The following is a 230,686-nucleotide window of genomic DNA, read 5'->3' as shown; positions in this document are numbered from 1 at the left end:
TTTGTGTGGTTTCTAGGCTAGTTCCTCTCAAACGCATAGATCACACTTTAAAAGCTTTTAGTGAATTTCTCAAAGAACGCCCTGAATATAAACTTGATATATATGGGACTGGAGAGGAAGAAGAGCCATTAAAAGAGTTAGTTGCAGAATTAGAAATTAGTAGCAATGTTAATTTTAAAGGCTTTACAGATAAGCCTCATGAAGTTTTTCAAACCTCAGAATTCTTTATCATGACAAGCAGGCTAGAGGGTTTTGGGATGACCGTATTAGAAAGTGTTATTAATGGATGTCCAGTTATAAGTTATGATATTACTTGGGGACCGAGTGAAATAATAAGTAGAAATAATGGTATTTTAGTTGAAAATAATAATATACAAGGACTCAAAAATGCTATGTTAATGCTTGCAGATAATCCTTTAGATAGAAAAAAAGTTGCTCAATTAGAAAATAAATACTTTAAAAAGTCATTTTTAGAGTCTTGGATAAAATTAGTTAATTAGTGAAATTTATAAGAACGGTAAAAGAGTTCTTTACTTTATATACGCTTGTTCATATTTATAAAAGATTAGAGATGTTGAATAAGGCATCTCTAATTTTTATGCAAACTATATAGCTGAATATGTCAAATCCTAGCATAAATTGACTCATTAAATGGAATAATATATTATTGATTTAGTTTATATCTTATATAACGAATTAGATACTAAAATAAGAACACTTTAAATAAAAGGAGTACCGACATGAAAAAAATTAAAAAAGCAATTATTCCAGCTGCAGGCTTAGGTACTAGATTTTTACCTGCTACTAAGGCTATGCCAAAAGAAATGCTACCAATAGTAGATAAGCCTACAATTGAATATATAATCGAAGAAGCGGTATTATCAGGGATTGAGGATATTATTATTGTTACGGGGAAGGGAAAAAGAGCAATAGAAGATCATTTTGATAGCGCACCTGAACTAGAACAAAATCTTATGAATAAAGGCAAGTATGATCTTCTAAAGAAGGTTAATTATTCTTCAGACTTAGCAGATATTCACTATATTCGTCAGAAAGAACCTAAGGGGTTAGGTCATGCAGTTTGGAGTGCAAGGAAATTTATAGGGAATGAACCGTTTGCAGTATTACTAGGAGATGATGTAGTACAAAGTGATGTGCCTTGTTTACAACAATTAATTAATCAATTTGACATTACAAACTCTTCAGTTATAGGGGTTCAAAATGTACCATTAGAAGAGACAAATAGATATGGGATAATTAAACCTAAAAGCAGTATGAATAGACTTAGTAATATTGAAAGTTTAATTGAAAAACCAGAACTTGGCATGGCACCGTCTACACTAGCAATTATGGGAAGGTATATTCTAACTCCTGAAATTTTTGATTTTCTTGATTCTCAAGAATTGGGAGCTGGAGGAGAAATCCAACTTACAGACGCAATTCAAAAATTGAACGAAATTCAAGAAGTTTATGCATTTGACTTTGAAGGCAAGCGTTTTGATGTAGGGGAAAAATTAGGTTATGTAAAAACAACATTAGAGTTCGCTTTACAAAGAGAAGATATGAGGGACGAGCTATACAGATTTATGGAAGAATTATTCTATAAAAGAGAATCCAACTCCTCAAGCTTGAAGAATAAATGATAAAGAATATTAAGGTGTTAAAAAAAGTATTTTTGTATCAAGGAGAAAAAGGATGAAATACAATATAGATCAAAAATCAGTTACTACCAGATTTACAGTCGGGGAAATAAAAGTTAAAAATGTCTATCTTAATGATGAAAATTTGATAATAAAAACAAATACATTTAATCTTCCAAAGGTATTTGACCTTTGTTTATTTAATTATGAAGATAAAAGAATTATTCCAATAAGCTTTTCTTTTGATGTGAAAGAAAATGTAATAATTAACATGGAAGAATTTAGAGTGTTAGAGGAAGATATAAAAGGTGTTTGGCACATTGGATTCAGAAGTTCTTATAAGAATAATGTTATTATAGAAGCCATTTCCTTGGAGGCATGCTACCAAAGTCCAGAAGTTATTATAGATTTATTCAAGTATGAATTAGAAGGGGCTATTTACCATTCGGGTATATATATATCTGCAGATGGCGATTTAATTTACTGCCAGCTTACAGAATTATTATATAAAATAGCTACTAGACAACATATTAAGGAAAATTATGTTATAAATCAAATGATTTTTGAGGATTCATATTGTGAATTCAAATTAGAAGATATAGAGTACTCTCTACAATCGATAAAAAACGTAGTTTTAACTAATAGAAAAACTGATGAAAGAGTTCTTTTAAAAGCTCAATTAATTGATAATAAAATTCGATGTTATTATCCCCCTCTGGAGTTTTCTAATGGGCGATGGGATGTCTCTCTTGAATTATTTCCAGAAAATTTATTTGTAAATGGAAGATTAAGTTTTGATTCTTCGCATGATATTAACAAGAGTATAAAGTACTTTGAACTAGATAGTGAAGATGCCATCTTAGTGTATAGCACAATAAAGAAAAACATAACGCTTTTAAAAGGAAAAAAATATAATGTATTTCGTGAAAAAAATCATGTGAAGTTAGAATTGATAAATTTAAATAAGAAGCGTAATTCTTATAAGCTAACTATTGATGTATCTAATGCATCTAATTTAAAAATAGAAAAAGTTATTTTAAAGCTAAGAAATAAAGAATTAGTGAAGACTATTGAGGTACCAGAGATATTTACTAAAAAAATAAATGATACTCGAAGCCAAGTTATTGCCAACTTTAAAATGGATTGGAAGGAGTATCGTCCTCTTTATTGGGACCCGATGTTAGAAGTAATTGATCAAGATGGGATTAACGAATTAATGAGAATTAATAATACTTCTCATAAATTGAAAATGAAACTTGATGAGGATTACTTCAAATGGTCACTTTTCTCAAAAGATAAGATGTTATATCCCTATCTTACTTTTAATAATAATGTTGCTTTTATTATGAGGGAGAAAGAGAAGCACGAAAACATGATAAACAAGCTTAAAGAAATTTTTGCATATTTTTCTTTTTTATTAACTAGGGGGAAAATATATAAGGATAAGAGTGTGTGGTTAGGTTTTGAGAAATTTTCTCAAACTGCTCAAGACAATGGCTATGCATTTTTTAATTATGTTGATGAAAACAAACTACATGAAAACTTTTATTATATAATTGATAGTACATCTCCTGATTATAAATACATTAAGAATAAAAACCGAAATGTCATTAAGTTTATGTCATTTAAATACTTTTATTTGATTTTTGCCGCCAACCTATTAATTTCTTCAGAAACGAAAAGGCATGCATATAATATACGAGTAAGATCTGGTAAAATAAATCAAACACTTAATAATAAAAAAAGTGTTTTTTTACAACACGGTGTTACTGGTTTAAAGAAATCTGATGTGTTTAAAAAGAAAAAGGGAAGAGGTAATTTTGACTTAGTAATTGCAACCTCTGAACATGAAAAAGATATTATAAGAGAAAATTGGAACTATTCTAATGAAGAAATAGCTGTTACGGGATTTTCAAGATGGGATCTACTTGAAGATAAATCTCAAAACAGAAGTTTGAAAAAAATCTTTGTTATGCCTACTTGGCGATCGTGGATTGAAGGAATGCCTAAGAGCGATTTTAAGCAGTCAGATTATTTTTCTAAATATTATTCTATGTTGAATTCTGAGGAGTTAAATTTCATTTTATCTAAAAATAATTTAGAATTAGTATTTTTCCTTCATCCGAAGTTTAAAGAATATGCAAGTGAGTTTATTGATAATAATAATGGGCTGGACAATATAAAAATTAAAGATTTTCTTGATATAAAAGTAAATGAAGAATTGATGGAAGCTTCTCTTTTAATTAGCGATTATTCTTCAGTTACATGGGATATGTATTATTTAAATAAACCAGTTATTTTCTTTCAATTTGATTATAATAAATATGAGGAATATGAAGGTAGCTACATTGATATGGATAGAGATCTATTTGGTGATCGTGTGGAAAATGTTGAGGAATTATTGCATGAATTAAGGTACTATATAAAGAATGATTTCAACCTAAAACCTCATTTTTCACAGTTAAGGCAGGAGTATTTTAAGTATTTAGATCATAATAATTCAAAAAGAATATTTAATGAAATAAACACAAGATTAGGCTTGGGTGATTAATTAATGTATATTACTGATATTAAAACATATGATAATGAGTCTTTAATATTAATAACAAACGACTTAAGTAATAGAATAAAATTTATTCAAATCAATAATGAATATATTGATTTTTGTATAGATCAAAAAGAAAACACTATTAAAATAAATCATTTACCTTGCTTGGCAAACAACTCTTATTTTACTATGGAGTTTTTCGATGACCAATTAAATAAATTAGAGATTCATCAGAAGGAAAAAGGTAATTATCCTTTTTCCTTTAATAATAAATGCGGTTTTATCACAGAAAGAGAAGAAAAAATTTTAATAAAGTTTGTTGATTATGCTGAGGATATTTTTAATTTAGAAACTTTGCAAGAAATTAAAAGTGTGGTTTCTTTAAAAGATAATGGTAATTTTATTGATATAAAATTGAATGATTATACTAATGAAGAGTTAAATAATATATTTGTAATACTTGAGTTTGATGAAAACGATATTTATTGCATACCTCCAATATTATTTGGCGAAGGGAAAATTATTCTATCAAAAAGTTTTTTAAATAATACTCTATCTTCTATACACCTGCTTGTGAGAAAGAATAAAACAGTGTTTAAAATCACTCAAATTAACAATGAAAATTTGTATAGTAAAGAAGTTATAGATGAAAGTAATACTTTTGGGGTATGGTTTAATGAAGAAGAGATTTTGAAGTCTAATATTTCTAAGATGGAACAATTAGCAGAAAACAGTCTAATTATTAATATTGACAATGTAACAGTGAATGGGCAATTATTTACATTGAATCTTAAAGAAACATGCTGGTCGGCCAATAAAACTCCATGGTTATTAATAAGAAAAAGAAAAGGCACTGAAAGTTGTCTTATTAAAGGCTTATTAATGGAACATTCTATGATGTTTGATATGGGATTTTTAGTGAATATACTTGCCAATAAAAAAGAAAAATGGGATTTATATCTTTTAGGTGAAAAAAATGACTCAATTTTTTCTCTTAAGTTTGTTAGAGAACCTCAAAGTGATAATAACAACAATTTTTTACATTTTTTTAAACATTGTTTTCCTACTGAATCTACTTATAATTTAAACACTGCAATATTGTTGGATGAAGAAGGTTTCTTATTTATTGAGAAAGATAAAATCTCAAATATAATAAAAAGAAATTATAAGATCAAAACTTCCATTAGTCGTTTTTCAATGCATAAGGAAGTTGCCAAGTTTAAAGTCACCCTTACTTCACCACAAACAAAACTGCTAGATTTACACAATATTTACTTAGTTTATAGAAATAAGGATAGCTTTGATTCTGTGCGGGCTGAGATTATAAATATTCGTTATGAAAATGAATTTTGCGAAATACTCTGCAGATTAGATTTATCTCGTGCAAATTTATTTCCATTATATTGGGATATATTTATAGGCATTTCTTTTCCTGGGAATACTGAAAAATTAATTAAAGCGACTAATGTTTCAGAGAAAGTATATCAAAGAGTTGATAATACAATTACTAAATATCAATTAGAGCCTAAGAAAGGTTATGTGATTTATCCTTATATAACAGTTAATAATGACCTTGCATTTGTTTTTAGAGAAAAAGAGTATTTTGAAAACAAATATTACCTTTTCAAAGAGAACGTAGCCTATTTTATATATAGACTTTTTCAAAGTCACTTTTCCAAAAAAGAAATATGGATTGGTTATGAAAAATTAGCGATGTCTGCCCACGAAAGCGGGTATTACTTTTTTGATTATGTTTATAAAAATCATAAACATAAAGAATTTTATTATGTTATTAGAAAAGAATCCCCAGAGGCTAAGAACCTTTCAGATAAAGTTGATAAGGTATTGTATTTTATGTCTTTTAAATACTTTATCTATATGTTTGCGTCAGATTTGTTGATCTCCTCAGATACTAAAAGAAATAGCTATAATCTAAAGCAAAAAAAGAGTATATTAGGAAAAGAATTAGGGAACAAACAATTAGTATATCTACAGCATGGAGTAAATGGTTTAAAAGTTGTTAAGGATTTTTATAAAAAAAGGGGGGTATTCGATTTAGTTATTGCGCCTTCCGAATTTGAAAAAAATATCATTATAAAAGAATGGGGATATAAAGAAAATGAGGTAGTCACTACAGGTTTGGCTAGGTGGGATGTACTAGTAGATAAAACAGACCAAATAAATTATAAACAAATTTTTGTGATGCCCACCTGGAGAACTTGGATGGAAGGAATGAGCAAAGAGGATTTTTTGAATAGTAATTACTACAAATACTATAATGAATTCCTTTCATCAAGTAAGCTTGACAAACTTCTCAAAATAAATAATGTAAAAATAAAGTTTTTCCTCCACCCTAAATTTAAAGAGTATATTGATCTTTTTAATTTTGAGTCTAGCAACATAGAAAAATTTGGTTTTTTAGAAGTTCCTTTAGATGAAATGATAATGAAAAGCTCATTAATGATATCAGATTACTCAAGTGTAATTTGGGAGATGTTTTACTTGAAGAAACCTTGTGTGTTTTATCACTTTGATAAAGACAAGTATTTACAATATGAAGGAACTTATATGGACTTAGATAAAGACTTATTTGGTGATGTGGCACTAAACGCTGACCAACTAGTTAATATTGTAGAATCCTATGTTCTAACTAATTTCAAAGAAAAACCAGAGTACGGAATTTTGAGAGAAAAATATTTTACTTATATGGACCATAATAATTCTGAACGTATATATACAGCTATTGAAGAAAATAAAAAAGCACTTTATAAGAAGAGAAAATTGAGTAAGTGGAAATTCTCGCACATTTTACCGTTCAGAGTCAGAAAAAAAATATTAGATTTAAAAAATAAATTAACGTATTAAGTATAATAAAAAGATAAACCTTGCCTTATTATATAGTAAGGAGAGGTTTATCTATTTTTATTTCACAAATAATGTATGAAAAGCACTTTATTGAGTTTTAATATAATTAATTGTATAATTTAATAACGTAAATTATGGTGTTTTGAAAGGATATACTTATGAAACCAGCTATAACAGTTATTAAAGAACAAATAGAAAACTTTTATTTAATAAGAAGATTATCGCTTTATGAGATAAAAAGTAAAAATAAAAACAACTATTTAGGTATGGCATGGGAAGTTATTAATCCTTCTATTCAAATACTTATTTATTGGTTTGTTTTTGGGACGCTCAGAACAAGAGGAGATATCAACGTAGATGGTAACGAGGTAGAATTCTTCGCATGGCTGCTAGGAGGATTCTTTGTATGGATATTCTTTTACCAATCAACTATTCAGGGTTCTAAATCGATCTTCTCCCGATTGAAAATGTTATCAAAAATGAATTTCCCAATGAGTATTATCCCTAACTATGTTATATTTTCACAGTTTTATGTTCATCTACTTATGCTATTAATTTCTGTGATAATCCTCCAGTTTATGGGGTATTATGCATCTATCTACTATTTTCAGTTAATTTATTATATCTTTGCAGTATTTTGCTTGGTTTTTGCACTTTCTCTTATAACTTCTACGTTATCCACAATTATAAGGGATGTGCATATGCTGTTAAATTCTACTTTAAGGATGATGCTCTATTTATCAGGAGTATTATGGCCTTTAACGTTGCTTAGTGAACATCAAGTTGTTATGGAAATTATGAAGCTAAATCCTCTTTATTACATAGTTGAGGGTTATCGAAATGCGTTATTTGGTACTTCATGGCATTTTATAGATCAATGGCAATATACAATTGTTTTTTGGGCTATTGTAATTCTTTTGTTTATATTTGGTTCTACGCTCCATGTGAAGTTTAGAAAACACTTTATTGACTACTTATAAAATGGTTGGGATAAAAATGGAAAAAGCAATTATTGCTGAAAATATTAGTAAAAAATACAAATTATATAATGGAACAAAGGAACGTATATTAGACTTGTTTTTGCCTAAAAGCATTGGTGAGGATTTTTATGCACTTACAGATGTTAGCTTTGAGGCGAATAAAGGTGATGTTGTAGGTTTTGTGGGAATAAACGGGTCTGGAAAATCAACATTATCCAATATTATCGCTGGTATCGTACCTGCCACTTCAGGTAGTGTTGAAACGAAAGGACAAGCGGCCTTAATTGCCGTTGCTTCAGGACTAAAAGCTGACTTGTCTGGTCGTGATAATATTGAATTAAAACTTTTAATGTTAGGTTTCTCAAAAGAGGAAATCAAGAATTTGGAACCTTCTATAATTGAATTCTCAGAATTAGGTAAATTTATTGATCAACCTGTAAAATCCTATTCCAGTGGAATGAAGTCGAGACTGGGATTTGCAATATCTGTGAATGTTGACCCGGATATATTAATTATTGATGAGGCATTATCCGTAGGGGATAAAGCATTTGCTGGTAAAAGCTTTGATAAGATGATGGAATTTAAAGAACAAGGAAAAACAATGATTTTTGTAAGTCATTCTATCGGGCAGATGAAAAAATTTTGCGGGAAAATTTTATGGTTAGAATTCGGTAGGGTTAAAGAGTATGGCCCAGTTGATGAGGTCATGCCTCGTTATGAAAACTTTTTGGCAAAATGGGAGAAAATGAATAAAGAAGAAAGAGAAGAATATCGTGAAAAAATTATAAGTGGCGAAGATCTGTTTGATGATTGGGATAATAATGCAGAAGTAGAAGTAATGGAAGATGAAGATATTCATCTTGAACAATTAGTAAGTCTACTCGGTCACATTAAGGGTGGTAATACTCTGATTTATTCAACCCCTTTTAATGAAAATGTGGCACGTTCTTCAGAACCTTACAAAAATAGTGTGTATTTTATAAAGAAACAAATTGAAGTAAATAATAATACATATTATTTACTTAGTGAAAGTCCAAGTGCTGAAAAAGAAACAGTTGGATGGATGAAAAAATCTGATCTTTCCTTACATTTGCATTTAGTAATTGATGAGGATATAAAATCTTTTAAATTAAATGGAAGAGGTTCAGCATATACCAAACCGTGGGGCGGTAAAGATGACTTGGTATTTGGAGACTTAAGGCAATTTGAAGGAGAAAACATTTCAATTGACCGTACAGAAAAAGTAGGTCAAAACGTATGGTATAGAGGAGAGTTAAAAAGTAAAAAGATTTGGATGCATAGTAATTGCCTTGTAGAAAAATAATTTAACTTTATTAGGAGTGATAAAATGAAGAATAGAAGCGCCTTTATTGTGGTTTTTATTCTGATTATGTTAAGTCCAACTTTAACTTTTGCTGATGATGAAGAGTTTGGTCCCGAAGAGTGGACACAATACCGCATGAATAGTGACAAAAATGCTTTTTTTAACAACAATAGCCAACCGCTAACTGAAAAGACATTTAAGACAGCAGATGAAGTAAGAGCCACACCTGTCGTGGTAGGAAATAGCCTCTTTATAGGTAATCACAACTCGGGAGATTTATTTGCATTTAATGTTAAAACAGGCGAGAAATTATGGCAGAATAAGGCCCCAAACTGGATCCATTCAGAAATGATATACCAAGATGGAAAAGTATTTGTGGGATTTGGGAATAGATTCTTTCAGGATAATGGGATAAGAGGTACAGAAGAAAGTGGTGTTTTGGCATTAGATGCTAAAAGTGGAGAGATCATTTGGAAATATAATACAGATGGAGAAGTCATGCCAACTCCTGCCCTTTACGAGGGTTCATTATACATAGCGACAGGCGACCGTAACTTATATAAACTTGACCCTAATTCTGGAGAATTGTTACATAAAGCTGAAATAGGCTCAACTGCAAGCATGTCTTCACCTAATATTACTGAAGGTATGTTATATGTTGGAGGGAGTGGTCCAAAACCATACACCCTCTCCTCTTACGATTTGACTTCCGATGAATTTAAATGGCAAATCGAATTTCCTGATGTTTTTGCAGGATTAGATGATGTCCCACCAGCAGTCTCTGAAAACCTAGTGGTAACGACAGCGTTGGTTGGCAATAGTGATAACCCGGAACATAAAATATATGCGATGGATGTAGACTCTGGAGATATTGTATGGGAAGATAGCTTTGGAGTTGGAGAATTTGTAAGAAATAATAAATCTGGAGCTCCAATAATTTACGAGGGAAAAGTATTTGTTGGAAGTCCTATAACTAAAACGTTTTATGCGTATGATCTAAAGTCTGGTGAGAAAATTTGGGAGTTTAAGAATGAAATTATGAAGGCTCCTCCTGTTGCACAAGATGGTATTGTTTATTTTAGTAATACAAAAGGGTATGTCTATGCATTGGATATGGAAACTGGTGAAAAAATAGGTGAAAAAAAGTTAAATGGAAAATTAGCTCCTTCTGGTCCTATCATTATTAATGATACAATGTTTATTGGTAGTCAGGATTCAAATGTTTATGCGTTTCCGTTAAGTGAATTTTCTAGTAGCGGAGAAGAGAATGGAGAAGTTGCTGCTGCAGAAAAGACACCTTCAAAAGATCCGGATGAGAAATCAAGTATAGGAAATTATGTAATCTTCGTTTTATTGATAATAATGTTGGTTGGAATTGCACTTATGTTGAAAAAACGTAAAAAAGTGTGAAAAAAGGCTACCTATTTGGTAGCCTTTCCTGCTTCCTATTCTAACCTCTTCCAAACACTCCCGAATTATTAGAAAACACTCCATCCACTCCATATTCGACCAGTTTCTCATAATGCTCTTCATTATTTACCGTATAAGGAAAGACCTTATACCCAAAAGATTTACATTGTTCGACAAGCTCTCGGTCTGTATATACTTGATTAGGGTGAATGCTTGTTACGACAAGGCCGCTTTGCTTGGCATATTTCCAAGGCTGTAAAATTCGATAATAGAACAGCATACCGATGGGCATGGAAGGTACTATATCCTGAACATTCTTTAAGGCCATATGATCAAAGGATGAAATAATTACATCATGGAAGCGATTATGATCCGACAGACATTGAATGAGAATCTCCTCAATCCCTTCATAAATAACAGGGATGTTTTTTATTTCAATATTTATAAGGAGATCATTTGGGCAGATTTCCAACACTTCCGAAAGCGTAGCAAGTGTTGTCCCTTCATATTCCTGAAACGAACCACTTACATCAATTTCTTTTATTTCAGCTAATGTCATGTCTTTAATTCGTTTTGTTGATTGCTTGTTAAAACGAGTCAATTTATGATCATGACAAACAATTAACTGTTGATCTTTTGTTAACTGGACATCGAGTTCAATTGCTTTTGCGCCATGGTCGATGGCTTTTTGAAAAGCTGGTAATGTGTTCTCAGGTGCTTCTGTTAAGGAACCGCGATGTGCAAAATTAAGTACCAAATAATCATCTCCTGCTTATAACATTTTTTATAGCATAACACACTTATTTTAAGTCTTGTAATCAAACCATTTCCTTCTACCTTTCCTCCATAATAGATGAAGCAGACGATAGTTATATGCGAACAATAGACATATACCTCCAGCAATACTTATTAACAATACGAGGGTTGATGCGGAAAATGATAGAATTGTAGCCCCTATAATAAAAAAACTTAAGATAATAAAATCCGCTCTTCGTATCACTATATTGAAATAGTGCTTAGCAGCATAGACACGAAACACCCACATCACCAAAAAGGCTATCATCGTTGAGACAGCCACCGCATATAATCCCCAATACTTAATAAATAGTACATTAATAAGTACATTCACACCTGCACCAGCTATAGAGGTCAGAAAGATCGCCTTTGTTTTCTTTGCACCATGGAAGCCGGCTCCCCAAAATTGGCAGAGTGCGCTGAATAGTGCACCTATGAGTAATATACCGGTATACTTCCATGCATCATGGAACGCCTCTCCGATAAAGATATCAATTAATGGTTTTGCTAATAAGATAATCAGAACTACAGATGTGGCCATTAGTCGGAAGAAGTGTTGAAAGACGCTCGAATAATACGTATTTTTCTCAGCGGAATCATAGCTAAGTATTGCGTGGTCCTTCCAGGCAAGTGAGAAAATGGTGTTCACCATTACCAGGAGAGCAGGTATCTTATTTGCCACGGCATACAGTCCATTTGCTTCTATCCCTAAGAACGCAATAATAAAGTATCTGTCAGAAAGATTCATCACCCACCAGCTGACCGCTCCCGGAATAATAGGGAGGGCATATATGAAAAAGTCCCCCAACAATTCCTTAGAATAGGTGTGAAAGGAAATATACTTGTGAAAATCCATGGCGATCCATACGACAAAAATAACAACAACCGAAGCAAGAATGGCAGAGTAAAAGAAAGCCTCCACACGCAATTCAAACACGAAAATGAGGAGGATAATAGCCATCGCTGTTACTGCTGATTGAATAATTCCCATGGATGCAAACAGCTTATTGTACCCTAGCCCTCTGGCACATTGCTGTAAAAAACTGCTTAAAATCATCGTATGCAAAAGAAATAATGCTGTCCACCCGTAGGGAATCGGATAAATAATAAGTATAATTGCAGTTAATGCTGTAAAAACTAACAAGTTTCTAATAATCACAGCAAGCCCAGTCGTGATTATTTTTACCTTTTCTTCTTCCATTTTCTCGACAATTAGCCATCTGTATACAGCTGCTGTCAGTTCAAACGTAATGAAGGGTGCAAGTAGGGTTGTGGTTGTGAGGACGACATCCCACAATCCGTATTCTTCTGTTGTAAAGTAACGGGTATACAATGGGAGAAGTAGAAATGTCAGCAGCTTAGATCCAAGATTTGCGACCCCGTATAATATTGTGTCTTTTATAAGCGTTCGCTTCTCTGTCATGATCCTTCCTTCCTCATGTTCTTTTTCTTTAACATTTTTCTTCCAGATTGTTTTAAAGAATGCATGGAACGTAAAAGTGGTGCACGAAAATAAGCAGCTGTGGGTATTTCGATCCCACGCACCCTCAGTTCTTTAATAATTTCAGCAGCATAATCATCATGGTGCATTGTTGCTAAGACTTCAGCAAGGTAGGCAGTCCGCGCGTTCTTGTATTTTGAAAGATCAAATACTTCTTTATAAAACTCAAGCTTCCCAGTCGCTTCTAATGTTAGCTGTGTCCGCAGACATTTTGGACAAACAGAGCAGTTTGCAGCATTACTTGTACATACGTTGAGATGCCGATATGTAGGCTCATAATTAGTAATTGCTTCGGTTTTTTCAAATCGAGAAAAAGCAGAGCCTGCAGAGAAGAAGTCCAGTGACTCTGTTGATAGCATATTCAGACTTAAAATATCATAGGAAGCGCCAATGGTCGGACTTAATTCAAAATCCTTAAACTGTCTTCCGGAAGAATAGTAGTAATAGCGAAATAAACCTTGTAACACAAGGATAGCTGCAGCGTTACGAATCGTATGTGTTGGGACATAATCCATTTGTAAAATCTCACTAATATTGGAATCAATCTCAATGAGGGGAAGCTGAACCTCCTCTGCAAATGGCTTTACAAGTTCCAGTCGTTTTTGAAAAAGCGTCCTGGTCGCATCCCCACCAAAATCCCCATGTGAGCCAACATTATGATAGACAAAGTGGGTTAACCGGAAACTTTCCGGACAAGTGGAATGATGGTGTTCATATATAGTGAAAAAAGAATCGACACCGCCTGAAAAACCGGTTCCTACGCCATTTGCTTGCTCTACCTGAGAGCTGTCCAGCTCCTTAGGAAAAAGATTAATTTCTTTTAGATGTGGCATAGCAAGATGTAATGCTTTTATAAGGTAGTTTGTTAATGTATAGTAAAGCCTTTCAGAAATAGGACAATTTATTTTAATATCCCATCCGTTTTTCATTGCCAACAGTAAAAGCCCTACAAGAAAAGCATCTCCTCTATCTTCTAAAAGGTAAGCACTGTAGGTATTGGGGACTGAAAACCAAAGCTCCTTGTTACCGGCTTCCGTTTCAAAAGTAGCTTGGATACGGACGTGGTCATTTGTTTTAATAAGTGTTGGCGGGTGAATAGTCAGCATGGGATACACCTCTTTCTGCTAATCTTGTAAAAATATATCTAATTTTTCAAACTGCTTTTCTGCATGCTTGATCTGTGCCAAAATAGCTAATGGAGCTTGGTCCTTCATTCGAAAAACAGATTCCGGTGTTACTCTTTCTATCTGGTCCACCGTACTATAGCTGGCCTCGAAGCCAACATCTTGCATCACGTGAATCATTTTCTGACTGTATGTAATAGGAAAAACAGGCTTTTGAAGCAACCACCCCAGAACCATCGCATGAAAACGAGACGCTACTATCATATCTGCTTGAGAGAGTAGCTGAAGCATTTTTTCCGGATCTTCCTCATAAAGATGAGCTGTTACCTTATTTGTCATAGAAACGGGTATATAGGAATTGATTTTTTTCGTTGCTTCATGATCCTCTTCATATGCGCAAAAAGCCAATAGCTGCACATGATAATCCTGCCTAATAAAGTATGCTGCAATCTCACTTATTTTTTTGTAGTACGTATCGTCAAGGCCAATGAGGTGCTTTCGGATGGATGGTTTAATGGCGGAAATAGCAACACTTTTTCTATTTGCTGCTTGCACATTCTGCGGTATTTGCAACGTAAATACAACATCTGGTGCTATTCTGACGTTAGGAAGCTCCTTAAATAACTCGAAGGAGGGGGTGTCTCGAAAGCAAATATCCGCATAGCTTTCAAAAAGCTTGCGATGCTGCAAATAGAATTCTATATCCGTATATGGCCCAAAGTTTGCTCCTAAGAGATAAAAAGGTGTATCTTTCAGCTGCATAGCCTTCAGCTTCTCTAATTCCTGTTTCCAATTAGCTGATTGAATAAATAAAGAACCACCTATATAAACAACTGCATCATATCTTTTACCAGACAAACCTCTCCATAAGGACCACTTTCTTGAAATAAGATTGCTTACCCGTCGAAATAAAGAGTCATTCGCTATTACAGTTAGATTCGTCATTTGAGCAAATGTTTTTTTATAGCTTCTCGGTGCATATAGAGTAAATTGTACGTGAGGATATCTCTCACAAATAATCTTAATAAACAAGTCATCCCCAAAATTGGAAAAGGCATATGCATATAGACGAACGTTCTTCAATTTTTTTCACTCCCTACCTTTAGGATGACTATTTTAGCTAGACCTTAGACATCTCTCAGCAGTTTTTTTAACTGAGAAAACAAAGGTGTATGTCGCAGCTTGTTCTTTACCTGAAATAAGAGGTAAAGAGCCATGATACTTTGCTTCCTCACTAGCATGCGAATAAGCTGATCTTGGAGGGAAGCTTTGTAATAAAGATTTTGGTCTAAGACTATTTCGCGAAGCAGGCTCTTCATTTTTTTTATTTTTTCCATGGGGTTTAAATGATTTTGATTATGAAACAAATGATCAAGACTGTTAATTATGGATTGGAGTGAAACTTGTTCCATGTAATAATAATTCGCCCCATCATTACACTGGTGCTTCTCCAAAAAAAGATTCACTTGTTCTAATAGATGCTTCTGTTGCTTCCAAAAATTTGCTAGATAAGACGATGTAAGGGAATGCTCTTGATGAATGCAATACTTGTAAAGAGCCTCTGGCAATATGTCGATGGTAGAACATGTGGCGATATAATCTAAATTAAATAAAAGATCCTCACCCATCGTTAAACCTTCTTTAAAAGTAATTCCGTGCTTCATTATGTTCTCTAGCCTGTACAATTTATTGCAAGGGGAAGGCAGAATAATTTCTTTAAATAATAAGCCAATATGCTGTCGGAAATCCTCAAATTTGTAGTTGCCTGTTAAGGAGGGGAAGTATTCCGTTTGTCCATAAGGTGAAAGGCTTTGATAACCACAAATAACGAGATTCCCTTTTGCTGCCATGACCAATTTCTCTGTCATGACATGATGGATTGTGTCATCCGCATCCACAAATTGCACGTATTTCCCTGTAGCTACTTGAATTCCTCGATTGCGGGCAGCAGAAGGGCCGGAATTTGGTTGGTGGATGACCTGTATGTGTTTGTATGCAGTGGCATAACTATCGCAAATCTTCCCGCTTTCATCTGTAGAGCCATCATTAACTAGGATGATTTCCAGCTCCTGATAGGATTGGTGCAGGATGCTATCAAGGCAGGCCTCTAATTTTTTCTCCGCATTATATACCGGTACGATAATACTTACCTTACCCTTCATATTCATACACGCCCCCAAGAGCAAGAAATAGTAATGCAATATAGCTCATCACAGATGGAGCAAATAATACATGTCCTGCCAGAAAGGAAATGCCTCCACATAATAGGAGAATGAGAAGAAGATTCCCTTTTGCTGTCATCGAGTTGGAAGGATGCTTTACTGTGTGCCAGATGATCATAAAGACGGGGAGTAGCAATAACACAGATCCGATATATCCAAAGCTGAAAAATAAATCAAAGAAATCCATCTCAATAATCTTTGGCTGTTTTTCATAATCCCCTGCATAGCCAAGTCCGAATAACTGGCGTGGTAGTTCAGCATCTTGAAAATCTGCTTTTATAGAATCCAAATAAATAGGTCTGGAGCTTAACACATTGACCACTTTCGGATGCATATAAATAGCTGATGTATCTGTTGGAATGACAACTGGCTGTCTTTGCTGTTGATGTTCCATGCTATTTGGTCTGGAATCAGAGGTTGCCGGGGTAAAAGGCAACAAAGTAAAAAACAAAACAATAACTAAAAGATAAGCAGTCACCGATGGATGCTTCCATATACGCATACGTGTTTTCCAAAGCAGAAGAACGGTATGTCCAAGGACAATTATTAACCCGCCCAAAAATGCTGTCTTCGTCCCAATCATGGGAATCATGCTTATGATTAATAAAAACGATAGCCATGCCAGCAGGTCATTGGTGTAAGTAAGTGTTGAAACAATAATTCCGAGCAAAATAAGTACAATAACACTTAATTCATTAGCTGCGAAAAACCAGCCGGAATAGCCGGAATTAGCATTTACATAGCTGGAGATACTTGTATCTGTGAAGATAGCTAACCAAAAACTAAAACCAATGAGACAGCTTGCGATCATCGTTGCCTTTATAATGAGTTTATTTCCCCATGGTTTTTTCTGAAATAGACTCAAAATAAAATAGGTGATGACAAGAAAGTAACTCACCTTTAATAAGAAGTTAAACTCTGTAACAAAAACAAAGTTAGCTTTCGATGTAAAATTAATAACAAACATGATAGCAACAGCCAAAAAAGAACCTGCATAGGCAATGAAATAAGTCTTGTTGTTCTTGAAAAATGTATTAGCTATATAAAAAAATAAACCAAGCATTAGAATTGTGCGAAACAAAGCACCAATCGACAAAGGTAGGTCCATTGTCAGCGGTGTAAGCAAATCAAGAATGGGTTGAATAATGATTAAAAAGAATAATATTTTATTTTGCTTTATAAATTGTAAGGTCATTGTAATGCATCACTTTCTTCGATAAAGATATAGTAGTTACAAGATAATTATCCAGGCTGACTTTAAAGCAACATAGAATAGATTCTATTGCAGATGGTGAAGCAAGTGGATTGACCCATTGATTTCCGCTGTAGGGGGACGCTTTCACACCTCCGGGTACAAACGCGACATCTGCTCGTTACCTCGCAGTGTCTTTTTTGCCGCCGGCATGGCTTCAGCCGCTTCCTCCGCTACGCTACGTCCAGGGTCTTCAGCTCATGCTATTCCGGCAGGAGTCGCCATCTTCCATTCCAATCAATTTATATCTGCTTTAAAATTTTAAATGCCGAGTAGGCTTTTCACTTGTACTTGAAGATGTTAAGCAAGCTTTTTCCATTTAATACTAAAGCCATTTATTGCTAAAAAAGTAAAATTAAGCGGAGGAAAATACGGAGACTTCTGGGGGAGATGAGGCCTCGGTGAGACCCCGGAATGCGTTAGCATGAGGAGGCTCATCAGCCGCCCCCGAAAAGCGCAGTATTTTCCGTAGCGATGTGTAACAAGATTAACTACTTTAATGAGTTTTTCATAATTAGTTTAGACATAAAAATTTTACCAATTTAACGAATCGTTGACCCCACCAAATCATCAAAAACCAGCATAAAGCTTCCTGAAAAGCTACTCCACCTAGTATGGACAGGATTTCTTGGATTCAACCATCTTCCTTATAAATTCGCTCCTCTTTGGTTATATTAATGTACTAATAAAGCGACCGGAGGACCGATAAAAATGAAGGTGCTACATTTAAATGCTGGAAATGAGACAGGTGGAGGCATGCATCATATTCTTGGACTCATGAAACGACTCGATAAGGAACAATTTATTCTCGGAGTGATGGAAAAAGGTGAGTTGTTTCAGCGAGCAAAAGCTGCAGGAATCAATACCGTACATTTTGGATGTTCCAATAAATTAAGCATACCTCTTGTACGAAAGCTAAAAGTCTTTATGATGGAAGAAAATATTAATTTTCTGCACACCCATGGACCACGTGCAAATGTATATGCAAGCATTCTGAAGAAGCTAGTTCCCTTTCATTGGGTTGTAACTGTCCACAGTAATCCATTGCTTGACTTTATGGGAAAGGGTATTTATGGCAAGCTACTTTCCCATGTGAATATTCGTGCAATGAAACAGGCTGATAAATTAATTGCGATATCGGATCCATTCAAAACCTGTCTTATTGAATCAGGTATTTCGGAAGCGAAAATAACAACCGAATTGAATGGGATTGATTTTAAACAAAAGCATCAGGGACCAGTTTATGCTAAGGCAGATTTCGGCATTCCGGAGGACGACTTTCTCATCTTAATGGTGGCGAGACTGGATCCGGTAAAAGGACATGCCATTGCTTTTAAAGCTTTTGCTCAGCTGCTAGCAGCATGTAACACATGCCATCTATTGGTAGTAGGAGATGGGGCCTTATTTGATAAATTGAAAAGAGATGCAGCAGTCCAGGGATTAGAAAAAAACATTCATTTTTTGGGACATAGAAATGATATAGACAGCCTATATAAAATGGCAGATGTTACGTTGCTAACATCCCTTAGCGAAAGTTTTCCATTGGTCCTTCTTGAGTCTGCTCGTGTACAGACCCCGATTATCGCCACAGATGTCGGTGGAGTAAGCCAGCTTATAACTGATAAATCTCTTGGTTGGAAGGTTTCACCAGGCGATGCCTCGGAGGTGGCATTGGCATTAAAGGAAGCATTTAATTTCTACAGAAAGGGTATGCTACCTTTAATGGGAGAAAAGTTATATTCTCATGCATCTTCTAAATTTACGTTGGAGAAATTTGCCGAAAACGTTTATAATGTATACTTAGGAATGAAAAATGTTAATTGAGTGTAAATTATAAACAGATTTCTCTGGGAAAATGAGGTGGGCTAAGTGATTAAAATCGTGATTTTAGCCTTTTTAACCACGTTAATTTCATTAATAATAACTCCGATAGTAATAAAATATGCGAAAAAATTAAATGCAACAGATAAGCCAAATTATCGAAAAGTGCACAAAGACCCTATCCCTACTTTGGGCGGGCTTGCCATTTTTATGAGCTTTCTCATTGGCCTGGTCATTCTTCAACCGGTTAGTGAATATCATTTAGCCATTGTTATTGGCGGATTTATTATGATTATTCTTGGATTTTTTGATGACTTGTTTGATCTATCACCAAAGGTAAAATTTCTTACTCAAATTCTTGCTGCTTCGCTTGTTGTATTCTGGGGCGGATTGCAAGTAGAATTTATTAACTTGCCATTTGGCGGGCAGATTGAATTTGGTTTTTTAAGCTCCGTAATAACCATCATTTGGATTGCAGGAGTAACGAATGCGATTAATTTTATTGATGGGCTCGACGGACTGGCAGCAGGCGTTTCTTCTATTGCCTTAATGACGATAGCTGTGATGGCAATTATTATGGGCAATGTATATGTAGCAACAATGGCGCTAATCCTATTCTTTAGTACGATGGGCTTTTTGCGGTATAATTTTAATCCTGCGAAGATATTTATGGGTGATACTGGAGCCTTGTTTTTAGGATTTATGATTTCGGTTTTGGCATTGCTTGGTTTTAAAAATGTAACCATTATTTCGTTCATTATCCCAATTTTTATATTAGGGGTTCCAATATCGGATACGTTAATTGCGATGGTGAGAAGGTATATTAATAAACAACCATTATCAAGTCCTGACAGCTCTCATCTGCACCATCGGCTGGTGAAATTCGGGCTGACGCATAAACAGACTGTATTATTTATATATGCATTGAGTGCTATGTTTAGTTTGGCGGCCATTTTATTCTCCATGACCACTGTGTGGGGATCCATTCTAATCTTTACCATTGCCATGCTGGCAGTACAGGCACTAATCGAAAATTTAGAGCTAATTAACAGTGAATATAAACCATTGACTAATCTGCTGAAAGGGATGAGACAAAAGCCATAGCTTTGTTTTAGACCGTAGAGTAAAATAGAAGCAAAAAAGAGCAGCTGCCTTTGTGGGCAGCTGCTCTAGTTTATTTAGTTGGAACTTTGATCGCCTTCCGCATTACTCGTTGGTTCTGAAGCCATACTGGATGATGAGATGTCTAAATGCTGTTGCAATGTTTGTCTTGTTTCATTAAGTGCAACTTCATCCAATTGCCAGTAATACGTCTTACCAGGCTGATAATCGTTCCCCTCTAAGGTAATGGTTTCAAAGTCTAAATTCTTACCTTTCGTTCCATAAGAGATAAAGCTTTTCATTTCACTGAAGGACATATCGGTTTTCATATTGTCACCAACAGCTTCAATGATATTATCATATTTTAGAATGGAATTTAGAGACACAGCTTTGTTAATAATTGCTTCAATAATAGCCTGTTGTCTTTTTCCGCGTTCAATATCATTATCAAGTTTTCTTGTTCTGGCAAGTGCAAGAGCTTCTTCACCATCAAGCTGTTGCTCTCCCGGTAATAGATGTATTGCTCCAGCCTTGTCTTTGGAATTTTGTTCACGAAGCTCGTAAGGTACATCAACTGTCACGCCATCAACTGCATCTACAACATCAATAAATGCCTCGAAATTCACTTTCACATAATAGTCAATTGGAATTTCAAGCAGATTCTCTACTGTTTCAATTGTAGCGTCTTCTCCGCCGTATGCATGAGCATGATTGATCTTTGTTTTGTAACCTACTTCAGGTATATATACATAGGAATCACGTGGGATACTAACAAGTTTTACACTTTTATCATCTTTATTCAATGTTGCTACCATTAAGGTATCTGTTCTTGAACTATCAGCATTTTTCCTTACATTACTGGCATCAACACCCATGATCAAAACAGAAACATTATCTACCTTTGGATCGACTGCACTTTCCCTGAGCTCCGATTTTTCCCTGCCATCCTTATCGTAAGCATCGGAAAATACGCTGTCTGCTTTAATATATAGATAGGATGCATAGGAAATCACTCCAAGAAATGCTACAATAACAGGGATAAGAATAAAATAGGCTCTCTTTCTCAGCCTTCTTTTCTTTCTCCTCACAATACGAGAATGTGTATCTTTATTCGACATAGTTTTTCTCCTCAATAAGTAAAATAGAAATATTTTTTTGTAAATGGTATTATATCCCTAAATACCACTAGTAAAATTTATGTTAAGTTAAAGTAAAGCTAACCTTAATTTTACTATGAATAGGTGTATTCGTAAATACTATATTTATTACAATTACGTAAGAAGAAGATTACGGAAGCAGGACAAAATGAGAGGTAGCCTAGGATATGAGAGATAATGAAACAGTAAAAATAATGGATGTTAATTTTTTGAATTGCAGTAAAAAAGAGTTTCTACATGATTATTTAGTCCCTGACTTAAAAAATAATCGACAAAAAATGATTGTTACTGCTAATCCTGAAATTGTTATGCGTGTAAGGGAAGACAATAATTACAAGCAAATTGTAAACAAAGCAGATTACGTAATACCAGATGGAGCAGGTATTATCATCGCATCAAGAATTCTGAAACAACCATTAAAAGAGAGAGTTGCTGGTTATGAATTAATGATTGATATGCTGGAATTCGCGGGTGAACATGGGTATAGCTGTTATTTTCTTGGTGCAAAGAAAGATGTGAATGAAAAAGCAGTTTTGGAAGCAAAGAAAAGATTCCCCAATTTAAAAGTTGCAGGACAGCATCATGGCTTCTTTGATATAGAGGATGAGGAGTTTGCCAAGAAAATAGCTGAAGCAGAACCAGACATAATTTTTGTAGCACTTGGCTTGCCGCGTCAAGAGCAATGGATCAACCGACATCGAGATAAATTTTCCAATGGTATATTCATGGGAATTGGCGGGAGTTTTGACGTGCTGGCTGGTGAGGTTAAACGTGCACCTCAGACCTGGATTAATCTGAATTTGGAATGGCTCTACCGACTATTACAGCAACCGTTTCGATTTAAACGCATTTTGAAAGTATTTGAGTTTATGATAAGAGTGATTATTAGAAAGTAGAAGGAAGTCCAGCATCTGGTAAAGATGTTGGACTTTTTTCGTTTAGGCAACAAAAAGTAACAAGTTCAATTTCGGTGTCCACGCAGTCTTAAGGAAAAGCTTAATTTTCCCTGTTGAAAGTTTATTCACATGGGAAAGAAATTATCAATAACTACAAGTAAATTAAATTAAAAATAAACATCCATGCCCCCTTTTGCTCACCACATACGATTATAGTTGTGAAAGGGAGGTGAGACACATGGCAGTAGCAGAATTAATGAAATCCTCATTACAGCTGGTATTTGTTAATGGCACGGACTTGGAAACTGGAAAATCGCTTTATAAGTCAAAAACTTTTAACAATGTTAAAACAGCCGCAACAGCAGATCAGCTATACGCTATAGCTGAGGCAATTTCCGGATTGCAGGAGCTTCCACTTTACATGGTTCATCGTAAAGATAGCACCGATATCCATCAGGGATAGTTGATCCAGCTTAAATTTAATAGAAAGGAGGTCAGGAAATGAAAAGATTAGAACTCAAATTCGATAACTATGATGGTAAGGTCGTAACATATACGATTGATAACCCAAAAGAACCAGTTGATCCAGCTGCTGTTAACGCGGCAATGGATGAGATCATCACACAAAATGCATTCACATCCGGCGGTGGCGATTTAATCGCTAAAAAAAGTGCTCGCCTTGTTGAACAGACAATTGAAGATGTAGAGATTCTGTAAATAGAAGGGCAACCGCTAAATTAAATAAACGTTTGATCAAGAAACAGGACCAGCGGCCAGGCCACTGGTCCTGTTTATATATGGGGAAGGGGTTAGGAGCAGCGGCCGAGACAACGAGGCTCCTCTCCGCGACAAGTAGAGTTGCACCCGAGACAGCGAGGCGCGTCACCGCGACAGGAAGAGCAGCACCCGAGACAGCGAGGCGCGTCACCGCGACAGGAAGAGCAGCAACCGAGATAGCGAGGCGCGTCACCGCGTCAGAAAGAGCAACACCCGAGACAGCGAGGCGCCTCACCGCGACAAGAAGAGCTACACCAGAGACAAGCGAGAGCCAAACCGCGACAGAGAGGGCAGCATCCGAGATAGCTAAGCATCATACCGCGACAGAGCAAGCAACAGACGAGGCACAAAATGCTATATCCACCTCACCCACGCCGATGTCACGCCAAAAAGGAGGAAACAATCATGGAAAGCTGGATACCTTTCATTACAGATGTTGGTTTTCCCATAGCGGTAACATTTTATCTATTACACCGCATCGAGGGGAAACTCAATTTGCTAATTGAATCGATTCATGCATTACCTGAAAATATGAGAAACCAATAAAGAAGAAACTTCGGCATATGCCGAAGTTTTTTATTGTAAGAACCAATCGCCGTGTTAGTTGAACTGTTTGCAGTATTTTTGTTTGAAGAGAATACTTGAAGTTGATGCTAAACTTTGGGGAATGTAGTACGGATTGATAAAATTTAAGAGTGTGCAATATGACTTCTTAGTTTACTTTCCTGTTCCACTGCACGTAAAGCCAAAGTCGCAATTACGTCTTCCTGACGGTTACTATTTTTAGTTAAATTATCCAATTGCTCGCTGTTCTTGGCGATTTGCTTAAAATTTTGCTCAATCAGCTGCGTATTCTGCTTTACTTGGTCATATTGTTTATCCATTTTTACATTTAGCTCATCAATTCTATTAGTATTCGTGTCTATCTTATTTTCAAGTCTCTGGAAATCTTGTTTCGTAGCAAAATTCTTTAGATCGTCTTTTGTGGCAACAAGCTTCGACATCTCATCAATTTTCGTCATAATTTGTTCTAACATCAGATTATCATTCATTTTGTTATCACCTCCTAATTAAATAAATAGCAGTTCATTCGACATAATAAGCGAATTTTTGCTTACCTTTAAAATACAAACTTTTCATCGGAAGGGCAATCCTCTATTTTATGAAACTGAGAGTTGCCATTTCCATTCCTCCTAAACCTTAGGCATGGTTCCTGTTTCCCAATTTTCATACCAAGATGTTATCTGATTATTTACTTCCAGTCCCAGATCAGCTAACGCCTTTTTTAGTCGTTTGTATTGATAATGGACCAGCACACCGTAATCAACTTCAGCGTAAATTTTCATTAATTGAAAAGCCGCTTGCTCCTCTTCCGGATGTTTTTCACAAATCTTCACATACCATTCGATTGCTTTTTCCAGATCATGCTTTTTTTCATAACAAGCTGCGATCTGGTTTGCTGTTTTGGCCCATAATTGACTTAGTCGAAATCTTTCTTGCTCGACCCATATATAGTCATTTACTTCCAAATAACTGCCCGTGTATTCTTCCATGATTTCTTCATATAGTTCAATGGTACTAAGCTCCAACTTTGGAGCTGATTCAAGCTTACTTTCCCAACTTCTTATGTCAATTTGTGCTTCTTCTATTTGTAATGTGTATCCTGATTGCACATTTTTAATATTGAGATGTTTACGGTAATGACGTAAGGCTCGTCGAATATGGTAAATTGCCGTATACAATTGGGTATAAGCTTTTTCCGGTTCATAATCAGGCCAAAGTAATTCAATCAATTCGGCCTTATGTATTGATTTTCCGCAATAATGTAATAAATAGAGAAACAATTCCTGGGCTTTGGCTGTTCTCCAGGAGATAACTTCTTTTTCCCCATTACTATATTGAAAAGAAAGTTCCCCACATACAGAGATAGTTAAGCTCTTATCATGATCAGTTGTATATGAAGTTGCAGAACGATCATATCTTTTTGACGTAATTCGGTCTAAGGTCTTTTTTAGTCTATCTTTTTCTACAGGTTTTAAAAGATAATCTAATGCATTTATTTCAAATGCTTGTACTGCATAAGCTTGATAAGCAGTAACGAATACGATGGCCAACTCTGAGTTTATATCTAAAATTTTTTCTGCGAGTTCAAGTCCATTAGTTCCTGGCATTTCTATATCCAAGAATATGACATCCGTTTCATATAGAATATGGGAGTTTTTATTGTAATCGAAATGAATAAATTTATGCACACACGCTTCTTCATATAGCTCTTTTAAGCGACGCTCCAAAAGGTCCATTGCTAATGGTTCGTCATCAATCAGAACAATATTCATAACATCCACTCCTATTCAGCTGTTTGTTATTTTTTACTAGAATTAAATAGTATATTTGTAGTTGTTTTAGCTGAGGTAGAAATTCGTGTTGTGTTATACCAAGAAATAATTTGGTGCTTATAAGTGAAGTATATTCATTCATTACATGATTTGCAATAACCTCAAAAAAATTGTTTATCGCAATCTAAATATCGGTGGTGATAATTAGGTATTTATACCTATTTTTGCAGGCTAGGTAGAATTAAGTAAGTAAATTTGTTCAGTATTTGTATAAGTTCTTTCTCTATAATTTGGTATTGATTAAAAATAGTAAACATATTTTAGGGGATCGAGAAAGGAGCTTAGCAATGCAAAGAAGATTAAGTATGTTATTTATTTGTGTGCTGCTTTTTCAAACAATGATTAGTGGGATTTCACCATCATTAGTTAAGGCAGAAGGAAAGCAACAGAGTATTTTTACAGACAGCGTATTAACAGATGAAGAAGGAAATAAAGTTAAACTTGAAGATGTGAGTGCAGGTGCGCCAGTACATATCAACATAGGCTGGTCAGTAAAGGACAAAGACATCCGGGCTGACAGCAATGAAAAACTTCAGCTCCCTGCTGAATTGGAATTTAGCGAGCCACAGGAAAGTGAGTTAGGAAAAGAAGGAAGCGCAATCGGTACCTATCAGGCAACAACAGATGGTATCCTTACTGTTCAAATCTCTAATGAGATAGACAATTATCCTGAAGCAAGCGGGACGATCGTGCTAAGTGCGGTAAAATCTACAGATTCTACAAAAGCGAATGAGCAAGACGCAAGTGAGAATCCTCCAGAAGGTGAATCGGAAACGAGTTCACCAGTAACGGATGAAAATGCAAATACAACAACTGAGCCAGTAGCAGAAGAGGAAAAGCAGAATCCGGATAAGGAAAAAGAAAAGCTAAACGCTGAAAGCACTAATGAAATTACTAAAATTGAAGTCTCAGCAAAAGAAAAAGATACAAAAAAAGTAGATGGGGAAGACACTGAAACAGAGAAGAACTTGGTTCAACCAGCAGCACAAGAAGCTTCTGGCTTTAATTTACTGCTGGGTTCAGTAACTGATTTGGATGGAAATCCGTATACGGTAGAGAATTTACTAGATCCAAAAGATCAATTCCAATTAAAACTGGACTGGAATCTTGAGAATGGCCATACGTATACAGCAGGTGATCAGCAAGTATTTCAATTGCCAAAAGGGATTAAGGTAATAGAAGAAATATCGGGGGAGCTAAAAGACGCCACTGGTCTAACCGTTGCTACTTATAAAATAACTAAAGATAAAAAAGTGGAATTGATATTCACTGATTATGTAGAAACACATAGCAATGTTACAGGCTGGATCCAAATCATTTCGCAATTAGATGAGAAAAATGTTGATGTCGAAGATGGAGAAGCGATTATTGAACCTATTGGCGAAGAGGGAGAAATTCGCATTCCAATTGTTCAAGGTGAAACAGGAAAAACAATAGAGAAAAAAGGTACTCCTAATAAAGGCTATAATGCGGATGAAATAAATTGGGAAGTAACGATTAATAAAAATCGAACTTCTTTAACGAATGCATTAATTACAGACATTCTTCCAGCAGGAACCGAATATAAGGACGGTAGCTTAAAAGTTACGAAATTGAAAGTGGACCTATACGGAAATGTGCTAGGGGATGCAGAAGAGATCGACGTCACTGGAGAGACGTTTGCGAATGGAAAACTGTCTATTCCGCTTGGTGATATTAAAAATGCATATCGGGTGGAATATGTTACTACAGTTACGGATGATGAGAAAAAAGAATTTACGAACAATGCTATTCTATCAGATGATCAGTTGGAGGATGTTTCAGCAAAATCCACAGCCACAATTAATCGCGGAGAAGCAATTAAGAAAAAGGCAGCTAAAAGCTATAATCCGAAGACAGGGATTATCGAATGGGAAATTGAATTTAATTATAATGAGAAAAATTTAAATGATGTTACATTAAAGGATGCTTGGACACCAGCAGGAAAACTGGAGTTAGTTGAGGACAGTCTGAAATTTACAGAAGTTACAATTGATGAAGAAGGTAAAGCGCATGCAACCGAAAATGTAGGCTTACCAGAGGGTGCTCAGCTAGTGCCTGGAACAGATCAGTTTAAAGTAACTGGTATAACTACAACTAAACCTTATAAAGTAACATACAAAACAAAAGTGAAAGACCGTGTATTGGATTCATTTGAAGTTGCAAACACAGCAGGATTTGGCACAGAATCAGATGGTTCTGGCACACATGTGGGAACGTATTATGGATCTAAATCAGCTGGAACGGTTGATTATAAAAATAAAACGATCGATTGGAAGATTGAAGTTAATCATGATGAATATCCAATGGAGAACATTAGCATAAAGGATACATTGGGTGAGGGTCTGGCTTTAATTGAGAATAGCCTTAAGGTTACCGTTGATGGGGAGGATTATAAGGATTTTAGTATTTCAGGAGATAATCCATTCACTATTCAGTTTCCAAATGATTTTACTACCGACAAAAAAATCGTTATTACTTATCAAACTAGCTATGTTGCAGATGAGGTCCCAGATCATAAGCCAACAAATACCGCAGCAATTACTTGGACCCCAGAAGGCAGTAGTGATTCGATAACGAAAGAGGTTACCGCAGGAACAGAGCTAAATGACAAGACGAAAAATAATGATTGGAAAAACGGCTCGTATGATCCAGAGACAAAGGAAATTACCTGGACGATTTACACGAATTACCGTGAGAACGAAATCGGAAATTTAATTGTTAAAGATGCACCACAAGGGAACCAGAAAATTGTTGCAGATTCGATTGTGGTGAAAGAACTAGCAATTGATGAAGAAGGGAATATATCGGAGGGCAACGAACTTACTAATGGTATAAGTGTTGACTCAGAACAGAATACATTCCAAGTCACAATTGGCGAAACAAATAAAGCCCACAAGATCGAATACAAAACATCACTTGCAGGATTAAGTGATATCCAAAAGGAATATGTTAACAAAGCTGAAGTATTGGATGGGACCAACAAATTATCTGACTTAAAGGCTGAAGTAGGCATTGTTAAAGCCGAAACTTATGGAGAAAAATCGGGCTATCAAGACGGGAAACAGGTTCATTGGTCTGTAAAAGTCAATCTCGGGCAGCAAAAGATTAATAATCTAAAGCTGGTAGATACCATTTCTGCTAACCAGGAGTATTTAACAAACACGATTAAAGTATATAAAGCATCCGTTGATACAAATGGTAAAGCAACCAAAGGAGAAGAGATTTCTCCAGAGCAATACCAATTAACACATACAACAGGAGAACCGGACTTTACGATTATATGGAAGAATGAGGTGGAACGCGCATTTATTGTAGAGTATTCCACATTATTTTTTGAAAACCATAATGGTGAAGTAACAAATCAATATAGTGTCACAGGAGACAACATCATTGAAGGCGGCCAAACGGACGGTGGCGGTAAGGTAACAATTAAACAATTAGCATCAGGTGGCGGCTCAGGTGAAGCGGGCTATCTTGTCATTGATAAAGTTGATACCACTTACGGACAAGAAGAAAAGAGCTTAGAAGGAGCGGAATTTGACTTAATTGATGCTGATACTGGGAACGTATTGAAAACAGGCACTACAGACGAAAATGGTCAAATTGATTTTGGTCGCTTACTCTTCGGAGAATATGAATTACATGAACGAGTTGTACCTGATGGGTATGTAACCAAGAAAGAAAGACAAACAATTATAATCGATAAAAAATACGAACAAAATAATGAACAAACGAAAACAACCTATAGAGTTGAAAACTTTGTACCAGTTTATGCAATTAAACTATTGAAAACAGATAATAAAGGCAAAGCATTGCAGGACGCAGAGTTTACCTTATATGATGAAGACAAAAAAGAACTTGCAAAAGCGACAACTGATCAAGATGGGGAAATTTTATTCAAAGATTTAAAAGAAGCTGGCACGTATTATGTTCAGGAAACAAAAGCACCTAAAGGATTTGTACTCGATTCAACAGAACATGAAGTGGTAATTGGAGATAAAGAGCCAGAACCTGTAAAGGTATCTGTTACGAATAAACCACGTGGTGCTGTCGTTTTAACAAAGAAAGATTTAGATTCAGACATAGCCCTTAAAGGTGTGGAATTCGCCCTGCAAAAACAGGATGATACTGGTGATTACCAAACAATTGCTACCCTAACAACAGATGATAAAGGAAAGATTAGAACATTCAATACACTGGAAGCCGGAAACTATCAGTTTGTTGAGACAAAAGGATTAGACGGCTACCGTACAAACGGAACGCCAATTAAATTTACAGTGAATGTTAATAGTACGAAAGATCAGCAGCTTACAATGAAAAATGAGCGTTATAAAGGTTCAGTAAAATTAGTGAAAAAAGACGATGTAACAGATGCGACACTAAAAAACGCAACATTTAAATTGGTTAAAGCAAATGGAGAGCTGGTTAAAGAAAACCTAACTACAAATAATCAAGGAGAACTACGGATTGATGACCTTTTCCTTGGTAAGTACCAATTAATTGAAACAAAAGCTCCAGCTGGATATAGACTGGACGAAACACCGATTGATATTGACATTACTGAGGATAACCAAGTTATTGAAAAAGTGATGACAAATGAAAAAATCACGGATATAACGGTAGAGAAGAAGTGGAACAATTCCTCAGGAGATAATGAATCTGTTACTGTAAAGCTTTTACCTACAGATCAAACAGTGAAGTTAAGTGAGAAAAATGATTGGAAAGCAACTTTTAAAGATTTAAGCGTCTATGACAAAGCTGGAGAAGTCATTGATTACCAAGTAGAAGAACTTAACGTAGATGGTTATAATTCTGCTGTAACAGGTGATCGAGTAAATGGATTTATAATAACAAACACAGAAACTACAACCGTCGAAGGAACAAAAACATGGCTTGATGATGGGTCAGCTGATCGTCCAGATGCAATCACAGTTAAACTGTTGGCGAATGGAGAAAAAGTAGCAACAACAGAAGTGAAAGCAACTAACGATTGGAAGTATTCTTTCAAAGATCTTGATAAGTATGATGCAAATGGGGAAGAAATTGCGTATACCATTGAAGAGGTTCCGGTTGAGGGCTATGAAACAACTGTAAATGGTTTTGACCTTGAAAACCTTCGTGTTGGAACTGTTTCAGTCAAGGGTGAAAAAATTTGGCAAGATGAAGATCCAACAGATCGTCCGGAGGAAATTACGGTAAATTTAAAGAGAAACATTGATGGAGTTGAAGATAAATCATTCTCTAAAAATAAAACGGTGAAGCCGAACAATCAAGGTAAATGGGTTTACACCTTTACAGATTTAGCAGAATTTGATGAGCATGGAGCAGCATACACGTATACCGTTAAAGAAACAAATGTACCAGAAAAATATGAGGCGAAAATTGATGGATATGATATTATCAATACTCGTGTTGGTACGACGGAAGTTTCCGGAAAAAAGCGGTGGAAAGATGATAAAATTACCGACAGGCCAGAAACGATTACCATTAATCTTTTACGTAATAATGTTGTTGTAGATACAACGCAAACGACAGCAGATGCTGAATGGGTATATCGTTTCCAAGACTTACCGAAGTATGATAACAATGGTCAATTATATGACTATACGGTTAAAGAACAAGATGTCAAAGGGTATGATTCACAAGTGAGTGGCTTTGACATTACAAATACGCGTGCGGAGAAGAAGTCAATTGAAGTAACGAAAGGCTGGCTGGATGATAATTCTAAGGATCGTCCAACATCCATTATTGTCTATTTAAAACAAAACGGAGAGCTTTTCGACACTGTACAATTAAAGGCTGAAGATGATTGGACATATGTGTTCAACGATTTAGAAGCATATGATGAAAATGGGCAAGAATATGCGTATACAGTGGAAGAAAAGGCTCTAGAAGGTTATGAAACAAAAATAGATGGATTTAACATAACTAATCTTCGTGTGGGCAAAACAGACGTGACAGGAACAAAAACATGGTTGGATGATAATTCACCAGATCGTCCAGAATCTATTACAGTGAAGTTACTGTCAAATGGAGAAGAAACAAATAAAACAGCCACTGTTAGTGCTGATTCTGACTGGAAATATGCATTTACAGACCTTGAGAAGTATGACGATCAAGGGAAAGAAATTGCATATACTGTGGATGAAGAAGCGGTAGAAGGTTATAAAAAGACCATATCCAATAATAACATCACAAACTTACGGGTTGGAAAAACTGCAGTAACTGCTGAAAAGATTTGGAATGAAGTTGATGAAAGATATCGTCCAGATCATGTAACTATAAACCTATTAGCAAATGGCGAAGTTATTGATACCCACATAGTCACAGCTGATACGGATTGGATGTACACATTTAGTGATCTTGAGAAATATGATGAGCAAGGAAAAGAAATCACATATACCGTGGAAGAGAACGACGTTCCAGCAGGCTATGATGTAGATATTGATGGCTATAAGATAAAAAATACGCAGAAATCTACAGAGGTAATAGGTACAAAAGAATGGATAGAAGTCGATGAACGTTATCGTCCGGATTCCATCACTGTACAGCTTTTAGCGAATGGAAAAAAAGAAGCAACCGTTAAGGTCTCTGAGGATACAAATTGGACCTATGCATTCACAAATTTAGCGAAGTACGATAAAGCAGGGGAAGAAATTACCTATACAGTGGAAGAGCTAGATGTGCCAACAGGCTATAAATCAACAGTAGATGGTTTTAACATCACTAACACACAAAAAACGACCGAAGTAACTGGTGAGAAAACATGGGTAGAAGTTGATGAAAGATACCGCCCGAATTCCATTACTGTGCAGCTTTTGGCAAATGGTGAGAACGAAGCGACACTGGAAGTCTCAGCTGAAACTGACTGGGAATATACTTTCACTGATTTAGCAGAGTATGATAAAACAGGCAAAGAAATCACTTACACAGTGGAAGAAATGAATGTTCCGAAAGGGTATGAGACAGAGGTAGATGGTTACAACATTACGAATACCCAAAAATCAACCGAAGTAACTGGTGAGAAGACATGGGAGGAAGTGGATGAGAGATACCGTCCAGATACAATTACAGTGAATTTGCTGGCAAACGGTGTTGCGGAACAATCTGCCGAAGTGTCCAAAGATACAGACTGGTCGTACACTTTTACAGACCTTGCCAAGTACGATAAAGAAGGTAACTTAATTACGTACACCATCAAAGAAGACGCTGTTACTGGATATACTTCAACAGTGAGTGGCCATGATGTAACCAATACACAGCAAACGACAGAAGTGTCCGGAATGAAAACGTGGTTAGATGATAAATCAGCAGATCGTCCGGATAAAATTATGGTTCAAGTGAAAAATGGCGCAGAAATCGTTCAGTCACTAGAAGTCACAGCAGAAGACGATTGGAGTTACACATTTAAAGACTTACCGAAGTATGATAAAGCAGGTAAGGAAATTAATTACTCCATTAATGAAAAAGCAGTTGATGGCTATAAAACGATCATTAACGGTTTCGACATTACAAACCTTCGTGCAGATGTGACAGTGGTAGAAGGCGAAAAAATCTGGAAGAATGATAGTCTTGCAGATCGACCGGAAGCAATTACAGTTATCTTATATGCTAATGATAAGGAACTGAAGCGCCAGAAGGTTACGAAGGAAATGGATTGGAAGTATACTTTTGCCAGCCTACAGCAATTTGACGATGAAGGTAAAGCAATCGTGTACACGGTAGGTGAAAAACCGGTGGATGGATATGATACCGAAGTAAATGGGTTTACCATAATAAACACATTAAAACCAAATGACCCTATTTCACCAAACGATCCGGAGGACACGGATGATCCGGCACAACCGACTATTTCAGGAGGTACAAATAATTCAGGAAATGAACTGCCTAATACAGCGACGAATATTTTCAATATCTTCATGATAGGTGCAGGTTTCCTATTAGCTGGATTTGCTTTATGGATATACAAAAGAAAGTTTGCAAGAGATTAAAAGTTAAAAAGCGATCGCATACTGTAGCTGTATGCGATCGCTTTATTTTTAAGTTCTATTTTAATGTTGCGTTCTTGCAGAGATGGGGGAATTTCGCATCACTGGCAAAAATAATCGTCCACGGAGCAAGGGAATCCGCCGGAGGATGAAATAATCGTCCGGAGAGCAAGAGAATCCGCCGATTTTCGAAGATCAAGATTGCTAACATCGCTGCACAATAAATACCTTTATTTATTCAACGGGATGGTAAATTGAATGCGTGTGCCCTCATTTAACTTTGATTCAATTTCCAATCCTTTTCCAAATAGTTTCTTTAGTCGAAGATTTGTATTAGCCATCCCTATTCCCTTGGATTGATTTGAACTTTTTTGAAGAAGTTGCTCAACAACCTTTTGTTCCATTCCTACACCATCATCAGCAACAGAAACAATGGCATGATTAGAATGAACCGCTACAGTAATATAAACGCATCCGCCAATAGGGCGTGGTAAGATGCCATGCTGAATTGCATTTTCGACAAGTGGCTGTATTGTTAAAGGAGGTATACGTATGTCTGTGACGTTCTCTATATCCCACTCTACAGCTAAACGCTCACCAAATCGTTCTGTTTCAATATATACATATGATTTAACTATTTCCAATTCTTCCTGCAGAGAAATAAGTGTGTCAACATTTTTAATATCAAAACTCCTGCGTAAATAATTACCAAATTGGTTTAATAGTTTTGTCATTCTAGTTGTATCCACTTCACTTAGTGATGCAATCGTGTTTAATGTATTAAAAAGAAAATGTGGTCGGATCTGCGCTTGTAATAAAGCCGCCTCCATGCGCAGATGTTCATGAATAGAAACTTTTAGATCAATTAGAGATTTCACTCGAGAAAGTAATTCGACCCCATCTACAGGTTTGGCGATATAATCATTCGCACCTGCATCAAATGCTGTATGAATATCCTCTGTCTGGTTGCGAGCTGTTAGTAATAAGATAGGTAACTCTGACACTGTATACTGTTTTCGTATTTCTCTTGTTAACTGGTACCCAGACATATTTGGCATCATTACGTCTGAAATAATTAAATCCCATTGTTTGTCTGTTAGACGGTTTAGAGCCTCTTCGCCATTACTTGCTGTACCAAGGTGGTATTTTTCATCAAGCAGCCTACGTAAGATTTTCAGGTTAACAGGGTCATCGTCCACAATTAGTACATTGGAGGTAGAATGTCTAGTCGTTTCCTTTTTACGTGGAGCTTGTAAAACGGATGTATTCGAGTCCACTACCGCAGCTACTTCTTCTTCATTCTCATCCTCATTCATTGGCGTACTCTTTGCAAGTGGAAGGGTAAATGTAAAAGAAGATCCTTTTTCTAAGACAGATGTAACTCCAATACTGCCTCCATGCAGTTCAATCAGTTGTTTACTTATGGAAAGACCGAGTCCAATTCCCTCTTCTTTGTAATTTCGTATATCACTGCCTTGTGAGTAAGGGTTGAAGATAGCTGCTTGCTCTTCATCGCTAATGCCAATGCCAGTATCACGGATAGTAATAGTTGCCCACGTTTTTGTAGAGGTAGCTGTAATTGTAATGTTACCTTCTTCCGTATATTTAACGGCATTATGAAGTAAGTTAAAAATAATTTGCGTTATCCTATTTTTATCAGCCAGCACAAGTGGAAAGTCACTTTCTATTTTATTTATAATATCAAGTTTTTTTCCATCCGTCATAAAGGAAACAATGTCGATAACACCTGACGAAACGGAGGATAAATTTGTTGGCTGTTTATTTAGTTCAATATGTTTATCCTTCAGCTTAGACATGTCGAGTAAATCATTCAATGTAAACTTCATTTGTTTTCCAATACGTACTAATAAACTTAGATAACTTTTATTTTCTTCAGATAACTGCTCCGACTTATTATGTAGAATTGATTGGGCAATTGTAATTATTCCATGTAATGGATTTCGTAACTCATGCGAAGTATGTGCTAAGAACTCATCCTTCTTCTTATCAGCTCGAAGTAGTTCCGCTTTCTGTAGCTCATTTAATTGGACAGTTCGATTGTATCTGCTTAATAACAAACCACCAATGGCAAGAATTCCAACTAGAAAATCAACAGGATAATATGGAATATCAAATAAATTCAAATTAATAGCAACACCCCATAACACATTAAAGAAGTTTACTATATTTGCTATTAAAATATAAAAAGCATCTATGTTTCCTTTTTTCAATAGTTTAATCACAACAACAGTTATATAAGTGTAAGAAACTACATTTAATAACATAATAGTGTAACCCACATAAGGCAGGCCACCTTCAGGAAGAATAATTAAAGCAAGAACAGATAAAGGATATAAAATAAAAAGGCTTCGGAACATAACGCTATTTAAATGAAATACATGTTTTACAAATTGAAGCATGAAAAACAGAACGCCAGCAAAAGAGAAGTAAAGTAGTTGATATGCCAACGCGCTATCAATTGTAAAAGGTTGAATCAATAGTTTATCTTCATCTACTAAAATACTCAAAGCACCAAAAACAAGAAGAAGGCCAAAGTATAATAATTCTTTCTTGGTGGTTTGTCTGCTAATAAGGTACAAAGATAATGCATATATACTGTGGAGGATCAAAAGTACAACTATAGAGGTTTGAAGTATTCTTGAAAAATAAATTTGATTATTTATTGTTTTATTCAGGCCAAAATCAATAGAAAAAGGTATACCTCCAGGTTGGAAATTTTCAAAGTTTGCGACCTGAATAAGTAAGTCAACCTCATTAGAAGATGTCGAAACAGTAGCCTTATAGGTGCCAGGCTTTGATTTATAGCTAGCTTCTTCTCTTGATGGTATTCCGGTTTCTAAAATTAAATCATCATGGGCATATACACGGTAGGCAGAGGAAATATCTTTTATTCTAAGTCCGTATAATTCTTGCTCTTCCAGTGCTTTAGGTAAAATAATCTTTAAGTGATAGGTGCCATAATGAATGTTATCTTTATTTTCGGAATTAAGATTCCATGTGCCTGGTACCATCATGGATATTTGTTTTAAATTATTATCGTCTGAAGTAAGAGTAGGAGAAAGAAGGCGGTTTGGATAAAAGTCCCATTCTCCATCAAGAGAAACTGTTTCTGAAGGGACCAGATTGATTTCTGATAAATCCAACAAGCCATCAGTAGCATGTACTTCATGACTTGGTTGATAATACATTATCCACATTATGCGAAAACAAGTTAATATGAAAATAAGCATGATTAGTAGAAGAATAAGTTTTTTTATCGAAAAGGACTTCATCAGGTTCACTCGTTTCAACTAGTAATAGTTACCAATTTATCTATCCATCTATTATAATGTTTGCTGAAACGTTATACAACTCAGTTAGGGTTTTATTTGAAGAACAAAAAAAGCAATCAATCAAGCGTTTGATTAATTGCAATAGAGTGGAGGGAGTAGTTATTTATTAAATAACCAGTGGGAAATTTAGACATAATCTCACAAATTATTTCCCGGGAAATGACATATTTAGTCACAGTTTAATCTTATTTGTCAGTGATAACCTTCACATGGTATTTTCGGCTTCGTGGACCGTCAAATTCACAAAAGTACACTCCTTGCCATGTGCCAAGCACTAACTCTCCCTCTGAAATAATTAACGTCTGAGCATGACCAACTGTGCTTGTTTTAAGATGTGCAGCCGTATTTCCTTCTGCATGCTTGTCTTGTGGATGTGTCCAAGGGTAGATCTTATCCAGTCGCATCAGCATATCTGTTTTTACATCCGGATCCGCATTTTCATTTACAGTAATTCCAGCTGTAGTATGAAGAGAGGAAACAATTGCAATGCCTTCCTGAATACCTTGTTCCTTTACCCATCCCTCGATTTCATGTGTAATATCCAACATCTCAGAATGCGAGTGTGTTTGAATATGAAATTCTTTGTTCATGTATAACTTCCTTTCAGTTAATAATTTTATTGTTATGTCCAGTATATATGTAACCATTCTACAAATAATTAAACTGGCGAAAGCGAAAAGTGATGTCACATCTCCGGGATGAGAGCCCGCACTATCCAAATGAGAGAGGCGCCCAGAATATGAGAAACCCAGGCGCCCAAATGAGAGAGGCACCCAGAATATGAGAGACCCAGGCGCCCAAATGAGAGAGGCGCCCGGAATATGAGAGCCCCCGCCACCCAAATGAGAGAGTCGGCCAAAAAATGAGAGAGCCCACCATCCAAATGAGAGAGCCCGCCAGAATATGAGAGCCCCCACCACCCATATGAGACAGGCGTGCCCTCATACGAGAGAACGCTTCATCCAAATGAGAGACCTAACACCCCGTATGATAGAGCGCCGTGCAATATGAAAGCCACTCCCCCAACAAAACAGCTTACCCAACACCATCATAAATAAAAATATGGCAGTAATACATATGCCAAAATGGAGTTTAGATTATATTGTTATAGCCATGTGAACTGTATAAAATTTAATTATAGCAATAATAAATCAAATTATTAATGATTAGGAGGGTTTTTATGGCTGAGAATAATGGGGTTCGTGCCAAGGTTCAACGCTTTGGTAGTTATTTAAGTGGTATGATTATGCCGAATATCGGTGCTTTTATTGCGTGGGGGATTATTACTGCCTTATTTATCCCGGATGGCTGGTTGCCAAATAAGCAGCTGGCTGAGTTAGTTGGTCCAATGATCACTTACTTGTTACCTTTGTTAATTGGTTTTACAGGTGGACGAATTGTATATGATATTCGTGGTGGTGTCGTGGGTGCGACTGCGACGATGGGAGTTATCGTTGGGGCTGAGATACCTATGTTTTTAGGTGCTATGGTTATGGGCCCACTTGGTGGATACTTAATTAAAAAGGTGGACCAGTTGTTCCTGGATAAAATTCGTTCAGGCTTTGAAATGCTATATAATAACTTTTCAGCCGGAATTTTGGCAGCATTGTTAGCTATTGCAGCTTCACTTGGAATTGGCCCGGTAGTAGAATCGTTAAATCAGATTTTGGCAACAGGGGTAGAAGCAATAATTGGTGCTGGATTAATTCCGCTGGCGAACATCATAATTGAACCTGCGAAAATCCTGTTTTTAAATAATGCAATCAATCATGGGATCTTAAGTCCTATTGGAATTGAACAGGCAACAGAAACCGGAAAGTCTATCTTATTCCTTTTGGAAGCTAACCCAGGACCTGGTTTAGGAATTTTATTAGCTTTCACTGTATTTGGGAAGGGTATGTCGAAGAGTTCTGCACCAGGAGCAGCACTAATCCACTTTATTGGTGGTATTCATGAAATTTACTTCCCATATGTGTTAATGAAGCCTGCTCTTGTGCTGGCAGCTATTGGTGGAGGAATTAGTGGTGTCTTCACCCTGACATTGTTTGATGCTGGATTACGCGCGCCGGCTTCCCCAGGGAGTATCATTGCCGTGCTTGCGATGACCGAGAAGGGTAGTTATGTTGGCGTTATATTAAGTGTGATAATCGCGACAGCAGTATCATTCCTAATCGCAGCAATTATTTTGAAGACAAGCAAAGCAGAAGAAGCGGATTTAACTTCTGCAGCTGGTAAAATGGAAGAAATGAAAGGGAAGAAGAGCTCCGTCGCTGGAACTTTCGCTAACTCGGAAAAAGAGGAAGAGCAAACTTTCAAAAAATCAAATGAGAATGTAGATAAAATTATCTTCGCCTGTGATGCAGGTATGGGTTCCAGTGCAATGGGTGCTTCATTATTAAAGAACAAATTCAAAAAAGCAGATATTGATATTGCAGTAACAAACAAGGCGATAAATGACATTCCTGAAGATGCCGATATTGTCATCACCCATAAGGATTTGACGACAAGAGCAAAAGACAAAATGCCGGAAGCAGAGCATATTTCCGTAGAGAACTTCTTAAATAGTCCTGCATATGACGACTTAGTGAACCGTTTTAAATAAAGTTTGAATTTGTTTAAGAGGGGAGGTGGGTAAGCTGTATATAGCATCTAGGGAACGCAAATTGCTGTCGATTTTATTGGACGCAAGAGGTGAAGTAAAGGTGAAAGAGCTGGCAAAGTTGCTGAATATCAGTGATCGTACAGCACATCGGGACTTAAATCAGGTCGAAACAACCGTTGCTAAATTTAATTTGCAATTAAACAGAAAGCAAGGAATAGGTATAAAGCTTTCTGGGCAGGAAGAAAATATTCACAGATTGCAAGCAACCATTGCCAGCTTAGAGCAAACCGATTACACCATAGAGGAAAGACATGCGATTATATTCCTCATCCTTTTTGAAGCAGACGAACCTGTTAAATTGTTTACTTTTGCTAGCGAGTTGAACGTAACAAATGCGACTATCAGCAATGACCTTGATCAAATGGAGGAACATTTGAATAAATACGGATTGCGGGTTTATCGGAAGCGTGGGCTAGGAGTAGAACTGGAGGGTACGGAAGCAGCCAAAAGAAAAGCGATCAGTAGTTTTATAGCTGATTTTCTTGATCCATATGAATATATAACGATGGCAAAAGAGGCGCTTAATAAGCATTCGAACTCTCCACAAAACAGTATATCTAATCGACTGCTTGGTCTTGTTAATCCGGAGAAGTTGGAACGGATTGAAGAAGAGGTGCAACATGTTGTTGGCAAACTTTTACCTAACTTGGCGGACAGTGCCTACATTGCGCTCGTTGTTCATTTAGCTCTTGCAGTTCAGCGATTAGAAAAAGGAGATCACATAAAATTTGATCCGGAATACTTGGAAGAGCTTCGAACAACAAAAGAATTCACCATTGCAAGCCAATTAATTCGCGGGTTGGAGCAGAGCTTAAACTTATATATACCAAAAGATGAAATAGGCTATATTACCATGCATCTGATGGGAGCTAAACTTCGTGTAGAGCAAAATTACATGATAGAAGACTCCAGTATGGATACCGCCTTTATTGCTAAAGAATTAATCTCGTATATCAGTCACCGTCTCCATGTGGATCTATCAGAAAACTTCTCGCTTTTAAATGATTTAGTTACCCATTTAAAACCGGCAATTTATCGGATTAAACAAGGTATGAATATTAAAAATCCAATGCTTGAGGAGATTGTCACGGATTATGAGGATCTATTTGAATTAATAAAAGAAGCAGTTACAGAGCTCTTTCCGGAAGTACATTTTCCTGATGACGAAATAGGCTATCTGGTGCTTCATTTTGCCTCAGCATTGCTTTCCGGAGAATGGAAAGTGGATCTGCGTGCACTGGTTATTTGTTCAAGTGGAATTGGAACAGCAAAGATTTTGGCAAGTCGGCTTATGCAAAAGATACCCGAAATCAAACAGGTCGACAATCGCTCCATGTTTGAAGTAGAGGATATAAAGGCTGGTTATGATTTGATTGTTTCGACCATTCCATTAAAAGAGGATGAAAACGACTATATTTTAGTATCACCAATGCTACAGCAGGACGAAGTGGAACGTATTAAAAGGTGGGTGCGAAAGCAAAAGCTTCAAAAGATAAACAAAAAGAAGCCACCACAGGGAAAAGGAGAACAACCAAACGCTTATACGCAGAAGCTAACTATCATGCAAAAGTATTCAGGGATCACTATCCGTTTATTAGATGCTTTTCGAATAACCCATTTTCCTGAAAAGACATCATTAGTGAATGTTTTAGAGAAGGCTTGTAAACAGCTTGCAGATGAAAAAGTCATCACAGATGAAAAAAAGGTTATTCAAAAGTTAATTGAAAGGGAACAGATTAGTGGACTTGGTATTCCTGATACATCTCTTGCCTTATACCATACCCGGGACGAAGCAATAGATAAAGCGAGCTTTACCGTATACGCCCTAAAGGAAGCAGTTACAGTAAAGGGAATGGATGGAAGTGATCAATCTATTACACGCATCCTTCTCATGCTTGCCCCAAAGGAAATAGAACAGGAAAGCTTAGAAGTATTAAGCTTTTTAAGTAGTCTTCTTATTCAGAGTGACAGCATAACTCGTCTCTTTGAGAGTGGTAAAGAAACAGAGATAAGAGAGTACTTATCGGAGCAGTTTTTTAATTTTATTCAACAAAAAGCTTAAAAAGGAGTGCATCACGTAATGACGAAAGAAATTTTAAGCATGGAAAATATCAAATTAAATGCGCAATTTAAGAATAAAGAGGAAGCGATCCGTTACACAGGCGAAATTCTAGTGACAAATGGATATGTACAGCCAAATTATGTAGAAAAAATGCTTGAGCGAGAGGAAGTAACTTCCACGTTTATGGGGAATTTTGTAGCCATCCCACATGGCACGGAAGATTCTAAAGAAGAAGTCATTGAAACAGGGATATCTGTTGTAATCGCTCCAGAAGGCGTGGATTTTGGTGATGGAAATACTGTTAAGATTCTTGTCGGAATCGCAGGTAAAGGTGACGAGCATCTGGAAGTACTTTCTAAAATTGCGATTGTTCTTTCAGAAGAAGATAATATTGAAAGTCTAGTGAAAAGTTCATCAAAGGAAGAAATAATTCGTATTTTTGATGAGGTGAATTAAATGCTAGCAGTACATTTTGGAGCAGGTAATATTGGCCGTGGATTTGTAGGTGCATTGCTTTCTCAATCGGGCTATCACACTTTGTTTGTGGATGTGAATGAAACGATGATCCAGGAACTGAATCAGAGAGACTCCTATAACGTAACGTTAGCTTCAGAAACAGGAGAAACGTTAACAGTCAGGAATATATCAGGTGTAAACAGTGTTACCGATTCGGAAAAGGTAGTAGAGGCAATAGCCACTGCTGATATTGTAACAACAGCGATAGGACCAAATATTCTTTCAAAAATCGCGGGGTTGATCGCGAAAGGCATACAGCAACGTTTGAAAGCAGATGGTTCGCCACTAAACATTATTGCCTGTGAAAATATGATAGGTGGCAGTAGTTTACTCAAGGAGCATGTGTATACCTATCTTACAGAAGAAGAGAAGCAATTCTGTGAAGAAAATATTGGTTTCCCGAATGCTGCTGTCGACCGTATTGTTCCAAATCAAAAAAACGAAGATATTTTAGCCGTTTCTGTAGAGCCTTACTTTGAATGGGTGGTAGAAAAGCCAGCAATCAAGGGTGCTATTCCCGAAATAGAAGGTATAACCTATGTAGAGGATCTGCAGCCATTTATTGAGAGAAAGCTGTTTACTGTTAATACAGGTCATGCGGCAGTTGCTTACGTTGGCAAGTTTTTAGGATATTCCACCATCAGTGATGCAATGAACGATCAAAAGGTACAGGAAATTATTCACCATGCATTACAGGAATCAGGAGAGGCATTAGTAAACACCTATCACTTTGCCCAAGTGGAACACAATCGTTATATAACGAAAATTATTGATCGTTTTAAAAATCCGTATATCTCAGATGAGGTAACTCGGGTAGGACGTGGGCCTATTCGAAAGCTTGGCCCACAGGATCGGCTTGTAAGACCAGCACTTATGTATATTGATACAGTAAAACAAGAACCAGTATATCTGGCAGCAGTTATTGCTGCTGCGCTAAATTATACAAATGATGAAGATGAAGAAGCTGTTAAATTGCAAACGATGATTGGTGAGTTAGGGTATGGAGGTACATTACAAGCTGTATCTGAATTGGAGATGAGCCATCCACTTATTCCGCTTGTAATAAAAGAGTGGAATAAACTCAAAAAGTTAGTTTAGAGAGTGAAAAAAGGAAGGATGTCGGAGAAAATTATTTGGCGTACCATCTAAAATGATAGTAAGATAGTTAAAAATCATTCTGCATAATAATATTAAAGCCAGGGACTGCTTCCTAATATGAGGGATACAGTGTCTGGTTTTTTTAATTAATACCTTTTATAGAAAAATTCAAATTTGATTTCTCCATAGAGGGCCTTGAATGGTAATGGTATAATATTATACAAATTAAGAGATGATCAGCATAAATTTAGTTGGAGAATCTAATTAGTTAGAAAGGATGAGACAAATCAAACTCGAAGTCATTGTACAAAGTAAGCAGGAAGCAATCGAGGCACTAAAACTGGGGGCAGACCGCTTGGAACTGGTATCTGCCATGAAAGAAGGCGGTCTGACTCCTAGCTACGGAACAATGAAACAGGTATTGGAAAATGTAGAAATCCCTGTTCAAATTATGGTCCGCCCGCATAGTTATAACTTTTTTTATACAGAAGCGGATTTTGAGGTCATTGTTGAAGATGTGAAAGCCATTCGGGAACTGGGTGGAAATCGAATTGTATTTGGTGCTTTAAATCAAGATGGTACCGTCAATGCATCCATGTTGAAGGAGCTTATTAACCAATTCCCAGAAATCGACATTACTTTTCATCGCGCCTTTGATGAAGTCACTTCACAGGAAGAAGCATATCAAACCCTATGTAACTATCCTTCCAATGTAAAGAGGATTTTAACGTCAGGTGGAAAACCCAATTGTATGGAAGGAAAAGAGCATTTGCGTAAGCTGGTAAAATTGCAGCAAGAATTAGGTGGCCCAGTAATTATGCCGGGATCTGGACTTACACCAGAAAACATCCAGGAGATCAAGCAGACAACAGAAGCGACAGAATTTCATTTTGGGAAATCTGTACGCATAGAGCAGTCATTTGCGAATGGATTTGATGGGAGAAGTGTGGATGGTGTATTGCGGGTGTTGAAAGAGGGATAGTTAGTGAATTTAATGTGCGGTCACCAGATATGAAGGTGACCGTCGTCAAATGAGAGAGCCCGCATCAAATATGAGAGAGCCCCGCATCCAAATGAGAGAACCCGCATCCAAATGAGAGACACCCGCATCCAAATGAGAGACCCCACATCAAATATGAGAGACACCCACACCCAAATGAGAGCCCCGCCCCAAACCAGCCCTCACCTCATCCTCGCACTCACTCACTCCACATCAAATCGAAAAGTTGTCTTTTTCTTATATGTTTCTCCAGCTTCAAGTCGTATGTCAGGAAAGCCTTTATGCTCCAATGAAGCAGGGGAGCCTTGTGTTTCAAAACAGACGCCGAGGTGCTTTTGGGAACTGCCTCCAACAAGTTGCAATCCTTCATCCAGTCCATTTCCAGTGTACATGACCATTCCTGGTTGGTCAGTGGCAATCTCCATAGTTCGACCACTGATTAGCTCGGTTACTTTTACCTGTTCCGAAGCATCTTCTTGAAAGATAAAGTAATGGTCATATCCATTACCGACAAGCTGGTTCTGTGGGTGTTCTGACACGATCCCATCCTGCAATGCTCGTCCATTTCGGAAGTCAAATGAAGTCTCGCCAACCTCCAGTTTCCGCCCAGTTGGGATTAGTTCTTTATCTAATTCAACAATCTCTTTACTGGCTATCTGAACATCGTGGCCGGCAATGGTTTCTTTTAAATTGCCACTTAGATTAAAATAACTGTGGTTTGTCATCGTCAAAACAGTAGATTGATCTGAATCAGCTTCGTAATCTATTACCAGTTCGTTGGCGTTTGTTAGCGAATAAGTCACCGTAACGCGTAAATTCCCAGGGTATCCGCCTTCTCCATCAGGGCTTTCATGGGTGAGCTTTACACCAACTGCTCCGTCTGTAGAAAAGGTTTCTGCATGCCAGACAACATGACTGAATCCGTGCTCTCCGCCATGGAGGTGGTGCTTTCCTTCATTTGTGTCCAATTCGTAACTTGTTCCATTTAATTCAAAGGAAGCATTGGCTATTCTGCCTGCAACTCTTCCAATCACAGCGCCAAAGTAATTTGGGTTTTCCGCGTATTCCTCCAGATTTTCATAGCCAAGTACGATGTTTTCTTTATTGCCATGTTTGTCTGGTGCGATGAATTTCGTGATAATCCCACCAAAATTCAGGATGCTCACTTCCATGCCATGATCGTTTGTTAGCGTATATTGCTTCCATTTATTTACGACCTGTTCTGATGTAATATGCATTATTTTTCTCCTCTCCACATGATGCAAAAATAACGGGCAGACGTCATCTACCCGTTATCCTATTTCTATTTATTCACTGCATCGATAAATCGTTGAAATGCTGCCAGTCCGGATGCTGTCTGTTTAAATACACCAGCATCCTCCAGTACTCTTGCAAATTTCTTACCCAGTTCTTTTTCTACAATCGTATCAACAGTTGCCTTATCACTCACTGTTCCATATTCCTGCTTTAATTGGTCTGCCCATTCCTGATGGTATGCAGCAACGTCACTGGCTTCACCAAGTAAAAATTTCTTCAGCTCAGCAAGCTCTTCCTTTAGACGAGCTGGCAATACGGCTAGTCCCATTACCTCAATCAAGCCGATATTTTCCTTTTTTATATGATGGACATCCGCATGTGGGTGAAAAATCCCCATTGGATGTTCTTCCGTTGTACGATTGTTTCGCAAGACTAAATCAAGCTCAAATTTGTCGCCACGTGTTCTGGCGATTGGTGTAATCGTGTTGTGGCGTACTCCATCTGTATAGGCCAAAATAGCTGCCGCTTCATCCGAGTGATTTTTCCATGCGTTTAAAATATGCTCTCCAGCGTTGGCTAGCTGTTCTGGATCATCACCTTGCAGGCGAATGACGGACAAGGGCCATTTCAAGATGGACGCCTGCACATCAGGGAAGCCTGAGAGAGACACGTCTTTAACATGCGCTGCGTTTGTCATCGCAAATTCATAGCGGCCTGCCTGGTAATGATCATGGCTTAAAATGGAGCCCCCGACGATTGGGAGGTCTGCATTTGAGCCGATAAAATAATGCGGAAACTTTTCGGTAAATGTAAGCAATCGCTGAAATGCAGTAATATCAATCTTCATATCCCGATGCTCTTCTGCAAGAAGAATACTGTGTTCATTGTAGTATACATAAGGTGAATACTGTAAATACCAGTTTTCTCCCCGAAGCGGCACCTGAATGATACGGTGATTCGCGCGGGCGGGATGTCCTGTTCTGCCATTGTAGCCCTCATTTTCCACACAGAGAAGGCATTTTGGATAATTCACTGTCTGCTTCATTTCCCGTTCCCGGCGAATTTGTTCCGGATCTTTTTCCGGCTTGGATAAATTGATCGTAATGTCGAGATCCCCATATGCGCTTTCTGCTTTGAAATGAATATTTTTGCGAATACGGTTCATCTGAATATAGTTACTGTTTTTGCTTAAATCATAAAAATAATCTGTTGCAGTTACAGGTGATTGACTGTATTTTTCTTCAAAAGTATGTTGAATGACGGAAGGCCTCGCCACAAAACAGTTCATTATATTTGCAGATAATATCTCTTTCTCATCCAATACATTTTCAATGACCTGCTCGGAAATTGCCCAATCAATGATTTTTTCTAAAAGATCCGGGATAGAGACATCCACTGTTTCCGGCAGCTCTTTGGGGAAAGAAGGGAGGCCAAGCTGATGCATGACCTGATTACGCACATAAATGTGGTCTTTCATTTCGATCAATCCTGCTTCCAATCCCTTTTCGATCAGGCTTGCGATATGTGTGTAGATCATTATTAACCCTCCGTTCCATAGCCATTAGGGTGAGTGGAGTGCCATCTCCAAGCATCCTCCATAATTTTATCGATAGATGTTTGTTCTGGTTTCCAACCAAGGACGCGCTGGGCTTTTTCAGAGCTCGCCACTAGCTTACTCGGATCTCCAGGGCGACGTGGTCCGCTAACTGCCGGAATTTCCTTGCCTGTAACTTTTCTTGCTGCATCAATCATTTCTTTAACAGAAAATCCTTGACTGCTGCCAAGGTTGAAAACATCGCTTGCTCCACCTTTTTTTAGATAATCAAGTGCAAGCAAATGGGCAGCAATCAGGTCATCGACATGGACATAATCACGAATGCACGTGCCGTCTGGTGTATCATAGTCTTCACCGAAAATGGTAATATGCTTTCGTTGTCCAAGCGCTGCCTGCAAAATAATCGGAACAAGATGTGTTTCAGGGCGATGATCTTCCCCAATAACAGCTGATTCCTTCGCTCCGGCCACATTGAAATAGCGGAGGGAAACATAATTGACCCCATGTGCTTCATTAGTCCACTTCATTAGTTTTTCCATCGTAAGCTTTGTTTCGCCATACGGATTAGTCGGCTTAGTTGGCATTGTTTCTGTGATTGGAACTGCTTCCGGCTCTCCATATGTAGCCGCAGTGGAGGAGAAGACGATATATTTAACATTATGCTCCACCATTACCTGGAGAAGAACCTGTGTACCATAAACATTGTTATCAAAATAGGCAAGCGGTTTTTCCATTGATTCGCCAACAAGAGAATTTGCCGCAAAATGGATCACTGCCTCAATGGATTCTTTATCAAAAACCTCACGTAAAAAGTCAATTTTACGGATATCTCCTTCATAAAAGGTTGCCTCCGGATGCACTGCCTGCCGATGACCTGTCTGTAAATTATCGACAACCACCACATCATGACCTTGTTCTTTTAATTGATAAACTGCATGGGAGCCAATGTAACCCGCTCCACCTAATACTAATATGCTCATACAACCTGCTCCTTTCTTTCTATAGAAGGGTATTGAAAAAATTAAGTTGGAAATTTGTGTAGCTAGTGTGCTGTCGGAGTACCCGAGACAGCGCAGGGGTGTAGCGCGACAGTTTGCGTCTCGTCCGCGACACAAAGCACTCCGCCCGCGACAACATGTAGCTGAACCGAGACACCGTGCCGCTGAACCGCGACACGGAGCACTTCACCCGAGACAGCAGGCTCCCTGGCCGAAACATCATGCGGCTGAACCGCGACAAGAAGTGCTTCACCCGAGACATATAGCGCTCCTACCCGCGTCAGTTCAGCCCCTATCCGCGACACTAGGCGTCCCATCCGAGACACCGCTCCATATCATAAGCACGCCACTATAATACTCACATTACTCAGTCGCAGGCACGCTCCCTACATCATTGACCTTTTTTGCACCGTCTGAAATACTTGCCGGGTAAAAGGTCGCGTCATAGCCGATTTTTCCGCGATAGATAGCATTAACTTGATCCCGGAAAGCTTCCTGATGTGCCTTTTCTACAATGGCGATCGCACATCCACCGAAGCCAGCCCCTGTCATTCTCGCGCCGAGTACGCCCCCTTGCTCGCGGGCGGCCGCTACAAGGGTATCCAGCTCCATGCCAGTTACTTCATAATCCTCTTTTAGTGATTGATGGGAGGCATCCATAAGGCGGCCAAATTCAGACAGATTGCCTGCATGCAATTCATCCAATGCCTTAAGTGTACGTTGGTTTTCTGTGACAGCATGGCGAGCGCGCTTACAATTTACCTCATCCTTGATCAAATGCTGATATTTTTCAAATTGCTCGTTCGTCAAGTCACCTAGACTGTTGATGGCAAGCTCTGATTGTAAATCTTGAAGTGCTGCTTCACATTGCTCCCGGCGCTCATTGTACTTTGAGCCAGCAAGTGTGCGCTGTTTATTTGTGTTCATAATCATAATGATGTGATCCTCAAGCTCTACCGGAGCATATTGGAAGTCAAGTGTCTGACAGTCTAGTAGCATTGCATGATTTTTCTTTCCCATGCCAATGGCAAACTGGTCCATGATGCCACTGTTCACACCAATATAATTGTTTTCCACCTGCTGACCAAGTTGAATCATGGCAAGCCGCTCGATATCTAAATCGAATAACTCTTCAAGCATTACACCTGTCACCATTTCAATAGATGCAGAGGAAGAGAGTCCGGCACCATTCGGGATGTTGCCATAATAAAGAATATCCATCCCTGAACTAACCGAATGCCCTTGTTGCTTCAGAGCTTGAATCATGCCTTTTGGGTAGTTTGCCCAGTCATGGTTGCTATCATATTCTAATTCATTAAGTTCACATTCAATTATACCTTTTTCGGAAAAATTGAGCGAATAAAACCGCAGCAACTGATCATGACGCTTTCTGGCCAATGCATATGTTCCAAAGGAAATTGCTGCAGGGAAAACGTTTCCACCATTATAGTCGGTATGCTCCCCAATAAGATTAATTCTTCCCGGTGCAAAAAATGTAACTGGCTGGTGGGATGTTTGAAAAATCGATTGGAATTCGGTGAATAGGTCGTGTTTCATATTAAAACTCCTCTTTGCAAAATCTAGTTTTCTAGAACAAGTCAAAACGCTAGAGTGTAAGTAACTAATCCAAACTTGTATCCATAAGTATGATGTTTTAGTTTGTTTTGTAACTTAGTTAATTAATTTAATTAAGTCTATGTTACTACGAATAGAAGGGAAATTCAATATGAATGGAGAAATAAAATGAAAGGGGTTACTCACCTTTCATAGTCTTCAAAAGGCAAACTTATTTTTCCGGGCAATCCTCCTCCTCTACCAAATTAAAACACAAGGAGCTACTTATCATGAACCAACACACAAAGATATATGTCTACAGCCTGGCCGGTCTGCTCTTCCTAAGCAGTCTGATTGCAATGCTTTATTTTGGTTATAAAACATTTTACATAGAAAAAGTAGAATCTTCACAGCCGGCATATTCCTACCACTTCGCCCTCGTAGCCGAGGAGACGGAGAATAATTATTGGCGTTTAGTAGAAAAAGGGGCGAAGCAAGCTGCTGCGGAGAAGGGTATTTATTTGGAATATATTGCGCCAAATAAAGCGGATAATGATCAGCTGCTGAAGCTGTTTGATCGGATGATTGCGGCAAAGGTGGATGGGATTATTGTGCAGGGAATTGAAGGAGAACGCTTTGTTGATCTTGTCCATAAAGGGGTGGAAAGAAACATCCCGGTTATTACGATTGATACCGATGTGCCGAGTGAGCGCAAGGCTTATGTCGGGACAAATAATTTTTATGCAGGACAGCTTGCTGGCAGACATATCATTGAAAACACAGACGGAGAGCAGCATGTGGGTGTTATTGTGGGCAGGTTTGAAGCAATCAATCAGCAGGAACGATTGGCAGGGTTTAAGGATGCGATTAAAGCTCATCCACGCATTCAAATTACAGAGATCAAGGAATCGAATATAACGGAAATTGGTGCAACACAGGCAACGTATGCAATGATGAAACAGCATCCCGAAATTAATGTGCTACTTGGCCTAAGTGCCCTTGATGGATTAGGAATGGTAGAGGGTCTCCAGCAAATTTTTCCAACAAAGGATGTGTTGATTACCTCCTTTGATATTTTGCCTGAAACGATGGAGCTGATCCGTAAAGGGAAAATTGATGCAACAATTGCTCAATATCCGGAACAAATGGGCTCAATGGCTGTGGATGTGTTGATTGACCTGCAAAATAGAGACCTGATAGACAATAAAATCTATACGAAAACAGAAATTATTGAAAAAGCTGATCTGCAGGTAGAGCCGGAGGTAGCGAGATGAAAACAATTAGAGGGAAACTTACTGTCTACTTTCTTGTTTTTATAATTTTGTTTCAGGTGACTGCTATTTCTATCTTTGTCAGCTCTAATCAATTAACGAATACATATCATGATAGTTTTGAACAATTCCTTCTATTAAATTCGGTTGCACAAAAATCGGAAGAGCTCTATTTGCGGACCAAGACGGTTGTCACGAATGCGGATAAGGAGAATCAAGCGAGTTATTTTAAGGCAAAAAAACTGCTGCAGAAAGATAAGGACAGGCTGACACATCTGTATGCAGATACACCAAAAATAGAAATTAAAAATTATATGAACCTGTTGGAGACGTTTATTTACGAGAGTGAATTAACGGTCGGGTTTACCTTGCAGGACGATATCGAGCAATATACAACCCACCTGGAGGAAACGAGAATAACTGCTTCTTATATTCAAGCTGCTGCCCTCGAAATTATTGATGTGGAGTTAACGGATTACCAAGCCTTCTATCAAAATTTACAGGTGCGCAATAACCATTTCTTTGTTTTTATTGCCTTTTTATTTATTACGACGATGATGCTGGCGATTTTCTTTGCGTTATGGTTTTCACGAGGAATTACGAGGCCGGTGCAGCAGCTGTCCCATGCGGCAAAGCAGGTTGCAGCAGGGGAGCTACGGGGGGAGCCGGTTCACATTCATACAAATGATGAACTGAAATTGCTTGGCGATACCTTTAATCATATGCGGGCAAATATTGATGAGCTTGTGACAGAAATAAAAGATCAGTCGGAGCTCGACAGACTCATTAAGGAGATGGAGTTAAAGCATTTGCAAAACCAGATTAATCCACATTTTCTTTTTAATACATTAAATACCATTTCCAAGATGGCTTTTCTGGAGGATGCCAGGTCAACCTCCAATCTTATTGATGCTGTAGCAGCATTGTTAAGACACAGCTTAGGCCAAATTGATAAAAGTGTGCCATTGGCAGATGAGGTCGCAGTTGTTGAGGATTATTTTCATATTCAAAAGGTACGCTTTTCGGAACGGGTGGAGTTTGTATTGGAAATGGACGAAGCCTGTTTGGACATCGAGCTACCGAAGTTAAGCTTGCAGCCACTTGTTGAAAATGCCTTTATTCATGGAATAGAGGAAAAGGAGGATGGTGGTCGGATTTCCTTGAATGTCTATTCCTCCCCTTCAACCGTTTTTGTGGAAATAAAAGATGACGGGAAAGGGATGCCGCCAGAGAGGGTACGGCAAATTCTTAGCCTGTCTGAACAAGAGCTGCCAACAGATGAGCATGCGGGACACTCTACTGGGTTGGGATTATCCAATGTTATTCGCAGGCTACAGCTTTTTTTTCAGCGGACAGATGTTGTCAAAATTGAATCAGTCATGGGCGAAGGTACGACCATTCGCTTACTTTTACCGAAGCAGAAAGGAGAAAAGTAAATGCGTATTTTAATAGCTGAAGATGAACTATTGGAAAGAAAAGCAATGAAGAAATTTATTGAGCAAAATTTTGCTGACATGACGGTTGTTGGTGAAGCAGTAAATGGCCGGATGGCGATTGAATTGGCAGCTGCCGAAAAGCCGGATGTGATTTTCATGGATATCAAAATGCCTGGCATTAATGGGTTGGAAGCGATTCGCGAAATACATAAAGTGCACCCGCAAACGAAGTTCATTTTAGTCTCTGCGTATGATTCTTTTGATTATGCGAAGGAAGCGATGCAGTACGGAATTAAGGATTATATTTTAAAGCCAGGGAAAAAAGAGGAGATCGTAAAAGCAATTATGCGTATCAAAAAGGAGGTGGAAGCGGAAAAAGAACAGCAGCAGCAATCCCGCGCAATAATCGAGGAACGTTTTCTTCAGCACGCAAGGAAGCAAAAAGGGGCGGGGGAATTGGTTGCTTTGAAGCAACAGCTTTTTCCGGAAATGAAAAGCGGCAATTTTCTTGTGATTACTTTTTCAGATCACAGGCATGGAGATCAATTGGAAGAGGTGCTTGCTTCAATATGTCCGTACACGTTTATTTACCAGCTTGCAGAGGGGCGGGCGATTGTCTGTGTTCTGGCTGATGTTGTGATAGAAAAAGCAGAGCTGCTTTCAATGGCGAAGAGGATCTCAAATCAGTTGGCGGGGGCAGTCTATATCGGAATTGGTTTTCCTGTGAAAAGAGTCGAACAGCTCTATCAATCCTATGAGCAAGCATATACCGCTTCCCTTCAATTAGCTACAGACCAAAAAAGTAATTTTAGTTTTCCTAGTGAAAAAGCACAGGATACAGCACGGGAACATCGGCTTGAAGCTTTAGTTAGTTTAGTTGAAAAAGGGAATGGAGAAGAGGCTGTGCAACTTTTTCAGCAGTACAAAGCGCAGTTTTCGGAGAGTATGTTGGAAGAATTATACTTAAACATAAAGAGTTTATTTATGGAGCGGGATATGGAGCTTGGCGTTCGGGCTTATTCCATGTTAAAAACATCAGAAGATTGGTGTGACTTTTTATTACTAAGCTGTATGCATATGCAGCAGTTGCATCAGTCCAAACAATATATGGAGCAGGTCAAGCAGTATATCGCGGAACATTACCAGGAGCCGTTAACATTGGAAAAAGTAGCAGCTACGGTTCAGTTAAGCACCAATTATTTTTCCAATTTATTTAAACAGGAGCTTGGGGAAACTTTTACAGATTACATCGCAAAAATCCGGATGCAACAGGCAAAGAAGCTGATAAAAAGCAACCAGTATACGTTAAAGGAAATCAGCTACATGGTCGGCTACAATAATCCGAACTATTTCAGCAGAGTATTCCGCAAGCATTTTAATGAATCACCAAAGCAGTTTCAGCGCTCCATCTTTAAATAGTGCAAGAAACCGTAAAATAGTGCAGGAAATTAATCTGCTAATCTTATTTGAAATTTCTTATAATTAAAATTGTAAACGTTATCAATACAGAGAGGGGTTTTAGTGTGAAGAAGATAATTGGCTTATGTTTTTTTGCCCTTATTCTCATGCTGGCAGCTTGTAGCTCGGATTCTGCGAAAGAAGAAAGCGGCGATTCCGATGCGAAGGCAAGTGACGGTGGAGGCGAAGGAAAAGTAGAGATTTTCAGCTGGTGGACAGGTGCTGGTGAGGAAGATGGATTACTAGCATTAATTGATTTATTTGAAGAAAAGCATCCGGACATTTCAGTGGAAAACGCGGCAGTAGCTGGTGGTGCAGGAACGAATGCGAAAGCTGTTTTAGCCACAAGGATGCAGGGCGATGACCCACCGTCCACGTTCCAGGTACATGGTGGAGAAGAGCTTAATAAAAGCTGGGTTGCCGCAGATAAAATGCAGCCACTAAATGACTTGTATGAAGCGAATGAATGGATGGATAAATTTCCAGAGGATTTAATTGATCTTGTTAGTCAGGATGGCAATATTTATTCCGTTCCAGTAAACATTCATCGCGGGAACGTTATTTTTTACAACAAGAAAGTATTTGAAGATAACGGTGTAGATGTACCAACAACCTTTGATGAATTCTTTAAGGCAGCAGATAAGCTTCAGGAAGCTGGCGTAACACCATTGGCATTAGGTGATAAAGAATCATGGACAGCAACACAGATTTTTGAAAATGTGCTCTTAGGTGTGCTTGGCCCAGATGACTATGGCAAATTATTTAAAGGTGAAATCGGCTTTGATGACCCGCGTGTAAAGGAAGCAGCAGAAAAATTCGGCAAGATGCTTGATTATGTGAATGAGGATCATGCATCGCGTAACTGGCAGGATTCCGGTCAGCTTGTCGCAAACGGCGAGGCTGCCATGTTGAACATGGGTGACTGGGCAAAGGGTTACTTTGTAAATGACTTAAACTTGGAGACAAATAAAGACTTCGGTTATGTACCATTCCCGGACACAGATGGGGACTTTATGGTAATCACAGATACGTTCGGTTTACCAAAGGGTGTAAAAAATCCGGATGAAGTAAAGGAATTTTTAACCGTGCTTGGCTCTGTAGAAGGCCAGGATGCATTCAACCCGTTGAAGGGCTCCATCCCGGCACGTGTGGATGCAGATCCATCTAAATATGATGATTACGGCAAAGATACAATAGAAGATTTCAAGAATGCTAATCTTGCACCAAGTCTTGCTCACGGCTCTGCAGCAGCAGAAGGCTTTGTAACAAAAGCAAATCAGGCAGTAAACATTTTTGTTACACAGCGTGATGTGGACAATTTTATAGAAGCATTGAAGAACGCAGCAGGTGAGCTGTAAGAACGGTAGGTCGTTGTTGGTAGGTTGTTAGGTTGGTTGGTAATGGACAAAAGTTGCTGTTGCTTGGGTGGGATTGTCCAATAGAGAGGGCCTAATGGACAGAAAGCGCTGTTGCTGGGGTGGGATTGTCCAATAGATAGCGTCTAATGGACAAAAGTGGCTGATGCTAGTGTGGGATTGTCCAATAGGGAGCGTCTAATGGACAAAATGTGATGTAGCTTGAGTGGAATTGTCTAATAGAGAGGGTCTAATGGACAGAAAGTGCTGTTGCTGGGCTGGGAGTGTCCAATAGGGAGCGTCTAATGGACAAAAGTGACTGCATCGAAGCAGAAATTGTCCAATAAAAAGCGTCTAATGGACAAAAAGTGGTGCAACCAAGCAGGAACTGTCCAATAGAAAGCATCTAATGGACAAAAAGTGGTGCACCCAAGCAGCAAGTGTCCAATAGAGAGCGTCTAATGGACAAAAGTGACTGCACCCAAGCAGCAAGTGTCCAATAGAAAGCGTCTAATGGACAAAAAGCGCCGCACCGAAGCTGAAAGCGTCCAATAGGAAGCATCTAATGGACAGAAAGTGCCACACCGAAGCAGAAATTGTCCAATAGCGAGCGCCTAATCAACAATACCAAGCATCCTAGCAACCACTCACGACTCATCTGATATAAAACAAAATAAAGTGGGCTGCCTCGTTTATTTAGGCAGCCTTCTCTATGATGCGAAGTCTCTAGTTAGGAGGAACACCAATGGAGAATCAAGCACAACGGAATCCGAAACGAAGAATTTCCAAGGATCATTGGACAGCAATTGCATTTTTAATTCCATCATTCATTCTGCTTCTCGTGTTTGTTTATGGATTTATCGGATGGACCGGTTATGTTTCTTTGAGTAATTATAATTCGCTTGTCCCGGATTTTTCGTTTGCCGGATTGAAAAACTATATCTATTTATTTAATGATTTTCGCTTCCAGGCGGATTTACGGAATACTGTATTTTTTACAATTTTATTTATAGGCTTGGTTATTGTGCTTGGCATGGGATTAGCCATACTAATTGATCAAAAATTAAAGGGAGAATCCATTTTTCGTAATATTTTCCTTTTTCCGATGGCCTTGTCGTTTATCGTTACTGGGGTTGTGTGGCAATGGCTATTAAATCCATCGACAGGGTTTAACCAATTTTTGAGTGTCTTTGGCATTCAGCCTAAATGGTATACAGATACGACGATTCTTGCCGGATTCGAATGGGGGAGCATCGAGTTTGGTTTGCCTGTAGCAATCATCGCTGTGGTAATTGCAGCAGTATGGCAGATGACAGGCTTTTCCCTAGCGATGTACTTGGCAGGTTTACGCGGAATACCTGAAGAACTAAGGGAAGCTGCTCGTATGGATGGAGCCAGTGAATTCCAAGTATATCTGAAAGTAGTCCTGCCCATGCTGATGCCCATTACGATGAGTGTGGTTATCATTATGGCACATATTTCATTGAAAATTTTTGATTTAATCTATGCGATGACAGGTTCAGGGGCAAATTTTGTAACAGATGTACCAGGTGTTTATATGTTCGAAACGACTTTCCGTGGAAATTATTATGCCAATGGTGCAGCAATCGCGATTATCATGCTGTTATTGGTGGCAATCTTCATTGTTCCATATCTATGGTCAAGCAGAAAGGGGGATAAATAATGGCGGCCTTCCCAATTGGCAAGATAATCAAATATATCATATTAATCTTTTTTGCCATTATTTTTATAATGCCCATCTACGTCATCCTTGTTACCAGTCTGAAGCCACTTGATGAGGTATCACTTGCTACGATGTGGACATTGCCAAGTGCCATTGACTTCAGTTCGTATGGTGAGGCATTTTCCAAACTCGCACCAAACTTCATGAACAGCATTTATTTAGTTGTGCCGGCAACATTGCTATCGGCACTCCTTGGGGCAATGAATGGCTATGTGCTTTCAAAGTGGAAATTTAAAGGTGCAAATACCATTTTCACAATCATTTTGTTCGGGATGTTTATTCCATATCAAAGTATCCTCATCCCACTGATTCAATTTTTACGTACCATTGATTTGTATAATACGATACCGGGACTCGTGCTCGTCCATGTTGTGTATGGCCTGCCAATTACGACGTTGATGTTCCGGAACTTTTATGCAAGTATTCCCGATTCGATGATTGAGTCCGCAAAGATTGATGGAGCAAGCTTCCTAGGAATTTTCCGTCATATTATTATCCCTTTATCCATTACTGGTTTCGTAGTTGTGGCTATTTGGCAGTTCACGAATATTTGGAATGAGTTTCTGTTCGCTGTAACGATAACTACCTCGGATCAGCAGCCGGTCATGGTCGCTTTGCAAAATCTATCCGGAAGCCAGATCGTCCAGTGGAATGTTCAGATGGCGGGCGCATTACTCGCAGCATTACCAACATTACTTGTCTACATTTTTGCAGGAAAATATTTTGTAAGAGGATTGCTGGCAGGTTCTGTGAAGGGATAATTTGAATGGTTGTGTTGATTTTGAAATTGTGAAGTGAGGCAGCGCGAGGGAGGAGTCTCGTACTGACAGCTGATCTTAGTTTGAAAAATTGCTCGGTAATATCGATTTATTAAAACGTCCTAGAAAAGACAAACCTGCTTTTCACGTTATCAAACAAAAGCAGGTTTTTATTTAAGAAAAAAAGGAGGGAAATAGGATGCGCTATGCTGTAGGGATTGATATTGGCGGTACGAAGGTAGCTATGGGAGTGGTGGATGAAGCTGGCAGCATGCTTGCACATCACGTAATACCGATGGACCTGTCCATTCAGCCAGAAGGAATGCTGGAGCGGATTTGTGAGGAGGTAACGATGCTTGTGGCAAGGAGTGGAATTACTTGGGGGTCCATTCTTGGCGTTGGAATCGGCGCGCCAGGTCCCCTTGACATAAAGAAGGGAGAAATCAACTGTCCACCCAATTTGCCGTCATGGCTGGATATTTCCATTGTTGACTATATGGAGAACCATTTTTCTAAGCCGATCATTTTAGAAAATGATGCAAATGCTGCGGCGCTTGCGGAAAAATGGCTTGGTGCAGCAAAGGGCGAGGATCATTTTATTTACTTGACGATCAGTACAGGGATTGGTGCAGGGATTTTCTGTGATGGAAAATTACTGCATGGTCACAAAGGCAATGCAGGGGACATTGGGCATGGGGTGATGGATCCTTCCTTTGGTCCATGTGCATGTGGTCAAATCGGCTGTCTGGAGTCGATTGCCTCTGGGACAGCTATTGCCAAAAGGGGCTCTGCCATTATGGGAGAAGAGCTGACAGCAAAGGAGATTTTTGACCTTTATTTTAATGGAAATACAAAAATATTTCTGTTCATTCAGCGCGTTTTTGATGTAATTGGCGCAGCATGTGTGTCGCTTATTAACACATTTGATGCTGAAAAAATTGTTATTGGCGGTGGCGTGACACAGGTGGGCGAGGCTTTATTCGAGCATGTGCAATCATATGTCAGCAGCTATGCATTAAATCCAAGCGGGAGGGAGACGAAGGTCGTTCCAGCTGGTCTGGCTCAGCATGCAGGTGTTATTGGCGCTGCAGCACTGTGCCTTGACGTTTCCAAAAATCAATTACAAAAGTAGAAGCAGGGCAAGGAGATGGAACGATGAGAAACGACGCCATATTTTTGGAACCCTTTTTCCAGGAACGTATATGGGGAGGGCAGCGTTTACGCCAATTGTTTGATTACCAAATCCCTAGCACAAAGACAGGGGAGGCATGGACAATTTCTGCCCATTCCACGGGTCCTTCTGTAGTTAAAAAGGGGCAATGGAAAGGGAAGACATTACAGCAGCTATGGCAAGAATATCCCGAGCTTTTTGGGGAAAATTCGCCCTCGGGAGGCTTTCCACTTTTAGTAAAGTTGATTGATGCCAATGACGATCTGTCTGTCCAGGTGCATCCGGATGATTTCGATGCAAGAGAGCAAGCGGGTGAGCCGAACGGTAAAACAGAGTGCTGGTATGTTGTGCATGCAGAGCCGAATTCTGAAATTGTGCTTGGACATCATGCAAAAAGTATAGTGGAATTTTCCGAGATGGTGGAAAACGGTGCATGGGAGCAACTGCTTCGCAAAGTAAAAGTTAAGCAAGGAGATTTTTTCTATGTACCGAGTGGAACGTTGCACGCGATTGGGAATGGGATTGTCATTTTGGAGATCCAGCAAAATTCGGATATTACGTATCGAGTCTATGATTATGATAGAAAAGATGCTAATGGAAAAGCACGTCCTCTGCATTTGGATGAAGCGATGAAGGTTACTCAGGTTCCCCATATGGAAACAACACAAGAAGTCATTTCCCAACAAAAAGAAGGTTTGCAATTAAAAAGATTTATAGAGGGAGAATATTTTACCGTCGAGCATTGGAATGTGATGGGGACAGTGGATCTTACTATGGAAAAGTCCTACCTTTTATGCAGTGTGATTGCAGGGGAAGGGAAGCTTGTTATGGAAAATACTTATTACTTACGAAAAGGGGACCATTTTATTTTACCGGCAGGCATAACGAATTATCGTTTAATTGGGGAGATGGAGCTTGTGGTAGCAAGTGAAGGTAAAGGATAGGACGTGGTAAGTGTATAAAAGCTGAGCAGGATTCGTAACTGATCGGCTTTTTTTGTTGGAGAGAGTTTGAGTGACCTGAAGATGGCAGTTTTTTGAGAGGGGAGAATAGTGTGAGATTCGATGCTCAAAAGCAGTAGATAAGCCCCTTCACATTTAAAATATTAGTATAAAAGAACTACGTAAAAACATGGAAATCCGTCAAAAGGTGATTGACGTCTCTTTTAGTTGATGGTAGGATAATTTAAAGTTAATTAATTTAATTAATTAAGGAAGAAGGTTTATAGGCAAAAAAGATAACGATTTCATTTGTCTAGTGCTTTTTATGTAAGCGGATTAGTAGAAACATAGTTTATTTCATCATAGAAGAGAGGGTATCTTACATGGCTTTTATCACCATTGCTTCATTTTTATTTTTTACGGGTTTAGTTGCAATTATTTCATATGTGAAAACGCGCAAGGAGGATTTGACTACTTCGGATGGTTACTTCCTTGGTGGTCGTAGTCTGACTGGCTGGGTTATTGCAGGCTCCTTAATGCTGACAAACCTCTCCACAGAACAGCTTGTTGGCTTGAACGCAGAGGGATATGAATTCAGTATTGCATCAATGGGCTGGGAAGTTGGCTCTGCTTTAGCACTTGTTTTGGTAGCGTTTTATTTGCTTCCAAGGTATTTAAAAGGTGGAATCACAACTATTCCGGACTTTTTGGAGGATCGATTTGATCCAGGTGTAAAATTATTCGTTACGATCTTATTTTTATTTGGATACATACTAAACTTAATGCCACCAATCTTGTACACTGGGGCTGTCGCTTTACGTGAAATGTTCCATGTTCAGGATATGTTCGGTGTTGGCGATACTGCTGCACTTTGGATTACTGTTTGGGCAATCGGCATTGTCGGTTCCATTTATGCAATTTTCGGTGGATTGAAAGCGGTCGCTGTATCTGACACCATTAATGGAATTGGTTTATTATTTGGTGGGCTGCTCATTCCGGTATTAGGCTTGGCATTTTTAGGTGATGGTTCACCAATTGCCGGATTTCAAACGATTGTGGAAAACACACCCGAAAAATTGAATGCAATTGGCGGAGAAAAAGAACCATTGCCATTTTCAACGATGTTTACCGGCTTACTTTTAGTTAACCTATTTTATTGGGGAACTGCGCAGCATATTATGCAACGTGCCATTGCTGCGAAAAACTTGAAGGAAGGCCAAAAGGGACTATTAATCGCTGCATTCTTAAAAATGATTGGACCAGTTATTTTGGTTTTACCAGGAATTATTGCATTTAACCTGCTCGGCGATAAACTCGACCCGATCAATGCATATTCAGCGTTAGTGAATCATGTGCTGCCACTTCCGCTTGTCGGACTTTTCGCTGCCGTATTATTTGGGGCAATTCTGTCATCATTTAATTCCGGGCTTAACTCAACGATTACTTTATTTATGTTAAACGTGTATAAACCTTATGTGAAGCCAAACATTACAGACCGTGTACTTATTCGCCGTGGTAAGGTGTTCGGAACATTTATTGCTATCTTTGCGATGTGTATGGCACCATTGATTGATTTAATGCCACAAGGCTTCTTCCAATATTTCCAAATGGTAAATGGGTTTTATAATGTACCGATTTTCACCATATTAATTATTGGTTATACAACAAAACGTGTACCGGCAATTGCTGCAAAAATTGCACTTGGCGCATTCATTATTGTATATGCAATCACGCAATTGTTCTGGGATACAGGCGTACATTACTTGCACATACTCGCCATCCTGTTCGTGCTTTGCTCCGCATTCATGTTAATCATGGGCAAAATCAAGCCCCGCGACACTGCATTTGTGCTGGAGGATAAAAAAGCAGTTGACCTAAAACCATGGAAACTCGCTTACCCAGTAGGCCTGGGCGCAGTCGCTATTATGGTCATCATCTATGTGATCTTCTCACCGTTAGGGATTGCACAGTAATATAGTTTGTTAAGGAAGAAGAGGGGGGATTTGCCGGATGGAAGGGCAAATCCCTTTTGTGATTGGGGGGAGAGTTGATTTGAGTGGGTGTGGGATTGGTACGAGAGGGCAAGGCTGAGATGAGAGGAAATCCTGCCAAATGAGAGACGGCAAGGCTCATATGAGAGGGCAGCGGCTGATATGAGAGACGGGGTGGCTCAAATGAGAGGGCTCAGCTTGATATGAGAGACAGCAAGGTTCAGATGAGAGAGCCCGGGCTAATATGAGAGGCAGCAATGTTCAAATGAGAGAGCCCGGGCTAATATGAGAGGCAGCAAGGCTCAGGTGAGAGAGCCCGGTCTAATATGAGAGACAGTAAGGTTCAGATGAGAGAGCCCGGTCTAATATGAGAGGCATCCTGGTTCAAATGAGAGAACTCGGGCTAATATGAGAGGCATCCTGGTTCAAATGAGAGAACCCCGCCTCATATGAGAGAACTCCTAGCCCAAATAAGAAACACGCGACCCCAGCGTCACCCTCCCAAAAGCCGCTCACCTAACCAATCACCCCCAGCCACATCTATTTCCAAAAGTTTTCAAGTTGTCAAACCTGACCGGCAACAATCTCTTGCGTTATAATGGTAGGTATTGTTTAGAATCAATGTAGGAGATGACTTGAAGTGGATGGTATACTTAAAAAGAAATGGGTTGTCGTGAGCATCGCCATTTTTTGTGCAATATTGTGGGGGAGTGCTTTCCCTGTTTTAAAAGTAAGCTATGATGAATTGCAAATGGCGCCAAATGATACGATTGCCAAAATCGTTTTTGCTGGATGGCGTTTTCTAATGGCTGGATTAATTTTACTTATTGGTATGCTTTTTGTTAACTGGAGACGTCTTTTGGTTACAAAACGCCAGTTTATGTTTTTAGTGCTGTTTGGCATTATCCAAACCGCATTGCAATATTATTTTTTCTATAATGGGCTAGGAAAAGTATCCGGCATGCAGGGAGCAATTCTCGTTTCAAGCGGAACTTTTTTCACTGTAATTTTAGCGCATTTTTTCTATCATAATGATCGTTTGAATTGGAAAAAAGCAATCGGCCTTGTTGCTGGGTTTGGTGGCGTAATTGTCGCCAACTGGGGATCTGAACTGCAATTAAGCTTTCAGCTGACTGGTGAAGGCTATATGATTTTGGCAGCATTGACCGGGGCAATTGGAACCATTATGGCAAAAGAACTCGCAGTGGGGATTCACCCGTTTGCGTTGACAGGCTGGCAATTAACCATTGGTGCAGCACTGCTACTAGTGATCGGTTTGCCACGATTAGATGAAGGTGCAATCACTTTTACTCCGCTTGGCTATGGCTTATTAATTTATTCTGCCTTACTGTCAGCGGCGGCGTTTGCCCTGTGGTACTCTATTTTAAAATTTAACAAAGCTGGTGAGATCAGCATGTTCAAATTCATCACCCCGGTTTCGGGAGCCATTTTATCTGCCATGTTTGTGCCTGGTGAGCGATTGAATCTGTTTATTATTGGCGCGCTATTCCTTGTGGCAGTAGGAATTATTGCGGTAAATTATAAGGGAAGAGCTGCAAGAAAAGCGGCACGGGCTCGGTAACTTTGGATTTATTGTGGTTTTAGTATGGGGCGGTTGCTCTCTCAAATGGAGTGGGCGTGTCTCATATTTGGATAATGTTTCTCATATGGGTGCTTGCGTCTCTCAAATTCGAGCAGGTTGTCTCAAATGAGGTGGATGCTCTCTCAAATTATAGAGTTGTCTCTCATATGGGTGCAGTTGTCTCTCAAATTCGAGGAGGTTGTCTCAAATGAGGTGGCTGCTCTCTCATATAGCGCCTGGTGTCTCTCAAATAAATTTTAGTATAGTGCCCAGCAACTTTGTTTTTCTAGTATTGCTGCTTGATATAAATTTTAAAAATCGGAGGAAAAGCGATGCAACGTGGAACTTTTCAGTTAATGAAATCTGTTAATAAATCAATTATTTTAAATAAAATCAGAACAGCTGAACCAATTTCCCGGGCGCAAATTGCCAAGGATACTAAGCTTACCCCGCCAACTGTCAGCAGTATTGTGAAGGAACTCATGGAGCAGGGGCTGGTGATAGAAAGTGATAGTGGACAGTCGATGGGCGGCAGGAGACCGACCATGCTGCATATAAATAAGACTGCCTTTTATATTATTGGTGTAGATGCAGGGCCGGACAAAATCGATGCGATCGTTGCTGACCTTTCAGGGAGTGTACTTACACGGAGTAGCAGTCAGCTTGAGGCATCATTAACGAACGAAACCTTTTTGAGTCATTTGAAAAAATGTATTCGCTCCATTATGGAGGAAGCTCCTACAAATGGTGCAGAAATATTGGGGATCGGTGTTGCTATGCATGGGATGGTAGATGTGCAAACAGGTACATCGTTATTCGCCCCCAACCTCGGATTAACGAATATTCCGATCAAAGAGGAACTGGAAAAAGAATTCAATGTTGTGATTAAAGTAGAAAATGACGCGCGGGCAATGGCGCTTGGTGAAGCTTGGTTTGGCGGACATGGCGAAATCGACAGCATGGTCGCCGTCAATTTGGGCCGAGGCGTCGGCGCTGGGATTGTAGTGGAAGGCAAGCTGTACCATGGAGCACAGGACATTGCCGGAGAAATCGGGCATATGACCATTGATATGAATGGAAAACAATGCGAATGTGGAAACCGTGGCTGTCTGCAAACCTTCGCTACCGGATCAGCAATCGCAGCTCGGGCGCAGGAACTGTTGCAAGCGAGCGAAGCCTTCAAAAAGGATGAGGCAGTTAAGCTGACAGGCGAGAGTGTGTATGCACAAGCTAAGGCGGGAAACAAGATGTATGAAGAAATTCTTGTAGAAACAGGTGTATATATCGGGGTTGGACTGACAAACCTGATCCACCTCGTAAACCCGAAAAAAGTCGTGCTTGGCGGCGGGGTCATGAACAGCACGGAATTTTTATTACCTAGTATCCGAAAAACCATCGACCAGCGCGCGTTGACTCCTGATGCCAAACACACAGACGTGGTGGTCACCTCCTTGGGAGAAGACGCAACATTGCTAGGGGCAGTTTCCTTGCTGTTGGTGGAATTATTTGAGGGAGTTTGATGTGTGGCTGTTTCATATGGCAGGCTAGGTCTCTCATATGATGCGTGTGCTGTCTCAAATGGGAGGCTAGGTCTCTCAAATGAGGTGGGTGCTGTCTCAAATGGGAGGCTGGTTCTCTCAAATGAGGTGGGTGCTGTCTCAAATGGGTCAGGTGGTCTCTCAAATGGAGCGTGTGCTGTCTCAAATGTGAGGCTGAGTCTCTCATATGGAGTGGGTGCAGTCTCAAATGTGAGGCTGGTTCTCTCAAATGAGGTGGTTGCTGTCTCAAATGAAGCCCGCGCTCTCTCATATGGCATGAGCAGTTGCGGTACGTGGCCAATGAGTCTCGTTTGGAGGGTGAGCAGTCGCGGTACATGTCAAGAGAGTCTCGGTCAGCGCCCCACCAGTCGAGGTACATGGCCGGCGAGTCTTGGCCAGCGCCCCACCAGTCGCGGTAAGCAGCACACGAGTCTCGGCCAGCCCCCGCCAAACACCACACAACAAACAAGCAGATCCTCCAAGGATCTGCTTGTTTTGCTTCAAGCTATTAATTTTCCATGCCATAGCTTAATAGGTTTGTGAAGATGCGATAGCCGCCAGGGACCTGGTTGTTGATTTGGCGGTAGAATACGAGGTTGGTATAGAGATAGGTTCCCTCGCCATATTCTGCCATTAAGATACCGCCTGTAAATGGATCTTCATTTGGGTCTGCCATGGAGACGAAGGTTTCGTAGCGGTCATCCCAATTCATCGGGTAATATAAGCCGCGTTCCTGGACCCAGTTATCCCAGTCTTTGTCGGTAATCTTATTTGGGTAGTTAAATAATTTATGTTCCGGCTGTAGCATAGTTACCGGAGCTGTTTCATCGGTGACACGCCATTTGATTGAAGGCTGTCCGATTTCCAGTGGGTATGGGGCTGTTGTGTTACTATCCCAGTTATCCCATGGTTTGTGATATTGCACAACAACATGGCCGCCATTTTCAGCATATTCCAGCAGGCGATCATTATGTTCAATGAGGTCTTCTCTTGCCAGGCGTGCTCGGATGCCAGTAACAATTGTGTCATATTGACTTAGGTCTCCTGAAGCTAAGTCCTGTTCAGTCAATTTCGTTACATCAAATCCGGCATTTACTAATGCATCTGCAACAGTATCAAAACCACTTTCTACATAACCGATTTTCATGTTGTCCGGTTTTACCAGTTCAAATGCAACTCCATCGATGCTTGATGGGTATAAATAATAGGTATCATTAATGTGCTCATAGCTAATTTCCTGGATTGTTGTATCAAAAATCTCATCATCTGCTTCAGCGATAGCGCTAATAGAGAAATCTCCTTCTTTCACATCAGCAGGTGGTGTTACGTGAAAAGTGACTTGCTGTTCTTCTCCTTCTTTTTCAAATTCCACTTCTTGCTGTACAGGTTCACTTGTCCATCCATCCGGCAAATTCAAAGAAACATCTGCTTCGTTATCATCCGCTTTATAATTTTTTACTTTCACCGTAACAGGGATGTTTTCTTGAATGTCAACCGTGTTAACCATCACGTTTTCCGGATCTGTTGTGACACTTAACTCAGGAAGTACAGATAGTGGCTGCTCCAAATCAACAACATGGGTAGTTTCGGCGCCTTTTTCTTTAAAACTAATTTGTGGTTGGATTACTGAATCGTCATATGGGTGTGTATAGTCTGCTTCTTCTGGTACTTCTCCTTCAAATTCCACTGTTTTCGATTCATTTGGTTTTAACTTACCGATCTCTTCATTCTCATCAAAATCCCATTCCTCGGGAGCATTAATGCCTGCGTTCACATGCTTAATTATCTGATTACCATTATTTGTAATTGTCATTTTTACTGACACATCTTCATCTCTTGTAACTACAGATGAATCTGCAGTTATCTCCACATCTAAACTGGAAGCGACAAAGCTGGCTTCCTGTAGTTGTGCTTCTTTTAATTCCAGTTTGTGTAAAAGATCATTTTTCAAATCTTTATCCATGCTGCTGTTTTCTACTTTTTCTCTTAGTTTACGAACATCCTTTAACGCCTTCTGGGAAGGGGAGAGGATGGCTTTGCGATCTGGATAGAGCTCTATAATTTGATCTAAGTCCTTTTGTAATTTTTCCAGCTTCACGCTTAAATTTTTCTCGGAAACCTTGTCCGCCCAAGCATCAAGGTCATAGGGGATTCCGGCGAATAAAGCTTCTTCATTTGATGAAACGGCTTCTTTCCATAGCTCGAAGTGAAATTGTCTAGGTTCAACTGGTACGTCATTCCCCATCCCTTGGCTTTTATGCATATACCTTGATTTCTCGCCAAGCTGTGGATAGGACATACCATAGACAGGATCATAGTCGCCAATTTCGAGTGAAGTAGTTGCTTCATCCTCGGACGCTGCTGGCAAATAGAGCTTTTTCACTTGCCATGTTGATAGGCCTTCTTCTAATTGCTCCGGAAAAACGGAAGGATCTGCAGCATCTTCAAAAGCTCTGCCACTCAAAACAGTCATTGCCCGATGATGGCCATGCTGTGTATCGACATTACGGAATGATGGCATAACCACATCCGGTTGATATGTGCGAATAAAACGGATTAAGCGTTCATATGTTACCTCTTCGCCCCATTTTTCCAATGTTTCTTCAGGGGATTTGGAAAAACCGAAGTCATAAATCGGATCAAAGGTAGTTTCACTTAAATGATATGCTTTTACCCCAGTTATCTTTGCTGCTTCAATCATTTCATTTGAACGGATAATTCCAAGTGCGTTACCTAATTCACTGCCAATTTCATTTTGACCGCCTTCCCCGCGGTTAGCGATCAGGCTTGAAGTTTTAACACCGAGTCCTCTCGAAAGGTATGCAAGTAAGTCACTTCGCTCATCATCCGGATGTGCTCCGGTGTTTAGAAAAGTAACTGTCGTGCTCAGAGGTTTAACGACATTCCATAATTCCTCGTCATGCTTGGTCTTGTCCTTTGCAGCACCAGTAATTGGGAGCAGGGAGATAACCAATACTGCAATTAAAAATAAATAAGAAAACTTCTTCATTTTGTAACCCCTTTCATTATTTTTAAATAGCTTCACTCAGTTAGTAAACATAACTAACCAACTTAAAGTGAAAAGCCTATTCAGCAAACATACTATCAATACACCCTATTTGTGTAAATAGTCCAAAAATACTATATTTTTTGTTATTTAAAATTAAAGGCGTGAAAATCAGAAGCCAGCATATAAATCAGATATATAGTAAAAAAATAAATTTTCTAAATCCTCTTTACAATAATAACGCTTTCATTTATAATCTTGGTAACAATCTAATTAGTAAGTAAACTTTACTAACCTACAATTCTCATAAAAACAAGAGAATTAATATAAAGTTTAAGGAGCCTGTCCAATGCAGAAAGGAAATGCAGCCTACATAAAAACGATGAACAAGCGACTTATCCTCAAATGTGTGATGGAAGAGGATGCTATATCCAGAGCTGCTATAGCGAAAAAACTATCATTAAGTAAACCAACGATTTCCACATTAGTAAATGATTTATTAGAGGATCAATGGCTAATTGAAACAGGAAATGGATCAGCTTCAAGGGAAGGAGGAAGAAAGCCGGTTAATTTAACATTTAATGCGAAACGGTCCTATATTGTCGGGATCGATATTGGAGGCACCAATGTAGGAATGGGAATTACCGATTTAAACGGGCATGTCTGTGCATTCCGCGAATTCCCCACACAACAGCATTTGGAGCATAACTTATTTGAAGAAATGAAACGAAATGTTGATTCGATGAAGGATCAGCTCAGAATTGATGATTCAAAGATCCTTGGAATTGGGGCAGGAATCCCTGGTGTCACCAATATAAAAGAAGGAATTGTTGTAGAGGCACCAGCACTTAAATGGAAGCGTTTCCCAATTGTTGCAGAGCTGGAAAAGACCTTTCAGCTGCCTATCCATGTAGATAATGATGTGAACATCAATGTACTTGGCGAACATTGGATTGGCATTGGTAAAAACAAAGAAAATCTCGTTTATGTCGCAATTGGTACAGGAGTCGGAAGCGGGATCATGATTAATGGCAATTTATACCGTGGCGCAAATTACAGTGCAGGTGAAATTGGCTATCTCGTGACAGATAAAGAATATGCAAAAGCATACCATCCGGTACATAAGGGATATGGATTTTTAGAAAGTGTCTCGAGTGGTTCTTCGATCAGTATGCAGGTATCCAAAAAAATGGGTAAGGAATTGAGTGCTAAGCAAGCGTTTGAGCTTTATAACGAAGGCGATGAAGCAGCAGTGGAGGTCATTGATCAAGCACTGGAGCATTTAGCAATCGGGATCAGTAATTATGTTTCGTTATTTGATCCGGAAATCATTATTTTAGGAGGTGGTGTCAGCGGATCATTTTCCCTTATACACAAGAAAGTGATGGACATCATGAATCGGTACGCTCCACAGCAATGTGAAGTAGTACGAACATCTTTTGGCAAAGAAGCGGGAGTCATTGGTTCAGTAGCATTATTTTTAAACGAGTTTGAAGGATTGTTTGAAATTTAAATTGAGAGGGGTTAATCAAGTGAAAAAGCTAAGTATGTTTTTATTCATCGTTCTTTTAGGATTGCTGCTCACAGGCTGTATGGCTGGTGGCAGTGATGAAAGCAGTGAGGAGAAAAGTGATGGGGGAGGCGAAGGTTCTTCTGCTTCCAATGAAGATTTGGAAGAAAAAGTTGTCGTCTATTCCCCGCACGGTAAAGATATTTTAAGTGATTTTCAAAAGCAATTTGAAGAAGAGTATGGCATCAAAATGGAGTTCTTGGACATGGGTTCACAGGAGATTTTAGATCGTGTGCGCTCAGAAAAAAATAATACACAAGCAGATGTTTGGTGGGGTGCACCTCAAGTGAACTTTGACCAGGCAAAAGATGAAGAGCTTTTAAAAGAATATAAGCCTTCCTATGCCGATGCATTGGATGAGATGTACCATGATGAAGACTGGATGTGGTCTGGAACATCCATGACACCAGAAGTTATTTTGTATAATTCAAAGGAAATTTCTAAAGAAGAAGCACCAAAGGATTGGGATGACCTGCTTGATCCGAAATGGGAGGATGAACTAATCATTCGCTACCCACTTGCTTCCGGTACGATGAGAACCATCTATTCTGCAATGATTTACAGAACATATAAGGATACACAGGATCCACAGGAAGGTTATGAGTGGTTACAGAAACTAGATGAAAATACGAAGGAATACTCTGCTAACCCGGAAATTATGTATAACCAGGTTGCTAAAGGTGTTGGCTCCCTATCTGTTTGGAACATGCCGGATACTGTTATGCTAGCTGAGGAAAAAGGCTACCCGTTTGATTACGTAATTCCAGAAAGCGGTACCCCTGTATTGACGGAAGGGATCGCAATTATTAACGATGCACCACATCCAAAAGCAGCTGAAGCATTTTATGAGTTTGTAAATACACCTGAAGCAGCAAAGCTGTTGGCTGAGAAATATTACCGCATTCCGACAAGAGAAGATGTAGAGGATCTGCCAGAATGGATTACGGAAACAGAAATTAATCCAATGGATATCGATTGGGCTCTTTTCCAGGAGAAGTCAGAAGAATGGATGGAGCATTGGGATAACAAAATTAAAAACACAGAGAAAGATAAAAGTGAAGAAGAATAAATAAATCAAGCTAGGTTTTTTAGAAAGAGGAGTTGTTTTTTCATGTCAACAGTAAACTTGTCAGAGATTACAAAGCAATTTGGGAACGTAACAGCGGTCAAGGGGTTGGATTTGGTCATTAAAGAAGGAGAATTCTTTACATTTTTAGGTCCAAGTGGATGTGGAAAAACAACAACCCTCCGAATGATTGCTGGCTTTTATTTCCCAACTAAAGGAAAAGTGAAATTTAACGAGCGGGACATGACCTCTGTTTCGCCGGAAAAAAGGAATACAGGCATGGTTTTTCAGAACTATGCCTTGTTCCCACATATGACTGTTTTTGAAAACGTTGCCTTTGGACTAAAGGTTAGAAAGATAAACAAAACAGAAGTAAAGCGCCGTGTGGAGGATGTTTTGAAAAAAGTGCGCCTGGAGCAATTTATTGATCGCCAGGTAAGTCAGTTAAGTGGTGGCCAGCAGCAACGGGTGGCCTTGGCCCGCGCACTTGTAATTGAACCGGATATTCTCTTACTCGATGAGCCTTTAAGTAATCTGGATGCTAGATTAAGAGATGAAATGCGTACAGAAATACTGCGGCTACAGCGGGAATATGGCATTACAACTATTTATGTAACACATGATCAGGTAGAGGCTTTAACGATGAGCGACCGGATCGCCGTATTTAATTTAGGTGAATGTCAGCAGGTTGGCACACCAACAGAAATTTATAATAAACCAGTGAATGATTTTGTTGCTGAGTTTATTGGTGAAACAAATCTACTACCTGTGGAACGTGAAAAGCAGGAGGGAGAAATATTTACTTTTTCCAGTAAGGACTTGGAACAAACGGTACATGTAGCGCATACAGACTTAAACATTGCAGACTACAATGATACCGATGACTTGTATATGTCCATACGTCCAGAGGCAGTAGAGATTTCTGAAACGCCAATACAAGCAGAGAATGTGTTTACCGGTACCGTACAGCTTGTCCAGTTTACTGGTGAGTCGGTACATACCTTTGTGAAAATCAATGAGAGCGTAACAATTAAAACAACAGCGTTAAACCGGGGACCGAGCACGTATTTTAAAGAAGGCACACAGGTATATGCCTATCTGCCAGAGAATCATATTCGCGTCATCCCCGAGGCAAAGGGTGATAAATAAATGTTAAATGCTGAAAAAAGAAAAACGATACTTTTACTCATCCCCGTTGTTTTAATTCTTGTTGGTTACGTGTTATATCCATCGATTGCTACGATTGTAGAAAGCTTTAAACAAAAAGGCGTCTTCTCCATGGAAAATTATAATGACTTCTTTGGAGAGAAATCAGCAGCGAACTTTGAAGCATTATGGAACTCTGTCTATATTTCGTTGTTGTCAGTCTTCTTTAGTGCATTAATAGGTATTCCGCTAGCTTATATTTTTAACAGGTATGACTTTCCCGGCCGGCAGTTTTTCTCCAATATTGCGATTATGCCAATTGTTCTTCCATCATTAGTTGGGGTTATGGCATTCATGTTTTTATACGGAGAAGCAGGCCTCGTGCCGAATGCTATTAAGGATCTGTTCAATTTATCAGAGGTTCCGTTCAGCATTGGCGGCATCTCAGGAATTTTGCTTGTGCATGCATATACGATGTACCCGTATTTTTATATGACGACATCATCTGCATTAAATAATATTGATCCTTCCTTGGAGGAAGCGGCCTACAATTTAGGATCAAGTAAATTCAAGGTATTTTGGAAAGTGACATTCCCATTATTAACACCAGGACTTGTTGCTGCATCTCTATTGGTCTTCATGGTATCCATGGCTTCCTTTAGTGCCCCGTTTTTATTGGCGGGCGGATTCCGGGTCTTAAGCTTACAAATTTACTTTTCAAAAATTAACGGTGATCTGGAGATGGCTGCAACCCAATCCGTTATTCTATCCGTTGTTTCGATTTCCTTCCTATTATTCATGCGTTGGTATCAAAGCAGGAAGGATTACCGGATGGCGAGTAAGGGGATTGGCGCACACCGCAGTGAAGTAAACAATCCAGTTCTAAAAGGTGTGATGGTAACACTTGGAATTGTTGCAATGATTGTTTTACTCTTGCCACATGCGACCTTGCTTATTCTGTCATTAGTTCCAGAAGGTGCATGGACATGGCAGACATATCCAACAGCATTCAGCCTGGAGAATTTCCGATTATTATTTGAGGATCCGAACATTTGGGATCCGGTTAGAAACAGTTTAATTATGACGTGCCTAGCCTGTATCGGTGTATTCATCTTTGGAATTATTACATCCTACGCACTCGTAAAACGAAGCTTTATCGGGAAAAACTTACTCGATATTCTCGTTATGATTCCATGGGCATTACCAGCAACCGTTGTCGGAATGAATTTGATTTTGGCATTCAACAAGCCATCCCCATTTTCTTTTGGACAGATCTTGGTCGGTACGTTCTGGATCCTGCCACTTGCTTACTTTGTGCGGTTTATCCCACTGGTAGTCCGTTCAACAACTGCCGTATTGGAGCAAATGGATGATTCCTTGGAAGAAGCAGCACAAAATCTTGGCGCAAAATGGTTCTACACCTTCCGACGTGTCGTTATCCCAATCATTATGCCAGGCGTACTAAGCGGAACATTGCTGACATTTGTGCAAGCAGTCGGCGAATTTCCTACATCGGTGTTGCTATATACATTAAGCAACAGACCGATCTCGATTGAAATTATGAACCAGCTCCGCATGTTCAACATGGGGCAGGCAGCAGCTTATGGCATGATTCAAGTTGGGTTGATCGCGATCGTCATGTTTATCGCCTATCGCTTCTTTGGGGTTAAGTCGGAGAATACGTTGTAGGATTGTTGTGGATGAATAGAAGTTTCGAGAGTTAATTATTGATTTGTAGGATTAAATTTAGACGTTTCGAATAACTTGTGAAGTTAAAACGGAAAAATGGAAAGTGAAACAATCAATGATAATCAAAAAATGTTGAGGTGCTACTATTGCATACATTAAAGGAACAATTTGAGAAAACAGACGGTGTTGTTTTTCCCGGAAAGACATTTATGGATGAACTGCTGAAGCCGGTTTTTTACGACCAAAAAGAACATCTATTTGATGCGATGTTTCACATCCATAAAGCACATACAACTATGCTTGCAGAACAAGGCATTCTAAGTGCGGATGAGGCAGCAAAAATTTTGGAAGGCGTTGCCGAGGTAGAAAAGATGGAAAAGGCGGATATCGAATATTCTTCTTCCTATGAGGACCTGTTTTTCCTAGTCGAATCTCAAATTGGAACATTAATTGGCGACGAACTAGCAGGAAAAATGCATATTGCCAAAAGCAGAAATGACATGGGTGAAGGCATGTACCGTATCGTTCTGCGTGATTATTTACAGGAAACAACAGAAGCTGCAGAAAAGCTGGCTGAGGCCATTTTGTATCAGGCAGAGAATCATGTAGAATCCATTATGCCTGCACATACCCATACACAGCCAGCCCAGCCAACGACATTCGGCCACTATTTGGTCGCCATTTATGATAGCTTGCAGCGGGATATCGATCGCTTGAAGCAAGCACGAAAAACAGTCAATCAATCACCAATGGGCGCAGCAGCCATCACCACCTCCGGCTTCCCAATTAACAGGGAACGCATGGTGGAGCTGCTCGGCTTTGAAGGATTAATCGAAAACTCCTATGACGCCATTGGTGCAGGCGACTACTTAATCGAAGCGGCCCAGGCACTGATCAGTCTCATGACAAATATGGGACGCTGGTTACAGGAATTCCTGCGAATGACCTCAAAGGAAGTAGGGTTGCTTAAGGTATCAGATGCCTATGTACAAATAAGCAGCATCATGCCACAAAAGCGTAACCCCGTATCCATTGAGCATTCGCGCGCCATCGCCAGCAGTGCCGCGGCAGAAGGTATGGCTGTTGTGCATATGATCCATAACACACCATATGGCGACATTAATGACACAGAGGATGACTTGCAGCCACACCTTTATGCAGGCTTCAAGAAAGCATTGCGAGTGCTGAAGCTCATGCGCGCAGTTGTAGTTACGATGGACTTCAATAAAGATCGCGCCTACCAGCAGGCAAGAGAAAACATGATTACAATCACCGAGCTTGCCGACGTGCTCGCCCGCGATTATGGAGTCTCTTTTCGCAAAGCACATCATAAAGCGAGCGTCATCGCCAAAATGGCGGATAAGCAAGGTAAGGAGTTATATGAAATACCAGTTGCCGAACTAAATAAGTGGCTGGAGGATGTAACATTGACGGAGCAAGACTGGCAGCAAATCACTGATCCCTATTATTTTGTCCAACGCCGTAAAGTGACAGGCGGAACGAACCCGGATGTGGTGAGAGGGATGATTGATAGGCGGAAAGGATAGCTTTCTCATGTGGAGCGGGGCTAGGGCTGTCTCAAATGGCAGGCAGGGTCTCTCATATGGGGTGGAGGCTCTCTCAAATGGCAGGGTGAGTCTCTCATATGAGGCAGGTGCTCTCTCAAATGGCAGGGTGAGTCTCTCATATGGAGCGTGTGCTGTCTCAAATGGCAGGCTAGGTCTCTCATATGAGGCGGATGCTGTCTCAAATGGGGTGGCTGCTCTCTTATATGCCAGTAAGTGTTTGAAAAGGATGGGGGGTTTTGCCCATCCTTTTGCTATGTGGATTTTAATTAACTATCGTGGTGCTTTTATGTGTGAGTTTATTAACTAGAAGCTATTTATTCCTAATGTGTTTTTGATGCGCTGAATATCTACTTTCATTTTCCAAACCTCCTCCCGCAAAACCTCTGTTTCAGCAGAAGATGCGGACTGAAAACCAATCATCTTTTCTTCTTCACACTGCCCCAACTGCTCTTCTGTATCCTCCAAACTAGTCATTATTTTGTTCAGCATTTCTATTATTTGCTCTTCCTTTTCCACACCCCTCACCTCCTTGTATTTAATAGATTATAGCACATACCAAAAAAAGATTTAGAAAGAAATTTAGAATAATTAAAAAGAACTTCTGCTTACTTAAAAGATAGTGACAAACTTACAAATAAATTTAGAAATTCAGCATCAACATAGCATCTAAATTCAATTATTGGCTTTTCGCTTCATTCCCCAAGCCATGCTACAGTAGCTTTAAAAAGGAGAAAAATATGAAACTAAACTCACGAACCAAACCAACTTCTTTAAAGAAATATGAAGCACTCCTTCAACGGCTCCGTCCAACTCATCCAAAATTACTGGAAGTCGAATCGAAGGCAGCAAGAGAAATGCACGGTTATGAAGGGGAGAAATTAGTAGATTATCATACGGATTTTTTAGCAGAAGATTTTACTATTGTTCATCAACTTACTTTGAAATTACGAGGCAAACTTTTTCAAATGGATACGATCATTTTGAGCTAGCATGCCATCTATCTTGTGGAAATTAAGAATTTTGCAGGCATTGTCACGTTTGATACGGGTATAAAGCAATTTACCAGAGGGGATGGCGGGAAGGAAGTCGGCTATCGCTATCCCATTACGCAAGCGGAATTTCAACAACTCAAACTTGGGCGCTGGCTTCATGCCCAGGGTTTCCCCAATATCCCCATTCATCCACTCATCGCGATCAGCAAATCGAGTACCATTATCGAAGTAATTGGCGATGCGCAGGAGATCGCAACCAAAGTCCATCACGCAGAATACCTTCCAAAAAAGATCATTGACCTGAAGACCGAGCAGACAGGCCAAAACACCATTCCACATGAAAAAATAGAGAAGCTCCTGCTTCGTTCCTCATCAGCACATGAAGTTGATCTTCTTCAGGAACATAGTCTCAGGTTCTCTGACCTCCTGCCAGGCGTCTGCTGTCCTTACTGCGGCATGCTGGGAATGGTCCGCGGGCATAATACCTGGAATTGCACGCGTTGTCAGAAAAAAGATAAGAACGCACACCTGGCCGCATTGACCGATTATTTTTTCCTGGTCGGCCCATATATTACCAATTCGATCGCCCAGCACTTGTTAAACCATCCGGAAAAGAGCTCCATTACACGAATGCTACGAGGCGCAAGACTGCATTACGATCGCTGCTTCAGAAGATGGTGGAAGAAAAGATAAATTGAATGAAGAGCCGGTTGGGTTAGAGACAAGACAGCTTGAATGAGAGACGTTCCAGCTTAAATGAGAGAGTCATTAACCGATATGAGAGACGCTCTGGTCCAAATGAGAGAACCCACAGCTCAAATGAGAGAGCCCGCGCCCAATATGAGAGAACCGGCACCGTATATGAGAGACGCACCCACCCAAATGAGAGAGCCAGCATCGCATATGAGAGACGCACCCACCCAAATGAGAGAACCAGCATCGAATATGAGATACCCACACTACCCGATTGATAGAGCCACTTTTCTTGGGGTTTGATTTCCACTAGATATGATCTCCAGTCCTTCTTTGTCACCAAAAACCAACATACCAATAATATGACTTTATAGTAATTTTTACCAAATTGTTTGATTTCAAGCTGTTTTCTCGAATAATATCGAAAGTAGTATTATACTAAAGATGAGATGTACATCTAACTTATCTAATAGAGTGATAAATTAACAGAGGAGGTTGGTGACACATGAAAGCAGCAGTGTGGCACGGTAGAAAAGACATTCGTATCGAAGAAAAAGAATTAAGGCCGTTAAAAGAAAATGAAGTAAAAGTGAAAGTAGCTTGGACTGGTATTTGCGGAAGTGATTTGCATGAATACGAAGAAGGTCCGGTCTTCCTGCCAACAGAAGAAAAGGATCCTTTGACAGGGGAAATTGCCCCAATCACAATGGGTCATGAATTTGCCGGAGTGGTTGAAGAAGTAGGCGCAAAAGTTACAAATGTGAAAGTTGGCGATCGGGTAGCGGTAAATCCAACCATTACTTATGGCATTAAACCAGAAGACCTTGACCCATACGATGGCTTCAGCTTCATTGGTTTGCATGGTGATGGTGGATTCACTACCTATGCCAATGTTCCGGAAGCTAACGCATTTTTGCTTCCAGACACAATGACATTACAGGATGGTGCACTTGTTGAACCGACAGCTGTAGCCGTTCAGGCAGTGAAAGAGAGCAACCTTCAATTCGGTGATACGGTTGCTGTTTTTGGTGCTGGTCCAATTGGATTAGTAAATATTATAGCAGCAAAGGCGGCAGGCGCCAGCAAAATCATCGCACTTGATCTATCAGAAGCACGTTTGAAGAAAGCAAAAGAAGTTGGAGCAACACATGTAGTTAACTCTGGCGAAGAGGATGCTGTTAAGGCAATTAAAAAAATTGTACCAGGGGGCGTCGATGTTTCCTTCGAAGTTGCAGGTGTAGCACCAACATTCAAGCAAGCGATCGAGTCTACAAGACCACGAGGCACCATGGTGATTGTCTCCATCTTTGCTCGAGAAATTAACTGGAATCCAATTCAGCTGACAAATACAGGGGTAAAAATAACATCAACCATTGCCTATACACCAACAACATTCCAACAAACGGTTGATTTAATGGGGACAGGCCAATTGAAGCCACAAGGAATCATCACAGACCAAATTCAACTGGATGATATTGTGGAAAAAGGATTTGAAGCACTGACCAACGATAAATCACAAGCTAAAATTCTTGTTGAATTAAGTGGTGAAAAATAAATAAATTAAATAAAAATAGCTATTATTCCTTCTTAGAATAATAGCTATTTTTATTTGTCGAAAAGAGAGTCAAAGTTTACAGATGATGATAGAGAATGGTTTAAAGAAGCTCCCCAACCCAAACAGCAGAGCATCAACCCATTTCAAGAAGCATATCGAGCCGAATGAGAGAGCCCGCCCCGAATATGAGATGCCCCGCCGGTCTAGATGAGGGAGCCGGCACCACATATGAGAGAGCTTTCTCAAATGGAAGGCTGAGTCTCTCATATGGGGCAGGTGCTGTCTCAAACGAGATGGATGCTCTCTCATATAAACGACGGTTCTCTCAAATAAGATGGATGCCCTCTCAAATAGGGAGGCAAGACTCTCATTTAAACAAAAGTTCTCTCATATGCTAGTAAATTTCTAAAAGGATGGGCGGGGTTTTGCCCATCCTTTTGCTATGTAGATTTTAATTAACTATTGTGGTGTTTTTATGTGTGAGTTTATTAACTAGAAGCTATTAATTCCTAAGGTGTTTTTGATGCGTTGGATATCTACTTTCATTTTCCAAACCTCTTCCCGCAAAACCTCTGTTTCAGCAGAAGATGCTGCTTGAAAACCAATTATCTCTTCCTCTTCTTCACGTTGACCCAACTGCTTTTCTGTATCTTCCAAACTGGACATTATTTTGTTCAGCATTTCTATTATTTGATCCTTCTTTTCCACTCACATCACCTCCTTATATTTTAATAGATTATAGCACATACCAAGAAAGATTTAGAAAGAAATTTATAATAATTAAAAAGAACTTTGTTTCCTTAACAGATAGTGAAAAACTTACAAATAAAATTAGAAATTCAGCATCAATATAGCATTTAAATTCAATTATTGGCTTTTCGCTTCATTCCCCAAACCGTGCTACAGTAGCTTTAAAAAGGAGAAAAATATGAAGCTAAATACACGAACCAAACCAACTTCTTTAAAGAAATACGAAGCACTCCTGCAAAGGCTCCGCCCAAATCATCCAAAATTAATGGAAATCGAATCAAAGGCAGCAAGAGAAATGTACGGTTATGAAGGAGAGAGGTTAGTAGATTATCATACTGATTTTTTGACAGAAGATTTTACTGTTGTTTATCAACTTACTTTGAAATTGCGAAGCAAACTTTTTCAAATGGATACAGTTGTGATTGGTGAAAATGGCATCTATCTTGTAGAAATCAAAAATAATAAAGGGATTGTTACTTTTAATACAACATTAAAACAATTTTCTAGAGAGGATGGAGAAAATGAAGTTGGTTACCGCTATCCCATTACTCAGGTGGAGCTTCAGAGGTTGAAGCTGGAGCATTGGCTGCAACTGCAAGGGTATCCAGAGGTACCGATTTATCCGCTCATTGCAATTAGTAAACCGAGCACAATTATTAAAGTCAGAGGGGATGAGGAAGAGGTTGCGCGGAAAGTTCATCATGCTGAGTATATTCCGAAAGAGGTATTGGATTTAGACAGGAAATATAAAAGCGAGACAAAACTCCCCCATGAAAAAATCGGTCGACTTCTGCTTCGAGCCTCCAGCGAATATAATGCAGACATTCTTAAAGAGCATGGTGTCCTCCTGTCTGATCTAGTGCCTGGGATATATTGCTCCCACTGTAACAGGCTAGAAATGGTGCGAGGACACAATACATGGAAATGCGATCACTGTCAGAAAAAAGATCAAAAAGCACATCTGCAAGCACTGGCTGATTATTTCCTGTTAGTCGGTCCTTCTATTTCTAATTCCCAAGCTCAATACTGGCTACAATATAGTGAAAAAAGCTCAATTACCAGAATACTCAGAGGAGCAGGGCTATATCACGACTGCCGCAACCGAAAATGGTGGATGAGAAGATGAATAGGAGTGGAAAAGAATAGAGAATAAAAAGCCAACTAGTGAAAGATGAAATTACTCTTGAATAGAATGAGAGAGTTTCCACTGATTTGAGAGAGCCCACAGTCCATATGAGAGACCACACCGCTCAAATGAGAAAGCCCGCATCCAATATGAGAGACCACACCACCCACCCCCCCAACAAAAAAAGAACTCCAGCCATGCTGGAGTTCTTCCTTATAATATAAGTGCTATTACATTACTATGTAATAATATTAATCTATTAATAGAAACGCTTGTAGCTATCGAAGTGCTTGCTCCAATATGAGTTGCTTAGCTTCGTTTTTGTTACGCCTGTGGAGGTTCCTGCATGGATGAATTCGTTGTTTCCAACGTAGATTCCCATGTGGGAGATTCCTGCTCTATATGTTCCTGAGAAGAAGACGAGGTCTCCAACCTGTGGCTTACTTACATGATAAGAACGGTTGTAATAGCCGTCTGTAGATAAGCGACTTACGCTTTTGCCTGCGTTCTTATATGCATAGTAGATGAATCCGCTGCAGTCAAAGCCGCTTGTAGTAGATCCGCCCCATACATATTTCGTGCCCATAACACTGTTTGCTGTGCTTACAAGCTTGTTCACATTGTAATCGACATTAGTAGCTGTTGAGCTGTTAGAACTGCTGGATCCTGAGCTTGAACCTGTGTTACTTCCGCTTGTGCTTCCGTTAATGCTTAGTTTTTGTCCGATTAGGATTAAGTCTGAGTTTAGGTTGTTCCACTTCTTCAAGTTGGATACACTCACACCATATTGTGCGCCGATGCGTGATAAAGAATCTCCGGATTTAACAACGTATACTTCGGATGAGCCTGTTGATGGCTTGCTTGATCCGCTACTTGAGCTTCCAGAAGAACTTGAATTAGAGCTGCTTGACGAAGATCCATTCTTGCTTACAACGAAAACATTTCCGGGGAAGATAAGCGTGGTGTCAAGGTTGTTCCATTTCATTAAGTTACTTAGAGAAATGTTATGTTTTGAGGCAATTCCACTTAGTGTATCGCCACTTTTTACTGTATATGTAGAGTTTGAATTAGTAGATGGTTTAGTAGTATTTGAGCTGTTGCTTGAATTAGAGTTGGATGATTGCTCGTTATCTGTTTCTATGATTTGGTTTGGATAAATAAGATCTCCTGAAATTCCATTGATGGAGCGTAACTGTGAAATGCTGGTGTTATACTGCTGGGCTATTGACCACAATGAATCTCCACTTTGAACCTTATGAGACGCTGCTTCTGCTTCCTCTGCGCCAACTACCGCTGCGGCTATCGCTGCAGTTGCAGTTACCGACATAATAATCTTTTTATTGGCCAATCGATGATTCTCCCTTCACAAATCTATCTATTTATTCTTCCATTTTTTCTAAGAAGTGACTCTATTATATAAGTAGAAGAAGGAAAAATATAGATATATAGGGAATTTGTAATGAACTTGTAATATTAATCCTGTTTATGGAGGGAATACTATTATATTGTCAGAAATAAGGAATCGCCCACCCGCAAAGAGACCTCAATCTATTAAACTCTACAAAATCCCCCCTCTAAATGTAAAAATCAACTAAAATTAACCAAGTTTTGAAAAAAACATATATTGCATTGCTGGAAGATATGGTATAATTTCTAACTGTAATGTCGAAAAGAATGCAATTTTATATTATTTATATTTTACCAGCTTAGTGTAAAAGGAATATGGAGGTACAAAAATGGAGGAAACAATTTCCTTGAAGGAAATCTTCGAGGTAATAAAGAAACGCTTGTTGCTTATCATTGCATTTGTATTAGGAGCAGCAGTAATTGCTGCGATTATTAGTTATTTTGTGTTGACACCGACCTATCAGTCCAGCTCTCAATTCATTGTTAACCAGGGTCAGCAGGATCCAAATGTACAATATAATGTTAATGATATTCGCACAAACGTTGAGATTATTAATACATACAATGTTGTCATAAAGAGTCCCGCAATATTAGAAGAAGTCGTTGATGAGTTAAATTTACCATACACAGCAGGTGCGCTTAGTGAGAAGCTACAGGTGTCCAGTGAACAGAATTCACAGGTGGTAACTGTTACTGCAACTGATGAAGATCCAGCATTAGCTGTTCAATTAGCAAATACAACGGTTTCCATCTTCCAAGATAAAATTTCGGATATCATGAATGTTGATAATGTTAGCGTACTGTCACAAGCTGAATTAAGTGATAACCCATCACCGGTAGCGCCGAATCCGATGCTTAATATAGCTATCGCAATTGTTATAGGTGCAATGGTGGGTGTTGGGATATCCTTCTTACTTGAATACTTGGATAACACCATAACAACTGAGGAAGATATAGAAAATAAGATTGGCTTACCTGTATTAGGTATCATCTCCCATATAGATGATGCAGATGTTCGGGAAGATCAATTTAAATTCCAAACACAGCGTATGAAAAGGGGTGGCTTTGATGGCGCGGCGAAAAAATCAATCTAGACCTAATAATAAAATGCGGCATCTCATTGCAAAGCTAAATCCTAAGTCACCGATTACCGAGCAATACCGGACAATACGGACAAATTTACAATTTGCTTCTGTTGATGAAGAATTAACCTCCATGCTAGTAACTTCTTCTGGTCCTTCAGAAGGTAAGTCAATGACGACAGCCAATCTGGCGGTTGTCTATGCCCAACAAGGTAAAAAAGTATTGCTTATTGATGCGGATCTTCGTAAACCGACAGTACATTATACGTTTCGACTAGACAATTTACGTGGGTTAAGTAATATCCTTGTTGGTGAGCATACGATAGAGGAAACAGTTAATCGCACAGATGTCGACAATTTAGATGTCATATCCAGTGGTCCGATTCCTCCAAACCCATCTGAATTATTGGCATCACGAAAAATGCAAACCTTTTTGGATGAGGCAAAGCAATCCTATGACATGGTGATCTTTGATACACCTCCTGTGCTTGCTGTTACAGATTCACAAATCCTTGCAAATATTGTAGATGGAACACTTTTGGTTATCAGAAGTAAAAAGACAGAACTGGAAGCTGCTCAAAAAGCGAAGGAAGCATTGGAGCCTGCAAAAGCGAAATTGCTTGGTACTGTATTGAATGATCGTGAAAAAAAAGGCTCAAACTATTATTACTATTATGGAACAAATTAAATTGTACCTCTCTGTATAAAATGCAGAGAGGTATTTTACTGAGAAAGTAAAATAGTTATTTTGGAAACTGTTATCTTGTAATGAGAATACTAATTAGTACAAACTCACATTCTCTTTTACTATTATTTCCAAATAATTCATTATATGATATAATAATCAAGCTAAAAGACCTATTTTTTGTTAAGAAGATTAGTTGTAAACAGTTATATACTCTTGTATACTGAAATATACAAAAAATAATTATCATTAAATAGTAAATGTCTATAAGGTGGGGAAGCATGTGATTGACATACACAGTCATATATTGCCAGGAATTGATGATGGAGCGAAGACAGAGATGGACAGCCTTGCGATGGCTAAGGCTGCTGTAAACCAGGGGGTCCATACTATTGTAGCGACACCACACCACAGGAATGGAAAATATGATAATGAAAAGAATACAATTGTACAATCTGTTGAGGTGCTGAACGCGCTTTTAGTTGAGCATGATATTCCATTACATGTCTTACCAGGGCAGGAAACTCGTATTAATGGAGATATACTGAAAGAGCTGGATGAAGGAATTATGCTATCAATAAATCACTCCAAGTATGTCTTTGTGGAGTTTGCTTCGAATCATGTACCGCGATATGCTAAGCAAATGTTGTTCGATATTCAAGTAGCAGGCTATACCCCGATTATTGTACACCCAGAACGGAATTCAGAATTGCTAGAGCATCCAGGTATGCTGTATCACTTTGTACAAAATGGAGCGCTAACCCAGATAACAGCGGCCAGTTTTGTTGGTAAGTTTGGGAAAAACATACAAAAATTTACGAACCAGATCATGGAAGCAAACCTGACTCATTTCATTGCGTCTGATGCACATAATACAAAGAGCCGTGGTTTCTGTATGGACGAGGCATTTCACTTATTGAAAAAAGAGTATGGTGCGGATTATTTTTATATGTTCTTGGAGAACAGTCAGCTACTTGTTGATAACCAAAACATCAATCGTATGGAACCCTCCATGATAAAGAAAAAGAAATTTCTAGGTCTTTTTTAGTAAGTAAAACAAAGGGTGTACATCTTTCTGTACGCCCTTTTGTCTATAATGGAAGAAAGGTGATGAAGAAGCGAAGGAGTCGTGTCGATTGGTAAAAGTTCTTTTGGTAGATGATCAACGTTTATTTACAGATGGCATCATGGCTATTCTGGCTGAAACAGATGACATTCAGGTAGTAGGGGTAGCTACGAATGGAGAAGAAGCAATAGCGAAATTTCAGCAGTATGAACCGGACCTTGTTCTTATGGATATACACATGCCACATGTAAATGGCATTCGAGCAACACTTGATATAAAAGAAAGTTACCCAGATGTCAAGGTTATTTTGCTTACTACTTTTGCGGATGAGGATCTTATTGTACGTGGGTTTAATGTAGGAGCGGATGGTTATTTGTTAAAGGACCTCAATGGTGAAAAGTTGATATGGGCCATTCGTGAAGCGGAACGTGGAGAAATGGTTATTTCCGGACCAGTGGCACGTATTCTTGCAAAAAAAATAAGGGAATACAAGTATGATAAAAAAGAGATTCTCAGGCAAAAACTGGCTACATTGGAAGTGGTGTTAACACCAAGGGAACTTGAAATTGCCTATATGCTCATGGAAGAAGAGACAAACAAGTCTATTGCTCAAAAGCTCTACCTTAGTGAAGGCACCATAAAAAATTATATAAGTGATTTGTATCATAAATTAAATATTCATAGTCGTAAACGTGTTATCGATTTCTTAAAGGGTTTGTTTTCCAAAAAAGAGTACTGGTGAAAGGGTTTACGAGAATATGACTTTTTTTTACAAAAGTCACTTAAAATATTACTGGGTATTTAGTATTATATTCTGTGGAAACAATTGTAAATTATCTCACAGAATGAAGGGTGCCTATGAAAGAAAAACAGACAAACACTTTGCGACAGACATACTTAGAGGATTTATACGAATTATTACGACAGCAATTTCCTGATATTTCGATTTATTATGCAACTAATGATTACAAAATGCTGCTTACGACAGACCCGGTAATCTGTATTGCTGATGTTCAACGTTGTCCGGATGATGAACGAGATGAACAATTGGAAACTTTAAAACGAGAGCGGATCACTATTATTGCTCTATTGGAATCTGTTATGGAAGAAGAAGCGATACAATGGATTGAGCGTGGAATCGATCACATCGTATGGAAAGATGAAATTATGATTCCCTCTATTGTTAAAATAATACAAAATATGCAAAAGAACCGTTCCTTTTTACCTGGGGAAGTGGTACAATCATTGATGCAGATGCTTGGCGAAATGAAGGAAGAACACAAAGAAATTTTCACTTATTATTTAGAAGATAATGCAATAAATCTAACTAGAAAAGAAATTGATGTTGCCTATCTATTAAAAAAGGGTTTAAAGAATAAGCAGATTGCAAGTATACTAGGTTTAACTGAAGGAACTATAAAGATACATATTAGTAACATATATAAGAAGGTTGGCATTAAACAACGGAAACAGGTTATTAAATTGTTTGAACACTTTATCCAACCGGGAAAGGAGCGAAGGCTTTGACATATCGAACAAGACTGACATTGTTGATCATTCTCGACTCCCTGATCGTCAGTACCGCGATTTTTATCGCATCTTGGATTGTATATCCTTCGACAAATGTGTCGCAGCTTGATGCGATCATTATTAGTGCAATAGCTCTATTAGTCTTTCATCATCTTTTCGCATTTATTTATAAGCTGTATAACAAAGTATGGGCCTATGCGAGTATTGGAGAATTAATAGCGATTGTGAAGGCCATTACGCTGTCGATTATTGCGGCAGGGATTGTGCAATATCTGTTTAATGACTTTGCGGTCTATCGTAGAGCATTACTTATTACATGGATGCTGCATATTACCTTAATTGGTGGTTCCCGCTTTCTGTGGCGTATTTATCGTGACCGTTATATTGCAAAAGCGGAAAATCAGAAGCGTACATTAATTGTTGGTGCCGGTTCTGCGGGAGCGATGATTGCAAGGCAGCTGAAGAACGATCATAACAATCAGGAATTGTTACCAGTGGCTTTCGTTGATGATGACATAAATAAACAAAAGATGCAATTGTTTGGTCTTCCTGTAGCAGGTACTGTGAAAGAAATTCCGAACATTGTCAAAAATCTGGATATCCAGCATATCGTGATTGCGATTCCTTCCTTAAAGAATGGCGCATTGGAGAAAATTGTAGAACAGTGTAATAAAACAACAGCCAAGGTGCAGATGATCCCAAAAATTGAGGATCTGATGACAGGAAGAGTTTCTGTCAGCCATTTGAAAAATGTCGAGGTAGAGGATCTGCTTGGGCGAGAGCCTGTTAAGCTGGATATTAACGCAATCTCGGAATATGTGACAGACAATACGGTAATGGTGACCGGGGCAGGTGGCTCGATCGGTTCAGAAATCTGTAGACAAATCATGAAATTCAATCCAGGCAAAATTGTGCTATTCGGACATGGCGAATTTAGCATTTATACTATTGATATGGAATTACGTAATAGATACAAGGATGCCAACATTGAAATCGTGCCTGTTATCGGGGATGTTCAGGATCGTGACCGTGTATTTGAAGTCATTAAAGAACAGCAGCCAGCGATTATTTATCATGCGGCTGCACATAAGCATGTGCCGTTAATGGAATACAATCCGCATGAAGCAGTGAAAAATAATATCGTCGGCACTAAAAATGTCGCAGAAGCTGCCGATACATTCGGTGTCAGCACCTTTGTAATGGTTTCGACAGACAAAGCAGTGAATCCGACAAATGTAATGGGGGCAACCAAGCGTGTTGCCGAAATGGTTGTTCAGGATATGGCAAGAAAAAGTAAGACGAAATTTGTCGCAGTTCGATTTGGGAATGTACTCGGAAGCCGAGGCAGTGTGATTCCACTCTTCAAGAAACAAATTGAACAAGGTGGCCCAGTAACAGTAACCGATCCGGAAATGACTCGTTACTTTATGACAATCCCGGAAGCATCTCGACTAGTAATTCAGGCAGGGACGCTAGCAAGAGGTGGCGAGATCTTTGTCTTGGATATGGGTGAGCCGGTAAAGATTGTCGATCTGGCAAGGAATCTTATTAAACTATCAGGCTACTCGGAGGAAGAGATTCCGATACAGTTCTCTGGTATTCGACCTGGGGAAAAGATGTATGAGGAGCTGCTTGGTGAGGATGAGGTTCATCCTGGTGCGGTGTATGAGAAGATTTATGTTGGTCGGACGATGGACGTGGATGCGGCGTTGTTCCTTGATTTGATTGATCGGTTTGAGGGTTATGATGCGGTTGAGTTGAAGGATAAGTTGATGGGTATTGTGTTTATGGAGAAGACGTTGTTGAGTGTGAAGGGTTCGTAAATAAGAGTATGCAGCAATTACCGCTGCGAAAAAATACTTCGCTTTCCGGGGGCGGCTGATGAGCCTCGGGGCAACAGGATGTTGGTCATGAAGGCGTTGCGACAGGACGGCGCGGTTTTAGCCTTCCAACTTCTGTTGCGCACTGTGGGGTCTCATCTAGGCCTCTGCTCCCCCAGGAGTCTGCGTATTTTTTCTCCGCTAAGTAGAGGTTACTCTTTCACCAGGAACCGCACTCACTAACAACAAACTATAGGTAATGGGGGTTGTGTTATGAGGACGGTGAAGAAGGCGATTATTCCGGCGGCGGGGCTTGGTACGAGGTTCCTTCCTGCTACGAAGGCGATGCCTAAGGAGATGTTGCCGATTGTTGATAAGCCTACGATTCAGTATATTGTCGAAGAAGCGGTGGCTTCTGGGGTAGAAGATATCATTATTGTAACAGGTAAGGGTAAGCGTGCGATTGAGGATCATTTTGATAATAACTTTGAACTGGAAGATAATCTGGTGAAAAAAGAAAAGTTTACTTTACTGGAAAAGGTAAAGCAGCCTTCCCAAGTGGATATTCACTATATCCGACAAAAAGAACCAAAAGGACTTGGCCATGCAGTCTGGTGTGCACGTAAGTTTATTGGCAATGAGCCATTTGCTGTATTACTTGGTGATGATATTGTGCGATCTGAGACACCTTGCTTGCGTCAGTTGATCGAGCAATTTGAAGAGACAAGCAGTTCAGTTGTAGGTGTGCAGCAAGTGCCGATGGAAGAAACACATCGATATGGAATTGTGGACCCGAGTACTGCTGAAGGCAGACGTTATCAGGTAAATAATTTTGTTGAGAAACCTGAACAGGGTACTGCCCCATCAAATTTAGCAATTATGGGAAGATATGTGTTCACTCCTGAGATCTTTGACTTTTTGGATAAGCAGGAGATTGGTGCAGGTGGCGAAATTCAATTGACGGATGCGATTCAGATGTTGAATGAGCTGCAAAAAGTGTATGCATATGACTTTGAAGGCAAGCGTTATGATGTTGGTGAAAAGCTTGGCTTTGTGAAGACGACAATTGATTTGGCTTTGGAGAATGATGAGATCAAGGATGAATTGTTGGCTTATTTGAGGGAGAGGGCTAGTGGGATTGAGGTTTAGGGTGTTTTATTTAACCTAATCTTTAATTTTAGCCTCTTGGTGACCTTGCGGTCACATGTTAGTTTATTTATAAAAAATTGCAGTTGCTAAACCTTGCGGTTTAGGGCGATACTTTGTGCTTGTTATGGGTGTTATAAATGTTTAATCAATCGTTTATTTAGGTGAATGCATGGAGGGTTGGACATATTGGTGTGTCTTAGCCCTTTTATGTGTGTTTGGGTGTAATGCTTGGAACAATATTAACTTATATAATTTTGATAAGGGTTAATGTTTTACCTTCGGTACCTAAATTATATACCCCACTAGTTGGATGGTTAAACATAGTAATTGGACTTTTTTATACTTTTTTGTTTTTACATAAACTGGGGTGCCTTGCGGCACTTAATGACTTTTATGGCTACTTCGTAGCTTGATTACATATATAGGTGATGTGTCCTTACCTTTATCAATGGATATACTCGACTGTGCTGTGGGTTAAAGACCTTAGACACATTTGTTGTCAGGAGTGTGGCGTGAGGTGGGGTTAGATGCCCTGTTTTATTTAACTTATTGTTACTGCCCTTTCGGGCTTGTTTATCATCTAGTTGAACTGTTAGTGAGGTGCTGAGAAGAAGCAGAGAGAAAAGTTGTCGGTGCCTGATGTTTTTAGTAGTTTAGCAGTTAAGTGGATTAAAACTTCTGGATCCAATTAAGTACTAATCTACTAAAGTTATTAACTTATTCAAAATAGGAAGGAAGACTCTAATTGGGAACTAATCAAATAAACGAAAAAATTTATCTTTCCTCACCTCATATGAGTGATGAGGGATATGAAATGCAATATATAAAGGAAGCTTTTGATACAAACTGGATTTCACCCCTTGGTGAAAACGTAAATGGATTTGAAAGAGAGCTTGCTAAGAAGGTTGGTTCTAAATCTGCTGCAGCACTGTCTTCAGGAACAGCTGCTATTCATTTAGCTCTTAAAGCAGCAGGAGTTGGGGAAGGGGATATTGTTTTCTGTCCGACACTTACTTTTTCTGCCACTGCAAATCCTATTATCTATCAAAATGCAAATCCAGTTTTTATCGATAGTGATTATGAAACTTGGAATATGAGTCCTAAAGCCTTGAAAGTGGCCTTTGAGAAATATCCAGAAGTAAAGGCAGTTATTGTTGTTCATTTATATGGCTTATCTGCTGATATGGATAAGATTATGGGAATTTGCAAGAAACATAATGTTGCGGTAATAGAAGATGCTGCTGAGTCTTTAGGTACATACTATAAAGGTAAGCATACAGGGAGTTTTGGAGATTATGGCATCTTCTCTTTTAATGGAAATAAGATTATCACTACTTCTGGTGGAGGTATGCTGGTTTCTAATAATGAAGAGAGAATTGCTAAGGCAAGATTTTGGGCCACTCAATCCCGGGATCAAGCAAGGCATTATCAACATAGCGAATTAGGGTTTAATTATCGAATGAGTAATGTTGTTGCAGGGATTGGTAGAGGACAGCTTAAAGTGTTAGATCAGAGAGTAGCGAAGAAGAATTACATTTTTGAGTTTTATAAGAGAAAGCTTGGTGAACTTGAAGGCGTTAAGTTTATGCCTAGAAATGACTGGGATGAACCAAATTATTGGTTAAGTTCGATGACTTTGACTGGTAAAGTGAGACCGAACGATATCTTTGAAGCATTGGAAGTAGAGAATATCGAGTCAAGGCCAGTTTGGAAACCAATGCATATGCAACCATTCTTTGAGAAATACGACTTTGTTGGCGAAGGTGTATCGGAGAAATTGTTTGAGAATGGTGTATGTTTGCCATCTGATACGAAGATGACGGATGAGGACTTAGAAAGAGTCGTTAAGACTATTAAAGGGTTGTGGTTAGAATAATGAAGAACTCCAAAGGTGGTATTTATAGAAGGTTTGTAAAAAGACCGATGGATTTTATACTTTCTTTAATAGCTATTATTGTTCTGAGTCCAGTATTACTAATAGTTGCATTACTTGTGAGAACGAAGTTAGGTAGCCCTGTGCTGTTTAAGCAGAAACGACCTGGTCTTAATGAAGAGATTTTTATGATGTATAAGTTTAGGACTATGACGGATGAAAGAGATGATAAAGGTGAGTTACTGCCAGATAGTATAAGGCTGACAAAGTTTGGTAGGTTATTACGCTCTACATCTCTTGATGAACTACCGGAGCTTTTTAATATTTTGAAGGGTGATATGTCTATTATTGGCCCTAGGCCATTATTGGTGCAGTATTTACCGTTGTATAACAATCATCAAAAACGACGTCATGAAGTCAGACCAGGGCTATCTGGTTTGGCGCAGGTTAGTGGTAGAAATGCGATTAGTTGGGAAGATAAATTTAATCTCGATGTTGAGTATGTGGACAATGTAAGATTCATTGAAGATTGGAAGGTAATTTTTTTAACCATAAAAAAGGTTTTCGTCAGAGAGGGCATTAATTCAGAAACTGCTGCTACGATTGAACCTTTTAAGGGAACCAAAAAGGACAGAATGAAAATATGAAAAACAAACTTTTAATAATCGGTGCCAGCGGGCACGGAAAAGTTGTTGCGGACATAGCAATGAAAATGAATAAATGGAAGAAGATCGCTTTCTTAGATGATAATGTTGGAATTAAAACATCAATGGGAATAGAGGTTATTGGGACATCAGATAGTGTCTCTGCGCACATAGATGAATACGAAGTATTTGTGGGTATTGGTGATAATACTACACGACAACAGATTCATGAGGTACTTGAAAAATCAGGTGCTACTATTCCAACTTTAATTCACCCGAGTTCAGTGATTGGAGGACAAGTAGAAATAGGAGTTGGGACAGTTGTAATGGCGGGAGCAGTTATTAATTGCTGTACTAGAATAGGTAAAGGTTGCATTATAAACACTAGTTGTTCAATAGATCACGATAATAATATTGAGAATTATACTCACATATCACCGGGAGCTCGTTTAGCAGGAACGGTTAGAATTGGGCAGGGTTCGTGGTTAGGAATTGGAAGTGTAATAAGTAATAATGTGAGAATTAGTGGTGGGACAATCATAGGTGCTGGTGCTGTGGTGGTAAAAAATATAACTGTGATTGGAACATACATTGGGGCTCCAGCAAGAAGAATATAGATTATCTTCTAAGGTGATAGAATTTTGATTACAAGTCTCAAAAAAGAACCATATTTTAGTAAGAGCTGTTAATTATATTCTTATATAATTAACATTAATAGTACTAAATATTAGGAGGATATATATATGAATTTGTATGAAAATATTGTAAATAAACAGGAAAAAGTCTCTGTAGTTGGTTTAGGGTATGTAGGTATGCCTATAGCAGTAGCGTTTTCACAACAAATAGAAGTAGTAGGGTTTGATATTAATCAGAGGAAGGTTGAAAGTTACCTTGCTGGAATAGATGTAACAAATGAAGTAGGGGATGAAGTTTTAAAAAAATCAAAGGTACACTTCACATCAAATGAAAAGGAATTAAGGGACTGTAAATTTCATATTGTAGCTGTCCCAACCCCTGTGTCAACTGATAAAACACCTGACTTGTCTCCGATAATCAGTGCTTGTAAAACGGTTGGGAGAAACCTTGAAAAAGGTTCTGTGGTTGTATTTGAATCTACTGTATATCCAGGAGTGACAGAAGATATATGTGTACCAATTTTAGAAGAAGAATCCGGACTAAAGTGTGGAGTGGATTTTAAGGTAGGATATTCCCCAGAACGGATTAATCCAGGGGATAAAGTAAATAGATTAGAAACAATAACAAAAGTTGTTTCGGGTATGGACGAAGAAACGTTAGAAATAGTTGCCAAAGTATACGAATTAGTTATAGAGGCTGGTGTATATAGGGCTGAATCTATTAAAGTTGCTGAGGCTTCGAAGGTGATTGAAAACGCCCAAAGAGATATTAATATAGCTTTTATGAATGAATTATCAATAGTATTTAATAAAATGAGCATTGATACAAGTGCAGTACTAGAGGCTGCGGGAACAAAATGGAATTTTTTAAAGTTTACGCCTGGTCTTGTAGGTGGCCATTGTATTGGAGTCGATCCTTATTATTTTATATATAAAGCAGAGGAATTGGGATACCATTCACAAATTATAGCGTCTGGCAGAAGAATCAATGATGATATGGGGAAATTTATAGCTGAAAATATTGTGAAGAAACTTATTCAAGCAAACAAGCTCGTTAAAGGGTCTAATGTTGCCATTATGGGGATTACATTTAAAGAAAATACCCCTGATTCAAGAAATACAAAAGTCATTGATATAATTAAAGAGCTAGAAGGTTATGGTATTAATATTACAGTAGTAGATCCAATCGCTGATGAAGAAGAAGTGTGGAATCACTATGGTATAAAACTTAAAAAAATGGAAGATGTAATTAATATGGATGCTGTAGTGTTTGCTGTACCACACGAGGAGTTTTCAATTATGCATTTAGCAAATATTAAAAAGCATTACAAACAATATGAAAACCATAATATAGTGGCTTTAAATGAAGTAGCTGCAACTCAAGAGAGTGGCCTTGAGAATATTCTAGTAGCAAGTAATGAATTGTTTGAAAATGCAAGTGAACAATTACCTTATGTTTTAATCGATATCAAAGGAATTTTTAGCAGAAAAGATGCAGAAAAATTAGGTTATTTATATTGGAGCCTATAAAGAGGTATTTCTCCTCACTAGAATATTGATTTAAATTGGTTATTTGGGAAGGAAGGAAGTATGAAGATCTTATATGTGGCAAATGTTCATAGACATTTTAATGCTTTTCACTTACCGTATTTAAAATGGTTAAAAGATCAAGGGTGTATCGTACATGTTGCGGCAAATGGAGATGAAATTGTTCCGTATGTTGATAAGCAATTTAATATAAAAGTTCAAAGATCACCATATAAGTTACAAAATATAGTAGCTTACAAAGAATTAAAAAGTATTATTGATAATCAAAAGTACGATTTAATTCATTGTCATACTCCTATGGGTGGAATACTAGCAAGATTGGCATCCCGAAAGACTAGAAAAAGAGGGAGTAAAGTAATTTATACAGCACATGGATTTCACTTCTGTCATGGAGGGCCAATAATTAACTGGTTATTATATTACCCCATTGAAAGGTTTATGGCTAGATATACTGATGCCTTAATTACTATTAATACTGAGGATTACCAAACTGCAAAGAGCTTTAAAGTGAAAGAGCATTATTCTATACCTGGGATAGGGTTAGATTTAAAAAAAATGAGAATGAAAACACAGTTGAACAAGATAGAAAAACGGGAAGAACTAAATATCCCTATGGATGATTTGGTTCTTACTTCGGTAGGAGATCTTACCAAACGTAAAAATCATGAAGTTGTTATAAGGGCTATTGCCAAATTAGGAAATATTAAACTTAGATATGTAATTTGTGGTACCGGAGAACAGGAAAGTTATTTAAGAGATTTAGCTTCTAAGTTAAAAGTAGAAGATAAAGTAATCTTTATGGGATACAGGACTGATGTTAATGAAATTTTAAAAGCGTCTGATATCTTTGTTTTCCCTTCCCTTTGGGAAGGCTTGGGCATAGCTGGTATAGAAGCTATGGCTTCAGGTATACCCGTAATTGCGTCTAATAGGCACGGGATATTGGATTATGCAATTGACAATAGAACTGCTTTACTTTGTGAGCCTAAAGATGAGGAATCATTTGCTAATGGAATTTATCGCTTAATAAGTGAAAAAGGGCTTGCTGAGAAATTAGTAACTAATGCATATGAAATTATTAATCAATTTGATATTCATAATTCTTTACAAAGAATGAAGGAAATATATATAAAATATATATAAAATTGGTACTTAATTTTTATTAACATAAGGGAGAAGCTAATGCAAAGTATCTTTTTCTATACAAATGCTAAAGTGTATGATTTAACGGCTGGAATAACTAAAAAGGTTAATTCTCAAATCAAAGCCTTTGAAAAATTAGGGTATAACGTTGTTTATTCAGGATATATAAAAGACGGCGTTGCTATATTTAATAGCGATGGTAGTATTATTACTAAAAAAACTTATCCTATAAAAAGTAATAGAATACAAAGGATAATTAGAAGGAAATTATTAATTACTTTTTGTACAGATTATTTAAAGAAAAAAAAAGAAAGTTTTAAATTAATTTATGCTAGATATCACTTTTTCGATTCCTCTTATTTAAAAATGCTTAAATGTGCAAAAAAGGTGGGAGAATATGTTGTTATTGAAGCTCATTCTTACCCTTCATATGAAAAAGGTCTATCTATAATGACTCCAGTGTACTTAACTGATTGGTTATGGTCTAAAGGGGCCTATCGCTATATAGATTTTGTTGCTGCGATGAATAATATGAAAGAAATTTGGAAAAGACCTACGGTCAAGATATCAAATGCAGTGGATATTGATGCAATACCAGTCCATAACCCGAGTGTTATAAGAAAGTCGGAAAATGAAATCCATTTGGTATCAGTTGCATTTGAAAGCAAGGCGCACGGGTTAGATAGAATAATAAAAGGGATTAATAATTATAAACGAATGGGTGGAGAGTGGGACTTTGTTGTCCATTTTGTGGGTACACATTTAGAAAGTACAAAAAGCCTAGCAAAATTTAGCCCGTATAATGAAAGTTTTATATTTTATCAACCTCTTTCTGGTAAAGAATTAGATGAAGTATACGATAAAGCGGATATTGGAATAGGTTCTATTGCCAATCATAGAGTCGGTTCGTATTTTGGCTCAGCATTAAAAACTATTGAATACTTGGCTAAAGGAATCCCTTTTATATATGGTTGGAGAGAGGAAATTATAGGCGATGATTTTCCTTATGCAACAAGAGTTGAATTAAATGAAGAACCTATTGATATGAATACTATAGTTAAGCTGTATAAGGAAACGAGAAAAGAAAAAGATTTACAACAAAGAGTACGGAGTCACCTTGGTAACGATCAGAGCTGGGAAGGGCAGATGAAAAAGGTTATTGATTATATGAATCGACATAAGTAAAAGTAGTAAAAAAATTTGGAGGAAACAGTGAATATATTAATAATAACTTCCTTATACCCCGGATATGAGGATCAACCCAGAAGCGAAGTTCCATACGCAATACATAACTTTGCGAAGGAATGGAATAAAAAGGGTAATAATGTAAAAGTAATTAGATTATGGACTTATTATCCAAGCGTATTCGGCTTTAATAGTGAGATTGTAAAAAAAAGTAATTCAGAGGGACATTTTACTATTGAAGGGGTAGATGTTTATAGATATCCGATATTAAGAATACCAAAATATAAATATGTTACTAGAAAAATTAAAACGGTGTCAAATAAAATATTTAATGATATAACATCATCATATATCCCGGACGTTATTGTGTGTCACATATTAGATCCGGCGATTATTATTGCTAATAATATTGTTAGTAAAATTAAGATACCAACTGTTGTCGTATTGCATAATTCTGATATAGATTATTTGAAGAAAAGAAGGAATTTCAAGAAATATAATAATTTAAAAGGAATTATCAATAAAATTGGATTCAGATCTGAAAGAATAAAGAAGGAGTATCTAGCATTATTTAATGGCGACAGTGAAAATAAAGAATTTTTTATAGTTCAGTCTGGTATAAATAGTAATGACATAATTTCAAAAGATATATTAAGAGAGAAATTAATACACAATTCTAGAACTATAGTAGTTGCCTGTAATTTAATAAAATTAAAAAATGTAGATACAGTTATATATGCTTTTTCAAAACTAAAAATGAGAGAGAACTATAAACTGTTTATATTTGGAGATGGAATAGAACGAAAGGAATTAGAAAAAATAGTTAATGACCTTAAAATTGAGCACTTAGTTTATTTTATGGGGGAACAACCCAGAAACATTGTCTTGAAATATATGGAGCAGGCAGATATTTTTGCAATGGTGAGTTCCCCTGAGACATTTGGATTAGTTTATCTTGAAGCGATGGCAAAAGGTTGTATAACAATAGGATCAAAAGGAGAGGGGATTGATGGCATTATTGTTGACGGATTTAATGGATTTTTATCACAGCCAAAATCAGTTGATATGTTGGTAGAAATTTTTAATAAAATAACCAGTATGGATTATAAAATGCGATTAAAGGTTGTAATCAATGCTAGAGAAACTGTAAGTAATATGACCGAAGAGGTAATAGCTGAAAAGTACCTAAGTGAAGTTTCTGAATTATTTTAGTAGTTAGTTGTTAATTTACAGAATGCTTTTTAATTTTGTTTAACCCATTAAGTTTTTCTAGTGTATTTTTTAAAACTAGTACAATATGAAAAATTAAATTTATAACTCCGATTAAGAAATTATACTTAAACGAAATTAAATAAGTAGCACTATAAATATTTAAATACAGCGCAACAGATTATTTACTGACATAAAAGCTGTGTAAAACTATTATTCATTGTAGTATGAAACAGAGTAAGGTAAAGGGGCAAGTTAATTGAATATATGTATTGTAAATTTAGGTTTTAAAATGGGTGGGGTAGAAAGGGTAACAATTGAATTAGCAAATGCACTGCAGGAAAGAGGACATAAACTTTCATTAATTGATTTTTCAGGGGAAAATATCTTCTATTATAAAACTAATGAATATATAGAGAAACCAAAAGCAGTAAAACGTCGTAGTGTTAGCAGGAAAGTAATAGGAAGGCTATTAAAACTAATAAACCGTATTGGTAATAAATCTGATAATGTTTTTACTATGTTTAAAGAGCAAACTAACGATTTAATAGATCATCTTAAAGAAAAAAATTATGATGTTTTAATTGTAAATTCAGGAATTTTAACATCTCTAATTCCTCAAATTAAAAACGAAATTCCCGATCTGAAAATTATAGCATGGCAACATAATGAGTTTGATATATACGTAAATCATTACAATAAAAATCATATTACAGATTATATAGGGGGAGTAAAGCAAGCTGATTTACTAGTTTGTCTAACTAAAGCGGATCAGTTACGTTTTAGTAAGTTAAATAAAAAATGTAGTTTTATCTATAATACACTAACTATAGAAAATAATAATGAGATAAGTAAGCTCACAAATAATCAAATTATTTTTGTAGGACGTCTTAATTTAAATCAAAAAGGATTGGACTATTTGATACCTTTAGGTAAGAGTTTGAAAAACGACTGGACAATATTGATTGCTGGGGATGGACCAGATAAGAGTAAACTTTTAGAATTGATTAAGAAAAATGAGTTAGAAGATAAAATTATTTTAAAAGGACCTTTAACAGGTGAAAAATTATTTGACTTTTACTTATCAGGATCAATATTTATTTCTACGTCTAGGTGGGAAGGTTTTGGATTAGTACTTACTGAGGCTATGGCGTTTGGATTACCAGTAGTAAGCTTTGATAATTCTGGGCCGAAGGAAATTCTTGAAAACGGAGAAAGTGGTATTTTAATAGAGAAAAATAATATAATGGAATTTTCTCTTAGGTTAAATGAACTAATAGAAGAGCCTTTAAAAAGAGAATATTATCAACAAAAAAGTTTAGAAAGAGTAATGGATTTTAATAAAGAAGTTATAGTAGACAAATGGGAGTCCAAAATAAAAAATGTAGTTAGTAATAAGTAATTAATACTAATGATATTAAGTACAGGTTTTAATAATTTGCTAATAACTTTCTCTCAATAGTAAATTATTTATTTATGAGTAAGGAGGAAGTAATGGGATCTCCAAAGGTTTCAATAATTATTCCAATATATAATTCTGAGGAATTTCTAGATAAATGCATTAAGAGTGTGATAAATCAAACGTATTCCAATTTAGAAATAATATTAGTTAATGATGGTTCTACGGATAAATCGCTAGAAATCTGCCGAAAATTTAAGAAGATAGATAGTAGAATAATATTAATTGATAAAGAAAACGGTGGTGTTTCTACAGCTAGAAACACAGGCTTAGATATTGCTACAGGTGATTATATTGGATTTGTTGATAGTGATGATTTTATATCAAACAAAATGTATCAAAAAATGATTGAATCAATGATTCAAAATAACTCGGATGTTGTAGAATGCGGTTATTTCACGTGTGACAGCAAATATAAAAATATAAAAATACATGAATTAAGAGATTCAATTATAGATGGGGAGTATCAATGCAGTTACATGTATTTGTCTAAGACAAATACAACAAACTATAATGTGAATAAACTTTATAAAAAATCTCTATTTGACCATTTAAGATATCCTGGTTACAAGTTCAGCGAAGATTACTGGGTTAATACAAAAATTTTTTTCAAGTGCCAAAGAAAAGTCACTTTAAAAGAATGTTTCTATTACTATGTTATGAATGATCAAAGTGCTGTAAGAAAGGATTTTGAATATAATAAAAGGATTGATACAATAAAAGCTGCTCAGGATTTGTACGAATTTCACTATCATCGCTATCCAGACCTATGCCCTTTCATAGCCCTCTATATATGTGGATATGTATTGACGTTTTATTTCAATTTGAACATGAATACTACCAATAATAAAATTTATAAACAGGAACTAAGGGAAATTTTTAAGAAATATTTTCCGGAAATTAAGAATGAGGCATTAGGTCAGATTAAATTTAAAGGCTTATATATCTACATGTTAGCTTTTAAATTTAATCCTAAGTTTTATCTTATTTTAAAAAATATATATCGTAAATTGAGTTTATCTCTATAAATGATAACTATAATGATCTGAGGGATTTTATATGAAAAAGATAGGTATTATAACATTAAATGGGTATTTTAATTATGGTAATAGATTACAAAATTTTGCTCTTCAAGAAATATTAAAGTCTATGAATTATGAGGTTGAAACAGTACGTGTTGAAGAGGAAAGCTTAAAAAAGTTGGGTAAAGAGAATATATTGCGATCCGTTAAAAGGATAATAAAAATGTTGTTTTTTCAAAGGATAAGAGAAGATAAAAAATATAAAAATATTAGGACAGAGCGGTTTATGGAGTTTTCTAGGAAATATATAAATGAATCTGATTATTTTATATGTGAAGGAAAAGTTCCGGAGAAGAGAATGCTAGACTTTGACTATTTCGTTACAGGTAGTGACCAGGTTTGGAATCCCTTATATAATTCACAATCCTCTATTTATTTTTTAAACTTCGTTCCTGATTATAAGCGGATTTCTTATGCGGCTAGTTTTGGGATTTCTGATTTACCAATTGAGTGCATACCAAATTACAAAAAATGGTTATCCGAACTAGCTCATATATCGGTAAGGGAAGAAGCTGGTGCAGATATAATTAAAGAACTAACAGGGAGAAAAGCTGAAGTTGTATTAGATCCTACCCTTTTGCTATCAAAGGAACAATGGTTATCAATCTCAAAAGAATCGTTAGACAAGCCCAATCAGAAATATTTACTAACTTACTTTTTAGGTGAAGTTTCTCAAGAAAATGAGATCAAGATTGAGAATATTGCCGCAGAAAAAAATTTAAAAATAGTTCAATTAGCAAATATAAAGGATAAAGGAGCATATATTGCCGACCCTAGTGAATTTATTGATTATATATACTCAGCTGAATTATTCCTAACAGATTCATTTCATGGTTCAGTTTTTTCAATATTACTTGAAAAACCATTTGTGATATTTGATAGAGAAGGTAGTAAAAAGTCTATGATGTCAAGAATTAACACATTGTTGTCTACTTTTGATTTAGTAAATAGAAAATGGGAAAATATTGATAATACTGATGATATATATAATGTAGATTATAAACATGTTAAACCAATTTTAGATTTAGAGCGTAAGAAGTCATTATTATTTATAGAGAGTTCTTTGGGACTAGATAAATAGATATCTATATAAAATAGTAGAGTGAATTTTTAATTTGTTATGTCTTCTGGATAGGGTTTATAAAAGGCTTATACGGAGATTTAATATTCTAATATATAAAATAATTCTGCTAGAATGCAACTAATAGTAAGATTCAAAAGTTAGTAAAAATATAATAAAATGATTTGGCGACTTGATAAAAATGTCATTAAACATGACAAACAAGTATATGAACTTTAAAATTTCTGTTTTCCAAATTGCGAAAAAAGTACAATAAGAAAATTTTAATGTTATGAGGGATTCATTATGAATAAATACTCTGAACAAGGGGAAAAATTAGATGGTTTGGAAACAATCCAAAATTATAATAAATTACAAGGCATTGGAGTATTTCTATTCACCTTTTATTATAGCACACTGCACACCTTTTTATATTCTTCAGTAGAAATTTACACAGTTGTCTTACTTGTTGCAATAATTCTATTAATATTAAGTTATCTTATAAGCTATAAGGATATTATATTCACACTTACAGATACTATGTGGATTCTCTTTTTTACAATATTTCTCATAAATATACTGTCTAAAGGCATTCGAGGTTTTGAGATATTCTATGATCTCTGCGTCTATCTGCTGTGTATATTATTTATAATATTGACGAAGGTGAGTTTAAAGGAATTTCAGACTGCATTTAAATTCATTAAGGTTATAGCAGTTATTTTTGCTATGAGTGCAATTTTTCAGTTTTTGAATACTGATATCTACTCTAATTTTATCTTACCTTTATATTCATCTCATCAACAGGGATATATTTTAGATTTTCAGAATCAGGGTGTGTATACTGGGTTTACGGATCAACCAGCGTATTTGGCAGGCTATATAGTTAATGGTATAGGGATTTTGATATTTTTATTCCCTTTCAATAGCAAAAAGGTATTCAACATTATTTTGTTATTATTGTTGATAATAGGTTTGATTTTAACTGCAAAGCGTGCTCATTTTCTTTTTACAATTATGGCTATTTTAATAACATTCCTGTACTCAGCTAAAAATCAAGAAGTTATATATAGGTTTATTAAAACAATAGTAATTACTTTTGTAGTCCTATTTTTTTCTTCTATTGCAATATATTTTTCTCAGCCTGAAGGAGATTCTCCTTTAGGGAAGTTTACAAGTAAAATTGTAGATACTATAAATGGTGTGTTAGTTGGTGAGGACATATCTTCAGGAAGAAGTATTTTATATGATTATGCATGGGGACTGTTTATTGAAAACCCGATATTTGGTATAGGCTGGAAAGAATTTATGAATCAATCTGCTGGTTTAATAAGTAGTGGATCTCATCCGCATAACATATATTTACAGCTATTGACTGAGCTAGGAATTATTGGCTTTGTTTTATTTATTATCCCTCTAACTTTTACCTACTATATTTCATTTCGAATGTTAAGGAAATTAATCAATAAAAGTATAACTTTTAATAAAGATTACACATGGAAAAATGCTCTGCAAATCTCTTTATATCTACAAACATTTTTCATTTTGTATGGAATGACAGGTAATTTATTGACGGATTATAACTTTTTGTTAATGTATTTCTTTGCTTGCTCCATAAGTATGTCTGCAGCAGTTGGTTTAAAGAAACAATCTATTTAGATTGTAATGGTTTATATAAAAGAAGTTGCAAGTGTTTTTCTTTAAGAAATATTAGAATCAGGTTGTCCCCTGCTGCTTCAGATTAGCTGGAAAATCAGATGAATAGACCAATATTAGTTGTAAATTATTCACATACAGCTCCAAATTAATGAAGGAGAGCTAAAAAAACTTTAATTATTTAGAAAGGACTCTAATTCCAGAATAAATTAAGGTGAATATTACTAAATAGGTATACTCAGGAATACGAGAAAGAAGTTGTTTAGATTGAATCAAATAAAACAAGGTGCAATTTTATCATACCTTTCCATTTTTATTACAATTCTAATTGCTCTACTATATACACCAGTAATTATTCGGCTACTTGGTCAATCAGAATACGGTTTATACTCATTGATTGGTTCTGTAGCTGCATATTTTAGTATTTTAGATTTGGGGTTAGGGAACACTATTGTAAGATATACTTCAAGAAATAGAGCAATTGGAGATAAAAAAGCAGAGTCAAATCTCAATGGTATGTTTTTACTCCTGTATTCGTTTATAGGTTTTTTAACTATAGTAATAGGTATTATAATTTATAATACAATAGATAATATATTTGCTGCTAGTTTATCTACAAGTGAATTATATAAAGCTAAAATAATGATAGTTATTTTAATTATTAATTTTGCTCTGTCGTTTCCATTAGCAGTTTTTGGCTCAATAATGCAGGCTTATGAAAGATTTGTAGTTGTTAAGTTAGTTGCAATTGTGAGATCTTTAATGGCACCAATTATAATCTTACCAATCCTATTTTTAGGGTACGGATCAGTATCAATGGTACTAATTACTACATTGGTAAATATCTCATGTTTATTATTTAATGTGTTTTACTGCCTTAAGCATTTAAAGATAAAGTTTTATATTGGTAAGATGGACTTCCGATTATTAAAGGAAATATTAGGTTATTCATTTTTTGTGTTTTTAGGTGTTATTGTAGATCAGATAAATTGGAATACAGACCAGTTCATTTTAGGTGCAATAGCTGGAACAGTACCTGTTGCAGTCTATGCTATAGCTATGCAATTTATAAAGCTTTATAAGCAATTTTCAACTTCCATAAGTGGTTTATTTTTGCCAAGGGCATCAATAATGGTTGCAAATAATTCTAGTAATGAAGAAATAACTGAAAGCATGATAAAGTATGGTAGGATCCAATATATAATAATGGCCTATATATTAACTGGGTTTATACTATTTGGACGGCCATTTATCAATGTATGGGCTGGCACAAATTACGATAATGCTTACTATATAAGTTTAATAATAATGATTCCTTTGACTATTCCTTTATTTCAAAACTTTGGTATTTCAATACTATATGCAAAAAACTTACAAAAGTTTAGATCGGTTGTTCTAATTTTTATTGCTGTACTAAATATTTTTATAACTATACCTTTAGTACAAAAATTTGGTGGAATTGGTGCTGCAGTTGGTACAGCTATTTCCTTAACATTAGGGAATATTTTTATTATGAATATTTATTATCATCGTCGAATTGGAATTAATATGATCCTTTTTTGGAAGAATATTTTAATAATGTCTTTCCCTGTAATAATTTCATTATTAATCGGTTTAGGATTTAATTATATTGTTACTTCTGGCAGTATACTGTTATTGTCTTCTAAAATAATAATATACTCGGTTATTTTCATAATATTAATGTGGCTTCTTGGTCTTAATAATTATGAAAAAGAGTTATTCTCAACGACCGTTATAAAGATTAGGAATAAGGTAGTAAGAAGATATGGCTAATTCAAAGTTGCTTTCTTGAGGATGTGAAAATATGAATGGTAAAATTAAAGAATTAATGGATACAGTTGTTAAAAATGATTATTGCATTGGTTGTGGGTTGTGTGCAAGTTTAACAGATTCCCCACTAACCATGATGTTAAATGAAGATGGGAAGTATCAGCCATATTTAAGTGATAATAATCATAATAAAGATTTGGAAATTAGTGTTCTATCTATATGTCCTTTCGCAAAAAATAATAATAAAGAAACAGAAATAGGGAAGAAAATTTTTGAGGAAGAAAATAATGTTGAATTTGATGAATATGCGGGATATTACATTAAAAATTATGCAGGTTATGTAAAAGAGGAGGAATTTAGATCAAAGGGAAGTTCTGGAGGTATGGGAAACTGGATTGCTACTCAACTTTTAAAAAATGATCTTGTTGATGGTATAATTCATGTAAAATCAAGTCCAGATGATAATAATCTATTGTTTGACTTTCAGATTTCTGATACTGTAGATGAGCTATTAAAAGGTGCTAAATCAAAATACTATCCAGTAGAAATGTCTAAGGTGCTTCAATTTGTGAAAGAAAATGAAGGTAGGTATGCGTTGATAGGAATACCCTGTTATATCAAAGGGGTACGATTATTAGCTGAACAAGATAAAATAATAAATGAACGAATTAAATTCTTTATTGGTCTTGTATGTGGACATTTAAAAAGTGACATGTTTGCTAAATCTATGGGTTGGCAGTTGGGGATAGAACCAGATAAATTAAATGGTATTGATTTCAGGAAAAAGTTAGATGATAGAGCTGCAAATAATTATGGTGTGGAAGTCAAAGGTGAGAAGGATGGAAAAGAAGTTGTATTAATTTCCCCAACAAAAGAACTGTATACAACTAATTGGGGACAAGGGATGTTTAAATATAACGCATGTGAATTTTGTGATGATGTCTTAGCGGAGACTGCAGATGTAACTGTTGGGGATGCATGGCTTCCGGAATACTCAAAGGATAGTATGGGTACTAATGTAATTGTTGTGAGAAATGCTATTATACAACAAATATTTGAAGATAATATGGGTGATGCCATTCATATTGAGGAGCTTAGTTCGGAAAAGGTTTATCAGTCACAAGCAGGTGGGTTTCGTCATAGAAGAGATGGACTTTCCTATCGTCTATATTTAAAAGACCAAAATAAAGAGTGGAGACCAAATAAAAGAGTAGAACCTAGTAATAAGCATAGTTCAAAAAGAAAAAGAATTTATGAGAAAAGAACCTTTCTTTCACAGGAGAGTTTCAAGGCGTATAAGTTAGCTGAAAAGAATAGAGATTTTGATGAGTTTATTAATTATATGGATCCGTTGATAAAGAATTATAATAAAATGAACGCACCTTCTATTGCTAGAAGAGTTTTAAGAAAAGTTAAAAGAGCAGCTAAGAAATTAATTGAAAGTTAAATATTTATAGGAGTGGAAACTGAAATGTTTTTGGCCAGATTAATTATTAGTTTTGGGCGCCTGTCACTCCTCGAATCATGTAATATTTTGTCGAATGAATTTTTTATGAATAGCTTTCTTTTATCGAACGTAAGATCTATAATTTAATTAATACTATTCTATTATAGAACGTAGCTGGGGGCCAATGTAGATGAGAGAGCGTTTGACTTTTGAAGAAATCGTGAAACAAAATGAGCGTCGTATTCACTATCATAAACTAAACTTGCACGATCCTTACAAGGAATATTTTAACGAAGGCTTGGTTGCAATGTGGCGTGCGTATGAGAGCTATCATCATGACAAAGGGCCACTTGCAACATACTTCAACTTCATGATTCGAAATCGCTTGATTGATCAATTACGAAAGCAGAAAAGACAAGAAAATAACGAGCGAGTTAGTAGCCAACAGTTGATGAACAAACTGGATGAGACAAATTATTACGGCAGTATGGAAGACGCTAACTCAATGATGGTTGCGGAGGATTCACCGGTTTATAATTACATCCAGGGACGGACAGAGTCATTTTCAGATAATCAAAAGAAGTGGTTGCGTTTTTATATTGGTGAAGGGATGTCCATTAAGGAGATTGCTGAACAAGAAGGTGTAAGTGATGATGCGGTCAAGAGCTGGGGAAGGCAAGCAAGGAAGAGGTTGCGTGAGGGACCGTTGTATGTTAAGCGCTAAATCGTTGTTTGAATGCCCGTCACTTGCCGGGTATCGTCAAAGAATTGTTGTAGTTTGGGGGGGAAGGGTTAATAAAGTTAAAGTATATGGCTTTGCCACGCATTAATTTTTTGACTTGGCTTTCACTATTCCTCTCTTTTATGCAATCCATAATTTCCATAAGGTTATTCTTCTTCACCACTTTGACAAAAGATATAACGGACTTATTAAGCGCAAGGACCTAATACCTGCTGAATTGAATTATGAAGACTATTGCCTCGATGATCCAAATCTATATTAAATTCGAATGGGGATGAAGTTTGAGTGAATTTTTTAAAAAACATTCTAAGATTCGTGGAGAAGACCATGTACAAGGCCTTCAATTGGAAGGGGTAATAGCTGCACAAATCAAAACAAATCGCCAAAAACTAAAAATGTCTCAGCAGGAACTTGCAAATTTAGCTGGTGTTCCAAAATCTACTATAGGCAGAATAGAAGCAGGTATAACCAGTCCCAAAGTAGAAACTTTGCTGAAAATATCCAAGGCATTGGAAACGCCATTTATTATTGATGGAACAACAGATGGGGAGGGCCGTAATTTGTATGTGCAAACTTAATTGCTGCGGTGAGTCCCCGTACTGGATTATAGCCTTTTCATAGTTATGGAGCTAATTCTCGCTACTTTTTGGGTGGAATACTTCCATGTGAATAGATAGCTGTCAGATGCAGAAGTTGGCCTCATCCCTGGAAACTTTAAAATACGATTAACTTTCTCTGTTTCACTTTAATTTTTCCAACAAACACCCCTACGTTACACTCCCAGCATACTTCGCCAGCAATGCTTCCAGTTCCCGCTGTTCTTCAGCGGGAGCTTTTTTTGGAGTTGCAGCTCTCGTTTCTGCTTTTCGCTTTGCTTCCAGTTGCTTTTGTTCTACAAACCAATCAGGGATGACTTCCGTGGTGGGTTGCATTCTGGAAGTCAAATATGTGTGTTGCTTGTTTCGATATACTTGTTCCTCGATTATCGCTGCATCCACTGTGGTAATGTTTTTCTTTGTCCATGCTTGCAATATTCCTTTTACATAACGCCAGGTTGTTTTATCCTGTTCTAATGCCAGTTTCATAGCATGCAACACAAGCGGCTCGCTGAGATCTTTTGTCCAATTAAGGATATCTTCCATAATAAACGGACTGGGGATACCGAAGTTTTCCTGAAAGAAACGAATCGCATCTGTTGTAGTAGTAATTGTATTGTCTTGTTTTTGTTTCCCACTGTCTTGTTTAAAGAATGGAGCGGGAGTGTGGTCAATTGTGTGGACGTTCGGGTGGTCAGTAATGTGGTTACTGCATTGGTCCTCATTGTGGCTGTTAGTGGAGTCGGCTGAGCTCTTAGGTGGAATGTTTTCTACCGGCGTGTACGTTCGTGTTTCTGTGTTGGATAGTCGATCGGCTCCGTAGAAAGTTTTTGTAGATACCGGAATGGATTTTGCTTTATGGATGACTTCCTCTGATTCCTTTATTTCCTTCTGTGTATAGCAAGTGATGGATCAGACCCTACTTTGGGTTTATGCTCTATCTAAAAGAGGGGTTAAATATGCGTGTTGGTGCAGTAAAGGGTTTTGAATAATTACAGACTTCTTAAGTTGTAAATAAAATAAACTCCAGCACAAAGTTTAACTGCTGGAGTTCCTAGTATTATTTTGTGGGAGAATTAAGCTGTTTTTCTCTAATGATAAAGTTTATAAAATCTATAATTAGCCTCGCTGCAATTTGAGAAGTTACACCAGTAGGATCATATAATGGATTTACTTCAACTAAGTCAAACCCAATTACTTCGCCTTTTTTTGCAACAGCTTCTAAGATTTCACTTACCTCGTCATAATAAAAGCCACCTGGTGAGGGTGAACCGGCTCCAGGTGCTACAGAAGCGTCTAAGCCATCAATGTCAATCGTAACATAGTATTTTTCGCCATTAGGCATATCTTTTAATGTTTCTTCAATTCCCATTTTTCTAATTTGTTTAGGTGAAAAAATAGCACTTCCATAAGCGCGGGCATCGTCAAAGTCCTCCTTTTGACTGCTTCCAACTCCTCTTATCCCTAATTGCGCCATTTTATTAATATGTTCCATTTCGGACATTCTTCTCATAGGATTGCTTAAGGTAAAACGTTGGCCCGAGGCATCCTTCAGCCAGTCTAAATGGGCATCGATTTGTATAACGTTCACTTTTTCTTCGCTTTCTAAGGCAAAGGCAACTGGGTTAGTTATGGAATGATCCCCACCCAACACTATTGGTATTGTACCATTAGCAATGATTTTTCTAATTGCTTCTTCGGTATTTTCATGACTTTGTTCTACATCACCATTAATAATGGAAACATCTCCACAATCCACAATTTTCCAGCCTTCATTATCATATAAGATATCTTTTTCATGATCATAGCTTGCACCAAATGCATATAATGAAGATTGCTCGCGAATTGACCTAGGCCCCATACGAGCTCCAGACCGCCATGCAGTTGTCATATCATTTGGAACACCAATAATTGCAAAGTCAGCATCTAATTCATCTAAATTAGTACAAATTGGATATTTTTTAAAGGATGTTATACCTGTAAATGGCATGTCAAGTTTTACTCTAGTGTAATCTGTCTTTTTTCCATATTTACTCAATATTTTTCCCTCACTTAATTAATATTTTTATTTAATCCTAATGTCTCAAGTGTCTTAATTCCGATTTTCCCTTTATTAATAAATTGGCGATAAAGCATTCCAGCTATTAATATTAAGCCAATATATCCAACAATGGGGTAAACAAAGTCAATAATTTTGGCGAAGGGAAATAACCCCCCGAAAAATCCGATAATTGTTAAAACAATTGTTATAATTCTATATTTGTGAGAATTTCCTTTTGAAAATTGTGTTGATACTGTCCATAGCATTCCAACTGCTGTAGTATAAATAGCTACGAGCAAAATTATTGAAAAGAATAGACCTAAAGCTGGGCTAATCTGGTCTGCCAAAAATAATGTTGGAATATCTTTCGTATGAAGCTGTTCGATGTTAGAAAGGATACCAATATAGATTGCAAAGACCCCAACCAGCATAATTAACCCTCCTACAGATCCACCAATAATTACATCTTTTCTCTTAATCTCACCCTTACCTAAATTTGCAAGAAAAGGCAAGGCTACAAGTAAAACAAATGATGAATAAACGAAACCAGCTTGCCACCAGTTACTAGTTGCTGTTGATAAGTTAATCCCGTTAATGATCTCTCCAGATTTTGAAAATCCAGCTGGATCAAAACTTCCAGCACCAACAATAACTGAGAAAACAACGATTATTGGACCTGCAATTCCTAAAATTTTAATAATAGTATTTAACCTTAGTAAGGCTGTAATCAAAACCAGGATAGCCATAAATGCTCGTCCGATAACATCTCCTAAATCAAAATGTTCAGAAATGGTAGCCCCTGCTCCGGAAATCATTACGATAAAAACAACTAATATAAATAATTGTGAAAACCAATAAAAGAATAGGCCAAGATATTTTCCACAAAAATAAACAAAAACATCCTTTGAGTCTTCGGCCTTTAATCGGACTCCTACGTCCATTGCATATGCACCAAACCACATATGCAAAACAGCTGCAATTATTATAGCTCCTATACCAAGGTAACCAAAGGAGACGAAAAACTGCATAATTTCCTGACCTGTTGCAGTACCTGCACCAAGGATGAATGACACATATGCTCCTGCTAAGACAATAATTTTAAACGTATTACTCATATTAACCTCTTTTCTATTCTGAGAATATTTAGTTGTTGGAGTTATTTTATCCTTTTATAAACCCCGTACACTCATTTTAATCTAGTAAGATCACCCTCTTCTAAATAATTTGTAATATTAAACTTTTCAAATAACTCTTATGTGTATATAATATTAGTATAATTAAACAAGTTAGTACATATTAAAATGAATGTATTTTCTGTATTTTCCCTACTAAACGAATTTATTTTAGGATACTTTCTTCATTTTGAAGAAAACAAATATAGAAGGAAGTGATGGGATGGATCAATTAGATATAAAAATGCTGCGATTATTACAGTTGGATGGTCGGATTTCAATAAGTGAGTTATCGAAAAAATTGGCCCTCAGTCGACCTAGTGTGTCGGAACGATTAAAGCGACTTCAAGAAAAAGGTATAATTGAAGGTTTTTCTGCTATAGTTCCTCCTGCTACTGTAGGGAAGAATTTGTTGATTATGATTGAATTAAGTGAACTTAGAGTTTCACAGTTTGAATTTGAAAAAATAATTAAGGACGAACCAAATGTAATTGAATGTCATCGGGCGACCGGTCATGTTCATTACTATATAAAAGCAGCATTAAAGGGAATGGATGAATTAACCCGCCTCATTGAAACCCTAATTCCCTATGGCAGTACTAAGACCTCTATTTTGTTGGCAACTCCAGTTGTACGACATGTGGTATTACCGAATTCTTAAATTACAAGTTTTCCTTGCGTAGAGATGAGTCCTTTACGTATTCTCCCGAAATTAAGCGATGATAGAGTTCTAGGACGCAGCTCTACTGCTTAGGTATATAATTGGTGTATTAATTGTTTCTGCCTGCAATTAACTGCTGGGTCAGCCCTGCCAACTCTACATTCCATTCCCAGCATACTTCGCCAGCAATGCTTCCAGTTCCCGCTGTTCTTTAGCGGAATCTTTTTTTGGAGTTGCAGCGCTCGTTTCTGCTTTTTGCTTTGCTTCCTGTTGCTTTTGTTTTATAAACCAGTCAGGAAGAACCTCAGCGGTGGGCTGCATTCTGGTATTCACAAAAGCGTGTTGCTTGTTTCGATATGCTTGCTCCTCGGCTATCGCTGCATCCACTGTGATAATGTTTTTCTTCACCCATGCTTGTAATATTCCTTTTACATAACGCCAGGTTGCTTTATCCTGCTCCAATGCTAGTTTCATTGCATGCAACACAAGTGGTTCACTTAGATCTTTCGTCCAACTAAGGATATCTCCCATAATAAACGGACTAGGGATGCCGAAGTTTTCCTGATAGAAACGGATCGCGTCTGTTGTAGTAGTTGTATTGTCTTGTTTTTGTTTCCCACTGTCTTGTTTAAAGAATGGGGCGGGAGTGTGGTCAATTGTGTGGACGTTCGGGTGGTCAGTAATGTGGTTACTACAACGGTCGGCATTGTGGCTGTTAGTGAAGTCGGGTAGGCTGGTGGGCGTACTATTTGGTAGGATGTTTTCTTGTGGAGTGTGACTTCTTGCTTCTGTGTTGGATGGTTGATCTGCTCCACTGTACGTTCTTGTAGATGCCGGAGTGAATTTGGTTTTATGTATGGCTTCCTCTGGTTCTCTTATGTCCTCCTGTACATAGTCAATCTGCTGGGAAATCATTTGATACATGGCAGCACGATTTGCTCCACGGCTTGTTACGATAATTCGGCCTTTTTCCTGCAGTTCTTTTCTGGCCGCTTTGAATGTCGTTGACTTCAACCCTGCCATTGCCTGCAGCTGTGTGGCTGCAACGGTGAATTCCTTTTTCCAACCACATAAATTATTTACATGCATAAGCACAGACCATAGGGCAACAGCTGAGCCTGATAACGGATCAAACATATTTTGGGTATGGAAGGCATTGATTTCTTTCATATAGTTCATCATAAAAACTCCTCTTCTGATTAATTGATTGGTTAACCGGGAAGGGGCGAGTCTTCCAGAAAAGGTGAATTATATCTCTTTTAATAATTGATAAATAGCAGGAGTAAACAGCTTTTTCCGCGCTTGTCTCCCCCAACTTTTCACAGCCTCCGTTGTGGTGCTTTCCTGTATAGCTATGTCCTTGTAGGGCATGTCCTGCAGAATGGCATACTTCAGCCATTTCCACTGCTTTTCGGTTAAGTAGCTTTTTAATTTGTTACATAATTGATGATTGTCGAGTAAAAGATCGGTGAGTGCTGCTGTGTGGTGGGGAGTTTGGGGTTCCTGCTGCGGATGGATGGGAAGTGTATGCTGCTTGTCTTGCTCGCGTTTTTGCTTACGGAGTTCATCCAAAAGACGGTTACGAATCGTGTAATTGAAGTAGGTTGCCATCGGACCTTTATCCGGGTCGTACTTTTCATAAGCGTGCCACATGGCGGTAAGTCCCTCCTGAAAAAATTCCTGATGTGGATCATCAATGTTCAATCGGTGAATCTGGTAATGGATCCGACGCTTGTTTTGCTGGTAGATCTGTTCAAATGTGAATGGTTTGTTCATGGGGGTGCTCCTTTGTGGGTAGTTGCATGATAGGTAGGTGTTGAGGGGGGAGGAATGCGGTACTTGATTGGGGGCGGAGATGTGAGGTAAATACGAAGGACGTATGTATGGTCAACGTCCCTGGCTATTTTTTCTGGTCGTTATCCTTTTCGAGGTACAATTTAATGATATTATCCAAAAAGGCCAAATCACTTGCGGATAGGGAAGTAAAATCTTCTACACGTAATATACTTGGATTTTTTATGCCATTTTTTCTGTAGATTTTTAGTAGGCGCTTGAGATCCAATATGTCAGTCGGAAGCTCTTCTGATGAATGATATTCCTTCCCGCGAAGGAGATAATCGACCGATACGTGAAAGAAGTCAGCAAGCTCCACGAGCGTATCTAAGGAAGGGGCTCTCTCTTCCCTTTCATACATTCCGTATACATTGGTAGTGAAGCCTAATAACGCACTAATTTCCTTTTGCTTATAATCAGAACGCTCACGGAGATTCTCCAACCGCTGCCCAAGTCCCTTCATAACAAACACCTCTTCCTGCACGCCTAAAAAATACCACAAAATGTGTGAGGAATAAGGGAAACACACGGAATGAATGATTGTTTGGGTGTGACATGTAGTTTGGTTTTGGATTGTGTGTTTTTGAGTGAAAAAACTACATAATAGGTGCGGTGAAAAGATTTAAATTATTTCTAGAATTTTTTTGCTAAATTACTAAACATTATTTATAGGATGTCCGATATAAGTAATGTAAGCAACAAGGAGCATTATATCTATGGTACTTACACTTGATAGAAAGCCTGGTGAAAAGGTATATATCATAGATGCTTAAGGAAGTGAGATGGGTGTGGTGAAGAGAGAACACAAGCTCGGAAACTTACCCAGTTACGTATCAATGCTCCACGAGAATTTCAAATTGTTCGTGGGGGCTTCACAACGGTAGTAACTCCAATTAATGGAGCTATTATATATAACAGGTCAAATGGATGTGACCTGTTAAAAAACAAAACATGGAGGTAAGGAAAAATGAGAATTAATCACAATATCGCAGCATTGAACACATATCGTCAGTTGAATAGTGCTTCAACAGCTCAATCAAAATCAATGGAGAAATTATCTTCTGGTCTTCGTATTAACAATGCTGCTGATGATGCAGCAGGTCTTGCAATCTCTGAAAAAATGCGCGGGCAAATTCGTGGATTGGATATGGCTTCTAAGAATGCCCAGGACGCAACTTCTATGATTCAAACTGCAGAAGGCGGTTTAAATGAAACACATTCAATCCTTCAACGTATGCGTGAACTTTCTGTACAATCATCAAATGATACAAATACTGATGAAGACCGTAAGAATATTCAAGATGAAATGGACCAATTAGGAAAAGAGATTGATCGAATCGCGGATACAACACAATTTAATACTAAGAACTTATTAGACGGTTCAATGGATAAATCAACTTCTGCGGTAGCGAATGTAAGTGAAAACACTGCATTAAACGGTGCAAGCGCAGCAATAGCAGCTGATTCAGAAAAGCTAAGCACATTAACGGATAAAGACGGTAATAGCTTAGGAATCCAAGCGACTGATACAATTGAAGTAACTTACGTTAAAAACGGAGAAACAAAAACTGTTACAGGGCCTCTCACAGGGGACAGTACAATTGCAGATATTGCAGAAACAGGTGATTTTGCTACAACAGTAAGTGATGGTAAACTGGTAGTAACTGCGACAGATGATGGTAGTGCTGGGGCAATACACGGTTTAACTGTTACAGTAAAAGATTCTGATGGTAATATAAGAACAGGAGCATCAAACGCTCTTTCTAGTTTCAATGAAACAACACAGGCAACAAATGAACATTCTGACGGCTCTGCTACATTCCAAATTGGTGCAAACACTGGTCAAAATATTAACCTTGCAATTAGGGATATGAGTGCATCTGCTTTAGGGGTAAAAGAACTTAAAGTTGGAAACCAAGGACAAGCCAATGTTGCAACAAAAGTTATTGATGAAGCAATTCAAAAAGTATCTGCTGAGCGTTCCAAACTTGGAGCAACTCAAAACCGTTTAGACCACACAATTAATAACTTGAATACTTCTTCTGAAAACCTAACTGCTGCGGAATCTCGTATCCGTGACGTAGATTATGCTTTAGCTGCTTAGGCAGTGACAAGCACAGTCGTCCTAGCTGGTAACGGCTAGAGATTATTATCGGGTGAATTGCTGGAAACCCCTTAGAGCTTTTCTTACCACAACGTAGTTGGAAACAACAAGCGTGAGGGTTAAAAAAAGAAAAGATATGGGCAATCAGCAGCCAAGCTCCTGTCTTGAAAGAGTGGAGAAGGTTCAACGACTAGGATAGACCATCTAAGGGCAAAGCTTAAGATGATGAAATCCATAGGTGAAACAATGTACATCAGCATTGTGAATCCGAAGTGCCCGACCCCTACTAGATTGCTAGAGGGTGAAGATATAGTCTAGTCATTTATGAAAGTAAATGTTCGCACGATGGCGAAAGAAATGATGAACCAAACGAAGAATTCTATTCTTTCTCAAGCAGCACAAGCAATGTTGGCTCAAGCGAACCAACAACCACAAGGAGTTCTACAACTTCTTCGTTAATTTTAGATTATTTGGAAGGGACTCTAGTTTTGCTAGGGTCTCTTTTAACCTTTGATAAAGGAGTGATTACATGGTCGGAGTTGCTAAATTATTTTTACAGGGAGAAAACCTTGGAGATGCAAGGGTTCTTTCTCTGCAAGGAAACGAGATAATTATAGAGCTTAAAATGCCTGTAAGTGATGATAGAACATATCAAATCCAAATAGGTGGAAAGCAATTTAATCTTGAGTTTACTCAAATTAATGTAACTACTCCAAAACACCAAACGGTTTACTGCCAGGCAAAGGGTCTTATATTCTGATGATATGTCTATGGGCAATAATTTTTGTGTCAGGTACTGAAACGTTTTAGGAAATGCCTTCAGGCGAAACAACGCTAATATCAAGCATATATCATAATATTGAACATACATGTACATGATGTTCATCAAATTAGGGCTTCTCTCTTCGGGGGGAAGTCCTTTTTCTATTTTGGTGGAGGAATCGTAATCATGACAAATCAATCTGCAAAACGTGCATCGTTAGTCTAAAGCTAGTGAAGGAATCGAGCATGCTTTACAAGAATAGTTGTGTACGAAGCCCAGAAGATGGCTATCAATTGTTGAAGCAGTTCTTAGGAGATGTAGATAGGGAATACTTTGTTGTTGTTTGTTTGGATACAAAGAATCAGCCAACAGCCATCAATATCTGTCACATCGGAAGCCTAAATGCAAGCATAGTACATCCAAGAGAGTGCTTCAAGCCTGCCATTTTGAGTAATGCTGCTTCAATTTTAGTAGGTCATAACCTTCCCAGCGGCAGTAGTGTCCAGAGTAGGGAGGACGTGGAGGTTACTAAAAGATTAGTGGAGGCCGGTAAGATTATCGGCATTGATGTTCTTGTCCATATAGTGCTGGGTGATGGAGAATACGTTTCCATAAAGAAAAAAGGATATTTTAGGGCTGTGTCTTTCTTACATTAGCTGCCGCAGAGAGGCCCCGTCGAATCTACCTGCTTAGCCGTTCGTCTTTAAAAAAACTGCACTAGCATCATCCATTTTCAAAACACCAATATGCAACCTGACTCTGATTCCAACCAATAAGTTGTTTAATCAACTGCAGATTCCTTCCATTCTCACCACTAATAACTATTTGATATCCCCTGAGTTCCTTTAGCTGTTTCAGATGTTTTATATTTGCTTGATAAAATTGCAAATAGGAATCCCGGCTCTCCAGTTGTGAAATGATTTTATTTGTATAACGAAGCGAGTGATTAATTTCCTGTGTAGGTTTCACGAGAAGTATATGTTCAGGCAAATAAACTGTAGTTCTTCTAGGGAAGATTGGTTCTTCTGATGGTGAATTACCATCAAGTGTTTTTCTTTTCATACATGGTTGCATATATGGTCCAACTAACCTTAAAAAATAGTTCATTTGTACTTGGTCATATAAAATTAACCGATTTTGTCTGTCAATCTTAAAAGATAAATTGAATTTCACCTGAAGAATGTGTTGCAAGAATGCATTTTCTTCCTTAGAAAAGCTGTCTGTTGAGAGGATAATCTTCCGAGGCATATTCTGGCATTTTTTTAGGTGACCATCATCCTGATACCACCATGCCAAAGCTTCCGCATCCAGGTAACAAGTAATAAAATCAAATGGTAGCCGTTTTTTTCTATTTACATACCATGACCTTTCCAGGCTAGTGATTGCTGTGCTTGTTTTTGACTGTACAATATAGGATTCTGACATGCCCATTTTGAGCCGTGGATCAATAGTCTTTTTATATTTAGGTGGATTGAGAGGAATAAAGTTTCTTAAAGACTCGTAGCAATAATTGCTCCATTGCAGATCCTCTTTTCGGTGTATAAATTGGAATCTTGGCTTTCTGCCTTGTTGTTTTGTAATACATCCGTCTCCTAATAACTTACCAGTTAGTCGGGATAAGTAAGTATTAACTTTACACATATAGGCCTCCTAATATAGGGAATGTATGTTCTTATAGTTTATTATAGCCTAGATCTAAATCTAATACGAGATAAAATACTTTAACTATTAAACACCTCTCACTAAAACTTCCAATAGTTTTAGGTGCCAGTCACTCCTCGACCTATGTAATATTTTGTTGAGTGATTTTGCTAAGCTTTGGGAAAAGTGGGATTACTATAGTTATAGTTTATAACTTTGCCGAGCATTTTTCTGTAGCTAGCTTCCCCCTGTTTTTTTATTTCTCGAGAACAACTTATGCCAGTCCTCATAGCCAACCTACATTTTCCCTACTCATTCTTCTCACAAAATCCACCAAAAAGGAACCAGACAAAAGTCTAGTTCCTCCACCACTTCACTATTCCCCCGCAACAACCTCTGCCCATTTGTATTCATACTTAGGGCCGAATGGTCTGCTAATCACACCCTCTATTTTAGGAGCAATTAATTGGGAACGGCCACTTTGGTATAGTGGTACAACTGGCACATCTTCAGCCAATATTTTTTCTGCTTCCAAGAATGCTTCAAAGCGTTTTACCGGATCAAGGGCGAGTTCATCTACTGTGCTTTTAACAAGCTTGTCATATTCTTTATTTGAATAACCTGTTTTGTTATTCCCACCGTCCGTTAACCATAGATCCATCCATGTGTATAGGTCGAGGTACGAAGGTCCCCAGCCTGCGATTTCTATTTGATAATCCATATTCGTATCTAAATCCAGACGTTGTTCAAAAGGTACCTGTTTTAATTTGACAGATAACCCTGGCAAATTATTGCTCAATTGGTTAGCAAGATATTCACCTAATGTTTTCGAGATTTCGGTGTCACTGCTTAAAATCTCAAGCTCTACCTTCTCCTTGCCAATCTCTATAAGACCTTTATTCCATAACTCTTTTGCTGCTTCTACATCATACGTGATTAAACCTCCATTGATTTCACGGAATCCTTCTCCAGTTTCAGGGTGTTTGGCGAAATTCAGTGGAGCATATCCATTGGAAACAATTGATCCATCATTCAGCAATTCGTTAACTAGAGATGATTTGTCTATTGCCATACTCAATGCTTTTCGAATATTATTATTGGCAAGTGCCTCTGATTTAGTTTGATTTAATTTTAAGTAATAAAGAGCTGTCTCAGGAGTAACGACAAAGTCATCCTGTGCGCTAAATTGATCAACCAGATCCGAATTTAAATCTGTACGGTCCACTTTGCCGCTTTCATATAAATCAACACTTGTCTGTGGATCTTTTACTACATCAAAGCTTAGTTTCTCAAGCTTAACTGCTTCTTTATCCCAATAATTCGGGTTTTTTACTAAGTTCCAGGAGCTTGATGTGCTTTCCCAATCTTTTAACAGAAACGGGCCATTGGATAATAATGTGTCGGCACTTGTTGCGAATTTGTCGCCCTGTTCTTCAACAAATTTTTGATTTAATGGCATAAAGGTACTTCGAGTTGTTAATGATTCAAAATACGGGGTAGGCTTTTCAAGTGTAACAACTAATGTAAAATCTCCATCAGCTTTTACCCCTAAATCCTCCATATCTTTTTCACCTTTATTTATTGCTGTAGCATTTTTAATTACGCCACCCATCATGTAGGGGCCATACTCCGAACCTGTCTCCGGGTTGACAGCACGTTGCCATGCATAGACAAAATCATGTGCTGTGACAGAGTCTCCATTTGACCATTTTGCATCCTCACGAAGATTAAAGGTCCATGTTAATCCGTCTTCACTGACTTGATGGTCTTTTGCTATGCCGGGCTTTAAATCAAGGTTGTCACCAAGTCGGTATAAGCCTTCTCTGCTTTCACCAATGAATTGAAATGAAATTACGTCTGTTCCCATATGAGGATCCATCGTAGGAATTGTATCCTTGCTAAGCAAACTTAATTCTTGCTTCGGGTCACCATTCTTGTCTGTACTATCTTCGTTTGCTGCGCTTTCGCTATTTCCACTTGAGCAAGCGGAGAGAAACGCAAATAGCAAAAGACCAATTGTAATTAATAAGTTAGACTTTAATAACTTCATAATTTATTTTCCACCTTTCGTACTTTCATGCGATTTTAAATAGTCTTCGATAAATTCTTCACCCAATCGGGAAATGGTTGTACCGGCTCTTCCTTGCCGTACAATCGTTAAATCCAGATGTTGAAGAACTTCTAATCTTGCTCGTAATTGTTGCTCGGAAAGGGTATGTCCTTTTTTCTCCAGATGTTTTTTTAAAGCATATCTGCCAAAAGAAACATACTCTTTTTTTCCTTCATAGAAGGCCTTTAAAATTTCGATACTCTCACCAAGGAATCCATGTTCTTCTATTTTAGAAATAATCATCTTATTTTTATCAATATCTATGAATTTCTGTTCATCTACCTTTGAACGCAGGTAAAAAGGTAGAAATTTCATTCCTATAGGGCTCTCTTCCAGTAAAGATAAATAGGTGATTACATCATAAAGTTCCTTCACATTATTGTCCCAAGGATATTCCATGAAAAACTCCAATACTTCCTCTTTAAAGGTAATTTCGTCTTTCTGTATTCTTTGCTTAATGTTATCAATTAAAGGCATAAGGTCTTCTTTTCTCTCAGATAAATTGGGAACTTTTAAATAGTTTTCATTAAATAAATGGAAAAGTTCTTCATAAAATAAGTGCTTCTTCACCAATTCTTTGCAATCTTTGGAGCTTGTTGTTATCACTTTAGCTTTAATTTGCCTGTCATTAAGTTGTTGAAACAGTCTTTTTTGCATTGCTAAGGGCAGTTCTTCAATATCTTCTATACAGATCGTTCCATTTTCATTAGACTCGAAAGCTCCAAGGGAGTCGCTACTATTTTTTGATCCGAAAAGAGCTTCTTCCATTTCGCTTAAATTTTTTGAATTGCAATGAATAGAAACAAAAGGTAGCTCTGATTGATCAGAAAGATTATGGAGTGCCTGGGCAAGCATGCTTTTTCCTGTACCAGGTGCACCTTCTATATGAATGTATTTTGTATGACTGTTTTCAGCATAATGCTTTGCCAGTTCAACAGTTTCTCTCATACTGTTGCTCGTACTAATAATATCTTGGAAAGAATAATTGGCGACATTTCTATTGTTTTTCGTTCTATCTGTTGCTGTTACCTCGTTATTTTTACTCGATAAAGAAACACATGCTTTAAAATAGCGCCTTACTATTTGTGACTTCGCCGTATCAATCTCCAGCAGATGGATTATTTCTTCAACAGTGTTAAAATCCAGTAATCTGGAACCTATATCAATGACATTTGATAATTCCTTTGGCAGAAGATGTCCTTCTCCAGGGGTCACGATATAGTCGATTGTTTTTGGAATGGCTTCGGTTGGTGAATAAGCCTGATAACTGTGTTCAAATACGGTCTCGCTTAGTGACTGAACCGTTTCATCTGCGTTTGTTTTATTATCATTTACAACCAAAATCTCTTGGCCGGGGGGCAGGTTCAATAATTCTTTCGTATTCACATAATTGATGTCGCGCTTTGCAACAACGATTGGACATTCCTCAGGTATTAATTCATTCACGAGTCCTTTAATCAGGTTGTTTGAAAGAACCACAATATCCCCTTTTGCGATTGTTTGACGCTGTATATCTTTTACAGTTACGGAATGAATGTTCACCTTGTCTCCAATTATTTCTTTAAGCTGCTTGGTGATTGTATTTGAAAATTTTTCTTGAATTGCAATGATGCTAACATTTCTAATTGTCATTACTTACAACTCCTAAGCCAATGCAATATGCTTTAATCGAAAATGAGGGATCAATTCACCAATGATTTCATTTCGGGCATTTTTTAATTTGGGATGGTGATATTCTTTCAATTGTTCGATCTGATTATTTTCCAGTAACCCAAGCTGCACAAGTGTTTCCATTGCAGCAGGATATACCGCTCTGCCATTACCGTCGGCAACTTTTATGGCAATTCCTAATCCGGTTTGCGTATCTCCTATACAATAAACTCCTTCAGCTCCTGCCTTGCCAAAGAATCTGCCTTTTCCGGCGGTCATAAAATCTGTACAAAACCGATCTGTACCTCCGACCATTTCAGGTGCTGCAGTCATTGCTTTTGTAACACGACGTACATGCTCGGCTCTTTCTTTTCCAAGTGATTCGGGATTTGCCATTCTTGCAAAACCGTAAGCAAGTCGTTCCAAAGGTAAACCATGTACCGGAACCCCGCAGCCATCAATACCAATTTCAATATCTTCTTGAGGGTAGTCACATATTTCACTAACGGTTTGCATAATGCGTTGTTGGACAGGATGATCCAGCTCATAATAGGTGTTAATAGGTTCTCCCATAAACATTGCTGTTGCCAGCATCCCTGTATGTTTGCCTGAACAGTTGTTAAATAAAGGAGTAACTTCCTTATCGTTTTTAATTAGATTTTTATACGTTTCCTGCCATCTTGGTATATGGGTTCCACATTGTAGCTTCGTGTCATCAATCCCGACACGTTTTAGAATGGATGTTACCCGGTCCGTATGCATCGCTTCACCACTATGGGATGCGGTACAAAGGGATAAGTCAGCATCACTAAATTCATAATAATCCGCTGCACCAGTTTCCACGATTGGTATAGCTTGAATAGGTTTCATCGAAGAACGGGCATAAATATTTTTGTTACTATTTCCAGCATAATGCAGCAACGTTCCTGCAGAATCAACGACAGCAATATGTAAATTATGCGCGCTCTCTATATGATTACCTCTGCGAACTTCAATTAGAGCTTCGTTTTCATTCAATTTTAACCCCTCCCAATTTTCAGAATATGTTAACATACTAAACTATCTGACAACCAATTACAACCTATTTTTTATGGAAATTTTTGAATAGGGTGTAATTGGGTGGGGTGGAGGATGGTGAGGTGAGTGTCTGGTACTGGCTGAATTATGTAGTGATTTGTCTAATATATTTTTTGTATATAGCTAAGGTTTGGGAACTGGTGGGGTCAGCACCGGCTGCTTTAAAGTCGTAGAGTAGAGAATATAGACATATATAGACTAGAAGTTCGTCACTTGATTAAAATCATATGATATCTTTTTGAGGTTTTCTTGAGTGCAGTTCGAGGACCACGACAATTAATCACTAAAAAACCCCTGTATACTAGTATCATGCTTTTTTGTAAGCAGATTTTTTACAAAAGGTTATTCTTAATTATTTTGCTGGCTTTCCAGCTCACAAACAGTGGATCTATTTATCCATAATAATCAGATAAACTTTATTGAACAAAAGTTTTCAAGCGTTTGTTAGTTATGTTAATAGGACAATCGTCCTGCTTCATATAGTGAAGCAAGGAGGATGGTCGTATGAGCAACGGAGAATTAACATTAATACCAATTAGTAATATCCAAATGATTACAAAGAGTGAAGTCCACTTACCTTCAAAAAATGCATTAAGGGAATTAAAGACGCTAACTCCAATACCTTCAATATTAATATACTTATATAAATGGAATGGAGAACTGTTCTATGTAACTGATTTTCATGAAATAGCTTTACAGAAAAAATATAATAGTAATGCAGTAGTGAATGCCCAAATTATAAGTCCTGATTCACGAGACGATATAGTGTACTTAACGTTACGGAATACAATTACAAATAAAGTTGGTATCCAGAAATTAAACCAGTTTCGTTTTGACTTGGTCAATCAACTTGAAAATGCTGATCTACAAAGTATTCAGGACAGAACAGGTTTTACTATGAAGCAAATCCTGCAATTTTCTTTTCACGAAGAAATGACTAAAAGAGGAAAGCTTTATGCAGAGAAAGCACGTGATCTTACCATGATGAATAAAATTTGGAGTTCCTCCATTTTGTGCAAAAAAGCTCCTCATATTCGAAAGCACCTTGAATTTATGCGGATTGATGGAAGCTTAACTTCTTTTCAACTTTATTTTATTGAGAAATATGCAAGGTCAGTTACGATGCCCTTTCACAAGAAAAAGAACGTGTATGAAGAACAAATATATTTACTATTATCACAGAAAGAACCTCGTGAACAACGGTTATTTAATGAGGTTGAGTATTGGGGGATGGTGGGGAGGCCTCCTTCTGCAGCTTGATTGAAGAAATTTATAGTTCTAGGTGGCTGGCATCTTCCAAATTTAAAACACACATTTGCTAAATACGAGGTTGTGTCAGTTGATGTAAAAGATGCGGATTTTATTTGCCAGTATAGTGGTTATTACAAACTAAAAATGTAGTCTTTGGCAATTAACTTATATATTGGTCTTTGAAGTTGTTACATAAATAAAAAAACACTTGCCAACCTCTCCAATGGAAAATTTCCAAGGTCCAAGGCATGAAGGAATAGCATATTCAATGTAACAAATCCCCCCAATACTAAGTTAATTACACTTACTATCAGGGGGGATTGTTATATTTGATACCTTGTATCTACTGGCTTTTTAGGTACATTCATTTCCTCGGTCTTATAAATCGCTTTTATAACAGTGGATCGAAGCAAGCGTTGAACTGTATTTCCTTTTAGACGCATCGACACACCATTAAAGGAATCTTTATAGGTATTAATGATGAAATATTCAATATTGGATTCCTCTAACTGTTTGAGTTCCCTTTGAAATATCTGGTGGCTTGTTTCAACCTGCTGTTTGGCTTGTTCCATTGTCAAATTTGATATACATGTGGCCACGGCAGTTTTGGCAGGTTTTATTTTAAACTCAATTATTATGCCAATGTATTCGTCACTAGCAATGTCTATTTTTGGGTCAATATATATATTTGACTGCATTCATTTTCACCTTTTGCTATTTTCATTTATTATTCGTACTTGGCTCCATCATCTGTTTGTTTTGCGATAACGTTAAGAAAGGCGTTGTAGCGTGCACCCTGATAATCGTTCCCGGCGCTTTCATCCAATTTAACCGCAATCATTAGATCAATATATTGGCCTTCTTCCACTTCCCAAAAGGAATCCTCGCTGCCCTCACCAAGAACGATCTCTCCAGAGTCAGCATCTTTTTTAGTTTTTGGTGCACTGTCACTTCCCGAGTTAAGTGAGTTCTGGGGTCAGCTTCCGACTCCTTTATAGTGATGTAAGCATAAAGTGGTTCTCCTTTAAAACTAGATAGGAATGAACGTTATCATTTAATCATCTTTATTAGAGATGACGATAAACCGGAAATCTAGTGACTTAGTTTAATACTTGTTGCGCAGAAGCACATTGCCGCAATCCAATTAAAATCCCAAGAGAATAGGCCTTTAAATAAGAAGTAGTATAGCATATAATGATTTTAATAGGGAAGTGATACAACATGGAACAACATGAACTGAAGGAAATTCTTAATGCACTTAAACAATACTCTGGGGAGATCACTGGAAGGATAACTGAGCTTGAGAACGGCATGCATAATATGAAGACGGAACTTGAAAACCGTATGGATGAACGTTTTGATCGTATTGAAACAAAAATTAATGGAGTACGTGTTGAATTAACAGAAACACAAGAAACCGTTGACTTTCTTTCCAGCAAAACTATGCAGCACGAGAAGAAACTTCGTAAATTCCTCAATCAGTAATGTTACAGACTACAAAAATCGTTCTTCAAAATTTGGAGTAAGATCCCATTATGAAGTAACAAATAAAAACACTGCAGGAGTCTATTCTCTGCAGTTTTTTAATTTCGTTGGTTATTCATTTTGTGATGTTTAAAAAGTTGGGTCAGAATCGCCGCCGTACTTTGCAGGGATGATAGTCAAGGTTGTTATTGGGGGAAGAGTAAGAGTATACAGAGGGATAATATCACAGAACCAAGAATGGGCCAGTAAATGCAATTGTAGTACGGATATATAGATTGCCTCTGAGGTGTAGAATCTGGCATGTGGTCGGCCCATTAATCACTGATGAGAAGAAAGGAATAATTAACGTTTATGAGCAGTTGTTTCTTTTCAGAAATTTGTACCCGCGTATAAACCCATCAATAAAATATCTCTCCGATTCGAACACAGCGAAGGAATTGAGTTCAGCTTCTACATCAAACAATGCATCTCTTTGGTCTTTGGTATGACACAGACGTATAGCACGCTGAAATGGTGTTTCTTCATTACGTGTTTCGCCATGGTTATTTTCAGGTACATACTCTTTCTCATAATGAAGCATCTCCAAATAAGCCATTTCCCTAATAATCTCTGTCATTCCCTGCTCATAAGCATTCTCTAAATGTTTCATTGCTTCCAGATCATTTCTGTGATGGGTGTTTCCATAAATTTCCACAATCCTACTAAATGGAACTACTGATATTCGTGGCATACAAAGTTCCCCTTCCTTTTAATCTATAAAACTATTATTTCCAGCAGTACATTCATTTATACGGTGAATGGTTAGGTGTTTCACTCAATCTTGTTCTGCTCATCTTGTTATACGATCATGTCACCAATTATTCCCTGTCTCCCTTATACTAAGGAAGTTGCTGAAGATCCAGATTTTGGCATGCGTGTAGAAGACATAAAGAAATTAAGTTTTGAATGTCACTGTCGCTCCCCGTATCCTGTCGAAAATTATCTGGTTGCTTTTACGGGTTGAGAGATTGAGTAAGTCGGTAGTGACTGTCACTTCTCGAATTATGTAGTATTTTGTCGATTAAATGTTTTGTATATAGCTATCTTTTTGCGAACATATGATCTATAATTTATTTAATACATATATGTTTTAGAACTGAGGTGTGAGCAATGTAGATGAAAAAGAAGCCGACCTTTGAGGGGATTGTGAGATAAGTTAAGCAATACTAACCTATCTTTTTGGGGAAAGAAGTATAGGAGTGTGAAGTTGGATTATTATTTAACTCAAAATGTATAAAAGGTGGAGAATAAAATGCCAAAATCAGCAAAGCTAATTTTAAGTTATATTGTTGGATTGCTACTTACTTTAGCCATCTTTTTAGGTATTAGTGAAACGTATACAACGATTCATAACTGGATGGTTCCAACCGGAAAAGTTTCTTCTAAAGGAGTGTTTGAATTAATTTGCGTTCTGTTAACAATAATTTTTTTAACGAGTATATTGGCAAGAGAAATCAGGGCTAACCCGGACGTTGTTTCTGTAGGTGCAACAAATATACCTAATTTCATGTATCATCCAGACTTTAAAAAAGAAAGCAAGAACCGTTCAAAAATATTAAAGGAAAAACATATACTAAAAGGGAAACTGGAAGAACAGGAAATGTATACGGACAACTTACTGGATGAGCTTGAACAAAAAGATCTTGAATTAGAACAAATAGCCTACATAAGTGATATTTTTATTAGACACCACAAAAATGCGAGTAGATTGGTTCGATCATTGATTCAGCTATTAGTAGAGCGCAAACCATATTGGAAGCTTGAATTTTGTAATAATGTATTGGATGAATGTGTAACTATATTATTAGAAGACAGAGCCGATAAATCTTCAACTATCTATTTTATTAATAAGAATAACGAGCTGGAAATGTTTGCATACAGTAGAATCGAGTTTTCTTCCTCTAGAAATAGAAAGTTTAAAAAAGGAGAAGGATTTGCAGGTCATATATGGAAGACCGGTAAAACAGAACTCGTATCAGATGTTACAATTAGCCAACATTTTAGAGAAGAATATGCTCCTAAACATGAATACGGATCAATACTGGGAGTTCCCATTAAGATTGGCAGAGAGATTGTAGGTGTACTTTGCGTTCAGAGTGAGGGTAAAAATGAATTTCAAGAGGATGATAAAAGAACGGTAATATTTTATGCGGATATGTGTGCGTTAGCGCATTTTTATGATAAGATTAAAAATAAAGAGGGGGTATAATGTATGGATGCTTTGAAAACACCTAAACATAATCATGGCCTGAACTTAGAAAAAAAACAAAACGACATTCTTAAATCCTCCCGATCTCGTACAGACGAGCTAATAAAAAAGGCTCATAAATTAGGTTTAACCGAAATATATACCGATAATAACGGACGTGTTAAAAGAAAAAAATAGAGAAAATGGACAAACGATATGATTGGGTGCCTGCCATTCCTCAAATGAAGGTTATGAATGGAAACAGTTTGTTTATAGAATATGCGCCAAACTAATCAATCCCCTGTAAAACAGAAAGATTGGATTTATGGACCTGTTGATGATGGTGGTTTAGTATCGAAAAATCATGAAGATATAAAAGCATATAATAATAAAAATTAGTTAGCAGTATTAACAAATGAAGCCGCTCAATACACACAACTTTTTTAGGTGATAAAGTGCTAAATACAAACAAATCAATTGAACTTCGTAATGAGATTGACTTAATGGTTCAATATATATCAAAAGAACTAATGAGCGAGTTTGGTAAAAGTAAAGAGGAAGCAATGAAAAAGATTCAAGAATCAGAAGTAGAAGAGACTTTAGTTAAAGATAAACTGAGATTTCACGAATCTCCATATACTTGGGCGATAAGCATACTAACTGATCAAAATGATGTTGAAGCTTTAGAAAAACATTTTTACCATTAAGGAAAGGAATTACAACAAGAAGATACTTGTTATTCCTTTCCTTTTGTTTAATCTTTTTTTGAATGTAAGCTATCTTTTAGTTGCTGTTTTTTCCATTCTGGCAAGATAAATAATAAAATGACTTAACTCCGAGAGAATGTAGCTAAAATTTTTTCTTAAGTTTGATTTTTAGGTCTAACGCGGCCTTGATTTAAATTTTTACTTTTTATCTAAGAAATAATTTGTCTGTTAGTATCACTATATTGAATTGAATTTTTAACAACTCTGCTTTCAATATCATTTAGAGTTAGAGTAGTCATATCCTCATCACCCTCTAAGATTTTTTTCCTGTCCTTTTTTCAAAGGTTATGGATAGCTTGCCCTTATTATATCATAATTCCTTTTATACAGGCTAAAGGTGCATAGTCACTTCCTGAATCATGTAATAGCTTCCCTTATTGGTGAGCATACATATGGTTAACACAAATTTATATTATGGACCTTAGCTTGGACAGGAGCAGCTAAGTCCCACATGCTATTTTTAGCCCCACTACTCCTAACACCTCCACTTATAAGCAACTCTTATCCACCCAAAAAATAACCCTTGTATTTAACGTTAACGTCAATGGTAAAATGAAAATAAAAGTGAGGGGGAGGGCTGTGAAGACGATTGCGGAGGTTGCGGCAGAATTTGATGTGACAACAAGGACGATTCGGTATTATGAGGAAATTGGTCTTTTGGTACCTGGGCGCACGACGGGGAATAGAAGAGTATTTTCTAAATCTGATGTGACAAGGCTTAAGCTTATTTTTCGAGGAAAACGTTATGGCTTTTCGCTGGAAGAGATTAAAGAAATGATATTGTTATTTGATGAAGATCGTTCTGGTAAGAAACAACTGAAGCGGACCATTGAGTATGGTGAAGAAAAGGTTGCGGAAATTGAAGAAGTGATTGCGGAATTTCAGGCACTAAAATCGGAGATGGAAGTTCTTATGGAACAGTTTACACAAAAACTAAAGGATGAGGGGGAAGATGGATGAACAGTTCGGAGTTGCTGGCACGTAATGCAAGGAAGTACCCGTCGCAAGAAGCGGTGGTATGTCAGGGGCAGCGGTTGACTTATCAGGAGCTTGACCTTCATGTGAATCAATTTGGAAGCGCTATCAATAACTTGGGGATTAGCAAAGGGGATAAGGTTGCACTGCTTATGCCGAATGTGAATGCGTTTGCCATTGCATATTTTGCTGTGCAGCGAATTGGGGCTATTGTTGTGCCGATCAATGCAAAACTTACGGGGCCGGAAGTGAATTACATTGTGAAAAATTCCGAAACGAAGGCGCTTATTGTGCATGAGCTCCTGTTTTCAGGTGTGCAGCATTTTACAGAACCATCGATTCTAATTAAAACGGGGAAAGCACAGGGCAATTGGAGGAGTTTTGAATCATTGATAGACAGCGGAAACTCGAAAGCCATTTCATGTGATTTAACGGAGGATGATCTTTCTACAATTTTGTATACTTCTGGCACAACTGGAGATCCAAAAGGGGTGCTTTTCAGTTACCGCAATATTTTAACCGTCGCGAACATGATATGTGTAGAGATGGAAGTGAAGCCGGAAAGCAGAATTCTGTTAATGATGCCACTCAGTCATTCAGCCCCGTTGCATCTATTTTTCATGGCTGGAATGATTGTCGGTGCTACATTGGTTTTGACACCAACATTCTCGCCTGATTTATTATTAGATACTGTTGAGAAGGAACGAACCACCCATTTCTTTGGCGCGCCAGTTGCCTATTTAACAACAGCCCGGCATAAGCGTATAAACGAAGCCGACCTTTCTTCCATGAAGTGGTGGATATATGGTGGTGCAGGCTTATCAACAAAGCAGGTGCAGCAATTAAAAGTGGCTTTTCCAGACGGGAATCTTGTGTGTGTTTATGGTTTGACGGAAGCAGGACCGAGTGGGACATTGCTCTTTGATCATGAACATGAGGAAAAAGCCGGGAGCATCGGAAAACGTGCGGCACTTGGTATGGAAATCCGGATTATTGATGATGAAGGTAAAGAGCTGCCGGCTGGAGAAGTGGGAGAAATTGCCTTGCGTGGGGAAAGCAATATGGTTGGCTATTATAATAATCCGGAAGCGACTGCTGCGGTTTTACAAGATGATTGGCTGCGGACGGGAGATATGGCAATACAAGATGAGGATGGTTACTTTTGGGTTATTGACCGAAAGAAAGACATGATTATCACCGGCGGTGTGAACGTTTATCCAAAAGAGATTGAAGATATTTTTGTGATGTATGAAGGTGTTACAGAGGTTGCTGTTATCGGCGTACCCCATCCGGAATGGGGAGAGACCATTAAAGCTATATTTTCAGCAACAACAAAAGTGAATCCAGATGATGTGAAGGAATTTTTGAAAGGAAGTCTTGCCTCATATAAGATCCCTCGGATTTACGAGCAGGTGGAAGCTTTGCCAAGAAACGCATCCGGTAAGATTTTAAAACAGGTATTGCGGGAAGGGGTTACGAAATGATGCATGTATTACAGGAAACAAGGACACAACAAAGGCGAAACTTCTTTACCGAGGATGATTTTTTTCAAAAGCTGTTGGAAAAGCATCTGGACGAGGATCTTTATGCATATGCCTCCAAAGAGTTGAAGAAATTCGGCGATGCCTGCGCAAACCATATTGATGAACGTGCAGTCCATACAGATCGGGAGGGGCAGCCAAGATTACTCCGTTACAACAAATATGGAGAAGAGGTTTCGGAGGTATGGGTAAACGAAGGGTATAAGCAGACGGTTGCGGAAACGTACAACACGGGTATTATCGGTTACGTGCATAAGGAAATACCAGAGCTAGGACGGAAAGGGAACTATACCTATAGTTTTGCGCAAGGTTACCAGTTATCACAGGCTGAACCGGGGTTTTATTGTCCAGTTACACTGACATTGGCAACAGCTTATTTGCTTGATCACTATGCAGATCAAGCTATTAAGCAACAATTTTTGCCACATGTTTGTGCAACAGGGGGTGTGGAACTCTATGAAGGTGCAACGTTTCTTACCGAGAGACAGGGCGGGTCAGATGTCGGAGCAAACGTTGTGCAGGCAAAGGAAGCAGGGGATCATTTTCGTTTATATGGTGAGAAATATTTTGCCTCCAATGCCGGTATGTGTGGTGTAGCCATGGTGCTTGCAAGAAAAGAAGGCGCGCCTGCGGGAACACGCGGACTTACCTTGTTTGCTGTTCCATGGAAGAACGAGGATGGCAGTATAAATAATTTACGCATTCGTAGATTGAAGGATAAGCTAGGTGTTCGTGCGGTTCCCTCTGCAGAGGTGGAATTTGATGGGGCAAAAGCTTATGTGATCGGCGATCCAAATCGGGGATTCTACTATATGATGGAGGCTCTTAATCTATCAAGAATTTGCAATATGGTGGCATCCATCGGAATCATGCGCAGAAGCTATACGGAAGCGAAGGCATATGCCGAACGCCGTGATGCTTTTGGTAAACGACTATGTGAATTTCCAATGATTCAGCAGACACTGACACAGCTGAAACAAAAGCTGGAGGCAGAAACGGCAGCCATATTTGAGTTGATCCAGTTACATGGGAAGGTAACCAACGGAGAGGCGACGAAAGAGGAAGAAGCACTTAACCGTTTGCTCATTGCGATTATGAAAAAAGAATCTGCAGAACAGGCAATTGCCTTTGCTCATGAAGCAATCGAAATGCATGGCGGGAATGGCTATATCGAGGATTTTGTCACACCAAGGCTGCTTCGTGACGCACAAGTGCTGACCGTTTGGGAAGGTACCGCAAACATTCTTGGACTGGAAGTGATTCGTCTAGTCAACAAGTTTTCCGTACACGAGATTTTCCTTGAAGATTTGAAAAAACGATTAGACGGAATGGATGTACCAGAATTAGTGAAGTGGTGGGAAGATTTGAAAGTTCGGCTTGAGGAATTTGCGTCAGACGATCGGGTTACCCAGGAGTTAAAGGTAAAGTCATTGGCAAAAGATATGGCGGAACTGTATGAACAGGTTGTGTATGTGGGGATGTAGATTTGGAGGGGCTTCGCTACGGATGTGTTTTAGTAGCGAGCCCCGCTGTTATACCCGTAAGGTTTTGCTGGATGCGATGGGGAGACTGATAGAATGCTACCCATTTTTTATCGTAATAAAGCCTTATTTAATAATAAGTTGTAAGTGGGTCTAATTTGATTCAAGTTACTTTAGCCGAAAAAAACTTCAGTTAACATTTAGCCAACCACAGTTCCTGTTATTTGTTAGTAGCCTCAGGACAAATAGTTCTCTTCTTTATTGAATCAAATTTTCGTTTATTTATTTCTCCTTGTAGTAAATGAAGAAAATCTTTATCTAAATTCAACTCAAATGCTTTCTGATAAGCATCTGCTAACTGTTTGTCAGATAAAAATTCCATGAAAACATCCTTTCCTCAAGACCTCGTATAATTTGCTATACTATATATATCTTATATTAAAAGCAGTAAAAATAATGTGGCTGATTGCTACATAAGAAGGATGATGCGGATGAGGGACTGGTTAAAGAAGATGAGGATTGCAAAGGGATTAACTCAGGAGGATGTGGCATCAAAGGCATTTATAAATCGAGCTTTTTATTCCCAAATAGAAAATGGGAAGCGAAAACCAAGCTTTGATGTTGCCAGAAATATTGCTGATGTATTGGGTTTTAGTTCCACCGCTTTTTTTACTGAGGATTTTGAAGAGCCCTTTTATTTAGCTTTGAAAAATTCACCTATGGTAATTGCTCACTGTGATCTGGATCTAAGATATACTTGGCTATTTAACCCTCATCCGGATTTCGACACCAGTAGCAGTCTTGGCAAACGCGATGATGAACTCGCAATGAACCAAGGGATTCTTGATTTAATGGACCTGAAAAGGAAAGTAATCGAAGAGGGTGTGAAATGTAAAAAGAAAATAACCTTTCCTTTATCTGACGGTGATCGTAGCTATTACGTTTATGGTGAACCATTAGTAAATAAGAAAGGAGAAATTATTGGTGCAGTCACTTCTTCGATGGATATTAGTGAGGTGTTATCTGAATAAAGGACAGGCTTGGGTCTGTTCAGATCCTTCCACTTCCAGTCTATTTTGCCAGCAACACTTCCAGTTCTCACTGTTTATCGGTGGGAGCTTTTTTGTGTTTGTTTATTTCTGCTTGCTGTTTCTCATGCTCACAAGAATTCCTTTGGACATATCGCCAAGTTATTTTATTTTGCCACAGAACCCCCATATCTTACGCCACAAGTCGAGAAGTGGCAGGCACCCTAAAAGAATAATAAACAAACTATTGCCAAATTTTATAACCGTGTGTTAAAATTGTTTGAAAATATAAAGTATTTGCTTCATATAAAATAAAATAATGAAGTATTAACTTCATTTAAGCGTTTTAGGCTCATGGAGGTATTTTAAAGTGGAGGCCATTTATCAAAGAATTGCAGAAAAACAACAGACCTTTTCAAAGAATTTACTGAAGATTACATCATATTTATATGACGAACCGAAAATGTTTGCGATGATGTCTGCTTCAGAAGCAGGCAAGATAATGGATGTTAGTGAAACGACGGTGATTCGCTTCTGCCAAAAGCTTGGATATTCTGGTTATCGACAGTTGCAGGAAGAAGTGCGCCAATCCATGCTTGAAAAAAGTTCATTGTCTGATTTTGGAAAACAAGAAACACAGACAGAATCTATTAAGGAATTGATGGAGGAGGATGCACAAACAATCAGGCAAGCAATGTCCCGTCTTTCGGAGGAAAGCCTGGCAACCGCAGTTTCTCGTTTGTCGACATGTGATCGCACACTAGTTGCAGGGCTTCGCACATCTCATGCGCTGGCGAGTTGGTTTGCATTTGCCCTTGATTTAGTAATGGGAAGAACAAGATTATATCAGCCAACGGTAGATGATGTTCTGCTGAGAGTGGGTGAATTGACAGAGAAGAGTGTTGTAGTGGTTTTTTCATTCCATCGGTATGCCGCAGATACGGTAAATCTTGCTAAGCTTGCTGAGAAGCAGGGCGCTTTTATTATTGCAATTACAGATTCACCGGCTGCTCCCGTTTCGGGATATGCTGATCTGGTACTGCCGATTCATCTGAATTCCGTATCTACCCTTGATGTCGCTCCTGTGGCAATGTCATTAGCAAAGAACATTGTTTCCGCAATTTCGCAAAAAAATATAGAAGAATTTCAGCAACGGGTTGCCCGTTTTGATGAAATGGCAAGTAATGATTTCTTTGGCAGATAAAAGGGTTAGTGAACGCAAGCCTTAGGATGAATAATTGTAAGTAAGGAGATGTACATTTTGAATTTCAATACAAAATCAATGGAAGAACGATTGAAAGATATATTTAAACATTTACATGAGCATCCGGAAATCAGCTGGGAGGAGCATGAGACAAGGGATTATATTCAGTCCGTAGTCTCTCCATATGATTGTAAGATACAAACATTTGATGACTGTGCGGCAGTAGTGGTGGAAATCGGTAGTGGAAAGCCGGTGGTGGCAATCCGTGCAGATATGGATGCGCTTTGGCAGGAAGTAGATGGCAATATGCAGGCTAATCACTCTTGCGGGCATGATGCACATATGACCATTGTACTTGGGGTGTTCCTTACTCTTATGGAAAAGGGGCTCACTGAGCGCGGGACATATCGTTTTATCTTCCAACCAGCAGAGGAAAAAGGCACGGGAGCATTAAAAATGGTGGAGCATGGTGTGGTTGATGATGTCGACTTTTTGTATGGTATGCATTTGAGACCAATGGAAGAATTGGAAGCAGGCCAATTCGCCCCAGCAATCCGCCATGGGGCGGCAAAGTTTATCGAAGGTACTGTTTTAGGGGAAGATGCACATGGAGCTCGGCCGCATTTAAACGAAAATGCGATTCAGATCGGCATGGAATTTTTCCAGCATTTGAATAATATACATGCAGACCCAAGGGTTCCTTATTCCGTGAAGATGACCGCTTTTCAGGCTGGCGGTAAGAATGCCAATATCATTCCAGGAAAGGCGACGTTTTCCATCGATGTTCGTGCACAAACGAATGAGGTAATGACTTTACTAACGGATAAAATCGAAAAAATTGCCAGGATGCTTGAGAAATATCACTGTGTTCCTGTTAAGTTGAAAACAAAAGCACATGTGGCGGCAGCTGTACCAGATGAAAGAGCTACAGAAATTTTACAGGAAGCAATTACGGAACATGTTGGCAGGGAAAATACGAAGCCGGCAATCACCACAACAGGTGGGGATGATTTTCATTTTTATACGATCGAGCGACCACAGCTAAAGGCGACGATGCTTGCGATTGGATGTGGCTTAAAACCGGGACTTCATCACCCGCAAATGACCTTTAATCATGAAGCGATCCCAGAGGCTGTATCCATCATGACGAAAGCGATGGTCAAAACAGCTGAAAAGTACAGTCAGGAGGGGATTAGATGCCAGTAGAGATTCGGCAACTAACGACGATGTCAGAACTGTACGAGATGCAAAAAGTGGAAGCTGCCGTATGGCAAATGGATCCAATTCCTGTTCACCAGACGTTTACCGCAATGCACCATGGAGGTATTATCCTGGGTGCCTTCGAAGAGGATCAGATGGTAGGGTTTTTGTATAGTTTCGCTGGTTTTGATAGAAAAGCGTCCTATTTATGCTCCCATATGATGGGTATGCTGCCCGGTTATCGCATGAACGGGCTGGGGGAGGCATTGAAATTTAAGCAGGCGGAAATTGCGCGCACGCTTGGTTATGATATGATCACATGGACATACGATCCGCTGGAGAGCAGAAATGCTTACGTGAATCTGCATAAGCTAGGTGCGGTAGGTGCAATTTATCACCCGAACCATTATGGTGATATGGCTGATGAATTGAATCATGGCCTGCCAACAGATAGGTTTCAGATTAAATGGGAGCTGGGTGAAAAGAAGAGCGTACAGCCCGCGACCTGGGATATAGAGCTTGTGTTGCTCGACGGTGGCAGGCATGGTGAACCAATTATTAAAAAGCATTTGGAAACAGGGGACGTTATCGATAGTTCTACTTATTTTGTGGCAATCCCAGCCGATTTTCAGACGATGAAGCAAGCAGATTTTACCCTTGCAAAAAGCTGGCGCCAGGAAACAGGAAAGGTATTTAAGAAGCTCTTCGATCACGGTTTTCAAGCAAGAGATCTACTTCGTACGAAAGAAGAAGCATACAGTTACTACGTATTTACTAAATAGTGAAGGGACGATGTATTTTGATTCCAATCAAACAAATTAAATTGCATAAATTAAAAATGAGGATGAAGCATCCGTTTACAACGAGCTTTGGCACAATGCAAGACAAAGAATTTTTCATTACAGAAGCAGTTGATGACAGGGGAAATCGGGGATTTGGCGAATCGGTTGCTTTTACCAATCCATGGTACAGCGAGGAGACAGTAGAAACGAACTTACATATGATGCGCGACTTTCTTATTCCAATTTTGCAAGAAGAACCAATCGTCCACCCTGATGACGTGTCAGCACTTTTCCAGCCAATCAAGCGGAATAATATGGCGAAGTCGGCTTTAGAAGGAGCAGTCTGGGATTTATATGCCAAACAGAACAATATGACACTTGCTACAGCACTTGGGGGAGAGAAAAAAGAAATTGATGTTGGTATCAGCATTGGAATTCAACCATCTGTAGAGAAGTTAATTGAGACAGTCGGTGACTTTGTTGCTGAAGGGTACAAGCGTATTAAAATTAAAATCAAACCCGGTTGGGATGTAGACGTCCTCCGCCAAGTTCGGGAAAAGTTCCCCGACACGCCAATAATGGCAGACGCCAATTCCGCCTATACGCTGGCAGACTTGGAAAATTTAAAAAAACTTGATGAGCTTAATTTGATGATGATTGAACAGCCGCTCGCCCATGACGATATTATCGACCATGCTACACTGCAAAAGGAGATGAAAACACCAATTTGTCTGGATGAAAGCATTCATTCATTGGAAGACACAAGAAAAGCCGTCGAGCTTGGCAGCTGTGAAATTATCAATATCAAAATCGGACGTGTGGGTGGTTTGTCAGAAGCAAAGCGTATTCATGACTACTGCCGTGATCACGGTATTGATGTTTGGTGTGGCGGCATGCTGGAAGCAGGAGTAGGCCGTGCACATAATATCGCGCTCACTACATTGGGAGGTTTTAATCTCCCGGGGGATACAGCTGGATCGTCCAGGTATTGGGAAAAAGATATTATCAAACCAGAGGTCACGGTGGAGAATGGTTTAATTTATGTTCCTGAAAAGCTAGGTATTGGTTACGAGATAGATGATTCTATCTTGAACCAATTTAGAGTAGAAGAATATGTTTTTGATTTTTAAGTGGTAAAACTTGGACTATATATGAAAGAATCTCGCCAATTCAGATGGCGATTTTCTTTCATGTATAATTAACTAAAAATTCAGTAATGTGGAGGCTATATGATGAAAACGAGTTTGAAGATTGCCGGTGCTTACATTGGACTGCTAGTTGGGGCAGGATTTGCATCAGGTCAGGAAGTGATGCAGTTTTTCACCAGTTTTGGTTGGAAAGGATTGATTGGAAGTGGTATTGCCACACTTCTGTTTGCTTTTCTGGGCATGCAAATCATGCAAATCGGCTCCGATCTGCAGACAGTGTCACATAAGGATGTCATTTATCACATATGCGGAAAGTACGTTGGTATAGGAATTGATATTTTAGTTACTTTCTTCCTCTTTGGTGTTGCTACAGTAATGCTTGCAGGGAGTGGCTCCATTTTTCAGCAGCAGTTTGGCATATCGCCTATAGTTGGAGCCTTTATTCTTACAGTACTGGTAATTCTGACTCTCCTGATGAATGTCAAGAAAGTCATCTCCATTATCAGCATGGTTACACCATTGTTGCTCGTATTGATCTTTGCCATTACTTTGTATGCAGTTATCGCAAATGACACGGATATGAGTAAACTTGGCGCTGCTGCAACTGATCAGCCTTCTGCGGCACCAAATTGGCTGTTGGGTGGTTTCCTGTATGTATCTTATAACATTGCAGCAGGAATTTCGATGCTGGCAATTATCGGTGGTACGGTAAAGGACAGAAAAGTGGCTGGTTTTGGCGGTATGCTTGGTGGTCTAGGGTTAGGTCTGTTGCTATTTCTGATCAATGGGGCACTATTCATGAATGCCGATAAAATTCAAGGTGCAGCTATGCCTACACTACTGTTGGCAACAGACTTGTCACCAGTGATAGGAATTCTTATGACCATTGCTTTACTCGGTATGATATACAACACGGCGGTCGGCATGCTTTATGCGTTTACGGCGAGATTTGTCCAACCGGAAACCCCAAAGTTCAAGATCAGTATGGTAATCATCTGTCTGTTGTCCTTTGGTGTAAGCTTTATCGGATTCATTCAATTGGTAGGTTCTGTTTATCCAATAACGGGTTACTTAGGGTTTGTGCTGATTTTGGCCATTCTGTTTGTATGGATTAAAAATAGCAGACAAAATCGTTCGGTAGGGATAGAGAGGAAAGGGGAGGCAATGTAGGAAGTAGGGTGTCAGTCACTCCTCGAATAGTTTTCGATATACACTAAAATAATAAACCGCCATTAGAACGTTTTATGGCGGTTTAATTACTTATCGAGTTTGGGCTGTATAGTGAGTAGAATTGCTGGGGGCATATCCCAATCGAACCTAATCATCTAAATTCAAGGCTATTTCCAGTAGTATTTTAGCGGCATTTTCAATGATAAGTGGTACAGCGTATCCTTTCGTGTCCTGCTGAACATAAGAAAAACAGTTTCTTAACAGAGAAAAGTAACCGGATATTTTTAATAATATTAGGCAGGTTAAAGTAATCAACCTAATTATGTATCCTAATTTCTGAGTTCCTTCCCTCTCACAGAGAGTATGTGGGCTATAACCTACTTTTGTCGCATATACGTCAAACAAAACCATACTAAGCCTTTAAATATGAAGTATTATCGCATATAATGTCTTTAATAGGGGGTGATACAATATGGAAAAGCATGAACTAAATGAGGTTCTTAATGCTCTCAAGCAATATTCTGGGGAAATTACTGGAAAAATAACCGAACTTGAGACAAGTATGAGTGACATGAAGGGTGCACTTGAGAGCCGTATGGATAATATGAAGACTGAGCTGGAGAATCGCATGGATGAACGTTTTGATCGCATGGAAGCAAAGCTTAATGGTTCACGTGTCGAATTAACAGAAATACAAGAAACGGTTGACTTTCTCTCAAGCAAAACTGTGCAGCACGAGAAGAAACTTCGTAAACTCCTCAATCAGTAAAATACACACTACAACATACTTTTTCAGGTTATGGGTATTTGTAACTCCCCGAATTTTTCTACTTATCATTCATTAGACCCTCTTTTCCACTACTATATCCACTAGATCTTTATCTAGAGCATCTGTTAAATTATAGATTTGTTTTAGAAAAGGAAACTTAAACATACGAATAGGCAGTTTTACATTGCTTTAGTTATGGTGCCAGTACTCCATGGATATTGTCGATATACAACAAATAATGAACTGCCATTAGAATGTTTTAATGGCAGTTTATTTATTTAATTACTTATCGAGTTTGAATTTTTAAAGTCTACTATTTCTTAAATTTGAAAATAGTGCTTATGAACTAATTACTTTTATATAATTTTGAAAATTTATTCTATACAGAATACTGACTTCCGAAGTCAAGAAAAAATCTCCGATAATAATAAGATTTAGCCAGAGACTAAATTATATGATAAAAATGTTAGTCAAAGATTCTGTTATCAGCAAGCTTCCTTTAAAAAGCATAAATGACAGCGGTTACATTATTTGGGTGTTACTAATGATTAAGGAAGCTAATATAGCTGAAAAAGGGGAGATTTTTATTAGATTTATCTAGTTAAGATAGTAGTGCCAAAAAGTAAATGGTATAAGTGTTTAATTAAAAGCTTTAACTCTTAAACTGCGACCTCTATTCCAATTCAATTAATACAATTCAGGAGTGATTTTTTGAAAAAATTAAAAGTAATTTTTTTCGTTATTTTCACCGCTTTGTTTTACCCACTGATAAGTTCGCAAATAGACATTGCTTATGCTGCTAATAAGGAAACTAGTAACCTTTTGAAAAATGGAGGGTTTGAAGAAACAATAGAAAGTAAAGAGTGGTTGAATTCTCAAGGACCAGCGGACTGGAGTCAATGGAAAGCAAGTGGCGTCCCCGAATTAGTAGTAGATAATCAAATTAGTCATTCAGGAAAGCAATCTATTAAAATTCAAGCTTCTAGTGACAGCCGTGCATCAGTAGAGCAGGATGTGATGGTCATTCCCGGAAAAGAATATAAACTTTCTGCTTGGGTTAAAACAGATAAAGTTACCAGTAACCATGGTGCCAGGTTGCGTTTAACTTTTTTAGGTGATAAAAAGGTTTATGAGTATTCAAATGAAGTAACCGGTACCTCAGGCTGGAAGCATATTGAAAAGATTGTTAAAGTCCCTGAAGGCTATAACACTGTCCGTATTCAAAATTTCTTGGAAAAAGGTACAGGTACCGTTTGGTTTGATGATATTACGCTTGAAGAATGGGACTCAAGTGATAAGGATAAAGAGTCTTCATTTTCGTTTGAATCTGGGGTGCCTGATGCCTTCTCAACAGATAGTGGATCAACAATAAAAACAACAGAGGCTCGTTACAAGGATGGAAAAAATTCACTTGAATGGACCTTCAAAGCGGATTCACAATTGACGATTAATAACCCAATTGATTTAAAAAACATGAATAAAGATACCTTTGGAATATGGATATATAATGAAACCCCGATTAATGATGAGTTGATCTTTGATTTTGGCAGCAATGGTAAAACCGACGCATCATTTACTTTTAACTTAAATTTTACAGGTTGGCGAACGGCATGGGTGCCTTTTCATGATATGGAAGGAAATCCGAACTTTAATATGAATACAGTCTCTATTACTGCTCCAAAAAGTGTAACAGAAGGAAAGCTGTATATGGATCAAATGGTATTAAGTAATCCGGTGGACCCGCGTTATCCTACAAGAGATGTTCAGGTACCGTTTGTAAATAAAGAAGCTGACCAAAGCCCAAATGCACATTGGCTATCCTTGTATAAATTCGATTCTTTGCTCCCGAAGAGTTATGAAGCTAACACAACGGAGGAAGATCGCAGTTCGTTGCAAACGATAGAGGATAGATACAAAGAATTTGAGCTGCGAGAAGCTGAGGAAGTTACTAATCAGTACATGAAAAATATACAAGAACAATTTGCATCTTACAAGATTACAAGAGGTAATAATGCGATAACTGGGAGACCAGTTAATTTGAAAAATATCCAGGATATTTATCCAAAAGAAGCCTATGATGAAATAGAAAAACTGGTTAATGGGATTGATGTGAGAGATTATACTGATTTTATGAAAGAAGTAGCAGTGGCTTATCAAACCACTGATAATGAGACATATAAAAGTGAACTGAAATCTATTTTTCTTGATCTTTTAGAACACATGCATGATCAAGGATGGGCATGGGGGAGTAGTCTTGGATCCATGCATCATTTGGGCTATAACATGCGTGGATACTATCCAGCTGTGGTGCTTATGAAGGACGAGCTAAAAGAGGCTGGATTGTTGAATCGTACTCAAAAAATGATGAGCTGGTATACAGGTATAGGAAGGATTTATGAAGATCTAAATAAAAATTACGCCAATATTGATATTCTTAATACGACACTAAAGGGCATGGTGGCGACTATTTTAGTTGAGGAGGATAAAGAGAAGCAAATCGCTTTGTTAGAGCGACTTAGAGATTGGTTGAATCAAGGCTTGCTTCCGGCTCCGGGATTAATGCCAGCATTTAAGCCAGATGGCTCTGCCTTTCATCACATGGGATTCTATCCAGCATATGCAAGAGATGCGTTTGAGGGAATGACTCCTGTCGTTTATATGTTAAGTAATACAACATTTCATATAAGTGAAGAGGCACATGGAATGTTGAAAAAGGCTGTGTTAGCAAGCCGTTTATATTCTAATAAATATGAGTGGCTAATAGGAGTAGCTGGTCGTCATCCAACAAACCGTCTTCATCTGGAAAGTTTCGCATTTAAATATATGGCTCTTGCTGGTACGCCAGATGGAAAGGAAGATATTGATCCTGAATTAGCTGCAGCTTATCTTCGACTTGTTGAACCAGAGAATGTAGATGAAACAACCATGCGTCTCAAATCTATGGGATATAAAGCAGAAGCTGCACCTAACGGAAATTGGACGATGAATTATGGAGTACTTGCACTGCATCGGAGAGATAATTGGCTTGTTGGTGTGAAAGGTCATCATCGCTATCATTGGTCGAATGAAATTTACTCTAACGCAAATTTGTTTGGTAGATATACTACTTATGGCCAAATTCAAATTTTAGGTAAGGGTAATCCTGTCAACTATTTAGACAGTGGTTATACTCAGGAAGGCTGGGATTGGAACCGTTGGCCTGGTACTACAACGAAACATCTTCCTATTGATAAGCTAAGGGCAAAATCAACTACTGAAATGCTGCTAACATATGAGTCCTATGCGGGAGGGCTAAACATCGAAGGAGAAAATGGGATGTTTGCTATGAAGCTTCACGAACATCCAAAATATGATGAATCATTTAGAGCAAGGAAATCCGTTTTTATGTTTGATAATAGGATTATTGCGCTTGGTTCCAATATTGAAAACACAGATCAACAGCATGAAACGGAAACAACGTTGTTCCAAAATCATATGGTAGATAAAAAGGATCCTGTTCGAGTTAACGGTAAAAAGGTAACAGACTTCCCATATGAAAATACGTTAAATGGTAACAAATCTGTGTGGATGCTCGATAACAAAGATAATGGATACTACATTCCTGCCGGTCAGGAAATAGGCATTCATAAAGAAACACAACACTCCAGAGATCAAAAAGACGATAGGGATACCCAAGGGGACTTTGCGACAGCATGGCTTAAGCATGGCAAAGCGCCTGATAAAGGGTCGTATGAGTATGCCATACTTGTCGATTCGAATCCCGGCCAGATAAATGCATTTACCCGTAGAATGGATAAATCTAAACATGCACCATATACAGTGCTGCAAAAGGATTATGATGCGCATATCGTCAAAGATAGTAAATCAAAAACAACCGGTTATGCCATTATGGAACCAAATGATTCCCTTGATAAGGGCCATATTATTTCGGTCGATACGCCATCAATGATTATGATTAAAGAAAAGGGGAATGATTTAATCCTTTCAGAGGTGGACCCAGATTGGCATTTGTATGAAGGGAAGGATGAGGATCAATATGACGACAATGGCAATTTTATTGGAGGAGAAGGTCCTTATTCGCGTCCTTGGAAAGAAAATGAAAGTAAGGTGCATCAACTCCGTCTGACACTAAAAGGTGAATGGAGATTAAAGGAAAAGGGGGATAATTATCGTATCATTTCCAATGATGAGGGCAAGACTGTATTAGAATTTGATAATAAAGATGCCATGCCAATTGAAATTCAACTTGCTCCAGTCAAAAAAACTTATAATGCTGCTGATTAAGTAAAATCTGTTAAAGGCTTTGATTAGGGTGAAGCTTTTGCATCAAAGTATTGTCAAACGCCATCATTCTGAAGAAAAAAAGTTGCTAAGAAAGATGTTAAACATATGGAAGAGTTCAAAGATAACTTTTTAATTGGAAGGATAGTAAGCTGCTGTCTGATGAAGCATTTAACCAGCTTAGCAAGAATGCGGAAATTTTCATAGATAACTGACATTTGGGATAAGGTGCGATTTATCGGAAATCTGTGGTGAATTCTTGGATGGCAATTGTAAGGATTGTGTGTAGAAAGAGAAGTGCTTGAAACTTACTCAATGATATAAATGAAAGAGCAAGCGTAATATATCTCCTGGTATTATATGGAGGGAAGGTTTTACGCTTGCTTTTTTTATGTTAAATTAGTTTTTTTGGTAAAAGTAGAGAGTGTGTGTATTATTTGAAAGTATAGGATGGTATGCAGTTGAATGAAGCTTGAAAGTTGATTAGTTAGAGTTGGCAAAAGTCGGGGATGCCGTTTCTGGACTTCTTGGTCCTAGGGTCAGCTTTCAAAGACAATTCAAAAAAGAAGTATATGGGATTTTTTTATGTCTGCTTTAGCCATTTTTTGTTCTGTATTATTTTTTAGTGTACATCAATTGGAGCCATTAATTATTGCCGGTATGGCAGGCGGAATTACAACAGTATATATTGCTAAGAAACCTTTTACCAGACAAAAAACTATTAAACAATTTATTAATGAAGAGATATAACTGTAGACTTTTTAATTAATATCTTTATAGAAGTAAAAGTGAAATTTAAAAGGAGCAAACGGAATGAAGTTAATCCCTTTTTATCGAAAACAAGGAAAAAACATAGATCAGTATACCTTGTTCTTAGATAAGCGGACGAAGCATGTTTACAAGGTATACAACAGGGACGAAAATAATATTTTATATTGGGTCGCTTTCGTTCTTGTGTTAGCGATATTTAGAGCGGTCAGTTCGATTCATTTACCAGTTTATCATCCGATTGCCGTAGTAGCTTATATAATGATTGGCCTGATTATATCTATCACTTTAGGGATCCTTGTCTATAAGGTCTACTATCAAGATCTAAAGGAAGTTTATTTGACTGAGCCTGAATTGATGGAATACATAAAACGAGGAAAAAATAGTTTAAAGATAGAAGTTTGGTTTACAGGGATTATGTTTATCTTCTTCATTTTAACTATTTTATTATTTATGATGAACTACTGGATTGTATGGTATCTGGTAAATATAACTATCGGATTTTTATTGACTATATTGATATCTGGTTTGCCGCCTGAAAGATTTAGGTTAAGCAAAAAATCATTTGTTGACGAGGGATAGAGGAACTACTACTAGTCTTGTATTAAGTAGTGTGCATATGCATACCCTCCCCCAATGATATATCACACAACTTCCCCTTAACCCCCAATCCCACCAACCAACCTCAGCCAAAATCCGAATTTCTCCCTCCAATAATGAAAGTTGTCATGCCACTTCGCATATATATTTAACTGGTGCACATGAAGGGGGAGAGGATTATTGGGGTAATTTCGGTCATGAATTATAAGGGTGGTGTTGGTAAAACGACGCTCTCTGCTAATATTGCGGCAGAATTGGCAAACAGAGGGAAGCATGTGTTGCTCATCGATCTGGATCCGCAGACGAATTTGACTTTATCGTTTATGCGTTTCGAGGAATGGTTGGCACTAGATCGGCAGGAGCGGACAATTAAGCATTGGTATGACGACTTTTTGGATAGTGATGGGGAGCTTTCTCTTGGAGATTTAATTGTTACACCGTATCTTGTTAACCAGCGATTGGAAAATAATCGAGGCAGAATTGATTTGATATGTTCCCATTTGGAATTGATTCATGTTGACATGGAGCTTTCAAGCAGACTGGGAGGGAACACAGATCGCACAATTCGTAGCAATTATTTATTGGATGAAATAAAATAAGGACTCTTCTAATTGCTCTTCGATAATTTCTATGGAGACTTACAATTTAATTTTCCTAAACATAAGTAATATTTTTTGAAAAATTTTAATAAATGTAAAATACTTTACATACAGAATAATTAATTTAGTACATAATAAATTTAACCGGTTATAAGTCTATTCAGATCCGGGACTAGATACTTACCTTTTGTCTTTTTTAGAAGGTTATTTTTTAACATATCATTCACAGTATTTGCCACTGTAACTCTGCTTGTTCCGATTAGATTGGCTAATTCCTGATGTGTAAATGTTATTTGGATGACAGTTCCAACGTTGTTTTGCACTCCATATGTCTTGGCTAAATGATAAAAAGCATCGTATATACGTTTAACTGAACTGCCATAAGACAACTGGAGGTTATAAGTTGTGGCAAAACGCAGTTTCTCTTGAAGTAGATGAACATATTGCTTCACAAGAATGGGATTATGATAAATGAGATTTTCAAACTGTAGATAAGGAAGACTGGCGATTTTAGCTTCTGAGGCTGTAATGGCATTTTCAAAATAAGTATTGTCTTCCGGGTGACGATTAACTCCTAAAAGACAGTTCTTCCCAGCTATTGAAATTGCTTTTTCTTTACCATCAGGTGTTAACATGAAAAGCCTAATGCGGCCATCAAGAACAATGAAAATATTTTCAGCTTGATCTCCTTGGTGGTAAATAGGAGTGTTGGCTGGTTGGTTCTCGTATTTTATAATTGTCTGGTTTAGTAGTATTGACCAATCATAGTCCAAATTTTCAAACCATGGAGAACTGCTATCAATAAATTTACTCATTATGAACACCTCTGTTAAAAAATGAAAGGAATGATAAATATGATTCAAAGTATGAATAGTGTAAGAGAAGCATTTCCAATTCTAAGAGATAAAGTTCAGCTATCAAGCTGTTCCCAAAGTGCGTTACATGTTGATGTTAAAAATGCCATTCACCGATATGTTAATACATGGGAAGAGTCTGGCATGGATTGGGGAGGCTGGATGCAAGCTTGTGAAAATGCTCGAGCCCAATTTGCGAAAATGATCAACGCTGACTTGGACGAAATAGCTATTGTATCAAGTGTATCACATGGAGTATCAAGTGTGGCCTCAAGTCTACAGAATGAAAAAAGAAAAAAGATATTTGTGACTGACTTTGATTTTCCAACTGTCGGCCACGTATGGTTATCCCATCAGGAAAATTATAAGGTTGAATTTATAAAAAATAAATTGGCTGAAACCATCACGGCAGAAGATTACCGAAATCAAATAGATGAAGAGACATTACTTGTCAGTACTTCTCATGTTTCCTTTTACGATGGTTTTAAACAAAATTTAAAAGAAATTGCAACTGCTATACATGAAAAAGGAGCTTACTTATTAGTTGATGCCTATCAATCCCTTGGTCAGACCCCGATAGATGTAAAGGAAATGGAAGTCGATATGCTAACTGCTGGGCTACAAAAGTATGCCTTAGGTACCCCCGGGATTGCATTTTTGTATATAAATAAGAAGATTTCAGAGCGTCTTACGCCGAAAATTACAGGTTGGTTTGGCCAACATGATCCTTTTGCATTTGATATTAAAAATATTAGTTATGCAGAAGCAACAAAGCGATTTGATTCAGGCACCTTTCCCATGATTAATGGTTTTGCTGCTGAAACTGCTCTAACTATTTTAAATGATTATGGGATAGATAAAATAGAACAACAGTTGGAACTGCTGTCTGCATTTACCATTAATGAAGCAGAAGAAAAAGGGCTGATTGTAAAAAGCCCTAAAGATATTAAAAAGAAAGGATCCAATACTGCAATTTATGTAAAAAATGCTTCCGAAATAGAAAGTAAGTTGGCTCAGCAAGGGGTAATTTTATCTGCACGTAATGATGTAATTAGAATAGCTCCACATTTTTATAACACAAAAGATGATATCCGTATAGCTATAGACAAACTCACAGAAATTCTTTAGTAAAATTTTGAGAGGAGATAGGGATATGAATAGGGAAAAACATGAGTTAGGCCATGAAAAACTGGAATTCTATGGTGGGGTTCCAATTTTATTAGTACCTTTTGCCGTGATGTTTGTCGGCATTTTATGGCTGGGAATGACAGGGGCTGCACTTCCAGAAGCTTTCTGGCCAATGATTCTTTTAGCTTTATTAGTAGGCTTAATTCTTGCCAAAGACAAAAAAATATATATAGATTCATTAATCCAAGGAATAACATCAAGAATGCTTGCCATCATGTTATTAGCATGGTTTATGGCAGGTGTTATGGCGAAATTATTACAGTCCACTGGTCTTGTTGAAGGTTTGGTATGGGCATTTCTGGAGATTGGTTTATCAATTGCATGGTTTCCTCTAGTTGCATTTTTAATTACTGCGTTAATTTCTATGGCTACAGGTACTGCTGTAGGTTCGCTAATTGCTGCAAGTCCAATAATTTTTCCAGTTGGTTATGCACTTGGTGGAGATCCATTGCTTATTATAGGGGCTATTATTGGAGGCGCATATGTAGGTGATAATTTGGCTCCAATTTCCGATACAACAATTGTTTCAGCCTATTCTCAAGGAACAGAAGTCGATAAAGTGGTTAAAAGCAGGATTCGGTACGCTTTGGCCGCAGGTTCTATTACGATTATTCTTTATATTTTCTTTGCATTAATAAACAGTGGGAGTTCTTCAATAAAGCCACCAGCAGATGTTGCGCCACTTGGTCTAATAATGATTCTTGTACCTTCTCTATTGTTGTTTTTGATGATGAGAGGGAGGGATCTAGTTGAAGGATTATTATATGCAAATGCATTTGGGTTAATCCTTGGATTAGTAACTGGATTAATCGGATTCAAAGATATATTATTAGTTAATCGTGAGGAATTCACTGCAGGCGGCATTATTCTTGATGGCATTATGGGAATGGTCGGAGTAGCAGTATTTACTATTTTTCTTATGGCATTAATAGGTACGCTTCAGCGTGGAGGATTTCTAGATTGGTTGATTGAAAAAGCAGAATTGGTGGCAACATCTCCAAGACGTGCAGAGATTGTTATTGTGCTAGCGACTCTGATATTAAACGCATTGACGACTGCCGGGACACCGTCAATGGTAATGCTTGGTGACTTTGTTAGACGGCTTGGGCATAAATTCCGCATCCAGCCTTGGCGAAGGGGCAACTTAATGGATGCATGTTCTACCTCCATTATAGGTTTTTTACCTTACAGTGTCGGATTGTTAATTCCGTTTGCCTTTGTAGGAGGAATGGTCGATCTTGCACAATACCCAAATTTTAACCCAGTCGGTGTTGTACCGTATGTGTTTTATTGTATAGCGATGGTACTAGTTATTTTATTCGCAGCCTTTAGCAGCTGGGGGATTGAATATATGACAGAAGAAGAGTATCAGTTGGAGGAAGTAGAGATATATGGAGTTCAAAGCACAAAAAATGTAAGCGTTAGCAAGGCTGCGGAATGAGAGAGATAAATGGTTTATTTTAATTATGCATCTCTAGGAATGCCCGATAAAGAAGCAATTAAACAATTAAATGACTTCCTGATAACCTTTCCTCGAGAAGTATCCGAGAGTACTGAAGATTTCACCATGAAGATGGTTTCTTTGGTAGAGCGTACAAGAGCAGTAATTGCTAAAGCCTACCGTGTGCCATCTAAGAATATTGCTTTTATAGCAAATACAACGGAAGGACTTGGTTTGATTGCTAACGCATTGAAGAACTCTACAGTCCCGGTAAAAGTAGTAGTTCCTGACATTGAGTTTATTTCAAGTGCTCTCGTGTGGAAAAACAATTCTGATGCTATCTGTTATTGTCAATCTGAAAATGGGGTGGTATCTCCAGAAGTAATTCATCAAATGATGGAAAAAAATACAAACATACTATGTTTAAGTTCTGTTCAGGAAGTCAGCGGCCATCGGTTTTCATTTCAAAAACTTCTCGAGCTGCGTGAAAAAGATCCAGATGAATTCTGGATTGTAGACGGTATTCAAGAAGCGGGGATTCTATGGAAGGATTTAAAAAATGACCAAATTGATGCATATATCGTGGGAGGACATAAATGGTTAAATAGTCCGTTTGGTCTTGGATTTATGTATATTAGTGATCGTCTCCTTGATAGAATTTCTCCATCTTTCTACGGTTACTTTAATATTAAGGAGCCAACATCTGGCTGGATGGAATACCTTGAGTCACGAAATAGAACGTTGAGAGATTTAAAACACTTAGCAGTCAAGCGAGATGCAAGTATATTTGAATCAGGTGGAATGGTTAATGTGAATGGAGCATTTATGTTAGCTAAAAGCTTCGAAGCATGGAAAAGGATGGGATTAGTTGATTCTTCCAAACATATAAGTAAACTACAGATAATATTTAGAACCAATATAAAAAATGAGCAGTTTAAAATATTAGGAGAGAAAGACCCTATTACCTGGTCTTCTATCCTTACCCTTTCAGGAAAAGAAGGTATAGGAGCTGAAAAGCAATTATTAGGGAGAATGATGAAAGCGGGATATAGAGCTAGCCTCCGTTCAATTGAGGGAATAGGTGGGGTCAGAATTGGATTTCATTATTCAACTACATTTGAGGAAGTTGAATGTCTTGTAAAATTAATTAACAAAGAGCAGGGATAGATAATACCTCCGAACGTTGCTTTACTAATTTTAAGAAAATAGAAGTATGTTAGAGATATTTAAATTATATTGAGGGAGGGATATTATGTTAACAATGAAGAAAGTAGATAAAGAACAAAATTCTGCATTAACTCGAACTAGTTTAACGTTGTTAGAGGGTGTGGCATTAATAGTAGGAGCAAACATCGGGGCAGGAATATTAAGTTTGGCATTCGGAGCAAAAAATGCTGGTTGGCCAGTATTAGTGTTTTGGATCGTGGTTGCAGGAGTATTAACAACAATCTCTATGTTGTATGTAGCTGAAACAACTCTTAGAACCAAGAAGAATCTCCAATTAAGTGGACTGGCTGAAAAATATGTAGGCAAATTAGGTTCATGGTTAATGTTTTTGTCCGTGGTTACAAATTCATTAGGAGCCCTAATTGCTTATACTTCTGGTAGCGGTAATATTCTTTCAGAATTTTTAGGTGTCCCGCCCACGATTGGTAGTATTCTCTTTTTCTTGCCAGCAGTTATTGTAATATGGTTTGGTTTGAAAGCTACAGGAGTAGCTGAAAAATTCATTACTTTTGGGATGGGGATTCTCGTTGTTATATTAGTTATGGCGTCGATTATAGGCCCAGGCTTAAAGTCAGAATTTGTTTTGTATTCAGATCTTAAATTTGCAATACCTGTTTTTAGTTTAACTATTTTTGCATTTTTGGCTCAATATACTGTTCCAGAACTAGCCCGCGGGTATTCAAAAGAGAGGATTAAGAATTTACCAAAAGCAATTATTTTAGGCATGATGATTACTGCGATTTTACTGGCGTTAGTTCCAATGGCTGCATTGGGATTAACAGGGCCAGAGAATGTTACTGAGGTGGTGACAATTGCTTGGGCGGATGCTCTCGGTAATTGGGCTTTCTTTACTGCAAACGGATTTGCATTATTAGCTATGTTGACTTCTTTCTGGGCAATTGGCCAGAGCTTCTTAACAAATATAGTGGATAAATTCAAATTTCCTTCTGAATGGGATGTTAAATATCGTTTGATTTCACTTCTATTTGTTGCGGTACCACCATTTATTTTAGCTTATAGCGGGCTCGTTGGTTTTGTGGATGCTATTTCTATAGCAGGAGCATTCGCTGGAGTCGTGATGGCTGTAATTCCAGTATTAATGATTAATAAGGCTAGAAAAATAAATGAACAAGAACCAGCGTGGAACTGTGGTAAATTGGCACATCCGGCTATTCAGTCATTACTTATTGTCTTATTTACTGGTGCTGCCATTTATACTTTACTTGGTCTATTTAGTGTACTACCTAAAGGTTGGTGACGTAATGAAGTTTTTTTCAAAAGAAAAAACTATTAATTATTTTTCTCCTTATATAGAACCAAATTTCACTGTTAATCTAGAAGAAACGATAATGGTAGAAACACATGACTGTTATGGAGGACAAATCAATAGTGAATCTATTTTACGATCAGATATAGACCTAGGAATAATGAATCAAGCAACAGGACCAATCTATGTAAATAACTTAACAAAGAATGATGTCCTAAAGGTTACTATTTCTGATATAAATTTAGATGATAACGGTATTATGATTACTTCCCCAGGTTTGGGTATTCTTGGAGAAGAAATAAAAACTCCTACAACTAGAATATTAAAAGTGAGAGACAATAAGATCCACTTTGATAAAAAAATTAGTATTCCAGTTAAACCAATGATAGGTGTTATTGGAGTTGCTACAAAAAAAGATAGGATTCATACAGCAATACCCAATAGTCATGGCGGAAATATGGACACAAAGGATATTACCATTGGTAGCACAATTTACTTTCCAGTTTTTCAAGAAGGGGGGTTGCTCGCTCTAGGTGATTTACATGCATCAATGGGTGACGGAGAATTGAACGGAACAGGCGTGGAAATCGGTGGAAGAGTAACCATGAAACTGTCGAAGATTTCTGGGAAACAAATATCCTCTCCTATTTTAGAGACTGAGCAATACTTTCAATTTATTTCATCTGGCGACACACTTGATAAGGCAATAAAAAATTGTTCAATAACTGCAATTAAACATTTGCAAAAATATTTACTTGTAAATTTCCAAACAGCTTATCGTTTGTTAAGCGCAACTTGTGATATTAAAGTTAGTCAGATTGTAAATAAGCTAGTAACAGTAAGAATAGCGGTCCCTAAAAAATTGCTTAATAAATTATTTGGTGAATAATGATAATACTTCCAATTGTAATAAAGTATTCTGTGTTGTTATTTAACAATGCCTAGTGGTATGAAAATATAATATTAGTTTAATTTATAGTCTTGCAGATGAAATTATTTCTGCAAGACTTATTCTTTTGAAATGTTTGTGCTTAATATGTATTGGAAGATATAATAATTATCAATTTCAATAGTTTTAAAAGGAGCAAACGGAATGAAGTTAATCCCTTTTTATCGAAAACAAGGAAAAAACATAGATCAGTATACCTTGTTCTTAGATAAGCGGACGAAGCATGTTTACAAGGTATACAACAGGGACGAAAATAATATTTTATATTGGGTCGCTTTCGTTCTTGTGTTAGCGATATTTAGAGCGGTCAGTTCGATTCATTTACCAGTTTATCATCCGATTGCCGTAGTAGCTTATATAATGATTGGCCTGATTATATCTATCATTTTAGGGATCCTTAAGGTCTACTATCAAGATCTAAAGGAAGTTTATTTGACTGAGCCTGAATTGATGGAATACATAAAACGAGGAAAAAATAGTTTAAAGATAGAAGTTTGGTTCACAGGGATTATGTTTATCTTCTTCATTTTAACTATTTTATTATTTATGATGAACTACTGGATTGTATGGTATCTGGTAAATATAACTATCGGATTTTTATTGACTATATTGATATCTGGTTTGCCGCCTGAAAGATTTAGGTTAAGCAAAAAATCATTTGTTGACGAGGGATAGAGGAACTACTACTAGTCTTGTATTAAGTAGTGTGCATATGCATACCCTCCCCCAATGATATATCACACAACTTCCCCTTAACCCCCAATCCCACCAACCAACCTCAGCCAAAATCCGAATTTCTCCTTCCAATAATGAAAGTTGTCATGCCACTTCGCATATATATTTAACTGGTGCACATGAAGGGGGAGAGGATTATTGGGGTAATTTCGGTCATGAATTATAAGGGTGGTGTTGGTAAAACAACGCTCTCTGCTAATATTGCGGCAGAATTGGCAAATAGAGGGAAGCATGTGTTGCTCATCGATCTGGACCCACAGACAAATTTGACTTTATCGTTTATGCAGTTTGAGGAATGGTTGGCACTAGATCGGCAGGAGCGGACAATTAAGCATTGGTATGACGACTTTTTGGATAGTGATGGGGAGCTTTCTCTTGGAGATTTAATTGTTACACCGTATCTTGTTAACCAGCGATTGGAAAATAATCGAGGCAGAATTGATTTGATATGTTCCCATTTGGAATTGATTCATGTTGACATGGAGCTTTCAAGCAGACTGGGAGGGAACACAGATCGCACAATTCGTAGCAATTATTTGAGGGTGTTATCAAGATTAAGTATGAAACTGGATGAAATAAAAGATGGGTACGATGTGGTCCTGATCGATTGTCCGCCGAATTTCAATTTGGTCACACAAAATGCCCTTGTCGCCAGTGATGGATATGTGGTGCCGGCAAAGGCAGATTACTTATCAACATTGGGAATTGATACACTAATACGTCATGTTCATACTTGAAAAAGAAATATAACCGTTTTTGTGAGGAAGCAGACCATCCAATGGAGAAGATGGATCCACAAGAGCTCGGTGTCGTATTCACGATGATCTCCTTCTATAGCGGGGAACCAATTGCTGCACAGCGTGATTATATGAACCAAGTAAAAAGAGATCATACTTGTTTTCAGAGTTATATGCGTGAAAATAAAACCTTATTTGCCCCAGCTCCTGAAACTGGTATACCTGTCATACTGACAAAAGGTCAGAGCACATTACAGGAAAATATACGTAATGAAATCAAGCAAATTGTAGATGAACTGATTACTTTTCATGCGAAACACTGCGGGCACAAGCATGAGTAAACGAGATACAGAAAAGGTACTTCGAATCGCGCTGAACTTTTTTGAGGGGTTAACAGTGGAGCAATTTCAAGAATTAATAGAAGGAAATGCCGAAATTCACTATAAAACAAAAGAAAATAGATTCCTGAAAGAAATACAAAGAATTGAGCGGGAAGCAAGGCATACGACGGATGTGGAAAAGATTCTAGAAGGATATACGAAAAAGGATTTGTTGCAATTTGGCGATGAGCTTAACTTACCAATTAAAACGAGGGATACCAAAAAAGTGATCTATCAAAAAATTGCAGATCATTTCGGTATTACTGATTCGGCGGAATATGAAAGTAATAGGTTAACTGGAGAGGATCAGTGGAAACCAATGGAAGATGCGATGAGCTGCTGTAATTCGGTGGAGGAAGCCAAGGATTTCTTGCTGAGCCAGGATGCACTTCGGCTAAAAAAAGACATCGTTGTTTTTGCTAAACACTTAGGCGTCTATGTCAATCAGCGATACACGAAGCAGGAGTTATTGGAGCGAATTGTGAACTCAGTTGTGGGAAGCGGGATCAGAGGGAGAGCGATGAGGATGGAGGATTGAAGTTGGAGACTGGAAGAGCCGACCTCCGCCTCACTTAATCAAAACACCCCAGCAGGAATTCCTGCTGGGGTGTTTGTATCCAATTTATTATTCCGTTGAGCGTGTGTTCTGTACTTCTAATGTATCCCAGAAAGAAACATCTTTTTCATTAATAGAGCCGTCCGCGATTGCTTTTGCTGTGGACTCCATAGTAGTAACTGCTTGTTTGATCAGGTAGCCATTGCCTTTTTGTCCAAGTACATAAGACTCGTAGGAATGATCTGCCATGCCGCGAACCTCAAATAATAAGGTGGAAATATCATATTCGACGGCAAGGCCGTTTCGGCTGATAGTTTCCGCTGACCCACCGGCGTATTTACCAAGGTGTCCCCAGCCCTTTGGTTCAATTTCATCATAGACAACTGCGCCCAATTGCTTGGACTTTTGTAGGACATCCGTATCTACATTTTCTGTGGTCGGATGCAGAATAGAACCGGAAACAAGCTCGCCATTCTGTTCACTATGTGCACCCTGGTGGTGGAGATCAATCATATAGTCAATATCATATTTACCAAGCACATTTTCATGCAATGCCTTTGTTTCCGGCTGTTCACGGTTAATGTGATCCCTGTTAAGGTCGACACCGTTGGCATTGTAGCGAGTCAGATGGTGGTCGCCATCAGCAACATAATCATCAAGTGAAAAATTTACATCGCCTGCAGCTCCATCCGGATTCAATCTTGGTACAATAAGAATATTCACTCCGTCTGCCAGCTCTTTCATTTTTCCATTTCCCATTTCCTTGATGAATGTAAGGGCTCCCTCTGTGTTCAATGCCTCATTCCCATGTTGCTGGGTCAAATAAAGAATGGTAGGGTTGTCGGGATTAGTTATATATTTTACTAGATATAAATCACGACCTTTTACCGATTGCCCGATTACTTCAAGCTCCATATTATCCTGTTTCATTTCTTGTTCCTTTAAAAATTTACCCATTTCAGCATGGGATGTATAAATAGAGGTCTGCACAGATTCATTGCCGCCATAGTTTGGTCCATTTCCAACTGCATGAATGGGAGGTGATGATATAAGCGTAGTACCAAGTATCATCGTTCCTGTTAATGCTACTGTTATCAACTTTTTTCTCATTCTATTTTGCCTCCTGGTATGATTATTTTTTGTGTTTTATTTCATTGTATTTCGTAATATGCTGACTTTGCTTGGCTTGAATTGTGTCAATCTCTTGTTGAAACATTGCTAGATTTACCACTGTTTGAGGTTTATTATGATATCTTGTCATCCACGTTGGCTAAAGCGCTTACAAATAACTGCTTCACCTCCACGTTTATCGTAGTCAATATATCTCTATCCTATCTATTTCGTATCTTGAAGTATATAGGCTATCCGGATTAAATACTGATAATTCTAAAATAAAATACATCCTTTGTCCTGAATCTTTTATATTAAATTTAGATTTTAATAGACTTAAAAGGCAGGCAGCAACTCACCGTGTTTTTTTATCATCCATATTGCTTCATTTTCATACGAAAAGCCTCGTAGAGTTTTTATTTCTACAAGGCAATCCATCTTCTTATTAAATCTTTCTCTATTTTAAAGCAAGCGAACTCTTTTTAATCTAATTTTCCTTTGAACCGTTGTGTTTTGTACCATGTGACTTCTTGTTTAAAGAGGGTTCGTTTCATCTCTTTACATAAAGAATATAGCATGAGACCTAGCCAAAGCTGTGAATAGACAAAATACATTAGTACTACATGGAAGAGGTTACTTCTATGAAGTTGGCCTTTTTCCATGCTTAAGGCTAAAAGAACTTCTGTAATGAACAATAGAAATCCTAAAATTAACAACACATAGGAGACAAGCCCAATTGATAAGTTGAAATCAAAAAATAAACGCAGCACAAATAGAATGTGAGATATGAGTATACCACCCAAAAATAGAAAATAGGTTAATAGAAAGTAGATGAGATCGATTACTATTCGTTTTCTTTTTAATTTATGAAACCGTAATAAGTACTTTTGGATAACATAGATATTTCCGCATGCCCATCTTGTTCGTTGTTTCCACCATACTCTAAAGGTTTCAGGTTCTTGCTCCCATGTCACTGCTGTCGGGATAAAGCGTATGTAATGCCCCAAATTATATACGCGTATACTTAACTCTGTGTCCTCTGATAATGCTTTTACATCCCAGCCACCTAATTCTTCTAGCACAGATCTTCGAATTGCGAAATTAGTACCGGGTATCGATGTAATTTTAAACCAAAACCATCTACCTGCTTGGGCTAACCATTGAAAAGTAATTGTTTCGATATTAATAAATCTCGTAAGTAGATTTTTGTTATGATTAATTACCCTGAACTTACCAACTACTGCAGCAGCTTTTTGATCCTTTTGTAATTCTAGAACCAGATTCCGTACCGCATCCGGCTCTGGCGTGTTATCTGCATCATAAACAACAATAATCTCTCCGGAAGATTGTCTCAATCCTACATTCAAAGCACCGGATTTGCCTCTTCCCGCGAATGGAGGTTTATTATGAATTACGTTAATGAATTCATATTTACTTGCATATTCATCTGTGATCGCACCTGTTGCATCCATTGAGTTATCATTAATAATAATCACTTCTAATTTGTCTTTTGGGTATTGAAGACGTACCATCGATTTGATTGTCTCTTTAATAACCATTTCTTCATTATGTGCTGGTATGAGAATGCTGACGATAGGTAAAGAAGTGTCATCTTTTGGTAATGAACGATTTACTTGCTGATGTTTTATTGAAAATAAATAACCGCCCAGCATGAGGAACAGGTGATAAAATAACATAAGCCAAATAGTAAACAATGAACTATACAGGAAAAACTCAATCAATTTAATCCCCCCTTTTTACATAACGCTTACGGTTAATGAGTGTAAGATAAACAAATGCCAACACGGCTAAACCTCCAATGACAGCGAAGCACCAAAGCATTTTTAAAAGGATAGCCTTCAGATGATAGCTTAAGTAGTCCCATGAAGACATAAATAGTCCCATGCGCTTCATGTTGACCGTAATATTGCCTTCCTTCGTCTGAATATCTACATGCTCGGTCTGGACCTTATGATTCATTTCTTTTAAGTCAATCCAATTAATATTTGGAAGTTTCTCCATTTCCTCAATAAATTCTTGAAATACCTCTACACCTAAATATGGGTGAAAAAATCCTGCCACCATGCCATTTTTAACAATTTGGTGCTCTTTTGCATTTTGTATCATCTTGTCTAAAGCCAATGGGTCTTCCGGGTCGACATAGCCGATTGTTTCGGGTAGGAGCTGCATACCATGAAGGAAGCTTGGTGTTGTTATATAAGGAGCCGCAGCCATTACTTTCCAATCCTGGTCGCTGAGCTGCAGTTGGCCGACATAGGTGGAAAAGTACTTGGACGTTATTTGATAGCCTTGTTGTGACATGGTGTAATGAGGAGCTTCAAATGCTAATGGATATAATCCGTAGTTTGCTAATTCCTCAATTCCCTTTGTTAATCGTTCTTCAATATAATTTTTTTCGTGTGTCTTTTGTTCATGAAGATATTGCTCATAATCCGATACAGTATTAAAATCATCCTCGGTTTTTATTATTACTTCTTCATCTTGATCATGGTATATTGGCATATTATTTTCGGTATCCCAAAATTCAAAGCCTTCTCCAGTTTCACTTAACCTAAATTGATGTGTATAACCATGCAGAACAATACTACCGCCATTTTTCTGCATGAATTTTAATGTTTTAATTAGTTCAGGTGAATCAGATAAGTGATGTTGCTCTTTCGTTACCGGGTTTGTATAGACAGGAATGACAGCTATCATGTAAGGGATATTTTTTTCTGCTAGTATTTTGGCAATACCCATGAGATGGTTCGGATTGACCATTGGATGGACGTCTTCAAGCCTGATATAGCCAGGGTGAGTGTCCACATTCATAGCTGGAGGTTCCCCGAAAACTTCGTAAAGGGCATTGGCAACAAATATAGAAAGTGGGTGCTGTATTGTAGTAGCAGCCAAATAGTAGGTGTTTTGTTTTCTTAAGAATAAGGGGTACTCTTTCTTTTTCATATGCCCGGTTAAAAGGATTTCGGTCTGTTCATCCTCCGTAATATTAATATATAGAATGGATGTAGGATCGAAGGGTTGTTCTTTAGTTGGATTGTTCATTTGGGTTATCCGTTCAATTTCGGCAGTATTGGAAATCCACTCGATGTTGTCGAATCGTTCTCCAAATTGATAGGCATTATAACCGATGGAAACAAACGTACCTTTATAGGTTGAAATCATCTTGATGAAGGATTCGGGAAGTATTTCTCTTTGTTGACCATAATAGAATACATAATCCGCTTGACTGAAATCCATCTCCTTAACTTGTGAAGCTGGTTTAAACGTGATGTTTGTAGAGAAATGACCAAGTAACATATCTAGCATTCGTTGGTGTTCATCTATTTCCTCATTAACTGATGAGTAGATGACGATAATTTTAGGGTTATTTTCCTGCATGCTATCTTTTGCTTGGACACTTGTTATACTTAAGGGCATGGTTATCAGCAATGCAATAAAGCAAAAGTAAAAACTCATCTTGCGTTTCTTTTGGCCCACGATCACACCTCCTTATGAACTATTATTAATAACTTGTACTCTCATTCTATGGGTATATTGGATAAAAAATGATACATATTTACCAGGACTTTAATCTTGCTTAGTCGGGTTAATATAGAGTTATGTGGAGTAGTGAGTTTTCGAATAAAAATAACAAACGAAAAAACTCTTTTAGCCGAAGCCAAAAGAGTTATCATGTATATATTATTAAGTTAATCATTAGAAATGCTTTTGAGAAGCTGCCGCTTAATCACTCGTTCTGTTGGGGAGTGTAGGGGAGAATAATCGACACCGTTAAAGTCCTCTTCTAGTGTTACAGCCCACCAGTATATTCCTTGGGAAAGGGGTTGTAATTCATTAAATGTGGCTTCATAGTAATTGGATTGGGCTTGCCAATTTAATTTTCCATTCGGTATACTCCAGGCATATGGTTGGCGGTGTGCTCCTTCAACTGGAATCATTCCAGCCTCTGTGATAATAATCGACTGTTGAACAGGTAGACTTTCCCATATATCTTTCCATTGTTTCCATGCCTGTTCTAAATCCTTGATACTTGCCTTATCCGGTGCATTTAAAGGGAAGTAAGCGTCGATTCCAATATGATCTAATAGTGGAACGAATTCAATGGAAGAGATATGTTGAATCGTATCCCAGTTAAAAGAATAAATCAACTCTCCTTTATACTCGTTGCGCAATTCGCCAATAAGATTTACCCACTCCTCGCTATAGCGATGCTGCATTGAGTTAAGCTCTGTACCAATATTTAGAACATCGACATACTGACTTTCAGCTAATTCAGCATAGGTTTTCATTACTGATTGGTAACTGAGAAACCATTTATCCGGGTTTGTCGGTTTGATTTGTCCTCTCCAGTGTCCTGATGACATGATACTTTTTTCATCTAATATAGGACGAAGCATTACACTTAATTGTTCTGCATGAGCATATTTGATGATACTTGTTAATTCATGGATTGAAGGTGTTTCCACAGGGTTCGTTGTAACCTCATTCGCCTGCCAATCGTCCTGATAGAGAGGAAATGTAATAGCAACACTATTTATCCCTAATGTACGCAGGTGCCTTAATACACGTTGTGCATAGGAAAGATTAGGATGGCCATATACTAATAGATTCATGCCGGCTTGAAATTCATTTCTATCATATTTCCGATATACCCTAGATTCATAGACTTTTTTACTCTGTTCCTGATTATGTTGGAAACCTTCTTTCATTTCTTCACTCTCTTCCCCGGTTAAATCGGAATTTATATGCTGGTACTCGGCATTGTTTTCCGGAGATTCTGTTGAGGAACGCTGCACTAGCCAAGTAGCATACCCAAGTAAAGCAATTCCAATAAAAATGATCAAAAGTTTACGATGCCCTGACACAGATTACGCTCCTTTTAGTCAAATTGAACTACGACGGTCCAATTAAATATATGTGTCCTTTTAATGAGGTAGAACTTTTTGGGGGAGCGATGTCAATCTGCTTTTTTGTGCAAGACCACAGGAATTAGTATTATTAAATCGAGTGCTTATAATGTTAATGACATCATGAAATCTTTGCCATATTGAATTGAGAAACAGGATAGCTAGAAAGGAATTTATAAATGCTAAATTATATGCTAAAATAATAAATAGACTTGTGAAATAGAAATTCTGGTCATTTAACCCTGCTATTTACACTATTCTTTATTCCACATCCCTAACCTTCAACACCCACCAAATCAACACAAATTGTAAGGGTAAGCGCAGCCATAGGGCATATGCCGGAACGCTGAATTTTTCTGGTGTGAATGCCATATAGATGTTAACTGGAAACACGAGTACTAGAAATATGGTAATGAAAATCCCGGCTGTTTTTCTCGTGGACGGATTTAATAGAGTGATTGCTAGTACGATCTCCACAACACCTGATAAATAGACAATGGCTGTGCGGAAGGGAACCCATTCTGGCATAGCAGCTATGAAGAAGGAGTCTAGTAAAAAATGTCCAATTCCAGCAAGGATAAAGAGGGCGGCAAATAAATATAGTGCAATTTTTTTCATTTGGTATCCTCCTGACTTGTTGCTCGTGTTTATTGTAACATGTGTAGAATATGGGCGTGCTTGAGGGGGCCTGATACTTGCCGAATTCTAGAAAATACTATTTCTTTAATAATAAAATAGAATTGCATATAATGGTTTTAATAGGAGGTGAATAACGTGCAAAAACATGAATTAAATGAGATTCATCATGCTTTAAAACAATATTCAGGGGAAATAACAGGGAAAATTACTGAACTTGAGGAACGAATGGATGAACGTTTTGAACGTCTTGAAACTAAATTCAATAGCACAAGAGCAGCACTAATAGAGACACAAGAAACAGTGGACTTTCTCTCCGGTAAAACTGTGCAACACGAGAAGCAACTACGTAAATTCCTCTATCAATAACATTCCATACTAAAATTTTTCTATCGTTAAATCTTATGTAAGCAATCATTGATTCTGGTTCTGACGTGATTCTAATTTTTAATACTCTCCACTATAATCGTCTCAAACATAAACAAAGGGGGCAAGTACAGTTTGAAATCCTTTGTTCACTTTACAGAATTTATTCCAGCCCCAATGTCTACGTCTACTCTCTGTTTCTGTTTAGGTATGGCCCACTTTTAGAACACTTTTAGGCACTCTTTTCTGCCTCTATCAGGCACATTTTTACACCTTATCACTCGTCATGATCATTGTTTCTACTCCTTTAAGAAATAACCATTATTTATGCCCCCATTCTCCATTTTCCTACGATATTAGATATAAAAGCATTTCTTTAGGAGGTAGAAGGATGGATTATATTAAACAACTGAATGAATTTCATGAAAGGATTGATTTGGAGCCCATTTCCATACAAGCACGGTCACTTTGGATTACTTTGACCAATATTCATGAAAAACTGTTGTGGCGAGAGTCTTTTGTTGTGTCTTCTTCCAAGCTCCAAGTCAAGGCAGGGTTGTCGCAAAGGGCATTCAAGCGAGGTCGAGAGGAACTGATATACAACGGGTTTATCCAAGTAACTTTCGGAGATAGTAACCAATCTGCGGTCTACCGTATGGTTCAATTATATTCTGACCTGCAAAGCATAAAGTTGGGAAGAAGAGTAATTGTGAACCACAAGATGAGCCACAAAGTGAGCCCATTAATTAAACATAAACAAAAACTAAAATAAAAGAAAAGTGAAGAAACTGCTGCTATCGTTCGCATCATACAAAAGTCCTGATTTTTAAAAGATAAGCGTTCATTTTCTAGGTAAAAGGATTTGTTTGTTAGGAAAGTAATTCTCTCCCTTGCTTTCTTGCCTTATACTATTGGTATAGGAAATATAAGGAAAAAGTTGGGAGGGGAAGCATATAAAAGTTCTCAACGTGGAGCAATTACATAATGGATTGGATCAGACGGTAAAAGAGGTTAATGACTACGGACCTCAAGTCAAAGAATTAGAGCAGCGTATGCAAGCATTAATAAATTTAGAAGATTCTTTTCAGGGAAAAGGCGCCCAAGCGATCAAGTCTTTTTATGAGGAAGCCCATATACCATTTCTGTTGCTGATGGAAGGAATGCTGACTGACTTTGCAGAAACGATCGGTCAAATCAAGTCCTCGGTGCAAGCGTTTGAATCGAATGAAAAGGGCGTCATTCATGAGCAATTTTTACAGGAAAATGTGGAGCAGGGGCTTACGACGGCAGAAAATGTTACACTATCTTTAACAGATGAAGCCAATGCGCTCATCGATGAAGTCAAGGATATTGTGGTCCTCCCGGAGATTCAAGAAGAAGATTTTCGGCAGCGGATCAAGCAGTCTCGTAATCAAGTGGATCATACTCTGGAAAATCTGTATGCCCTCGATGAAGAAAGTACGGGCAAGCTAGAAAAGATGGACAACGATCTTCAAATGATGAAAACCTATGTAGAAAAAATATCCGGGTTGTTTCAAAATGGGGATTTGCATTTTGCAGATTATGAGGTGAAGCAGCTAAGTACCTATGATTTTCATCAGGAGCTGGTGGGCGCCGTAAAGGAAAAGGCGAAAAACAATACCTTTTCCTTGGATATTTTCCTGGAATGGGGCGGGAAGAAAGTCCTTTCCCGTTTTGGTTCCCTTGGTGATGTTGCCATTGCCTATATTCAAGAAAAGTTCTCTATGCGAACGATGGATTACAGTGTCCGCACAATGAAAGCAGTACTTGCAGCGACAGGCAGCCACATTACAGCAGCTGAATTTACGACTGTGAAAGATCAAGTTGTGAAGGAAGTAGCCATTTCCGATTATAAATCGGAATGGCAGGGCACCTACCTGACCTTGGCTAATGGCCGAATTTTGAGGAAGTATACCGACACAGCCGGGGAAGTGCAGTATCAGTTTGTGGAGGAGATACCGGAGAGTCGGGAGCAAAACGCCTTTATGAAAACAATGGATGCCTTTGGGGAAATTGGGCAGGACGTTTGGGATGCTGCCGGACAACGCGCGGACAAGATGACAGATTCTTGGTATGATTTCGGGAATTACATCACCTTTTGAGCAGTTGAGGGCATGTACGAAGGATACATGCACCGGGCCGATAAGATGTTCGATTCGACGTATGATTTGTTCAACGCTTTTTCCTTCGGCACAGCGGATATGATTCAGGGAGCCATCAACCCCGAGGAAAACTTTTCAAAAGAGCACTGGCTTAATAGTATCGGTCTTGCAGGTATGGTGGTTGGCGCGAGGGTACCTGCAGGAAGAGCTGGTAGTGCGCAGAAAGCAACGGTGAATAAGGTGGATGGAGTAAAGAAGACGCCCGATGCTACTCCTAAAGCGAAACCGGACGCAGAAAAAATGACTATCCCAACCATCCAAACCCTCACAGGGAAGCTTAACTGGTTTAAAGCACATTTGCCTGAACTGCGAGTTGTGCATGATAGTATGGGTGGACAGCATTATGTGTTTAGTAAGCGTGGGGATGGGAATGGTACAGGAGATAATAAAGGTAAGATCTCAAATAGTGTGATTAGAGACGGAAGTCATATGAGCAAGAATGGTTCTTTAAAGCAAAATGTTAAATATAGAGCAGGAGAATACGAGTATTTATATGAAACAGACAATATGGGAAGACTTAAAGAATTTAATGCAGAAAATTTAAGGTTAACAGAGAGAGAGAATAGATTGCCACATAAATCTAATACTCCAGGAAAAAAAGCTGGAGACCATGCAGGACATTTAGCAGGCGATAGGTTTGGTGGATCTCCAGAATTAGATAATCTTGTGTCTCAATCAAGTAGTGTTAATTTGAGTAAATACAAAAAGTTAGAAAATCAATGGGCTAAAGCAATAGAAAAAGGAAAGGATGTTTCAGTTAATGTTAAAGTTATTTACGAAGGAAATAGTTTAAGACCAAGCAGCTTTGATATAGAATATGAAATAGATGGGCGTATGAGGTTTACAAGTATAAAGAACTAGAGGTGATTATGTGAAGGTGTATGAGGATTATTTTTCAGAATTACAGACAGACATGGTGGCTATTTGTTTAGAGTATGTCGATAATAAAGCAGATGAAATCTTTATTTATTGCTCATATGAACCTAAAATGTATGTTTTTGATTTTTTCTATAAAATTAATGGCAACGTTGTTCACAAACATCAACTAAACGAAGTGGCAAATAAATTAAATAGTCAAGACAATCAAGTTTATGACGTATCGAGAGAAAGACAGAAGGCTGCTTTAAGAATAGGTAATCAAAATTTAAAGCTTATTCATGAAAAATGTGAAGAATTCAATAAAGATATGCCAACAGAAATGAAGTTATATTATAATGTGACTCAAAATAGTTTAAAAGGAAAATATAGATATGATTTAGTATATTCAAATGACGAAGAGCTTTTACCGGATGATATTTTCGATTTATGGTTTGAAGAAATAAAAAATGGGGAGTATTTTAAGGGAGATGCCTAACTAAATAGAAAGACAACAAATTTAGGAAGAAGCTCAGTAATATTCAGGATCATATACTAGAATTAACTATAAGCACTTGAATGTCTTTAAGGACTAACGGGTGCTTTTTTTGTTAGAAAGCTTCTTTTTCCGCCCACTTTAGCTCGCTCTTATTTATGTTCATTAAGTGAAATTAATCACAAACTATTGATTTTAAACTTTAAAGTGTTATTATAAGTATATAAGATTAGTGCTATTTACTATATCTTATTATGTGAAATAGTGAGCAATTAAAATGATGGAGGATGATTTAGAATGAAAGTAGCGGTAATTGGATGTACTCACGCTGGAACTGCAGCGATTAATAATATATTGAAGCTTTATCCTCAGGCGGAAATTGATGTTTTTGAAAAAAATGATAATGTTTCTTTCTTGTCCTGTGGGATTGCACTTTATGTAGGTGGTGTAGTGAATGATGCAAATGGACTGTTCTATGCTTCTGTAGAACAATTTGAAAAGCAGGGTGTGCGTATGCATATGAATCATGAGGTGACTTCCTGTGATGTAAACAAAAAGCAGTTAGTGGCAAAAGATATGAAAACAAATGAGATCACAGCTGTGGATTATGATAAGTTAATTATTACTTCAGGTTCTTGGCCAGTAACACCACCAATTCCTGGCTCAAATTTGGAGAATGTATTGTTATGTAAAAACTTTGCACATGCCAATGAGATCATTGCGCGTTCTGCATCTGTGGAGAATGTTGTTGTTGTGGGAGCAGGATATATAGGGGTTGAGCTGGTTGAAGCATTTGAGCAAAATGGTAAAAATGTAACATTAATTGATAGTGAAGAAAGAATTCTCAACAGATATTTAGATGAAGGTTTTACAGCTCCTATTGAAAAATCCTTCGAACAACGTGGCATTACGTTAGCACTTGGTCAGACAGTATCTGAGTTTGCAGGAACAGATGTCGTGGAAAAAGTGATTACCGATCAAGGCGAGTATAAAGCTGATTTAGTGGTTATGTGTATTGGATTCAGACCGAATACACAGCTCTTCAACGGCCAGGTTGATATGTTAGGTGATGGTGCCATTGTTGTGAACGAATATATGCAGACAAGTGTAGCGGATGTTTATGCAGCTGGGGACTGTTGTGCGGTGAATTACAATGCAACCAAACAGCCGGCTTATATTCCGCTTGCAACGAACGCTGTCAGAATGGGCACACTTGTGGCGCATAATCTGGTGAAACCTGTATTAGCACATCCTGGAACACAAGGTACTTCCGGATTGAAAATTTATAACCATAACATTGCTTCAACAGGAGTAACAGAGCGTGCTGCAGAGATGTCAGGTCTGTCTGTAGATAGTGCATATATTGAAGATACGTATCGTCCGGAATTTATGCCGGAAAATGCGTTGATCCAATTGAAGCTAGTGTATGAAACAGACACACACCGTATTGTTGGTGCCCAGGTGATATCTGACACTGATTTCACACAGGCGATTAATACAATTAGTGTTTGTATTGCTAACAATATGACCATTGAACAACTGGCTTTAACTGATTTCTTCTTCCAGCCCCATTTTAACAAGCCTGTGAACTATTTGAATCAGGTAGCATTGGAAGCAATGGCAAAGGAAAACGCGAAAGCAGCTGAGGAATTGAGCAAGGAGCATGTTGTGTTGGTTTAGAAAAATAGACTATTGATGTAGAAACACCCGTACTTGCGAGTGGGAGACTTATCGTAACTTTCAAGACATGAAAGATAGATAACTTAGCATGAAAAGCGGACAGTGTCGTACTGTCCGTTTTTTCATGGGATAGAGGATAATGCATACGTTAAAGAAAGCTATGCGAACTAAGAAATCACCAAACCTTGCACTTAGTCATTTGAAGTTGATTTTCCAACATATACTTACATGCTGGTTTCTGTAACGTAGCTCATTCCTGCTTCCATATTTCTTCCTATTCACTAACTTTGACATCATAAACTCTTAGCCAGTAATCAATTTGGCATAAATGAGCAATGAGCTGTGGACCAGTCATGAGCTGTCCATACCAGGGTTCTGTGAATTCTCTTCCTTCGCTTTCAACGAGAGCTTCAACTCGCTCCCGCTTGATAAACTCAAATAATCTGGAGTTGGGGTCTGCAAGTATTCCTTTCATCCACTGGACAACCTGACGGGTATATTCAGGGTGGAAGGTTTTCGGATAAGGACTTTTCTTTCGATATAAAACATCGTCAGGCAAAAGTCCTTCCAATGCTTTACGAAGAATTCCTTTCTCTCTGCCATGCAAGTTCTTTATTTCCCATGGGATATTCCAAACATATTCCACCAATTTATGGTCTGCGAATGGAACTCTAACCTCCAGACTGGCCCCCATACTCATTCGATCCTTGCGATCCAATAATTGTGCCATAAACCAGTGCATGTTTAAGTAGAACAATTCTCTACGCTGGGCGTCTTCTTCGCTTTCTCCAGCTAAACGTGGTGTCTCCTGAATGGTTTCTTGATAACGATCCATGACATAGGATTTGAGATTTAGCTTCTTTTGCCATTCCGGGCGTAGTAAATCGATCCTCGAATCTAATGATTTCATCCATGGGAAAGTCTCTTCTTGATCGCTTATGTTGTGAAACCAAGGATAGCCTCCAAAAATTTCGTCGGCACATTCTCCTGACAAACTAACGGTTGTATGTTCTTTGATTTTCCGGCAGAGCAATAATAAGGATGAATCAATATCTGCCATCCCAGGTTGATCTCGGAGCTCCACAGATTTCTTTAATGCATTTGCCAGTTCCGTTCCGGATATTACAACATGATGTTGGTTGGTAGAAAATTGGTCAACAACTTTTTCGATCCAAGCATGATCACTAGAGGGCTGGAATTTACTCTTTTGAAAATATTTGTCGCTACCTTCGAAATCCACCGAAAAAGTTGATAATGTGCCTTTGTCGTTTGCTGCAAAATAATTTGCCGCAATTGCGGTGATTGCGCTTGAGTCTAATCCACCAGATAAGAAAGTGGATATTGGAACATCTGCAACTAACTGACGTTCAACAGCATTGACAAATAAACGTCTAACTTTTTCTGCTGTTTCTTCTACGGTGTCCGTGTGTGCATGACTTTTCACATTCCAGTATCGCCAGACATCTAACCCATTTGTGGAAAAGGTTAATGCATGACCAGGGCGAAGTTCCTTCAACCCTTTGAAGATTCCGTGGCCCGGTGTTCTTGATGGTCCTAAACCGAATATCTCTGCAAGGCCAGTAACATCGACCTCAGCAGTAACAGCATCATGGGCTAAAATGGCTTTTAATTCTGAACCGAAAATAAAGCTTTCATCGTTTTCTGAGTAAAATAATGGTTTAACACCAAGTCGATCTCTAGCCATGAAGAGTTGTTTTCTATCCGGATCCCAGACCCCAAAAGCATAGATCCCATTTAAGTAGTTGACACAATCTTCTTTCCACTCGAGATAGGAAGCGAGTAGAACCTCTGTGTCGGATGAAGTTGTAAAAGCATGGCCTTTGCCTGATAATTCTTTTCTTAATTCCTCTGTGTTATATAATTCTCCATTGTATACAAGTGTATAAGTAATGGTATCCTTTTCCTTGTGCATTGGCTGCTTCCCGCCTTCAAGGTCGACAACGGCAAGTCGTTTATGCCCAAATGCAGCGTTTTTACATGCCCATACTTGTGAATCATCCGGTCCCCTTGAAGTCAACGTATCTGCCATTCTTTGAACTGTTTGCTTTTGCTTCCGAACATCCTTTTTCCAATGAACGATGCCAGTGATTCCGCACAAAATATATCATCTCCTTCGCATTGTAGTAATTAATGGAAGTTATCATATGCAGCAAGATGGGATTTTGCCACAATTAAAAAGGTATGGCGGCATCCTGTTATTTATGTTGAAGGTCACTATGGGCTATTGCTTATTGGAACCCCTGCAGCCTTGAATAAAATTGTTTCACGAAGCTGTAAAACAACTCTTCGGATGGTGCAAGTGTTCTTTCTTTTGGTTTAATGATTCCAACTGTGCGGCGAACCTCCGGGATTTCCAGAGGAATCTTAACTGTCATTCTTGGGGTGGATTCGTGAAAGGTGCTCTCTGGTAAAAGGGTGACTCCAATGCCTGCGGAGACGAGACCCTTAATTGCATCAAGGTCTTCTCCCTCTGCAGAAACAGTTGGTGTAAAACCTGCTTGCTTGCACGTGTCCAACATCATTTTTTTCAGGATGTACCCATTAGGAAAACTGACAAAGTCATCTTTTTTTAAGTCGCTAAGGTAAAGGCTATCTCTTTCTGCTAACGGGTGATTTATAGGAAGTAATGCCAGGATGCTTTCAGTAAATAAAATATGGGAAGCTATTTCCGGTTCACTCTTTGGCAGGGGTCCAAGGAATGCTACACCCATCTCTCCTTTTTTTACGGAATCAATTAGAAAATGATAGGAACCCTGGCGTAGATGAAACTTGATATTCGGGTGTGCCTCCTTAAAAGCAGAAATAACACTTGGCACGAGATGTGTGGACAAGCTTGTTGGGAAGCCAATCTTGATGATCCCACGCTCAGGGTCCAGAAAGTCATCAATTTGTTTTTTAGCATGTTCAATGGCCTGCATAGCAAGCTTTGTATGGGTATAAAATGTTTTCCCAATCTGGCTTAATTTAATATTTCTGCCTTCCCGTTCGAACAAATTCACACCAAGTTCTTTTTCCAAGTTGGTAATTTGTCTGCTTATCGCCGACTGTGCAACATGTAAATGGACAGCCGCCTCCGAAACATGTTCCCGTTCCGCCACTTCCATAAAATAACGTAATTGGCGTAATTCCATAAGCCATTCCTCCTTATCTATATCAAAAACGTATTAATTCTATCTAAATTATATATTGTTTCGAATGATTTGGAAATTTATAATTACCAATATAAAGAATTAACAAAAAATGGAGGGATATATAGTGCATTATAATCAGATACCGAAAGCACAGGGTTTGTATAATCCAACCTTCGAACATGATGCATGTGGCATTGGCTTGTACGCACATATTCATGGTGTTCCGAATCATGACATCGTAACAAAAGGCCTTCATTTGCTTTGCCAACTTAATCATCGGGGTGGAAGTGCTGATGAAACTTTAGGAGATGGAGCGGGATTACTAGTGCAGATCCCTGATATCTATTTTCGTAAGGAATGTCCTGAAATGAATTTGCCCGAGCCAGGACGTTATGGTGTTGGGATGATTTTTTTCTCTAATGATATGGATCATGAGGAATGGGTAAATGAAATTAACTCACTTATCAGGCAGGAAGGTCAGGAGGTACTAGGCTGGAGAACAGTGCCTGTCCATGTTAAAGATATTGGAATCGAAGCACAAAAAAGCTGTCCAACTATTCGCCAACTATTTATTGGAGCAGATGTTGCTCTTAAGGATAATATGGATTTTGAACGGAAATTATATGTGATCCGTAAGCAGATTGAGAAATTGGTAGTTGAGCAGGGTGGGCATATTTATTTTTCCAGCCTCTCAAGCAAGACAATTGTTTATAAAGGCTTGTTACAGCCTGAACAACTGAATTCCTTTTACACAGATTTGCAGGATCCGGATTTTGAATCTGCCTTTGCGCTCGTTCATTCCCGCTTTAGTACCAATACATTTCCAAGCTGGGAAAGGGCACAGCCAAATCGGTATTTAATGCATAATGGAGAAATTAATACATTACAGGGAAATATGAATTGGATGCGGGCACGTGAGAAACAATTTGTATCCGAAGCGTTTGGTGAAGATTTAGAGAAAGTACTTCCTGTCCTGGATACAGATGGAAGTGACTCTGCCATGTTGGATAATGCACTGGAATTCTTAATTCTCGCAGGTCGGAAGCCGTCACATGTAGCTATGATGCTTATACCGGAACCGTGGGAGAACCACCCGGATATGTCAAATGATAAAAGGGCTTTTTATGAATACCATAGCTCTCTGATGGAACCATGGGACGGCCCGACGTCTATTGCCTTTACCGATGGAAAGCAGATTGGTGCTGTATTAGATCGGAATGGGCTCAGACCCGCACGATATTACGTTACAAAGGATGACTATTTGATCTATTCCTCGGAAGTGGGCGTTATTGAAGTGGAAGAGGATCAAGTTCTTTACAAAGACCGACTAAGCCCGGGGAAAATGCTGCTACTCGATATGGAAGATGGGCGAATTATTTCAGATGAAGAGATAAAAGAAGAATTAATAGATGCAAAGCCGTACGAAGCATGGCTGGATAAACAGCAGGTGATGCTACCGAACAAGGTGGAGCAATTCGAAAGGAACCCATTAAATAATTTGGTGAAAAGACAGAAGGCATTTGGTTATACGTACGAAGATGTTCACAAGTATTTAATCCCATTAGTAACAGAAGAAAAAGATCCCATTGGGGCGATGGGAAATGATGTTCCATTAGCGGTTTTATCCGATCACCCTCAATCCTTATTTGCTTATTTTAAACAATTATTTGCTCAAGTTACCAACCCTCCCATTGATGCTTATCGCGAGCAAGTGGTCACTTCAACCATAACAATGCTTGGTCCAGTTGGAAACATTCTCCACGATGATGAAAAAATTTGCCACAGATTGAAGCTTACTACACCTGTATTATCCAATCGTCAATTCCGTTTATTACAGTTGAACCACTATGAAGGTTTTGAGTCCCGTACCATTGATATATTTTTCCATGAGGATTTGGAGCTTGCCTTGGAGCAGCTGTTCGAGAAAGCGGAAAAGCTAATTGCAGAGGGTGTGCATATCCTCATCCTCTCCGATCGGAACATGGATGAAGATAATGCAGCGATTCCTGTTCTTCTCGCGGTAAGTGCACTGCATCAGTATCTCGTTCGCCAGGGTAATCGGATGAAGGTAAGTATTATTGCTGAAACAGGAGAAGCCAGAGAAGTACATCATTTTGCAGCACTGATCGGTTATGGTGCGGATGCGATTAATCCTTACCTCGCATATGCAACATTAAATAAAGCAATTGAAGAGAACCATCTGCAACTGAGTTATAAACACGTGATCAATGTTTATATAAATAGTATTACAGAAGGCATTGTCAAAGTAATGTCCAAAATGGGTATTTCCACCATTCAAAGTTATCGGGGAGCGCAAACGTTCGAAGCGATCGGCATTAGTAAAACAGTTATTGATCATTATTTTACAGGTACAGCTTCTCAGCTTGGTGGTATTGGTCTGGATACAATTGCTAAAGAAGCTTGGATGCGTCATAAACTAGCTTATGAAAATAATTTGGACACTTCGTTGGATGCGGGGAGTGATTTTCAATGGAGAAAGATGGGAGAGCATCATGCGTTTAATCCGAAAACCATCCATACACTTCAATGGGCGTGCCGTAGAGGTGATTATGAACTCTTTAAACAATACTCCCACGCAGCCAATGAAGAGCGACTGAATTTTTTGCGGAATTTACTTGATTTTAAGGACAGGGAATCCATTCCTGTAGAAGAAGTCGAACCAGTTAGCTCTATTGTTAAACGATTTAAAACGGGGGCAATGTCTTTTGGTTCGTTAAGTAAAGAAGCACATGAAACATTAGCGATTGCTATGAATCGAATTGGAGGAAAAAGCAACAGCGGTGAAGGTGGAGAAGATCCGAAGCGTTATGCCCCTGATGCAAATGGAGATTTACGGAGGAGTGCCATTAAACAGATTGCATCCGGACGATTTGGTGTAAAAAGTCACTATTTGATTCATGCAGATGAACTCCAGATAAAGATGGCCCAGGGGGCAAAACCTGGAGAAGGAGGACAGCTGCCCGGGAATAAGGTGTATCCATGGGTAGCTGATGTGCGTGGATCAACCCCGGGTGTTGGTCTCATTTCACCACCACCACATCATGATATTTACTCGATTGAGGACCTGGCGCAATTAATTTATGATTTAAAAAATGCCAATCGAGAGGCACGTATCAGTGTGAAACTCGTTGCTAAATCAGGTATTGGTACGATTGCGGCAGGTGTTGCTAAAGGAAAAGCGGATGTTATTTCCGTAAGTGGCTATGACGGAGGTACAGGCGCTTCACCGAGAACGAGCATTAAGCATACCGGACTTCCATGGGAACTGGGTCTTGCTGAAACCCATCAAACGCTAATGTTAAATAACTTGCGCGAACGAGTGGTTTTGGAAACCGATGGCAAGTTAATGACCGGAAAAGATGTGGTGATGGCTGCATTGCTTGGTGCTGAAGAATTTGGGTTTGCAACAGCACCACTTGTTGTCCTTGGATGTGTCATGATGCGGGTATGTCATAAAGACACTTGCCCCGTTGGAATTGCTACCCAGAATCCCGAGTTGAGGGAAAAATTTATGGGAAATGCGGATCATGTTGTCAACTTCATGCATTATATTGCACAGGAAGTCAGGGAAATAATGGCGATGCTAGGATTTCGGACGATAGAAGAAATGATTGGCCGGACAGATATATTGACGATCAGTGAACGGGCTAAAGTGCATTGGAAAGCAAAGGACCTGAACTTGTCTACATTAATTTACCGTGTGGATGGGGGAAGAACCTGCCAAACCAAGCAGGATCATCAGCTTCAGCGCTCTCTGGATGAAAGTGCTATATTACCGATGGTTATGTCAATCATTGAACAAAATGAAAAAGTGGATATCACCTATAACATTAAAAATACACATCGTGCCGTTGGAACTATTACAGGCAGTGAGATTACGAAGCGCTATGGGGAAGAAGGGATGGTTGAAGATGCGATCACATTACGGTTCAACGGTTCAGCAGGTCAAAGCTTTGGTGCCTATGTACCTAAAGGCATGACTCTCCGTTTGACAGGAGACGCCAATGATTATGTTGGAAAAGGACTTTCTGGCGGAAAAATAATTATTTCTTCCCCACCGGAAGCAAAGTCTGCTGAATCAGGCAATATCATTATCGGCAATGTTGCTCTTTATGGAGCAACAACTGGAGAGGCTTATATTAACGGATATGCTGGTGAACGGTTTGCAGTTCGTAATAGTGGTGCAAATGCAGTGGTTGAAGGAATAGGTGATCATGGCTGTGAATATATGACAGGAGGTCGTGTTGTCATACTGGGAGATGTAGGAAAAAACTTTGCTGCAGGCATGTCTGGTGGTATTGCTTATATTCTTACAGAGGATCCGGAGAAATTTGATGTGTTATGTAATAAAGAGATGGTTGCCATTGAGACAGTGTCAGACCCAATGGAGTTGGAAGAAGTAAAACGATTAATTCAAAATCATTATCACTACACTGCTAGTCAAAAAGCCCGTTTCGTTCTGTCTCATTGGAATGGATCCATGCAGAAATTAGTGAAAGTGATACCGAGAGATTTCCGGCATATGCAGGAACAAATACAAACATATAAGAATGCTGGAATGAGTGATAGAGAAGCAGCGTTGCATGCGTTTGAATTAAAAAAGAAGAATGCAGTTGGTAATCAGAATTTAAAAACGTCTGCCGTTGTTCCATTATAAGAAGGTTTAGAATGGTATAGCGTCGATGGGTTCATACGTCCGGTGTGAAAAGATCGGAACTTATGAAAGGAGCGGTACTATGGGGAAATTAACAGGGTTTATGGATTATGCAAGAGAGGAAGTGGAGGAGCGAGAAGCTCGACATCGGATCAGTGACTGGAGAGAATATAAGGCGCCCTTTTCAGATGAAACGCTTAAAAGGCAGGGAGCGCGGTGTATGGATTGCGGGACCCCTTTTTGTCAAATTGGAGAAGTGCTCGATGGGGCAACAACTGGTTGCCCGATTTATAACCTCATCCCGGAATGGAATCACCTTGTGTATTTGGAAAAATGGGAGGAAGCACTGGAACGGTTGTTAAAAACAAATAACTTTCCTGAATTCACTGGCAGGGTATGCCCGGCACCTTGTGAAGGATCTTGTACCCTTGCTATTGCTGATCCAGCTGTGACGATAAAGAGTATTGAGCGTACGATTATTGATAAAGGATTTGAAAACGGATGGATAGCACCAAGAATACCACGGAATCGAACAGGCAAATCTGTTGCAATTATTGGTTCAGGCCCTGCCGGATTGGCCAGTGCAGATCAGTTGAATCAAGCTGGTCATATGGTGACTGTTTATGAGCGGCAGGATCGAGCCGGCGGTTTACTAATGTACGGAATCCCAAATATGAAACTGGAAAAAGAAGTCGTGGAGCGTAGGGTTAGGCTTTTGGAGGAGGAAGGCATCCAGTTTATTTTAAACACGGAAGTCGGTATAGACATTCATGCCGATGAATTAAATGAAATGTATGATGCTGTCATCCTTTGTACAGGAGCCCTGAAGCAGCGGGACCTTAAGCTGGAGGGGAGGGAAGCAAAAGGGGTTCACTTTGCGATGGATTATTTGACTTTATCTACGAAAAGCCTCATGGGGGCTGAGGAAGAAGACCTGGAATGGATTGATGCAAAAGGGAAGGATGTCATTGTCATCGGCGGAGGAGATACCGGTGCGGATTGCATAGCGACAGCACTTCGCCAAGGATGTAAGAGTGTTGTTCAATTTGGTAAGCATCCGAGGCTTCCGACAGACAGAACTCCAAATAATATGTGGCCAGCATATCCGAATGTATTCACAGTGGATTATGCCCACCATGAAGCTACAGCTACATTCGGTCAGGATCCTAGGAACTATTCGATTCAAACAAAACGATTCGTTTCAGATAAGGATGGACAGCTGAAGGAAGTGCATACTGTCCAAATGAAGAAAATAAAAGATAAAGATGGAAGTTTCTCCTTCCAGGAAATCTCTGGTTCGGAGAAGGTTTGGCCGGCGCAGCTTGTGTTTATTGCAATTGGATTTGAAGGAACTGAGCTTGGGTTATTACAACAGTACGGCATTGATACAAACCATCATAAGGTGAAGGCGCCGTATGGGGATTTTACTACAAACAAAGGGAATGTTTTTGCGGCAGGCGACGCGCGGCGTGGACAAAGTTTAATTGTCTGGGCGATTAATGAAGGGCGTGAAGTTGCTCATAAAGTAGATTCCTATTTAATGGGAAATTCTGTACTGCCATCGTATTTGAAAGGATAGCAAAAAAAATTAGAATTCTTAGGAGGCAAAAATATGGGTGTAACATTATCGAAGGAACAAATACGCAAAAAAATGGATGAGGAAAATGTGCGGTTCATCCGCCTGCAATTTACCGATATGCTTGGAACCATTAAAAATGTGGAAATTCCATTAAGTCAACTGGAAAAAGCGTTGGACAATAAAATGATGTTTGATGGATCCTCGATTGAAGGCTTTGTACGAATTGAAGAATCTGATATGCTTTTATATCCTGATTTAGATACATTTGTGGTTTTTCCATGGACATCAGACAAAGGGAAGGTAGCACGCTTTATTTGTGATATCTACAATCCGGATGGAACACCATTTGAGGGGTGCCCACGCTATAATTTGAAAAGAAACCTTAAGAAAATGGAAGCAATGGGTTTTTCTGCATTTAATATTGGAACAGAGCCGGAGTTTTTCCTGTTTAAATTAAATGAGAATGGTGAACCAACCTTGGATCTGAACGATAAGGGCGGCTATTTCGATCTTGCCCCAACAGATTTGGGGGAGAACTGTCGTAGAGAAATCGTTCTTGAATTGGAGGAGATGGGGTTTGAAATTGAAGCTTCCCATCATGAGGTCGCTCCTGGACAGCATGAGATAGATTTTAAATACGCAGATGCGCTAAAACACGCGGATGATATTCAAACATTTAAGCTGGTAGTAAAAACGATAGCCCGCAAGCATAATTTGCATGCTACATTTATGCCAAAACCATTATTTGGTGTGAACGGCTCAGGCATGCATGTGAATATGTCCTTATTTCAAGAGGGCAAAAACGCCTTTTTTGATTCACATGGTGACATGCAATTGAGTGAAGTGGCCTACCAGTTTACAGCTGGTATCATAAAGCATGCAATTCATTTCACGGCAGTAACAAATCCCACAATCAACTCATATAAAAGGCTTGTCCCTGGATATGAAGCACCATGCTATGTTGCATGGTCCGGTTCGAACAGAAGTCCCCTCATTCGTATTCCATCTTCGAGAGGATTAAGCACACGCATTGAAGTACGAAGTCCTGATCCTTCGGCCAATCCATATATGGCCTTGGCGGTGTTGCTTGCAAGTGGACTTGATGGCGTAGAAAATAAGCTGACGCCTCCAACGGCTGTGGATCAAAATATTTATACAATGAACAAATCAGAACGAATTAAAAATGGCATCCGCGATTTGCCAGCAACCTTAATGCATGCATTAGAAGAGCTGGATCAGGATGAAATTATTAAGCAAGCACTTGGTGAGCATCTACTGGAACATTTTGTGGAAGCCAAGCAGATCGAATGGGATATGTTCCGTACGACTGTTCATCCATGGGAACGGGAACAGTATCTGTCTAATTATTAGTTTTGTATTATATATAAACATGGAGGAGAACGCTCAGATTGCTTTCTAAACTTATGGAAGCTGAGAAGGTCATCAAAACGGGGGATGAATGGCTGACTGAAGAACAAGTAAGGAGAAAGCTCTGTAATTAAAAAAGGATGTCACCGAATTTTGGTAACATCCTTTTTCTATTATTCTTCTACTGCAGCCTCAAATGCCTTTTTTCCGCCAACAATAGGAAGAAGTGCCTTGCTCTGTCCTAAAGAGACGTCAATGGTTGCTTTGTTTTGCATAGGAAGTAAGCGTTGGTAATTACTACCTGCAATAACAATACCAATCCGATGACCTTCCTTAAAGACATAGTCCTCTGGTAGTGTATCCCATTGGAAACGGTAGCTTTTCTCAGGTTTTAGCAGGTCTGTATAATCAAGAGTTTTCCAGTTTGTTGCATCCATCCAACCATGTGTGACAATTTCATATGGTGCCTCATGAGTTGTCTTTTCTGTTTCTTTATAACAAGCATCATCGGCTGCTGTGCTTTGTCCCCAACAGCTTTCCTCTTCAAGGGTACGAACACCTTCACCACGGTCACGATGATTGACTCTCTCATCTGTTCCGTAATCGACGATAAGTGCTGTTAAATTAGTATTTTCTTTATTGACACTGGCTCGGATATCAATTTCCGGAATTCCACTTAGTCGAAGGTCATCTTCCAACTCAGGGGTCATGAACAATAACCTGTTTTCCTTTGTTGAAAATTCATTTTCTACCATTGCGCTCTCACGCTGGTACGGTTCATCAACGAACGTTTGGTTGAAGTTGCCTTTAACCGGTCCTGTTGTTAATACACCTGGTAGATTTCCATCGGCAGGTGCAAGTCTTACTTTCACCGCTTTTGAATTTTGATCCGGCCAAGCGGAATAGGTCTCCCATTCATCTGCTTCCCGTTCAATATCTACAGCCGGTTCGTCCATAATTCCGTTATCGATATCTAGTAACCAATGATCAAACCAGCGATGGAGGGTATGAACCCATTCTTCTCTACGGAAATCAAATGGATCCACATGTCCGGTTTGGGTAAGCCAGAGTTTTCTTGGCACATCATTTTCTTTTAAAACTTCCCACCAGTTTGAAAAGTGATTTGCCTTCACATTATAATCATTAATACCATGTACAACAAATACACTTGCTTCTATGTTATGTGCATCTTTTATATAATTGCGTTCATCCCAAAAGGAGTTATAGTCACCAGTTTCGTCGTCAGCCTTTTCCTTGATATTCTCACGAACTGGGGCACAGGCAGGGACTCTTTCGCTGCTTGTGACCAACTTGGATAAACCGTTGGGACCATTATTGCGAAACGTAATACCTTCATAGCGATAATAATCATACCAACTACTGATTGCTCCGATTGGGACAATTGTTTCGAGGCCCTCCACACCAGTAGCGGCTACACCGTTAGCCAATGTACCATCATAGGATTTTCCGATCATACCAACCTTTCCTGTTGACCAGTCTGCAGCAATTTCATCTCCGTTTTCGTCCCATGCTTTGCCTTTTCCGTTTAACCATTCTATTACGACTTTAATACTTTCTATTTCTTCAAAGCCGCCTGTTGTCGGGCAACCATCCGAGTTGTTAGTCCCTACCATATCTACTTGCACCACAGCATATCCTCTCGGAACAAAGTAGTTGTCATAAAATAATGGAAACATATCATTGACACCATCACCGTCAGTATCCTTTATTTCAGATTCGTTTCCACGCCCGAGACTCTCGTAATATGGACTTGCATCCATAATTACAGGAACCTTCATGTCGCTGTTTGATTCCTTTGGCCGGATGATGTCTGCTGCAATTCGATCGGGGGTCCCATCTTCATCACTATCCAATGTAGATTCCACATAGATGGTCTCTTTAATAGCATCTGCATAATCATACTTTTCTGCAGTAACCCCATCATCGAGCTCATACGCTTGTTGAATGCTATTGCTTTCCGCCTCGTCAGCATAGCTTAATGATGGCATAGCAAGACTCACTGCCATCACTAGTGTTAGCATCCATGAAAAAGATTTAGTGCCTTTTCTCCTTAACAAATAAATCACTCCAATTCTAGTATACTATTTATATAATATTCTAAATAGTTTAGAATGAAAGAGTTAATAGCACTAAATTTGGTAGAAAAAGGAGATTAATGTCATACTTTGGGCCCGAGATGCGGAAATAGGTTCAAGCATAAAAGGAGCTTAAACTTTCTCTTTTTCTACTATTTCCATAAGATCTGCAAGTTCACAGATCTCATATGTTGGCTTAATTTCCGTGTTGTTATCTTTTTTATGCGGATTGAACCAGCAAGTATCTACTCCGTAATTGATTCCACCTTGGATGTCGGAAGTTAATGAGTCACCAACAATCAAAACATTTTTCTTTTCATTAATACCTAGTTTAGAAAAGGTATAATCAAAGAAACCTACGTGAGGCTTCTGGTAACCGGCATCCTCAGAAGTAATGATATGGTCGAAGCTATTATATAGCGGAGAACGACTCAATCTAGAATTTTGCACTGTAGTGAATCCATTTGTTACAACACCTAGCTTATAGTCGTTAAGCTGATCAAATAATTCTAAGACCCCATCCATGAGATGTACTTCTTTACCGAGATAGTTAAGATATACTTCATTGAATGTTTTCGGATTAATATCAAGTTCATGCTGAAGAAAGAGCCTTCTAAACCTCTCTACTCCTAGTTCGGTTACAGATAAAAGCCCCTGCTCCAGATCCCTCCATAGCCCTTTGCTGATTTTTCTGTAATCAGGTTGGTAATCTGCTAATCCCGTTGGTAATTTGTAAGCAAGAAAAGTATGGTGAAGAGCACTTTTTTCTGAGGCACCAAAGTCCATTAATGTATCATCCACATCGAATAAAATAGTTTTATAGTTCATAGTTTCCTCCATTTTGTTTCTGCTAAATTTGAGCTTATCATTCTGTTCTTTATGAATTAACTTTCCTTACTTTATCATCTTTATAAGCTGTCTGTCACTGGGGTTAGGAGGGATGGTATTTGCTGAAGTATATTTCTTAGGGAAGGTTTATGAGAGACTGAGAGTTTATATTAATATTATCAAGAAATCCACGAAACGACGGATGCCGCTTCGTGGATTTGTTTATTGTTTTAGTGAGCCGTTTTCTGATGGGCATAACAAAAGACTTTTCCATTGAACTTTTTATTTGATAAACAGAATGCCTCTACTTTTTGTGAGACAGGTTTATTACAAATGACACAAGTAGAACTTGAACTTGAATCTTCTACTAATGTATTTGTTTTTAATGCATGTTTATGTTTTTCTATCATTTCGGGGTCAGTAATATTGGCATTTAAAAAAGCATGATAGATTGTGTCAATGTCATTTTCAGATAGGAGAGGCTCTTTGTGATGAATTTTTAATACGGAAACCTTTCTATGGAGAAACTCTGATAACTCCACATCATATACAATGAGCTCATTGGATGCTATTTTACGATAATCATCGCCTACTTTAAATGTGGAACGTTTTGTAAAAGATACCATAGAGATAAATAGATCGCGGTACTTTTTATCTATTAAGGATGTTAATGCCTTTATATGTCCATAGTTTTGCACGAAAGGGTTCATCATTTTAAACTTGCCATTAACTAACCAGGTTTTGCGGTCTTTTCCGCCATAGATGGTCCCTTGGTAGTTTTTTGTTTCGATAACAAATATACCATGAGAAGTTAAAACAACATGGTCAATTTGTGAATATCCTGACTTCGCTTTTGGGTTACTAACAAGAAGGTCACTAAGATAGCGACATCCCTTTGGTAGCTGATCCAATTGAATATCAATCTTGTATTCTCCTATTTCACCTTTCCTCGTAGCGATATGCTCATTTGTTTGTTTGGGTTTCTGGGATTTAGTATGCATTTGTTTAGGTGGGAAGACTTTCTTTTTCTTTTTAAAAAAGTTTAAGAATAATAGCATAATCTTCTCCTTATTAAATTGGTTTACTATTTTTCTATTGTACCTTTTTGTGGGGAATTTAACTATAGTAAATGAGGACAGTGCTCTGAAATATTTTCTAATGGAAGAGATAGACCGAGGCATTGATAGACTCCCAACGTATAATACACAATCCACCCCAAACAAAACAAATGTTCCCCGAAAAGATGACACCTTCCTCCCCGCATGCTACACTAAAAGCAACGCTAAATTTTTCGGGTGATAATATGAAGCAGAGCATAAAAATAGCTGCGAGGACGCTAGTGGAGTATGTTTTTCGCAGTGGCAGTATAGAAACTGGTTTCCGCAGTTCGCAACCTTTGGTGGACGGCACTAAGGCACACCAGAAAGTTCAAAAGACGTACGGTAAAAACGATAAAAAGGAAGTTTATCTAAAAACAGAAATTCCTTTTGAGGAGATGACCTTTCAAATAGATGGCCGCTGTGACGGTCTTCTTATAAGTGAGGATGGATCGCTGACCATTGATGAAATTAAATCAACCTCCGGGTCACTTGATGCTATTACGGAGGACAGCTATCCGGTTCACTGGGCACAGGCGACAGTCTATGGTTATATTTATGCCACAGACAATGACCTGGACAAGATAACTATCCAGCTTACGTACATACAAGTTCGTACAGAAGAAAAGAAATACTTTCAGCGAAGCTTAACCCGTGAGGAATTGGCCGATTTTGTCATGGATGTAGTAGCACAATATGCTCCTTATGCCAGGCTGCGATTAGAATTGAAGCGTACACGGGATGAGAGTACCAAGATGCTGGCATTTCCGTTTGAAAGCTATAGGGACGGACAACGCAAGCTTGCAGGAGCTGTGTATAAAACAATTCACGAACAAAAGACGTTGTTTGCCAAAGCATCAACGGGAATCGGGAAGACAATCTCAACCATTTTCCCATCCGCAAAGGCAATTGGCGAGGGCCATTTGGAAAAAATATTTTATCTGACAGCAAAGACAATTACCCGCACTGCCGCAGAAGAAGCATTCCGACTCTTACAGGAAAAGGGGCTGGCAATTACAGTCGTTACAATTACTGCTAAGGATAAGATCTGTTTTCAAGAACAGGTGAACTGTGACAAAACGGAATGTCCTTTTGCGAACGGGTATTATGACCGGATTAACGGGGCGATATTAGATATTTTGCAGAACGAAACATTAATGACAAGACCAGTGATTGAAAAATATGCGCGCAAGCATACCGTCTGTCCGTTTGAGTTTTCATTAGATTTGGCATATGCAGCAGATGCAGTGATTTGCGATTATAATTATATTTTTGATCCAAAGGTGTCCTTGCAGCGACTGTTGGATGAACAGAGGAAAAAGTCGGCGTTGCTCGTTGATGAGGCACATAATCTTGTCGATCGTGCGCGAGAGATGTATTCGGCAACCGTGGAGAAGGAAACCTTTCTTGCGCTATACCGGATGTATAAAGATGAAAATGAAGTTATAGCCAAATCGGCAAATGCCGTAAATGAGTATCTTATGGAAAAGAAGAAGCAAAATCAACAGCTGGAAAAAGAATTGGATGAAAAGCTTGTACATGTCGTGGATGCATTCGCGTATGCGGCAGAAGAAGAGCTAATGCGTGGTGGGGAAGCGGAGGAATTATTGCTAAATGGCTACTTTAGTGCCCAGGCGTTTGTGAAAATTGCCAGATTGTATGATAAGCGTTTTACCAGTTATATGACGCTTGAGGGTAGTGATGTACAGTTGAAGTTGTTTTGCCTGGATCCTTCCCATCAGCTAAAGCAAATGGGTAAAGGATTTCGTTCCAAGATCTTCTTCTCTGCCACGCTAACCCCTGCAGGCTACTATATGGACTTGCTTGGTGGAAAGGCGGAAGATTATGTTGTATCCATCCCGTCCCCGTTTCAGCGTGAAAATGCGGAAGTGATTATCCAGCCCTTATCAACTAGGTATCGTGACAGGGAGCATACGTTAGAGCCGATGGTTCAATTTATCGTTGATTTATTACAGCAGAGGGAAGGGAATTTTCTCGTGTTTTTCCCATCCTATAAATATATGCTGCAGGTATATGAGCAGTTTACCGCAACAGCACCGGGAGAAAAAGTGATCTTACAGGAAACAAGCATGACGGAAGAACGTCGGGAGGATTTCCTGAATTCCTTCCAGGAAAATGAGGAGCGGCTCGTTGGATTTGCTGTACTTGGCGGGATTTTTTCTGAGGGTGTGGATCTGAAAGGAGATCGATTGTCTGGAGTGATTATTGTCGGAGTCGGGCTGCCGCAAATTGGCTTTGAACGGAATATTATTAAGGACCATTTCCAGGCCAATGGTCATAACGGTTATAATTATGCGTATGTTTATCCTGGGATGAATAAAGTACTGCAGGCAGGCGGCCGGCTAATTCGTACAGACACAGACCACGGCACCATCGCTTTGATCGATGATCGTTTTCTTCAGCCGATGTACCAGGAGTTGCTTCCATATGAATGGCAGCATTATTCTGTTGGAGGAGAGGCGTCGGGTTCTTTTCGGGGGTAGTAGAGAGGACAGCTTTGGTAGAGTTAAAGAGAATCCTATTATTCTAATAATGTAGGTAACTGCACCTCGCTATGACTTTTTAGCGGGCTGTTAAATGAAAAAGACCGTTTGGTGTATTCACATCATTCGGTCTTTTATTGGGTTGTAAGTTTCTATAATAAATAATTTTGATGTAATAAAGAACATGACTAAATTCTAATTGATTTTTAAGCGATACCCACTCGAATTATACTACTCCAATTCAAACCTAAAGGTAATTAATTAAGACTTTTTAACTTCTTTTATATAAATTTATTTGAGCTCACGTCTAAAAGTTTTCAGGATAGAATTTTCACCTCTCATTTTTTTGATAATTTCCACTTGTAATTTATTTAGTAGAATGCTATTATTTAACTAGCAATTAATGAAACGGTTGCGCAATAAATGCACATAAATGTATAAGAGTGACTCACTAGTGCCATCCTTGTTTTAATTGCTATACTTTTAACTTGTTTATAATATGTGTGCATAATTTTATTAAAGAATGCAAACGTATTCATGAATGAGCTAACACCAAAAAGGGGAGTTGAGTGAAATGAGAGCAAAGCATTTGTTTTCAAAGGTAGCAGTTGTTGCAATGATAATTGGTTTGTTTTTAGCAGGTTGTTCATCAGATGATAGCAATAAATCGAACAACAGTGAAGCGAGTTCCGGAGATAAAGTTACTATTGATATTTTCCAAGGGAAGGTAGAGTTTAAGGACCAATTTGAAGCACTGGCCAAGCAATATGAAGAAAAAAATCCAGATGTTAAAATTAACGTTAAAACAGTGGGCGGCGGAACGGAATATGCTCCTGTCTTAAAGTCTCAATTCTCCTCTGGTGATGAACCGGATATCTTTAATGTGACTGGCCCGCAAGATGTAATTGACTATAAAAAATACTTAGCAGATATGTCAGATACAGAAGCTGCAAAGGCAGCTATTGATGGTACCTTAGCAACAGTTCAGGATGGTGATAAAATACTGGGTTTGCCATTTAACCAAGAAGGATATGGACTAATTTATAATAAGCGTCTATTTGAAGAGGCTGGCATAAAACCAGAAGAGATACTTACGTTCGAAGATTTAGAGCAAGCTGTTGAAAAGTTAGACAGTAAAAAAGATGAGCTGGAGATAGAAGCGGTTTTTGCCTTACCTGGTAAGGAAGCATGGGTAATGGGTGATCATTTGGCAAATGCTTTCTTGGCTCCTGAATTTGACCACGATGTAATGAAAGCGTTTGAATCTGATACGGTAAAATTTGAAAGAGGCAAAGAAATGAAGCGTTTTCTGGATTTGCAAAATAAATATTCTGTGCAGCCGGTGTTAAGTCTGGATTATTCTCAACAAGTGGAAGAGTATTTTTCGCTTGAACGTGTAGCGATGATTCAACAAGGAAACTGGGTTTATCCATCGGTTGAACAAATGGATCCTGAAGTTGCTGAGAATATTGGCGTACTGCCAATTCCGGTAGAAGGTTTTGAAGGTAGTATTCCGGTGGGAGTTCCAAACTACTGGGCAGTTAATAATAATTCTGATAAAGAGGTTGTTGAAGCCTCCAAAAAATTTCTGGATTGGATGTATACTTCTGATGAAGGAAAAGAAGCCGTTTTGAATGAGCTTAAATTCATACCTGCTTATGAAGGCTATGATACAGAGAAAATTTCCGATCCGTTGTCACAAGATATTTATGAGTATGCCTCTGAAGGAAAAACAATTGGTTGGATATTTGCAGGTTATCCGAGCAATCCGTGGGGAACGGCAGTGATGGGAGCGAATGCTCAGCAATATTTAGCTGGCGATATGACATGGGAAGAACTTGAGAAAGATGCTATTTCGAAATGGGAGGAAAAAAGGAAGTAACGGGACAAACAAGCTAACAAATAGTGCCATGTTTGTTAGCTTGTCTTTTTTAATGTTTTTTATTGGGAGGGATTTACCTTGAAAAATAGAGATGTGTCGTTTTGGTTATTTTTGACGCCTGTTTTAGTAGCACTTGGTCTTGTAGTTGTCGTCCCATTGATTTACGGAACGATTTACTCTTTTACTGATTGGAATGGTTTAGTTGCCACAAAGTTTATTGGCCTGGAAAATTATACGCGATTATTTAGCGACGAGCTTTTTCTTAATTCTATTTGGTTTACAATAAAATTTTCTGTTGTTACTGTAATTATTTTAAATGTGTTGGGGTTAGGGTTAGCGATTCTTGTTACGCGTCACATTAAAACAAATAACTTTCTGCGAACTATTTTCTTTATGCCAAATTTAATTGGAGGACTTATTCTTGGTTTCATATGGCAGTTTATTTTTATTAACGTATTTGGAGATATTGGAAAAGCACTTGGTATTGAAGCTTTAACTGGCTGGCTCTCTACAACTGCCACAGGTTTTTGGGGATTAGTTATTCTAACCTGCTGGCAAATGGCTGGTTATATTATGATTATCTATATAGCATATTTGCAGAACATCCCTAAGGAATTAGAAGAATCTGCTGAAATAGATGGGGCTAACAGTTGGCAACGATTTAAAAGTATTACATTTCCTTTAGTAGCTCCAGCTTTTACAATTAGTATGTTTCTAACTTTATCAAACTCATTTAAAATTTATGACCAAAATTTATCGCTGACTAATGGAGGACCCTTTCAGTCTACCCAAATGGTAGCGATGGAAATTGTGAATACCGCCTTCAGTGCAAATGAAATGGCCTATGGACAGGCGAAAGCTGTAGTCTTTTTCGTAATGGTTGCTGCAATTGCACTTACACAAGTGTATTATAATAAAAAACGGGAGGTTGACCTGTAATGTATAAAAAACGGAAACTCTTTCTTGTTGAAATAATTGGCATCCTCCTAGGCTTATTGTGGTTATCACCATTTTACTTAATGCTTGTTAACGCATTTAAATCTAAAAGAGAAATATTTACTGATGTATTAAATTTGCCTGGCACATTATCAATAGAAAACTTTAAAGAGGCTTTTGTTGACTTGAATTTTATTCAATCTTTGTTTAATTCAATATTTATAACTGGCTTAAGTGTTATTATCATATTGTTTTTTACTTCTATGGCTGGTTATGCACTGGCAAGAAATAGAAGCAGATTAAGTGGTGCTTTATTATTAATATTTGTATCAGCAATGCTAATTCCCTTTCAGTCTGTGATGATTCCGCTTGTAGCGTTGTTTGGTAAAGTAGAAATGTTAAATCGTTTTGGACTAATATTTATGTATTTAGGTTTCGGTTCAAGCTTGTCCATTTTCCTATACCACGGAGCTATGACAGGTATTTCCAAGTCATTGGATGAAGCAGCAATTATCGATGGTGCTAATAAATTTCAGACCTTCATTCATATTATTTTTCCTCTTTTAAAACCAATTACCGTTACAGTAGCTATTCTAAATGTAATTTGGATTTGGAACGATTATCTGCTCCCATCTCTTGTTTTATCAGAAAACCAGGCAACGATACCTTTAAAAATGTTTTATTTCTTTGGGCAATATACAAAGCAATGGCATCTCGCATTAGCTGGCTTAACAATTGCTATATTGCCAGTGATTATCGGTTACTTCTTTGCTCAAAAGCAAATTATTAATGGTGTTGCTGAAGGGGCTGTTAAGTAATATTCGCCTAATAAACGAGAAAATAGTCTTTATTGCAGATAGGAGATATCAATAATGGCAGTTACGATAAAAGATGTTGCTAAAAAAGCAAATGTTTCACCTTCAACCGTATCAAGGGTAATTTCCAATAGCCCACGCATTAGTGAAAACACAAAGCGCAAAGTACATCAGGTAATGAAGGAGCTAGGCTATCATCTGAATTATAATGCACATGTACTTGCACAGCAAAAAACTCGAACCATAGGGATAGTAATGAAAAAGTCTGCAAGTGACTCGTTGCATGACCCATTCTTTCCAGAAGTTTTACGAGGAATTAGCGCATATTGTAATAAAGAAGATTATAATATAACACTGACAACCGGGGAGTCTGAAGAAGAAATTTATGAAAATGTTGTTAAGATGGTTCGAGGCAAAAGGGTTGATGGAATGATTGTTACCTATTCAAAACGCGGGGATAAAGTGATTCCATATTTAATTGAAAGTAAGGTTCCTTTTGTGCTTGTAGGTAGACCTAATGATTATGCTGATAAAATTATGTTTGTTGATAATGACAATGTTAAGTCAGCTGAAGAAGCAACAGATTACTTAATTGGTCTGGGACATCAAACGGTTGGTTATATTGGGGGAGATTTAGAATATGAAGTGTCTAACGACAGACTAAAAGGATACCAGCATGCCCTAACAAAAAATAAATTGCCTCTAAAGGAAGAATACGTTGCAAACTCAGACATTAACAGTGAATTGGATGACATTTTATCTCGTTTTATGAATCTAAATCGGCCACCAACTGCGCTTGTAGTAACGGATGACTTAGTTGCGATGAAAGTATTACAAATATGTCGTAAGGAAGGTATCGATGTTCCTGAAGAATTAAGTATTATAAGTTTTAATAATGCATTAATTGCTCAATTATCGAGTCCTGCACTTACATCTGTAGATACACAAGTTTTTTTACTAGGACATGAAGCAGCAAAATGTGTCGTACAAGAAATTAAGGAAACTTCCGCCTATAAGAAGAGTATCATCATTCCAACTGTTATTAAAAGAAGAGAATCATGTCAGCCATTACAAGAACCTCCGAAAAATTAATAATCATTTGAGGAGGATTTTGCATTATTAAATGGAGGGATTTAAATGGGTAATGAAAAGCCAATTATATATCAATTAAGTGAATGGTTTATGCGTCTATCCATCACTAATATCGCTTGGTTTATATCAAACCTGCCTATTGCTTACCTCTTATTAAATTTTGTATACGCAGAGACTAAAGAGAGTAGATATATTTTAGCGATTGGAATACTGCTGTTGGCACCTTTTCTGTTTTTTCCTGCAACTTCGGCTTTATTCGCTATGGTAAGAGATTGGATTTTAAAAAAGGAACAATGTTCATTAATCAAAACTTACTTCACATATTTCAGAAAAAATTATTGCTTCAGTTTGTTAGGTGGACTCTTACTGACTGGTATATGGGCAATCTTAGTTATTGACTTTATATATGTTAGACAAATAAACGTTCTGTTGCTGTTCTGCATATTAGGACTGGGTGTTGTAATTTATATTTTTACTATTAACTTTTTTATTGTACTTGTTCATTATGATGAAAAGTTGACAGTTTTAATGAAAAAAGCTTTTGTTCTTACGCTGGTAAGTCCTAAGTTATTTTTTATTCATTTATTTGCAAGTAGCGGTATTTTATATATTAGTATAGGTGGCTGGCTTGTTTTACTGCCTTTCTTTACTGCCGCGCTTATAGCATTTATTTCCTATTCAGCATTTTATCGTATTTACTTAAATGTTTTAGATATGAAAAATAGTCCAATTTAATGAATTATAGGAGGCAGCATGATGAAAAAAAAATGGTGGAAAGAGGCAGTTGCTTATCAAATTTACCCTCGAAGTTTTATGGACTCTGATGGTGATGGTATTGGGGATCTGCAAGGAATTATTTCCAAGCTTGATTACATAAAAAATTTAGGGATAGACGTAATATGGATTTCACCGATCTATCAATCTCCTAATGATGATAATGGATATGACATTAGCGATTATCAAGCTATTTCGTCAGAGTTCGGCTCCATGGAAGACTTTGATATATTACTAAAAGAAGTACATGCTCGAGATATGAAATTAATTATGGATTTGGTTATCAATCACACCTCAGATGAGCATCCTTGGTTTATAGAATCGCGTTCTGGAAAAGACAATGCTTATCGTGATTATTACATTTGGCATTCAGGTAAAGAAGGAGGAGTTCCAAATAACTGGGAATCTATTTTTGGTGGTTCGGCATGGGAATATGACGAAGAAACAAAAGAATATTATTTGCATGTGTTTTCAAAAAAACAACCTGATTTAAATTGGGAAAACCCAAAGGTTCGTTACGCTTTGTATAAAATGGTGAACTGGTGGTTGGATAAGGGGATAGACGGCTTTAGAATTGATGCGATTTCTCATATAAAGAAAAAGGCTGGATTTCCTGATTTGCCCAATCCAGAAAATAAAACTTACGTCCCTTCCTATGAGGGGCATATGAACCGACCAGGTATTCAAACCTACTTAGAAGAGTTAAAACAAGAAACCTTTGCTAACTACAATATTATGACAGTGGGTGAAGCGAATGGTGTAAATATTGAACAGGCTGATGAATGGGTTGGTGAAAAAGAAGGCAAGTTCAATATGATCTTTCAGTTCGAGCATTTGGATTTATGGGGAACTAGTAATACAGGAGGCCTTGATATTGAAGCATTAAAACATACGTTAAGCAAATGGCAAACAGGTTTAGATGGTATTGGTTGGAATGCATTATTTTTAGAGAATCATGATCAACCACGCTCTGTTTCTACATGGGCTCAAGATACCAAAAAACGTAAGGAAGCTGCAAAAAGCTTTGCAACAATGTATTTCCTCATGCAAGGTACCCCTTTTATATATCAAGGGCAAGAAATCGGTATGACAAATGTTAAATTTGATTCCATTGAAGATTACCGTGATGTTGCGATCAAAAACTTATATAAAAATGAGCGTGAAGCAGGAAAGAGCCATGAGGAAGTCATGAAAATTATATGGAGAAATGGCCGTGATAATTCACGCACTCCGATGCAGTGGGATACAACAAAAAATGCAGGATTTACCACTGGAAACCCATGGATAAAGGTGAATGAAAATTATAAAGAAATAAATGTAGAAGCAGAACTTCAAGATTACTCATCTATACTTAACTACTACAAGTCATTAATACAGTTACGTAAAAATAATGATGTGTTGGTATATGGAAGTTATGAATTAATGAATCCAGAGCATAAGGAAATATTTGCTTATAAACGCTATTTGGATGAAGATACCTTTATTGTTATGACAAACTTATTTGATAAAGAAACAGAAATCGATTTACCGTACGATCTAGTTGGTAAACAAGCAATAGTACAGTTGCGTAATTATCCAGATGAAAAGTCATCTGAAGAGAAGTGTGAAATAAGTCAGCAAATGACATTTCAGCCATTTGAAGCAAGAGTATATAAATTAATATAATTTATAGGAGAAAAGACGGAGCATACGAACATGTTCGGTCTTTTTTAGTTACTAGACAGTGGGTAAATTGTGAAATGAAATACTTCATAAATGGAAGGGTCTTTCTTTTTCAATGTCGTTATTCAATATGGTTGAGCAATTTATTTGGTTGTGGATGCTGGTGAATCGTTTTGGTTTGGTAAAAATGGGGAGATATTTAAATTAGAGAGTATATTATCATTCTATTATTTAGGCTTTATGGAGAATAATTCTCTCATAAAGCCTTTTTTAATGAGTGCTTTTCATATGTGCTTTTTTTGTTCGGCAAAAGTAGCTTCGTATATATCCATTTTCTAATCTGAAGTGAAATTGCAGAATAACGTAACTTAATGCGTAAACGAAACTAAAATATAAATGTATTTGTAAAATCAATAATAGGGTGTAATAGGTTAAGTGAGAAATACAATAAGCGGATTAGCTCCTCTGTAATTTTTAAAATAGTGCAATTATTTTCGCTTGCGCTAATAAGCTCGTTCATTGGATCCATGCCATATTAAAAAACAAAAAAGTATTTGTAGATCAATAATAGTGAGCTAACAATTATCTTAATATTCAGAACCATATTGTTTGTAACAATATGGTTATTTGACATGTTCAATTTCAGTGTAACATGCTTTTTGCCAATTTTTTAGACCTAGATGTTGACAACTATTAGCTGGTATTATTATTGTAAAGCGTGATATAAACTATACGAATATACGAACATTAATAGATCTCCCGCCAGGTCAAAAAATTCTGGTAGTAAATGATAATAAACAAAATACAGAAGAAACTGTTCGATCACTTAGGGAGATTGTTTTTGAACATGAATACCAGGCTTATGATCCTGAAGTACCTATTTCCTCGTCTATTGACTATATTGTTACACCTGGTGAACAACATCTTCTTTCGGGAGGGTTATTAAGCGTAATTGATGTCGGCCCAAGGTTACTAGATTTGAGCACATTTGAAGAGATTACAGAACTATTAGGCCTTGAATACCCGAAAACACAAATAGTAAAGCGCTATTTAAAAGCTTGTGTCTCCTTATCAAGATATGATCGTGTGAAAACAGGTAACAGTAAAGATATTCGCAATGTTGCTCAATATCATTTTGAAGATATTATCGCAATAAGTGATTCAGTGAGACGCGCAGTAGATATCGCTAAGAAGTATGCTGTAGATGATACTATTGCCCAAATTTATATAGAAGGAGAAAAAGGAACTGGAAAAAGTATGTTTGCGCAAGCAATTCATAATTATTCTAATTCCTCAGAATTACCGTTTATATTAATAAATTGTATTTCAAAACCTTTTGATATTTTGGAGAAAGAATTGTTCGGTTATGAAGAAGAAGGAGAAGTATCTCAGGGAGTTTTTGAACTTGCGAATAACGGTACCGTTTGTATAAATGGAGTTAGTGAACTACCTTTATCTACACAGAAGAGACTGTTTGATATGCTTGATTCAAGAAGTTTTACGAGAATTTCCGGCAACGAAGTAATTCACCTTCAAGCCCGCGTGATTGTTACTAATTATAAGAATTCAGAGAGTCTTTTAGAGCAAAATCTGTTCGATGAAAAACTCTATCATTTACTAATGAAGACCCCTGTTAATGTACCATCTTTATCAGAAAGAATGGAAGATTTCATTCCTTTAATTGAGAACATGAAACAAAGAATTAATCGAACTGATATTAAGTTTACAGATGAAGTAATTTCGTATTTAAAGTCTTATAAATGGGTTGGAAATGTGAAAGAGCTATATAATGTAATAACTTATTTATCCTTCCTTGAGGATTCTCCTATTCAATTAGATTCATTACCATTTTACCTACGTTCCAATGCAAAGAAAGAAGAGTCCAACAAGGTTGATGTTCAGAGGGAAATCATTTCTAAAATAGAAGAGCATGGCTTTCTGGATGAAAGTATAGAGATATTATCAACCTTTATAGAAGGTAAAAAAGTACATACCTCCTATGGTAGGAAAGCATTAAAAAAGTGCTTGGAAGAAAAAGGTTTAAACATTTCAGAACAGCAGCTTAGAATGCGCCTAGAAGTTCTTCACGATATAGGTTTAACGATCGTAAGACAAGGTAGGGCTGGGTCTACTATATCGCGTAAAGGGGAAGCGTTCATCAAAGAATATAAAAAGAATGCAGCGATAACGGAGGCAAAGGAGGTAATTAATACAATTGAATAGGAGGTCTGTGAAGTGAAGTTATTTATTTCTGCTGATATTGAAGGTGTGTCAGGTGTTGTGGATGCAGAGCACACTGGAAGAACAGGAAGGGAACATGATAGGGCTAGGATGTATATGACACAGGAAGTCAATGCGTGTATTGAGGGGGCGTTAGAGGCCGGGGTAAGAGAAGTCGTTGTAAATGACTCACATGGGACAATGAGAAATATATTGTTTGAACACCTCCATCCGAAGGCTGATTTAATCTCTGGATCCCCAAAAAAATTAGCTATGGTTGAGGGACTGACCGAGAAATTTGATGCAGCAATTTTTATTGGATATCATACTAGAATGGGAACAAACGGTATACTAAACCATACATTCCATGGTCGAGCTATCAGGAATATAAGAGTCAATGGGAACGACTATGGAGAGTTTGGTTTAAATGCTGCTGTAGCTGGTTATTATGGAGTGCCAGTCGTTATGGTTAGTGGTTGCGATTTATTAAGTGAGGAGGCAACTGCATTAATCCCCAACATAAATACTATAGTGGTTAAAAAGACAATGAATCGAACGACGGCAAGGAACGTAAGCATGAAGCAAACACACGAAAAAATTCGTTCCATGACACTACAAGCAATTAAGGAAAGAGTGAATAATAAGCCCTACCTTATACAAGCTCCTTTACATGTGGAAGTATCTTTTATGCATACAGGGTTAGCAGATATAGCTGAGACTCTTCCAGTTGTAAAGAGGGTTGATCACTTAACGGTTGCTATTAATACTGATACCATAATTGATGCTTATCGTTATATTAGAAGCTTAATCATGATGGTCGGTAGTTACGCCTAACAAAAGATAACGATAAATGAGGTGTTTATGCAGTATTGATGGAGATGTTTTGATTTTATCTTTACGAATCTAAGTACAAAATTTCGGTTAAGGTTGTAAAACGTGTTATTTGGTATAGGGAGAGGAAGGATGAAAATACTTCTCTCTAATTTTTTTGAAATAGAAAATGAAGGTTGATTTTGTATAAATGAGATGTGCTACAATTTATACAAGGAGGTAATTTCTATGGTATTAAAGGAAGCTAAGAAAAGCGGAAATAAAACTGGGCAAATAAAAAAATCTCCTATAGGAAAAAACCTTTTAAAAAAATATGGTGTTATAAACAATAGCGGAACTAAAAGTAGACCGAGAACTATAAATGAACTGTATAAAGAGAGATATAAATTAAAAAACCACTGATAAATTATAAATTATCAGTGGTTTTTTATACATATGCTTCGGTTCAGGGAAAAATGCAGTGAATGGTTGGACTATTCTTTTTTCCCTTCACCTATGGTACCCTTAAACAGGGAGATTTTCGTCTAGATATATAACGCATAGTAATATACTTTCTTTTATCAAACAATTTCAATCACCCTAACTTATTAATCATCTACCTTATATTATATGGGGTCATAGACATTTTTATGCATGGGCACTTGACATTCTTTTTATCGACTTTGCAAAAACTTGAGAGATATATTCCATTTTTTATCATCATTAGCAAGGTTTCTATAATACTTCAAATTTCACATAAAGAAACCAGTATCAAATTACTATTGATACTGGTTATAATCCATCAAACTGGCATATTAGTCACTGATGCTTCAAATTCCTCCCAATGTTCCTGAACAATCCGCTTTCCTTCTTCTACTTCTGGATGGAATTGAATGTGAGCATTGGCCCTTGCTTGCTTAATCGATTGAATGGACGTTTGTAGTTCATTATCCAACCCACTCATACCGCTGTTCACTGCAATGGATAATCCAGCGGTAACACCTTGTGCCATAGCAACCTTTGCTCCTTCAATTCCGGTTATGTTGCCTGCAACGTATAACCCGTCCAATGTTGTTTCCATCTGTTCATTGTGGAGTGGAACGTATCCTCCCAGCTCATCCACCTGGTAAAATGGACAACCGGCCACAGCAGCAAGCTCTGCCAGTGGGTAAAGCCCTCCTGCAATACAAACGAAATCACATGTTATCTGTTCTTCCGTTCCCTGAATGACCTTACCGTTTGTATCAATTGTTGCTAATGTGACTCCTTCCACTTGGTCTTCTCCATATATTTCAATGACAGCTTTTCGTAGATGGATGGGAATATCCCACATTTTCACCCCATTCTTTGGATAAAATGTCACCCCCAAATTTTTCATAAAGTCATTTTTCATTAATTTGCTGCCAAATCGAATGAAGGCTGAAGGTGCCATATGAGAAACATGAAGTAGAGAATCCATTACTGCCTTCGGTTGTGCAGCTATGGAAGTCAGCTGATTTAATTTAGGCAAGGTAAGTGCAGCTACTTCTACGTCAGCCAGTTGTAATTCCATAGCAATGGCAGAGGAAAGCACATTTACCCCAATGATAATTCCTTTTTTACCCGGTTTTACCCGATGTACATTTGTCATAACTTGTGCGGCACCGACGGACATGACTCCTGGTAATGTCCAGCCGGGTACAGGTATTGGTGATTCAGCAGCCCCTGTTGCGAGTAATAAATGCTCTGACTTTACTGTTTCTTGTTCTGTATAGATCATCCATTCACTCTCTAATTTTTCCAGATTATACACAGGTCTCTCCATCATGAATTCCACATTTGCAGCCAGTGCTTGATGATATAAATTAGCTGATTCCTTTATCCCATTCCACCAGTTGCCATTCGGTTCCTCGTAAAGCTGACCTAATAAACGTCCACCAGGTTTCATATATTCATCGATGATGAGTACCTTCAACCCTTTGTTTGCACATGTAATTCCGGCAGACAATCCGGCTGGTCCTGCTCCAATTATGATCACATCATGCATGTTCAGCACTCCAATCACGAACCGGTGTCGGCAGTTGGTTGCCGCTATCAACAACCATACCGTCCTGTAGTGGGGTAAGGCATGCGCGAATTCCTTGCTTTCCATCCACTTTTACTCTGCATTCAAAGCAATGTCCGATATTACAATAGATGCCCCGAGGTGTACCATTTTCTTCATGGTACCTTAGCGTTCGAACTCCATTTGCCAGTAATGCAGCAGCGATGGATTCATGTTTTTGACCTTTAAACGACTGTCCATTAAATGTGAAAGATACTTCTTCCGTATTTTCCAAACTTCCTAGTACCGGATGATTTAGAATGCGCTCACTCATGATGGTCACCACCTAAATCACCAAAGCTGATTGGGCGTATGGGCGGCTGATATTTCAAAGTAATTTGTTTACGGTTTTCTTTGTCCAGAGAATTGGTCAGTTTATCAACCAATGGTCTACAAGTCCTACCTCCACAATATCCCATTCCTGCTCTTGTGCGAAGTTTTAATTCCCGTGCTGTGCAATTATATTTGACAGCGGTTTCATTTAACTCCCTGTATGTAACCTCTTCACATCTACAAACAATAATTTCTTGTTCTGTCATTAAAGTCACCTCTGTAAAGTAAATTCTGTACATATTAATTAATGCAAGAATGATGCCAGTTTGACAGATGCTTATTTAATACCCAGTTTGTTTAAGCGATTATATAATGTTGCACGGGTGATTTGCAGGTTTTTGGCGCAAAGCTGTTTATTACCATCGGCTTTTTTTAGTTCTTTTAAAAGAATATTTCTTTCTACCTCCTGTAGCATCTCATTTAGAGAACCATTTTCTTTATTAGGAAGTGTTGCTGCGCCACGTGCTGTATTTATCTTCTCTGAATCGAATTCAAAGGGGAGTTCCTCCGTGGTTATTTCCCCATTCTCTGAGAAAACAACCAGTCTTTCAACCACATTTTTAAGTTCTCTGACGTTTCCTGGCCAATCATGCTGAAGGAGCGCTTGCATGACTGTCTGGGATATTCCGTGAATCGGTCGGCTATATTTAATGGATATTTCATGCAGAAAATAATGGGTTAACTCAATGATATCTTCCGGACGCTTTCGTAGTGGAGGGATCTCGATACTGACCACATTTAGGCGATAGTATAGATCATCCCGAAATTTATTTTCCTTCACTAATTCAGCTAAATCCCGATTGGTAGCAGCGATTACTCGGAAGTCCACTTCAATTTCTTTTGTACCACCAACAGGGTAAAACTTTCGTTCCTGTAACAGTCGCAGGATTTTCACTTGCATATCCAGTGGCATTTCGCCAATCTCGTCCAAAAATAAGGTTCCCCCCTGGGCAAGTTCAGCCTTTCCCTTTTTTCCTTTTTGATCTGCACCGGAAAATGCTCCTCTTTCATATCCGAAAATTTCACTTTCAAATAAACTAGAGGGAATAGCACCACAATTAATGGCGACAAACGGGGCCTTGTTATCTTCTCGGATATTATGGGCAGCTTTAGCAAATAGTTCTTTACCTACCCCGCTTTCTCCATGAATCAAAATTCCGGCTTCTGTTGTGGAGGCCTTTTTTAATTTCGTAATTGTTTTTTTGAGTGCAGTACTGTTACCTCGTATATGCTGAAATGGATCTTCAGTTGATGTGAGCTTGGTTACTTCTTTCTCTAGATGGAAGAGTTTTTCAGTGGTGTTGTATAGTTCGTTATTTAGTCTAATCTGGCTGGTTATATCTGTTTCTGAAACTACTGCACCGATAATTTTATCCTTAAAATAGACGGGGTTTGAATTAATCAATACTACTTTATTTTCACGTGCGAGATGCTGTTGGTGGTACACGGAAGTACCTTTTTCCAAAGCATTAAGGATCTCCAAATGTTCAGTGCTAAAGAAATCAATAATGGATTTACCGATAATATCCTCCCTTTTTACAGAAAAAATTCCTTCTGCTCCTTTTGTCCACCCTACTACTTTTTTATCGTGATCAATGACGGTACACGATTCGTTAATCGTATTAAGAACTGTAGAAATATATGCTTGAAGCTGCTGGTATTTTTGAAATAATTCCTTACATATTCGTTGTGTGTTCAGGTAACCAACAATTTGATCAGAATCATTTAATACGATGAGCCAATCACTATACTGTAATTTCTCTATTACATTGGTTAAATTTTCCTCGATACTTACTGTTTCACATAAGTGGTATACCAACTGTCTGTTCTGTTGTGAACAGGTAATATGGAATACTCCCTCGTTTGATTGCAAAAAAAGCGGTTCCTGTTTATTAGCCAGGCTTTCGATACCTTGTTTATCTAGTTCTTTGTCCATTATTAATGTGAAATCCGTATTTATAAAGGCTGTTATATCCTTAAAAGTTGAGAACATCCCACGTTCACTCCTATTGTATAGAATATTTTACACTTTTATAATATTTTTACACATTGGAAATCCAAAATCAACATAAGTTTGTATATTCTGCGAACTGATTTTTGGCATGGAAGTTGCATTATATTATGTAAGCGATAAAAAGAGAGGAGGATAATGGTGGGGGACACAGTGCACAAGGATATTATTATAATTGGTGGCGGCATTATGGGTGCGGCTATTTCGTACTATTGCTCAAAGGCTGGCCTGGATGTAACTGTCTTAGAAAAAAAGGAATTGGCAAGTGGCACGTCTTCCAGGTGTGATGGAAACATACTTGCCATCGATAAAGACCCTGGTTTTGATAGTAAAATGTCTTTAAAGAGCCAACAGCTTGTACATGAGTTAAATAAGGAGCTTGAGGTTTCGTTTGAATACCGTAATCCCGGGAGTATCCTGGTCTGTGAAAATGATCAGGAGATGGAGGCTGCCCAGAGATGGGTGAACCAGCAACAGTCTGCTGGTTTGGATTTCAAGATGCTTGACCGAAGTGATTTAAGAAATGAGTCGAACTATTTTGCTGATGACCTTTATGGCGGATTAGAATGTCGGACAGATTCTACTGTTAACCCATATATGCTGACATATTCCATGTTTTATAGTGCTCAAAAAAATGGGGCCCAGGTACATACTCATACTGAGGTGAAACGTATCTATAAAGATGCAACAGATCAATTTGTCATTGAAACAACGAATGGTAATTTTACAGCAAATAAAGTTGTAAATGCATGTGGGGTCTGGGCTCCGTTTATAGGAAAAATGCTGGATGTCGATATTCCGATTGAACCGCGAAAAGGACAATTAATTGTAGCATCCAGACAGCAGCCTGTAGGTTTACGCAAGGTTATGGAATTTGGCTATCTTATATCTAAATTTGGTGGGGAGAGGGTAGTCGATCCAATTACAGAAAAATATGGCGTTGCTCTAGTATTTGAGCCAACGGAGAGTCAGAATTTCTTAATTGGCAGCAGTCGGGAATTTAGTGGGTTTGACTTAAAGGTAGATCATCATGTTACCAAATACATTGCCAAGAGAGCGCTGCGATTTTATCCAAAAATGGCAGATATGACAGTGATCAGGACATATGCTGGTTTACGCCCCTGGACAGAGGATCATCTTCCAATTATTTCAGAGGTAGAGGAAGTGCCGGGTTTTTATGTTGCAGCAGGTCATGAAGGTGATGGCATTAGCTTAGCAGCAGTAACTGGTAAGGTGATGGAAGAAATGCTCTCCGGAAAGGAAACATGTATCCCTACAGAACCTTTAAGGCATGACCGTTTTAGAGAGAAGGTGACAGGCTAGGTGGAATTTCAACGTTTATTTACAACCATAGACACCCATACTGGGGGAAATCCGACGAGAACGGTCTTAAGCGGGCTTCCAGAATTAAAGGGAGAAACAATGTCAGATAAGATGCTTTATATGAAGGAACATTACGACTGGATAAGGAATTTTCTAATGAATGAGCCAAGAGGTCATGATGTAATGTCTGGTGCCTTGATGGTAAATCCTTGTCATCCGGAAGCTGATTTCGGCGTTATTTATATCGAAACAGGCGGCTATTTGCCAATGTGTGGCCATGATACGATTGGCTTTTGTACAGCGCTTATTGAGGCAGGGATGGTCGAAGTGAACGAACCTTATACCTTGATCAATTTGGATACACCTGCAGGACTTGTCCGAACAAAAGTAAAAGTAGAATCCGGTAAGGCAAAAGAAGTAACCTTTGCAAATGTTCCTTCCTTTTTATTAAAGTCAATCGAAATGGAAGTAGCAGGTATTGGCAACGTAGAATGTGATATTGCTTATGGAGGGAATTTTTACGGAATTATCGATGCCCGTAAGTTAGGGATTGATCTAACAACGAAAAATGCTTCGGTAATTGTTGATAAAGCGATTACCATACGTAATGCAATTAATGAAAAGGAAGAGATTATTCATCCAGAATACCCATTTATCAAGGGACTGACACATATCGAATTTTACACCGATCCTGTTCATAAAGATGCTGACCTGAAAAACACGGTAGTAGTACCACCAGGCGGGATTGATCGTTCTCCGTGTGGTACAGGGACTTCAGCAAAGCTTGCTACATTATTCAGCAGAGCTGAAATCGATGTGGATGAATTATTCGTGTATGAAAGTATTGTTGGTACGTTATTTAAAGCAAAGATACTGGAGGTAACAGATCTAAAAGGGTATCAGGCGGTTCTGCCAGAGGTAACTGGTTCTGCATGGGTAATGGGCATGCATCGCTTTTTTTATAATGGAGATGATCCTCTTAAAGAAGGGTTTCTGTTAATTCCACCAATGGAAGGACATTAGGAAGGGGGTGAAGGCATGAAAATTAATAAAATGTTAACAACAATTGATACCCATGTGTGTGGGGAGATATTCAGAATCATTACCTATTCACCAATGCAATTAACCCATATCAAATCGGAGCAAAATGCTCTAACACAGCAATTTAGTAAGGAAAAAGCATTATTATTAAATGAACCACGAGGCCATCGAGGGGTAAATGGATGTATTGTTACACCATCCAACAAGGCGGACTATGCCGTCTCCTTTATCCATCATGAGAATGAAAGACATTTCAGTTATAGTGGTCTGCTGGCAACATTAACAGCTTTACTGGAGACTGGAAATATCCAAGTAAAAGAAGATGGAATTTATCATATAGAAACCATAAAAGGTACTTATCCTATACACGCTCGTTTTAATAATTCAAGTCAAGGTCTCGAATTACTGCAGATTGAAAGTAATGTATGCAAGCTAATAGAAGAAAGCGAGAATTATAGCTTGGTTGAAATTGATTATTCAAGGAGGTATGTGCTTTTTCAACTTCCGAAGATCATCCCAGAGATTGATATGGCATTCTTATCTGACATTTTGAAATGGGGAAAACAGGCGGTTAATAGATTGAAGGAAACGGTTCACTTTGAAGGCGTAATTCTGGCAGAACGTATTGCTGATAACGAGTTTAAATCCGTAACTTTTGAAAGAGATGGCGCCATTCTTCGATCACCCGGTATGGATACTACATTTGCACTATGTACAGCTTTTGAGAACGGAAGAGAGCCAACTGAATTGGTTAACCGGAGTATATTCGGAAGTGAATTCAGGGCAAAGGGGGTGGAAGGGAGTGAAAGGGGGTATTCTATCCAGACCCGACCGTTCGTGACAGGGGAACACCAATTTATTTATGACCAGGAGGATCCATTGGAAGAAGGATTCTTATTAAAGTAGTAGCTCATGTACTTCAAATTTCAAAATGCAAGCGTTTTCTTTGCTGAATAAAAAAGGAGAGTGAAAAATGAGTGCTGATAAAAGATTGCCTACGTTATCTGAAGTTCTGTTTGTATTGGTATCCTTTATTCTAATTATGTTTTTCTTTGTTGTGGAATTTGGTATACCGATTCAGCTGGCATTACTGACAACATGGTTTATGATTATGCTTGTTGGCTGGAGGATTGGCTACAAATATAAAGAAATGCAAGATGGTCTATTAAAGGGAATTTATGATGGCTCTGAAGCTGTCCTGATTCTTATTTCTGTTGGAGCTTTGATTGGAACATGGATTGCAGGTGGGATTGTGCCGAGTATTATTTATTACGGGCTTTCGATTATCCACCCAAGTATTTTCCTTTTGGCAGCATTTGTGATTTGCACAATTACGTCCATAGCTACGGGAACGTCTTTTGGTTCTGCAGGTACAGCAGGAATAGCGATGATGGGAATTGGTGCAAGCTTTGGTTTACCATTACCCCTCGTAGCAGGCGCTGTTATTTCGGGTTGCTATGTTGGGGATAAACTATCACCTTTATCAGACACAACTGTAATGACTGCATCACTTTCCAAGGTGAATTTAATTGACCACATCAAGTCCATGCTATATGTAAGTGCACCTGCATTTGTAATTGCAGGAATCCTGTTTGTGGTAACTGGTTTTTTCTTTATGGAAAACAGTGGGGACCTTTCCCAGGCTAAAGCAACAATGGCTTCACTTGATGAGTATTTTAATATTGGTTGGTACATGGTTATCCCAGCAGCAATCGTCATTATTTTATTGGCGATGAAAATGCCATCCATTCCTGTCATCTTATTTGGAGCATTACTTGGTTCTATTTGGGCCTTTCTATTTCAAGGTGTTGGCATCTTGGATTCTATCAATATTTTGTATGCCGGAAGTGAAATAAGTTCTGGCGTGAAGTTCATTGACAATCTGCTTAACAGGGGCGGCATCGTCTTTATGTTGGATGTGATTGTGTTAATCCTGTTTGCGCTTGGTGTTGGTGGACTAATGGAGAAAATAGGTATTTTACGGGTGATCTGTCTAAAGATGTTGTCATGGGCTGACAATGCTGGTAAGACAACGGTTACTACGTTGCTTTCCGGATTCTTTGGAAATTTCTTTGGTGGAGCAGCTTATGTTTCCATTATCACAGCGAGTAAAATAACGGAGGAAAACTATGACCGTTTAAATATTGATAGGCGCGTTCTCTCAAGAAATACAGAAGCAGGAGGAACTGTGACCACACCAATGGTTCCATGGTCTGATGGCGGGGTGTTCATGGCAGCAACTCTTGGCGTATCCACATTAGCCTACCTCCCATTTCTATGGTTTAACTTTTTGGTCATTATTATTTCAGTTATTTATGGATTCACTAATAAATTTATCTGGTATACCAAGCAAGATAGTGTGAATGTAAAGAAACAGGAAAATCAAAAAATCGCAAGTTCATAAAACAATTTAGGAGGAATTCAAATGAAAGAATTAGTAGGAGCTTATCCGGTTTTAATTACACCAATGTTTGACAATGAGGAAGTTAATTATGATGGACTAAGAGATAACATCGAACATTTTATTAATCAAGGCGTAGCTGGAATCGTTGTTAACGGAAGTACTGGTGAATTTGTGAGCTTAACTAAAGAGGAAAAGTTTAAAACGGCTGAACTTGCTGTGGAACAAGTGGCCGGGCGCATCCCATTAATTATTGGTACTGCAGCTGAGACGACAAAGGATGCAATTATGTACACACAGCATGCAGAAGAAGCGGGAGCAGATGCCGCATTGGTAATCAATTCCTATTATGCTCATCCGAAAGATGAAGAAGTTTATGCGCATTTTAAGGCAGTAGCCAATTCTGTTAGCATCCCAGTGATGATATACAACAATCCATTTACCTCAGGTGTCGATATTGGAACGGAAACGATTCTTCAAGTAGCTCGTGATGTGGATAACATTACACATATAAAAGAGTCTAGTGGGGAAATTCGTAAAGTTCGTGATATTACACGTCAAGGGAAAGGGTTTCTGAAAACATTCTGTGGCGCAGATGACCTCGTTCTGGAATCACTATTAGTTGGAGCAACAGGCTGGATCTCAGTTGCAGGAAATATTGTTCCGAAGATTGCTACCGACTTGTTTACTAGTGTCCAAGAGGGTGATTTAGATAAAGCGTGGGAACTATATGATCAGATTCTTCCATTATGTAATTTCCTGGAGGGTTCAGGTAAATATGTACAGATTGTTAAACGTTCCATGGATTTACAAGGACTTGCGGGAGGGCCATCCAGGAGACCAAGATTATCATTAACGGAGGAAGAGGATGCTAAATTGAGAGAAATCCTGGAAACTCTATCAAATCTATATCTATCAAAATAAATATTCGAGGAGGATGTTATCATGCTTACTTCACAAATAGATTTAAAACCAAAGGTAAAAGCGTTTTTAGAGGGGGAGAAGGAGCTATTTATCAATGGGGAGTATGTTCCCTCAGTTAGTGGAAAGAAATTTGAAGTAGTTAATCCGGCCACAGAAGAAGTGTTAGCCAGAGTAAGTGAAGCACAAAAAGAGGACATTGATCTAGCAGTCAAAGCAGCACGCCAAGCGTTCGAGGAAGGGGAATGGAGAACAATTACTGCAGCTGAGCGATCACATCTCATTTACAAATTTGCTGATTTAATAGAGCAGAACCGTGAAGAACTTGCCCAATTAGAGTCACTTGATAATGGGAAACCATATTCAGTTGCACTTACCGATGATATTGATGGCACTGTGGAACATTTTCGCTACTATGCTGGTTGGGCAACAAAGGTGCTTGGTCAGACAGTTCCTATCTCACAAGACTATTTAAATTATACCGAGCATGAACCAGTAGGGGTTGTCGGTCAAATTATTCCTTGGAATTTTCCTTTATCGATGGCTTCTTGGAAATTAGGCGCAGCTTTAGCTACCGGTTGCACATCTGTTATTAAGCCTGCCGAGCAAACACCACTATCATTATTATATGTCGCTAGTTTGCTCAAGGAAGCTGGCTTTCCAAAAGGGGTTGTCAATATTGTGCCTGGCTTTGGGAAAATAGCCGGTGAGGCAATTGTTAACCATCCGGATATAGATAAACTTGCCTTCACTGGTTCAACAGCTACGGGGAAGTCCATTATGCGTAAAGCTGCGGATACGGTTAAAGATATCACATTGGAGTTGGGTGGCAAATCGCCAAACCTTATCTTGGAAGATGCAGATATTGAAAAGGCGATCGAAGGGGCATATGAAGGAATAATGTATAATCACGGACAAAATTGTAGTGCAACCTCACGTGTTTATGTGCATAGAAAACATTATGATCGCGTAGTAGAAGAGTTGGCCAAACGGGCCCAGGCAACAAAGCTAGGTAATGGAATGCACCCGGAAACAGAAATGGGGCCACTTGTCTCCAAAAGGCAATTTGAAAGAGTACTAGATTATATTAAGATCGGAAAAGAAGAAGGTGCCAGACTTGTAGTTGGTGGAGAGAGGGAATTTGATAAAGGCTACTTTGTCCAGCCTACTGTATTTGCAGATGTTGAAGACCATATGCGTATTGCAAGAGAAGAGATATTCGGTCCAGTAGTTGCCGTGTTCCCTTTCGATACTACCGAGGAAGCTATTCAGCGTGCAAATGATAGTGATTATGGACTTGCAGCGGCAGTGTGGACGGAAAATATCCGTACAGGGCATCAAGTGGCTCGGCGCCTAAAAGCTGGTACAGTATGGATCAATGATTGTAATCAGGAGAATCCGGCAGCAGCATTTGGCGGATATAAGCAATCAGGTATTGGCCGTGAAATGGGCAACTATGCGCTGGATAATTATACAGAAGTGAAAAGTGTTTGGGTAAATTTACAATAAACTACAGCCGCCTGAGATAAGGGCGGCTTATTTATATGGTGTATTCTGGAAAAGGAAAATTAAGGAATGGTATGCAGTTTGATAGGAGAGGGTGGAAAAATTATCTTGAGGGAGAAGGTTTCCTAACACTTAGTTAATCTCTGGGTCACGAAAATCAGTTATGGTCGAGGGACTTAACGAGGAATTCCATGTAGATTATTAAAGGATTAATAGGGGGATGCTGTTGTGTCCAAGCAATTTAAGGATGATATTAATTTTAATAACTTAGCAAGCGAAGCGAAAAAATTGTATTATGTTTGAAGTAGGGAGAGAAAGTATGAACAGAACTCTCTCTTAAATATAGGATTCAAAAGCTTCTATATTCATAATCCACACTTTGAAAATAGGGTGCTCACCATTATCCATTCTCATATCATTGCTCTAATCGTATTTTGACTAAGTGTAATCTATTCGTAAAAATTCTTTATTATAAAGTAAAGAAGTTTTACAACTAATTTGATTGCAGTTTTAAGTGTGTTGAAACATTAGTGACAGTTTACCCATGTATGAGTTATATTAAAAGAAGTTTTCTTTCTAAATTTATTGCATTTTATCTCTAATAAGTAACAATGGTATCTAAAACATATTTTAAGGAGTATAGGAAATGGATAAACCACTATTTGATATACCTTCAACGACCTTGTCTACGTTAAGTGATTCTGAACGTTACCTTTTAGAATACATTCATAAACACATTGAAGAGATTGCTACGATGTCCATTGTTACATTAAGTGAACGTGCTACAGTTTCCACTGCCACTATTGTCCGTTTAATGAAAAAACTAGGTTATAATGGATTTACTTCTTTTAAATATCGTTTAAAGCAAGAAAAGAAAATGGTAGATGTAAATGATCAGTTAGGCGATATTGATGAAAATATAAAACGAGCTATTCGCAAAAATGAAGTAGAGGTTTTAAAGACGATTCAACTCCAAAGCATTGGTCAAATTGAGGACGCTGTACAAAAAATACATAATGCTGAGAAAATATATTTATTTGCAAGAGGTTTTTCGGAAATGATTGCAAAAGAGATGATGGTCAAACTTCAGGTAATGGGCAAAACCTGCGAAAGTCATGATGATCCAAATATTATTAGAATCAAGTCTGGTAAAATCAAAGATAGTGAATTGGCTATTTTTATTTCTTTATCGGGAGAAACAGAAGAACTCATAGAAGCATGTAAAAATCTAAGTTTAAAACAAGTGACTACAATTACTTTAACTACAAATGTAAATTCAAGTTTAAGCAAACTTTCTGATATTACGTTACTAGGTTTTAAAAGTGACTATTCTTTATTTCCGGAATACGAAGTACGATCTAGGTTATCTTTAAATGTAATCGCGCGTGTCTTATTGGATGCATATGTAATTCGAACATCTAAATGAAAATGTTATTTCTTGCCGGGGGTTGTTAGCCCCGGTATTTTTGTGTTGGCTGAAGAAAAAAGAAAGGATTATTAACTACTCTGAAAACCTTTACAGAATCTGAAAACATTTACCTGCAAAGATATGTAATAATTTAATTACATAAAGAAGTATAACGACAGATAAAGAAGGTGAAGCAATGATTTATACTTGCACGATGAACCCTGCCATTGATATGTACGTTGCACTTAAAAACCTTAAACCCGATACTGTAAATCGCACCATTGATGAAGATTATCAGGCTAATGGTAAAGGTGTTAACGTTTCGATTATGTTAAAGAAGCTAGGTATTGATAGTGTTGCGTTAGGGTTTACTGCCGGTTTTACAGGAAAATATATTGAAGATACGTTGAACGAAATGGATATAAGCACTGACTTTGTTAGGACACAAGGAATTACGCGTGTGAATGTGTTTGTTAATACAACTTCTGAATATAAGATTGTAAATCAAGGACCATTTATTCCTGTTTCCGATCAGGAGTCGCTTTTAGCTAAGATTAAAGCGATTCCAGCCCACAGTATTCTAATTGTTTCAGGTAGTTTGCCAAAAGGTGTTCCAGAAACGATTATAGTAGAGATTGCAAAGATATGCCATAAACGGGGAATAAAATTGGTTCTGGATACGAGTGTGCAAGCGGTTATGAGTACACTGGAGTATGAACCCTATCTATTAAAACCAAATGAAGAAGAAATAGCTAATTTATTTGGAGTGGAAAAAAGTCTGTCGGAACAAGAGTTGATTACCAATGGGAATGTCCTTCTCAGGAAAGGTGCAAAGAACGTTCTAATTTCAAGGGGAAAGGATGGAGCATTGTTTCTTTCCAATGATAAACAGTGCTTAAGAAAAACTACCACACCACAAGGAAAAGTTGTAAATACAGCCTGTGCAGGAGATGCTATGCTGGCTGCATTTATAGGGAATCAGTTGAAAAACTATACATTAGAGGAGTCGCTAATTTATGCAACAGCTGTCGGTGCCTCAACAGCTTTTTCTAAAGGACTTAGTGATTTGAAAGACATACAAAAATTAATCCAAGAAGTAAGAATAAAGAAAATAGAGGAGGAAGAAGCATGAAGCGGATAAAAATTGTAGCAGCTACTGGATGTCCAACAGGTATTGCGCATACGTTTATGGCTGCAGAGGCATTAAAAAAAGCTGCTAAAGAAATGGATATTGACATTAAAGTAGAAACACATGGACAAGTGGGTGTGGAAAATGAAATAACAGAAAAAGAGATTCAGGAGGCAGACGGTGTGATCGTCGCTGCAGATAAAGATGTAAACACTGATCGATTTCATGGTAAGCGTATTGTGGAAGTTCCGGTTGCCCGGGGGATTCGTTCAGCAAAAGAACTGATACAGCAGATTGTAGATGAGACCGCGCCAATTCATTATGTGAAAGGGCATCAATCTGTAAAAGAAACAGATAATGAGCATATGAGAAAGGAATCAGATCAGGGAAGCAAAAAGAATTGGGTTCATTTTATTTACAAAAGCTTAATGAATGGTGTTTCTCATATGCTTCCATTTGTAGTTGGTGGTGGAGTGTTAATTGCTGTATCTTTCTTGTTTGGTATTCATTCTGCTGATCCAACTCATGAATCCTATAACGAATTCGCAGCTTTTCTAAAGAATATCGGAGGGTTGGCATTCAGTCTAATGGTACCGATTCTTGCGGCATTTATTGCGGAGTCGATTGCTAAGCGACCAGGCATGGTTGTAGGTTTTGTTGGCGGTTTGCTTGCGAATGATGGAGGAGCTGGATTCCTAGGGGGAATCATTGCCGGTTTTGCTGCAGGATATATTATCCTTTTGCTTCAGCAATTGTTGAAAAAGCTTCCACATTCACTTAATGGATTAAAATCAATTTTCTTGTATCCTTTATTGGGTATATTCCTAATTGGTGCTGTAATGACACCATTACTTGCTCCAGTAGAGGCACTTAATACGGGTATGATGGATTTCTTAGCGGGTATTCAATCATCAAATCCACTTGTTCTTGGTATAATAGTTGGTGCCATGTGTGGTTTTGATATGGGTGGACCATTTAACAAAGCGGCATATCTGACAGGAACAGCATTACTTGCAGAGGGGAACCTCTATTTTATGGCAGGAGTATCCGCTGCTTGTATTGCACCCCCGTTAATTATCGCATTCTCAACTGTATTTTTCCGTCAATATTTTACGAAGGAAGAACAAAATGCAGGTATGGTTAACTTTATTTTAGGATCTACTCATATTACAGAAGGCGCGATTCCTTTTGCAGCCAAAAACCCAGTGGTGGTCATTCCGATTATCATGTTAGGCTCTTCTATTGCAGCAGTTTTAACTTATATTTTCGGAGTGCAGGTTCCTGCACCACACGGAGGATTTCTGGTGTTGCCAGTTGTGACAGGTGCCATCCAATGGGTGATTTCCATTTTAGTTGGATCCATCGCCGGAGCTGTAATATATGGTTTTTATCGTAAAAAAATTGCAAATAACAAACCAATAGAGGGGTAATTTAAATGTCAAAAATAATTCAAGCAGATTTTATTCAATTACAAGCGACAGAAACTTCACAACTAGGTGTATTTAGAAAGATAGCAGCAATTGCTATGGAAAAAGGGATTGCTTCATCTGAAGAAGAAGTCGTAACAGGACTGAAGGAGAGAGAAGCGCAAAGCACAACGGGTTTTCAAGACGGTTTTGCTATACCGCATACCCAGTGTGCTGGAATACTTAAACCAGCAATCGTTATTGTGCGGACGGAAACTGGAATTGAATGGGAGTCATTTGATGATCAACCGGCTTTCTTCTTTATAGCATTACTTATTCCGAAAGAGGAGGCAGGCTCAACGCATTTGCAGGCATTATCCTCATTATCTAGAGTATTAATGGATGATAATAAGCGTCAAGAATTGCTTGAAGCACAAACAAATGAAAAACTCGCAGCACTTGTAGAAAAAGCGATTTCTTCAGGGGAGGTCCATTAATCATGACACTTATTTCAACTACACCAATGCTTGAAAAAGCAAGAGCAGATAAACATGGAATCGTAGCTTTTAACGTTCATTCATTTGACAGTATTTACTGGGTGCTTGAAGCAGCAGCAGAGATGAAGTCACCGGTTATTTTACAAACCACTGTGGGGACGGTACGTTCACTTGGTGCAAAGAATATTGTAGAGGTTGCCAAGTCGGCATCCGAACACTTTTCAATTCCAACAGGTCTTCATCTTGACCACTGTACCGATTTTCAAGTGATTAAAGAAGCGATCCGTGCTGGCTATACATCTGTCATGATCGATGCATCCATGCACCCTTTTGAAGAAAACGTAGCCCGCACGCAAGAAGTAATGAAACTTGCAAAATCACTCGGTGTCAATGTAGAAGCTGAGTTAGGTAAAGTAGGCGGTGTGGAAGATGATATTGTTGTGGCAGAAGAGGATGCCCAAAAGGCAATACCTGCAGAATGCCGACAGTTTGTTGAATTAACTGGAGTGCCAACCCTTGCCCCGGCGATTGGGACAGCACATGGTATCTATAAAGGTAAACCGAATATTGACTTCGATCGTATTGCTGACATAGCAGATTTGGTTGATGTACCATTAGTTCTTCATGGAGGTTCTGCTGTACCGATTGAGGAGGTCAAGCGCTGTGTATCCTTTGGGATGGCAAAGGTAAATGTATCCACAGAATTGAAAAATGCTTATTCCAAAGCGATCAAAGTTCATTTTGAACAGGAGCCGGATAGTCTGGATCCAAGAGCTTATTTACAAAAAGCAAAGGAAGCTGCAATCGAAATGGCTAAATCAAAAATTAAAATGGTAGGCAGTGAAAACAAAGTAGTACCATCTTTTGTATAGAATATTTTACAGACTTCTTTTAATACGTAAAGAAGTCTGTTCCTTTAGGAAAGAAGAAATAATAAGGGGGATATTAAGGTGAAGTTAGTTGCAATTGATTTGGATGGTACCTTACTTTCAAGCGAGTGTACCATTAGCGATTTCAATAAAAAAGCTATACGTGATGTGCAAGAACAAGGAAATGCCATAGTTATTTCTTCTGGTCGTTCGCTTCATGATACTAAAAAAATCCTGAAACTTGCAGATATTGATTGTCCTATTATTTCAGGAAATGGAGCAATTACTTGCTACTCAGATAAAATTATTCAACAACAAACCATTTCTGAAGCTATCCTATCTGAATTGATAAAGTTAATAGAGAAGATGGATGTATATTATGAAGTTTATACCAATGAGGGTATCTTTATAAAAGGGGATAGAAAAGACATATTGAATGACGAAATACAAAATATACAAGGTGATTCAGCTTGGGCTAAGGATTTAGTTGAGATACAATACAGTCAACATAATATACACTTTGTGCAAAACGACTTGGAGTTAACTACCTCAAAGATGGAGCCATATAAAGTTTTTGTTTTTTCTTTTGACATGATGAAATTAGATACATTAAAGAGAATATTATCAGATCGAGATGATATATCTATTACTACATCTGGTGCCCAAAAACTTGAGTTAGGTAATAATAAGGCTAGCAAAGGAAATGCATTATTATTTCTGGCTGATTATCTCGGTGTCTCTCTAAAAGACACGGTTGCTATTGGAGATAATTTAAATGATGTTTCTATGTTTGAAGTGGCTGGAATTAGTATTGCGATGGAAAACGGTGAGGCAGCAGCAAAAGAAAAGGCTCATTATATCACGAAGCACTGTAATAATGATGGCGTAGGTTATGCTTTAGGAAAATATGTACTTGAAAAGTCTTTTTCAAGTAATTAATTTATAGTACCTTTAAAGATAATCCAAGTAGTAATTAAAGGGAAGTTTTATCAACGCTTCTCTTTTAATTTTGGAGTTTTTGCTATGTGAGAAGCGTAAATTATTTATTCTATTTAAAGTTATTTATCTAGTGAAAGCACTCCCAATCCCCCCATAGTCACAACGTAATAGGCTAGATTCCCCTTAAAGTATACCAATCACTTAAACTCTAGTACGTATCTCCTAAATATAAACTGAATAATCCCAAAATTAAAATAAAAAAGCAATATTTCTAAAAGAAAAGACAAGATCTGCATTGTGTAAGCGCTTAAAAATATGTAGTATAGCCGCAACATGAGGGTGTTTTTCCATGTTTTAGGTCTTTCGACAGTGTATCTTGAGAAGGTTCCGTCACGTATTTCATGAACCTGCAAGAAGAGCATTCCTGGATACATAGTTAAAACGCCGTTCACAGTGTTAGTAGATAGCAGAAATGTTTTAATCCTTCTGTTATTTATTATAAAAAATAAGGGAGAGGAGAAATGCCGATGTTTAAGAAGCTGATGGGTGTAAGTGCACTGACTGTCATGATGCTTGGCAGTACGAGCTTTGGTGGGGAATCTATCTCTGCAGAAAATGCTGAATATCCGGAATGGAATAACAACCCGGAGATTTTTGAAGTGAACCGGGAGCCTGCACGTGCTGCGATTTCCTATTATAAGGATATTGCGTCAGCATTGAAGGATGATGAGAAGCAGTCGGAGTTTTATAAGACACTCAACGGGGAGTGGAAGTTTAACTGGGCGGAAAATCCAGACAAGCGACCTGAGGATTTTTATCAAGAGGGCTATGATGTGTCAGAATGGGACTCTATTCAAGTTCCGTCCAGCTGGCAGTTGAAGGGATATGGTCATCCAATTTACACGAACGTGACTTATCCATGGACAGGAGTAGAGAATCCGGCACCACCAAAGGCACCGACGAAGTTTAATCCGGTTGGGTCGTACAAAAAAGAATTTACTGTACCAGAAAATTGGAATGGTGATCCGGTTTATGTGTCATTTCAGGGTGTTGAGTCAGCATTTTATCTTTGGGTGAATGGAAAAAAAGTAGGATATAGTGAGGACAGTTTTACCCCTTCTGAATTCGACATTTCCGAATACATCAACCGCGAAGGAAAAAATACCATTTCTGTGGAGGTATATCGCTGGTCTGATGGAAGCTGGCTGGAGGATCAGGATTTTGTTCGTTTAAGCGGCATTTTCCGTGATGTTTATTTATATTCCACTCCAGATACGCATATGCGTGATCTTACTGTGACAACAGATCTTGATGAGAATTTTGAAGATGCCACGTTGAACGTAGAGGTAGATATTAGTAAATATAGTGACAAGCAAGTAAATGGCCAAACAGTTGAAATGGATTTATACGATGAAAATAATGACAGCGTGTTAGATGGGCCACTTACCGGGGAGGTTGCTTTTAATGGAGAGAAGCAGGTAGCTATAAAGAAAAACAAGCTTGTAGCTAATCCGAAAAAATGGTCAGCAGAGCATCCGAATTTGTATACATTGGTTGTCGCATTGAAGGATAGTGATGGAGAAATTATAGAAACAACAAGCACTAAGGTTGGCTTCCGTGAGTTTGAAATGCAAGATGGTCAGATGAAGCTTAATGGTAAAGCGATTACCTTGAAAGGGGTAAACCGCCATGAAATAGATCCATCTGACGGTCGTACGGTTTCCAGAGAGCGAATGATTGAAGATATTAAATTGATGAAAAAGCATAATATTAATGCGGTTCGTACTTCGCATTATCCGAATCAGACAGAATTTTATAAGTTAGCAGATGAGTACGGACTATATGTAATGGATGAGGCGAATTTGGAATCACATGGGAAACGCTTCGAGCTTCCGAAAAGTGATCCGCAATGGCTGCCAGCTTCCCTTGATCGAATGCGCAGCATGGTTGAGCGAGATAAAAATCATCCATCTGTATTGGTTTGGTCACTTGGGAATGAGGCAGGAAGTGGTACGACATTTCAGCACATGGCAGACTTAGCACGTGAGCTCGATCCAAGCCGAATGGTTCACTATGAAGGGGATACACGCTGGGCGGATATGGAGAGTGTGATGTATCCAGCAGTATCCTATGTCGAAAATTACGGAAAATCAGGTAGTGAAAAACCACTTTTATTAATTGAATATGCTCATGCGATGGGCAACAGTGTTGGTAATTTGTATCAATATTGGGATGCTATCGATAGTTATGATAATTTGCAGGGTGGATTTATTTGGGATTGGGTCGACCAAAATCTGTATGAACCGGTGCCAGGTAAGGAAGATGAATATTACCTTGCTTATGGTGGCGACTGGGGCGATAACCCGAATGATGGTAACTTCCTTGCGAATGGCCTTGTTTCTGCAGATCGAACGGTTCAGCCGGAACTAATGGAAGTAAAAAAGGTTTATCAGGATATCGAGGTACATGAAGAAGATGTGAGAAATGGTGTTATCAAACTAAAAAATGAGTTTCTTTTTACAAATGTAAGCAAATTTGATGCGCATTGGGAATTAAAGCAGGACGGTGAGGTTCTTCAGGAAGGTACACTTGACGACTTAGATATTAATCCAATGACGACGAAGGAAATTCAATTACCAATGGAGCAGCCATCCTTGGAGGCTGGTGCGGAGTATTATTTGAACATTAGCTTTAAGTTGAAAGAGGATACGAGCTGGGCTTCTAAAGGGCATGAAATTGCCGCAGAGCAGTTTAAAGTGCCATATGACGTTCCGGAGAAGCAGCCGGAAGCGATTGGTGATATGCCGGAGCTAGCTATTGATGAAGGAGATTCAGCAATTGCTATTGAGGGCAGTGGTTTTACATTGGACTTTAACAAAGAGACAGGGACAATTGATTCATTTAAGTTAGGTGGAAAAGATCTGCTGAAGAGCGGTCCACAGCCTGATTACTGGCGCGCCCCAAATGAAAATGATGTAGGGAATGGCATGCCTTCACGAACAGGTACATGGCGTGATGCTGGTGCTAATCGAACAGTTACGGATGTTGAAGTAACGAAATATGGGGAGAATGCTGTGCGTATCCGTGTTTCAGGTACATTGCCAACTTCAACGGAATCAAAATACCAAACTGTTTATACCGTTTATGGAACGGGAGAGGTAGCAGTTAAAAACACATTAACACCTGGAAATGGTCTTCCTGAAATTCCTGCAGTTGGAATGGAATTAACATTGCCAGGGGAATTTGAGCAAATTAATTGGTATGGCCGAGGACCGGAAAGTAACTATTGGGATCGTAAAACCGGTTATCCAGTAGGCGTATACAACAGTACGGTTGATGATGAATTTTTTCCATATGCAATGCCACAGGAGACAAGTAATAAGACAGATGTGCGCTGGGTAACATTTACAAATGAAGATGGCACGGGTCTTATGGCAACAGGATTGCCGCTTATGGAATTTGGGGCACTTCATTACACGGAAAAGGACCTCGAAGACGCAGGTCATCCATATGAAATGGAGAAAAAGGATGATATTTTTGTAAACTTGAATTATCACCAGATGGGTCTTGGCGGCGACAACAGCTGGGGGGCGCGTCCACATCCAGAGTATACATTGCAGTCAGATCAGTCCTATACCTCCAGTTACCGTTTGCGTCCAATTACCGCACAAGATTCAGCGATGGAATTAAGCAAGCGAGTGGTTACAGATGAGTTAGTAGACGGGATTACCATTGATGGAGAGGAATTGAAGAATTTTAATCCGAGTGTAAATGAATTTACGAAGAAATTTTTAAATGGAACGAAGGATGAAATACCTCAAGTTGAAGTAAGTGCGATTAGTGATGACGCGGAGGTAGAGATCACCCAGGCGGATGCGTTGCCGGGTACAGCTGTTGTTAATGTGACCTCAGCAGATGGCTTGCTATCAGCGGAATATCGCATTCAATTTGAGGTTGTTGATGAACTTTATTTGAGTGACTTAGATTGGAAGGATGCCACGATTGGATGGGGATCGATCAAACGGGATGCGAGTGTGGATGGAAACAAACTAACATTAACAGGTGAATCCGAACCTGTTACTTATGAAAAAGGCCTTGGAACACACGCACACTCAGAGATTACGTATGATATCGCCGGGAAAGGCTATGAGACATTTCAATCCTATGTTGGGCTGGATCTAGAAGCGAATAATACGGGAACAATTAATTTCCAAGTCTTTGCAGATGGCGAAAAGTTATTTGAAAGTGGTGTCATGCGACGAGATACACCAGCAAAGCTTATCGATGTGGACATTACCGGTAAGGAGCAGTTGAAACTGGTTGTCACCGATGGTGGAGATAACAATGGGAATGACCATGCCGACTGGGCGGACGCTAAATTTATGGCAAAAACGGATGAAACAAAGCCGGAAGTTACTACTATGATGGACGGGCAAGAACTGAAAGCTGAAACGACGTTGTCTGTCACAGATGAGGTAAGCTTCACCTGGGAAGCGAGGGATGAAGATAGTGGAATAGACAAAGTAGCGGCAACCTTTGATGGAGAAGCATATGAACAAGGTACAGAGTTAAATTTAGCTAGAAAACCAGGCGAGCATCAGCTTGTGGTGACTGCTACAGATAAGGCAGGCAATACAGTTGAAGCAACGTATGTGTTGAAGGTAACTACGAGCGCGGCTGCGATGCAAGCATTGGTTGATCGTTATGCCGCAGAGGATGCATTTGATGCGGAGAAGGATGCTCGTCTGTTGAAACATCAATTGACTACCATTCAACTTTTTGAAGATAAAGAGGAGATGGAGAAGGCTCGGAAGCATTTACAAAGATTTACTATGCTATTAGATAAGCAGTACCAGCGTAATACGATGTCCGAGGAAGTTTATAAGGTGCTACAGGCAAATGCAGAGTATTTGCTGGAATTGTGGCAGTAGCATATGGATGTTTGATGCTTCTGATCATGGAACGGCCTGAAATTTTCCAGGATGACTCGCATCATCTAAAACCTGCGGCAAGTTAAATAGACTTGCCGTTTGGTTTTTTATTGGAGTGTTTAGGCAATCTGTTGGAGGGCGTGGGAATCTGCCGCAGGAGGAATTAATCCGCCGGAGCGCAGGGGGATCGGCCGCAGGAGGAAATAATCCGCCGGAGCGCAGCGGAATCGGCCGCAGGAGGAAATAATCCGCCGGAGCGCAAGATAATCGGCCGCAGGAAGAAATAATCATCCGGAGCGCAGAGTAATCAGCCGCAGAGCATTTAGCTCATTTCACTTGGGATGTATAAATAAAGGAGACGGGATAGTAATGAAATGGCGATGGAAGTTGGGTGTAATGCTATTCACTGTGGTTTTTTTAGCGACGAGTTTTGCTGGGGCGAATGGACAGCAAGTCTATGCGTTGGATAATGGTTTGGCAAAGACACCGCCAATGGGGTGGAACAGTTGGAATTATTTCCGTTGTTATGATGTCAATGAGGAAGTGATTAAAGAGACTGCAGATGCAATGGTAGAAAGCGGCATGAAAGATGCTGGCTATGAATATGTGGTTATTGATGATTGCTGGCAAGCTTTGGAAAGAGATGTTAATGGTAATTTACAGGCAAATCCGGAGCGCTTTCCAAGTGGTATTAAGGCACTTGCCGATTATGTGCATAAGCTGGGACTTAAATTAGGAATTTATGCTGTGCCGGGAACGGAGACCTGTGCCATGCATTGGGATGATTACCCTTCAGGAAATATTGGCAGTTACGGACATGAGAAGCAGGATGCGAAGCAATTTGAAAAATGGGGTGTAGATTATCTGAAATATGATTGGTGCCGTGCAGATGTTACGGAAGGTCTGGAGCATATACCTGCATTTGAAAAAATGAGAGATGAACTGCAGGCATTGGATCGTCCTATCATTTATGGTATTTCTGAGTATGGAGATACAAAGCCTTGGGAATGGGCAAAGCCAATTGCAAATATGTGGCGTACCACGAGTGATATTCAAGCAAATTGGGGAAGCTTAATGACTATTTTGGATCAGCAGGTTGGTCTTTATAAATATGCTGGACCAGGGTATTGGAATGATCCCGACATGCTCCAAGTAGGTAATCCTGGTTTGTCTGAAACGGAGAATCGAGCACATTTTAGCTTATGGAGTATACTAGCCGCACCTTTAATGGCAGGAAATGATCTCCGTCATATGTCCACATCTACGGCAGAAATTCTTTCAAATAAAGAAGTAACTGCAGTTAATCAGGACACGATTGGCCTGCAAGGAAGAAAGATTCGTGACGATGGAGATAAAGAAGTATGGATGCGTCCGTTAGCAAATGGTGATCGAGCGATTGTTTTGCTAAATCGAGGACAAAAAGAAACGGAAATGAGTGTTAACATTACTGATCTTGGATTACCTCAGTCAAGCAGCACCTATTATATACGTGACTTATGGGCACATGAAACAACCCAATCAACAGGCGAGATTCAAGCTTCTGTACCAGGTCATGGGGTGCAAATGTATCGAATTAGTCCTGCAGATCCAGTGGAAGCTTCAGAGAACGTACAGCATGTGAAAACCAGTGATAAGCAAGAAGTTTGGATAGAGTCATTAGAAGATGGAAGTATGCTTGTTACTCTGTTGAACCGTGGAGATAAAGAAGCAAACGTTGGTATTCATACCGATGAATTAAATATGGAGAAAAGTGGTGCGTATATTGTTGAAGATATTTGGTCAAAGGATAAAACAGCTGTTGCTAACACTATTAGGGAAAAAGTCCAGGCCTATGATATAACGGTGTTGAAAGTGACGCCAGGTACTCCAGAGGATGCGCCTCCAGCTATACAGCAAGATCTTCAAGTTCCAGAAAAAATAGGAGAAGGAGAAACGAAGGAAGTTTCTTTAACTATTACGAATAATGGTGTAGTTGCTGCGAATAATGTACAAGTTAATTTGGATGTTCCTAATGGATGGACAGTAGAACCTGTTTCAGAAACGGGATTTGCAACGATTCCACCAAGTTCAGAAAATCAGTCAGTCGAAGTCACTTGGAATGTCACTGCACCAACAAAGCTTTCAGCAGACACAGTTACATTTAATTCTGCCATCACATTTGAATATGGAAAAGCTGGGAAAAGCGCCAATGCTCATACACAGGCTACATCAGAAATTATCCCAGCTCCGCCAAAGACAGATAGCTTTTTAAGTGACCTGCCATTTTATAAAGATACGATCAATGGCTGGGGACCGGTAGAAAGAGATAGGAGTGTAGGCGGGCAAGAAGCAGGTGATGGGAACACACTAACTATTAATGGCGAAACATTTGAAAAGGGACTTGGTGTTAATTCCAATTCGGAGGTTTCTTACTATATCGGGGGTAATTTTTCTACCTTCACCTCAGCTATTGGAATTGATGATGAAATGGTGTGGGAAGACGGCCAGGAAGGTGATGTTGTTTTTGAAGTATGGGGTGACGGCAAAAAACTTTATGACAGCGGATTGGTGACAGGTGATATGGAGACGAAGTATATTGATGTCGATATCACAGGGGTATCTGTTTTAAAGCTTGTAGTTACTGATGGTGATGATAACAATTGGTTTGACCATGCTGATTGGGCTAATGCCAAAATTATTGCAACCAATAATGGGGCAGACGAAACAGCACCAGAGCTTGAAGTCACTATGAATGGAAAGCTCGTTCAAGACCAAGTGTCCTTATCAGATACGGAGACGATCATGTTTACATGGAAGGCAACGGATGAAGGGAGTGGCATCGCTACTACAACTGCATCCTTTGCAGGAAAAGAATACGATAAGAATAAAGCGTTGCCTTTAGCAGGTAAGCCGGGAGAGCATGAATTCAGTGTAACAGCTGAGGATAAGGCAGGAAACATTACAAAGAAAACCTATCAAATAAATGTGAACACGAGTCCACAGGCTATGAGAACACATGTGGAGCGATTCGATCAAGCAGGAGCTTTCCAAGATACAAAGAATGTGCGGATACTTCAGCTTCATCTAACGACAATTAAGCAATATCTGGATAAAAACAATACAGCAAAAACATGTAAGCAACTAGATTCACTGGGTCAATTACTTGATTATTTGCAGGCTCAAGAAGAGATGTCTGATGATGCTTATCGTGTCTTAAAATCAGATACGAATTACTTGCTGGAAAGGCTGCAATAAAATCGGAAGGAGAATTAGAGTAATAGATTTTTAGGTCACTTGTTAAATAAACTGAGTAATCTTTTCAAGTTAATTTTCCCAAACTATGTAAAAGAGGCATAGTCAATTGGTTATGCCTCTTTACCAGTAATCTACACTATTTTCATTTTAATAGGTAATTATATCCAATTTCAACAATTCTCACGGTTCGAATATCCTAATTCAGTTATTATACATGTCACGAATTACGTGATATTTGGCTCATAGCAAAAATATGAAGTATATGGTAATTTAAATAATAGATAAAAAATACATATTTCAATCTACGATAATAGCCGCATAAATCCCTGACATGAAGCCATTTATAAGATGATTTCTCTGCATAGTTCCCTCAAGGACTTTTTATTCACTTCTAGTATAAAATACCTAAATATAGACAGAATAATTTAAACATTATAAAAATAACAATATTTCTAAAATAAAAGACAATATCTGCATTGTGTAAGCGCTTCAATCCATGTAACCTTAATCTAAAGTGGATATAACCTGTTTAGTAATTTTTAAATAAATAAAACAAAATCTACTAAGTAAGGGGTATCCAGCAAAGATAAATAGAGGGGAGGATAGTAGCGCCATTTTACGTACTTTTATCAGATCTACTCTATCATTCTGCAAGGAGGTTTCAGTGTGGACAATTATTACAGAAAAAGAATATTTCCTATTTTCTGCGGCGTCTTGCTAGTTCTACCATTATTTTTGTTAAACATGGTAGCACCATTAAAAGCAGATGCAGCAGCTTCCAACCCATGGGAAACGATTTCCACTGGTGGGAATGAAGTGAACAAGGTTGTCGAACAAAACGGGGATTCCTATGTACGACTTGGTACTGGCGAGGGGAACAATAATGGGGATAACCCGGCAATTTTCCGTCATCAAGATGCCACGGGACAGGAGAAAGGTGTCATGGAGTATACCTTTATTCCAGAGACAGAGGGGAAGACGACCCGTTTTGGCTATTTTACTCATTATGAAGATCCGAATAACTTTGTTTTTGTTGGCTATGATGCACTTGGCTGGTTTTACCAATATAAATACCAGGGTGAAGGAGATTATCTTCGCGAAAGACCAGAGGTAGCTTTGCCGCAGCCTGGTAAAGAATATACGTTAAAGGTCGATTATGATGGAACAGCGTTGAACGCTTCATTAAATGGAAAGGATCTTTTTGGCAATGTACAACTAAATGAAGCTGTTGCTAATTTGACCACTCAACCGGAAGCGTTACGTCTTGGTAAATATGGTGACCAGGATACAAAAGTCCTCATTAAAACAGACATAGGTATTGTGGATGACAAGCTGGAAGTAGGGGACTTAAATATTATCCAAGGAGACGGCACACTTACTTACAACGAGGATGGTTCTGCAACTTTTGGTGTCACCTCTACTGCAAAAAATAAAGTAGTTTACGATAACATGGAACCAATTAAGAATGGTGTTTTTGAAGCAGATATTCAAGCAGATAAGGATTTAAATCGTTTTGGTGTCATTTATAGAGTTCAGGACTCTTCCACGTATACATACGTCGGAACTGGTGATGCAAATGATCAGTACTTTAGCGAAATTTTCTTACCGGAAAACAGCTGGACTGCGATGACAAAAGGTATTCCGCTACAAGCTGATCAGTCTTACCATTTACGCGTTAAATTCATCAATGATACTGCAACACTTTACGTGGATGGAGAGAAAATAGATTCCTGGTCGCAGCCTGATGGTGTAGACGAGGCTGGCTTGCTTGGTTTTGAGAAGAGCCGTGGCGCAGCAAATGTTACTATTTCGAATGTGAAAATTACAGAAAGCTCTGCACCGGAAGCTCCGGATACCGAACCAATTGAGAATACTCTTTCATCAGACGAGATGGAGGTAACGATTGATGAAGTATTTCCGCGAGTTATTAATTATAACGTTGATGGAAAAGTGATGCATGGACAAGAATCTCCTGTGTATGGGTTGAACATCAATGGCATGCTTTATTATCCGGAGGTAGCTTTTGAAAAAGTCAGCGACAATGAAGCAGTTTATACCATGTCTGTTACGGATTTGGATGAAAAGCTTGATGCTGAATTCAAACTATCCTTGAAGGTGGAGGATAATAAAGTTGTTTACAGCTTTGATGAAATCACCAATAAAGCAGATGCACCAATTGAAACGATCGATTTTGCTGATATGAACTTTATTTCCGTAAATGCGGAGGATGGAGATGCAAAAGCAAAATTGACTAATCTAAGTAGTGATGTTACCAAGCCGGGTGATACGTCGGTAACAGTGGATGCAGAAATGCAGGATGTTGGGACATCGAAAAGCTATTACACTGCATTTTTATCAACAGATGAATTGAGTGCTGGTGTATGGTCAAGCTCGGAAGTGAATGGATATAAAAACCTGATTGCCAACCGCTTTGAAAATGAAGCTGGTGTAAAAGCAATGGGGATTGGCTCAAGTACACTTTATTATCATCGTGAATTTATGCCGGAACCATCTTCCAATAAGCCGACAATCAAAATTGTAATTACCGAGGATACGAATGGTGATGAGGAGATTGATTGGCAGGATGCGGCTATTGAATATCGTGATTTAATGAAGGATATAAAAGGCGCAGACAATGTAAATAATACAGTCGGCACAAGAATTGCAATGAACTTCGGTTCTCAAGCACAGCAGCCATTCTTAAAAACATTGGATAATGTGAAGAAAGTGGCGCTTGCAACAGATGGAATGGGACAAGCTGTTTTATTGAAAGGATATGGAAATGAAGGGCATGACAGTGCACATCCAGATTATGGTGATGTCGGAGAGCGTATGGGCGGAGCAGCTGACTTACAAACGCTTATCGAGGAAGGACATCAATATAACACGGAGTTTGGTGTGCATATTAACGCACAGGAATCCTATCCGGAAGCAGATGCGTTTAGTGAAGAACTAATTAACAGTCCGGGTTCCAAGGGCTGGGGCTGGCTCGATCAGTCGTATACAATTAATAAATTACGCGATTTATACTCAGGTGCTCGTGCTGAACGAATGGATGCGTTAGCTGAAGCTGCACCAGGTCTTGACTTTATCTATTTAGATGTTTGGTATCAGGACCAGTGGGAATCCAACCGTGTTGCTGAGCAAATTATGGACAGAGGCTGGAGAATGACAACAGAGTTTGGTACAGCTGTTGCCAATTACTCTACTTGGCAGCATTGGGCTACAGATAAGAACTATGGTGGTCCCGAAAATAAAGGAATTAACTCGGATGTACTTCGCTTTATCGGCAACCACCAGAAGGATTCATGGGTGTTAAACTGGCCGGAAGCAGGTGGTACAGCTGATCATCCATTACTCGGCGGATTTGAGTTGGCTGGTTTTGAAGGCTGGCAATCAGATAAGAACTTTGATCATTTTATCCGCAAAACTTTTGATACAAACGTACCTACAAAGTTTTTACAAAAGTATTATGTAACAGATTGGGAGAAGACAGAAGGAGACCCAACGGAGACGAATTTGGAAAAAGAAATCACTCTTAAAGACCCAAGCAATGACGATACGGTTATTGTTAAGAGGAAGGATGACTCCAGAGAACGTGTTATTAACCTAAATGGCAATGTTGTTCTTGATGGTGATACGTATTTGATTCCATGGGTAGAGCAGGATTTCGAAACACCTACACCTGATTCCGAGAAGTTGTATCACTGGAATAAAGAAGGTGGCGAAACTACATGGACATTGCCTGATGAGCACAATGAAGTTTCTACAGTGGATGTCTATAAACTGACAGATCAAGGTAGAACTGAAAAGCAAACCATTGATGTAACCGATCATCAAATTACGTTACAAGCGGAAGCTGCAACACCATACATTGTCGTTGCAGGAGAAGATGAAGGCGTGGCGATTGATCAATGGGGTACGGAAAATCTTTATGATGGTGGCTTTAACACAGCGACGATTGATGATGAGCATACGACTGTAGAAGGCGACGCGGATGCAGTTAGTGTCATTCGTACAGATCAAAAAGATGATGCACGCAACCTAAGTAGCGGTGACTACTATCTGAATTTTGATAGTCCGACAAAGGATACCGCAGTTACCCGGACATTGAAAAATCTTGAGCCAGGGAAAGAATATGTTGCTGAAGTGTATGTCGAAAATGCCAGCGATGTGAAAGCATCAATCAAGGTAAATGGCGCTAAAAAAGATGTAAGCAATTACACATTAAGAAGCTTACAAAAGAATTATGTAAAAGCAGATTCACATGCAACGAATGATGGCTACAACAGTAAGATGCAACGTATGCAAGTAAGCTTTACAGCGGAGAGCGAAACGGCAGAATTGGTTCTTCATCGTAAAGCTGGAGAAGGTATGACAAAGTTTGATGAAGTACGTGTTGTTCAAAAAGCTTTAGACAACTATAAAGCGGACAATGTTTTTGAACAGGATTTTGAAAATGTATTGCAAGGGATTTACCCATTCGTTATTGGAAATACAGAAGGTGTGAATGACAACCGTATTCACTTGGCTGAGCTGCATGCACCTTATACGCAAAAAGGCTGGGCAGACAAGAAGGTTGTCGATGATGTGCTTGATGGCAACTGGTCAGTGAAAGTAAATACAGGCAACAGTGGTTTAGTGTATCGCACCATTCCACAGCATTTCCATTTTGAAGCGGATACAACGTATAAAGTGAGCTTTGATTATCAGACAACTGCTGACTCTTATCGTTTCATTGCAGGTGATCAGGCAATTGACGTACGTAGCATTGACCAAGCAAAAGGCTTGCAATCAAATGATAAACTAGCAGCAGCAACAGAAACGAAGACAGCGGAATTCACAATCAAGGGATCTGAAAACGGACAAACATATATCGGTATCTTTAATGATGGCACAAGCTTGAATATGGATACAGGTGCAGGAACATTTATGCTGGATAATCTGCGTATTGAGCAGGTATCCCCAGTACTTGAGGTTTCCGACAAAACGATCACAGCAGGTGATGAGCTTGATTTGTCCTCACTTATTGAGGTCGCCCGGGATGTGGAAGGAAATGACCGTTCAGCAGATGTAGTAATTGACGAAGGCGATTTTGATGCATCAACGCCAGGCACGTATGAAATCACGTACACGTTACATGTCGACGGCTATGATGAGGTTGTGGCAACCGCAACAGTGACAGTAGAAGCACCACCAATCTCCAGTGCAACAGATTTAAAAGAACAGTTGGACCAATTGGAGGCAGATGGCGAATTTGCCAACAAAGGAGCAGCACGCTCATTACATGTTCATCTTTCTACTGTTGAGCGTTTTGAGAAGAAAGATCAAGCAGAGAAAGTGGTTAAGCACTTAAAAGGATTTGAAAAATTACTAGATAATCATATTGAGAAAGAGTTACTATCTGAAAAAGCATATACGACATTAAAAATAGGCACCGAGACATTACTTGATAAGTGGAAGTAATCTCATAAACACAAGCTTCTCTGTGACACATATAGGGTCATAGGGAAGCTTGTAATCTATTAAAAAACAGGGAGGAAATTATTTTGGGTATTAAAAAACAATTGGGAATGGGAATTATGTCTGCAGCACTTGGAATCTCGTTAATCGGTGGAGGAACGTATGCCTACTTTAGTGATAGTGAGCAAACGAGCAATACGTTTGCTGCAGGTACATTGGACTTATCTGTCAATCCGACTACGATCGTGGATGTTGATGATCTGCAGCCTGGTTCATCGATTACACGTAATTTTGAATTACAGAATAATGGGTCATTGGATATCCGCAAAGTGTATTTGGAGTCAGCTTATACAGTAAATGATGCACATAACAACAATACAGAGGATTTCGGGGAGCATATTCAGGTGCAGTTTTTATACAATGCCGATAAGTTTGATGAGGTAATATTTGAAACAACTTTGGCAGAATTAAAAGATATGAGTCCGGAAGCAGTGAACGAAAGTATTTTCTATCCGGAATTTGGAGAGCAGGGTCTGGAGGCTGGTTCTGTTGATGATTTAACGGTTAAATTTAATTTCCTTGATAATGACGGAGATCAAAACCAATTCCAGGGTGATTCTCTGCAGCTTAATTGGACATTTAATGCGGAGCAAGGAGAAAGTGAAGAGAAATAAGTTAATAGTAGCGGAGGGAGACAGTAATGCTCTCTTCGCTAATTTTGCTCATTTCAGACATCGCATTTGCCATCTTTCATTCCAATCAATTGGTATTAGTTTTAAGTTAAAGGGAGGTTTTATTGTTTGAAAAAATGGCATGTTATTTTACTGACGTCTTTTCTATTGGTCACCCCATTTTCGGCTATCACCGTGAAGGCAGAGGAGGGGTCTGGTAAATCACCCTACGAAATTTATCCACTTCCTCAGAATGAAACGGATTTAGGAACAGCGTTTACACTTACCGATGAAGTAAATGTGGTGGTGGAAGAGAGTATTGACGAACCGACGAGGAAGTTTTTAAAAGAAATTCTAACTTCTGCATCCATTGGTTTTACAATTTCTGAGGAGACTGTTTCTGATCGCACCAATATTTTAATCGGAATAAAAGGCTCCAATGGGTATGTAGATACTTATTTTAATGACCATATCCAATATGATTCTACTATTTTTAAAGAAATAGACCCATATGTGTTAACAATAGACAAACAATTAGAGGAAATGGGATCGATTGCGATTCTTGGAGAAGATACGGATGCAGCCTATTACGGGCTGGAAAGTTTAAAAATGATTATGGATCAGCTTGCAGATAAAAAAGTCCATTCCATGAGATATGAGGATTATGCCGATACGAAATGGCGCGGATTTATTGAAGGCTTTTACGGCTTTCCATGGTCCCATGAAGCACGAAAAAGCTTAATGGAATATGGTGGAAGCATAAAAATGAATGCATATATTTATGGTCCAAAAGATGAGAAATACCACAATAGTGAGTGGCGAAAACTTTACCCGGAAGAAGAATTGGCGAAAATTGAAGATCTGGCTCAAACCGGATATGAAACGAAAACAGAATTTATTTGGGCCATTCATCCTGGATTCAATATGATTGATTGGAACAATTATGATCAGGAGATGGAAAAGCTTTTTGCGAAATTTGAACAAATGTATGGTGCAGGTGTGCGCCAGTTTGGTTTATTCATGGACGACATTAGTACAGCACAGGCATTAAAAGATAAGGATAAGCATGTGAAATTAATTACTGATATTGCAAACTGGGTGGAAGCAAAAGGGGATGTTAAACCATTAGTTTATACACCGCCATTTTACAACCAGTCATGGACAGGATCTTATGGTAAGCCGTATTTAGAGGCATTGCGAGATGTACCTGAAAACGTAGAAATTATGTGGACGGGAAGTGGTGTTGCTGGAACGGTAAATGAACAGGATATGCAGTGGGTCAAAGACATTATTGGACGCGATCCGTTTGTATGGCTGAATTGGCCTGTAAATGATTACGTAAATTCTCGTTTAATGCTTGGCAAAGGGGAGGTACTGGAGCCTGGTACCCATAACATTTCCGGCGTCGTTTCCAATCCGATGCGTTGGGCGGAGCTCTCGAAAATAGCGTTATTTGCAGTTGCAGATTTCACATGGAATGTCGATGCATTTGATGCTGAACAGAGCTGGCTTGACTCATTTGACTATATTGCGCCAAATGTTGCATCTGAGTTGAATACGATTGCCTATCATTTAAGTGATCCATCACCAAGCACCCATGGGCTCGTTGTTGGCGAATCAGAAAACATAAAGGAAGAATTAAATACATTTCGAGATAAATTTGCCAACGGTGAATCTGTTGAGGCAGTTGGTCAGCAGTTAATGGATGAATTTGACAAGATTCTCGAGGCAATTAACGGTTTCCGCGAAAAAAGTACGAATGAGCAAATGGTGAAAGAAATAAAACCATGGCTTCATAGTTTGGAAAACGTGGTGAAGGCTGATAAACATGCAGTCCAGTCTGTTCTGGCATTGCAAAATGAGGATATGAATACAGCGTGGGAGGCACTGGGGGAGGCTTCTGCGGCATTAACTGCGTCTAAAACATTTACAATTGAAAAACTCAATTCCCCTGACGTGACAGTAGAAGCTGGTGCCAAGCGATTGGTCCCATTTGCGAAAGAGTTAATTAACAAGCTGGATGCTAAAATCTATCAAACTATCAATCCGGGAGCAACGGTAAGAGTTCCAATAACCTCCTATAATCATTCTGATTTAGGTGCAATGGTAGATGGTGATCCGGAGAGCCTGACATATATTAAAACATTGCAGGAAAACGGCGATTGGTATGGCGTGGATCTTGGAAAGAAGGTTCCGGTAACAGATATCCATATTTTACAAGGCAGAAATAATGACGACCATGATATTTTCCATAAGGGAATACTTGAATATTCAACGGATGGTGAGAGTTGGACAGCAATTGGTGAGGAGCGTTCCGGCTATAAGGTAGAGGCAGATCATCTTGAATTAGAAGCACGGTATATTCGTTATCGACTGACACATGCGGGCGTACCAGGTGGAAAGCCAGACTTGTGGACAGCTATCCGGGAATTTACAGTGAATAAAAATAGCGAGGAGGCACGTTTTTACTCCAATATCGATGGGCTTCAAGCGGAAGTGGAGAGTACAACCACGGAAGCAAGCTTAAAAAATCTGTCAGAGATAATGTTGAGGCCATCCGAATATGTGGGAATTGCGTTGCCGGGATTGGAGAAAATTAAATCCATTGAGCTGGACCGTTCCACAACAGATGCTACCCTTCAAGTATCGGAAAACGGTGTGGAGTGGGAAGAAATCAGCAAGGAAGGACCTTACCCAAATGCTGCTTATGTACGTCTGATAAATAACACCGAAGAAGAAATTACTTTTGATCTGCCAAAGCTGCAGATCGCCTTCAATAAATTTGTCGAGCCTACGGTGTCTCATAATTATGAAAGTATATACCAAGGCAAACAAGAGAATTTGTATGATGGTGATTTGACAACGAAAACTTGGTTCGGCGGGATGCAGGACAAGGGCAAATATGTCCAAGTAGATATGGGTGGTCTGGTTGACGTCAATGATATAGCTTTGGTGATTAACGACGGAGAAGGGGATTACTTTCGAAAAGGTGATCTGCAAATTTCTGAAGATGGGGAAACATGGGAAACCATTCACTCCTTTGAAAATCCAGGTGATCGCAGTTTGAATTTCCCTGATCATGAAGTCCCTTATCGTTATAAACGTGTAGAGGTGGGTGGCCAACAAGCACGCTATATCCGGTTGATTTCAACGGAAAGCCATCAAATGTGGTTAGGATTAAATGAAATCATTGTCAATGAAGGGATGGAAAAGCCTGGTCCAGAAAACCTCGCAGTGCAAGCAGAACCAAAAGGGACTGCTGGAAATGAAGAAGCTCATGTGATCGATGGCAAGCTAGCTACGTTCTATACACCGAAAGGCGATGCACAGGCTGGGCAGTTGATTTACAAACTTACACAGGAAACGAAGGTTGGAGAACTTTTGATTCTGCAAAATCCGCAAGCAATTTCAAATGCAGAGGTTTCCATAAGAGATTTGGATGGTTGGCATAAGGTTGGTAGCCTGTCTCAATCACTAACAGAGCTGGATACCTCTCGTTACGAGCATGTACTGGAAGTGAGGGTGGAATGGGCTGGAGATGTGAAGCCCCAGATCCACGAAATTATCCCAGTCAGTGAAAAGGTGGAGGAGCCAGTTGTAGCGAGCGTTGCTGATGTGAAAGCATTAGTGAAGCAATTTGCAGAAGCTGGAGAGCTCACCGATGAGGAAGCTGTTCGGAGGCTGGACATGCATTTGACAACAGTAGAGCGCTTTGAAAAGGATGAGAATGTAGGGAAACTAGTAAAACATTTACAAGGCTTTAAACAGATGATTGCTTATTATTATCAGCAAGGGCAAATTAGTGATCTGGCAAATGCTGAATTGGATAGAGCAGCAGATGTGCTGATTGGGAAGTATGAGTAAGGTGCTGGGAAGGGTTTGGAGGCTTGGCTGGGTGTGGAGCAGTCGCGGTAGCGAGAGGGTGAGTCTCGGTTGGTGCGGTTGCAGTCGCGGTAGGAAGAGCAAGTGTCTCGATTGAAGCAGTAGCTGTCTCGGTACGGAGTGAGTGAGTCGCGGCTAGAGCGGCT

The 230,686-nt window shown here is 38.4% G+C and carries 177 protein-coding genes and 1 pseudogene (1 of these 178 only partly in view); 130 read left to right on the top strand and 48 right to left on the bottom strand.

The genetic code is table 11. The features are described 5' to 3' along the window. The 7 genes from BME96_RS16630 to BME96_RS16600 all read left to right on the top strand — a co-directional run. Positions 1–500 carry the 3' end of a glycosyltransferase gene (locus BME96_RS16630; protein WP_071649685.1) on the top strand. It extends 1,024 nt beyond the left edge of the window, so 500 of the gene's 1,524 nt are visible here — the last part of the coding sequence; its start codon lies off the left edge, out of view; it ends in the stop codon at positions 498–500. Positions 501–740: 240 nt separating this feature from the next. Then, entirely contained in the window at positions 741–1,643 is a 903-nt protein-coding gene (galU, locus tag BME96_RS16625; RefSeq protein ID WP_071649684.1) for a UTP--glucose-1-phosphate uridylyltransferase GalU, read from the top strand. Between the two features lie 52 nt (positions 1,644–1,695). Then, positions 1,696–4,191 carry a CDP-glycerol glycerophosphotransferase family protein gene (locus tag BME96_RS16620; RefSeq protein ID WP_071649683.1) on the top strand — a complete coding sequence of 832 codons (2,496 nt, stop codon included), beginning with the start codon at positions 1,696–1,698 and terminating at the stop codon, positions 4,189–4,191. 3 nt (positions 4,192–4,194) lie between these two features. After that, positions 4,195–7,053, top strand: coding sequence for a CDP-glycerol glycerophosphotransferase family protein (locus BME96_RS16615; protein WP_071649682.1), 2,859 nt, complete (start codon positions 4,195–4,197; stop codon positions 7,051–7,053). Positions 7,054–7,211: 158 nt separating this feature from the next. Continuing rightward, complete coding sequence (locus tag BME96_RS16610; RefSeq protein ID WP_071649681.1) at positions 7,212–8,033, top strand: ABC transporter permease; 822 nt, start codon at positions 7,212–7,214, stop codon at positions 8,031–8,033. Positions 8,034–8,049: 16 nt separating this feature from the next. Further along, entirely contained in the window at positions 8,050–9,357 is a 1,308-nt protein-coding gene (gene tagH / locus BME96_RS20130) for a teichoic acids export ABC transporter ATP-binding subunit TagH (protein ID WP_071650051.1), read from the top strand. Positions 9,358–9,381: 24 nt separating this feature from the next. Further along, positions 9,382–10,767 carry an outer membrane protein assembly factor BamB family protein gene (locus BME96_RS16600; RefSeq protein WP_071649680.1) on the top strand — a complete coding sequence of 462 codons (1,386 nt, stop codon included), beginning with the start codon at positions 9,382–9,384 and terminating at the stop codon, positions 10,765–10,767. Positions 10,768–10,807: 40 nt separating this feature from the next. Here BME96_RS16600 and BME96_RS16595 read toward each other — a convergent pair whose 3' ends face one another. Genes BME96_RS16595 through BME96_RS16570 form a run of 6 tightly spaced genes read right to left on the bottom strand, consistent with a single transcriptional unit; the run spans position 10,808 to position 17,604 of the window. Then, on the bottom strand, positions 10,808–11,524 hold the full coding sequence (locus BME96_RS16595) for a glycerophosphodiester phosphodiesterase (RefSeq protein WP_071649679.1): 717 nt from the start codon (positions 11,522–11,524) through the stop codon (positions 10,808–10,810). Positions 11,525–11,572: 48 nt separating this feature from the next. Further along, positions 11,573–12,985, bottom strand: a complete 1,413-nt coding sequence (locus BME96_RS16590) for a lipopolysaccharide biosynthesis protein (protein ID WP_071649678.1) — start codon at positions 12,983–12,985, stop codon at positions 11,573–11,575. Further along, the gene (locus BME96_RS16585; RefSeq protein WP_071649677.1) at positions 12,982–14,169 is read right to left on the bottom strand and encodes a hypothetical protein; all 1,188 of its coding nucleotides are present in this window, start codon (positions 14,167–14,169) and stop codon (positions 12,982–12,984) included. Before BME96_RS16585 ends, BME96_RS16590 begins: the two co-directional genes overlap by 4 nt. Positions 14,170–14,187: 18 nt before the next feature. After that, the gene (locus tag BME96_RS16580) at positions 14,188–15,270 is read right to left on the bottom strand and encodes a polysaccharide pyruvyl transferase family protein (RefSeq protein WP_071649676.1); all 1,083 of its coding nucleotides are present in this window, start codon (positions 15,268–15,270) and stop codon (positions 14,188–14,190) included. Positions 15,271–15,314: 44 nt separating this feature from the next. Beyond that, entirely contained in the window at positions 15,315–16,355 is a 1,041-nt protein-coding gene (locus BME96_RS16575; protein ID WP_083547503.1) for a glycosyltransferase, read from the bottom strand. After that, complete coding sequence (locus BME96_RS16570; RefSeq protein WP_071649675.1) at positions 16,339–17,604, bottom strand: O-antigen ligase family protein; 1,266 nt, start codon at positions 17,602–17,604, stop codon at positions 16,339–16,341. The genes BME96_RS16575 and BME96_RS16570 overlap by 17 nt, the downstream gene beginning before the upstream one ends. Positions 17,605–18,372: 768 nt before the next feature. Between BME96_RS16570 and BME96_RS16565 the strand changes: the two genes are divergently transcribed. Continuing rightward, complete coding sequence (locus BME96_RS16565; protein ID WP_071649674.1) at positions 18,373–19,485, top strand: glycosyltransferase family 4 protein; 1,113 nt, start codon at positions 18,373–18,375, stop codon at positions 19,483–19,485. 54 nt (positions 19,486–19,539) lie between these two features. Continuing rightward, positions 19,540–20,586: a glycosyltransferase family 4 protein gene (locus tag BME96_RS16560; protein ID WP_071650049.1), complete on the top strand. Its 1,047-nt coding sequence runs from the start codon at positions 19,540–19,542 to the stop codon at positions 20,584–20,586. Between the two features lie 74 nt (positions 20,587–20,660). Here the strand turns inward: BME96_RS16560 and BME96_RS16555 are convergent, their stop codons facing one another. Beyond that, complete coding sequence (locus BME96_RS16555; RefSeq protein ID WP_071649673.1) at positions 20,661–21,701, bottom strand: LCP family protein; 1,041 nt, start codon at positions 21,699–21,701, stop codon at positions 20,661–20,663. Positions 21,702–21,907: 206 nt separating this feature from the next. Between BME96_RS16555 and BME96_RS16550 the strand changes: the two genes are divergently transcribed. The 4 genes from BME96_RS16550 to BME96_RS16535 all read left to right on the top strand — a co-directional run bounded on the left by BME96_RS16550 (position 21,908) and on the right by BME96_RS16535 (position 23,959). Next, a complete protein-coding gene (locus tag BME96_RS16550; RefSeq protein WP_071649672.1) occupies positions 21,908–22,636 on the top strand; it encodes a WecB/TagA/CpsF family glycosyltransferase in 729 nt (242 codons plus the stop codon). A gap of 238 nt (positions 22,637–22,874) precedes the next feature. Beyond that, the gene (locus BME96_RS16545; protein ID WP_019378073.1) at positions 22,875–23,099 is read left to right on the top strand and encodes a DUF1659 domain-containing protein; all 225 of its coding nucleotides are present in this window, start codon (positions 22,875–22,877) and stop codon (positions 23,097–23,099) included. A gap of 38 nt (positions 23,100–23,137) precedes the next feature. Continuing rightward, complete coding sequence (locus BME96_RS16540) at positions 23,138–23,353, top strand: DUF2922 domain-containing protein (protein ID WP_019378074.1); 216 nt, start codon at positions 23,138–23,140, stop codon at positions 23,351–23,353. A 465-nt stretch (positions 23,354–23,818) separates the two neighbouring features. Continuing rightward, on the top strand, positions 23,819–23,959 hold the full coding sequence (locus tag BME96_RS16535; RefSeq protein WP_019378075.1) for a YvrJ family protein: 141 nt from the start codon (positions 23,819–23,821) through the stop codon (positions 23,957–23,959). Between the two features lie 143 nt (positions 23,960–24,102). Here the strand turns inward: BME96_RS16535 and BME96_RS16530 are convergent, their stop codons facing one another. Both BME96_RS16530 and BME96_RS16525 read right to left on the bottom strand, forming a co-directional pair. Further along, positions 24,103–24,465 (bottom strand): hypothetical protein, encoded by a 363-nt coding sequence (locus BME96_RS16530; RefSeq protein WP_071649671.1) that lies wholly within the window; start codon positions 24,463–24,465, stop codon positions 24,103–24,105. 141 nt (positions 24,466–24,606) lie between these two features. After that, entirely contained in the window at positions 24,607–25,749 is a 1,143-nt protein-coding gene (locus BME96_RS16525; RefSeq protein ID WP_071649670.1) for a response regulator, read from the bottom strand. A 347-nt stretch (positions 25,750–26,096) separates the two neighbouring features. Here BME96_RS16525 and BME96_RS16520 point away from each other — a divergent pair, with 347 nt between their 5' ends. Next, positions 26,097–33,821 (top strand): Cna B-type domain-containing protein, encoded by a 7,725-nt coding sequence (locus BME96_RS16520; RefSeq protein ID WP_071649669.1) that lies wholly within the window; start codon positions 26,097–26,099, stop codon positions 33,819–33,821. 227 nt (positions 33,822–34,048) lie between these two features. Here BME96_RS16520 and BME96_RS16515 read toward each other — a convergent pair whose 3' ends face one another. Next, a complete protein-coding gene (locus BME96_RS16515) occupies positions 34,049–37,027 on the bottom strand; it encodes a hybrid sensor histidine kinase/response regulator (protein WP_197035834.1) in 2,979 nt (992 codons plus the stop codon). Between the two features lie 329 nt (positions 37,028–37,356). Further along, the gene (locus BME96_RS16510; RefSeq protein WP_071649667.1) at positions 37,357–37,761 is read right to left on the bottom strand and encodes a secondary thiamine-phosphate synthase enzyme YjbQ; all 405 of its coding nucleotides are present in this window, start codon (positions 37,759–37,761) and stop codon (positions 37,357–37,359) included. A 590-nt stretch (positions 37,762–38,351) separates the two neighbouring features. Here BME96_RS16510 and BME96_RS16505 point away from each other — a divergent pair. The 5 genes from BME96_RS16505 (at position 38,352) to BME96_RS16485 (ending at position 44,491) form a co-directional block, all read left to right on the top strand. Further along, on the top strand, positions 38,352–39,773 hold the full coding sequence (locus tag BME96_RS16505) for a PTS mannitol transporter subunit IIBC (RefSeq protein WP_071649666.1): 1,422 nt from the start codon (positions 38,352–38,354) through the stop codon (positions 39,771–39,773). A 25-nt stretch (positions 39,774–39,798) separates the two neighbouring features. After that, positions 39,799–41,895, top strand: a complete 2,097-nt coding sequence (locus BME96_RS16500; protein WP_083547501.1) for a BglG family transcription antiterminator — start codon at positions 39,799–39,801, stop codon at positions 41,893–41,895. 18 nt (positions 41,896–41,913) lie between these two features. Beyond that, positions 41,914–42,351 (top strand): PTS mannitol transporter subunit IIA, encoded by a 438-nt coding sequence (locus BME96_RS16495; protein WP_071649665.1) that lies wholly within the window; start codon positions 41,914–41,916, stop codon positions 42,349–42,351. Next, positions 42,352–43,509, top strand: coding sequence for a mannitol-1-phosphate 5-dehydrogenase (locus BME96_RS16490; RefSeq protein WP_071649664.1), 1,158 nt, complete (start codon positions 42,352–42,354; stop codon positions 43,507–43,509). Positions 43,510–43,786: 277 nt separating this feature from the next. Next, positions 43,787–44,491, top strand: coding sequence for a copper homeostasis protein CutC (locus BME96_RS16485; RefSeq protein WP_231478647.1), 705 nt, complete (start codon positions 43,787–43,789; stop codon positions 44,489–44,491). Between the two features lie 221 nt (positions 44,492–44,712). Here the strand turns inward: BME96_RS16485 and BME96_RS16480 are convergent, their stop codons facing one another. From BME96_RS16480 to BME96_RS16460, 4 genes are all read right to left on the bottom strand, one after another. Next, entirely contained in the window at positions 44,713–45,747 is a 1,035-nt protein-coding gene (locus BME96_RS16480) for an aldose epimerase family protein (protein WP_071649663.1), read from the bottom strand. A gap of 65 nt (positions 45,748–45,812) precedes the next feature. Beyond that, the gene (gene galT, locus BME96_RS16475) at positions 45,813–47,303 is read right to left on the bottom strand and encodes a UDP-glucose--hexose-1-phosphate uridylyltransferase (protein ID WP_071649662.1); all 1,491 of its coding nucleotides are present in this window, start codon (positions 47,301–47,303) and stop codon (positions 45,813–45,815) included. 2 nt (positions 47,304–47,305) lie between these two features. Next, positions 47,306–48,301, bottom strand: coding sequence for a UDP-glucose 4-epimerase GalE (galE, locus tag BME96_RS16470; protein WP_071649661.1), 996 nt, complete (start codon positions 48,299–48,301; stop codon positions 47,306–47,308). Between the two features lie 381 nt (positions 48,302–48,682). After that, positions 48,683–49,876, bottom strand: coding sequence for a galactokinase (locus BME96_RS16460; protein WP_071649659.1), 1,194 nt, complete (start codon positions 49,874–49,876; stop codon positions 48,683–48,685). Positions 49,877–50,163: 287 nt separating this feature from the next. Here BME96_RS16460 and BME96_RS16455 point away from each other — a divergent pair, with 287 nt between their 5' ends. The 11 genes from BME96_RS16455 to BME96_RS16405 all read left to right on the top strand — a co-directional run bounded on the left by BME96_RS16455 (position 50,164) and on the right by BME96_RS16405 (position 65,100). Continuing rightward, a complete protein-coding gene (locus BME96_RS16455; RefSeq protein ID WP_071649658.1) occupies positions 50,164–51,147 on the top strand; it encodes a sugar-binding protein in 984 nt (327 codons plus the stop codon). After that, positions 51,144–52,580 (top strand): sensor histidine kinase, encoded by a 1,437-nt coding sequence (locus BME96_RS16450; protein WP_071649657.1) that lies wholly within the window; start codon positions 51,144–51,146, stop codon positions 52,578–52,580. Before BME96_RS16455 ends, BME96_RS16450 begins: the two co-directional genes overlap by 4 nt. Then, positions 52,581–53,999, top strand: a complete 1,419-nt coding sequence (locus BME96_RS16445; protein ID WP_071649656.1) for a response regulator — start codon at positions 52,581–52,583, stop codon at positions 53,997–53,999. A gap of 146 nt (positions 54,000–54,145) precedes the next feature. After that, a complete protein-coding gene (locus BME96_RS16440) occupies positions 54,146–55,396 on the top strand; it encodes an ABC transporter substrate-binding protein (protein ID WP_071650046.1) in 1,251 nt (416 codons plus the stop codon). Between the two features lie 742 nt (positions 55,397–56,138). Beyond that, positions 56,139–57,077 (top strand): carbohydrate ABC transporter permease, encoded by a 939-nt coding sequence (locus BME96_RS16435; RefSeq protein WP_071649655.1) that lies wholly within the window; start codon positions 56,139–56,141, stop codon positions 57,075–57,077. 68 nt (positions 57,078–57,145) lie between these two features. After that, positions 57,146–57,898, top strand: coding sequence for a carbohydrate ABC transporter permease (locus tag BME96_RS16430; protein ID WP_399476242.1), 753 nt, complete (start codon positions 57,146–57,148; stop codon positions 57,896–57,898). Between the two features lie 196 nt (positions 57,899–58,094). Beyond that, entirely contained in the window at positions 58,095–59,027 is a 933-nt protein-coding gene (locus tag BME96_RS16425; RefSeq protein WP_071649654.1) for an ROK family protein, read from the top strand. A 23-nt stretch (positions 59,028–59,050) separates the two neighbouring features. After that, entirely contained in the window at positions 59,051–60,010 is a 960-nt protein-coding gene (gene manA, locus BME96_RS16420) for a mannose-6-phosphate isomerase, class I (RefSeq protein ID WP_071649653.1), read from the top strand. Positions 60,011–60,390: 380 nt separating this feature from the next. Further along, on the top strand, positions 60,391–61,980 hold the full coding sequence (locus BME96_RS16415; RefSeq protein ID WP_071649652.1) for a solute:sodium symporter family transporter: 1,590 nt from the start codon (positions 60,391–60,393) through the stop codon (positions 61,978–61,980). 658 nt (positions 61,981–62,638) lie between these two features. Next, on the top strand, positions 62,639–63,580 hold the full coding sequence (locus tag BME96_RS16410) for a DMT family transporter (protein WP_071649651.1): 942 nt from the start codon (positions 62,639–62,641) through the stop codon (positions 63,578–63,580). Between the two features lie 332 nt (positions 63,581–63,912). Continuing rightward, a complete protein-coding gene (locus tag BME96_RS16405; protein WP_071649650.1) occupies positions 63,913–65,100 on the top strand; it encodes an ROK family transcriptional regulator in 1,188 nt (395 codons plus the stop codon). A 526-nt stretch (positions 65,101–65,626) separates the two neighbouring features. On the opposite strand, the gene BME96_RS16395 is transcribed toward BME96_RS16405, so the two are convergent. Next, positions 65,627–68,128 carry an NEW3 domain-containing protein gene (locus BME96_RS16395; protein ID WP_071649648.1) on the bottom strand — a complete coding sequence of 834 codons (2,502 nt, stop codon included), beginning with the start codon at positions 68,126–68,128 and terminating at the stop codon, positions 65,627–65,629. Positions 68,129–68,474: 346 nt separating this feature from the next. On the opposite strand from BME96_RS16395, the gene BME96_RS16390 reads away from it, so the two are divergent. From BME96_RS16390 to argH, 5 genes are all read left to right on the top strand, one after another. Then, positions 68,475–69,638 carry an ROK family transcriptional regulator gene (locus BME96_RS16390; RefSeq protein WP_071649647.1) on the top strand — a complete coding sequence of 388 codons (1,164 nt, stop codon included), beginning with the start codon at positions 68,475–68,477 and terminating at the stop codon, positions 69,636–69,638. Between the two features lie 19 nt (positions 69,639–69,657). After that, complete coding sequence (locus tag BME96_RS16385) at positions 69,658–70,764, top strand: extracellular solute-binding protein (protein ID WP_231478645.1); 1,107 nt, start codon at positions 69,658–69,660, stop codon at positions 70,762–70,764. Positions 70,765–70,806: 42 nt separating this feature from the next. Then, positions 70,807–71,910, top strand: a complete 1,104-nt coding sequence (locus BME96_RS16380; protein WP_071649646.1) for an ABC transporter ATP-binding protein — start codon at positions 70,807–70,809, stop codon at positions 71,908–71,910. Continuing rightward, a complete protein-coding gene (locus BME96_RS16375) occupies positions 71,911–73,596 on the top strand; it encodes an ABC transporter permease (protein WP_071649645.1) in 1,686 nt (561 codons plus the stop codon). A gap of 146 nt (positions 73,597–73,742) precedes the next feature. Then, on the top strand, positions 73,743–75,143 hold the full coding sequence (gene argH, locus BME96_RS16370) for an argininosuccinate lyase (protein ID WP_071649644.1): 1,401 nt from the start codon (positions 73,743–73,745) through the stop codon (positions 75,141–75,143). 324 nt (positions 75,144–75,467) lie between these two features. Here argH and BME96_RS16360 read toward each other — a convergent pair whose 3' ends face one another. Continuing rightward, positions 75,468–75,680 carry a hypothetical protein gene (locus BME96_RS16360; RefSeq protein ID WP_071649642.1) on the bottom strand — a complete coding sequence of 71 codons (213 nt, stop codon included), beginning with the start codon at positions 75,678–75,680 and terminating at the stop codon, positions 75,468–75,470. A gap of 221 nt (positions 75,681–75,901) precedes the next feature. On the opposite strand from BME96_RS16360, the gene BME96_RS16355 reads away from it, so the two are divergent. The 3 genes from BME96_RS16355 (at position 75,902) to BME96_RS16340 (ending at position 78,404) form a co-directional block, all read left to right on the top strand. Beyond that, positions 75,902–76,153, top strand: a complete 252-nt coding sequence (locus BME96_RS16355; RefSeq protein WP_071649641.1) for an NERD domain-containing protein — start codon at positions 75,902–75,904, stop codon at positions 76,151–76,153. A 15-nt stretch (positions 76,154–76,168) separates the two neighbouring features. After that, entirely contained in the window at positions 76,169–76,849 is a 681-nt protein-coding gene (locus BME96_RS16350) for a nuclease-related domain-containing protein (RefSeq protein WP_071649640.1), read from the top strand. A 505-nt stretch (positions 76,850–77,354) separates the two neighbouring features. After that, positions 77,355–78,404 (top strand): 2,3-butanediol dehydrogenase, encoded by a 1,050-nt coding sequence (locus tag BME96_RS16340; protein ID WP_071649638.1) that lies wholly within the window; start codon positions 77,355–77,357, stop codon positions 78,402–78,404. Positions 78,405–78,896: 492 nt separating this feature from the next. On the opposite strand, the gene BME96_RS16335 is transcribed toward BME96_RS16340, so the two are convergent. Further along, on the bottom strand, positions 78,897–79,112 hold the full coding sequence (locus BME96_RS16335; RefSeq protein ID WP_071649637.1) for a hypothetical protein: 216 nt from the start codon (positions 79,110–79,112) through the stop codon (positions 78,897–78,899). Between the two features lie 220 nt (positions 79,113–79,332). Here BME96_RS16335 and BME96_RS16330 point away from each other — a divergent pair, with 220 nt between their 5' ends. Further along, a complete protein-coding gene (locus tag BME96_RS16330; protein WP_071649636.1) occupies positions 79,333–80,280 on the top strand; it encodes a nuclease-related domain-containing protein in 948 nt (315 codons plus the stop codon). Positions 80,281–80,539: 259 nt separating this feature from the next. Here BME96_RS16330 and BME96_RS16325 read toward each other — a convergent pair whose 3' ends face one another. Continuing rightward, on the bottom strand, positions 80,540–81,628 hold the full coding sequence (locus BME96_RS16325) for a C40 family peptidase (protein ID WP_083547498.1): 1,089 nt from the start codon (positions 81,626–81,628) through the stop codon (positions 80,540–80,542). Between the two features lie 388 nt (positions 81,629–82,016). On the opposite strand from BME96_RS16325, the gene BME96_RS16320 reads away from it, so the two are divergent. From BME96_RS16320 to BME96_RS16215, 22 genes are all read left to right on the top strand, one after another. Then, entirely contained in the window at positions 82,017–82,781 is a 765-nt protein-coding gene (locus BME96_RS16320; protein WP_071649635.1) for a YveK family protein, read from the top strand. Then, positions 82,756–83,457 (top strand): CpsD/CapB family tyrosine-protein kinase, encoded by a 702-nt coding sequence (locus BME96_RS16315; RefSeq protein ID WP_071649634.1) that lies wholly within the window; start codon positions 82,756–82,758, stop codon positions 83,455–83,457. The genes BME96_RS16320 and BME96_RS16315 overlap by 26 nt, the downstream gene beginning before the upstream one ends. A gap of 280 nt (positions 83,458–83,737) precedes the next feature. Beyond that, on the top strand, positions 83,738–84,502 hold the full coding sequence (locus tag BME96_RS16310; protein WP_071649633.1) for a tyrosine-protein phosphatase: 765 nt from the start codon (positions 83,738–83,740) through the stop codon (positions 84,500–84,502). An 88-nt stretch (positions 84,503–84,590) separates the two neighbouring features. Continuing rightward, the gene (locus tag BME96_RS16305) at positions 84,591–85,262 is read left to right on the top strand and encodes a response regulator (RefSeq protein WP_071649632.1); all 672 of its coding nucleotides are present in this window, start codon (positions 84,591–84,593) and stop codon (positions 85,260–85,262) included. 116 nt (positions 85,263–85,378) lie between these two features. Continuing rightward, positions 85,379–86,047, top strand: a complete 669-nt coding sequence (locus tag BME96_RS16300; protein WP_071649631.1) for a helix-turn-helix transcriptional regulator — start codon at positions 85,379–85,381, stop codon at positions 86,045–86,047. Continuing rightward, on the top strand, positions 86,044–87,873 hold the full coding sequence (locus BME96_RS16295; protein ID WP_071649630.1) for a polysaccharide biosynthesis protein: 1,830 nt from the start codon (positions 86,044–86,046) through the stop codon (positions 87,871–87,873). Before BME96_RS16300 ends, BME96_RS16295 begins: the two co-directional genes overlap by 4 nt. A gap of 270 nt (positions 87,874–88,143) precedes the next feature. Beyond that, complete coding sequence (gene galU / locus BME96_RS16290; protein WP_071649629.1) at positions 88,144–89,019, top strand: UTP--glucose-1-phosphate uridylyltransferase GalU; 876 nt, start codon at positions 88,144–88,146, stop codon at positions 89,017–89,019. 793 nt (positions 89,020–89,812) lie between these two features. Continuing rightward, positions 89,813–90,895: a DegT/DnrJ/EryC1/StrS family aminotransferase gene (locus tag BME96_RS16285; protein ID WP_408068415.1), complete on the top strand. Its 1,083-nt coding sequence runs from the start codon at positions 89,813–89,815 to the stop codon at positions 90,893–90,895. Next, positions 90,895–91,539 carry a sugar transferase gene (locus BME96_RS16280; protein WP_071649628.1) on the top strand — a complete coding sequence of 215 codons (645 nt, stop codon included), beginning with the start codon at positions 90,895–90,897 and terminating at the stop codon, positions 91,537–91,539. The genes BME96_RS16285 and BME96_RS16280 overlap by 1 nt, the downstream gene beginning before the upstream one ends. Continuing rightward, positions 91,536–92,153 (top strand): acetyltransferase, encoded by a 618-nt coding sequence (locus BME96_RS16275; protein ID WP_071649627.1) that lies wholly within the window; start codon positions 91,536–91,538, stop codon positions 92,151–92,153. The genes BME96_RS16280 and BME96_RS16275 overlap by 4 nt, the downstream gene beginning before the upstream one ends. Positions 92,154–92,279: 126 nt before the next feature. Then, positions 92,280–93,701, top strand: coding sequence for a nucleotide sugar dehydrogenase (locus BME96_RS16270; RefSeq protein WP_071649626.1), 1,422 nt, complete (start codon positions 92,280–92,282; stop codon positions 93,699–93,701). A gap of 60 nt (positions 93,702–93,761) precedes the next feature. After that, complete coding sequence (locus BME96_RS16265) at positions 93,762–94,862, top strand: glycosyltransferase family 4 protein (RefSeq protein WP_071649625.1); 1,101 nt, start codon at positions 93,762–93,764, stop codon at positions 94,860–94,862. Between the two features lie 39 nt (positions 94,863–94,901). Beyond that, positions 94,902–96,047 (top strand): glycosyltransferase family protein, encoded by a 1,146-nt coding sequence (locus tag BME96_RS16260; RefSeq protein WP_071649624.1) that lies wholly within the window; start codon positions 94,902–94,904, stop codon positions 96,045–96,047. Positions 96,048–96,074: 27 nt separating this feature from the next. Beyond that, positions 96,075–97,259: a glycosyltransferase gene (locus BME96_RS16255; protein ID WP_071649623.1), complete on the top strand. Its 1,185-nt coding sequence runs from the start codon at positions 96,075–96,077 to the stop codon at positions 97,257–97,259. A 256-nt stretch (positions 97,260–97,515) separates the two neighbouring features. Then, positions 97,516–98,658 (top strand): glycosyltransferase, encoded by a 1,143-nt coding sequence (locus tag BME96_RS16250; RefSeq protein ID WP_071649622.1) that lies wholly within the window; start codon positions 97,516–97,518, stop codon positions 98,656–98,658. A 92-nt stretch (positions 98,659–98,750) separates the two neighbouring features. Continuing rightward, positions 98,751–99,743, top strand: a complete 993-nt coding sequence (locus BME96_RS16245; protein ID WP_071649621.1) for a glycosyltransferase family 2 protein — start codon at positions 98,751–98,753, stop codon at positions 99,741–99,743. A gap of 31 nt (positions 99,744–99,774) precedes the next feature. Beyond that, complete coding sequence (locus tag BME96_RS16240; protein ID WP_071649620.1) at positions 99,775–100,878, top strand: polysaccharide pyruvyl transferase family protein; 1,104 nt, start codon at positions 99,775–99,777, stop codon at positions 100,876–100,878. A 285-nt stretch (positions 100,879–101,163) separates the two neighbouring features. Continuing rightward, a complete protein-coding gene (locus BME96_RS16235) occupies positions 101,164–102,513 on the top strand; it encodes an O-antigen ligase family protein (RefSeq protein WP_071649619.1) in 1,350 nt (449 codons plus the stop codon). 264 nt (positions 102,514–102,777) lie between these two features. After that, positions 102,778–104,304: an oligosaccharide flippase family protein gene (locus BME96_RS16230; RefSeq protein WP_071649618.1), complete on the top strand. Its 1,527-nt coding sequence runs from the start codon at positions 102,778–102,780 to the stop codon at positions 104,302–104,304. 31 nt (positions 104,305–104,335) lie between these two features. Continuing rightward, entirely contained in the window at positions 104,336–105,748 is a 1,413-nt protein-coding gene (locus tag BME96_RS16225) for a Coenzyme F420 hydrogenase/dehydrogenase, beta subunit C-terminal domain (protein ID WP_071649617.1), read from the top strand. Positions 105,749–105,938: 190 nt separating this feature from the next. After that, positions 105,939–106,472 carry an RNA polymerase sigma factor gene (locus BME96_RS16220; protein WP_071649616.1) on the top strand — a complete coding sequence of 178 codons (534 nt, stop codon included), beginning with the start codon at positions 105,939–105,941 and terminating at the stop codon, positions 106,470–106,472. Between the two features lie 299 nt (positions 106,473–106,771). Then, positions 106,772–107,068, top strand: coding sequence for a helix-turn-helix domain-containing protein (locus tag BME96_RS16215; protein ID WP_071649615.1), 297 nt, complete (start codon positions 106,772–106,774; stop codon positions 107,066–107,068). Positions 107,069–107,257: 189 nt separating this feature from the next. Here BME96_RS16215 and BME96_RS16210 read toward each other — a convergent pair whose 3' ends face one another. The 3 genes from BME96_RS16210 to BME96_RS16200 all read right to left on the bottom strand — a co-directional run bounded on the left by BME96_RS16210 (position 107,258) and on the right by BME96_RS16200 (position 110,242). After that, on the bottom strand, positions 107,258–107,632 hold the full coding sequence (locus BME96_RS16210; RefSeq protein ID WP_071649614.1) for a DnaD domain-containing protein: 375 nt from the start codon (positions 107,630–107,632) through the stop codon (positions 107,258–107,260). Between the two features lie 514 nt (positions 107,633–108,146). Next, positions 108,147–109,124 carry an agmatinase gene (gene speB, locus BME96_RS16205; RefSeq protein WP_083547495.1) on the bottom strand — a complete coding sequence of 326 codons (978 nt, stop codon included), beginning with the start codon at positions 109,122–109,124 and terminating at the stop codon, positions 108,147–108,149. Between the two features lie 14 nt (positions 109,125–109,138). Then, entirely contained in the window at positions 109,139–110,242 is a 1,104-nt protein-coding gene (locus BME96_RS16200) for a YkvI family membrane protein (RefSeq protein WP_071649613.1), read from the bottom strand. 280 nt (positions 110,243–110,522) lie between these two features. Between BME96_RS16200 and BME96_RS16195 the strand changes: the two genes are divergently transcribed. Continuing rightward, positions 110,523–110,960: an Lrp/AsnC family transcriptional regulator gene (locus BME96_RS16195; protein ID WP_071649612.1), complete on the top strand. Its 438-nt coding sequence runs from the start codon at positions 110,523–110,525 to the stop codon at positions 110,958–110,960. Positions 110,961–111,116: 156 nt separating this feature from the next. Here BME96_RS16195 and BME96_RS16190 read toward each other — a convergent pair whose 3' ends face one another. The 3 genes from BME96_RS16190 to BME96_RS16180 all read right to left on the bottom strand — a co-directional run bounded on the left by BME96_RS16190 (position 111,117) and on the right by BME96_RS16180 (position 113,256). Continuing rightward, positions 111,117–112,142: a DnaD domain-containing protein gene (locus BME96_RS16190; RefSeq protein ID WP_083547494.1), complete on the bottom strand. Its 1,026-nt coding sequence runs from the start codon at positions 112,140–112,142 to the stop codon at positions 111,117–111,119. A gap of 66 nt (positions 112,143–112,208) precedes the next feature. Next, positions 112,209–112,736 (bottom strand): sigma-70 family RNA polymerase sigma factor, encoded by a 528-nt coding sequence (locus BME96_RS16185; protein ID WP_071649610.1) that lies wholly within the window; start codon positions 112,734–112,736, stop codon positions 112,209–112,211. Positions 112,737–112,860: 124 nt separating this feature from the next. Then, positions 112,861–113,256, bottom strand: a complete 396-nt coding sequence (locus BME96_RS16180; RefSeq protein ID WP_071649609.1) for a helix-turn-helix domain-containing protein — start codon at positions 113,254–113,256, stop codon at positions 112,861–112,863. Positions 113,257–113,760: 504 nt separating this feature from the next. On the opposite strand from BME96_RS16180, the gene BME96_RS16175 reads away from it, so the two are divergent. The 4 genes and pseudogenes from BME96_RS16175 (at position 113,761) to BME96_RS16160 (ending at position 116,316) form a co-directional block, all read left to right on the top strand. After that, positions 113,761–114,897, top strand: coding sequence for a flagellin N-terminal helical domain-containing protein (locus BME96_RS16175; protein ID WP_071649608.1), 1,137 nt, complete (start codon positions 113,761–113,763; stop codon positions 114,895–114,897). A 345-nt stretch (positions 114,898–115,242) separates the two neighbouring features. After that, a pseudogene (locus tag BME96_RS16170) lies at positions 115,243–115,356 on the top strand (flagellin); the annotation flags it as partial. Between the two features lie 70 nt (positions 115,357–115,426). Further along, positions 115,427–115,657 (top strand): hypothetical protein, encoded by a 231-nt coding sequence (locus BME96_RS16165; protein WP_071649607.1) that lies wholly within the window; start codon positions 115,427–115,429, stop codon positions 115,655–115,657. Positions 115,658–115,905: 248 nt separating this feature from the next. Beyond that, positions 115,906–116,316, top strand: a complete 411-nt coding sequence (locus tag BME96_RS16160; protein WP_156036053.1) for a JAB domain-containing protein — start codon at positions 115,906–115,908, stop codon at positions 116,314–116,316. A gap of 67 nt (positions 116,317–116,383) precedes the next feature. On the opposite strand, the gene BME96_RS16155 is transcribed toward BME96_RS16160, so the two are convergent. The 4 genes from BME96_RS16155 to BME96_RS16140 form a co-directional block, all read right to left on the bottom strand. Then, entirely contained in the window at positions 116,384–117,301 is a 918-nt protein-coding gene (locus BME96_RS16155; RefSeq protein ID WP_071649606.1) for a hypothetical protein, read from the bottom strand. Between the two features lie 376 nt (positions 117,302–117,677). Then, on the bottom strand, positions 117,678–119,351 hold the full coding sequence (locus BME96_RS16150; RefSeq protein WP_071649605.1) for a peptide ABC transporter substrate-binding protein: 1,674 nt from the start codon (positions 119,349–119,351) through the stop codon (positions 117,678–117,680). 3 nt (positions 119,352–119,354) lie between these two features. After that, positions 119,355–121,043 carry a sigma 54-interacting transcriptional regulator gene (locus BME96_RS16145; RefSeq protein ID WP_071649604.1) on the bottom strand — a complete coding sequence of 563 codons (1,689 nt, stop codon included), beginning with the start codon at positions 121,041–121,043 and terminating at the stop codon, positions 119,355–119,357. 12 nt (positions 121,044–121,055) lie between these two features. Then, positions 121,056–122,078: an asparaginase gene (locus BME96_RS16140; RefSeq protein WP_071649603.1), complete on the bottom strand. Its 1,023-nt coding sequence runs from the start codon at positions 122,076–122,078 to the stop codon at positions 121,056–121,058. A 564-nt stretch (positions 122,079–122,642) separates the two neighbouring features. On the opposite strand from BME96_RS16140, the gene BME96_RS16135 reads away from it, so the two are divergent. After that, positions 122,643–123,398 carry a hypothetical protein gene (locus BME96_RS16135; RefSeq protein ID WP_071649602.1) on the top strand — a complete coding sequence of 252 codons (756 nt, stop codon included), beginning with the start codon at positions 122,643–122,645 and terminating at the stop codon, positions 123,396–123,398. A gap of 314 nt (positions 123,399–123,712) precedes the next feature. On the opposite strand, the gene BME96_RS16130 is transcribed toward BME96_RS16135, so the two are convergent. Continuing rightward, positions 123,713–124,087, bottom strand: a complete 375-nt coding sequence (locus BME96_RS16130) for a protease inhibitor I9 family protein (protein ID WP_060678293.1) — start codon at positions 124,085–124,087, stop codon at positions 123,713–123,715. A gap of 29 nt (positions 124,088–124,116) precedes the next feature. Beyond that, on the bottom strand, positions 124,117–124,257 hold the full coding sequence (locus BME96_RS19685; protein WP_156036050.1) for a hypothetical protein: 141 nt from the start codon (positions 124,255–124,257) through the stop codon (positions 124,117–124,119). Between the two features lie 353 nt (positions 124,258–124,610). Between BME96_RS19685 and BME96_RS16125 the strand changes: the two genes are divergently transcribed. Continuing rightward, entirely contained in the window at positions 124,611–124,874 is a 264-nt protein-coding gene (locus tag BME96_RS16125; protein WP_071649601.1) for a tRNA uridine-5-carboxymethylaminomethyl(34) synthesis GTPase MnmE, read from the top strand. 349 nt (positions 124,875–125,223) lie between these two features. Here BME96_RS16125 and BME96_RS16120 read toward each other — a convergent pair whose 3' ends face one another. Further along, the gene (locus BME96_RS16120; protein WP_060678300.1) at positions 125,224–125,604 is read right to left on the bottom strand and encodes a hypothetical protein; all 381 of its coding nucleotides are present in this window, start codon (positions 125,602–125,604) and stop codon (positions 125,224–125,226) included. Positions 125,605–126,165: 561 nt separating this feature from the next. Between BME96_RS16120 and BME96_RS16115 the strand changes: the two genes are divergently transcribed. The 6 genes from BME96_RS16115 (at position 126,166) to BME96_RS16095 (ending at position 131,868) form a co-directional block, all read left to right on the top strand. Further along, positions 126,166–127,122, top strand: coding sequence for a GAF domain-containing protein (locus tag BME96_RS16115; protein ID WP_071649600.1), 957 nt, complete (start codon positions 126,166–126,168; stop codon positions 127,120–127,122). Positions 127,123–127,125: 3 nt separating this feature from the next. Then, positions 127,126–127,299: a hypothetical protein gene (locus BME96_RS19680; RefSeq protein WP_156036048.1), complete on the top strand. Its 174-nt coding sequence runs from the start codon at positions 127,126–127,128 to the stop codon at positions 127,297–127,299. A 257-nt stretch (positions 127,300–127,556) separates the two neighbouring features. Further along, positions 127,557–127,808: a hypothetical protein gene (locus BME96_RS16110; RefSeq protein WP_071649599.1), complete on the top strand. Its 252-nt coding sequence runs from the start codon at positions 127,557–127,559 to the stop codon at positions 127,806–127,808. 639 nt (positions 127,809–128,447) lie between these two features. Next, positions 128,448–128,828 (top strand): MerR family transcriptional regulator, encoded by a 381-nt coding sequence (locus tag BME96_RS16105; protein ID WP_071649598.1) that lies wholly within the window; start codon positions 128,448–128,450, stop codon positions 128,826–128,828. Continuing rightward, entirely contained in the window at positions 128,825–130,327 is a 1,503-nt protein-coding gene (locus BME96_RS16100) for a class I adenylate-forming enzyme family protein (protein WP_071649597.1), read from the top strand. Before BME96_RS16105 ends, BME96_RS16100 begins: the two co-directional genes overlap by 4 nt. Next, on the top strand, positions 130,327–131,868 hold the full coding sequence (locus BME96_RS16095; RefSeq protein ID WP_071650041.1) for an acyl-CoA dehydrogenase family protein: 1,542 nt from the start codon (positions 130,327–130,329) through the stop codon (positions 131,866–131,868). The genes BME96_RS16100 and BME96_RS16095 overlap by 1 nt, the downstream gene beginning before the upstream one ends. A 217-nt stretch (positions 131,869–132,085) precedes the next feature. On the opposite strand, the gene sda is transcribed toward BME96_RS16095, so the two are convergent. Then, complete coding sequence (gene sda, locus BME96_RS16090) at positions 132,086–132,247, bottom strand: sporulation histidine kinase inhibitor Sda (protein ID WP_082387948.1); 162 nt, start codon at positions 132,245–132,247, stop codon at positions 132,086–132,088. Between the two features lie 109 nt (positions 132,248–132,356). Between sda and BME96_RS16085 the strand changes: the two genes are divergently transcribed. The 11 genes from BME96_RS16085 (at position 132,357) to BME96_RS16040 (ending at position 145,414) form a co-directional block, all read left to right on the top strand. After that, the gene (locus BME96_RS16085) at positions 132,357–132,896 is read left to right on the top strand and encodes a helix-turn-helix domain-containing protein (protein WP_071649596.1); all 540 of its coding nucleotides are present in this window, start codon (positions 132,357–132,359) and stop codon (positions 132,894–132,896) included. 367 nt (positions 132,897–133,263) lie between these two features. Further along, entirely contained in the window at positions 133,264–134,097 is an 834-nt protein-coding gene (locus BME96_RS16080; protein ID WP_083547492.1) for a MurR/RpiR family transcriptional regulator, read from the top strand. A gap of 48 nt (positions 134,098–134,145) precedes the next feature. After that, a complete protein-coding gene (locus tag BME96_RS16075; protein ID WP_071649595.1) occupies positions 134,146–135,303 on the top strand; it encodes a M20 peptidase aminoacylase family protein in 1,158 nt (385 codons plus the stop codon). Beyond that, the gene (locus BME96_RS16070) at positions 135,294–136,079 is read left to right on the top strand and encodes a GNAT family N-acetyltransferase (protein ID WP_071649594.1); all 786 of its coding nucleotides are present in this window, start codon (positions 135,294–135,296) and stop codon (positions 136,077–136,079) included. Before BME96_RS16075 ends, BME96_RS16070 begins: the two co-directional genes overlap by 10 nt. 20 nt (positions 136,080–136,099) lie before the next feature. Beyond that, a complete protein-coding gene (menC, locus tag BME96_RS16065) occupies positions 136,100–137,209 on the top strand; it encodes an o-succinylbenzoate synthase (protein WP_071650039.1) in 1,110 nt (369 codons plus the stop codon). A gap of 102 nt (positions 137,210–137,311) precedes the next feature. Further along, positions 137,312–138,397, top strand: coding sequence for a YkvI family membrane protein (locus tag BME96_RS16060; RefSeq protein WP_071649593.1), 1,086 nt, complete (start codon positions 137,312–137,314; stop codon positions 138,395–138,397). A 472-nt stretch (positions 138,398–138,869) separates the two neighbouring features. Continuing rightward, the gene (locus BME96_RS16055) at positions 138,870–139,166 is read left to right on the top strand and encodes a hypothetical protein (protein WP_060678310.1); all 297 of its coding nucleotides are present in this window, start codon (positions 138,870–138,872) and stop codon (positions 139,164–139,166) included. A gap of 711 nt (positions 139,167–139,877) precedes the next feature. Further along, the gene (locus BME96_RS16050) at positions 139,878–143,450 is read left to right on the top strand and encodes a chondroitinase family polysaccharide lyase (RefSeq protein ID WP_071649592.1); all 3,573 of its coding nucleotides are present in this window, start codon (positions 139,878–139,880) and stop codon (positions 143,448–143,450) included. A 582-nt stretch (positions 143,451–144,032) separates the two neighbouring features. Then, positions 144,033–144,197, top strand: a complete 165-nt coding sequence (locus tag BME96_RS19675) for a hypothetical protein (protein WP_156036046.1) — start codon at positions 144,033–144,035, stop codon at positions 144,195–144,197. A 63-nt stretch (positions 144,198–144,260) separates the two neighbouring features. Then, positions 144,261–144,797, top strand: a complete 537-nt coding sequence (locus BME96_RS16045; RefSeq protein WP_019377530.1) for a hypothetical protein — start codon at positions 144,261–144,263, stop codon at positions 144,795–144,797. A gap of 215 nt (positions 144,798–145,012) precedes the next feature. Further along, complete coding sequence (locus BME96_RS16040; RefSeq protein WP_269321176.1) at positions 145,013–145,414, top strand: ParA family protein; 402 nt, start codon at positions 145,013–145,015, stop codon at positions 145,412–145,414. Positions 145,415–145,554: 140 nt separating this feature from the next. Here the strand turns inward: BME96_RS16040 and BME96_RS16035 are convergent, their stop codons facing one another. Beyond that, positions 145,555–146,229: a Crp/Fnr family transcriptional regulator gene (locus tag BME96_RS16035; RefSeq protein ID WP_071649590.1), complete on the bottom strand. Its 675-nt coding sequence runs from the start codon at positions 146,227–146,229 to the stop codon at positions 145,555–145,557. 39 nt (positions 146,230–146,268) lie between these two features. On the opposite strand from BME96_RS16035, the gene BME96_RS16030 reads away from it, so the two are divergent. The 9 genes from BME96_RS16030 (at position 146,269) to BME96_RS15995 (ending at position 154,730) form a co-directional block, all read left to right on the top strand. Further along, the gene (locus BME96_RS16030) at positions 146,269–147,396 is read left to right on the top strand and encodes an aminotransferase class V-fold PLP-dependent enzyme (RefSeq protein WP_071649589.1); all 1,128 of its coding nucleotides are present in this window, start codon (positions 146,269–146,271) and stop codon (positions 147,394–147,396) included. 25 nt (positions 147,397–147,421) lie between these two features. Next, the gene (locus tag BME96_RS16025; RefSeq protein WP_071649588.1) at positions 147,422–148,897 is read left to right on the top strand and encodes a Na+/H+ antiporter NhaC family protein; all 1,476 of its coding nucleotides are present in this window, start codon (positions 147,422–147,424) and stop codon (positions 148,895–148,897) included. 9 nt (positions 148,898–148,906) lie between these two features. Beyond that, the gene (locus tag BME96_RS16020) at positions 148,907–150,064 is read left to right on the top strand and encodes an aminotransferase class V-fold PLP-dependent enzyme (protein WP_071649587.1); all 1,158 of its coding nucleotides are present in this window, start codon (positions 148,907–148,909) and stop codon (positions 150,062–150,064) included. 85 nt (positions 150,065–150,149) lie between these two features. Continuing rightward, positions 150,150–151,382, top strand: a complete 1,233-nt coding sequence (locus tag BME96_RS16015; RefSeq protein ID WP_019377532.1) for an aromatic amino acid transport family protein — start codon at positions 150,150–150,152, stop codon at positions 151,380–151,382. 4 nt (positions 151,383–151,386) lie between these two features. After that, positions 151,387–152,280, top strand: coding sequence for an acetamidase/formamidase family protein (locus BME96_RS16010; protein ID WP_019377531.1), 894 nt, complete (start codon positions 151,387–151,389; stop codon positions 152,278–152,280). Between the two features lie 204 nt (positions 152,281–152,484). Then, the gene (locus tag BME96_RS16005) at positions 152,485–153,015 is read left to right on the top strand and encodes a hypothetical protein (protein WP_071649586.1); all 531 of its coding nucleotides are present in this window, start codon (positions 152,485–152,487) and stop codon (positions 153,013–153,015) included. Positions 153,016–153,230: 215 nt separating this feature from the next. Continuing rightward, positions 153,231–153,812, top strand: a complete 582-nt coding sequence (locus tag BME96_RS19670; RefSeq protein ID WP_197035832.1) for a ParA family protein — start codon at positions 153,231–153,233, stop codon at positions 153,810–153,812. Positions 153,813–153,853: 41 nt separating this feature from the next. After that, the gene (locus BME96_RS19665; RefSeq protein ID WP_156036040.1) at positions 153,854–154,153 is read left to right on the top strand and encodes a hypothetical protein; all 300 of its coding nucleotides are present in this window, start codon (positions 153,854–153,856) and stop codon (positions 154,151–154,153) included. Continuing rightward, positions 154,146–154,730, top strand: a complete 585-nt coding sequence (locus BME96_RS15995) for a hypothetical protein (protein ID WP_071649585.1) — start codon at positions 154,146–154,148, stop codon at positions 154,728–154,730. The genes BME96_RS19665 and BME96_RS15995 overlap by 8 nt, the downstream gene beginning before the upstream one ends. A gap of 87 nt (positions 154,731–154,817) precedes the next feature. Here BME96_RS15995 and BME96_RS15990 read toward each other — a convergent pair whose 3' ends face one another. From BME96_RS15990 to BME96_RS15970, 5 genes are all read right to left on the bottom strand, one after another. Continuing rightward, positions 154,818–155,858: a M14 family zinc carboxypeptidase gene (locus BME96_RS15990; protein WP_071649584.1), complete on the bottom strand. Its 1,041-nt coding sequence runs from the start codon at positions 155,856–155,858 to the stop codon at positions 154,818–154,820. A gap of 482 nt (positions 155,859–156,340) precedes the next feature. Beyond that, positions 156,341–157,600 (bottom strand): glycosyltransferase family 2 protein, encoded by a 1,260-nt coding sequence (locus BME96_RS15985; protein WP_408068402.1) that lies wholly within the window; start codon positions 157,598–157,600, stop codon positions 156,341–156,343. A gap of 1 nt (position 157,601) precedes the next feature. Continuing rightward, positions 157,602–159,356 (bottom strand): DUF2334 domain-containing protein, encoded by a 1,755-nt coding sequence (locus BME96_RS15980; RefSeq protein WP_071649583.1) that lies wholly within the window; start codon positions 159,354–159,356, stop codon positions 157,602–157,604. A 212-nt stretch (positions 159,357–159,568) separates the two neighbouring features. After that, positions 159,569–160,744, bottom strand: coding sequence for a glycoside hydrolase family 113 (locus BME96_RS15975; RefSeq protein WP_071649582.1), 1,176 nt, complete (start codon positions 160,742–160,744; stop codon positions 159,569–159,571). A 303-nt stretch (positions 160,745–161,047) separates the two neighbouring features. Then, entirely contained in the window at positions 161,048–161,404 is a 357-nt protein-coding gene (locus BME96_RS15970; protein WP_040956370.1) for a DoxX family protein, read from the bottom strand. A gap of 156 nt (positions 161,405–161,560) precedes the next feature. Between BME96_RS15970 and BME96_RS15965 the strand changes: the two genes are divergently transcribed. The 6 genes from BME96_RS15965 to BME96_RS15940 all read left to right on the top strand — a co-directional run bounded on the left by BME96_RS15965 (position 161,561) and on the right by BME96_RS15940 (position 167,002). Next, positions 161,561–161,791, top strand: coding sequence for a hypothetical protein (locus tag BME96_RS15965; RefSeq protein WP_071649581.1), 231 nt, complete (start codon positions 161,561–161,563; stop codon positions 161,789–161,791). A gap of 388 nt (positions 161,792–162,179) precedes the next feature. Further along, positions 162,180–162,560 carry a hypothetical protein gene (locus BME96_RS15960; RefSeq protein ID WP_071649580.1) on the top strand — a complete coding sequence of 127 codons (381 nt, stop codon included), beginning with the start codon at positions 162,180–162,182 and terminating at the stop codon, positions 162,558–162,560. A gap of 196 nt (positions 162,561–162,756) precedes the next feature. After that, the gene (locus tag BME96_RS15955; protein ID WP_071649579.1) at positions 162,757–163,911 is read left to right on the top strand and encodes an LXG domain-containing protein; all 1,155 of its coding nucleotides are present in this window, start codon (positions 162,757–162,759) and stop codon (positions 163,909–163,911) included. A gap of 12 nt (positions 163,912–163,923) precedes the next feature. Continuing rightward, positions 163,924–164,832, top strand: a complete 909-nt coding sequence (locus BME96_RS20015; protein ID WP_231478642.1) for a DNA/RNA non-specific endonuclease — start codon at positions 163,924–163,926, stop codon at positions 164,830–164,832. A gap of 10 nt (positions 164,833–164,842) precedes the next feature. Beyond that, positions 164,843–165,325, top strand: a complete 483-nt coding sequence (locus tag BME96_RS15945; RefSeq protein WP_077358661.1) for a DUF600 domain-containing protein — start codon at positions 164,843–164,845, stop codon at positions 165,323–165,325. A 294-nt stretch (positions 165,326–165,619) separates the two neighbouring features. Then, on the top strand, positions 165,620–167,002 hold the full coding sequence (locus tag BME96_RS15940; protein ID WP_071649578.1) for an FAD-dependent oxidoreductase: 1,383 nt from the start codon (positions 165,620–165,622) through the stop codon (positions 167,000–167,002). 274 nt (positions 167,003–167,276) lie between these two features. Here the strand turns inward: BME96_RS15940 and asnB are convergent, their stop codons facing one another. Next, positions 167,277–169,121 carry an asparagine synthase (glutamine-hydrolyzing) gene (asnB, locus tag BME96_RS15935; RefSeq protein WP_071649577.1) on the bottom strand — a complete coding sequence of 615 codons (1,845 nt, stop codon included), beginning with the start codon at positions 169,119–169,121 and terminating at the stop codon, positions 167,277–167,279. 130 nt (positions 169,122–169,251) lie between these two features. Then, positions 169,252–170,154, bottom strand: a complete 903-nt coding sequence (locus tag BME96_RS15930) for a glutamate biosynthesis transcriptional regulator GltC (protein ID WP_071649576.1) — start codon at positions 170,152–170,154, stop codon at positions 169,252–169,254. A gap of 124 nt (positions 170,155–170,278) precedes the next feature. On the opposite strand from BME96_RS15930, the gene gltB reads away from it, so the two are divergent. From gltB to glnA, 3 genes are all read left to right on the top strand, one after another. Beyond that, positions 170,279–174,832 carry a glutamate synthase large subunit gene (gene gltB, locus BME96_RS15925; protein ID WP_071649575.1) on the top strand — a complete coding sequence of 1,518 codons (4,554 nt, stop codon included), beginning with the start codon at positions 170,279–170,281 and terminating at the stop codon, positions 174,830–174,832. A 79-nt stretch (positions 174,833–174,911) separates the two neighbouring features. After that, entirely contained in the window at positions 174,912–176,408 is a 1,497-nt protein-coding gene (locus BME96_RS15920; protein ID WP_071649574.1) for a glutamate synthase subunit beta, read from the top strand. A 33-nt stretch (positions 176,409–176,441) separates the two neighbouring features. After that, a complete protein-coding gene (gene glnA, locus BME96_RS15915) occupies positions 176,442–177,779 on the top strand; it encodes a type I glutamate--ammonia ligase (protein ID WP_019377493.1) in 1,338 nt (445 codons plus the stop codon). Between the two features lie 170 nt (positions 177,780–177,949). Here the strand turns inward: glnA and BME96_RS15910 are convergent, their stop codons facing one another. From BME96_RS15910 to BME96_RS15900, 3 genes are all read right to left on the bottom strand, one after another. Further along, a complete protein-coding gene (locus tag BME96_RS15910) occupies positions 177,950–179,863 on the bottom strand; it encodes a Xaa-Pro dipeptidyl-peptidase (protein WP_231478640.1) in 1,914 nt (637 codons plus the stop codon). Between the two features lie 141 nt (positions 179,864–180,004). After that, positions 180,005–180,700, bottom strand: a complete 696-nt coding sequence (locus BME96_RS15905) for a YjjG family noncanonical pyrimidine nucleotidase (RefSeq protein WP_071649573.1) — start codon at positions 180,698–180,700, stop codon at positions 180,005–180,007. A gap of 230 nt (positions 180,701–180,930) precedes the next feature. Further along, positions 180,931–181,758 carry a nuclease-related domain-containing protein gene (locus BME96_RS15900; RefSeq protein ID WP_071649572.1) on the bottom strand — a complete coding sequence of 276 codons (828 nt, stop codon included), beginning with the start codon at positions 181,756–181,758 and terminating at the stop codon, positions 180,931–180,933. Between the two features lie 245 nt (positions 181,759–182,003). Here BME96_RS15900 and BME96_RS15895 point away from each other — a divergent pair, with 245 nt between their 5' ends. The 10 genes from BME96_RS15895 to BME96_RS19660 all read left to right on the top strand — a co-directional run bounded on the left by BME96_RS15895 (position 182,004) and on the right by BME96_RS19660 (position 194,915). Beyond that, positions 182,004–184,301: an ATP-dependent DNA helicase gene (locus tag BME96_RS15895; protein ID WP_071649571.1), complete on the top strand. Its 2,298-nt coding sequence runs from the start codon at positions 182,004–182,006 to the stop codon at positions 184,299–184,301. Positions 184,302–184,875: 574 nt separating this feature from the next. Beyond that, entirely contained in the window at positions 184,876–186,183 is a 1,308-nt protein-coding gene (locus BME96_RS15890) for an ABC transporter substrate-binding protein (RefSeq protein ID WP_040956356.1), read from the top strand. Positions 186,184–186,261: 78 nt separating this feature from the next. Next, complete coding sequence (locus tag BME96_RS15885) at positions 186,262–187,122, top strand: carbohydrate ABC transporter permease (protein WP_019377482.1); 861 nt, start codon at positions 186,262–186,264, stop codon at positions 187,120–187,122. Further along, positions 187,122–187,937: a carbohydrate ABC transporter permease gene (locus tag BME96_RS15880; protein ID WP_019377481.1), complete on the top strand. Its 816-nt coding sequence runs from the start codon at positions 187,122–187,124 to the stop codon at positions 187,935–187,937. Before BME96_RS15885 ends, BME96_RS15880 begins: the two co-directional genes overlap by 1 nt. A gap of 54 nt (positions 187,938–187,991) precedes the next feature. After that, a complete protein-coding gene (locus tag BME96_RS15875; RefSeq protein ID WP_060679305.1) occupies positions 187,992–189,026 on the top strand; it encodes a LacI family DNA-binding transcriptional regulator in 1,035 nt (344 codons plus the stop codon). 45 nt (positions 189,027–189,071) lie between these two features. Next, positions 189,072–189,761, top strand: coding sequence for a YesL family protein (locus BME96_RS15870; protein WP_071649570.1), 690 nt, complete (start codon positions 189,072–189,074; stop codon positions 189,759–189,761). Positions 189,762–189,782: 21 nt separating this feature from the next. Further along, positions 189,783–191,465, top strand: coding sequence for a glycoside hydrolase family 13 protein (locus BME96_RS15865; protein WP_071649569.1), 1,683 nt, complete (start codon positions 189,783–189,785; stop codon positions 191,463–191,465). A gap of 975 nt (positions 191,466–192,440) precedes the next feature. Then, on the top strand, positions 192,441–193,685 hold the full coding sequence (locus BME96_RS15860) for a sigma 54-interacting transcriptional regulator (RefSeq protein WP_231478638.1): 1,245 nt from the start codon (positions 192,441–192,443) through the stop codon (positions 193,683–193,685). 12 nt (positions 193,686–193,697) lie between these two features. Next, positions 193,698–194,516, top strand: a complete 819-nt coding sequence (locus tag BME96_RS15855) for a M55 family metallopeptidase (protein ID WP_071649568.1) — start codon at positions 193,698–193,700, stop codon at positions 194,514–194,516. A 225-nt stretch (positions 194,517–194,741) separates the two neighbouring features. Beyond that, positions 194,742–194,915, top strand: coding sequence for a hypothetical protein (locus BME96_RS19660; protein WP_156036034.1), 174 nt, complete (start codon positions 194,742–194,744; stop codon positions 194,913–194,915). Positions 194,916–195,294: 379 nt separating this feature from the next. On the opposite strand, the gene BME96_RS15850 is transcribed toward BME96_RS19660, so the two are convergent. The 4 genes from BME96_RS15850 to BME96_RS15835 all read right to left on the bottom strand — a co-directional run bounded on the left by BME96_RS15850 (position 195,295) and on the right by BME96_RS15835 (position 198,901). Further along, entirely contained in the window at positions 195,295–196,518 is a 1,224-nt protein-coding gene (locus tag BME96_RS15850) for an NAD(P)/FAD-dependent oxidoreductase (RefSeq protein ID WP_071649567.1), read from the bottom strand. Further along, positions 196,511–196,849: a (2Fe-2S)-binding protein gene (locus BME96_RS15845; protein ID WP_071649566.1), complete on the bottom strand. Its 339-nt coding sequence runs from the start codon at positions 196,847–196,849 to the stop codon at positions 196,511–196,513. The genes BME96_RS15850 and BME96_RS15845 overlap by 8 nt, the downstream gene beginning before the upstream one ends. Further along, complete coding sequence (locus tag BME96_RS15840; protein WP_071649565.1) at positions 196,842–197,114, bottom strand: (2Fe-2S)-binding protein; 273 nt, start codon at positions 197,112–197,114, stop codon at positions 196,842–196,844. The genes BME96_RS15845 and BME96_RS15840 overlap by 8 nt, the downstream gene beginning before the upstream one ends. Positions 197,115–197,185: 71 nt before the next feature. After that, the gene (locus BME96_RS15835; RefSeq protein ID WP_071649564.1) at positions 197,186–198,901 is read right to left on the bottom strand and encodes a sigma-54 interaction domain-containing protein; all 1,716 of its coding nucleotides are present in this window, start codon (positions 198,899–198,901) and stop codon (positions 197,186–197,188) included. Between the two features lie 156 nt (positions 198,902–199,057). On the opposite strand from BME96_RS15835, the gene BME96_RS15830 reads away from it, so the two are divergent. The 17 genes from BME96_RS15830 to BME96_RS15750 all read left to right on the top strand — a co-directional run bounded on the left by BME96_RS15830 (position 199,058) and on the right by BME96_RS15750 (position 230,522). Beyond that, the gene (locus BME96_RS15830; protein ID WP_071649563.1) at positions 199,058–200,242 is read left to right on the top strand and encodes an NAD(P)/FAD-dependent oxidoreductase; all 1,185 of its coding nucleotides are present in this window, start codon (positions 199,058–199,060) and stop codon (positions 200,240–200,242) included. Then, positions 200,243–201,265, top strand: coding sequence for a proline racemase family protein (locus BME96_RS15825; protein ID WP_071649562.1), 1,023 nt, complete (start codon positions 200,243–200,245; stop codon positions 201,263–201,265). It begins immediately after the preceding gene. 15 nt (positions 201,266–201,280) lie between these two features. Beyond that, positions 201,281–202,189, top strand: a complete 909-nt coding sequence (locus BME96_RS15820) for a proline racemase family protein (protein ID WP_071649561.1) — start codon at positions 201,281–201,283, stop codon at positions 202,187–202,189. 67 nt (positions 202,190–202,256) lie between these two features. Next, positions 202,257–203,687, top strand: coding sequence for a Na+/H+ antiporter NhaC (gene nhaC / locus BME96_RS15815; protein WP_071649560.1), 1,431 nt, complete (start codon positions 202,257–202,259; stop codon positions 203,685–203,687). A gap of 21 nt (positions 203,688–203,708) precedes the next feature. After that, on the top strand, positions 203,709–204,608 hold the full coding sequence (gene dapA / locus BME96_RS15810) for a 4-hydroxy-tetrahydrodipicolinate synthase (RefSeq protein ID WP_040956341.1): 900 nt from the start codon (positions 203,709–203,711) through the stop codon (positions 204,606–204,608). Between the two features lie 21 nt (positions 204,609–204,629). Further along, positions 204,630–206,114: an aldehyde dehydrogenase family protein gene (locus BME96_RS15805; RefSeq protein ID WP_040956340.1), complete on the top strand. Its 1,485-nt coding sequence runs from the start codon at positions 204,630–204,632 to the stop codon at positions 206,112–206,114. A 643-nt stretch (positions 206,115–206,757) separates the two neighbouring features. Next, complete coding sequence (locus BME96_RS15800; RefSeq protein WP_071649559.1) at positions 206,758–207,537, top strand: MurR/RpiR family transcriptional regulator; 780 nt, start codon at positions 206,758–206,760, stop codon at positions 207,535–207,537. Positions 207,538–207,715: 178 nt separating this feature from the next. Continuing rightward, complete coding sequence (pfkB, locus tag BME96_RS15795; RefSeq protein WP_071649558.1) at positions 207,716–208,651, top strand: 1-phosphofructokinase; 936 nt, start codon at positions 207,716–207,718, stop codon at positions 208,649–208,651. After that, positions 208,648–210,078: a PTS fructose transporter subunit IIC gene (locus BME96_RS15790; protein WP_071649557.1), complete on the top strand. Its 1,431-nt coding sequence runs from the start codon at positions 208,648–208,650 to the stop codon at positions 210,076–210,078. Before pfkB ends, BME96_RS15790 begins: the two co-directional genes overlap by 4 nt. Positions 210,079–210,083: 5 nt before the next feature. Further along, on the top strand, positions 210,084–210,551 hold the full coding sequence (locus BME96_RS15785; protein ID WP_071649556.1) for a PTS sugar transporter subunit IIA: 468 nt from the start codon (positions 210,084–210,086) through the stop codon (positions 210,549–210,551). A 2-nt stretch (positions 210,552–210,553) separates the two neighbouring features. Next, entirely contained in the window at positions 210,554–211,423 is an 870-nt protein-coding gene (locus BME96_RS15780; RefSeq protein ID WP_071649555.1) for a class II fructose-bisphosphate aldolase, read from the top strand. Positions 211,424–211,501: 78 nt separating this feature from the next. Next, positions 211,502–212,359 (top strand): Cof-type HAD-IIB family hydrolase, encoded by an 858-nt coding sequence (locus BME96_RS15775; RefSeq protein WP_071649554.1) that lies wholly within the window; start codon positions 211,502–211,504, stop codon positions 212,357–212,359. A 527-nt stretch (positions 212,360–212,886) separates the two neighbouring features. Next, positions 212,887–217,290, top strand: coding sequence for a beta-galactosidase, LacZ type (locus BME96_RS15770; protein ID WP_071649553.1), 4,404 nt, complete (start codon positions 212,887–212,889; stop codon positions 217,288–217,290). 369 nt (positions 217,291–217,659) lie between these two features. Next, positions 217,660–220,524, top strand: a complete 2,865-nt coding sequence (locus BME96_RS15765; RefSeq protein ID WP_071649552.1) for an NPCBM/NEW2 domain-containing protein — start codon at positions 217,660–217,662, stop codon at positions 220,522–220,524. 666 nt (positions 220,525–221,190) lie between these two features. Continuing rightward, positions 221,191–225,990, top strand: coding sequence for an endo-alpha-N-acetylgalactosaminidase family protein (locus BME96_RS15760; protein WP_071649551.1), 4,800 nt, complete (start codon positions 221,191–221,193; stop codon positions 225,988–225,990). A gap of 83 nt (positions 225,991–226,073) precedes the next feature. Further along, complete coding sequence (locus BME96_RS15755) at positions 226,074–226,661, top strand: CalY family protein (RefSeq protein ID WP_071649550.1); 588 nt, start codon at positions 226,074–226,076, stop codon at positions 226,659–226,661. 126 nt (positions 226,662–226,787) lie between these two features. After that, entirely contained in the window at positions 226,788–230,522 is a 3,735-nt protein-coding gene (locus tag BME96_RS15750; protein WP_071649549.1) for a glycoside hydrolase family 84 protein, read from the top strand. Positions 230,523–230,686 lie beyond the last annotated feature (164 nt).

Source organism: Virgibacillus halodenitrificans, from assembly GCF_001878675.1.
GTDB classification, from domain to species: domain Bacteria; phylum Bacillota; class Bacilli; order Bacillales; family Amphibacillaceae; genus Virgibacillus_Q; species Virgibacillus_Q halodenitrificans.
Note: the sequence above shows the minus strand (reverse complement) of the source record. Positions and strands in the feature narration are given on the sequence as shown.

Coding starts and splice junctions, on each gene's coding strand:
- BME96_RS16210 (WP_071649614.1), bottom strand. CDS start 107,632: ATGGAAGATATCCTTAATTGGACAAAAGATCTCAGCGAGCCGCTTGTG.
- BME96_RS16480 (WP_071649663.1), bottom strand. CDS start 45,747: ATGCATATTACATCAGAACAGGTCGTAAATAAATGGAAGCAATATACG.
- BME96_RS16415 (WP_071649652.1), top strand. CDS start 60,391: ATGGCTTTTATCACCATTGCTTCATTTTTATTTTTTACGGGTTTAGTT.
- BME96_RS16200 (WP_071649613.1), bottom strand. CDS start 110,242: ATGAGTAATACGTTTAAAATTATTGTCTTAGCAGGAGCATATGTGTCA.
- BME96_RS16585 (WP_071649677.1), bottom strand. CDS start 14,169: ATGCTGACTATTCACCCGCCAACACTTATTAAAACAAATGACCACGTC.
- BME96_RS16025 (WP_071649588.1), top strand. CDS start 147,422: ATGAATAGGGAAAAACATGAGTTAGGCCATGAAAAACTGGAATTCTAT.
- BME96_RS16275 (WP_071649627.1), top strand. CDS start 91,536: ATGAAAAACAAACTTTTAATAATCGGTGCCAGCGGGCACGGAAAAGTT.
- BME96_RS16495 (WP_071649665.1), top strand. CDS start 41,914: ATGACGAAAGAAATTTTAAGCATGGAAAATATCAAATTAAATGCGCAA.
- BME96_RS16035 (WP_071649590.1), bottom strand. CDS start 146,229: ATGAGTAAATTTATTGATAGCAGTTCTCCATGGTTTGAAAATTTGGAC.
- BME96_RS16570 (WP_071649675.1), bottom strand. CDS start 17,604: ATGACCTTACAATTTATAAAGCAAAATAAAATATTATTCTTTTTAATC.
- BME96_RS16015 (WP_019377532.1), top strand. CDS start 150,150: ATGTTAACAATGAAGAAAGTAGATAAAGAACAAAATTCTGCATTAACT.
- BME96_RS15765 (WP_071649552.1), top strand. CDS start 217,660: ATGAAATGGCGATGGAAGTTGGGTGTAATGCTATTCACTGTGGTTTTT.
- BME96_RS16055 (WP_060678310.1), top strand. CDS start 138,870: ATGGAAAAGCATGAACTAAATGAGGTTCTTAATGCTCTCAAGCAATAT.
- BME96_RS16265 (WP_071649625.1), top strand. CDS start 93,762: ATGAAGATCTTATATGTGGCAAATGTTCATAGACATTTTAATGCTTTT.
- glnA (WP_019377493.1), top strand. CDS start 176,442: ATGGGTGTAACATTATCGAAGGAACAAATACGCAAAAAAATGGATGAG.
- BME96_RS16440 (WP_071650046.1), top strand. CDS start 54,146: ATGCTGGCAGCTTGTAGCTCGGATTCTGCGAAAGAAGAAAGCGGCGAT.
- BME96_RS19670 (WP_197035832.1), top strand. CDS start 153,231: ATGAATTATAAGGGTGGTGTTGGTAAAACAACGCTCTCTGCTAATATT.
- BME96_RS15830 (WP_071649563.1), top strand. CDS start 199,058: ATGGTGGGGGACACAGTGCACAAGGATATTATTATAATTGGTGGCGGC.
- BME96_RS16320 (WP_071649635.1), top strand. CDS start 82,017: ATGGAGGAAACAATTTCCTTGAAGGAAATCTTCGAGGTAATAAAGAAA.
- BME96_RS15960 (WP_071649580.1), top strand. CDS start 162,180: ATGGATTATATTAAACAACTGAATGAATTTCATGAAAGGATTGATTTG.
- BME96_RS16155 (WP_071649606.1), bottom strand. CDS start 117,301: ATGTGTAAAGTTAATACTTACTTATCCCGACTAACTGGTAAGTTATTA.
- BME96_RS16490 (WP_071649664.1), top strand. CDS start 42,352: ATGCTAGCAGTACATTTTGGAGCAGGTAATATTGGCCGTGGATTTGTA.
- BME96_RS16285 (WP_408068415.1), top strand. CDS start 89,813: ATGAGTGATGAGGGATATGAAATGCAATATATAAAGGAAGCTTTTGAT.
- BME96_RS16540 (WP_019378074.1), top strand. CDS start 23,138: ATGAAAAGATTAGAACTCAAATTCGATAACTATGATGGTAAGGTCGTA.
- BME96_RS16545 (WP_019378073.1), top strand. CDS start 22,875: ATGGCAGTAGCAGAATTAATGAAATCCTCATTACAGCTGGTATTTGTT.
- BME96_RS16535 (WP_019378075.1), top strand. CDS start 23,819: ATGGAAAGCTGGATACCTTTCATTACAGATGTTGGTTTTCCCATAGCG.
- BME96_RS16380 (WP_071649646.1), top strand. CDS start 70,807: ATGTCAACAGTAAACTTGTCAGAGATTACAAAGCAATTTGGGAACGTA.
- BME96_RS15880 (WP_019377481.1), top strand. CDS start 187,122: ATGTATAAAAAACGGAAACTCTTTCTTGTTGAAATAATTGGCATCCTC.
- BME96_RS16430 (WP_399476242.1), top strand. CDS start 57,146: ATGCCCATCTACGTCATCCTTGTTACCAGTCTGAAGCCACTTGATGAG.
- BME96_RS16225 (WP_071649617.1), top strand. CDS start 104,336: ATGAATGGTAAAATTAAAGAATTAATGGATACAGTTGTTAAAAATGAT.
- BME96_RS16395 (WP_071649648.1), bottom strand. CDS start 68,128: ATGAAGAAGTTTTCTTATTTATTTTTAATTGCAGTATTGGTTATCTCC.
- BME96_RS16145 (WP_071649604.1), bottom strand. CDS start 121,043: ATGACAATTAGAAATGTTAGCATCATTGCAATTCAAGAAAAATTTTCA.
- BME96_RS15940 (WP_071649578.1), top strand. CDS start 165,620: ATGAAAGTAGCGGTAATTGGATGTACTCACGCTGGAACTGCAGCGATT.
- BME96_RS15845 (WP_071649566.1), bottom strand. CDS start 196,849: ATGAGTGAGCGCATTCTAAATCATCCGGTACTAGGAAGTTTGGAAAAT.
- BME96_RS16270 (WP_071649626.1), top strand. CDS start 92,280: ATGAATTTGTATGAAAATATTGTAAATAAACAGGAAAAAGTCTCTGTA.
- BME96_RS16525 (WP_071649670.1), bottom strand. CDS start 25,749: ATGAATATTGTTCTGATTGATGACGAACCATTAGCAATGGACCTTTTG.
- BME96_RS16175 (WP_071649608.1), top strand. CDS start 113,761: ATGAGAATTAATCACAATATCGCAGCATTGAACACATATCGTCAGTTG.
- BME96_RS16575 (WP_083547503.1), bottom strand. CDS start 16,355: ATGAATATGAAGGGTAAGGTAAGTATTATCGTACCGGTATATAATGCG.
- BME96_RS15835 (WP_071649564.1), bottom strand. CDS start 198,901: ATGTTCTCAACTTTTAAGGATATAACAGCCTTTATAAATACGGATTTC.
- BME96_RS16235 (WP_071649619.1), top strand. CDS start 101,164: ATGAATAAATACTCTGAACAAGGGGAAAAATTAGATGGTTTGGAAACA.
- BME96_RS16280 (WP_071649628.1), top strand. CDS start 90,895: ATGAAGAACTCCAAAGGTGGTATTTATAGAAGGTTTGTAAAAAGACCG.
- BME96_RS16565 (WP_071649674.1), top strand. CDS start 18,373: ATGAAGGTGCTACATTTAAATGCTGGAAATGAGACAGGTGGAGGCATG.
- BME96_RS16510 (WP_071649667.1), bottom strand. CDS start 37,761: ATGAACAAAGAATTTCATATTCAAACACACTCGCATTCTGAGATGTTG.
- galT (WP_071649662.1), bottom strand. CDS start 47,303: ATGATCTACACACATATCGCAAGCCTGATCGAAAAGGGATTGGAAGCA.
- galU (WP_071649629.1), top strand. CDS start 88,144: ATGAGGACGGTGAAGAAGGCGATTATTCCGGCGGCGGGGCTTGGTACG.
- BME96_RS16130 (WP_060678293.1), bottom strand. CDS start 124,087: ATGCAGTCAAATATATATATTGACCCAAAAATAGACATTGCTAGTGAC.
- BME96_RS16375 (WP_071649645.1), top strand. CDS start 71,911: ATGTTAAATGCTGAAAAAAGAAAAACGATACTTTTACTCATCCCCGTT.
- BME96_RS15870 (WP_071649570.1), top strand. CDS start 189,072: ATGGGTAATGAAAAGCCAATTATATATCAATTAAGTGAATGGTTTATG.
- BME96_RS16610 (WP_071649681.1), top strand. CDS start 7,212: ATGAAACCAGCTATAACAGTTATTAAAGAACAAATAGAAAACTTTTAT.
- BME96_RS16515 (WP_197035834.1), bottom strand. CDS start 37,027: ATGTATTATCAACCAAGTCATGAAGTACATGCTACTGATGGCTTGTTG.
- BME96_RS16005 (WP_071649586.1), top strand. CDS start 152,485: ATGAAGTTAATCCCTTTTTATCGAAAACAAGGAAAAAACATAGATCAG.
- galE (WP_071649661.1), bottom strand. CDS start 48,301: ATGAGCATATTAGTATTAGGTGGAGCGGGTTACATTGGCTCCCATGCA.
- nhaC (WP_071649560.1), top strand. CDS start 202,257: ATGAGTGCTGATAAAAGATTGCCTACGTTATCTGAAGTTCTGTTTGTA.
- BME96_RS16330 (WP_071649636.1), top strand. CDS start 79,333: ATGAAGCTAAATACACGAACCAAACCAACTTCTTTAAAGAAATACGAA.
- BME96_RS16115 (WP_071649600.1), top strand. CDS start 126,166: ATGCCAAAATCAGCAAAGCTAATTTTAAGTTATATTGTTGGATTGCTA.
- BME96_RS16045 (WP_019377530.1), top strand. CDS start 144,261: ATGAAGTTAATCCCTTTTTATCGAAAACAAGGAAAAAACATAGATCAG.
- BME96_RS16445 (WP_071649656.1), top strand. CDS start 52,581: ATGCGTATTTTAATAGCTGAAGATGAACTATTGGAAAGAAAAGCAATG.
- tagH (WP_071650051.1), top strand. CDS start 8,050: ATGGAAAAAGCAATTATTGCTGAAAATATTAGTAAAAAATACAAATTA.
- BME96_RS16040 (WP_269321176.1), top strand. CDS start 145,013: ATGAATTATAAGGGTGGTGTTGGTAAAACGACGCTCTCTGCTAATATT.
- BME96_RS15895 (WP_071649571.1), top strand. CDS start 182,004: ATGAAGCAGAGCATAAAAATAGCTGCGAGGACGCTAGTGGAGTATGTT.
- BME96_RS16160 (WP_156036053.1), top strand. CDS start 115,906: ATGCTTTACAAGAATAGTTGTGTACGAAGCCCAGAAGATGGCTATCAA.
- BME96_RS16555 (WP_071649673.1), bottom strand. CDS start 21,701: ATGTCGAATAAAGATACACATTCTCGTATTGTGAGGAGAAAGAAAAGA.
- BME96_RS15905 (WP_071649573.1), bottom strand. CDS start 180,700: ATGAACTATAAAACTATTTTATTCGATGTGGATGATACATTAATGGAC.
- BME96_RS15820 (WP_071649561.1), top strand. CDS start 201,281: ATGAAAATTAATAAAATGTTAACAACAATTGATACCCATGTGTGTGGG.
- BME96_RS16390 (WP_071649647.1), top strand. CDS start 68,475: ATGCAGAAAGGAAATGCAGCCTACATAAAAACGATGAACAAGCGACTT.
- BME96_RS16135 (WP_071649602.1), top strand. CDS start 122,643: ATGAGCAACGGAGAATTAACATTAATACCAATTAGTAATATCCAAATG.
- BME96_RS16010 (WP_019377531.1), top strand. CDS start 151,387: ATGAAGTTTTTTTCAAAAGAAAAAACTATTAATTATTTTTCTCCTTAT.
- BME96_RS15850 (WP_071649567.1), bottom strand. CDS start 196,518: ATGCATGATGTGATCATAATTGGAGCAGGACCAGCCGGATTGTCTGCC.
- BME96_RS16030 (WP_071649589.1), top strand. CDS start 146,269: ATGATTCAAAGTATGAATAGTGTAAGAGAAGCATTTCCAATTCTAAGA.
- BME96_RS20015 (WP_231478642.1), top strand. CDS start 163,924: ATGTACGAAGGATACATGCACCGGGCCGATAAGATGTTCGATTCGACG.
- BME96_RS16195 (WP_071649612.1), top strand. CDS start 110,523: ATGGATCAATTAGATATAAAAATGCTGCGATTATTACAGTTGGATGGT.
- BME96_RS16185 (WP_071649610.1), bottom strand. CDS start 112,736: ATGAACAAACCATTCACATTTGAACAGATCTACCAGCAAAACAAGCGT.
- BME96_RS15865 (WP_071649569.1), top strand. CDS start 189,783: ATGAAAAAAAAATGGTGGAAAGAGGCAGTTGCTTATCAAATTTACCCT.
- BME96_RS16485 (WP_231478647.1), top strand. CDS start 43,787: ATGAGACAAATCAAACTCGAAGTCATTGTACAAAGTAAGCAGGAAGCA.
- BME96_RS15990 (WP_071649584.1), bottom strand. CDS start 155,858: ATGAGAAAAAAGTTGATAACAGTAGCATTAACAGGAACGATGATACTT.
- BME96_RS15970 (WP_040956370.1), bottom strand. CDS start 161,404: ATGAAAAAAATTGCACTATATTTATTTGCCGCCCTCTTTATCCTTGCT.
- BME96_RS16095 (WP_071650041.1), top strand. CDS start 130,327: ATGCATGTATTACAGGAAACAAGGACACAACAAAGGCGAAACTTCTTT.
- BME96_RS16060 (WP_071649593.1), top strand. CDS start 137,312: ATGAAAACGAGTTTGAAGATTGCCGGTGCTTACATTGGACTGCTAGTT.
- galU (WP_071649684.1), top strand. CDS start 741: ATGAAAAAAATTAAAAAAGCAATTATTCCAGCTGCAGGCTTAGGTACT.
- BME96_RS15900 (WP_071649572.1), bottom strand. CDS start 181,758: ATGCTATTATTCTTAAACTTTTTTAAAAAGAAAAAGAAAGTCTTCCCA.
- BME96_RS16355 (WP_071649641.1), top strand. CDS start 75,902: ATGAAACTAAACTCACGAACCAAACCAACTTCTTTAAAGAAATATGAA.
- BME96_RS15770 (WP_071649553.1), top strand. CDS start 212,887: ATGTTTAAGAAGCTGATGGGTGTAAGTGCACTGACTGTCATGATGCTT.
- BME96_RS15920 (WP_071649574.1), top strand. CDS start 174,912: ATGGGGAAATTAACAGGGTTTATGGATTATGCAAGAGAGGAAGTGGAG.
- BME96_RS19675 (WP_156036046.1), top strand. CDS start 144,033: ATGTCTGCTTTAGCCATTTTTTGTTCTGTATTATTTTTTAGTGTACAT.
- pfkB (WP_071649558.1), top strand. CDS start 207,716: ATGATTTATACTTGCACGATGAACCCTGCCATTGATATGTACGTTGCA.
- BME96_RS16505 (WP_071649666.1), top strand. CDS start 38,352: ATGGCTGAGAATAATGGGGTTCGTGCCAAGGTTCAACGCTTTGGTAGT.
- BME96_RS16340 (WP_071649638.1), top strand. CDS start 77,355: ATGAAAGCAGCAGTGTGGCACGGTAGAAAAGACATTCGTATCGAAGAA.
- BME96_RS16085 (WP_071649596.1), top strand. CDS start 132,357: ATGAGGGACTGGTTAAAGAAGATGAGGATTGCAAAGGGATTAACTCAG.
- sda (WP_082387948.1), bottom strand. CDS start 132,247: ATGGAATTTTTATCTGACAAACAGTTAGCAGATGCTTATCAGAAAGCA.
- BME96_RS16180 (WP_071649609.1), bottom strand. CDS start 113,256: ATGAAGGGACTTGGGCAGCGGTTGGAGAATCTCCGTGAGCGTTCTGAT.
- BME96_RS19660 (WP_156036034.1), top strand. CDS start 194,742: ATGGTATTAAAGGAAGCTAAGAAAAGCGGAAATAAAACTGGGCAAATA.
- BME96_RS16020 (WP_071649587.1), top strand. CDS start 148,907: ATGGTTTATTTTAATTATGCATCTCTAGGAATGCCCGATAAAGAAGCA.
- BME96_RS15875 (WP_060679305.1), top strand. CDS start 187,992: ATGGCAGTTACGATAAAAGATGTTGCTAAAAAAGCAAATGTTTCACCT.
- BME96_RS16600 (WP_071649680.1), top strand. CDS start 9,382: ATGAAGAATAGAAGCGCCTTTATTGTGGTTTTTATTCTGATTATGTTA.
- BME96_RS15780 (WP_071649555.1), top strand. CDS start 210,554: ATGACACTTATTTCAACTACACCAATGCTTGAAAAAGCAAGAGCAGAT.
- BME96_RS16550 (WP_071649672.1), top strand. CDS start 21,908: ATGAGAGATAATGAAACAGTAAAAATAATGGATGTTAATTTTTTGAAT.
- BME96_RS16125 (WP_071649601.1), top strand. CDS start 124,611: ATGGAACAACATGAACTGAAGGAAATTCTTAATGCACTTAAACAATAC.
- BME96_RS16615 (WP_071649682.1), top strand. CDS start 4,195: ATGTATATTACTGATATTAAAACATATGATAATGAGTCTTTAATATTA.
- BME96_RS16165 (WP_071649607.1), top strand. CDS start 115,427: ATGGTCGGAGTTGCTAAATTATTTTTACAGGGAGAAAACCTTGGAGAT.
- BME96_RS16590 (WP_071649678.1), bottom strand. CDS start 12,985: ATGACAGAGAAGCGAACGCTTATAAAAGACACAATATTATACGGGGTC.
- BME96_RS16240 (WP_071649620.1), top strand. CDS start 99,775: ATGAAAAAGATAGGTATTATAACATTAAATGGGTATTTTAATTATGGT.
- BME96_RS16620 (WP_071649683.1), top strand. CDS start 1,696: ATGAAATACAATATAGATCAAAAATCAGTTACTACCAGATTTACAGTC.
- BME96_RS19680 (WP_156036048.1), top strand. CDS start 127,126: ATGGATGCTTTGAAAACACCTAAACATAATCATGGCCTGAACTTAGAA.
- BME96_RS16450 (WP_071649657.1), top strand. CDS start 51,144: ATGAAAACAATTAGAGGGAAACTTACTGTCTACTTTCTTGTTTTTATA.
- BME96_RS16520 (WP_071649669.1), top strand. CDS start 26,097: ATGCAAAGAAGATTAAGTATGTTATTTATTTGTGTGCTGCTTTTTCAA.
- BME96_RS15995 (WP_071649585.1), top strand. CDS start 154,146: ATGAGTAAACGAGATACAGAAAAGGTACTTCGAATCGCGCTGAACTTT.
- BME96_RS16460 (WP_071649659.1), bottom strand. CDS start 49,876: ATGAAACACGACCTATTCACCGAATTCCAATCGATTTTTCAAACATCC.
- BME96_RS15800 (WP_071649559.1), top strand. CDS start 206,758: ATGGATAAACCACTATTTGATATACCTTCAACGACCTTGTCTACGTTA.
- BME96_RS16070 (WP_071649594.1), top strand. CDS start 135,294: ATGCCAGTAGAGATTCGGCAACTAACGACGATGTCAGAACTGTACGAG.
- BME96_RS16190 (WP_083547494.1), bottom strand. CDS start 112,142: ATGATGAACTATATGAAAGAAATCAATGCCTTCCATACCCAAAATATG.
- BME96_RS16220 (WP_071649616.1), top strand. CDS start 105,939: ATGAGAGAGCGTTTGACTTTTGAAGAAATCGTGAAACAAAATGAGCGT.
- BME96_RS15930 (WP_071649576.1), bottom strand. CDS start 170,154: ATGGAATTACGCCAATTACGTTATTTTATGGAAGTGGCGGAACGGGAA.
- BME96_RS16405 (WP_071649650.1), top strand. CDS start 63,913: ATGCAACGTGGAACTTTTCAGTTAATGAAATCTGTTAATAAATCAATT.
- BME96_RS19665 (WP_156036040.1), top strand. CDS start 153,854: ATGGAGAAGATGGATCCACAAGAGCTCGGTGTCGTATTCACGATGATC.
- BME96_RS15890 (WP_040956356.1), top strand. CDS start 184,876: ATGAGAGCAAAGCATTTGTTTTCAAAGGTAGCAGTTGTTGCAATGATA.
- BME96_RS16530 (WP_071649671.1), bottom strand. CDS start 24,465: ATGAATGATAATCTGATGTTAGAACAAATTATGACGAAAATTGATGAG.
- BME96_RS15805 (WP_040956340.1), top strand. CDS start 204,630: ATGCTTACTTCACAAATAGATTTAAAACCAAAGGTAAAAGCGTTTTTA.
- BME96_RS16100 (WP_071649597.1), top strand. CDS start 128,825: ATGAACAGTTCGGAGTTGCTGGCACGTAATGCAAGGAAGTACCCGTCG.
- BME96_RS16315 (WP_071649634.1), top strand. CDS start 82,756: ATGGCGCGGCGAAAAAATCAATCTAGACCTAATAATAAAATGCGGCAT.
- BME96_RS16260 (WP_071649624.1), top strand. CDS start 94,902: ATGCAAAGTATCTTTTTCTATACAAATGCTAAAGTGTATGATTTAACG.
- BME96_RS16455 (WP_071649658.1), top strand. CDS start 50,164: ATGAACCAACACACAAAGATATATGTCTACAGCCTGGCCGGTCTGCTC.
- BME96_RS15785 (WP_071649556.1), top strand. CDS start 210,084: ATGTCAAAAATAATTCAAGCAGATTTTATTCAATTACAAGCGACAGAA.
- BME96_RS16300 (WP_071649631.1), top strand. CDS start 85,379: ATGAAAGAAAAACAGACAAACACTTTGCGACAGACATACTTAGAGGAT.
- BME96_RS15790 (WP_071649557.1), top strand. CDS start 208,648: ATGAAGCGGATAAAAATTGTAGCAGCTACTGGATGTCCAACAGGTATT.
- BME96_RS15840 (WP_071649565.1), bottom strand. CDS start 197,114: ATGACAGAACAAGAAATTATTGTTTGTAGATGTGAAGAGGTTACATAC.
- BME96_RS16075 (WP_071649595.1), top strand. CDS start 134,146: ATGTACATTTTGAATTTCAATACAAAATCAATGGAAGAACGATTGAAA.
- manA (WP_071649653.1), top strand. CDS start 59,051: ATGAGAAACGACGCCATATTTTTGGAACCCTTTTTCCAGGAACGTATA.
- BME96_RS16435 (WP_071649655.1), top strand. CDS start 56,139: ATGGAGAATCAAGCACAACGGAATCCGAAACGAAGAATTTCCAAGGAT.
- dapA (WP_040956341.1), top strand. CDS start 203,709: ATGAAAGAATTAGTAGGAGCTTATCCGGTTTTAATTACACCAATGTTT.
- BME96_RS16120 (WP_060678300.1), bottom strand. CDS start 125,604: ATGCCACGAATATCAGTAGTTCCATTTAGTAGGATTGTGGAAATTTAT.
- BME96_RS16245 (WP_071649621.1), top strand. CDS start 98,751: ATGGGATCTCCAAAGGTTTCAATAATTATTCCAATATATAATTCTGAG.
- BME96_RS16425 (WP_071649654.1), top strand. CDS start 58,095: ATGCGCTATGCTGTAGGGATTGATATTGGCGGTACGAAGGTAGCTATG.
- BME96_RS16150 (WP_071649605.1), bottom strand. CDS start 119,351: ATGAAGTTATTAAAGTCTAACTTATTAATTACAATTGGTCTTTTGCTA.